This window comes from Legionella steelei (assembly GCF_001468005.1).
In the GTDB taxonomy this organism is placed as follows: domain Bacteria; phylum Pseudomonadota; class Gammaproteobacteria; order Legionellales; family Legionellaceae; genus Legionella; species Legionella steelei.
Genome location: NZ_LNYY01000021.1, coordinates 346,664 through 577,349 on the forward strand (window position 1 = coordinate 346,664; position 230,686 = coordinate 577,349).

Sequence of the window (230,686 nt, forward strand, 5' to 3'; positions counted from 1 at the left end):
GGCGTATGTTTGAACGATTGGGTTTAACTGGAGAAGAGTTACTTGATGACATTGATTGCTTGGCCTACTGCCGACGAACTGCGAAGCCAGCCTACAAACCTTCGCCCAGAGCCCGTAACCTGGTCTACGAATATTTTTTTGATCCGGAACAGGAGTTTAAAGGAAGTGCCAAACAATATTTTATTCTAGGTAAGGAAACTGAAGAGGGTAGGGCTGCAGCAGCTAATTATTATGAAGACGATAGTGATCTGGAGCATGGAATTATTGCATTACAAATGAAAGATGAGCCTGATGATCCGATTACTTTAATTCCCAATGAATATGTCGATCCTCATTCGATTCCTGAGGCGATCACGAAGCAGGCTACATCATTTGAGCAGGGACTACTTGCACACACAGCGATACTGGATTTTTTGAGCAAATCGTATCCACGAATTACAGATCATCAACAAGGAATGCCTATTGCACCAAGCCATCATCCTGAAGAACGATTGGCGGAAATGATGCATGCAGTTTTAAATTTAAAGAACAGTTATCTCACGCTTCAAGGCCCTCCTGGGGCAGGTAAAACATATACAGGAAAACATTTGATTGCCGAACTTGTGCAAAGAGGAAAAAAAATAGGTATTTCCTCAAACAGCCATAAGGCGATTAATAACTTGTTGATGAGTGCCGCTGCCTATTGCCAAAAGGAAGGAATAAAAGGTCACTTTGGCTGTACACGTAATACGGATGAGCAAATTGCGGCTTTAGACATTAACTTATTGGAGAATAAACAGATCATTGAGTTTATCCAACCTGGATGTGTTGTCGGCACCACAGTTTGGGGTTTTGCTCGCGAAGAATTAGTTGATGCTTTTGATTACTTATTTATTGACGAGGCAGGCCAGGTCAGTGTTGCTAATTTAATTGCGATGAGTCGTTCAACACGTAATATTATTTTAATGGGTGATCAAATGCAGTTAGGTCAACCATCACAAGGAAGTCACCCCGAAGAAAGTGGTCTATCTATATTGGATTACTTATTGCATACAACCCCCACTATTCCTGACTCTATGGGCGTCTTTTTAGGTACTACCTATAGAATGCATCCTGCAGTGAATCAGTTTATTAGTGATGCGATTTATGAGGGTAAACTGGAAACTGCTGCAGAAAATGAAGATCAATTAATACAGGTTCCCAAGGGATATACGGGTGTTCTAGATAAAGAGGCAGGCATTATTCCCATACCTGTTTTTCATGAGGGAAATACTCAAGCCAGTGATGAAGAAGTAGAGCAGATTGTGTTATTAACCAAGGAGCTTTTGGGGAGAACCTTTAAGGAAAAAAATGGCTCGCAACGAGTGATCGGTTGGGATGATATTCTTTTTGTTGCCCCATACAATCATCAAGTAGGTAAATTAAAAACAGCACTAGGTGAACAAGCTAAAGTGGGAAGTGTGGATAAATTTCAAGGTCAGGAAGCACCAATTGTTTTTTTGAGTATGTGTGCCAGTAATGTGGATGAGTCTCCTCGAGGACTCAATTTTCTTTTTGATAAAAATAGAATTAACGTTGCGGTTTCAAGAGCCCAGTGTTTGGCAATTGTGGTCTATTCACCATCCTTGCTTGATGCGATTCCAACGAACGTCGAACAAATTGCGATGATGAATGTATTTTGTCAATTGGTAAAAAATTAGATGGATATTGTGGTATTGGATAAGTATTTGTAGCTTGGGTGTAGTGCAGCGGAACCCGGGTTTCGTTGCGCTGCACCCAGGCTACAAATCTAATTTCGTTTACCTTAGAAAATCTCCAAGAGCACATTCATCATTTTCTAATAACTGAGCCATTATTTTATTGAATGTATGCGCTATCTCATCTTTACAAGGTGGTGTTAATGGTCCATTGATGGATAGTTGGTACTGCCCATCCTGGTCTTTTGAAAATAAAATCCATAAAGAGCGGTTGCTTATCGGTCGATTCTCACTACTGTAATGACTTGGATACTCATAATTAAGATTTGCAAAATTTTTGTCAGTAACTATTTTACTAAAAAAAGAAGGTGTGATATTAACCAGGACCCTTAGCCTCTCGGGTTTTCTCAAAGGTATATTTAACTTAAGTAGTTGATTCAGTTTATTTTTGAACGAATTATTGTGAGTAACCGTTTGTGCCCAACTGAAATACTTGATTAAATAATCAATGAGGATTGAATGTAATTTACTTTTTTTAAGATCCTTCTGCAGGAAGAACTTATTCCATACATAGTGTAAATAATGGCTTATTACCAGTCCTGCACCTTTAAACTCGCGATTTTTAATGATATGGGAGCATTTCTGGTAGGGTGCTGTTATTAGGAATTGCTCCTCAATAGATTTAATAAAATCAATAAAGTTGTCCTTCTCATTTAAGGTAAGATTTATTCTTTTGTATTCTACGAACACGCCTACTATGGAATTATAGTGACTTCCTTCTCTACCACTATGAATGAGAACAAACGGCATTTTCTTTTGCTGACTCAGTTTATAAAGAGCAATATGGCATGCAGCAATTAAGCCGGTACTGACATTAATATTTTTTGTTTTATGCCATTCTATAAATTGTTCCACCTGATGTGAATCAAGAGGATAGTGGAATAAATACTTCTTTTGCTCGTCTGTATCAGACACATAATCTTTCGGTCTAAGTGACAACATCTTAAAACTATGATTGTAGTGGCGCCAAAAATTAACTTTATCTTTTAGATTGGTTTCGTAAAGACGATTATTTTTTTTCACATAGTCAAGAAACGAGTCTTCTTCTGGCTTGTGAATCATTTTTTTACCACGGAAAAGCGCTTCATAGCATTTTTTGAATTGATCAAAGATAATCCCACATGAAGTTCCATCTACTATGATGTGAGGCATCACAATATGTAACTCATGTAATTCGCTATTTATCTTATAAAGATATACGCGCATTAGTGGGGGCTCTGTTAAGGGAATGGCACTCATCATATTGCTTTGAAACTCTTCATGCAGCACGGTGTGTTCGTTGCTTAATGAAATGTCTTCATAGATTAGCTTGAACAGTCCTTCTTTTCTCAATGTTTGTACCGGTACATCTTTATTAATACTCAACCAAAAAACACTATTTTGTTTTACAATAAAATCAAATGCCTGGGCCACATATTCTTTGTTAAGTGTGCCGTGTATCTGTAGCTGCGTACCCATATTATAAGGATGTCCCATTTTATTGAGCACCCAAAATACGTATTGAAAATCACACAGAGCAACTTCTTCAGCGATTGGCGATGCAGTAGGCGGCAGCGTTGGGGTATCCGTGACAAGTTTATCTAATTCATGAGCAATGTTTTTGGCGATTTTATCGATGCGGGGTTCATTAATAAAATACTCTATGGGCAGGCTTAGTGAGGGACAACCCAATTGGTCATGAACGCGGTTTCTTAATTCCAACGCCATGAGTGAGTCCATACCCATGGCGAACAAATCATTTTTCAAACCCACCTCATCACGGTGTTCCAACCCCAAAACATCGGCAGCAATCGCGCTTAAGGTTTGGCTCAAGAAGCTGACTCGTTCTTTGGGGGACTGCTGTTGCAACACGGTTATAGAGAGTTGATTGGCAGGCGATTTCCTCTCCATGAGTGCAGAGAACTCGCTGGGTTTTGACGAGTTTTTGAAATACACATCCCAATGAATGGGGCAGACGACGATTTGTGGTACATGGCTTGGCAACAACACATCCAGCACGTCCATGCGCTCAGGAGGTAAAGGAATAAAACCGCGGTGCTCGAGTGCCTCAATGTTCTGCGCAGCCATACCCAAGGTGTGAAAAGCCCCCCAATTGATTGCCAGTGCCGGTAAACCTTGTTGGTGGCGCAGGTGCGCCAGGCCATCTAAAAATCCATTGGCGGCAACGTAGTTGGCCTGCCCTTTGGCGCCTAAAATAGAGGCCGCCGATGAAAAGAGCACAAAGCAATCCAGGTGCAGCTTTTGAGTGAGTTGATGCAAAATCAGTGCGCTGTTCATTTTTGCCTGCAGCACTTCATCGACGGTCTGCGCACTCAAATGCACCAGCAACTCATCGTGAATGACGCCTGCCAGATGAAAGACCCCTCTGAGTGGGTATGCGCTGCGCTCTATCTCTTGGATAAGCTGCTCCATCTGCGCTAGGTTACTGGCATCACACACCTGATGGGTGATGGACACCTGTTTTTTGCGCACCTGCTCGATGAACGCTTGTATGGACTCAGTGCATGCTGTGCGGCTGGTGATGATGAGGTGTTTGGCCCCGCGCGCGATGAGATACTCCATTAAGGGCTTGCCCAAACCACCGGTACCGCCGGTAATAAGGTAACTTGCTTCACGGTCGAATAATACCTGAGGCTCTGTAGGCACAGGCAGCTGTTTTTTCTTAAGTCTGGGCACATAAAGGGTATCGCGTACCGCAAATTGGGTTTCAGTACTCGTTGTATGCACGATATAACGTAACACGTCACTTAAGGTACTGTGTGCGTCTAAGTCAACGGTGTAATTTTTAGTAAATGCCAGCTCATTTCTAAAGCTTTTCCAAAACGCACTCGCCATGGTGTGGTACGGATTCACCCGGTCGGAGGTGTACTTGTCGTTGATGGCATAGGCGTTTTCGGTGACCAAGATAAAGCGTGCCGGCTGCTGTTGAAACATCTGTTGGCACCAATGCAGCAGCTCAGGGAACTGGTCTTGTTCGTAAAGCACCACGATGTTTTGCTGCGCTACCTCTGGAAATTGGCCTACCTCTTTGATGAGCTGATACTCAAGCCCGCCTAATACTTTTTCTGCGCGTACTTCATCACGGGCGATAACCCACAGCTTGGGCAGCTCGGCGGTACGAGACACCGTATTGTTGAGTGGATTCCAAGTGAGTTCGTACAGATGCTGTACGGCCAAGTCATCGGTGCTAACCTGCGGTGTAGGCGCCTTTTTATCCAGCCAAAATTCACGGCGTGCAAATGCATAGTTGGGCAACATCACTTTGTTGCATATCCCCGGGATGGCGGTGTAATAATACCGCCAATCCACATCGCCACCCTGTAGGTACTCGCGCACCAGGGCTGCAAGTTCCGGGGCGACATCCAGAATCTTTGTGGGCGCAGAGGATGTGACAACCAGACCCTGCTGCAGCAATTGACTGGCTTCAACCGTACTTTGGGCTACTACCGCCAAGCGATAAGCATAATGCTCGCGACAGGTGGCTGCGGTAAAGCAGATGTCAGCAAACGCATCGGAAGTGGTTGCTAAATACTGTTGATAGCGTTGGGCCAAACCATCCAACGCATCCTGGCTCTTAGCAGAGAACACGAGGGCATTCGTTTGGGCGGTCATGTTTTTGGGCGGTGTTTGGGTAGGAAACTCCTGCACAATGACGTGGGCATTAGTACCACTAAAACCAAACGCATTGATGCCAGCGCATTTTAAGGGGGCTGTACTGTGCCAATCCATCGTGTGTAAGGCAAGACGGGTATTATCCAGTTGAATCTTTGGATTGAGGTGATGAAAATTAATGTTTTTATAGATTCTTCCTTTCTGTAAGCTCAAGATGACTTTAATCATACTGGCCACACCGGCTGCACTTTCCAGATGTCCCAGATTGGTTTTCACAGCCCCCAGATACAAGGGATTGTCTGCACTGCGTTGTCCGCCATAGACCTGATTAATGGCATGCACCTCAATCGGGTCGCCAAGAGGCGTGCCGGTGCCGTGCGTCTCAATGTAGCTGATGTCACTACGCGCTAAAGTGCTCTGACCTAAAGCTTTGCGCATGACCGCTTCCTGACTTTTCCCATTAGGCACGGTGAGTCCTGCCGTCCTTCCATCATTACTGATGGCAGAGGCTTTAATCACCGCTAAAATCGGGTCTTTATCGCGCACGGCATCAGCAAGGCGTTTTAGAAATAACACCCCACATCCTTCCGCGCGCACATACCCATCGGCCTCTGCATCAAAGGTTTTGCATTGGCTTGTCAACGATAAGGCTTTTGCTTTGCACAGATTAACAATGCTTTCAGGACGCAACAACACATTCACCCCGCCGGCCAGCGCAAAATCGATTTCCCGAGTTTTTAAGCTTTGGCAGGCATAATGAATCGCAACTAAGGAAGAAGAACACGCCGTATCAAAGCTCACTGCCGGTCCCTTGAAATCAAAGGTATAGGTGACGCGCCCAGGAATCATATTCAATGCCTTACCCGTGACCGCATACATCCCCAGCTCATCAGGAGACAAGCCTATTTGTTCTAGTTGTGAATAATACTCATGCGATGCACCCACTCCCGCAAAAACCCCAGTTAAGCTACCCCGTAAGGAGTGCACGCAGTAGTTGGCGTTTTCCAATGCCTGATAGCATTGTTCTAAAAAAAGACGTTGTTGTGGATCGATAAACGGCGCTTCTCGGGGGCTAATCCCAAAAAACTGCGCATCAAATGCTTTGATGTTGTCGATGAGCCCCAGTTTCGTGATGTAGGATTTGCCTGGGGCATCCGGATCAGGGTCGTAATATTTTTTATTGTCCCAACGTGCAAGGGGAATGTCCTGCACCCCACTTAGCCCTTGTTCGAGCAAGGTCTCAAAAGCTGCAACATCGGCGGCATTGGGTAGGGAACAACTCATGCTGATTATGGCAATTGAATCATCAGTATCTTCTGGTGATGACCGCAACGCTTTCGTTTGCACAAGGTTCTTTTGCAATTCCGATTCAACATATTGGGCAAGTTTGTTTATGGAGGGATAATCAAAACCTATCGTGGCGGTTACATTAAGAACAGGTTGCAGCTTTTCCTTCAGCCTGGTCGCTATTTCAGTAACCATTAACGAATCAAAACCAAGCTCAAAAAATCCTTCGTGCTCCTCTAACTCTTCAGTTTCTAGTAATCCCAGGATTTTTTTACACAGTGTAGAGACCATATTCTTGCAGGCGATACTTTTTTGATTATCACCCATCTTCATATAATCATTCAGCCATGGTGATGTACTTTCATTACTCTTATGCTCAACTCCAGCCAGATCATCAGCTAGATGCTGATAAAATAAAGGCCGAGGTTTTGACACAAAATCCAGCATAAACGAGAGGTATTCTGGAGATATAATGGTGACATGGCTTAATGGGCTACTGATTAAGAGATTAATGAACGCGCGGCCTTGATCATTATGAATGAATGCTTGTTTTAGACCTTGATCGCGTGCTCGTTTTTCTGCCATCCCCGCTTCAGCCCAAGGCCCCCATTGAATTGCTGTACCTACCAAGCCCAAACGTCGGCGCTCTGCGATTAGGGCATCTAAAAAACTATTGGTGCCACTATAGACTGACTCTTTATTGCTTCCAAATACCGAGGAAATAGAAGAGTAGACGATAAAAAAATCCAGATCGCAGTGTTGGCTTAATTCATGTAAATACCAGCCGCCTTTTATCTTGGCAGAAAATAAAGAATCAATGTCGTCCTCTTGGTGTGCAAGCAATGGCGCATTCATTGAGATGCCAGCTGCATGAACAATGCCCTTTAGCAAACCATCCGCATTACTCTCTAGCAATAAACTATGTAGTTTTTCTTTATCGGTAATATCTAAACCTACTGTACGAATTATTTGATTTGGATAAAAAGATTGAATTTTTTTAATCCGTGCTTTTAATTCAGGATTATCCACATGCCTTGAGACAAGAATTAATTCTTTGGCACCAACAGATAGCAAGGCTTGCGCAGTTACCAGACCTAAACCACCGGTCCCACCCGTAATAAGGTAGCGGCCTTCTCCTCGTAACGTTCTTTTCTCGTCAGGTAGTGTGGTCCTCTTTAAACGGGAGACCCATCGTTGGCCATTACGATACGTCACGACATGCTCGTAATTTTGGCCATGATTATAATGAATTTCATTCATTATCTGTGTCGAATAATGACCTGCATCATGCTTGTCCAGATCGATGAGCATCGTTTGATATTGGGGTAACTCTAAAGCTAAAGTCTTGCAAAACCCCAAAAGTACACTGCAGTCAAGATTCAAAATGTCGCCACTAAGCTCTGGTATCGTGTTGGTAGTGAGGATTATGAGCCGTAATTCAATTGTTTTATGTTGTAACTCTTGAACCAGGTTCAATAATTTTTTTAGCGCGTTCTTTTGCAAATCGATATGCGTCTCAATATCCTTTGCTGTCACTGACTCGAAGTCTGCTGCAAAAATAATCCCATCCAATATGTCTAATGAAGGGTTATCCTCATCCAAGACAATGGACAATCCCTGCTCTATAAACCCAGGAGCTAATTGTTTGGCTCCTATTAACAACCAAGGTTTGTCTGATGGTTTGCGCTGATGTATCTCAGCGACTTGTTGCTGCCATTCCAGGTGAAAGATCCAATCTTTAGGTGCCGGTACATCGATTGCTGTGTCATTATTCTCTTTATCATGCCAATAAGTTTTTCTATCAAAAAAATACAAGGGCAAATCAACTTGCTGGTATATCATTTTGTTTTTATCGAACCTGATCGTGTCTCCTGCGAGAAAATGCTCATAAACTTGTTGCGCATCGTGTTCGATTATTTTTAGATCTTTATTGCGGGTTACTTTATTCAGCACATACGTTTTTGCTTCAATTTTTTTAATTAATTCTTCTTTATTATCAGCAATGATGGCACAGCGAAATTTATAATGGTCTCGACAATTGATTAAGGTAGAACACACATCGTGCAGGCTTGCAGAGGATTCCTTTAAATAGCATAAGTGACTTGCCAGCATCTGCTTTAATGAATATTCACTATGTGCAGAAAGTACAAAACATTCAGGTTGATTGTGATGCACTGTGGATGAGTTTAATGACACATCAGGCGGCTCTTCAATGAGCGCACTCACATTAGTACCCGTAAAACCAAAATTGGATACTTGCGTGTATCGTTTTTTATTAGCCTGCTTCGCAAAAGGTATCGCTTGAATTGGGAGAAGTGCCGGGATACTCTCGGGATCAATCGATGGGCTTGGGGTCGTGTAATGCAAATTAGCAGGAATGAGCTCATGATTTAATGCAGCAACCACTTTAATGACTGAGGCAATGCCTGATGCAGAAATCGTATGTCCTAGATTACTTTTTAATGCACCGACAATTAATGGATTGTCTTTGGTGTGATGGCCTTGGTGTATGTGTTGAATCGCATTAAACTCAACAGAATCGCCCATGATCGTACCAGTGCCATGGGTTTCAATATAGTCAATGTCACTTGCTGCTAAATGCGCTTGTGCTAATACGGCCTGATGCATTGTAATTTGCGCCTCGATGTTAGGCGCAGCCATACCCATTCCTCCACCACCATCTTGATTCATGACAATGCTTTTAATCACTGCGAGGATTTTATTATTGTCTTTGAGCGCGTCACGAAGTCGTTTTATAACCACTACAGCACAACCTTCGCTACGTGCATAACCATCGGCGGCAGCATCAAAGCTGCTGCATTGGCCAAGAGCGGAAAGCATGTTCGCTTTCGTTACCCCTATAAAAATTTCAGGACACAGGCTCAGATGGACTCCGCCAACAATTGCCATATCACACTGCTGATTTCTTAATGCCATCGTGGCAAGATAAAGTGCCGACAGTGAAGAAGAGCAAGCGGTATCGACCGTCATGCATGGGCCTTTTAAATTAAGAAAGTGACTCAGTCTTCCTGGCGCCGCGCTATCAGCAGAACCAATATAGGTATAGGCATTAAATGTGATCTTATCTTTATAATTCAGTTGGCTATAATCGTGCGTAGAAACACCACAATAGACCCCAGTGTTGGAATTTTTTAATGAATCAATTGGTATGTTGGCATGATTTAAAGCACGAACAGAAACCTCTAAAAACAAACGTTGTTGCGGATCCATTTGTTTGGCTTCAGTGGGCGATATTTTAAAAAAAGCAGCATCGAATAATTGAGGATCATGCAAAAAACCGCCCTTACGGCTTACTATTTTATTTTCTTTCTGCCTATCTGGATCATAATATTGATTAATATCCCAGCGATTTTCAGGTACGTCTTTAATTGAAGTCTGTTCGTTGAGTAACATCTCATAAAACGCATCGACATCTTCAACATCAGCATTAATCCCAGGGAACTGACAATTCATGCCAATAATAGCTATCGGCTCATTCAGGATGTTGTTTAGGCTATTTTGATGTCCTTTTTTTGTCTGCATCATGTTACCTCATTAGATTATGCAAGATGTCATTCTGCGCTTTTCTTTTGTAACAAATAACAAAGATACTGCTGTTGCCCATTGATAAACCCATTGTAAGTAACTGAACCCTTCACCGCTGATATGTCACGAACCGCTTGCCGCCATATGGGTGAATACGTTGCATTAATATGGGCTTTCCGTCTATCTGACAGACGAGTTAACGAATCAAGCACCTGAGGTGTAATATCACTTCGCTCAAGCACTTGTAATCCGGAGGCACTGATGCATTGGTCTAACAGTGCTACCTCCGAAGACGGGCGTAGATCGGTAAAAGCCATATAACCATTAGGTCGCAGTACACGCCAGACTTCACTCAGAAATTGCTCCATTGAAGGATAACAATGAGATGATTCTACATTGACAAGCACATCAGCACTATGGTCAGGAATAGGTAGGGAGTCTGCACGCCCTTGAATCCAACACGCATTGTCCCATTTGGAGTTACGCTGGCAGATTGCAATTGCTTTATCAGACAAATCAATGCCTATATAAGAATGTGGTTTTTTATACTGTAATAAGAAAATGCCACCAGCGCCCTGACCACATCCGACCTCAACAATATCTTTGTTTTCTAAATCGATATCTCTAACGACGCGATTGTAAAGCTGAATAAAATATCGATTAGGCTCATCCTCACGATTTAACGCTAAGGTAGTCTCATCATGATAACCATAATTCAGAAAAACGTATTGTTTCGACTTGTTATTCGAGGCAAATTTATTATAAAGCCAGCGAATCAATGCTATGCGTAAAATAGGTGACAACTGCATTAAAAATCGATGTATTTTTCTAAGTTTACTTGCTTTCATTGTATTAGACTGCTCTTATCATATATTGGTTCCAACCCAACTTTTCATAAATAGGATTTCTATTGATTCGAGTAAGATAACCTTGTTCTCGCAAATATGCAGCAAGATACTCTACTCTATTGTCTATATCATGCACTTTGGTACTTAACTGCTTAATCATAAAAAACTGTTTAAGCTCAATACTTTTTACAACTTCAAATTCTGTGCCTTCAACATTAATTTTCAAAAAATCGATATGATTTATCGCATTTCTTTCGATAAAATGCCCAAGTGATATCAGTTTACATAAAATTTTTGTTTCCATTGTTCGATTTTTAAAGTTCTTTTTAATCAAGTATGGTCGCATAAAAGGTAAAAATTTCATTTGATAATACAATAAGTTATTCTGATATCGAGCAATTTTTAATAAATTATCATAATCTAATAAATGATTATAATTAGAGATCATTTTATCCTGAGGCTTATAGGTTGCTGTCGTAAGATCTTTCCCAAAAAAGGTAAATTCAATAAGACAATCTTTAGCCACATCAGCAACGCCTACGTTGTATAGGTGGCACTCCTCTTCAAATGGCGTCAAATACTTTTTGAGGCATTGAGGAATAGGCTCAAAACTATAAATCAATGCATTATGTTTACATTGACGTAGAGCGAACAGTGGAAAAAGCCCAATATGTGCTCCTACGTCCATAATGATCGAACCGGGACTTAAAGTGAGATAATCTGACAAATAAGTTTTTTGATAAAAAAATTTCATAGATTAAACCACGCGTTTCATACTCATTTACAAAATGCAATTTACCAATTGTAAATTGTTTATTTAAAATTGTATTAGACATGAACGAGTGTCCCATTATTAAAGTTTGTCTATAAATTAGAGCCTATAGTTCTGGACAAGCTTCCATCTTACCGCCATTAATATGAGATTATTTTGGAAAATGAGAGGACCTTTTAAAACTTATAATAATCTAGCCTTTCTATAAGTAGTATAGTCTAGGTCTTCTTGTTTAGACAGAAGCGCTATTCCTAGTTTATATTTAGGTCATTGCTAAGGTATTAGAACGTGATGAATACAATGTTGCAGATTTAATTCGTGAGTAATTCGCATTCTTGCGAATCTCAAAAATTTAGCCACGCCCTGCATCCTGTATATGTCCGGTAATTTGTTGACAAAAAAACTGAGGGATTGTCACTTTTTCGTATGGATTATCAATTGTCTCTTATCAGATAGGGATTGTCTCAATAGACATATTTTTAAACAAATATATACTTTATTTAATGGTTATGAATTATGACTGGTTCACTTTGATTGAGATGAAGTGGGCAAAGCAAAAAATAAGGATATGTGAATTATGAAACATGGGCATGGTGAGCACGAACACCATAAAACGCTTTCTACGCCCGAGAAAGCGCATGAATCGTGTCATCAACATTATCAGATGCATAAGCAATCTAACTCGAATGCACAGCGAACTGTGACTGGAATTTATACATGTCCTATGCATCCAGAAATCCGTCAATCGGGTCCCGGACATTGTCCCATTTGTGGTATGGCCTTAGAGCCAGAAACTACTTCTGCAGAACAAGAAAATCTTGAATACAAAAGCATGAAGTATCGATTTTGGCTGGCACTGATTTTGAGTATCCCGGTTGTTGTATTAGAAATGGGCGGACATTTGTTCCATTTTATTTCAGCGAATCATTCTGCTTGGGCTCAGTTTGTTTTAGCAACCCCTGTCGTTTTATGGTGTGGATTTCCTTTTTTCCAGCGCGGCTTTCTTTCACTGAAAACACGTCACCTGAATATGTTTACTCTCATTGCAATGGGGATAGGTGTTGCCTGGGTTTACAGTAGCATAGGTCTATTGTTTCCTGGTCTTTTTCCTGTAGCATTCCGCCATCAAGGAATAATCAATGTTTATTTTGAAGCAGCAGCAGTCATCACCACTTTGGTTTTGCTCGGACAAGTTCTGGAATTAAAAGCACGAGAGCAAACGGGCAGTGCTATCCGTGCTTTATTGAATTTAGCGCCTGAAAGTGCTCGCCGAATTGATCAGGACGGTAACGAAGAGGAGGTAACCCTAGATCATGTGCGGGTAGGCGATCAGTTGCGAGTTCGTCCAGGTGAAAAAATTCCCGTGGATGGAGAGGTGCTCGAAGGACACAGTCATGTGGATGAATCCATGGTTACTGGAGAGTCGATGCCTATAAGCAAAGATGCGGGGGCAAAAGTAATTGGTGCGACCATAAACCAGAATGGTAGTTTCGTGATGAGGGCAGAACATGTAGGCAGTGACACCATGCTTTCACATATTGTACAGATGGTAAGTGAAGCACAACGCAGCCGTGCCCCCATTCAGCGATTGGCTGATACCATTTCAGGTTGGTTTGTTCCTGCAGTAATCTTGATTGCAATACTGGCATTTATTATTTGGTTTTTCTTTGGTCCAGCACCTGCATTGAGTTATGGCTTGCTAGCAGGCGTTTCAGTGCTCATTATTGCTTGTCCTTGTGCCTTAGGCCTCGCAACGCCCATGTCCATTATGGTTGGTGTGGGCAAAGGCGCGCAAAATGGAGTGTTAGTCAAAAATGCTGAAGCACTGGAGCAGATGGAAAAGGTTAACGTACTCGTGGTTGATAAAACTGGTACTCTGACGCTGGGACATCCTCAACTCACCCAAATTATTACTGACAAAGAGTTTGAAACCAATGAAATATTGGCTTTGGCGGCTGCATTGGAACATCAGAGCGAGCATCCGCTTGCGCATGCAATCATGACTGCTGCAAAAGAAAAACAGTTATCGCTTGCTACTGTATCGGATTTTGAAGCAGTTTCTGGGAAAGGGGTTATTGCTAAGGTTGATGGTGTAAAAATTGCATTGGGTAATTTAAAACTGATGCAAGAATATGGAACAAGTAACACCGTACTGATTCAACATGCAGATGAATTACGCGCACAAGGAGCAACTGTAATGTTTCTGGCGGTCGATGGTGAAACGATTGCGATTCTAGCAGTTGAGGATCCCATTAAACCGAGTACATCGAAGGCTATAGATGAACTGCAAAAAAATGGAATCAAGGTCTATATGTTGACTGGAGACAGTCAAGCAACGGCAAAATCTGTTGCACAGCAATTAGGAATAAACACCGTGATTGCTGAAATTATGCCTGAAGATAAGCGTCGAGTGGTCAGTGAGTTGAAAGAAAAAGGTCTGATTGTGGCGATGGCAGGCGATGGCGTAAATGATGCGCCCGCGTTGGCCATTGCTGATATTGGTATTGCAATGGGCACTGGTACGGATGTTGCGATTGAGAGTGCTGGTATTACTTTGTTGCATGGTGATTTGAGTGGCATCGTTAAAGCACATCACTTATCGCGCGCGACCATGCGTAACATCCGTCAGAATTTATTTTTTGCTTTTGTTTATAACGGATTGGGTGTGCCCTTGGCTGCTGGAGTGTTGTATCCGCTAACTGGGCTATTACTCAATCCTATCATTGCGGCAACCGCGATGGCATTAAGTTCTGTATCTGTGATTTTTAATGCGCTCAGGTTACGGGGGCTTAAGTTATAAAACGAGTTTAGGTTGCCTATGTGCAGTACGGAAATGAACCGTCCTGTGATTGTTTAACTACAGAGATTTTTATGTCTAAAATACTGATGAGTGCATGTCTTCTTGGTCAAAAAGTTCGTTATGATGGCGGTGATTGTTTGCAAAGCCATCCTCTGTTACAGCAATGGTTTAATGAAGGAAACATAATCACTATTTGTCCTGAAATGGCCGGGGGCTTGCCCACACCAAGACCTCCTGCCGAGATTCAAGATAAAAAATCAGGTGTTGATGTATTAAAGAGAGCTGCTTCAGTAAAAACAAGCAATAATCAAGATGTTACTGATTTTTTTCTACGTGGTGCACAAAAAGCACTTGAGTTGGTAAAGCAACATCATATTCGTGTTGCTATTTTGAAGGCAAGGAGTCCTTCGTGTGGGGCAGAGATGATTTATGACGGGACATTTTCGCGCACATTGATGCAAGGAGAGGGGGTTACCGCAGCACTATTGATGGAGCATGGTGTACAGGTATTTGATGAATATCATATTGATGAGGCATTAAGTGCTGCACTAGGGTAAACCCTAAGTGATCTTCGGTTTGACGCGTCCATAATCTATATGAGACATGAAATTTATTTGACGAGGAGTTTGCTCATGGAATACAAGTGCCATAAGTGTGGGATGGGCGTGAAAAACTTAACCTGCAGCAAATGCAACACACAATTAGTTAGTGATATTGTTAAAACTGAGAATGGACATGTTCAAGTAGCAAAATGTCCTAATGGATGTGGACAAATTAAATCACCAATATGTTGTGGCAATGATATGGTCTGCAATGATTGATACATTTGCACTCAAAACTGACCTTTCCTCAAGATTCTTTATTTGTGACTATGAGGCAAGGTGCTTTTAACTTTGTAGCCTGGGTGAAGTGCAGCGTAACCCGGGGTTACGGAAACATTTTTATCTATAACCTCAGGCTACAAATCAGCAGATTTAATTAATCTTTATGGTAGGCTTGCAAACAGATGGATTTGCAAGTTAAGAATCAATCCGTGTTTCATGCAATATTCGGCTGTGTATTCATGATTACGTTGATTTTTTTTCAGATCTAAAAGACCAGGCTCCCAAAAACTGACTACTTCATTGATTTCAGAACGTTCTTCTAAAGTCAAGTCACGTCCTTTATCGCGAATTGTTTGAGCACGTTGTGGTTCTCTGAGATATCTATTCATAGGGCTCACAAAAACTTGTTTCTTTGTTTTTTCGGTCCATTCATGCGCCCATGTGGGTATTTCGCTATAGGGCGTGTAGTGGTTGTCCTCAGGTGCTGACATGACAAACTTCAAATAATCAGCCCGTTCTAACATTTTAATATTAGGTTTTAGGTAGCGGATAATGGCGCCGTCTTTTTCCAGGCATTTGGGACTAACAACCAGAGTTGTGTTTTCGGGAAGATCAGGCAGAATGGAACTGCCGTTTGATTCAATTTGAGTTTGTTGGAAATAAGGTTGGGCTTTTTCTAAAAATGCAGATAAATTCCGTTGCAATGAAGGTTCACCACCAGTAATGACCAAGACCATTTTTTTTGCAAGTCCCTGGGCCCAAGCAGGTGTAGGGAGATTGCGTTTTTGAAAAAAGGCAGCAATGACCGTGTCAGCTTCTTCCAATAAGGAAGTAAAATCCAGCCATTCGCCCGTATCAAAATAAGTATCACAAAAAGAGCACGCCAAATTACATTTAGCTAAACGAATAAAGTAGGCAGGATGGCCACGAAAAGGACCTTCTCCTTGTAACGTAAAGAAACGGCTGGTAACAAAAAGCGCATCGGATTTCGCATCTTTGAAAAAAGATCTGCCTACTTTGTCATTCAGTCCAAACATCAATTAATCCTTTTCTGTATAAAAATTTTTCATATTATACGCTATTATGTTGCAAATGGTAGTCAGGATGCAGTGCAGTGGAACTCAGGATGTTGTGTAGAATAAGACCTCTTAATCCCAGGTTCTGCTAGGCTACAAGTTACAATATCATTTTGATTTATTTTCTAAGGATTGAATCAGAGCAAAGCGTTCAATTAAATTGATTTTTTCTGAAGCTAATTGATAAATTTTAGCAATTGTTTCCTGGCTCAGTTGATGAAATATAATTTTTACTTCATTTTGTTGTGGCTGGGGGATAGGGGCATATTGATGTGAACCGAGAATTTTTTTCATTGAATTTAAATTAATAGAATCAAAGGAGTAAAAATTATTACGGGTATAAATTTTAATGGGAAATGTAGTTTTTCTTATTTCAGAATCAAAATTCAACTTACTAAAAGGCAGTTTATTAGAGCCATAGCAATTTAATTCTTTATAGCGTTTTATAAAATTGATGCGATTTACATAGAAAAAATCTTGCGATATGCCACTGAGCTTTCTGTTTATAATAGAACAGTTAATTAAGGGAAGGCCAAAACCGACATAATTAATAAAAAGCAATTCAAATATACTTTCAATGTAGTGTTCTAGGTTACGCTCATGGTGGTTGAGTAATGCTTCATGAATAAAATGGAAGTCCAGTCCCTTCCATGGTGCGGTATCAGAGTGTAAATACCAAAGAATATAATAAACTCCATCCCAGGGTTGGGCGTAGTATTGCTCTGCTACTTTATTCTGTAATCTCCGAACCTCATGAACTAGCGAGGGGGTAATAATGTATGGAATTTTTGGCTTTAAACAAACCGCCATGCCATTTGTTTTGTGATCCCGAATGGCTAGTAACTCAATATTATGCACAGCAATCCTTACAAAAATAGGCTAAAAATATCTCAATAAGGTAAAAAAATAACATGTAGAAAGTGTAGTAAAGAAAATAGATTTTTTCAAAAAATAAACAAATTTTTTATTTATAGTTGTTTTTCATTTTGCCAGTGTGAACCAAAATGGCTTAGTTTTCGAATCCCGAACATGCAGCTCCGTTATCTCGAGCTGGTATTCCCAACTGTTGTTTTTCCTACGAAGGCAGGATCCTATTGATATATTGTGCTGTTTTGATGGACTGGTACGTTATTTTTGATGGCTTGAAACCAGTCGTATATTGATTAAATTGGGGATATGCTTCAATTGATCGCACAGTTTGGAAAGGGATTCTTTAGAGCCCGATATATCAATAAGGTTCACGGCAATGGCGCCACGTGATTTATTTTCCATTTGTTCAATATTGTATCCAAGTTTTGAGATGTTCTGAGTGATTTTACCCATAGCTCCTGGAATATTTTCGTTAATCGCCAGCAAGCGGTAACAGTCAGATACTTGGGAGGTGGAGAGTGATATATTAGGAAAATTAATCGAATACTCGATAATTCCATATTCCAGATAATTACAAATATTGCGAATGACCATTTCTGCTGCAGTTTGCTCTGCTTCCTGCGTACTTGCTCCCAAATGAGGAAAACACAAGACATTAGGGTGTCCTGCTAAATTAATTGTTGGGAAATCAGTGATGTAACCCATGAGGCGTTGATTATTCAATTGTTGCAAAATTGCTGCTTCATTTACTATTTGTTCACGTGAAAAATTAAGTAAAAGAGTATGTGGTTTAACAAGGGAAATGTTTTCTTCATTGATTAAATGAGTAGTATTCGTATTTAAAGGGATATGTAGCGTAATGATATCTGCATGAACAAGCAATTCATTCATATCCATGATTTTTTCAACCCCAGGCATCAATGCGAGCGCATTAGTCAGGGTCATATTGGTGTCAAAACCTAAGACATTCATGCCTAAAGCCAGTCCTGCATTAGCTACTTTAACGCCGATATTCCCTAAGCCTATGACACCTAATGTTTTACCTGAAATCTCATGTCCAACAAATTTCTTTTTTTTAGTTTCTATCTCTCGATTTAATAGTTGATTGTCCTCTTTTGACAGTTCGGTAATAAAGGAGCGGGTTTCATCTAAATGTCTATAACCCATTATCATGGCCGCCATCACGAGTTCTTTAACTGCATTAGCGTTTGCTCCAGGGGCATAAAATACGGGGATACCCAAATTTGTAAGTGCCTCAACAGGAATATTGTCCGTCCCAGTGCCTGCTCGGGCAACTGCTTTTAGGTTTTTTTCAAATGGGTGATCATGCAATTTATGGGAGCGTACTAAAATAACATCAGGATCAACAGGGTTAAGACCCAACTGATAAAGGTCAGGATGAAATAAACTTAAGCCTTGAGGAGATATATTATCAAGAACTTGAATAGTGAACATGGTCATTCCCCTTGATCAGAACAACAGAATTATAAATATCTGTCAGTCCTTGTTCATAATAAGCATAATCTTGTGACGATAATTGTTTCAATTCGTCAGGCGTTAATCCCAAAGCAATTATTGGGTAAAAGCTTGTGCTAGTGATATAAAAATTGGCATGGTTTTTCACCCATTCTTTAGGGCTTAGTCCAGAGAAACCTATAAATCGGGTTACTGCGTCTCGAGCTTCCCAGTCACTCACGCCATCACCGACTAATAAGGAACGCTCGCCTGGTTTCAGGACTGACGCGATTTCTACAGTTTTACCATTGCCTTGAATCATATTACTTTGCTCATCAAATCCTTGATAGTTGCCTGCATCATCAAAATAAACGTCCACTGCGAGCACATGGCTCGCAGGAATTCCCAAAGTTTGCGCAAATGGAACTACTGCCGTTTTAATCCCTGCAGAAATAATATAAATTTTTTTATGCAAACCATGCAACAACTGAATGAGTTCTTGTGCCCCAGGAGCTATATGTTGCTTGTAGCACTCTGCCAATTCCTCAACTTGTTTGAGTGTAGGTTGAACATGGAGTAAACGCTGTCGATAATCATCAGGCGTCATGCCGGTTTTTCCCATGCAGCGTGCAGTGATTTGATGTACTTGTTTGGCAACACCATTTCTCGTTGCAAGTACATTAATCCCCTCAATAAGGGAGAGGGTTCCGTCACAGTCAAAGAAAAAAGAATCGATTGGGGCGTTTAAAGCCCAGGGATTTCTATTATCCATGAATTACCCTTATTTAAGCTCTATACAATTCGTAGCATTTGGCAAGATAGTTGAATTGTAAACAGACCCATACTTAATGTAGGCATAGATGTACTATAATCCATTTATTAAGTAGATTCCAATTTAGTGAATCCATGCTTGGAATGGGTTCAAATTGATAAGAAAAATTACTGCAAAGGAATGAGTATGAAAGTAAAGGGGATGTTATTGGGGTTAGTGTTTTGTTTTTTCTTTTCTACTTTAAGTCATAGTACCGTTCGAATTGGCACCCTCGTTTATAATCCTCCTTTTGTTATATCCAGTAGTGAAGGATTTGATATTGATTTATCCCATTTGCTTTGTTCGCGCCTGAAAATAAAGTGCCAGCTTATTCCAATAAAGAACACAAAACAGCTTTATCAAGCGTTAGAAAATGGACAAGTTGATTTGGTCATTGCTGGAGTTACTATTTCGCCTGCTCGTCAGAAGGACCATGTTTTTAGCTTACCGTACATGCTCAGTAAAGGACAATTTTTAACATTGAAAGATCAAAGCCACATTAATTCCGAGGCTGATTTAGAAGGGAGTACAGTCGGTGTGATCAAAGACGAACTAAGCGGCGGTGTTTTATATGCTTATGTACTCAATAAGTACCAAGGAAAAATTAAAGTGAATCAGTATGATACAGTAGAAAATATGTTTGCTGCATTAAGCAATAAAACGATATCTGCTGTATTTCTTTATCGTTCTGACGTGAACTATTGGAATCACAATTATGGTAATTTATTTAAAACCTTGGGGCCTGTAGTGACGCTAGGCGAGGGTATAGCCATTATGGCTCAATCTAAAAACTCAAACTTAATTGACCGCATAAATAAAATATTACAACAAATAGAACAAGATGATACGTATCTTGCTTTATATAAAACGTATTTTTCTAATCAATAGATGAGGTAGAGGGCGTAATCTTTCCCTGATTTCTAATAAATTATTTTAAAAGTCTATACTTGGAGTTAAGAGAGGTTTCAGGAAAAGGAATGCGCATGAATACCTATACTGCAGATATTCAACATCCCGTAACAATTCCCAGTAAAAATGTTTATCTGAACGGTTTTTTATTTATACCTGAAAAAGCCAAAGGGATTGTAATTTTTGTACATGGAAGTGGAAGCAGTCGATTTAGTAGCCGCAATCAGTATGTAGCAAGCACTTTGAATGAAGGGAACTACGCAACGTTGCTTTTTGACCTGCTCACATCACAAGAAGATATTATTGATAATGTGACTCGTGAATTTCGTTTTGATATTCATCTATTATCTTCTCGGCTTGTTGATGTAATTCATTGGTGTACCGAAGAATTAGCCGCATACCATTTTCCAATCGGTTTATTTGGGTCAAGCACCGGAGGTGGGGCTGCACTTGTCGCTGCAGCGCAAGAGCCTAAATTAGTCAACGCAGTTGTTTCGCGTGGCGGTAGGCCTGATTTGGCTAGGAATTATTTACCTCAAGTCAAAGCACCTACATTGCTTATTGTAGGCGGTCAAGATGATGTAGTTATTGATCTCAATCAACAAGCAATGTCGCATATGAATTGCACCACACAATTAGACATAGTGGAGGGGGCAACTCATTTATTTGAAGAACATGGAAAATTAAGCGAAGTTGCGAGTTTAGCCACAAATTGGTTCGATCAGTATTGTTCTGGAAAATAGATTGCTTCGGAGCTTGCACGCAACGCTCCACATACTTTTTGGCTTGAGCACAGCGAAGCTACAAAAAGACGACCATTGATAGTCACTTAATATTTAATGCAGCCAAATCTTCTTCATTTAGAGTTTCTTTTTGTAATAACAGCTTAGCCCCGTTTTCTAAAATTTTGCTGCGTTTTTTTATTATATCCACGGCATCATCAAATGCAGATTGAATGATTTTGCGGACTGCAGCATCAATTTCACATGCAGTTTCTTCACTAAATTCACGATCGTTATGCATTATGGGTGGTTCTAAGAAGCTAGAATGTTCTTTCTGATAAGTAACGGGCCCTAGTTCTTTATCCATCCCATAACGCATCACCATGCTACGGGCAATATCCGTTGCTTTGGCAAGATCATCTGCTGCGCCCGTTGAAAAGTGGCCAAAAACCACAAATTCGGCTGCCCTACCTCCGAGAAGAACCATCATTTTATTTTTTAATTCTTCTTCAGTCATAAGATAGCGATCTTCAGTGGGACGTTGAATAGTATATCCCAAACTGCCTATTCCGCGTGGAATAATCGACACTTTATGTACTTGATCGACATTGGGTAACGAGAGTGCGATCAAAGTGTGACCCATTTCATGATATGCCACCGCTTTACGTTCTTCGGGATTGAGTAAACGGTTTTTTTTCTCTAGACCAGCTACAATGCGTTCAATTGCGTTAGTAAAATCATCCATGCTCACCGAGTGGCCATTATGACGTGTGGCCAGTAAGGCTGCTTCATTGACTAGATTCGCTAAATCAGCACCAGAAAAACCTGGAGTTAAAGCTGCAATTTTTTCAGGATCAATATCAGGAGCTTGTTTTATTTTTTTCAGGTGTACATTCAAAATTTCTATGCGGCCCTTTTTGTCTGGGCGATCAACCAATACATGGCGATCAAAACGTCCAGCACGTAATAACGCAGGATCAAGAATTTCCGGACGATTTGTTGCGGCAAGTAGAATGAGTCCTTCACTGGGGTCAAAACCATCCATTTCTGAGAGCAGCTGATTTAAGGTTTGTTCTTTTTCATCATGCCCGCCGCCAATAGGATAAGCACCGCGGGCCCTCCCTAAAGCATCCAGCTCATCGATAAAAATAATTGCTGGAGCTGTTTCTCGGGCATGAGTGAAGAGATCACGAACTCGCGCTGCCCCAACGCCAACAAACATTTCTACGAATTCTGAACCATTAATTGAGAAAAATGGCACCCCTGCTTCACCTGCTACGGCGCGTGCGAGCAATGTTTTTCCAGTTCCAGGTGGACCAACTAAAAGTACCCCTTTAGGTATATGAGCTCCTATACGCGTATAATGTTGTGGATTTTTGAGAAATTCAACAACTTCCATAAGCTCAGTTTTCGCCTCATCGACACCTGCAACATCTTGGAATGATACGTGTGTTTCTTTTTCCATGTAGACTTTGGCTTTGCTTTTGCCGACATCCAAGACACCACCAGCAGCGGTGCCCATACGTCGTATCAAAAAACTCCACAATGCAAAGAAAAGCAGGGCGGGAATAAGCCAAGATAACACCATGGTTAACCATTTATTTTCAGCTTGCCCATTAAACTTTACTTTTGCAGCTTCCAAGGTGGATACAAGTGAAGGATCATTGATACGTACGGTAGTCACTTGGGGGGCATCGCCACCATATTTCTTTATTTCACTTAATTTATCTTCGGGGAGTAATCCTACCAAACCGTCGGTTTTCACGTTTGCGGTAATGTAGCTGTCATCAAGGAGTACATTATCTAACTTATCGGCTTTCAAAAGATTGATAAAGTCACTGTACGCAATATTGACAGGATGTGGGGCGAAAAAAAAGTTCTGGAATAGAATGATAATCCAGAAAATCATCAGCACATACCAGAGCGACTGCCATTGTTTGTTTTCCACACTCTTCCCCTGATTTCACTATCCTAATGCGTAGAAAAAACGGACTGGTTTTGTATAAGTATATACCAACGGATAAACATCGGTTCGCTCATCTCGTAGTTTCTTATGTAGTGATATCCCAACATTGCGTCTTGAAGGCAATAATTTATTAAACAGTCTATTTGTTGAGAATTTAATCTCTTGGTATTATAATTAATCTATTTGGTGATGATTTCCGGTCATTTATGTATACAGAGTTAGATAACAATGCCGTGCTGCCAAGTTCAACGCACTATGTTCTAGATTATCCTAATAAAAATGATTTATCTGTTTTCTTTGATTATGTTAATCACGAAAGCGCGATGGCAGAAATTTATTTTGAAAATGAAGATGAAGCGGTATTAGAGGATGTAACCATTCAGTTATTTAACAATAATGGAAAATTGCTCCATAAAGAGGGCAATCGATGTGATTTAATGCTTGTTTTGCGAGACAATGGAAAGATTATTGGCTTTATAGAATTAAGGCTAATTCAAAACTCAGAAATGATGTCTCAATTATATGGCCTATTTGTAAGTGAAAAATATCGCCAAAAAGGGCTAGCCAACTTAATGACGGCTCATGCTTTGGATTTTTTCGTACATACAGGGCTGACAAGTATGACAGTCAGTCCTTCAGCAGAATCGCTTACCGTTTATAATAAATTTGGTTTTTACCCCGCAGAGCTCGATGATGTTGATATAAAAAAATGGTTCCAACAAACACAGAAAGAACGGCTAGAACAGTTAATAGAGGAGCCTTCGTTGTCTCTTTTAATGGATTTAGAAATGGACGTCTGTCAGCAGGCTTTTACAAGTCATTGTAAACAATCCGCCCAAAACTTTGTTCCATTTGAGATTTCTCAAAATTTAAAAAAAGATTTAAAAACGAATGTATTTGACTGGAGAAAAAGAGCGAGTTCCCCAACTTTATTATCGGACAGCGACTTGGGCGTTTTAAGTACTCCGGAAGACCATAAAAAAAGAAAAATCGAGTCAGACGCTCAATCATCTTTAAAGCCCGAGCAAAAAAATCGTTATTGAACTAACAAAGGGAGCGCACGTACACCATAAACTATAGTTATAGGAGGAGTGTGCAAAACCTAGGGATAATAATGATGTCATCAATAACATCTCAATTTCATATATTTTTATGTGGTGATGTCATGACGGGACGAGGAGTTGATCAAGTCTTAACTCATCCCTGTGAACCACAAATTTATGAATCTTATGTTCGCGATGCACGAGATTATGTCCGACTTGCTGAGCAGATCAATGGCTCGATTCCTCTGCATAACAAAGGAGAATACGTATGGGGGGATGCATTAGACGAATTAAATTTAAGAAAGCCTGATCTGCGTTTAATTAATCTTGAAACAAGCATCACCAGCAGCGAAACACCATGGCCAAATAAGGGCATCAATTACCGCATGCATGCTAAGAATATAGACGTAATTACTGCCGCACATATTGATGTTTGTGTTTTGGCAAATAATCACGTATTAGATTGGGGAAAAGAAGGTCTTTTAGAAACCTTGTTGACTCTGGACAAGGTGGGAATTAGCTATGTAGGTGCCGGAAAAAACATCCAAAAAGCAACAGCACCTGCAATTCTTTTTGTACCTGGTTTCAAGGGCAGAATACTCATATTCTCTATGGGGCTCTCTTCTAGTGGTATTCTCAAAGAATGGGCGGCTACAGTGGAGCAACCTGGCGTGTGGTTGTTACCTGATTTAAGTAAAGACACTATCAAGCAAATTAAAAAAGTGATTGAACATTATAGAAAAGCAGAAGATTTATGTATCGTGAGCATTCATTGGGGAGGAAATTGGGGTTATGAGATTCCCCTATACCATCAACGGTTTGCGCATAGACTCATTGATCAATTAGGTGTTCATGTGATTCATGGCCACTCCGCTCATCATCCAATGGGTATTGAGCTATATAATCAGGGTTTGATTTTGTATGGTTGCGGTGATTTGATTAATGATTATGAGGGGATAGGCGGCTGGGAGCAGTTCAAAAGTGAGTTGTCATTAATGTATTTTTTAACCTTTAATGCGCAGGGACGATTAACGCAATTAGAGTTGGTGCCTATGGTCAGGAAAAACTTCAAATTACACTATGCAAGTAAGGATGACGGACAATGGATGGCTAAAAATCTTACTGCATGTTCGCGGAGGTTTAAGACTTCTTTTGAATTCAATAATTATGTAATCCATTGTTTATGAATGCATTAATTTGTAGTTGGTTGCTGCAGATAAAGGAGGGGCCATATAATTCGAAATCCCTTCGAAAAAAATAAAAGAACATCACCCATAAAAACCAATCATTTCGCAAAAGAATATACTGAAATCAGTAATCAATTAAATGGACTCAAAGTTGATACGGAACGAACAGATAGCTTAAAAAGATTAAATGAGGGAATAGTGCAAATAAAGAAAGATGACGCGTTATCTGATGATGCAAAAATTGTTGCACTCCTGGATGTTTTTTTAACTGAAAATACACTGATTTCAAAATCATTTGGTGGCTCAAATAGTGGTTTAAGTAAATTTATTAGAAATTTTTGTGTCGAAAATTTTGGTGTAGAATTAGTCCAGGAATCAACATTTCGTGTTAAACCAGATGGTTTAATAATGCATGTTCTAAATGAGCAAGGTATCAAACCTCCAGAGAAAGACAGTTTATTACCCCCTGTCCGAAGGAAAGAAACTGAAATGGGACGTGTCTCTAAAAGTGCTCCAGTGCTAAAAATACAAGACGAACCAAAGATTAGAGTCACCGCTTCACTAGACAGTATCGAAACATCTCGAGAGGAAATAGGTCAATTTACTTTGCGTAAAAACAAGGAATTCACTCGCTTAGGTAGTATGTTTGGTGCCAAACAATTTTGTTATGCGGAAAAGCCTGGTGGTGTAGAGCCAGGATTTAGAGCAGTTGATTTAGATGAATTATTCTTTAAAGAGCTGGATAAAATTTTAGCTGCAGAACGTTTGCCACCAATAAAACAAGTTGCTGATGTACAAAAGCTTAAAGACTTGAAGGATGTTTTGGGTAAAGAAGAGGATTTGCGCCAAAAGCAAATTATTTTTGCAACGTTTGTTAACACCCAGATAAAAGGGCCTCATGCTAAGGAGGTAATGGTTCCTAACATTCAATGGCTTTGTGATGAGGTAAAAGCGGCTGTTGCTAAGAATAATCAGTTAAGTGCTTGGATGTATAAACTCGATTATGCAGAAGGGCAAAAAAACAGAATCAAAGCGAATAAAGAAGCGCTTAGAGAATTTGTAGGTACACGCCTTGCTGGCATTTTTAGTGCACAAAATCAAAAGCAGGAAATTGTTTGGGTCAATAATGGGGAAGGAGACGTGCATGCCTTATTGGCTTGTGGTTGGAAAAATGGTTTACAAGAGTTAACACAGTTTCTACATGGTGGTTCTGAGCCTGATTATAATGGCGTTTTGGTTGAAGACAAGAAGGCATTCGTAAAGCGTTCTAAATATATTCGTGGTTTAGGCAAGAACCTGCCTTTTGGGATTGGGATTGGTGATCGTGATGGCATGGGTAAGGATGCGCAAAATAAAGGCTTTGCGGATGAGGCTTATTATGGTTTTGATTATGGCAAACCTTATGAAGGAGCAGGGGTGGCAGCAAGTCTAAGCGATGACTTTTCATTTGAAGACACTTTTGCTAAAGCACCAGCACTATTTAGAGGTTCTTCAGTGATAGGTTTTGCTCGTCATTTTATGTATCGAAATTACAGTGTTTTCTATGATACGGCTTTGTCTGAACGCATGGAAGGGATCCATTTACTCAGAAAGATGATTACTGGAGAAAATCCCAGCGATGAGGTGATAGAAAGCTATCCGGAGTTAAAAGAAGAATTACAGCGAATTCAAGAAATTACTCCGTCCCCTGAAGAATTATTAAACATTTTAGGTACGCTTAGAGAGAAAAGTAAGGATGGGAGTCCATTACAGTCTTTAATCGATGCGCAAATTTTAGAACTATGCTCAGGAAAATTATCCACTTTTGATTTGTATTTTGCTCAAATAAAAATTGATTTAATCGATATGGTTATCGAAAACAATGTGAATTCTGCAGAACTTGCTGACTATATAGAGTTTATTAATGAAATGGCTGCAAACGCGCGTAACAGCAACCAACATATATTAACCACGTTCAAACAACGACTATCATTAACCGCTCAAGAAATTGATCTGCTCGACCGCCTAGAGAAATATTTTTCTCCTACTTCGGTGATGTCTCATGATGGTGAGGTCTTCTTAAATCTGATGCGTTTTGATCCACCAAGTAGCAGAATTCCTTTTCAACTAAAAAAAGAAGAGAGTGGAACGTATACCTTAACTACAACGAATAAAGATATTGCTCGCCAATTAGAGGATGAGTTTGGGCTCAAGTGCACTAAAAGCGATGCAGGATTAAGTTGTACAGTCGATGCTGAGGCGCTGAAGCAATTAATGAAAAACGCTGAAGTGAAGTACAATCAAAAAAGAGATGGGTTGTTGATTAAACCAACCTATAAATTAGTTACTTTTCCTTATATGGTTTCCATACTGAATCAAGATAATGCACCTCAAGATCCCAAAGTGGATCTGAGCTTTTCATGGCTGGAGGACAACAGTTTGTCTCTACGAATCATTGCGAAAACAAAGCAACAAGTCGAGCATGTTGAGCAGTTATTCGGAATCAAGCTTATGCTGAATGACGCGCAATTGATACAAATTCCACCCGATATGCATGCTAAATTTCAAAAAAGTGTCGACAAACACTACGAGCAATTAACGAATAGCAAAGTAAGTATTGAGCAGAGACAAAGAGAGTCCGTCATTTCTGTCCTCTCTAAAAAAGAAGAAATTTTCCCACCTTCTGATAAATGGAAGGGGTTACACGACAAATCAGAGACAGAAATTTCCAAAACGAAGCTCCCAACTGAATTACTCATGAAGCGTCTGAGTGCACTAATCCATGATGACGGTGTTTGGGAAAGGGCTCGCAATGTAATCGAAGATATAACCGATCCGAAAATCATTGAGCAGTTGTTGTCTTACAATGATCAATCATTATCTGCACCGGATAACCTCAAAGCGATTATTGATGAGCGATTTGCAGAAATTCATGCTATTGAGGACAAGCAAGCTGTAGCTGAAGCGTCTGATAAAGTTAGCGTAAGACAAACTTTATTTTAATAAATATAATCTAGATGCTTTGTAGCTACAACTCATAATAATGGTTTGTAAACAGTGGTTGAAAACCGATGCGTTTGTAGAGATTGAGACCTGCGCTCGACGCTTCTAAAAAACAGATTCGCACGTTTAATTCTAAAGCTTTTTGCAGCGCATAAGTCATCATGGCACTTGCAAAGCCACGTTGTTGAACATGGGGATGTGTCGCTAAATCATCGATGCGGGCAAGATGTTCCTTTACGGTTAATGTCATCGATACAACAGGTTCCCCTGCTAAAAACCCGGAAAAATGATAAACGCCATTGCATTTCTTTAATGCATCGCTGTGTCTTTGAGTATAAATATGTGTAATTTCTGGGGTTGATTGAAAACCATGAGTAATCGGAATGCTCCAAGTATGTAACTCTTCATTCATTAGTTTAAATTCAAGCGGGCTTTCAACCGCATACAGATTATTCGATAAAAGATTGAATGCCATCCCTACGCCTGTATCGGCTAATTCATATTCTTGGAGTAATTGATCATTTTTTTGGGTAAGCAATTGTTCTGAAATAATAAGTGCCCAAGGCAAATTATTTTTGGTGAAATAAGACTTACACTGTGCAAGATCATTTAAAAAATGCTCGTTTATTTGGGTCACAAAAGCGGGATTAAGTCCTGATGCAAGTACCCCTGTTGCAAATGCGGTTATTGTTTGATAATCAACGCAATGTAAGCTTATGAGAGAAAAAAAATGCCTCTCCATCTCATGAAAATCATTGATCAGCTGCATAAATATATGTCCAATAATAATTTTTTGGGGCATTATATCAAACTATGAAAAAGCAGTAACATTTGCGAAGAAATTATCGTCTATAGTCTCTTGCATAGGGATAATTCTTCGCTTGGTTAAAATGGAATTTAGGTGGGTTGTTTGCTACGGATAAGAAGAACAGGTATGGAGGCATTACGAATCACACCCTCTGCAACACTACCTAGTAATAAATGCTGAAAGCCACGACGGCCATGGGTTCCTATAACAATCAAATCGGCTGACCAATTTTTTGCTGCGGCAATAATTTTATTTGCAACTTTTTCATGCGCTGAATTAATTTCCAGTAGCTGCGCATCACAATCTACATTATGTTCGCGTGCAATTGTTAGCATTTTACTCAAAAATTGTTGGCCGTACTCCTTGAATGAAGCTTCCAGTTGTTCATAATCAATACCGGTCCCCACATAAGGTGCATGAAATTCATTGGCAATATGTACAAGGCATAATTTTGCACGATGTACTTTACTGAGCTCAATGGCTTCCTGGAACGCCAGCATTGATGTATCACTGTCATCAATCGCTACTAAAATATTCTGATACATTTCTATTTCCTTATGAAAGTAAATAAGTTTCACTAATCTGAAATATCTTACCTATAATCTAGATTGAAGCATAGATTGAGTTTCGAGGTACAGAAATATAACGAATTATTTTTTGAGTAACACCGCACGAGGCAATAATGACTAAGAATCATGAAATTCTATTTACTCCATTTAAATTAAGAGAACTTACTTTAAAGAACCGTATCGTTATGGCACCACTAACACGAAATCGTTCAATACACGGAATTGATACTCCTTCAGAACTTAATGCAGAATATTATGCCCAACGTGCGGAAGCAGGCTTAATCATCGCTGAGGCAACACAAATCTCTCCTACTGGAAAAGGATATGCTTGGACGCCTGGAATCTATTCTCCGGAACAAATTGTTGGATGGAAATTGGTAACAGATGCAGTTCATGCCCGTGGAGGGGCGATTTATTTGCAGCTCTGGCACGTAGGAAGAATTTCCCATCCTTCTCTTCAACCTGGAGGTATTGCTCCGGTTGCTCCTTCTGCTCTTACAGCAACCGGGCAACGTACATTTATTGAAAATGGTACATTTGTCGAAGTTGGAGCGCCACGTGCGTTAGAACTTAGTGAAATTCCCGGCATTATCGAAGATTATCGAGTCGCGGCAAGGAATGCGGTTTTAGCTGGATTCGATGGGGTTGAAATTCATGCAGCGAATGGGTATCTCATTCATCAATTTTTGTGTGATGGCAGCAACCATCGAACCGATCAATATGGTGGTTCGATTACTAATCGATTGCGTTTTGCGTTAGAGGTGACCACAGCAGTTGTTTCTGAAGTTGGGGCCCATCGAACAGGAATCCGAATTGCTCCAGTAAGCCATGCTAATGGTGTGACTGATACCTCACCTGCTGCTGTATTTTTCCCACTTGTCCAAGAATTGAGCCGATTTAATTTGGCTTATGTGCATGTTATTGAAGGAGAAACTCAAGGGGCGCGAGCGTTTTATGGCTTTGATTTCCATGCATTACGTAAAGCGTTTGATGGTCCCTGGATGGTGAATAATGGTTATACTTTAGAAATGGCAACTGAGGCAGTTGCAAGTGGTTATGCAGACCTAGTTGCTTTTGGACGATATTTCATTGCCAATCCTGATTTGGTGACGCGATTTAAAAAGAATGTGCCATTGAATGAACCAGAGCGCGCGACTTTATACGGTGGTGGTGTAAAAGGGTACACCGATTATCCTTTTTATAGTAATCCAATAAATGAAGATGACATAAAATGATGCTCAAAATAGCGCTTTGGATTTTCTTTATTTTTATTTTAATTTTTATATTGTCTTATCCATTGCAGCGCTATTTGATTTATTTTCCGTCTCCCGAACAACCTAATCGCAACGATTTTCATGCAGAAGACATGCACGTTGTTAAAATCCCAGTTGCTGATGGACTGTCTTTAAATTCTTGGTATAAACCCGCTGTGGATAACAAGCCTACGATTCTCTATTTACATGGTAATGCAGGACATATTGGCTATCGGATGGATCTGATTCGACAGTTTCTATCAGAGGGATTGGGTGTGTTATTGCTTGAATATCGAGGATATGGAGGAAACCTGGGAAAACCTACAGAGTCAGGATTTTATCAAGATGCTCGTGCGGCAATGAAGTTTTTACAGCAGCAGGGTGTTCAAGAACATCGTATTGTGCTCTATGGGGAATCATTGGGGACTGGAGTGGCAACACAAATGGCAACAGAGTTTCCTGTGTGTGCTGTGGTATTACAATCCCCTTACACGTCGTTAACGGATTTGGCTCGATTTCATTATCCTTGGTTACCCGTACCGCTAATGGATAAGTATGATTCTTTATCACGTATTCAAAAAATTCATGTTCCTATCTTAATGTTGCATGGGAAATTAGATGAAGTTGTTCCTTATGAGCAGGGCGTTACTCTGTTCAATCATGCCAACCAACCTAAGAAATGGATTGATTTTCCTGAGAAAGGCCATCAAGACTTATGGAGTCCCCATTTTGCTCATAGTGTGATGCATTTTATTAATTCTTATTGTACGCATGCAAAATAAGGGGTTTTAACCATAGTACCGTTTGCGTAAATGAAAAAATGAATAAAATATTTACAAAAATTCGTCCATCGATTACCATGTGTACAGGCTTCATGGGACGCCTATACCCACAAAAGAGGATCTCACCCTGGTTAGTAATTGATTGATTCATTATTCATTAACCTTTTTGTTGCTGGAAAAAGTGGGTGTCTAGCAGAGAGCAAAGGGGATTTACATGAATAAGCCACACAATTCATTTCGTGTTGACGAATATAAAATTCAAGCGTCTATTTTATTAAAATCGTTACATGCTACAAATCATGCAGTAGCACAAAAAGCTGCTCGACGTTTTCAAAATTTGCCTGAGTTTAAAAATTTTTCTCTTGAAGAAATAATACGTGCTGATATGAAGCGCAAACATGCGCTTACTGTGATTGCGATAGGAATCGGTTTTAATTCTTGGCGTGATTTGAAATGTCAGTTGCCATTTATTCGCGGTGGATTTCTGAATCATTGGTTTTCACATTATGCGGAAGCTAAATTACATCAGCGCACACAGGGTGGTTTTTTATTGCCATTTAAAAATCAATTTTTTGTTTGTGACGCAGATTATATTCGTAATCTCGGTTTTAATCCTGAGGATCGGGATTGGACATTCATAGGAAATGACTGGGTGCATCCAGAGAGTAAAGAGGCATGGCAACGACTGTATAAAAAATGGATGGTAATTCAGCAATAAGGATATTAATTTTTATTTTTACGTGAACGTATGCGTGCTCTAGTGAGGGCCAGTGTAGCCTGTTGCTTGCAACCAGGCTACGTTTAGTTTTTCGGGCATATCTTTACGTAATAAATAGCTCTCTTGCAGTAGGAAAAAAAATTAACATAGAATGGATTATGTTTTTTTTTGGAGGTTATGGATGGCCTATTTGAAGCACATTATCGTTACTTTTATTACATGCTTATTGACTCAAGGCTTGGCTTTTGCACATACAGAAACTAAGGCATGTGATGGCAGCATTTATAACCCTTGCATTGTAGAAGACAGTGCGTTTTCTTACTCTTCCTTAAAATGGTTGCGTGATGCATCCATGATTGCTACGGCTTATCAGGGCAATACACTGGGTATTAGAGATTTACCCGTTTCGGGTAGTGAGGAGCCGAGTGAGAAAGGGTGGAAAGAGATTTCTGAGTATATTGCCAAGCATAGGCACTCGAAAATAGTAGTACTGGATTTGCGCCAGGAAAGTCATGGCTATATTAATGGACGAGCGATTACTTTAGTGAGTGACTACGATTGGATAAATCGAGGAAAAAGTAATGCACAAAGTCTTACAGATCAGAATCATTGGCTTAAGTCATTAAGCATTCAGAAAAAGATAAGCGGTGTTTTATCACATCAGCAGTTTGCTGCTAAGGAATACTCTAGTGGAAAAACCATTCCCGTGAAAGTGGTAAAAAATGAAGAGGAGTTAGTTTCTCAATTAGGTTTTGCATATCAGCGACTATACGTTACTGATCATGCGGCTCCATCTGATGCAGAAGTTGATGCATTTTTGTCAATAATAAAAAATGCGTCTAAAGATACTTGGTTCCATATACATTGCCGGGGAGGAAAGGGGCGGACTACGACTTTTTTGGTGATGTATGACATGTTAAAAAACGCAGATAAAGTCAGTTTTGACGAAATTATTGCACGACAGGCTTCAATACCACCTTATTATAATTTGTTTGAAGTGCACCGAGCAGATCCTTTTCTTACATCTTATTATGAACAGCGAGTTATTTTCCTTTCTCGTTTTTATCGATTTGCACAACAGTTTTTAAAGGGATATCAAGGAGCCTGGAGTCAGTGGAGTGCTGCAGATTTTGATAAGGTTTAGTCAATCATCTTAGCCCTCCGGCCCTAATGGCACCATCTCCCCACAAGGGAGAAGGGATTTACTTACTCTCACCCATATGGGTGAGAGCATCAATTCTAACGGGGTCTCTCTTCAATCAACAAAAGAGGATATTCCTAACTTTTTTGAGGATGAGTGGTATACCATTTTTCCCCGAGGATGATTTGCTCCCACCATACCTGCATTTTGGATTCATCCATTTCTTGCCATGCAACAGGATGTAATACTAATGCATCCGCCATGCGTTTGGATAAATCATACATTGCAAGACGTTTCGGGAGAGCATCTTTTTCCCATGCAGAAATTGCTTGTTGGATATCCTCATAGGTCTCGAAATGCTCACGAAGACTTAGTGCATCTTGAATAGCCAAGGAAGCGCCATTGCCTACATGAGGGCGTAAAATAGCGCTGGCATCACCCAATAAAAGTGCTCCTTGAGTGGCAAGACGATTGACGCAGACATCAACAATGTTCTGCATAAAAGGAGCAGAGGTATCGAAGATAATTTGTGCCGCAGCCTCAGGCAAGTTATCTTGGGCTAATTGATACAGATGTTGTTTTGCTTTAATAGAAAAGTCGTTTACAGAGGTTGAGCCTAAGTCTTCTAGATCTGTACGTGCTAATTTTTCGTAGAAAACCCAGTTTAATTTGTTTGTTTGATGGTGATATACCGGATAAGTTAATAAGTGCCCCTTATCAAAACAGTAGTAAAGTCCCTGATTGTTGAAAAGTGTTTTATCTTTAATTCGTTCAAACTCCAATGTACCACGCCATGCAACATAACCTGAATATTCAGGTTGGACATCGGATATCAATGCTCTTCCAATGGATTGGACGCCATCTGCAAATACAATTAAATCGAAGCGTTGCTTTTCACCGGACTCTAAAGTAATTTGCCCAGCATTGCCTTCGTTAAGTTGCACATCGATGACTTTGACTCCATGGTGATATATCGAGTCGGGTATCCTTTTTCTGAAGTTGGTAAATAAAGTATCCCAGTGCAAGCTGGCCATGGATATTCCCTGCTGCCATAAAAATTTACCATAAACTGGCTCATTATCGGTTTTGCAATAAAAACTACGCATCGTGCACGTGTGCGATAAAGTGTTTTTATCAATAAGATTTTTGGCAATTAACAGATTTAACAATTCGATAGGAAGCGTAATCCCCGCGCCACGAGACTTTAAATCATGTGCTCGCTCAAAAACAGTGACTTGAAACCGGTCTTTCAATAATAAGGCCAAGGCACAACCTGCGATGGAGCCTCCAATAATAGCAACGTTCAATTATAATTTCTTCCAAGAAATTGAATACATATATGGGATTATATAAAGTAAGCCAACAAAATCAATAAAGACCGATTAAACGTACAGGTGCTTCAGTTAAATCAGCAATTTTCATGGGTAAAACCATACTATAGGCACCTGAGGCAGGTAGTTTTGTTGCGTTGAAAATATTTTCGACAATATATTTTTTATTTTCCAGCATCAGTTGGTGCACGATATAATCATTTTCTGGCCTATCTGGAGACAGGGTATCGATACCAATACCTGCACCATTTCGCTCAAGTATTAATTGTGCCGCTTCTTCACTAACACAGGGAAAAATTAAATTGTTTCGGTATTGCTTGGCATCATGCCAGTACTTTTCCCAGCCAGTATAAAAAATGACAAATGTATGTTCAATAATTTTTCCATGCACTTTCTCGAAGTTCAAAATGTCTTTTCCAGTAACGCTATAGCGTTCATGCGAGTGATAACTTACATCAATAACCACACAGTGAGTAATTAAATGGTGGTTTAAAAGATCGAGTTCAGCCACATAAAGTCCATTGCGGATGCAATGGGATGGTGCGTCAATATGAGTGCCAATTCCTGCAGGCATACTCATTTCCTGGACCTTAAAGTGTACTGCTGTAGAACATTCATCATAATCCAGAATGGTTTTATGATTAAAGCCACAGCCAATATCCCATGAGGGACTCTTTGTTGAGAGCGTATGAGTCAAGTCAATGATTTTAAAAGGAAACGTCATTTAATTCTCTAGAAAACTGGGTACTTTATTTTTTGTCATAATTTTGCAAAAAGCAAAAGCTTTTATTGCACCCTGGCTACAATCGATCCCTGATGTCATGTAGTATAATAATGAACAGATAATGCCCATGGAATTAGGAAACATGTCATGTTCACTCGACCTGCACTCAAATCTGATTGTTCACCAAGATTACTCATGATTAAGAGACAGTTGTAGCCTGGCTGCAAGCAACCAGACTACCTTTCTTACGTATACAGTATAATGGAGTTAAAAATGAGCCACAAAGCGCAAAATTCCATTAGTTCCTTGAGCTCGATTTTTAGCATCTTGCTCAGAATACACATTTAAAAAGACGAAATGATTTTTACTAAGGCTGTATACCATTCCTGGACCAATCGCCCACACACTTTCTTTACGACCAGGAACCCCAACACCATTTGCCAGGGTATCGGTAATTTGATTGAAAAAGTAGCCATTCACACCCACAGTAAACTTTTCTATTATTGCATAACCTACGGCAATATCGGCGAAAACAGCTTGTCCTGCTTGCGTGGTATGGACATTGGGGCCAAAGGAAACATTAGGACTATGATTCACTCCATTCCACAGATAATGCAGTCGTGCCGAAGTGGATAATTTGGGTGTCATCCACAATGTAAAAGCCCAGTAGGGATTTAGAGACCAAAAGTGACTGCTGGGGTTAATCGCATTGGCACTGCTGTATCGTCCTATGGGCATAATCACGTCTAGATCGAGACGCATAACGAATAACGGTCCTCTTCCATCTTTGCGCATAATTGGATCAAATTGCAGAGCAGGGCCAATCCACAAATCACCAGGACCACTTTCAGCTTTTAAGACGGTATTATCCAAACCATCATTTACATAGTCATTTACTACCCATGGTAAGAGTACGGATAAACCTAAGTTCGCCCCGAAAATTTTTTTTGTAGACACATAAATAAACTGAGTCACGTTCGCAACAACGTCAAGATCAGTACGCGGCAGAGACAGTTTATTACCATTTTTGTCATTAAAACGATTGGACGTATAGTATTGAAAATAATCTTGGAAGTACAAACCGGGTCCTGAGGGCGGGCCTCCATCATAAAAACTGGTGTAGCCCAGATTCACAACTGGCTCATCATAAGCCAGCGCTGATGATGTGACGCATAGGATTGCTAAACTAAAACAAGAATGCAGTATTCTTTTCCATTGCATAAAAAAATATCCTTTCTAAATCAGTCATTAGTTGCGGTGTATGATAGATCTTTTGGAGCGTCCATCCTGAAATCAGCTGAGTGTTACCTTGATGCTTATTGTACGGGAGTTTGTCAGGATTCACCGACTTTTGCTAGAGCCCGATCCTGAGCACTTATATATTTATTTTTCATAACTAAGGATACTCTTAATTGTTAATTAAATTATGTCTGATTTATTGAAGAAGAACAATATGAGTAAAAACAACTTTCTCATAGAAATCAATAAGTAAACCTTAGTTTTTAGAAGCTTTAATAAGAAGAGCCTCATAGAGCAATTTTAAATTGATCCGAGTCCTATTCTCCATAAGTTTTGCTTGTTAGTACTATAATTAAATTATAAAAATAAAGAGCTATGGGGATAAACGGACGAAAGAGATGAGAACTGTTGTAGTTACTATTGTGCGGCCAGGTAAATTTAACTCCATTGTTATTACGAAATGTATCTTTGCTTACCAAAATCATACCAGCTTTTTCGGGCACGCACACGTTCACGTTAATCAGCGTAGTAACTGTATTTAATTGTGTTTCTTATGTATTATTTTTGGAGGATTTTTTTAAATAAAACATACAGGAGGTAATTATGTGTCGTAGGGGCTATACAAATGTTTTTATTGCTATGTCATTGGCTTTATTGATTATTCCATCTTTTTCCTCTGCAGCACAAAAATCGAATCTTCGCGGACAGCGTTATTGTGAGATTATTTATAGTAAAAACCTCATGGATTATGCCGTCTATAACACCATCGGACTTAATGATTGCCCACAAGACATTTGGAGTAAAATAACACCCGAGAATGTGCAAAAAGAAGTAGGTACTCCACATGTCCATTTCAATGGTCCTCGCTATTGGATGATTGATGGAATGCAAAACTCCGATTTGGTAAATACTAAGATTAAAAAATTTAATGGACTGGCAATGCGAGAAGCCGGAGTAATCCATATTAGTTTAAAGGACTTATTATTAAATCCTGCCTATGAACAACGAAAAGTTGCTCGTAAAACAACTTGGGTTTATGACGCTGGTAAGCCTGTTTTTGAGCTCATCGATCCCCAAGGTAATGTATTTGTCATGCAATCCTATAGTGTTCAAAAATTACCACAAACACAACAATCCCTTTCTCAGCTCGGTTCAAGGCTTACTTTACCTCGCAAATGGCAATTTAAAACAGGTGTTCTTAAGAAAACAGAAATGGTACAAGCTATTGATAACATGGCTGTAGTTGTGCAAGATAACTTTTTAAATACGTATCAAAAAGCAACGCATGATTTGCTTGCAGATCAAGCCTCATGACAGGTGTTTTGATGAAGTCGGGTCTATGTGCTACGACTTGTTCGTGGCACATAGACGAGAGAATTATAGAACACGTCCTACTTATTTATCACTTTAATGGGGAAAGGAGGAAGTTCTTCATGAGCTTTTAAAAAGTTGGTTATCTGCTCTCCATCCTTAACTGTTGCGGATGAGTACATACCAGTCGTACAGGTATCTTTAGTGTATGTATCGGTAACAATCATGTAAGGCCCTTTATTGCTGACTACGGAGCATAAGCATGTCGCTTTTGTAGGATCTTTTTTATCAATGACACAAGGACTATCCAAACACCAAGCCCAAGGACGATCGTTTTTGCACACTGCATAGGATTTAATAGGATAATAGCGTGATTTAACGAGTTGTCCTTTATTGGTTTTCATGACACCAGAACAGGGTTTTGTGCCTACTGAGTATCCATCTTGTACGCTGCAGTGGCAAGAAACCCAACCTTTTTTTCCGCCAGGTATTGGATTACATGGTGCCGTAGTACATAGGGCAAATTTACTTTTACACAGCTTAAAATCAGAATTTTTGGCTGCTAAAGGAAAACTGAGTGCCAATAATAAGAATAAAAATAGATTCTTTTTCATGATCAAATGTCCTTATTGTTAATTTTACTTCCATACTAGAATTTCTGGTGATTTACGAGGTACCGCAGGCGGTTCGCTTGCTGGAATACCAACAATAATTGGCGCAATTGCATTGATATCAGAGGGAAGCCCCAGTTTTGTTTTCCACTCTGGAGTATTTAGCGCTAAAACCGCAAGACCAATAACACAAGTGCCAAGCCCTTGTGCACAGGCAGTCAGCATTAAGTTTTCAGCAGCCAACCAACAATCTGCGGCGACAAAAGGGCCATGGTATTTACTGTAAATAACAATAAGTGTACTTGCATTGTAAAATGCATGAAAATCAGGGTTATTCACGAGCTCTTGCAGATGCTTCATTTGTATTTTGGGATAATTATGAGTTTCAGTGTAAATCAATGCTTTCACGCTGTTCGATAAATTGTCCAGCATCTCTTGGTCTTGAATGACAACAAAGGACCAAGGCTCTTCATCCATAGCCGTAGGTGCTTGCACTGCAGCATCAAGCAATGAATTAATAACTGTTTTATCTAGTGTATGCGAGGTGTAATTCCGTACAGCGCGACGCTTATAAATCGCTTCAATTTCGCTCATCAAAGGTTTTTCTTCCTTAGTTTTCTTTGAAGTAGCCATACTTTCCTCCAATTAAACTCCATAACCTATTTAACCGCGGCTCTAATATGATAACCGCTCTTAGATAATAGGGGGTTTTTCATCACATCAAATAATTCCTTTTATGGTTCTTAAAGTCTGGTTCATCTTCTTGCTTTGTCAAGTTCATAAGGCAACTCCCTTCTAGGCCTTTATTGAAAAAATCGTGTGTCATTCCCACCCTGTGCGGGAATGACAAAGATGAAGTTTGGTCATTATCATATTCTTTCAAACTATTCATTCAACAACGCCCTAACCCTCCCACAAGAAGCGAGATGTTTGACTATCTTGGCTTAATAAGAGAGCGTTTCATGACGTTCCAATTGAGGCTTGAATTGATTGTTACTTTTTACTGCTTGGTGAAATATGGAATAGTAACTCAGTAACGTATTCGGTGAATCTTTTGGCATGCCTAAAGCTTTGAATGCGTCAGTAGGTATCTGCTTCTCTGGATCTTTACGGATATCACGTATTTCAATAAGATCAGCAGTCACATTATGGGCATCAGACTCTGTAGTACCTTGTAAGCGTCTTCCTTTAGTAGAAAACTGTGCCAAATGAATTAATTCCTGTGGATTTTCAGAGGTCACTTCGACTCGTTCTAATCTGGATATAGCGTTCGCAGCAATCGCATTGGTTGCCGTTGCTTTTAAATGTTGTAGTAATTCCTTGTTTGGTTTCTCAGCATAACTGTTTAAGTCTTTCTTCCATGTCTTTTTAGCGGCATCATCTTCAGTTCCTGAAAGCAAAGACACATGCGTTGCAATCGTCTTATCACCATTTCCTACTTTAAACCAACTTGTAAACCTACCTAAGTATTTTAAGAATGACTTACCATCGCCACGACCTGATGTTTGAGGTTTTACAACGGTTAAGGCTTTACGCTCTGCAGGAATTTCATTATATGCAGCTGCAGGATTCATATTCCAATTGGTGAGGTAAAGTAGCGGCGTAATAATCAAAAATTTAATTAACGGTTGAAGTGCATAATGTATTATTTCCTTAATTCCAGGGATTAATTTAGCGAAATTAAAGAGAGCTCCTAAAATAGGTAATTTGTCAGTAACCACATTAGCCATAGTACTCAACGTTCTGTCACAAAACAGATTAACTTGGATGCCTTGGGGATAGAGATCAGAGCGATAATCTTGTAGCTTTTTGGCTGTTGCTGCTGCGGTAGCTGCACCAATTGAAAATCCAGTTAGTTCAATATGGCTAGGGTTTACTCCTTTTTTAAGTAGAGCGACCACCTGTGCAAAAAGGGCATTAACTAAATCATCTTGACTCATTGTGATGCTGTCGCTGCCTTCCACGCCAGGATGGTTATAGGTTATTGTTTTTAATTCAGGATGGTTAATGCTTAATTGAGCCAATTCACCAAAAAAACGACCACAATTTCCAGCATTTCCTGAACAATGAATACGATAATACTGATCTTCTGGAGCTATTGTCTCAAATTGTGTGCTTGCAAAACTAAATGTTTCAAGCGTCACATTTCTGCCAAAATCGGTTTGATATGGAGTGTGGGTGTATTCTGTAATTAATTGATCGACTTGCTTAAATTTGTTTGCTTTGGGATTTTTATTGAACCAATCAAGCCAGCTTGACTTCTGTTCAACAAGTTTATCCAGGTGGCTTTTTTGAAAATCTTGATTGAAAATTTCTAATGCGGTTCGAGAGTCTTTACCTGTTTTTCGTGCGATAAAACCTATGATTGATTTTAAGCCAGGTATTTTTCTTAGTGTACTAAGTGTTTGGGCTGGAAAAATGCCACTCGCCATAAAAAGCTGTGTGGGTATAAATAAAAAGATACGCCCAGCATTTCTTAGCCATTGAAACGATGATGGTGCATGAAAATTCTCTTCTGCAAGCGATTTTTTTCGAGCTTCAGCTACTGAATTACCTGGCATAATGATAAATCCTTACAATGTGTAGCAAGTTTCAAAAGTAACAAGTTTTGAGAAAACGAATTATACTGCAGTTATACTAAAAGGACAATAATTAATCAATTCACATGAAATGTTCGAGAAAAATGTTTTACGTAAACGGATGCGCTTCCAAAAAAGGCGTAGGTTGGGGCTGATAAGCCCAGTATTTAACTTCCAAATCATTTTTTTGATAGTGTAAATTAATTAACAAACGCTGGGCTTAACAGCCCAGCCTACGCCAATTTGGAGAATGAGGATGCGTTACATGTACCCAGAACCATTAAAACCTGGGGATACCCTTGGCTTGGTTACTCCGTCGAGCCCCATGGTACCTGGTTTGTTGGAAGTCGGTATTTCCTATTTAGAACAAAAAGGTTTTCAAATAAAGTTAGGAGAACATGTGAACGCTGTAGATCGCTTCCTAGCCGGAGAGGATGAGTATCGAGCTAAAGACATTATGCGTTTTTTTATGGATGATGAAATCAAAGTGATTATGGCGATGGGAGGAGGTTATGGATCACAGCGTATACTCCCGCTTCTTGATTATGAATTGATCCGTTCTCGGCCTAAATATTTAAGCGGATTTAGTGATACTACTGCGTTACAAGCCGCTTTATTTAAGAACGCAGGAATTATTTCCTGTTCTGGTTTTGTATTTGGCGATTTGGCTGCAGGTAAACTTGATTCTTTAATTGAGCGAACGCTTTGGGCGTGCCTAAAAGGAGAGTCATTTCAAATCAAAAAAGGGCAAACCATGCAGCCAGGTGCGGTTAAAGGAAGACTAGTTGGCGGGAATCTGGAGTCTTGGATTGCATTAATGGGGACGCCTTTTCAACCGGAAGTGAAAGACTGCATTTTATTACTGGAAGATGTCGGTGCTGAACCATATCAAGTCGACAGCCGTCTCTCCCAATTGGATTTAGCTGGAGTTTTTACCCAAGTTGCCGGAGTTATTTTTGGGCAATTTGCGCGTTGTACTGCAAAGTATTTTCCAAAACGTGATGGAACAGTTGATGATGTGATTGAGGAGTGGGCATTACGCCTCAACGTTCCCTGTATTAAGAATTTTCCTTATGGACATTTTTCCCGACGCTGTGTGTTACCGCTGGGTAAAGAGGTTTTTTTGAATGCCGATCAATATAGCCTAACAGTATGCTAAATGAATCTTATCAATACCTGTGTTTTGCTGTACAATAAGTAAAAATGTTGTTTGTTTTGTGGTGCTTTAATGTCGTTTTTTGAAACAGTAGAACAGATTCGCTCACAGTCAGCTCAGACAAATGAACACCAACAGTCTGCAAGACTTTTCCAACTTCTGGAGACAGCCTATTTAACGGAAGTTAATAGACTTATAAAACAATTAAATGTGGCTCAGAGTGAGCAGCTTCAGCACATTTTACGTATGCTTCGCGAAGCAGATAGACTGTATCTTAATGCGCGAGGTATGGAAATTACTGGCCATATTTTATTTAGTCGCCATGGACAGTGCAGTATTTGGGATCAAAAGAAGCTGGGTGTAAGTCCTAATACAGCGATTTCAGAAGAAGCGGAGCGAAATATGGCAAAAACGAATCGCTCCAGTGGTGCTTTGTTATGCTATGCTCCTCAAGAATATCCTCCGTTGATTGCTGTTTCGCCAATGAATCGAGCGATGCAAACTGCTGGTTTGGCGACTCCTTTGGAAATTAAGAATGCAGACATCAGGGTTTTGTCTTTTTTAGCAGAAAACAGTATTGCACCATCTGGCTATGATGTTCGTTCCGTAGCTGATATGCAGGAGTTATATAACCAGCTTTCTTTTTGGACTTCTCCGATTAGAAAACTTCTGTTAAAACTTGCCATCTGGACTTACAGTGATCGAGATTTTGATTTGCTTTATGAAAAAAGAAAGAGTGCTGCGGAAAAAATACAGGAACACGGCAATAAAATCCTTTCTAATAGTGATAAACCGGATGTTTGTCAGGACCTAAAGTATCATGGTGATAAAATTAAGGATATTCGAGCACTGATTGATACTGTAGATCAGCGAGATTGTTGGTTGTTTGGACATGGAAAGAATTTTTGGGCTTTTTTCCAAGATGTTTTTGGCATGGAATCCGCGTTTGACTACGCAGAAACACGCAGAGTTTATAAGACCAATACCCAAGGGAACTCTTCATTGTATACCCCTCCTTATGTTTTAGTCATTAATCAAAAAACTGGAGTAATAGAAGGGAAATATACTGGTGAGCCTAGGATACCGCGCCAAGAAAAATCATCACACGTTGAACATGTATCTCCGTCTGGAGAAGAAAGTTCCCCTGATGTATCAAGAGCGATGACTCAGCTTGGAAACCCTGTTGTACAACAACAAGAAGGATCTAGCAAAAAAAGTACCTTAAAACCGTCAGTACATTTTGTAAAACAACCACATATAGAAACAGAACATTATGTGCATAGCGTAACGCCTTGATAAATATTTCAAGCGCACGAGCACGCACGTTTACGTAAACGTGCATACATTTTATCTCGTCAACATATAAAAAAAATTAATCTACTTTTGATTGTCCTTTTCTTTTAATTTTATTTCTTAGCTTGACGGCTATGGGCCTTGGTCGGACAAAAATTTAGACAACAATGTATTATTTATTCGTGCATGCATATGTTCATATCAATAAGTCCTCTTACGTGTTGGGGTGATACATGATACAGTGGTTTTTAGTTGATAAAATGAACTTTGGATATTATGTTTGACGCGATTATCTTTGATTTTGATGGGGTTATTTTAGACAGTGAACCTATTCATTATGAAGCATATTGTCGTGCACTTAAGCCATTAGGGATAACAATAAGTTATTCGGAATATATGGCGCACTACCTGGGCTTATCTGACAAAGACATGCTCCCAAAGCTGCTTCACAATATGGGGCTGAGATACTCTGAAGCAGAAATTCAACACCTGATTCAGCAAAAAATTGCCGCCTATACACACATTATTAATACCTGTGAACCCTTACCATTGATTGTAGATTTTGACCAGTTTCTTTTTAAAATTGCTCTTAAGGTAAAAAAAATTGCTATTTGCAGTGGCTCCAGCCGTGTTGAGATAAACACAGTACTTTCTAAAGTTCGGCAGGGAAAATTACATGCTTATTTTGATGCGATTGTTACTGCTGAAGATGTGCAGGTTGGGAAGCCGTCACCTGAAGGATATTTATTAACTGCAAAACGTTTGGATGTTGCTCCTGGGCGTTGTTTGGTTATCGAAGACACACCCTACGGAGTAAAAGCTGCCAAAGCAGCAGGTATGCAGGTGATTGGTTTGATGACTACTTATGATCGACATCAATTTTTAACTGCAGATAAAGTGATTACGGGTTATAGGCAGTTATTGTCCAGAGTTTGGTAGTAGAAAAGCCTATTTGGCGCATATTGAGCGAAAATCTGACTTTTCTATAAGGATTCTTTAATTTGTTATCAGATTACTTATCAGTTTTGCTACAAGCATTTAAGAGATAGAATTGTTCTATTGATTTGCTAACCAGTCTTCGTAGGTTAAGGCGAAACGAAAATGATCACACCATACGCCATTTATTTTCAGGTATCTTGGTGAGAAACCTTCTTTAAGAAATCCATTTTTAGTCGCTAAATGTATGGATGAGATATTAGTCGGTTGAATGTTGGCTTCGATTCGATGCAATTTTAAGTCTGAAAAAATTTCTTTTAAAACCAGTTTTAATGCCTGGCTCATTAAGCCTTGACCCGCATGGGTTACTGAGGCGAAATAACCTAAATAAGCACTTTGAAACACCCCTTGCACGATGTCACTAATGTTAAATATACCGATAATGTCCTCGTTTTGATTTAATGCTAAAAAACATCGGCGATCTTCTTGTAAAGACTTTTGTAAATAAGCTTGAAATTCCTCAGGGGTTTGAGGAGCAGTAACAAAAGGGTAATGAAAATCACGGCTTTTTTGCATGCTCAGGAGAAAACGAGCTTCATCGAGGTGATTTAATCGACGTAGATGTATGGTGTTTTGCATAAATAGAAACGTTTGGGAAAGAAGTCATTTTATCATGAACAGGAATGAAACATAAGGGAAGGTCTTAATTTGAAACGTCCTATTATTTGGGATAAGATCGCGCGAAAAGTAACAGGGGTATTGTAGTCATGCCACTAATTGTTAATTTGTCATCCATTCATGAGTTACATCCAACAAGTACATGTGTCCAGGCATTTAAAGACATTTGTGATCAATATTCTAAAAAAGGTTCTTACTGTTGTTCCAGTTTTTTTCAATCGTGGACAAACTCAGCCTGGCTTATGTATCAATTAGCTATGAATGACTCTAAATTAATTCAGCCATATCGCTTAGGTAAACTCACTACAGAACAATTTCTCGAGCGTTTATTGCAAATTTTCTCTTTTCTTAAGAATGTAACTCCTAAAAAGGGTGAAATGGAGCGGTTGCAGAGTAAGCAGTTGTATTCCACAACTTTTCCAATGATGCTCCTAGAAGAGGCGTGGAATTCACAAGTTGGTTGGGATGCGGCAAAAGCGGGTTATCTTCCCGCATTAATTCGTGAAGCAGAACGACGTGATGAAAAAGAAGAGAAAGCTTCAGAGTCTCAGCCTAAACCTAAAATGGATCCTATTTATTTCATAGCTAATACCAATGAATTGCATGTGCTACAGATTCTCAATATGTTGCGAAAAGAATATCCAGACCTCAATTTTTATCGGGATGTGGATGTACGCATTAAAGAAGATAAAACCCCTATTGAAATTGCACCCGGTATATTTCTTTGCCTGTCTTATCGCTACCAGCTGTTTAAAACCCAGGATCAAACGCAAACGATGAATCCTAGTTCAACCATGTCGTTACTGAATTATTTGGTTACTAAGCAACTTAAAGACGTTCCCGTTTCTGAGTTGCGTGTGATTAGCCAACACCAAGCTGATTTAGTTGAAGCGTTGCGAGTGGGTATTGATGCAGATCATATGTATCAGGCAAGTGATTATTTTGCAGCACAAACTACAAGTTTGAAAAAAACGCAGTAACTATATGAGCTGGCGTTTTCGTATGGTGTTATTCCTTTTCCTAATAGGGAGTTCAACGAGTATGGCAATGGATATCGTTACTATAGAGCAGCCGGAATACCGTCAGGTTCTGAAAAATAAAGCTCAAGAAATTCAGTTTCCTTTAAGTCAAGCAGATAAAGATTTAATTACTGCTATGAAAAGTAAATTACATGGATTGGGTGGGGTTGGTTTGGCTGCACCTCAGGTTAATTTTTCACGAAGAATTATTGCAATTTATATTCCTGAAGAGGCGACCTTACTGCGGGATAATGTGAAAAAATTCTATCCCATGCATATTATGATTAATCCAAGTTACGAACCAGTGGCCGGTTCTGGGGTGAGTTCTGATTTTGAAGGGTGTTATTCTGTGTCCAGCAAGTCTGGCAAAGTTCCTCGTTATGAGCAAATCACAGTGAGTTACTATGATGAGCTAGGTCAGTTGCATCAACAAATTGAAGAGGGATTTTATGCTCGGGTTTTACAGCATGAAATCGATCACTTAAATGGTTTTCTAATTCTTGATAGGCTAACTGCTGATTGTGTCCAAGGTTCTGTGGAAGAAATGATGGCTTTGCGACGAGCATCGTTACCTCCAGGAAAAAGAATTATTTTTGATCAGGTTATGGCGAGAAAAGCAAAGAAGTAGCGAAGCAAATGTAGGCTGGGCTGTTAAGCCTAGCGTTTGCTGAATTAATTCTTATGCCCCAAAATGCCCATTATGAAACTCATCACTGTACCCCAATTAACAAGTAACTTATCCGTGGTGTTCTTAAGAAAGAAACTAATTGGTGTTGTTTCATGCTGGGCTTAGCAGTCTGAGATATCCCACCTTTTTTAAACAATAATATGGTGTTTTTAATAGACATATTACTTACATATAGTGTCATTCCCGCACAGGCGGGAATCCATCTCTCAAACAAAGGGAGGTATTAATTTTATGGATAGATTCCCGCCTGTGCAGAATGACAAGAATTAGAGGGATTCATTATAACCGGCGTTACTTTTTAAAAGCTCAGCTAAATTTTGGGCAGGCAGCTGCGCTTTTGCTTGTTGATAACCTGTTTCGATAATTTCGTCAAATTTTTTAAAATCCAAAATGCCGTATTTATCTACTTTTAAAGTGATGCCGCAATCTGCCATGGCCATCATTTTTGCCGTATTTTGATGAGAACTGATGGTTAAGAGCCTTAACACTAACTCACCTAAACTAAGGGGTAATATTGACTCTTTCCCCATGAATTTATTGTAGAGCAATTTCCAGCCAGAAAGTGAGTAGGGCAATGGGCTCAGTTTAAAGAGTGTATTGTTGTTAATATTGGAGGCAATAATCTTACTGCTGTGTGAGTACTGTCTCATGACATCGGTGGGTATATTATTAAGTACCCCACCATCAATAAGTAGTTTGTCATTAAAAGATACCGGAGGATAGATAAAGGGAAGAGAAATACTAGAACGAATGGATTCCCATAATAATCCTCTGTCATGGACATATAAATTTTTGCTCACTAAATCTGTGGATACACAAAAGTAGTTCAGCCATAAATCTTCAATTTTACTGTTTTCACCATAGAGCTCGATCAAACTGTCTGTTGCTCTTCTTCCGGTAGCAATTGCAATATATGGGAAGGTAAAATCAATTTTAGTTCCTTTGATCAAATAATTTTCAACCAATTTCATGAGCTCAGCTGAAGAATATCCCATAGCAAAAGTGGCAGCGAGCATCGCGCCCATACTTGTTCCGGCAATATAGTCTACAGGTATGCCCCGTTCTTCTAACAAACGATAAACTCCTATATGAGCAAGACCTCTGGCGCCGCCACCGCTGAGAACCAAAGAAATGGTGTTGTCAGTAAAGATGCGCATCATTCGTGAAATGCCTGCTTCGGTGTTACTGCGAACATGGAAGTGGGAATTTACATTTCGTTTTTCTAACCAATTTTGAGTATTCAGAGGTGGGTTTGCTGTCTGGTGTAGCAGGACTAATACGTTGCGCTTAACAAAATTATGCTGCATGCTTAATGCATATTGTTCTACTTCAGATAAGTTAACATCATGTTCTTCTGCGAGTGCTAAGTATGCAATTGAATCGGCCTGGCGTACACAAAATTTGGTCCAATTCGTTATCTTTTCATCAGCCAAGTAAAAAATAAAGGAGTATTCCTTTTCGAGTTGGTTAATCCATAAAATCCCTTCATTGCTCATGTTTCCATGTACATCCAGCAGGTCTTTTTTATCTTTCAAATAACTACTGGTTAATAAAAGAATTTTTTCTCCATAAGAGAAGCGGAAAATCATTTCTTGTAATTGAAATTCTAGGTCGGATATTGGCCCTATAGGTACCAGGGCGATGGATTTATTACGTGATGCTGTTACAGGAGTCCCTTGCAATGAGTCAGTTAATCGTTTAATCGTGAATTGGGTTATTTTATTTAAAAGTTCTGGATATGATTTACATAATTTCAAAAAGTTCTTTTTTGATAATTTTAAGATAATACTATCACGCAGTGTGTACACATTAGCAGAACGGGGTAAATCAGACAAAAGCGCCATTTCACCGATAATTGCTCCTTCCTGTAATTCACCTTGAAAGGTCACATTCCCGTCTGGGTCTGTTACTTGATAGTAAAGGCGCCCCTTAATGAGAATGTAAAGGTCATTCAATGTTTCTCCCTTTTTAATCAAAAGGGAATCACCAGTTCGCGATTCTATTTCCAAAACACGAGAAAGTTTTAAAAGGCATGCTGAGCTCATAAAACTAAAAGGCTCATGATTCTTAATGAACTCATAAATTTCTTTTGGTGTGAATAAGGGATTATTCATATATATCGTTATAATTTATTATACTAATTATTTTGATTATAGACATTGTTTCACCTAAGAGTGGTGAATCTTGTAACAAATAATAATTCTTAGGTAATTCAATGAGATATTCTTTAATATGAGACAAAAGTTGGTGAAATGCTCATATTGCTCCTTATCTGAGTCGCAATCGATACAAATTTTCACATAAGCACGACATAGTGTGAGTTTTTAAGTAGAAGTGATTTAAAGGAAAACCATTATTTTTCAAAGGTAACTTGACAAAATTAAATATTGCTTTCTAAAATGCAATTGGCTAAATTATATTTTGCCTATTGCTTATAACTAACTCTAAAAGGAATTAAGTAAATGAATAAATTACAATTAACAGGCGTTGCTCTTGCAATTGGTGCTGCTTCAATGTTTGCTATTGCTCCTGCTTTCGCTGCTGATGCTGCTTCTGGTATGGTTAAATGCCAAGGTGGTAATGCATGTAAAGGCCAAGGCGCTTGCAAAGGTGCTGATAACGCTTGTAAAGGTCAAAATGCTTGCAAAGGCAAAGGCATGAGCGAAATGTCTAAAGAAGATTGCCAAAAAGCTGGTGGTACTGTTGCTCAATAATTCTGATTGAGTATTGCGTTACTCCAGGCATGCATCGCATGCCTGGTCCACATTTTCCCCGGATTTAATACATGGATAGCCCAAAATATAAAGTAACCCCAAAAATGCCTTTTCTAGGTTTTGGATTGGGATTACGACCTGATTATTATGAAGAAATCTTGGCGCAAAAACCTAATTTGGATTGGTTTGAGATCCTCACCGAAAATTATATGGTTCCTGGTGGAAAACCACTGTACTATCTTGATCAAATAAGAGCCCACTATCCCATAGTGATGCACGGTGTTTCTCTCTCGTTAGGTAGTACTGACCCTTTGGATAGAGAATATTTAAAGCAACTGAAAGAGTTGGCAGCACGGGTCGAACCAGCATGGATTTCTGATCATTTATGCTGGACAGGGGTTAACGGAATTAATGCCCATGATTTATTGCCTATTCCCTATACACGTGAAGCGGTAAATCATGTTGTTTCACGAATTCAGCAGGTTCAGGATTTTTTAGGACGCCCCATTTTAATCGAAAATGTATCTAGTTATCTGACTTACAAACAATCTGAAATGTCTGAATGGGAATTTATATTAGAAATTGTAAGACAAGCAGATTGTTATATTTTACTAGATGTAAATAATATTTATGTGAGCTCCGTAAATCATCAGTTTAATCCTATGGATTATATTTTTTCTATGCCCGCCGAGCGCATAGCTCAGATCCATTTAGCTGGTCACTCGGATCATGGTAATTACATTATTGATACACATGATGCTCCTGTCATTCAACCCGTTTGGGATCTTTACGCTGCAACATTGCAACGCCTGGGCCCTATATCAACGATGGTTGAACGAGATGATAATATGCCTCCCTTTGCTGAGCTACTTGCAGAAATAAATCATGCAAGACGAATTGCAGAATCAATTTTGATTGAAGAGGTGCTTGTATGACCGAGCTTGCACAGTTACAAAATCAATTTCAAAAGTTTTTATTATCAGAGCACAGCGAGATTCATGATTCTATTGTGCAAACTGAATTGGTTTCAGTGGATACTCGCTTAGGTATTTATGGTGATGCCTATAAACTCAGATTGATTGAAAGTTTGAGCACAAGTTTTTCTGCCTTATATGCTTATTTAGGCACGGAGGAATTTAATAAGTTGTCGACTTATTATATTGAGGCACATCCTTCGTGTTATCGCTCCATACGTTGGTATGGGGATTTATTGCCTGAGTTTATAAAGCACAATTACCCACAGTATCCCTATTTGGCTGAGCTTGCTGATTTTGAATGGAAAATGTGTTTGGCTTTTGATGCTGCTGATACACCGGTAGTACGAGTTGAAGACATGGCTGTTGTTCCTCCTGAAGCCTGGGCTAATTTACAATTTGTTCTTCATCCCTCTCTACAGCGAATTAATTATTTTTGGAATGCAGTTTCTCTTTGGCAAGCCCTAACTTATGATCACGAGTTACCTGAATTACAGCAAAATGAGGCATTCACTCCTTGGGTTTTATGGCGTGCGCCAGAATATATGCTCCAATTTTATAGCTTGTCTCAACAAGAAGCTTGGCTTTTGGATGGTGTATCACAAGGACTATCTTTTGGTGCTCTTTGTGAGGGGCTCTGTCAGTGGGTAACACCTGAGGAAGTGGGGATGACTGCTGCTTCTTATCTCAAGGGGTGGATTCAAAATGGTATGCTATCGCAATTATTGATTGCGGATTAATGTCTACCTGTCATCCCAAGTGCAGGCTGGGCTGTTAAGCCCGGCGTTTGCTGAATTAATTCTTACTCTCATATCCATCATAAAACTCAACTAACAAGTTTCTTATCGATGGTGGTTCTAAGAAAAAAATATTTTGGTACGTTATTAAATGCAGGGCTTAGCAGCCTAGCCTACGTTTATTTAGCTATTTTTGTCGAAACATGACAAGAGGTATATGTTGTGCTTCGGTACTCAAAAATCAGGCTCGAGAATTCCTCTCCTCAGTCAGAACCAGTTCGTTTGCAGCTCAACAAAGTAATAATAGGCGGTAAAATAGAAATAAAAATAATACCATAAATTACCACGGCGAAGTTTTCTTTTACTATGGGAATTGAACCGAGGAAATAACCTAAACTTAACAGACTCCCAATCCAAATTAAGGCACTAATCAAGTTGTATAGTGAGAAATGAACAACGCGCATCGTTCCTATGCCCGCTACAAAAGGAGCAAAAGTACGTATAATTGGAAGAAAACGAGCAAAAACTATCGTCTTTCCACCATGCTTCTCATAAAATGCATGCGTTTCTTGTAGATGCTTTTTATTCAGCAACCAGGATTTATCCGTGGAAAAAATGCGTGGCCCAAGTATTCGACCAACTAGGAAATTGATTTGGTTTCCTAAAACTGAGGCAAGAAAAAGCAGTAGAAATAGGATTGAAATATTTAATGGATTTCCAGATTGGGCAGCAATACTACCAGCAGCAAACAGCAAGGAATCACCAGGTAAAAAAGGTGTCACAATAAGCCCGGTTTCACAGAAAATCACTGCAAATAAAAGAAAATAGGTCCAAAATCCATAAGTTGAAACAATGGCATTTAAATAAACATCGATGTGAATTATATAATCAAAAAAATGCATTTTATCTTTTGAATTGAGTTAAATAGAGTAAATATTCTTACACACTTATTTCTTAATTAATATAAATTTTATATCATTTAGACTTTAGTGTGTTTACTATTCTATAAAAAAAGACCCAATAAGAAGCCCTATGCATGAATACTTTATTTCATCTTGCGTTCCCAATTCATGATTTCGCATTAGCAAAAGATTTTTATCACCATAAATTAGGTTTTTCATTAGGGCGTGAATCGGAACATGCCTTAATTTTAGAGTTTGGCAATCATCAAATTGTGGCACATAAAATTGATACTCTTCCCTCTCCTCAAGAGGGCATCTACCCAAGGCATTTTGGTTTGATTTTTCTGGAACGACACGAGTTTGATGCATTCCTGGAAAAAATTAAAAAGGAACACATTCCTTTTGAAATTCCACTCAAAACTCGCTTTAAAGATACTCGCATTGAACATCAATCATTTTTCTTGAAAGACCCAAGCAATAATTTACTGGAGTTTAAATATTATCAATTTCACTCGGCAATTTTCGGTGAAAAAGATTTTAAAAGAATAGGTGAGATGGCTTAAATCAGTTAAAAACCAATATTCTCATCCGCCTTGATGGGCACCTTCTCCCATAAGGAGAAGGGAAGTTCCTTACTCAGTAGCAATATATGACATAGGTTGTACTTCTGGCGAACGAGCAAAATCTGCCGGTGCAATAAAGCCCTCTTGGTTATAATCTATTGTAATGCCAGCGGATTTATAACAAATGGCCACATATTCAGAACAAATAAATGCATGTGGCGAGGTTACCTCTGCACTTGTTTTGTCAAAACCAAAAGCATCCATCCCGATGCGTGCAGCGATTTTAAGAATTTCCTCTGTATTATAAGGGTAACCAAGTAAATCAACTGCTTGTTTGGATAGATTAGCAAAAGCATCAATCGGGAAATTCTGATAATGTGCGATCATTAATCGCCCAGGGTATCCCTGGCCACTGCCATTATAATTGCGTACATAGCTGCTTAAAGGAACAGTACGTACACCAATGGTTTCAACACTTTCCATAACCATGACTCGATCAATAGCTTCTAGACGTACAATAAATGCGATGTGACTCCACACACTATTGGTTGCCCCTTTAATCATCGAAGACATTAAAGAGTTCCCTGAAGCAAATAAAAGATCTCCCGTTTTTATTGTATCCCTTATTTGTTCGTAACCGCTTGTGCTTACATTAGGAAAATCTTCTCTAGGAAAACTATCCATAGTTTGCTCCTAAACTATAAAAATAATGATAATAGCCTGTGCCTCTGCATTTTAAAAGTAAAGATATAAAAAGTGCACTTTGGTGTTTTTAGCGGTATTTGGGCTTGGTTGAATAATCCCTTTTATAATCTTACAATGCTATTTTTATAAGAATGGATTTTTAATCAAGGATGCTTTGTGCGTTTTTTATTCCCAATCTGTTTGTTCTTAGGCGCCATTCTATTATTTAGTATTCAACCTATGGTTGCAAAATCGTTGTTGCCTGTTTATGGAGGAACACCGGCAGTTTGGATTGTATGCATGCTTTTTTTTCAAGTGATCCTGTTGTTTGCTTATGGATATGCCGCAATACTTAGTGTTTTTAATAAGCCTGTAGTATGGCGATTGACGCACAGTGTTCTTATTATTTTGAGCTTTATAGTTTTTCCCCTTTTACTTAGACCGGTGACTATCAATAACTCTCCTGAATGGAGTATTTTATTTAATTTGTTAACCCAATTGGGACTTCCTTTACTTGTAGTTGGAGCTTCAGCCCCTTTATTACAGTTTGCATACAGTCAGACTAAAGAAAAAGGAGCGACTGACCCCTATTTTTTATATTCTGCCTCAAATCTAGGGAGTCTCTTGTCTTTATTACTTTATCCTTGGGTGATAGAGCGTTTTATTGGATTAAAAAATCAATTCCATTTATGGAATGTCGGGTATGTGTTCTATGTGGTTCTATTGGGGCTTATTTTATTTGCTCGGCGTTATCAACCTTTAGAAAAACAAAATACAGAAGTGCGCGATTGGCAGTGGCAAAAAGTACTGTATTGGATTTTTTTAAGTTTTGTTCCATGCAGCTTAATGCTTGGGGTGACTCTGTATATTACTACGGACATAGCAGCAACACCCTTATTCTGGGTATTGCCTTTGGCGTTGTATCTGCTTACTTTTGTACTTATATTTACGAGCAAGCCTCTAATTTCATTCCCATGGATAGTACGAAATAGTCTATTTTTTCTTATTTTTCCAATCACCGGATTTATTTTAACTGCAAGCCAAATCAAGATTTGGCAAAGTATTTTGTTTCACTTGTTAAACTTTTTTGTTCTGGCGTTACTGTGTCATGGCCAATTGTATTTAAGTAGGCCCAAACCACAATTACTTACCTTATTTTATTTTTGCTTGGCTCTTGGTGGCGTACTTGCTGGAGTATTTAATGGAATTTTAGCGCCGCATTGGTTTAATCAGGTTTATGAATATCCTTTAGCACTCTTACTCAGTTTATTTGCTTTGCCTCAATACAAAAAGAAGAGTGCTTGGTGGTTGCCTATGGTGGTTTTGATTCTTATGCTGTTGCATTACTGCATCCTCGACATTCATTGGCCAGGAGGTCTTTCATCTTTTCAAGTATGTGCTTTTCTAGCGTTACTTCTAATCGTTGTTTGGCAAAAAGATAGAACCAGTTTGATCTTATCATTATTGATTTTATTTGGGTTTATTTTTTCACCATTATTGCAAGATGATACTATTTTATTACAAGAACGTAATTTTTATGGGGTAAAAAAAGTAATTGATAGACACGGAGTGCACGCATTAATTAATGAGTCTACAGTACATGGATTGCAAGTTATGGGAGAGAAAAAACCTAATGGGGGTAATTCTTATTATGGAGCAATTAGTTCTATAGTTGGTGTAATGCAACAACAAAAGAGTCCTTTGTCTGTAACCATCATTGGTTTAGGTATTGGCACGATGATGTGTCAATTTAGACAGGAGGATCAAATTAAAGTCATTGAAATTGATGATCAGGTTATCGGACTGGCAAAAAATCCTCAACTCTTCACTTACTTACGAGATTGCCCCGTACATGCGACCATTATACGAAATGATGGGCGATTGGCTGTGGAGCAATTATCTGATCATTCTCAAGATTTGTTAATCGTGGATGCTTTTAATTCCGATGCAATACCTGTGCATTTATTGACTTTCGAAGCATTTACTTTATACCAACAAAAAATTACTAAAGATGGTGGAATACTGATCAATTTAAGTAATCGACACTTACAATTGTTACCAGTGATTAATGCTGCTGGAAGAGCTTTGGAGCTGATGGTGTTTTATTTAAATAGTAAAGGGGTTCCTGCATTAACTCAGTTTGATTCAGAGTGGGTTTTTTTGACCTCTAATGAAGATTTTGCGTTTCAACTCATGAAAGGAAGCAATTGGCGATTTGATGCAAGCGACGAACAGCTTTTATGGACAGATGATTATTCTAATGTGATCCCTTTGTTGAGGTGGTGATTTCTTGTCGCTTAGAATGGCTTGCATAAATAAAGACGTAGGTTGGACCAAGGTGTTTAGGGACGCGACCTAGATAACAAGGCCAACACAAATTCAGTATTATAGCCTGGGGGCAGCGAAGCGGAACCCAGGAATGTAGTGGCAGCGATCCCAGTTCCGCTTCGCTGCACCCAGGCTATAAAATTAAACTTCAGCTAAGTTGCCTTTGCTCTCTAGCCATACTTTTCTGTCACTAGCACGTTTTTTATTTAACATCATATCCATAATTGCTTCAGCCCCTTGTTCATCGTCCAAGGTTAATTGAACCAAGCGCCTGGTATTAGGATCCATAGTCGTTTCACGTAATTGAATCGGATTCATTTCACCTAAACCTTTAAAGCGTTGTACATTGACTTTCGCTCGAGATGATTGTGCCAAGTGGTTGAGGATACGGTTTTTCTCTTCATCGTCCAGGGCATAATAAACTTCTTTGCCCGCATCAATTCGATAAAGAGGAGGCATAGCTGCAAATACATGTCCGGCTTGGACCAGTGGTTTAAAATGACGTAAAAATAAAGCACAGATTAATGTTGCAATGTGTGCGCCATCTGAGTCTGCATCGGCGAGAATACATAATTTACCATAGCGAAGTCCACTCAGATCAGATGAGCCGGGGTCTACCCCAATAGCTACTGAGATGTCGTGAATTTCTTGAGAGGCTAAAACTTGTGATGAATCCACTTCCCAGGAATTAAGAATTTTTCCACGCAATGGTAAAATTGCCTGGAAGTCTTTATTACGTGCTTGTTTTGCAGAACCTCCTGCTGAATCTCCCTCGACTAAAAATAATTCAGCCTGGCTTAGGTCTGTCAGCAAGCAATCAGCTAGTTTTCCTGGGAGGGCAGGGCCTTGACTCACTCGTTTACGTGCCACTTGTTTGGCTTGTCGCAAACGTTTTTGTGCGCGCTCGATTGCTAAAGAGGCAATGGCTTCACCTTGATTACGATGTTGATTGAGCCAAAGTGCAAAAGCATCTTTAACCACGTTACTGACAAATGCTGAAATTTGACGCGAGCTTAAGCGCTCTTTTGTTTGACCTGCGAATTGTGGTTCTTTCATTTTAACCGATAATACATATTGGCAGGGTTCCCACAGATCATCTGCGGTAAGTTTTATTCCCCGAGGGAGTAGATTTCTTAGCTCACAAAACTCCGCCATTGCATCAAATAAACCAGAGCGTAAGCCATTCACATGGGTACCACCTTGGATCGTTGGGATTAAATTCACATAACTTTCACTAAAACCACTGCTTCCCCCATTGGCCCAAACCAACGCCCAGTCAACAGTTGCTTCATCACTTTTGAATTCACCTGTAAATGGTTCTTCAGGTAGGTAATCTCCATCAGGTAATGATTGATTTAAATAATCAATAAGCCCCTGTTCATAGCACCAATTCATTTCTTCATTACTTGTTTTATTGACAAAAGTCATGGACAAGCCGGTGCAAAGGACTGCTTTTGCTCTGAGCACATGTGTTAAATGTTTTACTGAAATACGGGTGGTATCGAAATATTTAGGATTTGGCCAAAAACGAATAATGGTGCCTGTATCCCTTTTTTTTGTGACGCCTGTTTCATTTAATTCGCATACTTTATCACCATTAGCAAAAGACATTTGGTAAGTAATTCCGTTGCGTTTGATGGTGACATCAAGACGATCAGACAAAGCATTGACTACAGAAACCCCTACACCATGTAATCCGCCTGAAAAGCTATAGTTTTTATCAGAGAATTTACCTCCTGCATGCAGTCGAGTCATAATGACTTCCACACCACTTAAGCCTAATTGAGGGTGTAAATCCACGGGCATACCGCGACCATCATCCTCTACTTCAATAGAACCATCCTCATGAAGGGTGACACGAATATGACTTGCAAAGCCAGCCAATACCTCATCGACACTGTTATCAATCACTTCTTGAGCTAAATGGTTTGGGCGCGTCGTATCGGTATACATGCCGGGACGTCGTTGAACAGGTTCGAGTCCACTTAAGACTTCTATTGCTTGGGCTGTATAGTTTTCAGACATGGGGTATTTCTCAAATAAAAGTTACGTTTATTTTACCATATATTATGATACAGTAGGACGAAAGACGAATGTTCCTTTTGTAAATCTATTATAAAGAGCCCCTTTTCTGCAAGCGGGAGCAAATCAGAATGTTGTCATTGATGCCTAGATTTAAATCGATCTTAATCTAGGAGTAAGTAGGGACACTTTTCTGGATTATGCCTTGTCTAATCTGGATTAAACAGAACATATATGCAAGAAACTAGTGCTGAAATTCATCAATTATCTGTAGCTTTTCAAGATCACCATAAAACGGTCTCTGCTTTGGATGAGATTAGCTTTAATTTATATCCTAGTGAAACCCTGGTTTTGTTGGGGGAGTCGGGTTGCGGTAAGTCCTTAACATCTCTTGCTTTGATGCGTCTATTACCTAAGGCTGGTGTTTATGGAATGAATAGCCTAATCCAGATGAATGGACAAGATATTCTCGATTTACCGGAGCAAATGATGCGGCAGTTGAGAGGCCGCAAGATTTCGATGATTTTTCAAGAGCCAATGACTGCGCTTAACCCTGTGATGACTATAGGTGAGCAGCTGACCGAGGTTTTGGTGAAATGTAACTCTTTTACTACACATGAATTACACGAAGCATTATTGTCTTTACTTCATGAAGTAGAAATGCCCCAGCCAGAAGTTAGAATTCATCAGTACCCCCATCAATTGTCTGGGGGACAGAAACAACGCGTAGTGATTGCTATGGCTTTGGCGTGTAAACCAGATATTTTGATTGCAGATGAGCCAACAACCGCTTTAGACGTGACCATTCAGGCCCAAATCCTTGCTTTATTAAAAAAAGTACAAAAAACACATCAGATGAGTTTGCTACTGATTACTCATGATCTTGGTGTGTTGAGAGCTATGGCATCTCGTGTGTGTGTGATGTATGCAGGTCAAGTAGTAGCACAAGCCACTGTGGATGATTTTTTCTCACGTACCAAACAACATCCTTATGTACAGCAATTATTGGCTTCAGTGCCTTCTATGGCTAAACGAGAGGAGCGTCTGTCTGTAATTCGTGGATTTGTGCCCGCTTTGGAAGAGATGCCTCCCGGTTGTCGTTTTCACCCACGCTGTATTTACGCATTTTCGCGATGTTCCGAGGAGGAACCCCAATTACAAGAGCAAGCAGGACGGTTGGTACGCTGTCATTTATATCCTGATCATGATGAATTACCTCCCTTGCAAAAAAACAAAATAGCTTGGAGTGGCACCACTACTGAGACAAAAACGATACTTACCGTGAAGGATTTATCGGTTGATTTTACCCAGAAAAAAGGGATATTCAGCCGTCGTAAAACGTTATTTAAAGCGGTAGATAATCTTTCATTTCGTCTACAACAAGGAAAAACATTAGCATTAGTAGGTGAGTCAGGATGCGGTAAAACAACGACCAGTCGTGCTTTATTGCGTTTGTTACCTATTGCTGGAGGAGAATTATTTTATAAAGAACATGATGTGCTGGCATTAAAAGGGCGTGCGTTAAGAGAGTACAGGAAAAAAGTACAAATTATTTTCCAAGACCCTTTTTCTTCTATGAATCCGCGGATGACGGTAGGTGACATAATCGCCGAAGGCATGCATGCTCAAGGGATGAAACGTTCGGTAATTAACGCACGGCAAAAAGAGCTATTGAATCAGGTTAATTTGCCTAGCAGCAGTTTGCAGCGTTACCCACATCAATTTTCTGGTGGGCAAAGGCAACGAATTTGTATTGCGCGGGCTCTAGCTACAGAACCTGATATCTTGATTTGTGACGAACCTACCAGTGCCCTGGATGTTTCTGTGCAAGCGCAAATTCTTAATTTATTAAAAGAATTGCAGCTGGAAACAGGCATTTCTTACTTATTCATTACCCATAATATGGGGGTTGTTTCCTATATTGCCGATGAGGTGTTAGTTATGAAAGGTGGGGTAGGGATTGAGTTCGGAAGCTGTGAGATGATTTTCAAGGAACCTAAAGAAGTTTATACACAACAGCTATTAAATGCCGTTCTTGATGTTTTTTAATCAATCTTTCAAAGCCCACGATTTTCTTTAACCTAAAAAATAATTAAATCGTAGTGAGGATTATGATTTTCAAAGAGATTTTAACGATTTTTTTACTTCATCTATGGGTAGTACAGCTTCAGCAAAAAAATCGTTAAAATCTCTATAAAAATCAGTGCAGTAGCAACTCTTAGCAGATTCAGCATCTTTTTTCAGGTTTAATATTTTATTAATTAAAAATGTGATATATTTGAGCACTATTTGGATAATAAAGTCTTAGTATTTATTATTTGGGGGGCATGGTTGCATGAGAATCACTCTGGGCACAGATAATTTTAATAATGTCAAAGATTTTACTGCCCATTTGGCAAACACTTATGAGCAAGATAAGCGGATTTCTGCAGATGTCACTGTCTTACTGGAGTGTGATGCATTTTCTCAAGAACACTTCGATGAGTTGATGACATTTCTTTTAAGCCCAGAACGCACGAGACTTTACAAATTTACGTTTCCCCCACAACAGACACAGTATCAATTATCCTTTGATAATGCGTATCTGCACAGCAAACGCCAAAAATGTTCTCTCGACTTTCAACCACAAATAGTTGAGTTATCTGACTCACCAATTTCTTTTCAGCCTCATATACCTAAAATACGCAAAGCGAAAAAGAATTGGGTTGAAGATGTAAAAACTCCCGGGATTGGTTTACAGTTCCAATATCAAATGCCGCATGTACACCAGCCTCAACAACGAAAAGCAACACAGAGAAAACGAAGAAATAATGAAGAACCCCAATATCAACATCCCGAAATAAGTCCTTTGACATTAGCCCCTGAACTTTCTCAAGAAAACGCGCGCCATTTGCTTGGTTCTTATCAGCAATTTATTTTTTTGAAAAAAGACTCAGAACGCATTGGTCTTTATAAAAAAGAATTTGGCTATTTACTGAGTGGGCAAAGTTCGCCAGAACAACGACTAGCTGCCTTTATTTTTTTCGTATCTAAGTTGACTGAACATGATGCGGCAAAGTTGAAGTTGATAAAAAAACTGTTACAGGCCATGCCTTTATCTGATCGTCACTATCAGGGTTTGGCTCAGGTGTTAATTCACACTGGGGCTGATGGTGTTTTGCTTTTATTGCAACGCATTAAAACATTACACGATAAGGAATTTTTTAAAGAGTTTGATGCGCTATTTCTGGATAAACCTGAGAACTATCTGGCATTAATGTCTCCTCGAGGTTTGGCAAACCTTAAAAAATTGAGTGAATTAAGTAGCGAACAGAAAACATGGTGGGTTACTTTAGTGACGCAACATAAAGCATCAGGAGCTTATACTGAGTTTAATGATTTATTCGTAGCCTATAACTATTTCCTGGATGAGCTGGAAAAGAAAAAACTGAAGCTGCCCAGCTCCTGTACTTTAGAAAATGGTACAGAACTGAAGCCTACATTAGATCGCTTGCTGTTCATCATCAATAACAGCAGTGCTCCGGAAGAACAACTGACTTATTTAGATGGGATAGATGTTCATGCGGCCTACAATGCCAGTCGTTATCACCATTATCAATTAGTGTCACGGCACATGAATTTAAGGGCCAATGTTAATGAGGTAGTTCCTGATTATTCAACCCCTACAACGCCTAGAGAGGTGAGTGCGTGGCTAGCGCGTTTTGATTGTCCCTATGAAGAAACGGTGGCCCGTTTTTATCGTTTTATCGGTACACAAGAATGGGCATTCAGCCTGGATGTGTATCAAAAAATTGAACAGGAAATCAGTAAAAATAATAAGCTTAATCAGCAGAATAAAGTATTATTACTTAATCTCGTTGCTTTGTTAACTACGGGACAACGTGTATGTACTCATAGTGAATATCCTGATTCTTCCGTTCAAAAACTAATTAACCAATTGCTTGCAATGGCAGAGCAGTTTGGTGAAGACTTGCATGAAATTCCAGTGCTGGCAGAATCACTGGCCCACCACAGCTGGGAGTCAATGCCTACAATTGATGAGTTGAACACGCTGCTTGATATCTTATTGTTAGCGCAAAAAACAAAAGCTCAGGCTCCGGACCTAGCACGCCATGAAATTCGGGAGACAAGTACTCTGGCTTTAAGGCTCATGAGAGAGTATGGTAACGCGGCCTCATTCGTTCTTGATAATTATAAAAGACGTTTGCTGATGGAGCAGACAAATACTGCACCGATACAGCAATTATCTTATAAAGATTTGCTAAACCATTTGGTTTCTGCATCCAACTTGGATAAGTTTTTGCCTGAGCTTTTTCATGATCAACCCCAGACATTATCTCAGTTTGTAGTACTTCTATCCTTATTAAGTGATGAAATTCCCAAAGAGACACAACCTGATGCAGAAGATAGCGAGTATGAGACCAAAATCAAAATGCTTGCACACGCTATCCATGATATGCAAGAGGGACGAGGTGAACAGTTACTGGCAATTCTGACTGATATTAATATTGAAGCTTCTTACCGTTTGCCTTCTCTAGATCAGCTCATCACCGTGGTTGAATCAGTCAGAAAGGCGAATTTTACTGAAGATGAAAATCAAAAAACACGTATTTTTGAAATTGTACGTACCGGATTACCGGCGTTAAAAATAGGCAAAGAAGCGGTTAAAGAAACAACTATCGATCTTTTTAGCCTGATGAGGCAAAGCTATGATGACTGGCAACTCGAAAATCAACTGGATAATTTATCAGGAACGGTAAAAGGGTATTTGGAATCCTGGATGGAAGCCCATAATGTTGTGCTGTATTATTTGCAACAAAAACCTATTAGACCCTCAATGATCCTTGACTCTTTAGCTGAAGAAGAACAAGAGGTTAAGAATTTGCTGGGGGGGAGAATGTTTTCTCGAGCTTTATCGAGAGCTCCTCTTTCAAAAATGAAAATGGTTGAGGTCTTGGGGCAGGAATTTTTTTCCGAGCAATCCTTTTTGGTTGCGCTGCAGTCTAGATTAGAGGAAAGCGTGCAATCTAGTTTGAATGCTGCTTTAGGCTCATTACAGACATCAAATAAAGGCTTTGATGCTTTTATATTAAAACAACATAATGGATTAGATACAGACCTTCCTATTGATGAGGCGTTTCACCAATGGAGGCAGCAATTAGATGACGTGAATGGTTTGATCAACTCACTCATTCGCATTAAGAATAAAAGCAGTATTGAGTTTCGTCGCTGTATTTCATTATTAGCTGATGAAATCAAGCTCAAAAAAGCTGGAAAGAGAACGCTTACTGTAGTGCAAATGCATGAGCTACTGAATGTCTTAAGTGAAAACGAGCCGCTTGCAGTTGCATCTTCATTAGCTGTTTTATGCCAAATATTAAAAGATATACCAGTATATTCCGCAGAGCAGCTACGTCGTGCTTTAAATGAGATTACTTATTTAACAAAATACCGAGAAACTCTTGGACAAGAAGCGTATGAAACTCTATTGCGTTGGTCATGCACTTATAACTTAACACAGAATGCTTTATTCCCATTGAAGGAACTCATTGGGTTGAAGTCCTTGAATGGGGTGGATGAAAAGCAGTCCGCCGCGTTGTTCAATACTTTAATTCAGTTAATAAAAAAAGCTGGTCCTGAAGTTGATGAGCACTTGTTAAAGAACATTGTTGATAAAATTACATCAATTACTCGCGCTAAAGCAGAAGTGCATTCATTAGTGCCCTTGCTTAGTTTATTAATCAAGACTTGTACTAACGGCAAAGAAAGGATGCTCCCTAACTTAATCGATAAGTTAGAGGGTATGCGTGATTCTGACTTAAAGATCTGGTTAAAAATAGTATTGATACTTGGTGAACGTACTCCGGATAAAAATATTCGTTGTCTGCTAGACCTGCAAGCTGGACTTGAATTAAATCGACACAATCTAAAGGAATTGGAACAATTATTTAATTCACCGCCATATCCAGAGATGGAAACGTTTATCCCCGCATTAAAGGGTTCTTATAATGCTCTAAAGGCTTATATCGATGCATTTGATAAGGATCCAAAATCTGGTCGTGCCCCACAAATCAATGAATTTGGTATTATCCTAAAAGATACTGATCAGATTCTTGATGAGCAATTTGATACCTCACAAATTGCGCGAGTTATTGCCAATATTCAAGAGGGTGTTGAGGGAGAGCCTTTAAGTGGCCAAGAACAATATGATTTGGCGCAACAAATTACCTACATCAATGCCATAGGAAGAGATAAACCGTTTACTTTGACTTTTGGTTATGATCTTGCAACAAAAGTGGTTAAGCCTTATGTGAATTTAACTCAAGCCAGCCGTGCTGAGTTGCGCAACTTATCTGATACATTGATTAACACCATAAGAACACCAGCTCTTGATACGGATGAAAAACTAAAACTCCAATTAAAACTGCTTGCGGTATTACGTGAACAATATTTCCGTGCCACTGGAGTATTTGTTGATACGACGCAACTTATTTCCATTTTAAGGGAACTCAAAAGCCAGCCACACAATATGCTGATGGAAGCAGATACTGATGAGGAAAATAGTAGAGTAACATTGCTTGCTGTAATGCAGTGGGTTGAGGCGGATGGTGGAACGGTTGACGTTTGTCTCTTTAACCGCGATGCAGTGATTCAGGATGATAAAAACAAAGGGAATAAAGACTTTTTGACTTCAATTGGTATTGATTCAAGTAGTATTAAAGCAGATTCTCCTAAGGGAACTTATCAAGTTGGCGGGATAAATTATTCTACTGCAGGAGATTTGGCTTTATATCGTTCACGAGCTAAAACTGAGAATGAAGACTTGGTTGCTTACAGGGGGCGCCACCTTTTATCGAGTAATTTAATTCTTTGTGGATCTGTTTCAGAATGGGAGCAAAGAATTTTATATCATCTTGTTCAGGATTATGAAGACAGTGAAAATCATACCTATGCATGGATTTATCCTCTAATCAATGAATTTGTTAATCAGCGGAAGTTTAAAACGCTGTATCCAGATAATGTTTGGAGTGAGGGGCAGGATGTCGCACGCTTAAAAGAACTTTTGGACCGACATGCACCAACAGGCCCACATAAGACACACTTAAACTCTTTGCCTGAAGAGCAATTTAATTTATGGATCAATGCAGCTATAGAAGCTCAGCGTTTGGTTGCAGGAGAGGATTTTGTTATTCCTTCTTCTGAAACAACAGTTCATGTTGCTATTCCTTTGAAAGCATCTCAAAAAGGTTTTTCCTTTCTAGTGCAGCAATTCCTTCACGCTCGACTACAAAAGGAAAATCCGGATTGGGAGTTTATTATTGAACCGGAAATGCGTTTTATTGACTCGGCATCAATCAAGGACTTGATTGATGATTACAAAAAACAAGGGCGTATTATTGGTGTTTCTAGAACTGTAAGCCAAAAAGATGAGTTGGTTGAGCAATGCGACAAGCTCAGCATAAGTGTGCAGTGCAAAATACCAGCGCATTACCAAAATGAACGTAATGAAGCGGCTATAAAATCTAACGCAGAGAAGCAAGCTTATGTCGGGGCTGTTAAAAAGGCGGTCCAGAAAGCTGACTCCGGGCAACCTATTGTGCTCATTGCTCAAAATGCAAGTGAAGTAAAACTTCTTGAGCAGGAATTAAAGGCACAGTTTGGTGAAAAAAATATTACCGCATTTGTAGGCACTGAATCAGCCATAGAACGAAAGCACTGGATTAAAAATAAGTCAGGAGAAAAAAATACGATCACTATTGTTACCTTTCCTGACAAAGAGGATTCTTTTTATACAAAGCATCCTAAGGGATTTTTGACCATTCAAACTAGCTTAGATACTTCAAGTAGCACGCAGCAGATTATTAAAAGCGTTGCACTTAACAATCACCCAGGTAAACATGTCACACTGTATAAGGACCATGGAAAATTCTTGTTGCGCTCTTGGCTTTATCAATCTGCACAAAACTGCGAAGAGCTACTTACTGCATTGATACAACTGCAAAGAAAACAAAATAAAGGTGTTGCTGTTGAACGTCATTACACACGGAGAGTTTCTGAAATACAGCAGGTTGTTTTGCAACAATTCCAAGAATGGAAAGAGTTGCTGCATCTTGTTTATCCTAAATCGACATGGCGAGCACTGGATGCAGAATTATTGAAACAACGCGAGGATTTAATTCTTATTTTGAACGAAAAATGGGATCAATGCCTGGGTTATTCTGATCTGCAGAAAAAATACCCTAATCCCTATGTCCGTTGGGGTGCAAAGAAATTGGATGACGCGGTGAGTACTTATAAAGAAGCCGTTCATTTGCTTTGGGAGCAGAAACGGGCGTTACTTAAAGAAAAAGCAAAGGCGCTCATTACAGAAGGCTCTATTAATGATTTACGTTGTCACTACTTAGACGGAGTTTTATTAAGTGAGCAATTGAAATTAAATCGATTGGCTGTGCGCGAAAACAAAAAAGAGGTGCGTGCAGAGAAGAAAAAATCACATCGTTATCTTGTCTCTGGATTAGATGTTAATGGAGCGATGTTGCGATTTGCTGATGGAGCGGTAGATGTCTATGCTCATGATTTTGCTAAAAATCAGGTGAAAATATTTGCTGCAGATATAAGTCGCATTATAGAAAGTAATCCTTATTTAAGTGAAACGGCACGAGCTGAATCGCTTGAGCAAGTAGCTAAAGCAAAAACTTTAGATAATCTCGTTACGTGTTTACGACACTATGGCACGAGGCATGCTCCTGCAGATCAATTTGCTGAAAAATATGCCATGCAACCCGTAATTCATGAGTTGTTGCGGGTATACAAACAAGCCGGACTTGCAGAAACAAAGCAACTGCAGCATTTAAAAACAATTTATTTGGATCGGGTGCTAGTAGAACTTGTCGATGAATTGGAGTCTTCTTTATCTTGGGCGAAGAAAAAAAATCAAGGTTTGGGGTATTGGCTTGAACGCACGACTGTGAAAATGGCGGCAGAGGCTATATTGAGTGCTGTATATCAGTTAAAAAGGGCAAAAGATCTTGATAGGAAAAAAATTGCGATTAGGAACTTGTATAAAGTATTAGCAGAACATGAGCTGCAACTTGAAGGGGTATGGATATTTCCTTTTTTTGGTCATAGGAATACACATACTTTAATTAAAGAAACTTTGGCTACCCTAGGTGGCTTAACGGCTATTGGTTCAGGCAAAAATGAACTGGATGCTGATTTTATGCATGATTGCAGAGAAGAATCTCTGTATGAGGCCATGAAAGTGCAATGGAACTCTTCTATTCAAAACTTAGAAGATGACAATGAAGCCTTGCGCGAAAATAATGAGTGGAAGGCAATTAAAAAAGCATTGGACACTGTGCAAACTGAAAATAAGACGATCTATGCTTTTGATGAAATGTATCATTTTCTTTCGAGTAAAACAGAAGAGCTCGCCCAAAAACATTCTCCGTTGCAAGGGCCAGTAGCCCATATGCGTGGCACGGCGCGTATGCTTTTCGAAACATTTAGTCAGGATCATAGTGAATTACTTAATAGAAGTAAGTATCTTGCAGGTAAAGCTGAAAATATTAAGAAAAAACTGCAAGGATTAAACGGATTTAATGTGAAACAGGTGAAGCTCAAAGAAGAGCATAATGGGTTTAGTAATTATTGGGACTTAGTGATTGAAGGCTCTGGTGCGCATGCTTTATTTGATGATTTTACCCAATATCATTCGCGTGCACACGAGCTAACTCGTGAGCGTGAAGCTTTAGAACTAAGGCTAATTCAAGCCAATGAACAGAGCATTGCTCTCGATCGATTGATGAAAGAGCAAGTGCCACTACTCAGCTTTAAAGCAAAAACTAAAGCATCTGTAGCACAATTTCCTGAGCAATTTCGTGAGCAAGTCAATGATGTTCTTGTTTTAAAAGCATGGGTAGCCGATCAAAAGCCAGGAGATTTAAGTCAGTTTCATCAGCAGGTTCACGATAGTTTTCTCGATAGAGACTTAGTCAAAACGTTTAAGTTTCCAGGGTTACAAGCAGAAAAAATTGAGCAAATACAGGATATTCTACTAAAAATTAGATTTAGGGATTTGCATGATCGGCTCGTTGAAGGAACGAAAAAGAAATCTTTAATGGGTTCAATTTATTCTTATGCATCCAGTTATCTATTTACGCCGGAAAATATGGATGACTGGCGGATAGAGTTTGATGAATTAGTAAGTAGGCCTGCACAAAATTTAGAGAAGGTATTTCGTCCTAGAATTGAAAAAATGCAGAGTGAATTGGCCAGCGAATTGACTCAAGTGCAGCAAAAAACAACACAGCAAATTGAGGTGTTACAACAACAAATTCTATTTCTGACGCAGAAAATTGATGAGGAAAAGAAAAAAAGTGGTGTGTATGTCAAACGAGTTACTCTGGCGGAGCTTGGTGAGTTTGAAAAGCAACTCATGATGTTTAAAGTGCCACAAGTAGCGCGTGTAGTTCCTCAAGAGAATCCAGAACTTGTGATGCCAGCAGAAAACCCTCAAGCGCATGAAGCGCGAGTATTAATTATGTAGTAGCGCGATATATCGCGCTACTATGCCTCTAAAGTTGAGGCAAGTATGTGGTTATTATCAAAAAAAACTTCCAGAATAGACCTACTTTAATGTTTAAATATTGAACTATAATCAGATCTAGGTGATATAGAATTTGGAACAGAAATGTTATCCCTAGATGTAGTAACCGTTATTGATAATATTAGTGAAAAAATTGAAACAAATAATTTTGAGTCATTAACGTTTGAAGATATAAAAAATGCATGCTTTATGGTGATGGGACATATAGAGCAGCTGAAAACCAACACCATATTTCCTACAGCAGATAACATCAAGGAAAAGGAACTGCTCGCATATAAACGCACGGTCATGCATTTAGTGGAGTGGCAAGCACGATTTATTGAAATGAAGAAAAACAATGTACTAGGGAGTTACATTGCTGATTTAAATTTTTTGCGAGAAATGATTCATTCAATACCTGAAGTATTAGGCGAAGTTTATAAAGAAAAAATAGAAAAAATTAACTTGTGCATTTCCAATATGTTTGTCTATATCAATAAATTGAAAACCAAATTACTTGAAGCAAATTGCTTTGATGTTGCTTTAACAGCACATACACAATGTACTCAAGAGATTACTTTTTTATATTCTAAATTACTCGAAATACATCATACTGCAAAAATGCGTTACTCCGTAGTCATTAAAGGATATTTTGAAGCGATTCAGGAAACTTTTGATTTTTATTTAAAAGAGATTACCTACTTCCGTAACCTTGAGATTACCAATGCCAAGTGTTTAAGCTACTGTGTGATCAATTATCTCCCTAAAAATGTTCGACACTGAATCACAGCAGGCTTTCTCTACTTCATTTTCCCATCATTCTTATTGTCTAAAAAGCCCCTTTTAATTTTCATCACACCAAAGTGTTCAAAAAATACTATAATTAGTTAAAATATGAGCAAGGTGTTTGGCAATGGGACGCATTCATCTATCACCAGAAGAACGTTTAAAACGGATAATGGGTAATCCCAGCGATGCAATTTTAAAACAAGGTGATTTGTCTGAAGCTACTTATCCTCTTTTAGTGTCTTATTTAGAATGGCTTAGAAGACTTAATGGGGTCCACAATAAAAACGATGTGATCCGTCAAAATGAACAGATTTTCAATGAGTTTATTCATTTGTGCGAACATAATCTACTTTTTTTTCTTACAGTCACAGGCCGCTTTGATGTAATCCGCAAACTTTTTACAGACAAGGGTTTATTAGCAAAAGAAATGGTGATGCTTTTTGAGATAGAAAAAGAGCAGGCTAAGGCTGCAGCAGCACATCTTCAAAATGCTGTGTTCGTACCTAGAAAAAAAGAGTCATCAATCCTACAACAAGCTGAAGAACTTAAACCACATCGTCCTCCTTTATCTGAATGGGAAAAATCGCTTTTTGGTTTAAAAAATATGGATTTGTATCAGTATTATGAGGCTGAGATAAAACGAATTACCCATGTACATCATATGAAGCACATTAAATTATTAGATGATACTTATGATGAGCATATGATGCTGATGCGAAAGGCATTGGAGGTGATCATTCAAGATGAACATATTAGTGAAGAAAAAAAACAAAAAGCAATCGCAATTTATCAAAGCTTATTAGTAAAAAAAGAAGAAATGGAGGCTGAAATAAATGCGCTTGTCCCTTTAGGGGAAGGACAATCTGGTCTAGAGCCCCTCGATATGGAGATCCTTGAAAAGCAATGCCAAATTAAAGAGGACAAACTTAAAGAAGCTCTGGAAGTTCTTGATGGTTTTTTTGAGGAAATACGCCATGAGTCGCCACAATTGCAAATGATTTATGAGGAGCACCTAGAGAACATCAGCAATTTTAAAAAAGAAAGCCAAGTAATCCAGATCCAGTGGGAACAGGAGATGCAAACGCTATCTGCTCATTATGAAAATGCCCGTGTGCACGCCTTAGACGACCTGGATATCAGTTTGGACTTAATCATCGAGGAGTTGCAAAAATGCCCTGTCGACGAGTTAGAGCGAGAGCAAGTTGACCGGTTAGATGCTGGCGTAATTCAATTAAAGAAGTATAAAGAGGAACTTAAAAAAGTAGAAAGTCATGAAGACATTCAGCTTTTATTAAGTAAATGCAATAAAGAGTTAAAAATAATAGCGAGTATTGTGCAATCTGTATTACCCGAAGAGGTAAAAAAACGTTTTGAAGTTCATGTGAATTTAATGAAGCAAATGAGTACGGCACCGCCCAAAGATGGTGAGGATTTGACGTCAACTAGAGACAGATCCTCGTTAAACCAAGAGTCGCTCGATAGAGATTCTTTAACCTCTGCTCCAAATCCTATGAATGCTGTGTCCGAAAAACTAGAAACGCAAGTGGAGCCCCCCACATCTGATGTGGTGTTTACGCATATGGCAATTCCTCAGGTTGTTTCTTTGTCTGACAGGGACGAAATGGAGCTGGAAACTCATAGGCCTGATGTTAAGTCAGTAAGCATGGAAATGCCTCAAATTATCATCCCCGATGGGGAGCTGCCGCAAGTTGTCCCTTTGCCTGAGAAGGGAGGAATGGAGGTGGAAACCCATAAACCTGATGTTGAACCTGTAGAAATGGAAATGCCCCCAACCATTATTCCCGATGGAGAGCTTCCGCAAGTTGTTCCTTTGTTTGAGAAGAGAGGAGTTGAATTGGAGTCTCGCGTACCTGTTGTTGCGCATGGAAGTATTGAGATGTCAAAACCTATAATTTCTAATGGTGAGTATCCTCCTGCGACTTCTTTGTTTGAAGAACAACAAAGAGTTGAGACGAAGTTAAGTGTCTCTGAGCGTGAAATTGATATAAGAGAACATCAACCAATCGATGATGAGGAAAATTCACAAAATGCACACCGATATCGATTTTTTATGAACACTATCAGAGATGGGACTGCGCTTATCGAGTTTGATCCTGAAAAACAGCGTAATTATGAATCAGCGCTTAAAGAATTATCTAGTATTTTAAGTGACCTTCAAGAAGAGGTCGAACCAGAAGTTTCGGCAAAAATAAAAGAAATTGAAGGACTAATCAATGGCGCAAAATTGATAGGGTTTAATAAAGCGAATCCGATTCATATTCAAAAAATTTGTGATGCTTGTGATTTAGGGATTGAATATGAGCCTTTGAATCATGTAAAAAACAGTCTTTCCTCAATGATTCAACTCAAAACTAATCCCCAAAATAGTGTTGGAATGTAAGACGTTTTGTATAACAATTGATTATCTATATCTCATCATGCCTCTTTTTTGGTATAATATGGCCAATTTTTCATAAAAGGGAGAAAAAAATGCCGTCACCACAAGAAGTAGCATTATGGCAAGCTGTGACTGAAAAAAAATATGACAAAGTACAAACACTGATTAAGGACCATCCTGAGTTGGTGAATGCTGAGAATGACAAAGGAAGGACACTTCTCATCCGCGTTGTTCTTGCTCTTGTTCCACCATTAGATTTGATTCGCTTTATTGCACAACACCCTGATCTTCGCTTTGAAACTCAAAGTCCTCATGCGACTCAAACGACTATGGGAGCAATTTTATCTACAGGTCGGCCCGATATTCTAGAAATCTTTGCAAAAGATCCACGCATTATTTTTGATGGAGATAAATTAGCATACGTCACGTCCAAGAAATATGTGGAAAGCGCGACAGAAGGCAAAAAAGAAAATTACACAAAAATGTTTAACATTATACGTGATACTACAATACGTCATGCAATGAAGACGGATAACGATGCGTTACTCGAACAATTAGCGACTGCAGGAGATAACCTGTCTCAAGCATTAAGTGATGGAACACTTCCTGTGCGTCTCATTACTAAAGAGAGTCCTGCGCCTAAAGCGAAATTATGGTTTCAATCGCAAATCGGTAAAAATGGCGCGAGTGCGGCGAAGTATGCTGGGTCGTTTCTTGGTAACATGCAAGACATGCAACAAACCAAAGAAAAAATGGATGAGGCGACTCAAGATAAGTTGCAGGCTGAAAAGAGTTTATTTGATAAGGCTTATGATGGCACTCTTGCCATTATGGGAAGGGTGGGAAGCTCTATGGGTTTCAGCAGTTAATTCATTGAAATAACACGCACGGGACGCATAGGTTCACAAAGGTGAGCCATTAACTTAATGGCTCCATACTACCATTAAGTATCATTTCCCCTTCTCTACATAGAAGAGAAGGTGCCCGTTAGGGCGGATGAAGGGGCATCCCAGCCCCTCCATCAATATTGAGAGAGGGGGAGTGTTTTAATTATTTAATTTTCTTTATAAAAGCGAAGGGATCATTATACCGTGTGGTATCAACGTGATGTGGAAGGTTTAATCCTGCATTTATATGTTCAGCCAGGTGCCAAAAAAACAGAAATTGTCGGCATTCATGAGGGGGAGCTTAAAATCCGCTTAAATACGCCGCCAATTGAAGGTCGTGCTAATAAAGCACTATTGCAGTATGTTGCGCAGATTTTTAAAGTACCAGTAAGGCAAGTAATATTAAAGCGTGGAGAGAAATCCAGGCATAAAACCCTTACGGTTATAGGCACTGTAATAGAGCCTAGTGATTTGCTTTGAATGATAGCGTAAATTTTGCGATAGTAACTATACTAATAATTAAATTCTTACTCTTATGAGAATCGAACAATTTTCTATCACCTTTCATACCCAAGGTCGAGGATCGCAGGATATTACTGCTGAAGTAAAATCTTTTCTTGCAAAAGCTACAATAAAACAGGGTTTATGCCATTTATTTCTCAAGCATACCAGTGCTTCTTTGATGCTTTGTGAAAATTATGATCCTCAAGTTCGTAGGGATCTGGAGCATTTTTTAATCCGTTTAGTTCCAGATGGCGATCCTCTTTTCAAACACATCATTGAAGGTAAAGATGATATGCCCGCTCACATCCGTACCATATTAACGCAAAGCAGTTTAACTATCCCCATACAAAATGGGGAATTGGCTTTGGGGACATGGCAGGGGATTTATCTATATGAGCATCGATACAAACCTCAAGAACGCTATTTGCTTATTACTGCTGTAGGAGACTAATCGAAGTAGATCACTAAATTTAGTGATCTCTGCTTCATTTTTGTTACTATATGTCTTTTTTAATAGGAAAAAATATGAGCTCACTACCTCAATGCCCTAAATGTAATTCAGAATATACTTATGAAGATGGGAATCAATTGATTTGTCCAGAATGTTCCTATGAGTGGGCAAAAGATGAACTGGGGGAGCAGATACAACATGATCAACGTATTATCAAAGATGCGCATGGGCAAATCCTCCAAGATGGAGATACAGTCACAGTCATTAAAGATTTAAAAATAAAGGGCTCGTCACAAGTTGTAAAAGTTGGCACTAAAGTAAAAAACATTCGCTTGGTCGAAGGTGATCATGATATTGATTGTAAAATTGAAGGGATTGGTGCTATGAAATTAAAATCTCAATTTGTTAAAAAAGGATAGACGCGATGTCCAAACCACTACACATTACTTTTTTATTTTATGACGGAATGACTGCTCTGGATGCCATTGGTCCTTATGAAGTGCTCAGCCGTTTGCCAGAAGTAGTGGTGCAAAGAGTGGGCTTAAATCATGGACCGATACGCACTTGTTCCGGACTTACTTTGATTGCAGAGCATGCATTAACTGATATTGCGCATACGGATGTTTTATTGATTCCGGGAGCAGGTAACGCAACTGCTTTACGCGACTGTCCTGAAATTCTCACATGGATTAAAAAAATTCATGAGCATTCCTTATGGACTACTTCAGTGTGTACTGGGAGTTTGATTCTAGGGGCTGCAGGGGTTTTATCAGGAGTTAAGGCAACAACCCATTGGGCTGTCATGAATCGGCTGAGTCATTGGGGAGCTATACCCACTTCCAAACGATTTGTAGAAGATGGAAAAATTATGACTGCCGCTGGAGTGTCTGCAGGCATTGATATGGCGCTCTATCTTGCTGCGAAACTTACCAATGAAAACGTAGCGCAAAGTTTACAACTTGGTTTGGAGTATGATCCTGAGCCACCTTTTAATTCAGGATCACCAGATAAAGCACCAGAGGAACTGGTGCAGTCACTGCGTATGCGTTTAAAAAACAGATTTGAAGTGGAATAATTAGGGTAATACATAGATTATCAAAGCAATTAGTCCGGCAATGGCAATGATTGGATGAATAAGGACTACTACTTTAGGAGCTGGTTTGCCTTTTTTAGCCAGAGAAACTAAGGTTAATCCACCTAATGCAGCAATAATTAAGATGATTAAACTTACTTTAAGAATGAAAGCCTCTCCTGTCATAAACGCAAGCATATAAACGATTATTATGATTAACCCTAATGCTGCAAAAACGCCATGGAGTGTTTTCACAACTTGATTAACAGGCCTGTTCTGCAGTATTGCTGTTAAAAGAAAGAGACCCCCGAGTGCTACAGCAAGGAATAAAACGATTGCAAGTATTAACATATAACATAACCTCCTGTTTAAAAAATTGTAAGCTATAAAAAATCATCACTCTTCATAACATTGTAGCCTGGGTGCAGCGAAGCGAAACCCGGGGATTTCCGAATCAGTTTTCCCGGGTTTCGCTTCGCTGCACCCAGGATACAAAATAATTTACTCTGGTGTTACATAATTTTGTTTTGATTTTGGAGGATTTAAAAGCTCGTTTTCTAGCTCATCTCCCAAAGTATCTTTTTTCATTGAAGGAGAAAAATTGATGGTTGAACCAGGATTTTTCAAAGCCTCCGTCAAACTGATGAATTTATACCCATTCTTTTGATACATTTCCAAAATATCGCCTAATACATAACTATTGAGCAGGTTTGCATGAATTAATAATATTTGTTTTTTACCTTTGCCTTCTCTCTCTGCTCTTAATGTTTGTTTCCATATATATGCCAGATAGCGTGGCTTGATTTTTTGAATATAATTCACACGTGAGCGAAACGGGACTTTATAAAGCATTTCATTAAAGTCAAAATCTTTAGTATCAATGGTTACTGGGGCAATTGTGTAATGATGTTCTTTAAGATAATCATACACTTTTTGTTTTTTGGATTTATTGCCTTCTGCTAGATAGGGGTAACGGAAATATTTGGGGGTGGTCATTATTGGGGTAAGAATTTTATCGGCGCGATCAATATCAGCAATGTATTTTTCAGCACTAATTCGGTCGAGATCGTAATGCGAATAAGTGTGATTGCCTAGCATAAAGCCTGCCTTACGAAATTGCTCAAGAAAGTCCCATTGCCCTTTCTCTATTGCTCCTGCAATTACAAAACCGATAACTGGAACTTGATATTTTTGGAATGTCTGTACAATTTGCGTAAAGCGTTCTGTGGAGCGTTGTCTATTTCCTGGATTATTCATTCTTGAGGCAACTAGAGGTAAATCATCCATCGTAATCGCAATTTCTTTTTCGTCAGCAAAACAAACAGAAGATAACAAGGCAATAAAAAGAAAGAGTACTTTAAGCATCGATATTCCTTATCAAGTTCGAATAACATGGATGGTATCATAATTTGATGAATACATTAAAAAAAGATTGTCTATCGCACTCTTTACGTAAACGTATGTCTTGTTCAAAGTTTTTGATGGTCTTTTTAGGAAAAATTTTTACACTGATAGACATGAAGCGTATATTCCTTGTGCCTAAAAGGGTATGTAGGAGTAGGTATTTTTTGACATTGATCAAAATGTTTTTCCAAACAACTTAGTCGGTCATATCGATCAATGTAGAATGCTTCTTTTAATGTTTTATCGGTAATTTTTTTATTAATGTCGCTACCCCATAAAGCATATTGATTTTCTGCAGTGCCACAACCTAAAGTATAAATAGTTGGTTTATTGTGGAGGAAAAAAAGCATACGAGCCTCAAACCAACCTGAAGTAAGAATTGTGTTCGGCAACTGAGGGTATGCAGCATTAAATCTCTGAATTAAATGATAGAAAACAAGTTTCTTTGATTTAATAAAATTAAATTTAGACGTGTTATCAATTAAAACGAAAAGACTAATGAATGCATAGAAAGCAATCAGGCCTATTGCTATTTTTCGATAATGAGTTGTTGTGACGTAATAGCCTAATAAAAGTGCGCTGCTAATTAAATAAGGCGTAAGCCAAAACTCCCTAATCTCTGCTTTGCTTGCGGTATATAAGTAAAAGCAGAGGAACGTAAAACAAACAGTACGACATAATCTCACAATTAATGCTTTTTTCTCATCCAACTCTTTATTGCGTACTAAAAAAGGGGGGAGCAGCATGATATTCAATGCAGGAACAAAGGAGTTAAAAAATGTTTTAAGCGCATGAAAAAAAGGGGAGACTGCTTGGTTGAGTTTATGGGTAGTTAACTGGTAAATAAATGATTGCCAGTGATTTTGATAATTCCAAACGATGACTGGGCTAAAAATAATAATGGCGAGAAGAATTGCAAAATAAAAATGTTTTGTTTTAAAAATTGAGCGATAGGTAGTAGAAATTAAAAAAGTAAGTAGCGCAAGAATTAAAACGATGCCTGTGTATTTGGATAGCATCATCAATCCGGCACTAATCCCTATACAATAGAGATCTTTTGTTTTATTTGTTTGGATAAATTTTATAGTGTAATAGAGGGTTAGTGCCCAAAATAAAGTAAGTGGTGTGTCGTAGGTGGTTTGTTTCAGAATATCCAGAGTGACAAGCGGAGAAAACAACCATACAAGCATCGCAATACAGCTTGCTTCATAGGATAAAAAAAATCGGGCGCATTTATAAATAATTGCACTAGTCAATGCGGTTACAATAATGCCCACAAAACTCAACGCGAAGAGGCTATTGCCGAATAATGAAGTTGACAGTCTAATAAAATAAGCAATCATGGGGGAGCCGTCATAATAGGATAATGCGAGGTGTCGACTCCAATCCCAATAATAATAAGTATCAAGTGATAATATGTTAATCGGGGCTAGCAACAGTAAAATCACAAAATAGAGGATGAGGTAAGGATAGACACTTTGCCAATTAAAGAAGTCCCATGAGCTTACTTTGCTGTTGCGCATATCAGACGTATATCCTTTCCTTTGAGTATTGGGAGCACTGTGTTTTAATCATGAACCGTTTTACCTTTTAATTACTAGGAACAAGTTTTTCGGCCCATATGTGTCGAGAATAAGCATAGTAATTCAAAAGAGACATTAAACCTATGCCTGTACCCATGATTATATTTTCTCGCAATGCGCCACCACCAAAGCAAAGCACACCAAACCGTAGCCAATAACTTTGCATGTTAATTATAAATATTGAATAAATGGTGAAAATGAGCAAACGTTTTGTTTTTAAAGGCCAAGATGTTTTATTTTTGTCACTAAACGTAATTTTATTATTCAGAATGAAATTGTTAATGATTGCCGCACACACTGCAATTTGCGAGGCATCAAAAGGGGTAAAGTGAAAATATTTACGCAGTGTATTATAGGTTATAAACTGTACAGCAATACCCAAGGAGCCAACAAAGCACATTTTTAAATAGCGTTTGACTTCATGATAGCGCAAAGTAAAAACGACTCGTAATGAATCGATAATACTGTTTTTGGGCAACTTGCTGTATCCTTCATTTCGATCAATAAAATCAATAGGATATTCACGAATTTTTGCTTTGTTTTTATGCAAAAGCCACAACAATTGCATTTTATATGCATAATTATTCGTGAGAAATCGATGCGGTAGAATTTTTAAAAGCTGTTGTCGGCGAGTAGCACGAAAACCGCTAGTAAAATCCTTATACTTAGGAGTAAGTACTGCACGTGCAACATAATTACCCAAGACAGAGAACAATTTGCGATGTAATGCCCAATCGTTTGGAATACTACCGCCATCTACATAACGGCTTCCCAACACACAATCACAGGTTTGCAGCATATCCAAGATAGGTCGAATATACTTGGGTTGATGGGACAGATCGGCATCAAATTCAAAAATAATATCGGCATTTAAAGAGGTCAACGCATAATTCATAGCTTGCAAATAAGCAGAGCCAAGCCCCGATTTTTGGGGTTCATTACGTAAATGTAAGTTGGGGTGGTTATTTTGTAATGAAGCAACGATTTGTTGTGTGTTATCTGTAGAGGCGCTATCAAAAATTAAAATATGTACTTCATATTGGTCTGTTTGTTCTACTGATGCAAAAACTTGCTCTATTGTCGTTTGAATGACTGACGCTTCATTATATGTCGGAATGATAATGACTACGTTCTGTTTTTTTGATGAGTTTTTTTCATCGAAATCAGAGGAATTATTTGCATCAAGAATCAACTTTATGTCTCGGACTTGTGGATATTTGGGCAATGAGTGTATCAATTAGTTTTTAGAAAAAAAAGGGGTGTTTCGGTTCTTAAATCCAGAAAAAGCAATTGAAAACTGCAGTGCACGCGATGCCTCAATCGCTTTTTTTAGGTTAAATCATTGATCTGCTCTTGGCTTTCGCGCATTTTCTCCATTTTTAACAGTTTTTTTGCAGAAACTTAACACTATTGTTTTAATCTGTTTTTGATACTCATAGTACAATGGAACAAGTCATCTCAATTCATCCGAATGAGTTTTTTTATGGGAAAAACAAAAATTAGTCTCATAAAACATACTTTTTTTAATCATTCCTTTAAAAAAACTGATTTTTCTTTTAAAGAAGAAGAGTTTAGTTTAGATCAATTAAATTATGAGTTTTCATCTTTATATCAAGTGCTTCTCTCGAATAAAACCCATTGGAATGAAGAGAATGCTGCAGTTCTTTGTTTATACTCATTATGTGATTTACTGATTTCCTATTATCAATTGGATTATGTTGGTTCTGATTTGGAACAATTAAAACAACGGCGCAAAGAACTGAAAAACCTTTATAAAATCGATCTTGCTCAGAAAAAGCAAAAATCGAGTGATAATTTCCCAGAGTTCATAATGGGGGGAATAAGGACGGGTCTGTCCTCATTAAAGAGTATTTCTAAGCTGCGCAAATATATAGGCAATATCAATACGGTGCGCTCCCAATTCTCTTATAGCCGTGGTTTTGCAAATTACGCAATTGTTTATCTGCAAAAAAGCGCTATTTCTGAATTAATCAAAGAGGTTAATAAAGCGCTTGGTAATCAATACAGTTTTGTTGAAGGAGTTTATTTTTTAGATAAATCACGTGAGGCCATCACTGATATAGGTATTGCCCTCTATGCATTGCGTTTTCTTATTCATTTTATTCTTTTGATGAAACATATTATTGAGTCTGCAATAAACGATGAATTATCAACAAAGAAAGTACTGAAACAAGAAATGGAAAAACGTGGATTTACTATGGCGAGCGATTTAGTTTGGGCGGTAGTAGGGTTACTCACGACGTATAATAAAGTTTTTCACATTGCTGAATCAGCTTCTTCAGTCATCGTCATTGCATTTCTGATTTTTGATGCACTTTTGTTTTTAGCTCAATGGTTTTTTGAAGCGAATCGATATCAGAATCGTTTGCAGACGTTGCAGCGTCAGTTAAAAGATGCGACTACGCTGGAACATGCGGTGATTCAACGACAAATTGATGTATTAAATGATGAATGGGAGGCTCAATGCACCTATTTTACAATCAACATTGTTGCAGCAAATCTAATCGCCACCAGTTTTGCAATCAGTTTATTATGCACGGGGCCACTGGCTTTGGCTGGACTTGCCTTGCTTAGTTTGCTGGGTAATGCCTTGTATAATACTGCAGAAGAGTATAAAAAATACCAAAAATCTGCGATAGCAGTACGCCGAGAATTGACAAATGGTACGATTTTAGATGACGAGCATCATCGTCAACTCTTAAGCGTACTCAATGAAAAATGTGATAAAAGCTATCAAGACTTTTGGAAAAGCTTGGCATTTAATGTTGGAGGTATCGCATTCATCATTACTGCAGCTGTAGCATCTTGGCCAGTTGCTCTGGGTTTAACCTGTATCTATGTGGGCTATCGATTATACGATATGTATCAAAAACAGCTTACCGCTAAAAATGATACATCTGAAGATATTTATCGTCTTTTAGAGCCGGACGAATCTGCAAGAGCCACTGTGCAATTTGCTTAGGCTCAGGTTCTATTTCACTATGCTGGCCAAACTGCTCTGTTATCTCGAGTTCTCCCATATCGTGGCTGGGCTGGGTTGTTAAGCCCAGCCTACGCTTAATTATGCTTGCGAAATGTAAACTGCCTTTAATAATCACACTATTACCGCAATACCTACATTAATATAATGTTTAAAATTGCCCAAATAATTGTGTAACTGTTGTCCACCGCTGAGATTTAATATGGTATTGGGAAAAACAAGAAAGGAAATTCCCCCATCAAAATTATAGCCAGAACCTTGGGTCGCGCTAATTTTACTTTGGCCGTATAGTTCTACATAAAGAGAAATCTTTGCAGTAGGTGAGAAACCTAAAGAAATATCAGGGTTAATCGTGTTGAAGTAATGGCCTCCACTAAGCCTTGGATCACTGAGTCTGCTCAAACCAAGCTGTGCAGTAATACTGAGCTGATTTATTTCATAATATGCAATTCCATTGAACGTTACTCCCCAGTGATTAGTGCCATAAGCAAAACTTCCAGTTGGGGTATTAGCAATCCCTTGGAGCGCAAAAACCCAATTATTTTTGTAGTTGATGGTGTGTTTTAGGCCAAAGCGATTATCCGTAGCACCTGATTTAGGAATACTTTTTTGGTCAATATAGTTGGATGGGAATACAAAAAATTCATTATTTGATGGTAAACCAATACGCAGATCTGTATTCGGAAAGTTTTGTTGGGCACCGGCATGATCGGGTAACTGCTGATTAATGTAATTTAATTCAACAAATGCCTTTTTAAAGGGGACGGAGCATGGGCTATTTACATTACTGGGAGAATTGATAAGGGTTAATAAATCAGAGCAAATATCATTATCGGCAATGGCCGCGTATGGGATTGAAGCAAGAGTGCAAAGAAAAATTTTAATTAATGTATTTTTCAAAACCAATCGACTCCATTAAATAGGCAATAAAAATTATTTTGTGCCTCCAAATATTATAAAAATACCATCTAGACTATGAATATAAAAATTATAATTTTAAGGAATAAATTATGGCTGTTACAACAGGATTATCTGGAAATGAAATATATTGTTTACAGCTTAAAAATTACTCACCAGGAACCATAGTTGTTGGCAATAGTGTTCATTCTTTGGGGATCATCGGCAGTGTGGGGTCTGGTTTTAAAGCGATATTAGGTGGTGAGTTAACTCAGATTACATCGCTTATAGAGGAAGGTAGAGAAACAGCATATAAACGCATGCTAGAAGAGGCTGTAAGCAAAGATGCAACAGGGATTACTGGTGTCACCAGTCAATTAATTGTCCATGGAGCAAATATTGAGTTTTTATCAATAGGTTCGGTGATTTATGCAGACAGTGGAGCGGATAAAAACAAGTTTTCGACTTCAGCAGATGGTCAGGAATTATATGCTCAGCTTGATGCAGGGTACAAACCGATTTGTTTTGCTTTTGGCAATGTTGCCTATTCCATGGGATTAGGTCGGGGGATAATCGGTAGTTTAAAAACGTTAGCACGTGGTGAAATCAAAGAATACTCTGATATTTTTAATAAAACCAGACACTTAGCATTAAGTCGTATTATTGCTCATGCGAGACAATATAAAGCAAATGCTGTCCTTGGTATTAAGACTACTGTTCTACCTTTTGGTGGTGTCAATGAAATGCTTATGATAGGGACTGCTTCTCAGAATTCACAGTTAATCACGGATACAGATAATGATGTAGTAACTAGCGACATGACTAATATTGAAATGTGGAATATGGCTCGTTTAGGTTATGCACCTATGAAGTTGCTTTTGGGCACATCAGTTTATTCTCTAGGGTTAGTCGGTGGGATTACTTCGGCAATTAAAGCATTTGTGCGCGGGGAAATTAATGAGCTGACACGACTGATTTATAATGCGCGCGAGAATGCATTGGCAATTATCAATGAAGAAGCGCAGTCCATAGGGGCGGATGATGTAGTAGGAGTCAAAACTTATGTATATCAATTGGGCAATGGCTTAATTGAGTTTCTTGCCATAGGTACCGCCGTCAAAAAAACGAATCGCACCAAAACTGAATCAGAACAATTACCCCCTCAAGCAATCATTGTCGATAAAGATACTTTTTATGATTCGACCAATGCAGACAGTATGAATGTTAATGTGAACAGCGGCTCAAAGCCCATTAATAGAGGGAACTTATCTGTATTAGTTCCTTTTTTAATCATCATAATTTTTATATTTTTTCAATTTTTTATTAGGCATTTAACCTGATTTTTAGATAGCATCCCCCTTCAACTCTCGATTTTAAGGAGCAATAAAAGGGCTATGCAACTGAGAATAAAGACGATACTGCGGCGAGCTTAGCAAGGCTGCTTCCGCAGCGTGATAGGGACTATATGGTGTTTTAGCTCATTGTTCTAACATCTTTGGGAATTATGAGCTATTATTCAAACACCTCTAATAAGATAAGGAAATAAATCATGGCACAAGATTCTATGGGACAATTTTGTTGGAATGAATTAGCTACTGCGGATGTGAAGAAAGCGAAAGAGTTTTATAGCAAAGTATTAGGCTGGCAATTTAAAGAAATATTTGCTGACGAAACGATGACCTATACGCTCATACAAACGAACGATAAAGACGTTGGCGGTATGTGGCAAATCCCTACAAATCAACAAAAAGAAATACCACCACATTGGATGGCGTACATTCTGGTGAATAATGTTGCAGAAACTTTGGCAAAAGCAAAGCAAAACGGGGCTCAAGAAGTTAAAGGGGTGACTCAAGTCGGTGAAATGGGGCTTTTTGCAATTATTCAAGACCCTACAGGTGCTCACATTGCATTTTGGGAAACCAGGAAGTAAATTATTTATTGTCGCCTGGGTTATGGCTTCGCCTTCACCCAGGCGACACATCTTAATATTTCACCCAATCTTGCTCTGGGGAATTTTGCATAGGCAACAGTTCGTACGTTTTAAAAATATCCCCATCTCGCGATAAAAGAATCGCAATCGCCCTGGTTTGTTCGAAATGAGCAAAGATAATCATCATCATCACGGTAATTGGCACGGAGAGAAACATGCCTAATATTCCCCAGATTGCGCCCCAAACTGCTAAGGCCACTAAGATGACTAAGGGACTTAAATTCAACGAATTGCTTAAGAAACGTGGTTCAATCAAATTCCCTACAATAAACTGAACAGCTCCTAAACCTATGATGACTTCCGTAAAAGGAATCCACCCGGTAAATTGTACAATTGCCAGCGTAGCTGGAAACGCAATAGCAATAATTGCACCGATATTGGGAATAAAATTGAGGAAGAAAATCAGCAGCGCCCAAAATTCCGCGAAATCTAAGCCAACCCACTTCATAATAATCCAGCTGGAAATGGCGGTAAAAATACTCAAAATGGATTTTAACCCCAGGTAAGTCTGAGTGTCATTGACGATGTGGTTAATGATGTTGTTAATCAAAAGTCGTCCTTCCAATGAGGGAAACAAGGCATCAATTTTTTTAAAGAAAAAATGCTGCTCAACGAACAAAAACGCTACATATAATAAGATGAGTACGGTTGAACTTGCCAGAGTAGTGAATACTCCATAAACATTAACAATAATTGTTTGAAAATTCAGGCTTTTTATCATGCTAGTAATGCTTGCCAAAAGTTCAATATGAAATTTTCTATCGATATCATTAGAAATTTTTAATAAATTTTCTTGATAACGACTTGAGGCGGCGATGACATTATTCACATTATTCGTAATGATATTAATCAAAACGAAAATAAACACCGCAACTATGGTGAACGCGACAATCATACTGAGCCAATTAGGCAGAAGCGGGCCTAATTTGGGTATTCGCTGAATGATATTGCTTATGGTATTAAGCAGGTACCAAATAAAAATCGCGATTACAATAGGAATCAGAACATGGCTGCCAACAATGAGGAAGTAGCCTACTATCCATAGGACAATTAATCCGGATACAAAGGGAACCACACGACTCATAAGCCCGCTCCTAAGCACTGGGTTGATTGAGCAAAATGGTGTTTATTGCAGATGCCGCGAACATAAGACAAATTCCTTTTGAGTTTATTAGTTCAATAATAGTAGCATTGATAGATTAAGATAAGAATTGAAAAATAAAGATTATAAAAATTGATTTTCTGAACAAGGGAAGTGATTTACCTGTAGCCTGGGTGCACCAGGCTACAAGTAATATCTTATCTTAGAAGAGGCCTGGCATGCATGAATCCTCAGGATCTTCCTGAGGCGTGAGCTCAGTTTTTGCTTGATTAAATTGCTGTCTAAAATCGGCTGTTAGACCAAGCGTACTTTTCTCTACATCAAAATATGGTTCAATTCCAAGATATTCCTCTAGGAAGCGGTTGAAGTATGCTTTGAGCTTATTGCCAATACCAGGAGCTGCCATTAAAGTGGGCTCATAACTATAGAGAGCTGAGCGGCACTCAGTGGCAAAGTCTCGAACGCAGATCATGTATTGAATCATATTCATGCGTTGGCTAGTTTTTGCGTTAAATTTTTTCTGTATTTCATCTAACCTGGCATCAAGCTGTCTTAATGCATTGATGATGTCTTCAGAATGGGCGTTTTTTGCTTCAGCTTTTAATTCGACTTTTAAATCGCGGATTGTGTCGTAGATCTTTGGTTTGTCTGCAAAAACTCTATTTGCTCCGGCTTTCAGTTGGTCGACTTTTTTATCACCCCACTGAAAAAATTTTGTAAATGCCATGTTATCACCTCTTACTTTCGTTATAAAAAATACTATCTTTCTTTGGTTGTTGACAAGGGATGTGAATTTTAGCACAACTAGGACACAAAACAATACCAATAATCAAAAAAAGAACACTATGTGTATTTGTAGTGATTCAATTGATTAAAAAATAATCAATTATTTTGACTAAAGGCACTGGATCATCCATATGCACATGATGCCCTCCCTCAATCTCATACAGAGTACAATGTTTTATTGCACGCATTCTCGCTTGAAAAACCTCCTCAGGATAAGCTACCCCTTGTTTTGCGCGAATGAGGCACACTGGGGCCTCAATTGCTTGCAACATTGCTCTTAACTCATCTTCAAATGGAAGGGTGGAGCCTACACAGTGCAAACGTTTATCAAAAGTCCAATGCCAGCCTTCTTTATTTTTTATGGTACCTCGAGCAACTAAAGCCTCAGCAGCTTGATAACTGATAGAACCAATGTTCATTCGCTCATGGATGGCAGCAATGCGGTCAGTAAATAGAATTCTTTGTTGTGGGTTATAGGATAAATAACGTGCTGCATCTTGTTGTATTTTTGTTATTGCTTGCTCAATAAAATTAACTTTAGGTCCCAAAATATCAAGAAATATTAATTTGCCAACACGTTGGGGTTGGGCAATGGCCATGGTTGTGGCCAGTAATGAGCCTAATGAATGGGCAATGATATCAAAACGTTCCCATTTTAATGCTTTGGTTAGATGCAACATCAATAATGCATCATTTTTCCAATGCGGCATGACGCCTGCGGGATAATGGCTGGAAAATCCAGTGCCTGGATAGTCAACAGCAACAAGCTGTCTGTCAGGCATTAATGGTGCTAAGAAATCAAAGCTTGCCGCATTATCCAGTTTGCCATGCAAACACAAAACAGGATTGGGTTTTTCAGGATGCCAAACTTTTAAGGCAAGGCTAAAACCTGGAATGTGGATCTTTCGTTCTTCATAGTTTTGCATAAACTCTTACAAACCTCTTTGAACCTGGTGAAGATTTTATATTGTGCCGGTATAGGTTTATAGTCCAATGTGTGTAAAAAAAACGTAATATTAGTGTAAATTTATAATAGCCTAGCTCTGTTAGCGCAGTGTAATAGGGGTTTCTATAACCCGAAAAACCTCATCTGCAATCTGTTGTATATTCATTTTTTCAGTGTTAATACACAAATCACAATGTTCTTGGAAATCAAATCGTTTTAGCCAATGTAGTGCCGAACCTTTTAATCGATCGCCTCTGGCCTCTTCTCTGTGTGCAATGGTTGCCTCAGAAACATCAAGATATACAAATAAAACGCCATATTGCGCCAACGATTCTTGATAACTTTTAAATTCATCCATGGTTGTGATAAAGGAATCAACAATTATATTGAAGTCTTGCTCTGCAAGAAGCTTCAGGAGATTGGGTATGGTTAAATAAAGTTTTGAACACAAAGCCCCGGGTATGATTTCATAGGTTCCATCTGCATACTGTTGTGCGTAGCAAACGTCATTGGGGATACAAACTTGTGGATTATCAGGATGCAATCCCCCAAATTTATCGCCTAGCATGCCTAAATATCCATCGGTACTGAAGTTGAGCCAGCCATCACCAAGCCGACTTTGCATTTCATGACAAAGAGTTGATTTTCCCGAAGATGAAGTCCCACAAACTATAATAATCATTTTATGCCTTTAAACGAATAATAGAGATACCCTGATAGCTATCTGAAAAATAAATCTTTTTGATTCTACTGTGTTTTATTATGAAATATGAAGTGAATTAAGATGAGCTAAGGTTTAATTAATGAACAAATACTGCTACAGTATGTTTTTTTATCTATTTAATAACCAGAGTGTGCTTGATGCTAGAAAAATATGTGCAAAAAGGTATTCATTTTAAAAGAACCAAAGAAACTTTAAATATGGGATTCGAATTAGTAGCACAAGCAAAAAATGATGAAGCTAAAGCGGGTCCTGAGCTAGTAAAAAAAACAAAAAACAGTGTTGAAAAAATTATTACTGAGTACAAGGGCATTTTTGCGACCTCTTCATTATGGGCCACCCGGCAAACACAATTAATGAAGGACTTAAGGGCAAAGGTGGGTGCTGAGCAGCCTGATGAATCCAAAATATCTGATGCACCAAGCTTGAGCACCTAATAAACTCGTCATCAATAGGTGAAACGCATGTCAACACATAGTTCAATTCGTCCTGAAGATATATTGTCTGATGGAGTGGATAGCGCATCAATTCACGGCAAAATCGTAAGGAAAGGAACAATTGCTGCTTTTTTAGCGAATACAGAAACTTTGGAACATCCAAACAGTACCAAACAGCAAAAACAAGAAGCAATTAAGGCTATGAAAGAGTTAGCGCCAGCAGTAATTGCTGTAGGGTTGCATCGACATGTAGTATTTAAAAATAAAGAAATTGAACAAATTCTTATTGATGCTGAGCAATAAGGGTTTGTTGACAATCCGTGCTATCTCTCTATTGCTAATTCAAGTAACCGTAGGCTGGGCTGCTAAGACCAGCATGTAACAACGCCAATAGAATTAACTCTGCAAACGCTGGGCTTAGCAGCCAAGGCTACACTCGCTTGCGTGGGGGAGAGGCTAAAATCAGCTTGGGATGATGTAGCATTAGGGACTGCTATACCCTAGCAAAATCACCTATACTATGTATTGAATTTGCCCATTTATTACTAATTTCATGAATGCAACAACGTATCAAAGCCTAGCTTGGGCGCATCAGCTCGTACAAGATTGGTTTAGACAGAAAGTAGGTAAGCCCACCGAACCACAAGAGCAAGGATGGCCATTTATTTTATCGGGTAATGATACGCTGATTTCCTCACCTACTGGCTCAGGAAAAACTTTGGCCGCATTTTTAGCTTGTTTGGATGGCTTGGTACGTAAAGCGATATCAGGGCGTTTAGAGGATCGAACGGAGGTCCTTTATGTTTCACCACTCAAAGCACTAAGTAATGATGTGCAAAAAAACTTACTTGTGCCGCTGCAGGAAATTACCAAATTGGCCAAAGAACGTGGTATTTATTTACCAGAAATTCGTGTGGCCGTAAGGACTGGGGATACACCAACCAGTGAGCGCCAGAAAATGCTGAAACAGCCACCACATATTTTAATCACCACACCAGAATCCTTTTATATTTTATTAACCGCTGAAAAAAGCCGCCTTAATTTAGCGGACATCCATACTGTGATTGTCGATGAAATTCATGCCTTAGCAAACAACAAACGTGGTACGCATTTGCTTTTATCTCTTGAGCGTTTGGAAGCTCTCACTATAAAACCATTTATTCGTATTGGATTGTCGGCGACGCAAAAACCTTTGGAAAAAGTAGCACATTTTTTAACTGGTGCGAAAAAGACCAAAGTGAAATTAGTCGATATAGGGCATACACGCCAATTAGATCTGCAGGTTGTAGTGCCAGAAAGTGAGTTAGCCGCTGTTGCTTCCAATGAGATGTGGGATGAACTCTATGAAAAAATTGCTGCCTATGCAGAAGAAAATCGTTCTACTTTGGTCTTTGTGAACACGAGAAAATTGGCAGAACGGGTGGCCCATCATTTAGAGCAACGTTTGGGGGAACACAAGGTTTTGGCACATCATGGGAGTTTATCGCGAAAACTAAGGCTGGAGGCAGAAACAAAATTAAAAAACGGCGAACTGCAGGTCTTGGTCGCTACCGCGTCTTTGGAGTTGGGAATTGATATTGGCAGCATTGATTTGGTGTGCCAAATTGGCTCCCCGCGTGCCATTGCCACAGCATTGCAACGCATTGGTAGAGCAGGGCACTGGCATGCTGCAATTTCTAAAGGACGTATTTTTGCCACCACACGCGATGAATTATTAGAATGTGCTGCCTTAGTGTACGCAATACGCCAAGGTGATTTGGACCAGCTGATTATTCCTCAAGAGCCTTTAGATATTTTAGCGCAGCAAATAGTTGCTGCTTGTGCCACCCAGGATTGGGATGAGAAGGTACTTTTTCACACTTTTAAAAACGCTTATCCTTATCACCACCTAACATGGGAACAGTTTGATGAACTGCTTACTATGTTGTCTGAAGGAGTTTCTGGCGCGCGCGGGCGTTATGGCGCTTATATTCATAGAGACCAAGTGAATCATATTATTAAAGCAAGGCGGGGCAGTCGCCTTGCTGCAATTACCAGTGGGGGAGCCATTCCTGATAATGCTTTGTTTACCGTTATTGCAATGCCGGATAATGCGATGGTTGGTACTTTGGACGAAGACTTTGCTGTAGAGAGTAATCGCGGTGACATTTTTCTATTAGGTACGAGCTCCTGGAAAATACTGCGTATTGAAAACGGGCGAGTGCTTGTAGAAGATGCACATGGAGCCCCACCTAGCGTGCCTTTTTGGCTTGGTGAAGCTCCGGCACGTAGCATGGAGTTATCGCTTCAGGTGTCGCAGATGCGCGAAAAAATAAGTGAATTATTGCCGGAAAAAAGCCCACAGATTGTTGATACCAAGCATTACCCTGAAATTAAAGCTGCCATTCACTGGTTGGTGAGCCAGTGTGGTTTAGATCATTCCGCTGCAGAACAATTATTGGAGTATGTTCGTTTGGGGCGTCAAATTTTGGGTGCTGTTCCAACACAAAAAACAGTCATTGCGGAGCGTTTTTTTGATGAAAGCGGTGGCATGCAACTGATCATCCATGCGCCTTTTGGCGCCCGTATTAATAAGGCTTGGGGATTGGCTTTGCGTAAGAAATTTTGCCGATCGTTTAATTTTGAATTACAAGCTGCCGCGACAGATAATGGATTAAACATATCTTTGGCGGAACAACACAGTTTTCCTTTATCGGATGTGTTTCATTTTTTGCATACCAACACTTTAAAAGAAGTTGTAACCCAAGCGGTTTTACAGTCCCCTTTATTAGGCGTGCGTTTTCGGGCAGTCGCTTCACGATCTTTGTCATTATTACGTTTTCGTGGCGGTAAAAAAACGCCGCCAAACATTCAACGCATGTTGGCGGATGACTTATTGGCTGCCGTCTTTCCTGATGCAGCGGCATGCCAGGATAATTTAGGCGGTCGTGATGTGGCATTGCCTGAGCATCCACTTATAGAAGAAACAATGAAGGATATCCTAACGGAAGCTTTAGACCTTGATGGATTAACGCAAGTGATCCACGCTATTGAATCCAAGAACATAACCTGTATTGCAGTAGATACTCCAGTGCCTTCCGTATTTTCTCATGAAATTTTAAATGCCAATCCTTATGCGTTTTTAGATGACGCGCCTTTAGAAGAGCGACGTTCGCGAGCAGTAGAAATGCGTCGGGTACTTCCTGAAGCGATGTTGGAAGAGGTCGGTAAGCTGGATCCCAAAGCGGTTACCGAAGTTCAGGAGCAAGCTTGGCCAGATATACGCTCTGCCGATGAACTACATGATGTATTACAAACAGTGATTGTTTTTCCAGAAGCAATGCACATATCAGAGTATCAAGCGACGCTACCTATTTGGAAACAATATTTTATTGAGTTGCAGCAGGAAGGCCGAGCTGTATTGGCTACGGTTATGGGTAAAAAATATTATGTGCCTGCTGAAAAAAAGAAAACTTTTCATTGTATTTTTCCTCAGGCACTATTTGCTAACGAAATGGTTGATATTGAGGAAGAGCCATGCACACAAGATGAGGGCATCTTGAAGTCTCTTCGTGGTTGGCTTGCACATACTGGCCCAATCACTCAAAAAACGCTTACTCACTGTTTACAACTTCCATCTATAGATGTTGAACATGCTTTATTAAAATTGGAAGCGAGTGGTTATCTATTGCGTGGGAATTTTCGTGCAGAGTATGCCGGTGAGGTTGAGTGGTGTGAAAGACGTTTATTAGCACGTATACATCGGTATACTACAGAGTCGTTGCGTAAACAAATCAAACCCGTTACCCGGGCTCAATTTATGGCTTGGTTACTCCGGTGGCAGCATGTGGCAACAGGAAATCAGATGCGCGGTGAGAGCGGGTTGTTGGAAGTAATCAAGCAACTCCAAGGTTTTGAGCTCGCTGCAAATGCATGGGAGTCGGATATTTTCCCAGCACGGGTACACGATTATGATCTATTGATGTTAGATAAATTGTGTATGAGTGGTCTTGTGGGGTGGGGGCGGGTGTCGCCTCATCCTTCTGTTGCTGTTGTGGAAGAAACGAAAAAAATAAGACGTTTGTCTCCAACCCGAAATGCACCAATTACGTTTTTTGTCCGGGAAGAAGCCGATTGGATTCCCCCGCATGCACTTGTTGATAATATCGAAGAGGTAGAGAGTTTAAGCCATCCTGCACGTAATATTTACCGGTTTTTACAAAAATATGGCGCTTCATTTTATGCAGACATCGTGCGCGGTACAGGAAATCTGAAAATAGAAGTAGAAAATGGTTTATGGGAATTGGTTGCAGCAGGTATGGTCACTGCCGACAGTTTTGATAATGTGCGTACCTTGATGAGTACAAAACGTAAATACAGCAGTCGCCATCGTCGTAGACCACTGTTTCCACTGAGTACGGGACGTTGGTCTTTATTGCATGTCCATGCGCAAACTGATCAAGAGAAACGCATAGAGGCTGCATGTTGGATGTTGTTGAAACGTTATGGCGTCGTATTTCGTGATTTACTCGTTCGCGAGAAAAATATTCCACGCTGGCGCGAACTATTGATTTTCTTAAGACGCCTTGAATTACGGGGTGAGGTTCGTGGTGGTCGTTTTGTTGATGGATTTTTAGGAGAGCAATTTGCATTGCCTTATGCCGTAGATTCTTTACGAGCCATGCGCAATGAAGAGCTCAATGAAGTGCCACAAACCATTTCATCCGTAGATCCGTTGAATTTGGTGGGAATTGTATTACCAGGTGAGCGAATTTCTGCAGCAATGAGATCAGAGATTCGGCTGATTGGAGGACAAGTTGCTGCATATGGGGCATGATAAGCTAAGCACTTTGTAGTTGTTGCCTGGGTGAAGGGGGAAGCTGTAACCTGATAAAGAAGTGCATTTATGTCCGAAGATCCCGGGTTTCACTGCGTTACACCCAGGCTACAATTCTAAATGATATAAAAATCTCCATCCGAGAGGAGTATCAGAACTTAATTTCCTTGCTGCGTACGAATGTAACGCCCTTGTCTAAAAGTTCCAGTTTGATTTTTTTAAAGTGCGCTTCATGCAAAGGCATAGTCGCATCTTCGATTAAATAACATTTAAATCCTTCTTGAAGGGCATCTTTTATCGTGAAATACACACAGATATCAGCACATAGACCACAAAAATAAAGTTCTTTGACTTTTTTATCACGAAGAAAACCAGCCAAACCTATATTTTTTTTATGATCGTTATCGTGAAAACCGCTGTAACTGTCTATTTCAGGATCCATTGCTTTGCGAAAAATAGCAGCTACAGGCTTCATATCTAGTGTTGGATAAAAATCTGCCCCCCAAGTTCCCTGCACACAATGATCAGGCCAGAGCGTTTGTTCTATCCCATGCAGCATAATTTTTTCAAAAGGTTTTTTTCCAAGATGGTTGGATGCAAAGCTTTTATGGTTTTGTGGATGCCAATCTTGAGTCGCAACAGCTAAATCAAACTTGGGTAGCAAGCGATTAATTACGGGAATAATTGAATCGGCGTGTGGTGCTGCCAATGAGCCACCGGGCATAAAATCATTTTGTACGTCAAGAATAATTAAAGTATTCATCGTTTTCTAGAATTTATTTTTTATATTTTTTAATTAGTTCATTACGTTTTATTTGCAGCTGATTGCTTAATCCTACTTGATAAGTATTCGGCTCATCATGCCTTTTGTATTTTTCGGGCAGTTGACGCAAACGTGTTCTACTGTATTGAGCGATTTCTTGTAATGTTTTTGGTGGTACGAGCCGTTTGCCATGCTCCATGACTTTTTGCAATAAAGGTTCTTGCTGATAATGAGCAAGAGGCACTAATTCTTCCGTTGCAAAGGGAGTATAGATCTTGTCTAACTGCGTCTCATCCCTCAGGCCAACAACATCTACGCCTAAAAAGGTATCTTGATGCACTAAGCGAAACACTTGTTTTTTATAGGGTAGCGTGATTTTAGTAATTGATTCAGAGAGTTTAAGTCGAGGTTTTTCATTGGCAAAAGCCAGTTTATACACTCCATCTAAAGCTGCATCTGGGGCGCCAATAACTAAATTTGTACCTACGCCAAAAATATCAATAGGTGCTTTTTGTTCACGCAGAGTTTTTATTCTCGACTCATCTAATTGATTGGATGCAACTATTTTTACATAATCCAAACCTGCTTCATTTAACATGTGCCGTGATTTTTTTGCTAAATATTCCAAATCGCCACTGTCTAAGCGGATTGCATGCAATCGATGTCCCTGTTGCTCCATTTCCTTGCCTACGCGAATTGCATTAGGTACACCACTTTCTAGTGTGCTGTATGTATCAACAAGAAGGGTACAATTATCAGGCCAGACTTCAGCAAAGTCACGGAATGCAGTTAACTCACTGTCGTAACTTTGTACGAATGAATGAGCCATAGTTCCAGAAATAGGAATATCATAATCACGGCCTGCACAGACATTACTTGTTCCATCAAAGCCACCAACAATCGCCGCACGACTGGCATAATATCCACCTGGGCCTTGGGCTCTGCGCAAACCAAAATCAATTAATTTACAATCACCTGCAACCTGTCGTATTCGGCTTGCTTTTGTTGCAATAAGGGTTTGAAAATTGAGTAAATTTAAAAGAATGGTTTCAATCAGTTGCGCCTCGAGCATGTTTGCTTCGATAGTTACAACGGGGGCGGTAGGAAAAACTATATCTCCTTCTAATGGAGCATAAACGGTTCCATTAAAGCGAAAATCTTTCAGATAATTAAGAAATTCAGGATGCATTCCTTGGCTTTGTAAAAAATGAAGGTCGTGTTCATTGAAATGATAGTTTTCTAAGATTGCTAATAAGTCTGCCAAACCAGCAAAAACTGCATATCCTGAGCCGAATGGAAGTTTTCTAAAAAAATAATCAAAGACGGCAGTATCATTTTTGTGACCTTTCAAAAAATAAACCTGTGCCATAGTCAGTTGATATTGATCTGTATAACTTCCGGTAAAATCAAACATTTTGGTTAGACATCCTTTTTGCGCAATAGAATTCTATGCAATGATAACAAACTGTTTATATTGCCATAATAATGATTGAAATACACTTCCAGGACAGCCGACAAAAAATAACGTACACATTGAGGTGGCGGTATGCATCAGTTGTTATGTAAATATAGACAGATTGCTCTAAAATCTTGCTATTCTCACGCAGGAATATATCTCCGCCTTATTTGTTTAATGACCTATATCATGAGCATAACGTGCTAAATCGTCTTTAAACAGTTGCTGGGATTCTTTATCTGTAAGCGCGTAGGGTGAAGAGCAAAATGATAGTTTATTGTTGGGGCTAGGCTTGGCGTGAATGATTAAAATTTTATTTTTTAGTCCCCCATCTTCCAGTGGCAAGGCATTGGTTTTTCGGTGTTCTGAGGGGGGATTGGTAAATACTTCCGGGGGAAAATAGCGTGTAGAGTACAGATCAAACCATCCTAGATCATACTTGTAAAATGATTCAGGAGTACGACAAGAAGAAAGTTTGCTTGATGAAAAACCTGTTCAGCAGTAACCTGGGTTGTTTTTGAGCACGTGTTCTTCGATAAACTGAGAAAAATCGGTAATGTGGGGCATGATATTTTAGAGAAAAAAAGCATACTCTGGCATCTAGTTAGTTAAAATGTCAATAATTTGCATTAGTTGTTGACTAAAGCTCGTCGTGTGTTAGATTTTAGTTCAGAAGTTTGTTAAGTACTTTCTTAATCACAGCTTAATACGACAAGGAGTGAACGGATGAAAGTCGGCGAGTTAAAAAAACAGATTGATGAACTTAGAAGCAGTATTGTCTTATTAAAAGCGCCTATGGACGCGAGTGACCTCGTTCAAAAATTATCTGAACTGGTTGCGCCATTTGGGGAGCAGATCGATATTCAACCTGATATGATGCCTCCTGTTAAAGAACTCTTGAAACAATTCTGGAATCGGGTAGTTCGTACCATGCCTTGTGAGCAAAGTAACCAATGGAATACTTCTGCATGTGTTACACCCTGGCTTGCTTTACAACGATCATTAGTGAATGCGGATTTATTGCATGCTGATTTTCATCATCCCATGATGTTTGAAGAATTAAAAAGTCGTTTTTATCATCTTTCGGCGACTAGTAACTCTTTGAAGTGTATGGAGCTTATCTCCTTACTGAAGTCTACGAGTCGCATGCTTCTCTATGCGGAACTCGATGAGCTAAAAAACTATCCAGTTGCAAAATTGAATGAAAAAATTATTGCAAACAGACCACAAGAAATCGAAAAGCTGCAAGACATAATCTTTTTGTTAAGGTCAACTTTTTATCTCATGTATCAACATTGCACTTTGGAGCAACTCGCCTTAATGCCTGCATTGATTTATTTTCGAGTCCCTACAACAGATGAAGAGCGGCGTTCTGAATTGGCAATTTTTAATTGGCTTACTAAGGACGTTAATGCGTGTGTGCAATTTTTCAATATTAATGATAGATACATTAATCTGCGCTCAATTAAAGAAGTTGATGCGTTGCATCATGTGGCACATTTACTACCTACCGGCATTATTGGACGTAAGAATTTCCTTAGGGCTACGGATGCGAGCCGTTGGATTTATCCTTTTATTCATAGATTCAGAGGGAATCCAGATTTTTTAGAGGATAAGGAGGCGGCCCTAGAAGAAACACTTCGGCTATTAAAAAAGGATTTTAACCGCCAAAATGATAAATCCCTTATTGGCGTTTGGGATTTTGCCCTATCAGTCAAAATGTATGAGCGAATACTGACAGGTAGCGAAGCAAAAATTGTCCACTCTGCAATTTATGCTTTGTGTATGGAAAAATATATAGGGCAGTTTAACGTGGGTGCCCAACCCCAAGAGCCTTTTTCACTGCGTGCTGAATGGGAGTCAGTGAAGCGTCAAGCCGCAGAAAAAAGCAAAATGGCGGCGGTTTATGGCAAAACGGAACGATTAGGTTTTTTTGAAACTTTAGCCGTAAACCAAGGACGCTTGAAAAAATTAATTAATTTTCTTGAAGAGAATCAAACAGCAAATTTAGAAAGTTATAGGTCTTATCGATTAGCTATGTCCTCAGGTAGTTGATAACTCGTCATAGACCTCATGCATTTTCGCTTTGGCAAGAGGTCTAAAGTAATTTTCTCTTTTTTTTGAATCGTTTACTCGACTTCTGCTTTATAAATTTCAGAGTATTTTCATTGATAATTAAAATAACTATTTATATATAATTTATTCTATTTGAAATTTGATTTTCCATATTGTGTAACATATATTTATTATTATCTTCGGTACCTTAAAATCATTTAAGTTCTTAAGAAAAGGAGTTCTTATGCGTGCCATCAATAAGCTTTCCCTAGCAACGATGTTAGGCGTTTTGGCAGTATCACCCAATATCTATTCTGCGGATACCCCCGATATTTCTGGAGCATATAAATGTTCATATCACGATCCGTTTACTACGCCTAATGATGGAACAGAAACTATAGTATTTAAAAAAAATGGGGATGTTTTTAAAGTTTCTGGTATCCCAACTGGAAGCGTATTTCCCTATTACATAGGCAAGGGAATTTTTAATAAAGATGTCCCTAACGCGATTGGTTATATTTTTTGGCAACCTAAATCGCCAACTGTAACAACGGTTCAAATTTTCACGATTAAACCTGATGGTTCTTTGGATGGTGTTTTTGCAGAAAGTAACAAAGATAAGGGTGGTACGGAAACGTGCACCAAAGCAACACAACAATAGAATTAACTCGTATAAAAGGTGATTATGAGAAAAGGAATTTATTATGAAAACTGTGATTAAGAATGTTTATTTAGTGACTGCGTTATCTTTATCAACGCTAGCAGCTTATGCTGATGACACAAGTACAAGTAATTCCAACACCACGACAAATAGTGCAGGTACTGACACAAGTAATACGACAAGTACGACACCAAATAATACAAGTACCACCACAAGCAATACAGGTAAAGCAACAAATAATAACAGTACTACTTCTGTTTTAGGGAATTATCAATGCCAACGTACTGACGCTGCAAACAATACAGCTTCTTATCCCATGAGTTTAACAAAAACAGGGGATACCTACACTTTAGAATGGGATAATAGTGCGGGGGATCCGGTTCTTTATGGTACAGGCGTGATGCATCCTAATTTAACTAATGTTATTTCTTCTTCATTTTGGGATCCTAGAAAACCGGATACCATTGGTATTCAAATGATTGAGATTAAGCCAGATGGTTCATTGCAATCTAATTGGGTATTGCAATCTGACAGCCAACTGGGAACAGAAACATGTACTAAAGGCAAATAAAGTAGGTAATAGTGTGGGTAGATTAAGTAACCTGGGAGACGGTCCGTAGGCCGAAACCCGGGTTTCACCTCGCTCTACCCAGGCTTCGAGTGCATTTAATGTCGTTGTCATTTCTTTTTTACTGGCCATCAAAGGGTTTCATAATCGATTTTTCATTTTATAAAACATAATAGCTAGTGGTTCTTTGAGAAAATAACGTGATAAATATTTGCTTTTGGTCCAACAAATGCTGTCGATTGCAGGTGAGCTGACTGCATCAAGGCCAAATTTTTGCGCTACTAAAATAGCCCTGGGTGCATGAAAAGCTTCAGTGACTAAAATAATAGTTTTCATCTGATTCGCCTGTAATAATGGCTTAGATAGAAGAAGATTTTCATAAGTTGACGTTGATGCAGGTTCAAGCAGGATGTCATTGGCAGGTACTCCTAATGATAGGGCAATTTCTTTCATTGTCTGTGCTTCATTTATTCCATCTTCTTTATCTGTTCCTCCGGAAAAAAGAAGTTTGGGCGCATAGTGAGCTTTATATAAATCCACTGCATGTTTTACACGTGCAACAAGGCATGGGTTATAGGTGCTATCACGATAAGCTTTTGTACCAAGAACCAAAATAACATCTGCTCGTTTTTTCTCATCGTTCTCTGCGGTTTTACTGACATAAACTGCCAAAAATGAATAAATGACCAGTGATAAGAACAGAAAAAAAATACCTAATTGCATGAATAGTTTCATGAATCACTCAATAATGGGCTCGTGTTATAGAAGAAAAATTTTAGCAGATCTTTGTATGTGGTTTGAATAGCATGTAGAGAATGTATGCAAAAAAATTTGATTGGAGTTTCGTTGGGATCTTCAAACTGTAACACCCAAGTGTAGGCTGGGCTGCTAAGCCCAGCATTACAATGATCGGTTTCATGATGGATATTCTGGGGATTAAGAATTAACCCAGCAAAAGCTGGGCTTAGCAGCCCAGCCTAGGTTTATTTAGTTTTGTTAACAAATGTACAGGGTGGGACAAGCCTCAGGACGTTGTAAGTATCAGTAATGTTGATGGTATCTTGGATTTGGCCCGCCATTTTCTACTACAATATAGTCTCGCGGTGGTGTCCATCGATGGGCATTTTTCCATCTTGAATAATGATTATGGTGGTGGTGACGATAGAATTTGAACCGTGGATAATCATCATGTGAATGATAGTAAGCAAAAGCAGTAGCGGAAAATAAGGTCGCTGCACCTAATACGCCGCACAGCAATAATTTCTTAATCATCTGATTCCCCTCTTATTGTTATCTGCTCTTAGTTTAAAGAAAGAATGTAACAGGGGTATAACAAGATTCTTTGCGATTGTAACAAAGTTGTTACAAAAGATGATGTATCGCTTGCATGCAGTAGAACCCGAATGCCATCCCTTGCTATGCTCGGGATGACGGAAGACCAAACATCTAGACCAACCTTAGGGCGCTATTGAGCGTTGTGATTCAATATCATCTACCTTATCGTTTAAATCAATTTCCTCATTGGGTACCCCAGGGATAACGCAGTTCGCTATTCCTTTCGATAACAAATGGGCAGCACAGGGACTAAAGCAAGTCAGAACGCAGATTGTGGCGGGAATTGTAGCAAGGAATGTAATTGTTGCTGAAGAGGAGGCACCGCTTGCACGCAAAATGTAATAAACGCTAAGATGTACGCCACTGCCTAAGGCTGCCATAGTCAGACCAACGCATTTTCTATAGCAAGTGTCTTTATCAAGCCGAGAAGCACAATAGCCAACATCCTCTTTCCTGCGTTTTACATTGGATTTATAAATTTCTTCATGCTCTTTAACCAACTTCTGCACGGGCGGATTAATATATTGATCCTCTATTTCTGGAGGTAATTTTTTATTTTGGTACAAAGTAAAAAAAAGATTGGGGTTTGTTTTATTGATTGCCTGTGCGGTCAAGGTGAGTAATTTAGGAATTTGTCTGGTTTGTGTTGGTATTTTTTCTGACATATTTTTTTCTGGCATTTATCGACCCTTTTTTATTTAAGAAAATCGCATTATATAACAATAAGTTAATGTGTCATTAGTGTTTGTCTGTATTTCTATTATCTTCACCAAACCGTCATGATTGTTGGCGTTTCGCTGTTTACATATTCCCGTACCAAGTGTAACGAGAGATCTCTTAATGATGGTAAGTTGATCTGAAAATTTGGCCATTTTGACTCGAGTTCGCAATAGGGAAACAGACATTATTTTGTGTAAAATTTTAAAAAGAAATTTTAATAAAAGGATGATGGTTATATCATGGGATTCGGATAAAGTTTTGAGGATAAAAATGAGACGTTTTTTTCTAGGAATGCTCTATATGGTACAAGGGATTCATCATCTTGTTACTCCTGGATTGAAGCGTTTTATTCTATTGCCTTTAGCCATTAATTTTATAATGTTTGCTGGCTTGTTTTATCTTATCGATTACTATTTACTACCTTATGCATATCACTACCTTGATAAATTACCTTCCTGGCTAGGTTTTCTCAGCAGTGTCCTTTTCGTCTTTTTTATATTGAGCTTTATCTTAATGTTTTTGTCACTTTTTACTGTATTTTTCAATCTCATTGCTGCTCCTTTTAATGGCTTATTGGCCGAAAAAACTCAAAATTTACTTTTTGGCAGTACAATTCCATCTTTGCCCTTTTATGAAATGGTACTACGGAGTCTAAAACGTCAAGCTGAGTTTCTTGGCTATTTTTTGCCTCGTTTTTTAGTTATGGGTATTTTATTTTTTGTGCCTTTTCTCCAACCGATTTATCCTATCTTATGGTTTATTTTTAATGCTTGGATACTTAGTATTCAATACCAAGATTTTGCTATGGATAATAATCTTATTCGCTTCAAAGAAATGCGTAAGAAAGTTGCTAGTAATAAAATGCTGTCACTTGGATTTGGTTTTTCTATAAGTTTGGCCAGTTTGATACCTATTCTAAATATATTGGTTATGCCTGCGGCTGTTATAGCAAGCACTATGCTGTTCTGTAAATTGAATCAAGATTTGCTTCAACCGAGCTTAAAACATATTGATTTAAAGACAATACATTAAAGTATCTGTAGCCTTGGTGAAACAAAGTGAAACCCGGGTTTTCAGTTAGACCTGCACCCGGGCTATAAGAGTAAAGAATTAATATGCTTGAACCACAATTTTTCCTACCGCCTTTCCTGACTCCAATAATGAATGAGCCTTTTCAATGTTCTCGAAATAAAAAAGGTGTGGGTCAATAAGTGGTTTTAAATGCTCCTCATCGACTAAGCGTGCGATTTCTTTTAAAATTTTGCCATGCCGTGCACGTTGTTGGTTATGCAATAAAGGCAATAACATAAAAACAGCGTGTAAACTCGCTGATTTGGCATGTAAGGGGGTAATATCATGATTGGACGTTGCCTGGATACTGACGACATTGCCATAGGCAGCAACAGCAGCTAATGATTTTTCAAGATTTTCCCCGCCAATCGTGTCAAATACCACATCAAACCCCACGTCTTTAGTCCATCGATAAACATAATCTTGAACTGACTCATGCCGGTAATTAATTGTCTCTTTGGCGCCCAGTGATTTTGCTATGTCCCCTTTATCTGAAGACGATACGGTAGCATATACTTCAGCCCCAGCCCATTTTGCCAACTGAATTGCAATATGCCCGACTCCACCTGTTCCTGCATGAATTAATACTTTTTGCCCTGGCTTAATTTTAACTTTTTCAAATAATGCTTCCCAAGCAGTGATTGAAACGAGGGGTAATGCAGCAGCCTCCACCATACTCAGCTCTTTGGGTTTTTTTGCAATGAGTTGCGCATCAGCCAGCATAAATTCAGCTAAAGCACCGCTTTCATTGAGAAAGCCACCCGCACATCCATAAACTTCGTCGCCAACAGCAAATTCAACAACATCATCACCTACTTCTTCAATAATGCCTGCTACATCACTGTGCAAAATTGCTGGAAATGGGGGCGAAATATGGGCGTATTTTCCAGATCGAACTTTACAGTCAACAGGATTTACGCTAGTTGCTACAACTCGAATGAGTACATAGCCGGGTTTAACTTGAGGTTTGGGAAGTTCAATCGTTTTAAAGACTGAAGAATCACCAAAAGATGATATCACTTGTGCTTTCATGGCGTCCTCCTAACTGAAAGGCAGAAGATATTTATTAAAAATTCTGAAGAGGGTAAAGTTACCTTCATACATATAAAGTAACATATTAAAAAAATCACAGAATAATTGCTACAGCTGATGATTAAGTCTTTGCGTAAAATATTAATGCGGAAGAACAGATTGGAACTTTTTAGAGCTAAATCTACACTTATAGTATTCATAGAACATCGAGTTTAGGACTAATGAATTTAAAAAAGGATAAATCAACATGTGGCAGACAAGACTAACCGATCAAATTGGTTTAAAATTTCCGCTTATTCAAGCACCTATGGCTGGTGGTCCCACCACCCCGGAATTGGTGGCGGCAGTCTGTAATGCCGGTGGTCTTGGCTCATTGGGCGCTGGATATATGAATCCTCCTGAAATACGAGAAGCCCTAAGAAAAATTCGTGAGTTAACGAATAAACCTTTTGCAGTTAATCTGTTTATTCCCGGGAACCACCATGCCACGCGCGCGCAAATTGAAAAATCATGTAATGATATTGCACAATCCTGCACGGAATTAAATATAGAAATTGAGCCACTTACCGGACCTTACGCCCCATCTTTTGAGGAACAAATAAATGTCCTCATTGAAGAAAAAATTCCTGTGTTTAGTTATGTATTTGGTTTGTTGGATTCTAAGTGGATATCTCAATTTAAAAAAAATGATACCTTTCTAATTGGCACCGCGACAACTTTAGCTGAAGCATGGATACTTGCAGAAAGTGGTATTGATGCACTTGTTGCCCAAGGAAGTGAAGCAGGGGGGCATAGAGGAACTTTTATTGGTAATGATGAAGATGGGTTGATTGGTTTGTTTAGTCTTGTGCCCCAATTAAGGGATCAAATAAAAATCCCTATTATTGCAGCAGGAGGAATTATGGATGGCAGAGGCGTTGTTGCTGCCCTTGATTTGGGTGCTGAGGGGATCCAAATGGGAACTGCATTTCTTAGTTGTTTGGAAGCGGGTATCCCTGATAGCTATCAACACACTTTACTGACTCAGAAGCAAGATAATACGGTACTTACACGTGCTTTTTCTGGGAAACTAGCACGAGGAATACGCAATCAGTTTACTGAACGAATGGATAGAAGGAAAAACAATATTCTGGACTATCCAATTCAAAATGCGTTAACAAGTATGATGAGAAAAAAAGCAAAAGAAAAAAACAATAGTGATTTTATGTCTATGTGGGCAGGGCAATCGGCTCAATTATGTAGAAATATACATGCCGGTGAGTTGATAAGCGCTTTGGTACGTGAAGCAGAAGCGTTGAATTCAAGATCCTAATTTTTCAGTGAGATAGTCGTAAAATGAAGGTAGTGCTGCTTCCATGGTGGGCTGATAGGGGCCAGTTTGATTTTCACCTTGTTCATAAAGCGCTTTTCTTCCTTGCTGAATTTTAATGCATATCTCTTCATCTTCACGTGCTGTTTCTAAGTAAGCTGCTTGTGCAGCGGCGCATAAGGCTGGATTAGATGACCAAATATCCTTGGGATGAAAAAACTCTACGCTGTTGAGGCATTGATTAATGCCTACAGGTGAAATCGTACTAATGATTAACATAAATGGAAAATATTCAATCATAATATTGGGGTAATAAGCGAACCAAGCGGCGCCATACTTAGGCAAATCACCATGTGTCTGGGCCAATAACTCATCTTGATATGCCTTAAAATTATCAGATCCAGATTTTGATAGATCAGGTTGTATGCCTACATATTGGACGGAGTGCCTGTCATTGATTGTCCAACCAAGCTGCCGTACATCGACTAATCGCCTTAAACCGTTATGAACAAAAGGGATATGATAATCATCCAGATATACTTCCATGAATATTTTCCAGTTAAAGGAATAGTATTCATGTTTTGCTTGAGCGAATACGTAATCAGAAAAATCAAATAGGACGCTTGCTGGAGCATCTAAAGCATTCGCTTCTATTTTATTGTTTCCTCTAAATAAAAGTCCATTCCATTCACTCAACTGATCTTTTTTTAAGTTGAAGCATGGCGTGAGTTCAAATTGTGGCGCATGGATCAATTCACCTTGGGTATTGTAGGACCAACTGTGAATTGGACAACGAATTCTTTTTACATTTCCTGCGTCGGATAAGATAATAGCTTGCCTATGCCGGCAAATGTTGGAGAGTACACTGACCCCCTCTTCGTGATGGATCAGCATTTCTTTATCATGACTACGTTTCAAAACATAATAATCATTTAAGTTAGGCACCATGAGCTTATGTCCGACATATTCAGGGCTTTGTTTAAAAATATGTTCTTTTTCAAGTTGATAAATCGATGGATCAAAATACCAATGAACCGGAATGGGATGATATCGATTCATAATAGAATAGCTCCTATACCGAACGAGTAAATAGGCTACTTGTTTATTTTCAATATATTATTTATGTGTTTCGTGCATAACCATAAACATCAGCATATTTAGAATTATAGTCTCATCTCAAAGTATTTTTTTATATTAATTCTAAATGATTTCCATAGATCCTGGGTTAATAAGCCTGTTTTGATAAATCAGCTTAATTTTCATAAAACGAGCAAAAAGGCTTAAGCATTAGAAGAAATAGGCTATAAATATATAAATGGAGCCCGGTTTGGAATCAATTTTTTGGGTAAGCAAAAGAAGGAGCGACTATGTTACAACATCATTATCGTTATAATTATTCACCCATTATTGATAGACCTGTCTTTGATTGGCCTAACAAAACGCGTTTGGCATTTTATATCGGTCTTAATCTAGAACATTTTTCTTTTGGTGAAGGTTTGGGAGCTGAGTTAGCGCCTGGGCCAAGACCACAACCTGATATTTTAAATTACACCTGGCGTGATTATGGCAACCGTGTGGGGGTGTGGTATTTACTTGAGTTATTTAATCAACTTAATTTACCTACGGCATTACTGGTGAATACATCAATATATGATTACTGCCCGCAAGTCGTTACCGCTTTTCGTCAACGCAATGATGAGGTAGTTGCGCATGGTCATTCTAACTCCATTCGACAAGGCAGCTTAAGTAAAGAAGATGAAAAAATAATGATTCAAGAAGTTACAAAGAAAATCAAACAAGAAGAAGGAAAGCTTCCTCAAGGTTGGTTAGGTCCATGGATCTCAGAAAGTCTGGCTACGCCTGATCTTTTGCATGCTGCAGGCTATGAATATGTACTCGATTGGGCGCATGATGATCAACCCACTTGGCTTAAAACAGAAAGCGGGAAAATTTTATCGATTCCTTATTCACAAGAAATCGATGATATCCCAGCGATTGTCCCTAATCGAATGAGCGCCTCAGTGTTCGCCGATATGATGATAGACCACTTTGATGAAATGCTCGAACAATCTAAGTTAAGGCCGTTAGTTTTTGGGGTTGCCCTCCATCCTTATATTATTGGTCAACCTTTTCGCTTAAAGCATCTACGACGCGCGTTAACCTATATTGCAAAGCATCGTGATCAAATCTGGATAACTCATCCTGGAGCAATTGCTGAACACTATAAAAGTCTTTTTCCCTAAAATGATATAGGACAATTTGTAAAAACTCTTATAATTGTTCAATTATTCCACTGTAATCAATGTCGATAATTCGCGTAGTGCAATAAAGAAAATAGTGTAATCGATGCTGGAGCTGCTCAGGAGCATTTCCATTAACTTTTCCCAACGCTGCTGGATAAAACTGTTTTTTGCGAACCAATAGGCAATTAATTTATCAGACTCCAATTTTTTTTGATCATTCATTAAAATGACTATAGTTAAGCGGCGTTGTAAGTTGTCCAGTTCATCACGTAAAGATAGCCGTGCCAAACTGTTCCAATGTCCTTCTCGAGAGTCGTTACCAATTTGATCACGGAACCAAACCAAACTAAAAGTACTGCCTACTTTAAAGTAAACTTCTGCTGTTCTTCCTAGGTCAAATTTATTTTGTGTCGCCACTTCTACTACATTTAACACCGTATACATAGCGCGAGTTGCGGCAATTTTTTTTGCGGCTTTTTCGGATAAACCGATTCCTACAAACTGTGTGACTATCTTATCAAGGTATTCTTTAGTCACACCCGCCATGAGATCAGGAATTGATTTTTCAAGTTTGCTTATCGATTGACTGTAATGGGCAATGTTCTTCGCAATGTCACCTTCCAGACGTCGATGATGTAAAAACCAACGTGTTGCTAAGTTCATTAGTTGTCTGACGTGATGCAACAACTCATATTGAGTTTGTACGGTTACTTTATAGTTCAGCGAGTCAATTAGTTGATGTAAATCATCTATTTGATAAGCCTTTGCTGCAATAGTATAGGCACGAGCAATATCGGCCACTGGCTGTCCGGTTTCGATTTGCATACGATACATGAAGGTGATGCCCATACTATTAACGATTTGATTACTAAGCTGTGTTGCGATGATTTCCCGTCGTAATCGGTGTGCCTGCATTGCATTGGCATAAGACTTTATGAGTAATGAAGGAAATCCGGTATCGAGTATGGTTGCAAAATAGGGATCATCGGGTAAATCCGATTTTAATAACTCTCCAGTGATATAAATTTTTGTATAAGCCATAATAATAGACAATTCGGGGCGCGTCAGTCCCTGGCTTGCTGCTTTACGTTCTAAAAGATGCTTATCATCAGGAAGAAACTCAACACTTCTATCTAAATCGGCTACTGTTTCCAGTTCCTTAATATACGTTTGATATAAACCGCTATAGCTTAGGGAATTCATGGCAGAAAAGCCTAAAACTAACGCTTGATTGTAATTATCTTGTAACACCAGCTGCGCAACTTCCTCGGTCATTTTGGTCAGCAATTGATTGCGTTTTTTCTCAGTAAGTGTTCCTTGATTTATTTCCTTATTGAGCAGAATTTTGATATTTACTTCATGGTCAGAGCAATTTACACCTGCTGAGTTGTCGATTGAATCAGTATTAATCAGACCACCTTCTAAGGCATATTCTATTCTTCCAAGTTGCGTAAATCCGAGATTGCCACCTTCACCAACTATTTTGCAACGCAATTCATTGCCGTTAATACGGCAAAATTCATTGGTTTTGTCGCCAACATCTGCATGCGATTCAGTTGATGCTTTAACATAAGTGCCAATTCCGCCATTAAATAACAAATCTACGGGGGCTTTTAAGATTGCTCGAATCAATTCGTTTGGAGTTAATGAATTGTCGGTAATTGCCAGTATTTTTTTTACTTCTGGGGTGATGGCAATGGATTTACTTGAGCGTTTGTAAATGCCGCCACCTTTGGAAATGAGTTGAGGGTTAAAATCCTCCCATGATGAGGTGGGTAAATTAAATAAGCGCTGACGCTCTTCAAAGGATTTACGCCCGTCAGGATTAGGATCAAGAAATATGTGACGATGATCAAATGCTGCGAGCAAAAGACCGTGGGGGGTATAGGTTAGGCCATTACCAAATACATCCCCGCTCATATCGCCAACACCAACGACTGTAAAATCTTGTTGCTCGATATTGATATCCAATTCGCGGAAATGACGTTTAATCGATTCCCATGCACCACGCGCAGTAATACCCATTTTTTTATGATCATAGCCCGCAGATCCTCCAGAGGCAAAAGCATCTCCAAGCCAGAACTTGAATTCTTTAGAAATCGCATTCGCAATATCAGAAAAGGTTGCTGTTCCTTTATCAGCTGCTACAACAAGATAAGGATCGGCATCGTCGTAACACACGGTTTTCGGGGGAGAAATAACACGGTCGTTTTCAAAATTATCTGTAAGATCAAGTAACCCTCTGATAAATGATTGATAACAATGGGTTACTTCTTGTTTTATTTGCTCACGATCAAGCAGGTTGAGTGATTTTTTTAAAATAAAACCACCTTTAGCTCCAGAAGGTACAATCACTGAGTTTTTTACTTTTTGCGCTTTCATAAGGCCAAGAATTTCCGTACGGAAATCTTCTGGGCGATCAGACCAGCGAATACCGCCACGTGCTACCTTGGCGCTACGTAAATGGATGCCTTCAAACTGTGTTGAATAAACAAAAATTTCGTACAGGGGTTGTCCTGGAGGTAAGTCAGGCACTTTGGTTGTATGAAGCTTAAGTGATAAATATTTTTTGGGCTCACCATGGGAATCTAATTGAAAATAATTGGTGCGCAGTGTCGCTTTAATTAAAGACCAGAAATAGCGGATGATATGATCTTCGTCCAGACTGGTAATGGCATCGATATCAGCTTGAATTTCAAGCGCCAAATCCGCCATTTTATCTTTGCTGGCGGTATTTTGTTTTAGACCAAATTTTAAATAGAACAGCTGAATTAGTTTTTTTGCAATCACCGCATAGGCTGCGATCGTTTTTTCTATATACTGTTGGCTAAAGCGAAAGCCAATTTGTTGCATGTACTTAGCATAAGCTCGAATGATGGTTATTTCGCGCCAGGATAATCCTGCCCCTAAAACCAGCTTATTAAAGCCGTCATTTTCACAATCCCCAACATGTATTTTGATTAAAGCTTCATTAAAAATGTCTTTTACCTGGTCCAAAGTGAATAAATGGGAATGAGCATAGGACACATTAAAATCACCAATCCAAATAAATTGATTGGGATCGATAGCGATGCGATACGGTCTCTCGGTATAAGTTCTTAATCCCATGTTTTCAATCATAGGTAAGATGTCCGATAAGGGAATGGAGCTCCCGTATCGATACAGCGTAATATGTAATGGATGTTCCCCACGAGGAGATTCGTAAAAAACAATCGCTAATGGATTGTCTGGCGATAGTTTGTCAATTTGTACGAGATCAGCTATTGCCTCCTCAACAGTATGTTGCTCGCAATAGCTCATTGACAATGCAGGGAGATATTTTTTGGCTAATTGTTTCCCTTTTTTCGTACCCAACTGCTTGATTAGTGCTTGATCTAACTGATCTTTCCATGAGTTTTCCATTTTTAAATCTCACAAAGGTGCAGTGTTATTATTCAATAAGTATAGGTCATGAAATGGGTTGCAGATAATGGAGGCCTTTCGAAGTGCTACTGCAGCGGCATCTTTGTAAGAAAGAATATGGATTAGCTGCTTTCTCGAAAAGTGAAAAATTTGTGTCCCAGAAAACTTGTAAACATAGGAGTGGTTAACCCCAATAGATGCGCTATTACTCGAGTGTGCGATTGCACATTGAGTGCAGGTAAAACATAATAAGCAAGCAGTAAACTGAAAAACCAAGTTTGCAGCATCCCTACCAAGTTGACTAAAATAAAAAAAATAATGGAACGGGTGAGCGTTTGTTGGCTGTTCTTAAATACAAATAATTTTCCAAGAGTAAAAGCGGCAATCATCCCGGTAACATAGGCTAAAATAATGGATGTTGAAAAACTGAATGAATAGTTATAGATAATTCTGCTAAAGAAATTTATTATTAATGATATTAATCCTACCATTAAAAAACCAATAAACTGTTTTGACCTAAAATGATGAATCACAGGTTATCTCACTTCAATTTATAAATAAGTCAGGCTTTATTTAAAACCATGCCAAATTTTTTTTCCTATCCAATAAACAACCAAGAAGATACAAATCCATATTAAAATTAAGGGTAAGAAATACACGAAAAATGTAATTAAACCATAGGTAAAATGACGCAACTCATCGACTAAAGAATGGTAGGCATCAATAAATGTAGCAGAAATGTTCCATTGTTTTTGTTGTTCGGTTTGAATGATTGGATTCATGCTTAAATTAATATTGATTAATGAATAAGCCACTGATTCTTTGTAATATTTTATCTGTCCTTGAAGGACATCGATTTGTCCTTGTATCTCGTTTAATTGTTTGAATACGTTAAGAACATCCGTTGTTTTTGTTGCGCTGGCCATAATTTTTGATAATTGTTCTTTGGCGGTTTGTAAGTTACTTAGTTGACTTTGTAAATCGACAAATTGTTGTGTAATGTCTTCGCCAGTTACCGATTCTTGTACAACGTGTGTTGCAAGTGATTTCAAGGTACTTAATGCATTATTCAAGCCCTGAGCAGGTACTCTGATACTGATATTTGCAGTAGTATTCCCCGCAATATTGTTATCTTGATATAGATTGGAATTGACTACGTATCCTCCAGAACTCTCTGCCAAATGAGTGATTTTTTCCATTGCCGAATTAATGTCATCGACTTGCAAAGCAATATCCGCATTGCGAATAATCATACCTCGCATCACATGTTCTGGAGCTTGGTTTGTATTGGACTGGTTTTGATTACGCATCATGGCTATGGGACCGCTCGCGTAATTAGGATTTCCAACTCCTGCTGGTACGGGTACAGGACTTCCCCCTCCATACATTGTTGTTCCAGTTGTAGTAAACCATTCGGAGATAAAAAATAATATTGCGAGTGTGCCAATAAAAGCTAAAAAATAAAGGATGATTTTCTTCATTATTATTCTGCGCAACACAATAGATCATGTTAAAGTGTGGCAAAAATTTCTTGAATTGTAAAATAATAGATCTAATGGTTTAAATTATGCAACTTGACGTTTTTTTTATGTCAACATAGGGTCTGTTTACATTTAGGCTCAAACTTGCTCAATATAAACAGACCCTATGGCTTTGATGTCACATTATTATTGGCGTTTATCACAAAAAGCGACACATACTTTATGTTCTATGACTTCACCGCCACAGGCAGAATAACATGCTCTATAGGTCGACTCACATCGACAAGAATGGTTGCAGCTACTGCTTCGATCAAAATCAGTTACTGATTTATCGATAGGTAAACCCATTCTTCTTCGCTCTTCTTTATATTGTTTGTATTCAAATAAAGCATTTTGTTGGGCTCTCATACGACAATGGTCATTGTCTACCCTACAACTTTGTTCGCAATCATTTCTGCCTTGAATACACTGGGCAGTACACATTTTTGCAACATCTGATTTAGGCGGAACAAAATTGTATTCGGTATTATAAATAGGACCACAGGCGCTTAGCATGCTCGCTAGAACCATAATTGAAAAAATAAAAAACTTTTTTAGCATATGATCCTCTTTTATGAGTTATAGGGATGCAATTGTTCTGGAATTTTGGCCGTGATACGGTCCAGAACAGACTGGGGTAGTTTAGTAACGCTTAGTTGAAAAATCAAGCATGAAACTCGCGGCTATGCTACAAATTAAAAACGTATTACCCCGGTGTTTTAAAAGTTGATTATTCTCATGCGGCCGATTTGGTTTTGCTGTTCTTAAAAAAATTCATAATTTTAAATTCATTAAATTGTATAAAAAAGACCTTGGCAGTCTACGCAAGTTATTTCTCTTACATCGAATTTCTCGCCAATAAAACAACAATTGGTATGTTTTTAGGTCACATAGATTAATATCCGCACCATTATATGACCTTAACAACAAAACTGGAGCCGAATCAATAAAGGTTATGATTTAAAAATAATCTGCATGCTTAATATTTAGTTAAGATGTTTTATGTAAAATTAGCCCAAGTTATGTATGTTAAGTTAGGAGATGAAACGATGTTGGCTAGAACGCTTATGTATTCAAGAACTTCTTCTCGGGTAGCTAATAGACATATTGCTCTAGGTGGCAATACACATATTGTGCGTTTCTATTCTCAACACAATTGGGGCAAGTACAATGAAGGTTCTTGTGATATTGAGTCAGTTCTTGAGTCCGGGAAAGAATCATTTCCAGAGGTGTTTCGAGATGCTTCTGTCGAATTTACTGCATTAAAAAATTCAGTGCAAAGAACAGATGAATTGTCATTGAAGGTAAAAGGTTTTGGGCGTTACAAAGGTCAACATGGTGAATCTGTTGGTGATTTAATGTTGTTTGAAACGTTTCGTCGCTCCTTACAAATCACTGGCGCTTTAATTCCTTTATTGTTAAAAACTCCTCCTCAAAATAATGATTTTGGGGCATTCGTCCGTAGTTTTCACACACAGCATGTTTTGCCAGTGCTTCCAGAAATATGCATGTTATCTCAACGACAGAAATATTTGAGTTGGGTATATGATGCTTTTAAGGATCCAAGTAAACAGGAGCATCATCAAGTCCATAAGCATTTTAAGAGATTTAAAGCAGAGCTTTTAAAACGAAAAGAAAAGGGAATAATAGATGGATCTGATTCTATGTTAAGCGAGTTAGCGATGACGCACATAGCAGATAAATTACTTAGAAGTGAAGTCGATGAGCGAATGTATACTCTTACAGAGCGTATAATCGAGAGACTTCTTAAACAGTCTCAATATGAAGCATTACCATTAGTTTCAGCAATGGATGCGAATACGTTTGTTGGTGTTCAAGAAAAAGCCCCTAAAAGTTATCCTGACCGTTTCACTGTATTGATGGCAGGGGGACCTGGCAGTGGTAAATCTATTACAACAGAGAGTTTTGCGTTGCAATTGCAACAGCAAACAGGATATGCATTAGATGAGCTTGCGCTTCTTACCGTTGATAGAAAAAGAACAATTTTTTATGAGGATGAATGTGTGAAGGGAGCTCATAAAAAACACATTGGTACATTGACGCATGCAGAAGCAGTAGTGACTTACAATATGAGCGGTGATTTTCTGACACGTCGAATGGATCAACATAAGCGCGTGCCTAATGTATTCAAAGAGATGTGTAATATATGGCCTAAATGGCTGGATATCGGTTTAGAAAAGGATGGGACTTATCTAATAACTGTCTCGACAAGAAAACCTGAGAAAGCGGTTGATGGGGTAATCCAAAGGGGTATTTCTAATAATGATTTTATTACTCCCCCTAAGTATGTATTGGATTCTTATCGTAGTGTGAGTGAACGGTTTCCATCAGTTATTCAAGAAAATCAATCTAAAAAGGTAATTATTAGTGTGGTAAATAATGAGTTGGCGATTGAGAAAAAATTCAGTAAAGGGAAAGAGCAAGAGTCAGGGCAGCCAGAAGATAATAAGCCAGCGGTAGTAGTAGATTGTGAAACCAATACAATTTATGTTGTCAATCTTTTGCAATATGTAGACTTCATTAATCAAAGCCAACTCAATAGCAATGCGACATCTGAAGAGGAGCTTTTTAAGGGGGCAGATATTTCGATTGCCACGAGTATGGCAAGAGTCATTGATCCAAGTAAATTTGGATCGGCTAAAATTGCATTTGTGCGACAAGGAATTACGTCAACTTCAATTAATAATCTTGAGGAAAATATCGTCGCCACGGTTCAAGACGGTGTGCTTGATGTTCAAGCTGAAGCTGATTTTGAGGAATTAAAATCTGCTGCTCCCGAGCATTTTGAGGCATTAGATAGTTTGGTATTGCAAAATCGGCTGAACTTATCATGACAATAAGAGCAGGATTACTGGCAAGAATTCTGCTCTTTTTGCATCAAAATTATTTAAATTTTCTCGCAGGCCCTGAAGCATCTGTTGACGAAGTATTCTCAAGCTCTTTCACAATAGTTTGAACCGATTTGCTTAATTCTGATTTTGCCTCATTTTCTTTGACTCTTGTCCAATTTATATCTTTGAAAAAACGGTTGGTAGCAGGAGTAGGCTTAATTGCTTTAGGGGCAGAGGAGGTAACAAATCTTCTAAATAACATCATTTATAAAATCCTTTTTCAATAAAAAGCGTATTAGTTATGATAAGTTTTTATAAAAAATACGCAAGTTTTATTTTTTGTTGATCAATTAATGTGTATGTTATTGTTTTTTCTTTGGATTTAATTGATCTTTATCCGGGAATGGATTTTTGTCCAATTGCTCGGCAATTGTCCGGGTGTTTTTATTCAGCGAATTTATTTGTTTTTTGTCTGAAGTTACGCTCCAGTCAATCGACTTTCCAAAATTTTTGGGTGTCTTTTTAGTCATTGATTTTCTCCAAATGAACAAAACCATTTTTGTATAAAAAATGATTTATTTGTATATATTAGCAAAATATTTCATGTGGATCAGCCAAAAAAACAAGAGAATTACTCGTGTTCACGTCAAGTTCATCTGGTATAAGATGCGCTTGATGCCTCTACATAGACCTGATAGTAAGAAATTTATAGAGTTTTTAGGGTAGATTACATCGCTAGGGTAATCAAAAAGTCATTATTACGTTTATTTTTATTTTGATATATAATTAACCAATTTATGATCGCTCATACGATCAGCTGTTCAATAATCATTTTAATTTAGAATAAACATCCATGGACATCTCATTTTTATTTGGTTTTTTAGCTGGCGGTCTTACTACTGCTCTAAGTGGGTTGCAAATACAAAAATTCATGAATAATAGGAAAAATGTTGCACGCATAAAGAATAAAAAAATATTAGATTTAGACCGGCTTTTTCATGATTTCCCTCATTTTATGAGTATTATTAAAAATGACATTAATAACCCTAGCCATAAAGATGTAAGGGAGTTTTTTGTAGTCGATAAAGAGGCAATCTTGAATTCGTTTGTTCCTCGATTTCGATATGAATTGTCCACCGAGATTCTTCCCGCCTTAAATCGATTAGAAGAGTTGGGTTATATTGAAAAGTTAAAAAATAATTGCCTTCACTATAAAATTGAAGAAGAGTTTATAATACAACTCCAATCTATGGCGACAACTGCAAAAGAGTAAAAAGCATAGATAAAGTTTAGGGGCTAGCGGCCATAGATTTGCTCCAATTAAATTATAGGGGGAGGTTTTTATGTCACGCAAACTGTTAGCGAAACAATTTTTAAGCCGTGTTATTAAGTATCTTCAGAAACAATCTGATCCATCCATTGCTAAAAAAATTGTAGCAGATTTAAGGTTAGGTTCCGCTGAAATTCGTGATGTAGACTTCAAAGAATTTTTGGCTAAATTTACAAAAGAACCAATTGATTTGGATGGGCTTATCAACGCCATGCAAAAAGGTTTGCTCAGCAACACGCTCTTCTGTGATTTACTTGCTTTTATAGAAAGAAACCAGTTAATTTCAGATGAAGAGTTGCAGGCTATGTCAAAACAGTTGCAAATCCAACTGAATTTATTATGTTTATTCGAAGCGTTCGCAGTGACGATGGTAAACAGTTTCACATTTAATGAGGATGTTTATTGCTTCACAAAAAAACAAAGAAATACGGCTTATCCAGGAAATCCTCTTTTCAATTTCTTTTTTGGTTCTAATAGTAACAATTTTTCTCTTTTTAAAAATTTAAAGTTAATTTCTGTTGATCCTGTCATTGCTGCGGGTGCATTTCTGCGCTCATTAGGCAGTGAGCAACTGGATAAGGCAGAAATTGAGGCAAAGTCAAAAGAGTTTATTAAGAAATATGGACTAGCACTTTGGAATGCACAAATTTGTCCTCCTCCATTAGGTGAAATGTCTGATGATTCAGTTAAAAATGTGAGTTTAAATATCTTAGAGGCAACATGGGAAGAACAGCAAAAGGAGAGTGGGGCGCCTGGTGATAATGCTTATGCTGGTGCTGCTCTTATCCGGATGTTAGAGCATCTTCGACCTCTGCATGCTTATATCTTTCAAAATCTGGTCTTGCCTGATGACAGTTCAATCACTGCAAGTGGCCGATACAGCTTGCTTCCTGATTTAACAGTGAATCAATCACGTAAGCGAGTGAGCCAATTTTATGTTAGTAAGGAATGGATGTATTTATATAATAGCTGGAACTTGTTTTTTGTTGTTCAGAACTTAGATAGCAAATTCTTGCCTATTAAACTCCTAATCCCCTCAGTGTTGAATGCTCTGCCAAGCCAATACATGGAAACACGTGTGTTTGTACTTTATCTTATAGGTAATTTATTTCATTACAATAAGTTAAGTGTTTTTACAGAGGACATTAAGCTTTCTCAAGTACAGGTAATCTTGAATAAATGGGGAGAAATAAATAAAAAATATGCTGACGCGCTACTAAAAACTTCTTGTGCTGATTTAGAGGAAACTTCAGAAATGGTTTATCATGATATTTTTGGGGAGCATACTCATTTTTCATTAGCGTATCATGTTGCAAATTTCATTCGTGATTTTGAGCATTTTAGAATTACCAGTGATCCCGAGACGCGCACACTCCAATTAGCGTGATTCACCCTAATATTTTTTTATCTGGTCGTGAGAAAAGAATATCCGACCAGTTTTTCGTGTTGGTTTTTATTGACCTTCATGATACAACTCCCCATAGCCCCAATTTGTTATTTCTGATCGCGGGACCTGCAGATTTAAAACAAAAGGATTGTGCATGATGAGAAAAGTGGTCTTTAGTCTTTCGCTTATATTGAGCATAATAATTTCCCCTTTATTTGCAAAGGAATACATTAAAAATCCTGAGCTACAAAATAATGAATGTGTCGATACCATTGCATCACGTGTCGCTGATGGTGGTTTATTTTTGGATCAATGCCACATACATGATCGTGATGTACCGCAAATCCTTTCCTTTCTCAATGCACATCCAGAAATTACCCGCTTGAGCATCTCTGACAATCAGATCGGTTATCAAGGTACAGAATTGATTGCTACGAATACCCATATTCGTTATTTGTTCCTTACTGGAAATCGCATTGGTTCACTAGGAGCTGAAGCCTTAGCTAAAAATACTTCTTTGGTTTATCTTCTTTTAGGAGAGAATCATGTTGGTCCCTATGGGGCTGAGGCTTTGGCCAAAAATAGTACCCTGATTTTTCTTTCTCTTGATGGCAACCCTATAGGTACTTCAGGCGCAAAAGCACTAGCAAAAAATAAGACGTTAACGCATCTTTCGCTAAGAAAAAGTCAAATTGGTGTGGCCGGTGCGAAGGCATTGTATGCAAATGAAACATTGAAAAGTTTATATCTAGGCAATAATCGATTAGGAAATGATGGGCTGGAGTTTCTTGATAGAAATCAATCCATCAATTTTATTGATTTGGAGAACAATAATATTGATAAGGATGGCGTCAAAATCATAGCAAGAAAACCTAATTTGTTTTATCTCAATCTTGATAAAAACCCTTTGCAAAATGAAGGGGCTGCTTTTTTAGCGCAAGCGAGCGTTCTGGAGTGGCTGTCAATTGTTGGCTGTGGTGTGGGTGTGGAGGGTGCTCATGCTTTATCTGCATTGAATCATCTCACCATGTTGAATATCGACAATAATTTAATTGGTGATGAAGGCATTATTGCTTTGACGAAAATGAGTACTCTGAATAACTTATATGCCAATAATAATCATATTGGTGACGAGGGAGCAAAAACTTTAGCAAGCGTGCTACAGCTGCACAATTTGAGTTTGAGTCATAATAATATTGGCGATGATGGCGCCTTAGCTTTAGCTGAAACTACGACTCTGTATACTTTAGACGTGGGATTTAATCAAATCAGTGCAATCGGAGTAGAAGCATTAAGAAACAATGAAATTCTGACTTATTTGAATACTTTAGGGAATCCTGGGGATGAATAGCCTTCGACCGTGCACATGATCGAAGGCTATTGGAGAAATTTGATTTTGAACTAAATACTTATTTTAAACTTTATAAAACAAGCGAGGATTGCTTTTCCGGTGAATTGATTGGTTCATGTGGTTGTTCCGATTTTTGCGGAGTTTGTTTGCTTGCAAAAAAAAGAATATCATTTGCAGTGAATTTTTTTTGTTCTTCTACCTCTTTTTTTTCTAAGGACGAGAATGAGTTTATATCTTCCTTATCACATAGGTTTTCTCGAGCATATTTCTCTAGAGTGCTGCGTTCAATGAAATGCCACCTTAAAAAAACACCACTAAGATTCGTTTCACAGAGCCTAAATGAGTCAGATATGGGAAGCTCAAGGCATAAAAAGTGAGGGAGTGCAAACTGCAATGAATGAAAGGATGTACGAAACTCCATGCAATGGCTACCTAGAGCAATTAACTCATTACTGTCTGTGAAATAGGCATTTCCAGCAGTGATACATTGAGCATTATAAAAATCTTCTTCTGCTGCTAAATGTGGATAAGCAGGGATATTATTCTCTGGATGTGAATTTCCGCATGGACCAAAAACCAGTTCATTTTGTATTGTTAATAAAAACTTTACCATTTTTACATTTTTGAAATCAGTAGTCAGATTACATCTGGAACAATCAGAATCATTAAGTAAATCAATCAGTTCGCTGGTATTCCTGGCAATCCATTTAGGCGTTTCTATTATAATTTTAGGAGGTTCGTGTAACGAAGTCATCGAAAGAAAAACAGGTTTTATAGGTTTAAAAATACCCAATACTTTCCCATTTTGGTCGTTTTTAAATCCAGAGGCAGCTTTTTCCTTATGCAGCATATTTGTTCTCCAAGTTATCTTTATTTTTATAATTGATTCATTATGAGGAGGGTCTAAAGTTGGTCGATTCTACATGAAAAATGAATTGAGACAAGTATTGATATACATCATCCTGATTTATAAAAAAGCGGATATTTATCTCGCTAATATCGCATCTCTCGATTTTTTTTGCTTGATTTAATTCTTTAATTACACTTCCTGTTTTTGTTTTTTCTTGTCAGGGGGGAGATACAGGCGATGGGGTGTAATCATTGTGTCGCCCAGATTGGCGAAGCGTAATTTGGTTTTTTTTGTCGTCATCCCGAGTACAACCAGAGATCTCTATCGTAACACAGTGCTACAGTGGAGACCCTTGTTGCGCTCGGGATGATGAGCTAGATATTTATTTTGAAACCATTTGAACCAGAGTATCAATTGCGTAATCTAAGTTTAATTGCTGCATTTCTCCAGTAGCACGATTTTTATACTCTACGCAATTTTGCTCCATATTTCGCTCACTGACGATGATTCGGTGTGGGATGCCAATTAAATCATGATCTGCAAACAATACGCCTGCGCGCTCATTACGATCATCAATTAAGACATCAACTCCCAACTCATTTAAACGTTCATATAAAGCATTCGCTTGCGTTGTGACTGTTTGTGAGCGGTGTCCATTTAAAGGAATGATGACGATTTGGAATGGAGCGATGTTTTGCGGCCAGATGATCCCTTGCTCATCATGATGTTGTTCAATAGCAGCAGCAACTACGCGTGTTATCCCTAAACCGTAACAGCCCATCATCATGGTTTCTAGTTGGCCTTGCTCATTAATTACCGCGGCATTCATGGCTTTGGCATACTTATCACCTAACTGAAAAACATGGCCCACTTCAATACCGCGGCAGGAGCGCAGAGTTCCTTGACCATCTGGACTAATATCACCTTCTTTAACGTTACGTAAGTCATAGGCAAGGTAATCACTAATGTCCTTATCCCAAGCAGCATGTTGATAATGCTTATCGGCTTGATTGGCACCACAGATAAAAGAATCCATTGCCAGTGCATGATAATCTGCGATTACAGGAATCGATAAATGGATTGGTCCTAATGATCCAGTCGGTACATTCAAGCTTTTTAAGACTGTTTCCTCATCTATAAATTGTAAGGGAGAATGGACTAAAGGATGTTTTGTTGCTTTGACTTCATTCAGTTCATCATCACCTCTTAAAACCAAAGCAACCATGGGCTGTTCTCTTCCTTTTACAATCAAAGTTTTGACGGTTTGATTGCTTGCTACACCCATAAATTTTGCTACTTCAGCTATGGTTTTTTGATTTGGCGTATCTACCAGCATCATTTTTTGTTGGGTCGGCGTTGCTTTTTCAGGTCTTAAGCTGGTCGCTTGTTCAATATTTGCTGCATATTCCCCTTTATCACTGTAGAAAATTAAATCTTCGCCGGAGTCAGCCAATACTTGAAACTCATGTGATGCAGAGCCGCCAATAGCGCCTGTATCTGCTTCAACTGCACGATATTTAAGCCCTAGGCGATCGAAGATTCGGCAATAGGCCTGATACATGTCTTTATAGGTCATTTGCAGACTTTCTAAGTTTAAATGAAAGGAATAAGCATCTTTCATAATAAATTCACGTGCGCGCATGACACCAAAACGAGGTCTTATTTCGTCACGAAATTTAGTCTGAATTTGATAAAAACTTGCAGGAAGTTGCTTATAGGATTGCAATTCATTACGCATAATGTCAGTGATGACTTCTTCATGAGTAGGCCCAAAGCAATATTCTCTATCATTAGAATCTTTCATAGTGAGAAGCAGTCCACCAAAGGTATCCCAGCGTCCCGTTTCTTGCCATAGCTCAGCAGGTTGTACTGCGGGCATGAGCACTTCCATCGCATGAATGCGATTCATTTCTTCGCGGACGATTTGCTCTACTTTACGTAATACTTTTAAACCCAGAGGCATCCAGGTATAAAGGCCTGAGCCCAGTTTACGGATCATTCCTGCTCTTAGCATTAATTTATGAGAAACGATCTCCGCATCACTTGGAGTTTCTTTAAGAGTTACTAAAAACCATTGAGATGCACGCATTTCAACTCCTGAAGTAGTATTGTTCTTGATTGGAAAGCATTATACAGAAGTTTTTGTTCAAAAACAGATGAAATAATTTGAGTTTAGAAACGGTAGAAAATCCTGGTTGCAAGCAACCAGGTTATGTCTGGTAGGATGTTATATTTTAATTTTGGATTCTTCTAATAGTGCATTTAATTTAGAAGCTAAATGCGCATTATTTTCCCCTTCAAGTTGACTTAATTCATGTGCGTAATTATTAAAATGCACTTTGCCTGTTTGTACATTATAAACGGCACCAACCATAGCAATGTCATTTTTCTCTATCATTTGATGCAGAATAGGACTACGTTCATAAATTTTTTGCATGGTATTGGCAACGTTCAAGTCAGTGACATTGTTCACGAAGGTAGTATTTTTACTGTGACGGTTCGTTTCCGTTTCGTTCTCAGCATTGATTGCTGGCTTTATTTTGTCTAACAATTCTGTAATATGTCCTGTTTCAACTCCGTCACATGCAGATAAAATGGCACCACAACGGGTGTGACCAAGAATGATAATTAGCTTGACGCCAACGACATGGCACGCATATTCAACACTAGCCAAAACATCATTGTTCACAACATTCCCCGCAACACGAACGCAAAAAACATCACCAAAACTTACGTCGAAAATGGTTTCAACAGGTACGCGTGAATCAATACAGCCAAGAACTATGGCAATGGGATGTTGTGCTTTGGCTGTAAGTTTTATGTCTTGTTGGTTAGAACGATGAATTAAGTTGTCATTTAGGAAACGTTGATTTCCTTCATATAAAATATTTAATACTTGTGCCGGTGACAGATTAGATTGCACATCGTATGTAGTAACGTTGATAAATTCAATATAATTATGAATCTTGTAATGTTCTTTGAAACCAATAAAATTTATGGCGATTTTTTTATTGGGGGCTTGTTCTTCTTTAAATTCTTTTAAAAACTCTGAAATTTCTTTATCAATATATTGAGTATAACGTGCATCAATAATTAGGTGTGATTCTTTGGGTATGGAATCAAGCTCAGCAATTAGTGCGGCTTTATTAAGAAAAGTCATTTGTTGGGGAAGTATCAGACGATTAACCTCACCAGTTGGATGAATTTCCTTCAGAATATTAATTCGCGCCTGACTGTTCGATTTTAAAATATAGAACAAACTGACGGCTAATCCAATTAAAATACCAGTCAATAAGTTAAAGACAATAATTCCAATTACGGTGGAGATGAATGGAATAAAACGATCGCTGCCTTGAGCATAAATGGTACGATAAATGGAAGGTTTATTAAGCTTATAACCAGTATAGATCAGAATAGCAGCGAGTGATGATAAGGGTATTTTATTCAAAGTGCCCGGAATTAACATGACTGCAAAGAAAATAAAAACTCCATGTAAAATAGTAGATAATTTACTTGCCGATCCTGCCTGAATATTAATGGATGTTCTTACGATTACTGAAGTAATGGGAATTCCACCAATTAAACCTGCTGTCATGTTGCCAACTCCTTGCGCCAATAACTCTCGGTTTGATGACGGATGTCGGCGTTTTTTGTCCAGTCTTTCCCCTGCTTTGAAGTTTAATAAGGTTTCAAGGGAGGCAACAATCCCGATGATAAACGCATATAAATAAACTTTGGGGTTCGACAGCGCGGACCAATTTGGGTATTCCAGTTTGCTTAATAGCTCATGAATATCATCTGTTTGCGGAATATTAACAAGTTGGGGGGAATTCTGAACCAGGCTTGAATCGGTCCATAAAAAAAACTCATTAAGCAGTACACCCAAAATCACGACGATAATTGGTGCAGGAATTTCTTTTAATATTTTATTTTTCGTTAAATCAAAATAAATTAAAGTCGATACTGACAGTACCGTAATCAGTATGGCACCTGTATTGAGGTGATGGTACAAAGCAAGAATAGGGCTTAGAGTGATTTCTTCAGTCGTCTCTAATAAATGCGTTTTTAGCTCGTTAAAATCTGCAGACAGTGTGAATGCTAATGGTAATTGTTTGATTATTAACAAAATACCGATTGCACAGAGCAGACCTTGCACTACATTTGATGGGACATAGTCTGCGACAAAGCCGGCTCTTAGGCTTCCTATTATCACCTGCAGAAGCCCCGCAAGTAACAGTGCAACTAAAAAGGTGTTGAAATCTCCAAGATGGGTAATCGCCGCAACAACTACAGCTGCCATACCTGCCGCAGGTCCGCTGACACTGACGTGAGAGCCACTTAAAAACCCAACAACAACGCCGCCAATAACCCCACTTAAAATCCCAGAAAAAAGAGGGGCGCCTGAAGCTAAGGCGATCCCGAGACATAATGGGATGGCTACAAGAAATACAACTATGGCTGCAACAAAATCAAACTTAAGATAGCGTTTGGTATAAATTCGAAACTTACGTGAGTCAACTGGTGCATTTGTAAACATGGAGTTGTTCCTATATTAACAAAGTAAATAAAAGTGTTAAGCGAAATTACCCCTAATTTTAGACTAAAGTGCTGTTTATTAAAACACCACTGTAACAAAATGTTATAAAAATGTTACGGTTTAGTTAAGATGCTGTGCTTTCGTCACTCTAATTGATGAAGTTCAATTCATTGTGTGCGTTTATTGGTATTTAAAAATGACTTAGGGCGTTATTCATTATAAAGATGAGGGGAGCTAGATTCTAATTTCAAGGTAGAGAAATTAAACTCAGCGCGAAAAGTCACATTGGGCATTTTGAGTAAAAATAATTCTCAATTTACGCACGAATGCAACTTTTCACCTATAACATAGAACGGTGGGTTAGGCTTCAATGGGGTCAAATTCTTCGGCATGGAACACTTCGTCCCTATCAGTTGCCTGATTCGTGACTAAGTCATGCTCAAGATTTTTAAAATTCCACATACTTTGATCCATCAGTTGGCTGGGTTTTATACTTTGCAGCGCATGCAGGATATTACTTGGTACTTTGGGGTTTTCGTCAGCAAGTTGATCAATTAAATGCGTTATTTTTTTGCGCATTAAATTTTCCTGAGAACCACAAAGAGTGCATGGAATGATAGGATAAGATTGTTCTTGAGCAAAGGTAATAATATCTTTTTCTTGAACATAACATAATGGTCGGATGACTATATGCTTTTTATTATCGCTAAGTAACTTCGGTGGCATTGAGCGGATATCACCATTGTATAAGATAGACATCATCAGAGTACGAACCAGATCGTCACGATGATGCCCAAGGGCGATTTTATTAAAACCGTGCTCCTCTGCATACCGATAAATAATGCCGCGTCGTAGACGCGAGCATAAAGAACAATATGTTTTACCCTCGGGTATTTTTTCTTTAACGATACTATAGGTATCACGAGTTAGTATTTCATGAGGAATGGAGCGATCCGCAAGCCATTGACGTAGTGCGGCATCATTCCATCCTGGTTGTGCTTGATCCAGGGTAAATGAAAAAAGTTCAAATTTATTGCCGGAGCGTCGACGTAATTGATTCAGAATGGTTAAGAGGGTAAAAGAGTCTTTACCGCCTGATAAACAGACCATAACACGGTCTCCACGCTGGATCATATTAAAATCCGCGATGGCCTTACCGGTGTAATGCAGTAGTTTTTTTTCAACTTGAGAAGGATTGGACATTATTAAAACCTAATAAAAAGTTGTTATGTAGTGGTTTTTTTGGCAGCTTGGGGTAATCCGTTGACCCTGGTTGTTTCTAACCATGAATTGATTAACTCGAGATCGTTTGCATTCAATGTGCCAGCCAAATATTTTAGAGTTAAAACAGCATTAATCAAACTGTATTGGTCATTAGCCAATTGATTCTGGGCTTCAAACAAACGCTGTTGGGCATTGACCACGTCTACCATGGTGCGAGTACCTACCTCAAATTGCGCCTCTGTACTTTCTAATGAGTTTTGTTGTGAAATAACAGTTTGTCTGTCTGCCTTTACTTTGCTAATTCCATCGGTGATTGTATTAAAAGCAATGCGGCTATTTACCACTACATCTCTGTATGACTGCTCCATTCGCTCACTAGTAGCCTGAAAATTATGTTGGGCTTGTCGTGTTTGTGAACGTACTAATCCTCCTTGGAATGCAGGAAAATTCAAGGCCACACCAACCGTCGATAGTTTTTGATTGGCCGGGAGTAAGGGATTCGAGCTATTTAATTGGTTTGTTGTTTCTGTTGAGTTGCCCTGAAGCGCAAGAGTAGGCCAATTCCCAGCAGAAAGTGCTTTCATGTTTTGACGTGCGACTTCAAGATTGAATTTTGCAGACAGTAACTTGAAATTTTGTTTCAGGCCGGTATCTATCCATTGATCTACAATATTAGGTTCTGGCTTGATTAAGGGAATTTTGCCTTCACGTAGAGGAGCTATTACTTCATAAACATGATTGGTCAGCTTTCTTAAATTTTCACTTTGATTGATTTGGTTATTACGCGATGCAATAACGGTAGCAACAGATTGATCATATGCAGCTTTTGCTTCATAAACAGACGTAATTGGATCAAGACCTACTTCAAAGCGTTGTTTGGCTTGTTCATACTGGCGCATGTTTGCGCGTTTTTTTGCTTCAGCGAAATTTAAAGTATCTTGAGCAAACAATATGTCAAAATAGGCCTTGGCTGTCCTAAGAATTAAATCCTGGGCTGCATCGTTGAATGTTGCTTGCGCTGCTTTAACGGATGCTTTTGCTTGTTGCACTTTTGCCCAGGCTTGGTAATTGAAAATAGCTTGCGATGCTGAAACTTGCCAGGTTCTCGAGTTGTAATAGCTATCTTGAATAGTAAAAAGACCATCGTTAACGTGCAAAACGTTTCGAGTTGCCTGAGCGGTAAGACCAACTTGAGGAAGCAACGCGGCACGTGCTTGGGGAAGTGCTTCTGTGTTGGCCATGTACGTATCATATGCATTCTTGAAGATAGGGTCATTTTCAAGGGCTTGATGATAGATATCCATAAGGTCTGTTGCCGCAAAGACGTGCGAAGACAGACCCAAAGTCATGAGATAGCAGACCAACAATTTTTTCATTAAACTAATTCCTAAAATACAAATTCTTTGGGTTTTGATTTATCGATCAGTAGTGGGACATCTGTTTCAAAAATGAGTTCATTGTGCCAATGCTCTCCATGGTCCAATTCATAGAGTCGACCTTGCATCACAGGAGAGTTTCCTTCAATAACAAATAGCTTGCCTCCAGGAAGAATCTGTAATCTTTGAGTCTCATTTATTTTTTCTATTGCTCCAGTGAATATGACCACATCGTAAGGAGCACTCTCTAACCAACCTTGGCTGGCATCGCCGGTTATTAACTCTACATTGTTACAATGATGTTTTTTTAATTGATGGGCTGCATGAGCTGTAAAATCGGCATAATAATCGACACTGATTACTTTTTTACATAATTTACTTAACAAAGCGGTAAAAAATCCACTGCCTGTGCCTATTTCCAAAACGGTTTCATGACCTTGCAAATCAAGCGCTTGCAAAATTTGTCCTTCTTCCAAAGGAGTCAGCATGCGTTGACCATGATTGAGCGGTATTTGCATATCTGAATAAGCAAAATGTGTAAATTGTTCGGGAACGAATTCATGTCTGAATATCGTATCATACAAATTAAGTATGGATTCGTTTAAAACATCGCCAGTTCGAAGTTGTTGCTTGACCATATTAATACGCGCGCTTTGATAACTCATTTGTTCTACCGTGTTGATTGTTTTAGGTTAAGATTGACGATTCATTTGCTAAAGCCGTTGCTTCGCGACTTATTCGCGGTGATCCACATTTGGAGATTTTAGAATTCCACAGACATGCTGCGAAACGAGGTGGCAGAAGCGAATTGTCAACACACTTTTAAAACTTTGGCACAATCTTAGCAAAAAAATAGCGCATGTGCTAAGAAATAATGTTTGAATCCGGAATTTCATGGTGACTCTGTTTAAAGTTTGTTATGATCTGCAATTTTTAACCTAGAGAAAGCAGTTGCGACCATAGAGCCAGTTAAAGCGACCAACTGACTTTTTAGGTTGAATGGTTTTCTAAAATAGATTGGCCCATATTTCGATGTCGCACTTAAAGAGCGTGCCGAGATATTGTTCCAATTGTAACTTATAGGAGAATACAGTGCTTGAGCAATATACTGAATATTTGCAAACTGAAATAGCGACGCTTAAGAGTGAAGGCTTATATAAAGGCGAACGTGTTATTTCCAGCCAGCAACAAGCTGCTGTCACAGTAAATCATAAAGAGGTCATTAATCTTTGTGCTAACAATTACTTAGGTTTAGCGAATGATCAGCAATTAATTGCTGAAGGGCAAAAAGCACTCGATGAATATGGCTATGGTATGGCTTCAGTACGCTTTATTTGTGGTACACAAACGCCTCATAAACAACTTGAGCAGAAAATCAGTCAATTTTTAAGTAAAGAAGATACTATATTATATTCTTCATGTTTTGATGCGAATACAGGTCTTTTTGAAACTTTATTGGGTGAAGAAGATGCGATTATTAGCGATGCATTAAATCATGCCAGTATTATTGATGGGGTACGACTTTGTAAAGCGGCACGTTATCGATATGCAAATAACGATATGAAGGCTTTAGAAGAGCAATTGATTGCTGCTAAAAACGCGCGTTTTCGTTTGATTGCTACGGATGGTGTTTTTTCAATGGATGGAATTTTGGCAAATCTTCCAGCAATTTGCGAATTAGCCGATAAATATGATGCTATGGTTATGGTTGATGACTCTCATGCTGTTGGTTTTATGGGAGAAACTGGTCGTGGAACGCCTGAGCATTTTGGTGTCAGTGATCGTATTGATATCATTACAGGCACTCTAGGTAAGGCTCTAGGAGGGGCTTCAGGTGGTTATACTGCATCAAATCAGACTGTCGTTGAGTGGTTGCGCCAACGGTCCAGACCTTACTTATTCTCAAATACCTTGGCTCCAGTGATCGCACATACTTCTTGTGTTGTTCTCGATAACTTGATGAAAAATAATCATTGGGCAGAAAAATTAAAGCGTAACAGCCGTTATTTCCGTGAAGGTATGACCAAACTTGGATTCAAATTAATTCCTGGAGAACATCCAATTATTCCAGTTATGTTAGGGGATGCAAGCCTTGCAGGACGCATGGCGAACCGTTTACTCGAGCTAGGTATCTATGTAGTGGGTTTTTCGTACCCTGTGGTACCTAAGGGTTTAGCTCGAATTCGTACTCAAATGTCCGCAGCACATGAATTGCATCATTTGGATAAAGCCATTGAGGCATTTGAAACGGTAGGTAAGGAATTTTCTGTTATTTAAAGCAAAGCCATCATCACTGAACGTTACAGAGATGATCTTATTTAGAGGTACTTTTATGAAATCATTAGTCAAAGCGAAAAAGGAACCTGGAATCTGGATGGAAGAGGTCGCTATACCTGAATATGGCGTCAATGATGTATTAATTAAAATTAAAAAAACAGCGATTTGTGGTACTGACATTCATATTTATTCTTGGGATGAATGGGCGCAAGCGACTATCCCTGTCCCCATGACGGTAGGCCACGAGTTTTGTGGTGAAATTGTTGCAGTAGGACAGGAAGTACAAGGATTTCATGTAGGACAGCGAGTTTCTGGCGAAGGGCATATAACTTGTGGGGTTTGCCGAAACTGTCGTGCTGGTAAACGCCATCTTTGCCGCAATACTTTGGGTGTAGGTGTCAATAGACCTGGATGTTTTGCAGAGTATTTAGCGATACCTGCCAGCAACGTTATAGCGCTTCCTGATAACATTACTGAAGAACAAGCTTCAATTTTTGACCCTTTTGGGAATGCAACCCACTGTGCTTTGGCTTTTGATGTCGTCGGGGAAGATGTGTTGATTACTGGTGCAGGGCCTATTGGTATCATGGCAGCGGCTATAGTCAAGCATATAGGTGCGCGTCATGTTGTCATTACCGATGTGAATGATTACCGTTTGGATTTGGCTCGCAAAATGGGGGGCATTCGTACTGTAAATATTAAGTCTGAAAAGTTGTCCGATGTTGCTGCGGAGTTAGGGATGCTCGAAGGTTTTGACGTAGGTCTGGAAATGTCCGGAAATCCTACAGCCTTAAATGACATGATGAAAGCAATGAATCATGGTGGGCATGTGGCCATGTTAGGTATTCCTCCTAACGAAACATCGATTGATTGGAATCAGGTTATTTTTAAGGGATTAGTGATTAAAGGTATTTATGGTCGTGAAATGTTTGAAACATGGTATAAAATGATCGCCATGTTACAAAGTGGATTAGATATTTCACCGGTAATAACACATCGTTTTCCAGTTGATGACTACCAACATGCATTTCAAATTATGGCATCAGGTCAATCAGGCAAAGTAATTCTTGATTGGTAAAAAATCCCCTCCCATTTATGGGAGAGGGGAGGGGTGAGGGGAATATTTAATGACAGTGCGACTGTTTCTACCCAAGCCACAAAAAACAGTTTTAAAAAGACGGAGTAGTTATGTCACAATATATTTTTACCATGAATCGTGTCAGCAAAATTGTTGAGAATCAGCGGTTTATTTTAAAAGACATTTCATTGAGTTTTTTCCCTGGTGCCAAAATCGGTGTTTTAGGATTGAATGGATCAGGTAAGTCCACTTTATTACGTATCATGGCGGGTGTTGATACTCACTATGAAGGGGAAGCAAGACCACAACCAGGAATTAAAATCGGTTATCTCGAGCAAGAACCCCAATTGGATCTCAATAAAACCGTACGCGAAGTTGTCGAAGAAGGCGTGAAGGAAATGAAAGAAAAACTCGCGCACTTTGACGAAATTAGTATGCGTTTTGCAGAGCCAATGAGCGATGATGAAATGAATACGTTACTTGCCGAGCAGGGTGAATTACAAAACGCTATCGAAGCTGGCGGTGGCTGGGATCTTGACAGGAAACTGGATGTGGCTGCTGATGCATTGCGCTTACCTGATTGGGATGCAATTGTGGGCAAATTATCAGGAGGAGAACGACGCCGAGTCGCTTTATGCCGTTTGCTACTCTCTAATCCTGATATGTTGTTGCTTGATGAACCAACAAACCATTTAGATGCAGAATCTGTTGCATGGTTAGAACATTATCTTGAAGGTTTTCCTGGTACAGTAGTTGCGATTACTCACGATCGCTATTTCTTGGACAACGCTGCGGAATGGATATTAGAACTGGATCGTGGCGAAGGAATTCCTTACAAAGGAAACTACACTTCATGGCTTGAGCAGAAAGAAGAACGCTTGGAGATGGAGCAGAAACAAGAAGATGCACATCAACGTGCGATTAAAGCAGAACTAGAGTGGGTACGCACTTCACCTAAAGGGCGTCATGCTAAAAATAAGGCACGTCTGGCTCGATTCGAAGAAATGAATTCGAAGGAATTCCAAAAGCGCAATGAGACGAATGAAATATACATTCCACCAGGTGAGCGCTTAGGTGACTTGGTTCTTGAAGGCGAAAAAATCAAAAAATCATTTGGTGATCGAATCCTGATTGATAATTTAGATTTTAAACTTCCTAAAGGAGGTATTTTAGGAATTATTGGTCCCAACGGAGCAGGTAAGTCTACATTTTTGAAAATGATTACTGGTCAGGAAGAGCCTGATGATGGTGTTATTCGTGTTGGTGAAACTGTGCAATTGGCATACGTAGACCAGATGCGTGATGAATTAGACTCTAATAAGACAGTATGGCAAGAGATTTCCGATGGCCATGACATCATGCAAGTAGGTAGTTTTCAAATGCCTTCACGCGCTTATGTAGGACGTTTTAATTTTAAAGGCTCCGATCAACAAAAGAAAATGGGACAACTTTCTGGAGGAGAGCGTAATCGTGTCCATCTGGCAAAATTACTCAAAAGTGGCGGGAATGTGTTGTTACTTGACGAGCCCAGTAATGATTTGGATGTAGAAACTTTACGTGCTTTGGAAGATGCTGTTCTCAATTTCCCGGGATGTGTGATTGTGATTTCGCATGATCGCTGGTTTTTAGATAGAATTTGTACGCATCTGATGGCTTTTGAAGGCGACTCACAAATAACCTTCATTGAAGGAAATTACAGCGACTATGAAGCAGATAGAAAACGTCGTTTAGGAGATGCAGCAGATAGGCCATCTCGTATTAAATATCGAAAACTAGAGTCATAAGGTATCAATGTACACTGAATATGTTGCAGGATTTTTGAATCCTGCAGTACATGAGTGAATCAGTTAAAGGAATAGAAGGTTAAGGAATACGTGAGCAGTTATAAAAACGTTTAATTAAGCGGAGATAAAATTTAAATGAATAAGTTGTTTTGGGCAGGTTTGTTATTGTGTGTTGGAGGGTTAACATCCTGTGTTGAGAATGATCCATCTACTTTAATTACTGATGATGCAGGCTATGTGCATCGAACAATTCACTATACAAAAGACAAACGTGGTCGTGATTATTATCCTCAGAAGATTCAAGCAACAGGCGAGAAGCGCTTTATTTTTGATCCTAAGGTTTCTGCATGGGCTGCTTATGATGAGGAAGGGAACCGTTTATTGACTGGCGGTGGGTCAGCAGGTATTGATGCATGTGAAGAAAATTCAAATCAATCATGCAGAACCGTTACTGGAACGTTTAAAGTTTATAATCGAAGAGGGTTTGACTGTAAATCAGGAGAATATCCTGTAGATACTAAAGGTGGCGCAAAAATGCCTTATTGTACCTACTTCTACCAAGGATATACTATTCATGCCGCCTATGAGGTTCCTGAGCATCCCTCAAGCCATGGCTGCGTGCGTATTTTCCCAAGTGCTGCTAAATGGTTAAGTGAAAACTTTTTCCATATAGGTACAAAGGTGATTGTATTGGAATATCCTAATGAATCGGGTGTCAATAAACCCACTGAACCCAATAAATTAGGGTGAAAGCGTTCGCGCTTTATTCGCTGAACAGTTGTATTTGGCGCATCTTGCGTGAAAATCCAACTGTTCTCCAAGACTCAAGTATGCCCCTTGAACGGTTACCGTTTTTAATCTAATTTTTATTTTAACCCGGGTTTTGCTTGCGCGCCACCCAGGTTACAACAAGCGATTAAGGATTATTGTTTGGTAGTGAAGGTTGTGTAGAGCGATTTTCAGGCAAAGTAGGCTGTCCAGGAGTTGCTGGAGTTGGAGTTGCTGCAGGCTTTGCTGGGAAAGTTGGCTGTGTTGTTGTCGTTGGCGACGTAGTTGTAGTTGGTGGTGTTGTTGCCGGTGTCGCTGTTGGTGTGGTCGTAGTCGTCGGTGCATTGGTTGGATTTTCAGCAGCTCCGGTACTTGGATTAGGATTAGTACTTTGTGGTTTTTCTTGGGTGACCGTGCCTCTTGGCGCAGCAATCATTTGTGTAATTCCTAAATCTCCAGTCATCTTACGGCCTATAGTTAAGTCAACACTGAGTAATTGTGTTACTTTTTCTTTATCATTTTGATAAACAACTTGCAGCGGTAAATTAATTTTCCATTGATTGTCTTTTGCTTCGGTGATTACAACTTGTCCATCTACTTGACTGCTCACAGTGAGTTTTTGAGATTTAATGGCTTCCAAATTACCTGACTTCTGCAATGCAGTATTAAAACCAGTCCAGCCTTGCTCAGTAAAACAAGCTTGTAATTTTTGCAATTGGGTGTCTAAGTTGTTGGGATTAAAGTCAAAAGCTTGGGTAACAGCTTTTGTAGCCCATTTCATTACCAATGTTTGATCGATTGTTTTGGTTTCAGGTGAGATTTTGTATTCACAGTTGATGGGGGCTGCTGGTGCTGCTGCGGCTGGATGTACCGATGGTATATTTTGTCCGGGTGGTGTTGGTGTAGCAGGAACTTGTTTCAGAGCACTTGGAGTTTGAGGTGGTGTTACTGGCTGAGTATTTTCAGCATGAACTTGAGTACCAAGTACAGCAAAAAGGGTACTCCATAGTAATGTGTTCTTCATGAAATTGGCTCCTTAAATAGTATGTAGCAATTCTGCGATAATCAAAGCTGCTAGTCTAGCAGTTTTTTGCTCTTGATCCAAAGGCGGCGACAGTTCAGCAACGTCAAAACTAACTACTTTGCCACTTTGAATAATGTATTTCAAGAGTGGTAAAATTTGCCAAGGTGTTAGCCCTAGTGGTTGTGGTGCACTGACGCCAGGGGCAAAAGATTCTGCCAAAACATCTAGGCAAAGAGTCAAATAAATGTGATCCAAATTCAGCATAAAATCATCGAGAAAAGCTAAATGCCATGCCAAACTGTTTGTGTACAACTCTTCAGCGGTTAGATAATTAACATTAAGCTCATTGGCGCGATCAAAAAGAGAGGAAGTATTTCCCATTTTTTGGATTCCGAGGCAGCAGTAATTAAAGGGTTGATTGTTTTCTTTACAATATGCTGCAATTTGTGAAAAAGGAGTCCCTGATGTGCCCGGTTGATTTTTTTGATGTGGTCTTAAGTCGAAATGTGCATCAAAATTAATAATACCCAATTTGCTATAATGAGGTGCCAAACCTTGATAATGTGCCCAAGCAATTTCATGTCCGCCTCCCAAGGCAACAGTTTGATGACCTTGCTGATGACAAAAACTAATTAAATTCGCAAATTGAGCTTGGGCTGTTTCCAACTCATCTTCATTACAAAAAATGGTACCCAGGTCAAAAAGTTGCTTATCTATAGAACAAGGTAGTTTGGCTAATTGTGTTTTGATTTGATCAGGTCCTAATTTTGCACCCGGCCTTCCCATATTTCGACGTACTCCGGCATCACTGGCAAAACCCAGAAAAACTGTTTTTTTCTCTTTAGTGATAAGCTCAGTTTGTTGCACAGGAAAAATAATTTTTTGAAAAAACCGTTCTGCATTAACCGTATCTTTTCTACCCTGCCAGATTGAGGGATTAGCACGTTGGTAATTGGAAAGATGTTCAAACATTAAATTCTCCCTATGTTCCTATTGGTGATGCGTTTCAAGTGAGTACGTTGAAGTACCGTGCTAACATCGACTTAAACACAATTGATGCCAAGTACTTTAGAAAAATCTTTATCATAACTCACAGTACAGCTTTTTGTTCCATTAGGAATTTTTTGAATCAATTGAATTTTAGTATGTGTATACCCACAGGCTATCCAGGTTTCTTGTTTATCAAATGACCAAGTTAGTTTTTTTACTTTTGATGTTTCATTGTCAGGGACTAGGCTTGCATGTTCTTTAGGAGGTCCTGAATAAAATGTGATGCGATCAAAATGATGGGTACTATTCCAATCATCCTGGAATACATCCCATGTTTTTATTTCCTGTTGTAACGACTGATTTGTTTGAATGGTCTCGGGACAGTGTATTTCAGTTGCAGATACTGAGCCACACAAGACCACAAACCCTAAAAAGAAGTTGATGCGAATAAAAATGCTCATTCATGCTCCTCAGATATTTTACTTAGTATAACATGATGATTTTTGTGCCCAAAGATCGCCACTTCTAGCCCAATTGCCTTTGTGCCATCTGCCGTAATGTGTTGCGGTCAATCTTTCCAGTAAAACCATAAGGGAGCTGGCCTATAATAATGATTTGATATGGACGTTTGCTGATGGGGAGTGCCGCTGCAAAATCCATTAATTTTTGCGAGGTCACCTGCTTGTCTTTAATTTTAAGTACGACGTAAACGATAATTTTGTCATCATTGACGGTGTTTTTATTGGGTAATGCAATTGCAGCAGCCTCCTTAACTGCATAATGCTGATAAAAAATGTTTTCTATCTCCATAGGAGAAATGAGCTCTTCGCCGCGACGAATAATATCTACCTTTCGACTTACGAACCAGTAATATCCCTCTTCATCTCGATAAGCCAAATCGCCTGTATGTAACCAACCGCTTTGGATTGTTTTTGCTGTTAAAGCAGGGTCTTGCCAATAACCGGAACACATGCTCTCTCCATGAACAATAATTTCTCCCGTTTTATGTGCATTTAAAATGAGCTCGCCATGTTCATCGATTAAGCGCATTTTCATACCTTCTATAGGAAATCCAATCGAACCAGTTTTCTTTTTTCCATAAGGAGGATTCATAGAATAGATTTGTAATTCAGACATGCCGCAGCCTTCAGTAATTTCTGTATGAAACAATAGATTAAATTTTTTCTGCAGCGAAATTGGTGTTGCATCTCCAGCGGAAAAACAAAAATCAAGTGTGTTGATTTCATATCCTAAAGATTCAGCATGATTAATAAGCTCAAGATAAAGCTTAGGAAATCCATAGATTTTTGTAATTCCATATGAGTGTAGTTTTGCCAACGCATGTTCTGGAGAAAAACTAGGTAAGAGCACGACAGTAGCACCTACCGCGTGAAAAGGTAATATTTGTGAACCTAAACCAATCAAATAACATATTGGAAACATCACAAGTGTTTGATCGGTATGATTTATTTGGATTTGCCGTAGCTGATTTTGTGTGCCTTGCATGAGACTATAATGACTATGGACAACTACCTTAGGTAGTCCAGTGGTTCCAGATGTAAAAAAGATCAAGGCGGGTTCTTTCGATGCAATTGTCTCATTGGGCGTTGTGGAAACTACTCTAGGTATGAGTAACTCTTGGAAGTTCTTAACTTCGGAATAGTTGGCCGATTCTGAGGTAAGATAACATTCATTAATTTCTTTTAATATTTTCTTATCGTCTAAGAATTGTTTATAGTAATTACCTGTAGTTATAAAAATACGGGCATTACTTTGTTCCAGTACATAGTGAATCAGTTCATTGTTAAATTGAATGTTAACAGGAACGGCTATAGCTCCTATCATAAAACAGGCGTAGTAGCATAAAACGATTTCAATGCTGTTGGGCAAAAGAAACGCAACGCGGTCTCCTTGCGAAATCCCTTTTTCTAAAAATGAAGTAGCCAAATGCTGCGTTAATTCATACAATTTCTTATAACTGTAACTCTGTTGTTCGATAATTAATGCAATTTTATCTGGAAACTGTTTCGCTGATTGAGCGAGTAATGTGCTTAATTGGTGCATAGAAAATCCTCACGGTTGGTAGGTTATGAGGATCTCCAGAGTTTCTAAGGGTTTGAGATCCGAGCCTACTCAGTTCTATTGCCTACAATCTATAATAGAGTCTGTTCATCGAGCAATGCTTTTTTAAAGAAATGATTTTTTTCTATATGGATTGCAAGAAACCAGTCCATATCCGGCATCACTTATTCAAGACAATAAATTGATAAAGTTCTTTTTACCTCCATTGACTTCTTTACTCAGCATCAAATACGCATAAAATTATGCCAAGTTTGTTCAATGTCTGGTATTATCAGCGCATGGCAATAAAAAGAATAAGAGGGTATTGTGATTGTTATTACCGGTGGAGGTAGTGGGATAGGAAGAGCATTAGCTTTGTCTTTGGCAAAACGAGCGCAAACTGTCTTAATCGTAGGTAGAAGAGAGAAGTTATTACAAGAAACAGCCGCTTTTTCTTCAAACATCCAATATTTTTGTGCTGATGTCTCAACCCTCGAAGGTTTAGAGGCCATTAAAAATCATTTACATGATGTGAGCCATGTTCGCGCGTTAGTTAATAATGCAGGAACTTTGAATCCCTTGACTCCGATGAAAGATATTGATTCTAAAGACTGGCATCATGCGCTCAATACAAATTTAAATGCGGCTCTTTTCCTCCCGCAAAAAATGTACGACAAATTGGCTAACGGCCGTGTTTTAAATATAGGTTCCGGAGCTGCTCATTACGCAATCAGGGGCTGGACTGCATATTGTGTGACCAAAGCTGCTTTATCCATGTTGACCAAATGTTGGCAATTAGAATCGGATACAATTGCGTTTGCTAATGTCATGCCAGGAATCATTGATACCAATATGCAAGCTATTGCTCGCAGTAATGATAATCCTGATTACGAACGGATTAATTTTTATAAACGTTTAAAAGAGGAACATCGCTTGGTGTCACCAGATACAGTCGCAGAATTCTTGACCTGGCTTTTATTAGATGTGGATAAGAAAACTTATGTCTCTAAAGAATGGGATATTTATGACACCAAACATCATAAAGAGTGGCTCAAACCCCCTCATCAAGTTCTTCATTGGGATTTTTAATGTTCGCTTGTGACAAATTATTATTAAATGCAACAATTATTGATGCACAGGGAAATCAATTGCAGCAGCAAGCAATTGCAATTAAAAATGGTCTCATTGCTTGGTGTGGCCCGCAAACACAACTCCCTACACAATTTCATGAGTCAGGATACAAAGAAGACTGTCAAGGGCAATTGATTACTCCAGGTCTTATCGATTGCCATACGCATTTGGTCTATGCAGGAAATCGATCCACCGAATTTCAAATGAAATTGGCTGGAGTCAGCTATGCTGAAATTGCTAAGGCGGGTGGCGGTATATTATCTACGGTACAGCAAACTCGCGCTGCTTCAGAAGAAGAGTTACTCAAACAATCCTTGCCAAGAATTCTTGCTTTATGTGCAGATGGAGTGAGCACAGTAGAGATAAAATCAGGTTATGGATTGGATTTGGCGACTGAGTTGAAAATGTTGCGCGTAGCCAAACGTTTGGGTGAGCTGACTGGTTTAAGGGTTAGAAAAACTTTTCTTGGTGCGCATGCAATAGGTCCTGAGTTTAAAGGAAACAGCCAGGCATATGTTGATGTTCTTTGCCAAGAAATGCTACCTGCATTATGCGAAGAAAATTTAGTAGATGCAGTGGATGTATTTTGTGAGTCGATTGCTTTTTCACTGAAGCAAACAGAGCAAATTTTTATTACTGCGCGTCAATTCAATTTACCTATAAAATGTCATGCCGAACAATTATCCAGCCTCGGAGCAAGTCAGCTTGCAGCAGAGCTTGGTGCCTTGTCTTGTGATCATTTGGAGTTCCTAGATGAGGAAGGGGCAAATGCTATGGCCAAAGCAAATACAGTTGCTGTCTTGCTTCCTGGTGCTTATTACTTTCTGCGTGAAAAGCAAAAGCCTCCCATAGACTTATTGCGTCACTCAGGCGTAAGAATGGCAATTGCTACTGATTGTAATCCTGGCTCATCGCCAACAACTTCATTACGGTTGATGATGAGTATGGCGTGCCAATTTTTTTCATTAACTGTTCCTGAAGCATTAATGGCGGTGACAAGCCATGCTGCAAGAGCATTAGGTCTACAAAACGAACTTGGCTCAATTGATAAAGGCATGAAGGCCGATTTGGTATGGTGGTCTGTTGGAGACAGTACCGCTCTTTGTTATTATTTTGCTTATCCCTTACCTCATCGGATGATGATTGCAGGGGAGTGGGTTTCTCCAAAGGATAACTATTAGGAATGTATATGCTGAAATCACTAAAAACAATTCTGGCTTTAGGCATTATTGCCTGTTCTTCTGCTGTTTGGGCAGTGAATCCTGTATCAGTAAAAAAGGAAACACCTGCTTATATTATTGATGTTAAATATCCACAGGGATTTAATGATCCTCGTATCAATGCTGCAGTGCAAGCGTTTATTGAAAAAACGAAAAAAAGCTTTCTAAAAGAAATTGCTGATGATGCGGATATTCCCGCTGATGCACCAGGAAAAACAGGTTTAAATGTCACATATACCCTGCCTTATAAAACAAAAAATGCCATCAGCGTCTCTTTTAATATTTCTATTTACCATCGAGGTGCTGCACATCCCTCAAATACTATAGCCGTATTGAATTTTATCAATGGTCGCCAGGTTCAATTGTCTGATTTATTTCGTCCCGAAGTAAATTATTTAAATCCTATTGCCAGTTTCAGTAATAAAAAAATCAATGAGAAAGATTTTTCGGACAAAAAATGGATTGAAGATGGAACAAAGCCCATAGACAAAAACTATAAGATTTGGTCTTTTTCACCCCAAGGAATAAATATTATTTTTGATACGTATCAGGTCGCTGCATATGTATATGGACCACAGACTGTAAAAATACCTTTATCGCAAATTTCTTCTTTAATTAAGCCTGAAATAATGCGCAGTGTTTGGGGTCGTTAATGGTTGATATACCTTTAATAGCTGCCGATAAAAAGGTGGCTGAGCTTACTTTTCGAGTTGTTCTACTTGCCATAATATTGACCATCTTGTTGGCAATGTCTAATGCATATCTTGCATTGAAGTTAGGGATATTAACTTCAGCATCAATTCCGGCCGCTATTATTTCTATGGGGATTTTACGATTTTTTAAAAACTCCACCATTCTCGAAAATAATGCAGTACAAACTGCAGCCTCTGCTGGTGAGGCTGTGGCTGGTGGGATTGTTTATACTATTCCGGCATTGATTATTATTGGTTATTGGAATCATTTTGATTACATAACTAATTTCTTTATTGCAGTTAGTGGAGGGATTCTAGGGGTATTATTTTCCATTCCACTTCGTCGTATTTTGGTCCACGACCAATCTTTAAAGTTTCCAGAAGGTCGCGCCATAGCAGAGGTATTAAAATCTTCTGTTGAAAAAACAGGCCTTAAAGACATTTTAATTGGAGGAGCCGTAGGAGGGCTTATCGAATTATTCCAAACTGGATTTAAAGTCATAGCGAATAGCTGGGGTTATTGGTTTGTGATAAAGCGCTCTCTCTTCGGTCTTGGTGCTGGCTTTTCTGCTACGATGATAGGTGCTGGTTATCTAGTTGGCCATGATATGGCAATCAGTATTTTTTTTGGTGCAGTGATATCTTGGCTCATTGCCTTACCTGTAGTTAGTCAATTCTATCCTGAATTTGTTAATCAATATCCTGCTGAGCAAGCTGCAACTTTTCTATGGAACAGTGAGATGCGTTACCTGGGAATAGGGGCTATGTTGTTTGCTGGTGTATGGACTTTTTTAAAATTAGTTAAGCCACTATCTAGAAATATTCAAGCGTCCTTGAAATCCTTTATGTCTAAAGGTAAAAACGAAATTCAACCTCTGCGGACTGATAAGGACATACCTTTACCTTATATTTTGATGGGTGTTGCTGCATTAGCTGCAATTTTGTTTCTTTTTTTCCAGCTTGTTCTACCTTTACAGCAAGTAGGATTAAATAACCAATATTCACCAACCCTAGTTTTCCTTGCTGTGGTTTATGTCTTGTTTATAGGGTTCATTTTCTCGGTTATTACTGCCTATTTTTCGGGTATGGTTGGTGTTACAGCCAGCCCTGGTAGTTCCGTTGTTATTTCAGGGATGCTTTTTGCTGCATGGTTGTTATTGGTCGCTATTGATCATCTTTTGCCTTTACCTTTAAAAACGGAACAAATCCAGGCAGCAGAGGCGATAACCATTATGATTGGAGCAGTTGTAACCGGTATTGCGGCGATTGCCAATGATAACACTCAAGATCTCAAAGTGGGCCAACTGGTTGGGGCGACTCCGTGGAAACAACAATTGATGTTGTTGCTTGGGGTCCTGATTTCTTCATTGGTTATCCCACCTGTAATGCAATTGTTGTTTAATGTGTATGGAATTGCAGGAGTGATGCCGCATGAGGGCATGGATATAAGTCAGTCTTTACCTGCGCCAACCGCAGCGTTAATGGCAGCGATTACAGAGGCAGTGTTTAGAAATTCATTACCCTGGACTATGATGCTCATTGGTTCTGTAATTATTTTGCTTATCGTGTTCCTCAATTATTTTTTCCGATTAAGACGCTTTTTAAATTTATCCATTTTAGGCGTTGCTATAGGAATGTATTTACCACTTTCTTCTTCGTTCCCACTGTTTGTTGGTGGTATGATTGCATTGTTTGTAAAAATACGTTTAAAACGGGCGGTGCCTGTTAAAGAAGAAGCAACTCTCTGCAAACAAAAAGGGACTCTTATTGCCTGTGGGTTAGTTGCAGGTTCCGCAATTATAGATGTAATGCTTGCAATTCCTTTTTCGATTTTTCAAAGCCCCGATGCGTTACAAATAGTCGGCCCAGATTGGAAAAATACCGGCGTTTATTTAGGTGTTTTAACTACTTTATTACTTGCGTGGTGGATCAACCATAGGGTTGTTGGGAAAGGAAGTGATACAACCGCGTAATTTCGTAGCCTGGATGAAGCGTAGCGGAACCCGGCTATAGTATGTTTAAGAAAATCCCGGGTTACGCTGTGCTTCACCCAGACTACGCTTAGTGTCGCCCCCTCTCCAGTGGGAGAGGGGAGAAATGTGAGTATTGATTACAGTGACTCAACTCTAGCCTTATGCTGTAACAGTTTCTCTTTAGTTTGCTGAGCTTGTGCCAATTTTTCCTGTTCTTTAGCGATAATTTCTGCGGGAGCCTTATCGGTAAATTTAGGATTATTTAGTTTGCCTTCAGCAAGACTAATGTCTTTATCCAGTTTGGCTAATTCTTTAGTTAAACGTGCCAGTTCGGCTTCTTTATCAATTAAATCAGCCATTGGAATGAGTAACTCGATTTCACCTAATACAGCAGTCGCTGAGACAGGAACCTTTTCATCTGAGCCTAAGAACTGAACATGGGTTAATTTACTTAGTGCCTTTAACGTATGTTGATATTTCTCTACTCTATCCTTGAGTTCTGGTGTCACGTTACGAATATAAAGTGGAATCAACTTCGCTGGAGAAATGGACATTTCACTGCGTATGGTGCGTACGGCTTGAATTGCTGATTTTAACCATTCTAATTCTTCTTCAACTACAGTATTGATAAACTCAGAATTCACTTGTGGATAAGCGCTGGTCATAATGCTTGCACCATTCTCACTTGTAAGCTTTGCTGTACGTTGCCAGATTTCTTCTGTAATAAACGGCATTAAAGGATGCAGTAGTTTCAGAATTTGGTCGAGAACATGAATTAAGGTTCTGCGTGTCCCTCGTTTCAAAGCACTCAATGCCTGTTCGTCTTGTAACACAGGCTTGGATAACTCCAAATACCAGTCACAATATTCATGCCATACAAACTCATAGATTGTGTTTGCTAATAAGTCGAATCTGTAGGTTTCAAAATAATGATGTACTTTGCTGATCGTGTGTTGTAAGCGCGATAAAATCCACTGATCTGCTGGAGTATACTGAAATGCCCCATCATCGAAATCCATATGTTCTTCGTCCAGGTTAAGCAATACATAACGAGCAGCATTCCATAATTTGTTACAAAAATTGCGATAACCCTCAACTCGCCCTATATCAAAGCGTACATTGCGTCCTGTAGATGCAAGAGAGCAATATGTAAAGCGAAGAGCATCTGTCCCATAAGCGTTAATCCCTTCAGGGAATTCTTTACGGGTGTTTTTAATGATGCGGTCGCGAACTGATGGCAACATTAAATTTGAAGTTCTTTTTGCAATTAAGGATTCGAGATCAATACCATCAACTATATCCAGAGGATCAAGCACATTGCCTTTAGATTTGGACATTTTATGCCCTTCACTGTCGCGGATTAAGCCAGTGATAAAGATTTCTTTAAAGGGGATTTTTCCAGTAAATTTCAAGCCCATCATGATCATGCGAGCAACCCAGAAAAAGATAATATCAAAACCCGTAACCAGAACCGATGTGGGGTAGAATTGCTCTAATTCTGGGGTTCTGTCGGGCCAACCTAGAGTGGAAAAAGGCCAAAGCGCCGAAGAAAACCAAGTATCCAGAACGTCTTCATCTTGTTTTAATACAGTTGAATCTTTAATTTTATATTTAAAACGAACATCATTTTCACTATAGCCTACATAGACATTGCCATTATTGTCATACCATGCAGGTATGCGATGTCCCCACCATAATTGGCGACTAATACACCAGTCTTCAATGTTATCCATCCATTGAAAATAGGTTTTACTCCAGTTCTCTGGAATAAATCGAATTTCACCACTTTTCACTGCAGCTATTGCTGGTTCAGCCAACGGTTGGGTTTTGACATACCATTGATCGGTTAACAGTGGTTCTATAATCACATTCGATTTTTCACCACGAGGTACTTTTAACTTATGCGGTTCTGTTTTAACTAATAACCCTGCCTCATCAAGATCTTTAACAATTTGCTCTCGGGCTACAAATCGGTCCATACCTTGGTATTTTAAAGGCGCATTTTTATTGATCGAAGCTTTTTTAGTTAAGATATTGATAACTGGAAGCTTATGGCGTTTGCCAACTTCATGGTCGTTGAAGTCATGGGCCGGAGTAATTTTAACGCAGCCACTGCCAAATTCTTTATCAACGTACTCATCAGCGATAATGGGGATGGTTCGCTCACAAAGTGGGAGATAAACTTGTTGTCCAATAAGATGTTGGAAACGTGGATCTTCGGGATGTACAGCAACTGCAGTGTCGCCTAACATGGTTTCAGGTCGAGTAGTAGCAACAATAAGCGACTCAGTTGAGTTTACAACTGGATAGCGAATATGCCAGAGGAAACCATCTTCTTCTTCAGAAAGCACTTCAAGATCAGATACAGCAGTACCTAACTTAGGATCCCAATTCACTAAACGGGTCCCACGATAGATAAGGCCTTCATCATAAAGTTGTACAAATACTTTTTGTACGGCAGCTGATAGTCCTTCATCCATAGTAAATCGTTCGCGATTCCAGTCTACTGAAGCACCCAAGCGTCGCATTTGTTGGGTTATGGTATTCCCTGATTCACTTTTCCATTGCCAAACCCGTTCTAAAAATTGCTCACGGGTCAGATCTTTTCTAGAAATACCTGAAGCTTCAAGCTGACGTTCAACAACAAGTTGCGTTGAAATACCGGCATGATCAGTGCCAGGTTGCCATAAAGTTTTATCACCTAACATGCGGTGATAGCGGGTTAACGCATCCATAATAGTATGCTGAAAACCATGCCCCATATGCAGGCTGCCCGTGACGTTAGGAGGAGGGAGCATAATACAGTATTTTTTACCGTCACCCTGAGGTTGGAAATAATGATGATTTTCCCAATTTTTATAGCATGCTTTTTCAATTGCTTCGGGAGAATAGATTTTATCCATGATTAAACCTGTACTGATAAAAGCGAGATACTACCATAAATTCAGTGATAAGTTGAGTTAGAAAATATACGTCTAAAATTAATTGTAGCTTGGAATGAAGCACAGCTGTACAATGAAGAATCTCCACAGTGTAGCACAGCGTACAAAGGGAGAACCATTGTAAGTGTTAGGTAATTCGTTGCCCAAAAAGCTCTATAAACGTAGGCTGGGCAGTTACCAGTACCAATGTGTAAAGCCTCTTTTCTATTCTTCCCACTGTGTCGCAGAGCAGATGTTTTGCTGCCTATTGTAAATACGGCCGTATTTATGGTTTTTTGTCATTATTTTTAAAAAATTCATTTTGCCCAGCATCTGTTGAGTTAATTCGTACTTTCCAAAATTCCATTATGAAGCCAAATTAACACGTATCTTATCCATGGTGTTTCTAAGAAGGAAATACTATAGCGCAGTGTTACATGCTGGGCTTAACAGTGTATAGACCGGGGACATCCCTGACATATGTTCGGGGACATAGTTGACACTTTACAATGGCATATTGATTAGAAGTAGGAGGATCAATATGCCCTGGAAAGAGGCAACAATTATGTCCCAAAAAGAAGAATTTATAAAAAGAGCATTAAAAAAAGAAGTTACGTTCAAAGAGCTATGCGCGCAATATAAAATTAGTCGAGAAACAGGCTATAAAGTATTACATCGCTATGAAAAAGAAGGATTAAGGGGTTTAGAAGAACAATCCCGAGCGCCCCGTCACAGCCCCAATAAAACGTCCAGAGCACTTGAAGAACAGATATTAAAAATCAGAGTTCAGTATCCTACCTGGGGGGGAAGAAAGATTCACAATCATTTAATGAACAAAGGAATAAGAGTTCAGTATCCTACCTGGGGGGGAAGAAAGATTCACAATCATTTAATGAACAAAGGAATACAGGATTTACCTGCCCCAAGTACTATAAGTGATATTTTGAAAAGGAATGGCTATATCTCTGAAGAAGAGTCACTAAAGCGGCAAGCTCTATGCCGGTTCGAAAGAGAACACGCTAATGAGCTATGGCAAATGGATTTTAAAGGGAAATTTCAGCTCGCTACCAAAGAATCATGTTTTCCGCTTACCATCATAGATGATCATTCCCGATTCTCACCCTGTATTCAAGCCTGTGTTAATGAACAATATCTAACAGTAAAAGAGCAGCTCATCCAAATTTTTGAGCAATATGGCCTACCAAAACAGTTTAATGTAGATAATGGGAATCCTTGGGGGAACTCACAACTATTTAAACATACTCAACTGACCGTTTGGTTAATGCGTTTAGACATACGAGTGACTCATTCACGTCCGAGACATCCTCAAACCAATGGGAAACTAGAACGATTTCATCGTACTTTAAAAAAAGATGTTTTATCACAACATCTCATTAATGATTTTAAACATGCCCAGCTTCTTTTTGATGAGTGGCGTGAGATCTATAATTATCAGAGACCTCATCAAGCAATTGATATGCAGGTCCCAGCAAACCGGTACCAACCCAGCCAACGCTCTATGCCCAATACTCTACGGACTATTGAATATAGCGATGATGCTTTAGTAAGGAAAGTTAGAGGCAATGGACGTGTCAGTTACAAAGGGAATGAATATCTTGTGGGGGAGGCGTTTTCAGGCCATGACGTCGAACTCAAACTAAATCCATTAGGAGAGGAGTTCGACATCTATTTTGATCGATTTAAAATTTATACTTATAATCTGAATACTTGAGATTTTTTCTCAACTCATGTGTCAAGGATGTCCCCGAACAGTGTCAGGGATGTCCCCGGCTATACAGCAGCCCAGCCTACGCTTGCTTAAAATAAACTTTCCTCGCTAGTTGGCAATTGTTGTTGATCATTACTCGCATTATAGACAGGAGTTGGATCTTCTTCAGCAGGAACTTCTTTATTGCGAAAATACTCGATAATTCCATTTGCCTGATTAGGGCGCGCCAGCAAGCCGCTATTTGGATCAATGCGAGCCGCGACTACATCTTCGGGTTGTTTCATTTCGCTTTCGGGTTTTCCTTTCAAAGCAACTTTCATAAAATCTATCCATAAAGGCAGGGCGAGTCCTGCTGCATATTCATGTAAAGATTTGGGATTGTCAAAGCCGACCCAGGTTGTTACAACAAGATCAGAATTAAACCCTGCAAACCAGGAATCCACTTGATCATTGGTTGTCCCAGTTTTACCTGCTATATCTTGACGATTAAGCACTCGAGCTGCACGCGCGGTACCATGCTGAACCACGTCTTTTAATGCGGTATACATTAAAAATGTAATATCCTCAGGAATGACACGAGGAGCTAGTGTTGAATGGTCCACATTATTTTTGCAATTATTACAAACAACAGTTGGTTTGGCTTGTAACAAAATTTTGCCATCTGTATCAGTAATATGATCAATAAGATACGGCTCAATTTTATAACCGCCATTTGCGAAAATAGCGTAAGCAGCGGTAAGATCCATAGGACTAATCGACAAACTACCTAAAGCTAAAGATAATCCTTTAGGAAGGGTTTTCTTATTAAATCCAAATCGAGTTAGAAAATCGATGGTGTAATTGATGCCAATGTCATCAAGAATACGTATGGACACCAAGTTTTTAGATTGAACTAAAGCTTGTTTTAAACGCGTTGGTCCATTGAATTTCAAATTTACATTATGTGGACGCCATAGGTTTGGTTGACTTGGGTCATCAACAACAATAGGCGCGTCATTAATCAATGTTGCTAGGGTATAACCATTGTTTAATGCTGCAGCATAGACAAAAGGTTTAAAACTGGATCCTGGTTGTCTGCTTGATTGCGTTGCACGGTTAAATTTGCTTTTTTGAAAATTGAATCCACCAACCAAAACTTCTATGGCACCATTTTTAGGATTGAGTGCTACCATCGCTGACTCAGCCTCAGGAATTTGCGCTAACTCCCAATGGTCTTTGGTTGAGTGAACATAAATAATATCCCCAACCGCAACAATTTGCATGGCTTTGGATGGAGATTTTCCTACCCAACCATTTTTAAGCGCTGGTCTAGCCCAAGACATACCGCTCCAAGGGATAAGAATCGTTCGACCACTTTGTAGCGTAACTGTCGCCTCTTTTTCGCGAACTTCCGTAACAACTGCAGGAATAAGGTGGTTGAGCTCTGGATATTTCTCTAGATTCTTTTGAATTGAATCTAAGGATTTACTGTCATGTTCACCAATGGTCGCAACAGGTCCTCGATAACCATGTCGGTGATCATAGGCTATTAAGTTCTTTTCAACTACATCATTGGCTGTATTTTGTAGTTTTCCATCAATAGTTGTGTACACTTTGTAGCCCTTTGTATATGCATCAGGGCCGAAATTGTCATATAGGGATTGTCGAATCATTTCCGCAACATAAGGGGCTTTTACTTCAATATGAGTGCCATGATACTTCGCGGTGATGGGCTGATTAATGGCATTTTGATACTGTTCTTCATTGATATAACGTTCTTCAAGTAAGCGCTCTAATACGTGGTCACGACGCTTTTTGGCAGCAAGTGGATTTGCAATGGGATTTTGTGTTGAAGGGGCCTGAGGAAGACCTGCGATCATTGCTAATTCAGCCAGATTTAATTCTTTGAGTGGTTTGCCAAAATAGACCATTGCCGCAGCACCAACTCCATAAGCACGATTACCTAAATAGATTCTATTAAGATAGAGCTCGAGAATTTTTTCTTTACTTAATTCTCTGTCTATTTTTATGGCGAGCATAATCTCATTAAATTTACGTAGAAAGGTTTTTTTGCGGCTTAAGAAAAAATTACGCGCGACTTGCATGGTAATGGTACTACCACCTTGGGATTTAGTTCCTGTTTTCACCATACGCACGGCAGCACGGCCAAGACCCATAATATCGACACCAGGATGTTCAAAAAAGCGTTGATCTTCAGTGGCTATCAACGCATGAACCAACATTGGTGGTATTTCATCATAAGTGACTGGAATTCGTTTTTTCTCGCCATATTCTTGAATAAGCAAACCTTCTTTACTGAAAATTTGTAAAGGCACTTGCAGTTGCACTGTTTTTAACGAATCAACATTGGGGAGTTGGCTTTCAAGATAGAGGTATATGAAGCTACCTGCTACTATTAAAACAAAAGACAGGCTCATCAGCGCCCATAGACCTTTACGCCAGAAGTATGCCATTTTCATAGAGTCATGTGTTTTTTAATGAAATTTGGCCGGTATTATACAGTGTTTCTCTGTAAAATTGCGAGTTTTGTGCAAAAAATAGGGAAATTTTGTACTAATTTTCATTGTTTCATTGAGTTTATGGAGAAAAAACCGATGAAACAATAAAAAGCAAACTTGAAGATAAAGAGCGATGCGCTCTTTATCTTCATTCTATAGCTAACTTCGTAGACGCATCAGCATCCAACTGAGATGATGTATCTGGAGTTTGAGAAGGTTGTAATTGTGGGAAAAAGCGGGGATTAGTTCTGTTTTGATTTAGCATTAATCCTGCAAAACCCGTATAAAAATAAGGACTTGTGCGTACTTTTAATGTGAGGATTTCACCCTGAGCTTTTTGTAAGTCTACTTTGGTTTTTTCCAATTCACGCTGTAATTCCTCAATGACTTGTTGTGATTGATTTTTGTCTACGGATTCGGATGATGGTTTTGGTGCTTCTTTTGCTTTCTGCAATTCACTTTTTAATTGCTCAACGACAAGTTGATGTGCTTTGTCTTTTTCTGACATTGCTAAGCTATGGGCCGCGCCTAACTCAGATTTTTGTGCTTCTAACGAGGATGATATTTGTTTTTCGTGTTCCAATTCTTGAGCTACTTTTTTTTGTTTTTCGCTTTGATGCTCTAGCTGTGTTTGATGTTCACTACAAATGTTTGCGGCAATTTGTTTGAGCTCAGCATCTGAGTCCTCTGTAGTCATATGCAGTACAAACAAAACTTCATCGATCAGTAATTGACCTGAATTACAATATTTGCCGCCTACATATCGAGTATTCAATAAACCAGATAGCTCCTTAGGCTCATTACCTTTGGAGCTGTTTTCGGTGGCTTTATGTATTACTCCATTTTTTAGATTTAATAATTGTCGAAAATCAATGAACAGTTGGGTTAATTGTCCCTGAAATGTTTGCAACTCTAGGTGTTCAAATGGAGTTTTTCTATTTAATTGCTCTTTTAGAAAAGAGATTTCCTTTAAAAGGAATAGAAGGTATTGTTCACGAGCATGATAACCCTTTGTACACGCAGTAATCTTTCCTTCTAGGTATGAAACATAATCAGTCTCTTTATTTTGAATTATTTCTACTGCGCGCTCGTGAGATTTTTTTCTAAGTGCTGTGGCTGTGAGTTCAGCCGGAACAACAAGTTTAGGTTCAATGGCTTGGCTGTCGTGATAACGAACGATAACTGTTGCGAGTGAATAAATTAATTCTTCTAACCTAGTCATGCAAATCTCCTTTTAAAGCATAAATGTGAAATCCCCTTACAAGATGCTCTTTCACTATATTAAATGTTTTTGATGAGCGCAAGTTGTTATGACGAAATGGGAAAAATGACAAAATCAAGTCATTTATGATGCGTTAACGAACAGAAAACAGTGTAATTTTTTAAGAGCTTACGTTAACATCAATAAATGGTCCTAAAGGAGTTTTTTTGAATGCATGGAAGATTCAAGGGAATAAGAGACATACTCAAAGTGTTTCAGCCCAAGCATCGTTCAATTCTTGGAATAGACATTACATCAACGGCAGTTAAAGTATTGGAAGTTTCAGGGCAAGAAGACGCGCTTGTTGTTGAAAACTATGGCCGTGAAGTATTACCATCAAATGCAATGGATGGGAACATAATTAAGGATATTGATGCAGTTTCCCGTTGTATTAAGAAAGTAATTGATCGCTTGCACACAACATGTAAACAGGCCGCTTTGGCTGTTCCTGATGCTTCAATCATTAGCAAGATAATACAAATCAATGAGGGGTTAAATGATGAGGAAATGGAAGAGCTAATTGTTACTGAGGCTGATAAATACATTCCTTACCCAATCGATGAAATCAACCTTGATTTTGAAATTTTAGGCCATTCTGAAAAAAATCCACATATGTTAGATGTACTTATTGTTGCCTCACGGGCGGAAAATGTGAATCAACGTGTTGAGACCGCAGTTCGCGCGGGCTTGGATGCGATGGTGATTGATGTAGAATCTTATGCTGTGGAGCGAGCGGCACGGCAACTTGCTAAAGATTTACCCGCATCTGGACAAGATAAAACAATTGCCATTATTGATATTGGTGCAAGTTATACGCATTTATTTGTATTACAAGAAATGAAATTAGTGTATTCCAGAGAAGAAAAATTTGGCGGCAAGCAATTAATAGAGGCACTTGCTGAACATAATAAAATGACTTTAGAACAAGCGGCACTTGCTAAAGATAATGGGGAACTACCCGAAGATTATGAAAAGGAAGTTTTAGGGCCTTTCAAAGAAGATATTTTGTTGCAAATCAAACGTACCTTACAATTTTTCTATTCCACAAGTCAGGATGGAGAGGTGGATCATATTTTACTGGCTGGAGGATTAGCCAAACTACCAGGTTTAGTTTCATTAGTTCAAGAGCGATTAGGAATGAGTACTACTATTGCTAACCCATTTTCGTATATGACTCCAGGTAAAATGGTGCATCTGGATTCTATAAATAATGATGCTCCAACACTTATGGTCGCTTGTGGCCTGGCATTAAGGGATATTAAGTGAGGCTATATGACGCAGATTAACCTTCTTCCCTGGCGAGAATTAAAACGGGAGCAGGATAAAAAACTGTTTACGACCATGCTGCTTGTGTGCGTTGTGGTTGCTGCCTTTATCGTATTTTTAATTAACTCTTATGCTTCAGGTTTAGTGAGTAATCAAATTACGCGCAATCAAATGTTGCAAAAAGAAATTAATACTATGAATGCACAACTAAATGAATTAAAAAACTTACAAAAAGCTAGAGAAGTGCTTATTTCCAGGATGTCTATAGTCCAACATTTACAATCCACCAGAACATTAATGGTCCATTTATTTGATGAGCTAATTAATATTATGCCATCTGGAGTCTATCTGACTCAGGTCGAGGGCAAGAATGATGTTATCACGGTATTAGGGTATACTGAGTCAAATACATTTGTCTCCATGTTAATGAGAAACATAGAAAACAATGATTGGCTTCATGACCCTCGGCTTACTGAAATCAAAAGAGAAGAGAACAATAAAGATAAGGATAAAGAAAAACAGCAATCCACAGAAAATGAATTTAAATTAACTTTTTTATTGGCTCCTCAATTCCAGATTGGAATTATACTATGAACAGCATTAACCTGAATGAGTTAACTCTGGACAATGTAGGGCAATGGCCACCTGTGGTCAAAATGTGTGTTTTTTTAGGGGTTAGTATTTTAATTATTGCTCTAGGATATTGGCTGATCATACAGGACAATTTTACCCAGTTTAATAAATTGAAAGGTCAAGAGGCGACTTTAAAAACAGATTTTGAAAGCAAGCAGCGACAACTGTATAATCTACCTGCCTATCGTGAGCAGTTAGAGGTTATGCGTGAACGTTTTGTATTAATGCTCAAGCAGCTTCCTGAAAAAAATGAGATGCCTGGCTTGTTGGAGGAGATTTCTAAAACAGGTGTGGCCTCAGGTTTAAGGTTTGAGTTATTTGCCCCGCAACCAGAAGTTATGCATGATTTTTATGTTGAATTGCCTATAAAAATTTCAGTAGTAGGAACTTATTTTCAATTGGCTATGTTTATAAGTCGAGTAGCTCAAATGAATCGTATTGTAACGTTGCATGATTTTAGTATTGAAGGGGTGTCTTCTAAAGACCATAAAGAAGTCTCGGAAGATGAATTGGACATGAGCATTACTGCTAAAATATATCGATATCGCACACAATGATGAGCCGAAAACAAGGGATTGGTTATAAACTCAAGTATTTTGGGTATATTTGTACTTTATCTTTATTACTGGGGTCTTGTTCCGGTAATAATGATGATTTGAGGCGATATATTGATGAAGTAAAACATAGAAAAACACGAGAGATTGAACCTATTCCTTCATTTTCACCTTTACCTACTTTTAAATTTCCTGATAATGGTAACCGGCGTAATCCATTTAAGCCTATAACGCACAAAAAAGAGCAAGTCGATATGAACGCGCCAGATAAAAACAGGCCTAAAGAACCTTTAGAGGCTTACCCTTTGGATGCATTAAAATTTGTGGGGACTTTAAGGCAAGGAAATGATACGTGGGCATTGATTAAATTGCCTAGCTCAGATATTACCCATGTTCGAGTTGGTAATTATATGGGACAAAATTATGGTCGTATCGTGTCGATTAAAAATAATGCAATTCAATTAATAGAAACAACACAAACCTCTGGAAAGTGGGATAAACATAAAACCACGATTGAGTTATATACTGGGAAGTAGGAGCAAAAGTGCGGAGAATAGTTGCTTTATTCGTTTTCATTGGTATGAGCTTTAGTATGATGGCTCTTGCCCAAAATAATCCTCTTGTTGCCGTAAAGGTAATTCCTTTACCTGAGGCAAAGTTGCGTATGGATTTCGAATTTGCGAAACCACTTAAGCAAGAACCCGCAAGTTTTGTGACCCAAAGTCCGGCGCGTATAGTCCTTGATTTCATTGACGCCAATCTGCAATTGCCTCCTGAACAGAAAACGAAAGAAGTTAAAATAGGTTCTCTGAATACGTATACAGTTGTGGCTGTAGGTACACGTGTTAGGGCTATACTGGATTTAAATTATCCAGTACCTTATTCAGGCTCAATTTCTGGCGCAATTTATACGCTTATCTTAAATGGCAAAAGCAATGACATCTTTCAACCCCCAAAAGAACTTTTAATCACGCATCGACCAGTCAAAACCAGTTATGAAATCAATCATTTTGATTTTCGTGGTATTGAGCACCAAGGGGGGCGCGCAATCGTTAATGTTTCCAGCACCAATGTTCCAATTGAGGTTGAGGAACATGGTAAAGAAATTCTCGTTAAATTTTTAAATACTAAAATTCCACAAAATTTAATGAAGCGTTTTGATGTTTCAGATTTTCGTAGTCCCGTACAGCTGGTAAGTTTTCGACAAGTAGGTAAAAATGCACACATGACTTTGTCAAACAAAGGTAGCTTTGGTCAGTACGTTTATCAAGTGAATAAACAGTTTATGATCGATGTACTTTCCTTAACTCCAGAAGAAGCACAACAGGCCAAATTGAAAAAGAAAGTCTTTTCTGGAAGAAGAATTTCTTTGAATTTTCAGAACATTAGCATACGCGCTGTATTACAGTTATTGGCTGATTTTACTGGAATTAATATTGTAGTAAGCGATAAAGTTCAAGGTAATATAACCCTTAGATTAAATAATATTCCATGGGACCAAGCGTTGGATATTATTTTAACGACACAAGGTTTAGCGAAACGCCAGACTGGTAATGTAATTTTGATCGATTATAAAGCTGCTTTTGATAAAATGGAGGCAGAAGAACTTAAGAGCCGACATGCCATTCAAAGACTTGAACCGGTACGTTCTGAACTGATTCAGATTAATTATGCCAAAGCCACTGATCTGGCGATTTTAATTAAAGACAAGCAAAACTCACTTTTATCTGAAAAAGGTAAAGTAAGCGTTGATACACGTACAAATACCATCTGGATTCAAGATAGTGGTACCAAAATCGACGAAGTCAGGGATTTAATCAAACAGTTGGACGTTCCCGTCAAGCAAGTGCTTATTGAAGCGCGCATCGTTGAAGTCACTAAAGATTTTGCGCAAGACTTAGGAATACGTTGGGGGGTTTCTAGGCCACCAACTTTAAGTGGTACATTGGCTGGAGCCAACCAGATGCAACAAGGGGTTACCCCTGCAAATGTCGTGCCGTTTACAGACCGATTAAATCTGGATTTAGTTGCTGCTCCTGTCACAGGAGCTGTGCCTGCGTCTCTTGGTATCGCATTGGCACAACTTGGCGATAATATTTTACTTGATCTCGAACTGTCAGCTCTGGAAAGCGAGGGGCTTGCTGAATTGATATCCAGCCCTAGACTTATCACTGCAAATCAACAACCCGCAGTGATTGATTCAGGACAGGAGATTCCTTATCAGGAGGCGACTTCCAGTGGTGCAACTGCTGTGGCTTTCAAAAAAGCAGTATTGAGTCTAAAAGTCACACCACAGATTACTCCTGATAGTAAGATACTTATGGAATTAAAGATTAATCAGGATACTGCTTCACCGCAATTATTTAATGGGGTACCTTCGATATTAACCAAGGAAATTCAAACTAATGTCCTTGTCAGTAATGGACAAACTATTGTTCTTGGGGGTATTTTCCAGCAGGACAAAAGTAAGACTATTACGCGAGTACCTTTTTTTGGGCAGCTGCCAGTAGTTGGAAATTTGTTTAAGAATACGCAAATTGCTCTTAAAAATGATGAGCTGCTAATTTTCATTACACCCAAAATCATTACAAACTCATTATCGATTACAACAATTGAGGGTAGAAAACCGATTCGTTTTGATGAAAAATAAGATTTAGATACCCCTCTCCCCTAAGGGGTAGTGGAAAATAAAAAAGTGATGATCCCTTAGGCTTAATAACCCAGCCTACGTTTACTTTTTCGGGTATATTCCTGGATATGCATACGTTTAAGCACGATGTAGGGAGAAAAAATTTGTGGGGATTCTCTGGAATAAATTGTGACAATGTACTATTTATGAAGGTACCAAATATGATGTGTTTTGCCCCACTTAAATACATTTTATGAAGCACTTACCTCCAACAAGGACATTAAGAAGTGATATAATAGAAATGATTAAGAGTAAATAGTTATAAAATATGCTCATTTGTTGTAGAATAATGAGCGGGAATTTCTAACTGCGAAAAATACAGTTAGGGTTGAGCCCCAAATACTCCCCACTTTCGGCTACTTATAATATTTTAGTTTGACGCTAAAATGGGAGGTTATTTCGGACTCGATCTTTAATTAATGACATTTCAGTTAAAGAGGTATGTAATAAAAAATGAGCATAGTTAAAGTACGAAATATTTTTCTCATCGGACCCATGGGTGCAGGTAAAAGCACTATAGGTCGTGCTTTGGCAAAGGAGCTCAAGTTAGAATTTTTTGATTCAGATGAAGTGATTGAAGAACGTGCTGGTGCGGACATATCTTGGATTTTTGATATTGAAGGCGAAGAAGGGTTCAGACGACGTGAGCAAAAAGTTATCGAAGAGTTAACTCAAAAGACCAACATTGTTTTGGCCACTGGTGGTGGAGTCGTAATCACTCCTGAAAACAGAAATGCATTAGCGGGGCGTGGAACCGTAATCTATCTAAAAACCTCATTACAACAACAGTTCGAAAGAACGAAGCGCGATACAAAACGTCCTTTACTACAGACAAATGATCTTGAGGGCCGATTGGAGTTATTGAGAGACGAGCGCGAGCCATTCTACAATGAATTAGCTGATGTTAGTTTTGAAACAGATAAATTAACGGTCAAAGCAGTTGCAAATAATATAATAAAATATATTTATGGCGAACTTTGAGGTTTATGATCAGGTTGATGTCTCTTTAACTGAACATCAATATCCCATTATTATTTGTCGCAATGGTTTGCAAAATCTAGATTTTCTGCGAACCATTGCCACGTCTCCACAGATTCTAATTGTTACCAACCAAACAATAGCTCCTCTTTATTTAAAACAGGTGCAAGCTGCATTTGGGGATACTCAGTGTGATGTGTTGATTTTAAAAGATGGAGAGCAATATAAAAATCAGCAAAGTTTATTTACCATCTATGATGCATTAATCCAACACAAACACCATAGAGACACAACGTTAATCGCTTTGGGCGGAGGTGTGATTGGCGATATGACGGGATTTGCAGCATCAACGTATCAGCGCGGAGTGAAGTTTATTCAAATGCCTACCACGTTATTAGCGCAGATCGATGCTGCTATTGGTGGGAAAACTGGTATTAATCATGCTTTGGGTAAAAATATGATTGGTAGTTTTTATCAACCCCAAGCAGTAATTATTGATTTGGCTACATTAAGCACTCTGCCTGAAAGAGAGTTTCGTGCGGGTTTAGCAGAAATGATCAAATACGCGCTACTGGCTGGAGGTGATTTTTTCAAATTTTTAAGTGAAACGCTTCAACAAGGGTTAACTGCTGAGAGTCCTCAGCTGCCTGAATTAATTGCTGAATGCTGCCGTATTAAAGCGCAATTTGTTGAAACTGATGAAAAGGAAGCGGGGCAGCGTGCGCTACTCAACCTGGGCCATACTTTTGCACATGCCTTGGAAACTTATACTCAATATCAGCAATGGTTGCATGGTGAAGCGGTGGCAATTGGTTTGTATTGTGCAACAGTTTTGTCACATAAAATGCATTTGGTTGATAAGCAATTGGTGGAACAAGTTGAACAAATTTTACATCAAGCAGGTTTGCCACATAAAATCCCAAGTATGATAAATTTGAAAAAGCTCAAAGAGCTAATGCAATCGGATAAAAAAATTAAAAATAACTGTTTACGCTTTGTACTACTTAAGAAACCCGGTGATTGTTATCTTGAAGCTGGAGTAACAGAGGATTGTTTGTATAATGCACTTGTTGCAGCTGTAAGAGGAGAATAAAAATGAAAGAGGGAATGATTCAGTCTGATATAGCGGCTGTAATTCAACCAAGAGTATTGTTTAAACCAGGATCTTGGCTTGCTAAAATTGATTTCATTAATCATTTGATTCTTTTTAACAACGTGCTCATTACGGTTTTATCTGAGAAAGAGGGCGGTAAAACTTCTTTTAGTACTTTGTTACAAAGTAATTTAGATCAACAAATCAAAGCGGTGCCTATGACGGTTAAGGCTCCTTGCAATAGAGAGAGCTTAATTCAGGAAATTGCAACTCAACTACATCTGAATCATGATGAAAATACAGACATTAGTTCATTAGTCGCGCAAATTAATGAGCGCAAAGCTCATGTATTACTCTTAATTGATGATGCGCAACATTTGCCAGAATCTTTAATTAAAGAAGCGATGCTAGCAATCAAGAATCAGGAGAATTTTAGTTTCTTTCATCTCTGTTTGATATCAGATTATTCAATTGTTGCAACGCTTAACAACTTAGTCGCTTCGTTTTTTGATAATTTGGTACATACTATAGAATTGGGTTCATTGAATGAAAGTGAAACAAGAACCTATGTTTTACAACGTGCCATGGCTGCCCATTTGATCAGTAAACCATTAACTGATGCTCAGTTTAAGCAATTTTATCAACTGACCAAAGGAAATGTGGCAAAAATTAACAGCAATCTTGAAGCATTTGTATTTAAATGTGCGGCACAAAAGAAAAAAGAGCCACTAAAATGGGTAAAGAAAGCTGGTATCGCAGGCAGCGTCGCTTTAATTGCAGGGCTTGTTGGTTTTTATTTTGCGCAACACTATGATTTTTCATCATTTCATTTAGAGACAATGAGCAATGAAAATACAATAAATCGGCAAGCACAATCTGAAGTATTAGTAAGTCAAATTGCTTCTTGGCAGGATTCTTCAACACGACAATTGGTATATGCTTCTTTGCCTAAAAAACAAGTATTAGATGACTTTAGTGATGAAATACCTAGTGATACAGTTGCAATTGTTGATAAGGTTGTTGTGATTCCTAAACTACAAATGAAAAACCTGGCAGAACAGGATGTTAGAATTCCTGAGTCTGAGTTTAAGCGTGAGAGCCCTGAATCTGATCTCACTCGCGAATCAAAATTAGTCGAAATTCCAACTGCAAAACAAAATAAACAAGAACAGCTTCCTAGCTCAAAAAATAATTCTAATTTGTATACCATACAAGTTGCAGCCAGTCATAATAAAAAAGATATAGAACGGTTTCAGCAGAATAATAAACTACTCACGCAAGATGCCAAAATAATGCATTTTACGAATGCAAAGGGAGTTTGGTATGTGCTGGCTGTTGGTGAGTATGAAAGCAGGGCTGAAGCACAACGTCACATAAGCAAATTACCCGCACGTTTAGCTAAATTAAATCCGTGGGTAAGACCCATGTCGAGTCTTGGTTAAATAGCAAGGGTAAATCCTGTACATGCTGATAGCCGAAAGTAGCCAGGGTGAAGACGACGTCCTAACCCGGGTCACTTCGCTTCACCTAGGCTACAATATAACCGGTAAAGTTGCTCTGTATACACGGCCAGTCCTAATGCTAGATTAAATTTTAGGATTTAATGATTGCGTTATTTGCTCAATGCGCTCTTCCGCATCTGCATAAATTTGCTTAAAGATATCAAAAAAATCAGTAAAAGACAGATTCTCTAAAGAATGAGCGGTCACACCGTGAGGAGTAGTTACACCTGCACGCAATTGCGCGAAAGAGCGCCCTGATTTTTTTGCTAGCTCTGCAGCACCCAATACAGATTCCAAAGCAATTTTTTCCGCAAGGTCCTCAGGAATTCCTCTACTTATTGCTGCTTTTTGTAACGCTTCAAGGAATAGAAAGACATAAGCTGGTGCACAGCCAACGGGAGCGGTAAGTGAGTCGATCATAGATTCTTGGTCTACCCAGAAAGTATATCCGACTTCATTAAAAAGCGTTTCAGCCAACCGCTTTTGTTCAGCGGTCGTCGAGGTACATGCGAACAACGCAGATGTTCCTTTACAAAATTCAATGGGAGTATTTGTCATTACTCGCATAATTCCCTGCTCATTTTTGTTAAGCCAACGCTTCATGCTGGAAATGTCTATTACACCCGCCAAAGAAATAATAAGAGGTTGCCGTAACTGGATGGTAGGTGCAATTTCCATACATACATCCTGCATAAATTGAGGTTTTACAGCAAGAATTAGAACCTCTGCATTCATAGTTGCTTGAATATTAGTGTTAGCTGACTGAACCCTGAGTTCTTTAACCAAACGCTCCAATTTGCTGGGATCTCGATTGCTGAATGTTATAGCATTTGCCGGATGTCCACTTTTAATAAGTCCCCGAGCCAAAGCACTACCTAAATGACCTGCTCCAATAATGGAAATAGATTTATTTTCAAACATATTGTCTTATATTTCAAATTTTATACAAAAATACCAAGATGAGGAGGTTTATGTCAAGAAACACGTAGAGATAGAGCCAATGAAAAATAATTTTTTTACATTGAATATCCTATGTATCCTGTTACACTAAAAAAAACCAAAAGATCGATCCTCTTCACCAATGTGGTATTGATGCTCAGAGAGGTATGTTAATTTTGATGATTATGGACAAAGAATAATAATGATGGAAACGGTACAAATACAACAAAAAACACATGCCGTGTGGCGTGATATCAATGGATGGAATTATTATTTTTTGTTGAAATTTGCACTTTTATGGGCCGGATATTTAAACTTTCATCCTTTCATTAATCTGGTTTTTTTGTCTTTTTTGCTTTTTCCTTTACGATCAATGGTTCTTCATCGTTGTCGCAATTGGCTCGCTATTCCAATAGGTATTGTACTGTTTTATCATGATACTTGGTTACCCGGGTTTAGTACCATTACGAGTCAAGGAACAAATCTTTTTGCTTTTAGTTCTAGCTATATTCTCGAGCTATTACAGCGATTTATTAATTGGGAGCTACTCGGTCTGGCTTTTGTGTTATTAGTTGCTTATCTGTTCTTTTCTCAATGGATTCGTATTACGACGCTTACAGTGATCGCACTTATTTGGTTAAACCTTATTACTCTTACAGGTCCTGCCATTAATCTGTTGCCTGTACAAAACAAAATTGTTGCAACTACGGAAGAAACTAAAGCGGAGGCTAGTCCAAGTGGAGGGGGGCTCAACGATAGCTTACCGCCAACGAATGAGAATCTGAATGCTTATCTGAATCAATTTTATGCACAACAAAAAGGGTTGCATACGGATTTTCCAAATGCTCTTTCTGCTGATGCTCAACCTTTTGATATAATTCTTATTCAGATTTGTTCCCTTGCTTGGGCAGATATAGATGCGGTGCATCTAAGAAATCACCCCATATGGGGCAAATTTGATATTCTGTTTAATGAGTTCAATTCAGCTGCGTCCTATAGTGGCCCTGCAGCAATCCGTTTATTACGCGCAAGCTGTGGTGAAACAACGCATGCTGACCTTTATAAACCTGTTCCGCAAAATTGTTATATTTTGGATAATCTGGCTAAACTGGGCTTTTCTCCAGAGTTTATGCTTGACCATGGGGGGGTATTTGGTAATTTCCTCGATGAGCTTAAAGAGTATGGTGGCTTAGCAAATATGCCCATGATACCAAGAACAGGAGTTTCTCCAGATCTCGTTTCATTTGATGGAAAACTGCTTTCAGATGATGGGCAAATGTTTGACCGTTGGCTTAAACAACATGATGCGTCACAACAAAAACGTAATGTTACTTATTTCAATGAAATCTCTCTCCATGATGGCAATACATATATTGGTGATAATAAACCCGCACCTTATGGACCGCGGGCACAAAGGCTTTTAGATCAAACAATGAACTTCTTTGCCGCATTAGAGAAGGCAGGACGTAAAGCAGTTGTTGTTTTTATTCCTGAACATGGAGCTAATCTTGTTGGCGATAAATTACAAATGCCAGGTTTACGCGATATCCCCAGCCCGAGTATTACGCATATTCCTGTTGGAGTTAAATTTATTGGTTTGAAAACCGGCCCTACCCCAATACAAATAAATGCCCCCAGTAGTTATTTGGCTATTTCAGAATTAATGGCTCGTTTAGCTGATGGAAAGATATATAGTCAGGATAATGTAGACTTAAAAGCGCTCACCAAAAATTTACCCAAAACGCCATTTGTTTCATCCAATGAGGGCGTTACCGTAATGAAGTATCAGGATAAATTTTATATTTTATTAAAAGGTGATACTAACTGGGTGCCTTATCCTTCTTGATTACTCGTATAACTTGTATTACGTGAACGTAGGCGTCCTCAGCCGAATTGTCATCAAATTTCATGTAGAAAAAACACCTTTATCTCCTATAAGTAAAGAATTTGTTTCATAAACAAAATGTATTATAGACCTATATTAGGCGCTGCTAAAATTGCGAAATACTATAAAACTACTAAAGAAAAAAGCAGTTAAATTGTTGCAGAATCGTCTCGTAATACGTAATAGTAACCGAAGCAACTAGTAATTAACGGTATTAATGTGGGGGTTTTAAATGTTAGAAATGATATCATTAATGTTTATCTGAAATTAATAGTGCTAAATATTAAAATGACCACTCTAAACTCCAATAGAGAGAATAACTTGGATAGTAAAGTTAACGAATTTATTCAAGCGATTCAGAAGTATTTAGGCCATAGAAGGTATAAGTTTTTTGAAACTATTGTGTCATTCTTAATCATTACACTACAAGCAATTACGTTATTTAATTTAATTTATACCTATGAAAACAGTTCTTTTTTTTATTTAATTCTGGTTTTGGTTATTGCGTATGTCGCTACAGATTTGGTTAATGGTTTAGTCCATATGTACATGGATAATAATACTTATTACTCATGTTTAGTTGGGCCTTATATTGCTGCATTTCACTTACATCATGCAAAATCCATTTATCAAATAAGGCACCCACTAAAGGTCTATTTTGATGAGTCGGGAACTAAATTTTGGTTGTTGGTGTATTTGTTTATTTTGGTGAGCATTCAGTCAAATGTTCACTTAGGTGTTTTCTTAAATGTTGGACTGGTCGCTTTTGGTATTTTTTCATCTGTTGCTGAGGTGTCGCATTATTGGTGTCATAATGCAACTGAAAAAAATCGACTCATCTTATGGTTACAGAATAATCACGTATTACTTTCTAAAGAGCATCATAAAGCACATCATTGTTCTGATAATACGCAGTATGCATTTTTAAATGGAGTAACTGATCCGCTATTAAATTTAATTGCTGGTTACCACTATAAGGGTTATAAAAATTATGCAGACAAACATACTCGCATTTATATACAACGAACGTTGCACTCAAGAGCAAAATAATGAATGTTTCGTTTTTTAAGTAGCCCAAATTACTTTAGTGAAATTCTCGAATGGATTGATTGAGATGTAGCGACATGGTCACTTGCCGGTTTTTCTTTTACTTTGTGGGCAATAGCCAATTTAGCCCACGGACGATTACTCATCATCGTTGGTATCGCTTACATTTTTCCAATTATCCTAAAGAAAGAAAAGCGCTCATCCCGTTTCTTCTTTGAAGAAATTCCCTTGCCTAACAGTTGGCCCTGAGCAATGATAAATAAATCCTGATCCTAGAAGATTTCTCATACCTGTTCAATGCTCAATGAGACATTTTGCACAAGTGGCTACCCTTTACCATATGATAGTATCGAGCTCTATCAAAACATATTTTTAAGACACAAGGCTTGGCTTAACAGTCCAAGCCTACGTCTATCTAAAGTTAGAATAGGGTACTAAGGGGATAATAGGCATGTCCATATCGCCCTGCCAGCCTTCGAATGAATAGCGTAGGAAAAGAGAGACATGGCTTGGGGTATAATCTGTTGATTGCTGAATATCTACCAGCCCGCCAACAATGAAATGTGAACCCAATCGACGTTCTAGCAAGGCAAGTATAGAATAACCATAACCTGTACTATTACCCCCAGTTTGCAGGGAGTTTTGTGTATTATCAAAATTCGGAATAAGGTTTGGCAGTGGGAAGTTTTGAATATTTTTAGTTGTTGCGTAGGACCAGGTTATAGTGCCGCCTAACTCATAAGACCAGTTTGCAGTTCGTCTGCGATAATCAATTGGCACTGTGAACGACAAATAGAAGTCTGGACTGTAATATCCGCCTTGTCCAAGATTGAAGCCGTATAAGTTTTTATCATAGTGCCAAACCATATTGGTGAGCCCAACGATAAACCGGCGATTGTCTTCGTTGATTAGTTTGTAATAATAACCATCCATTAGGAGAATACGCTGATTCGATTCTACATTTTTCCCTGTTAATTCACTGCCAATGATATTAGCCCAGAAACCGTTTGCTTCACCTCGATCGTAACTAAGTGACAAAGTAAGTCCGGTGGCTACGACCCCACCCCATACAATTCCTGTATTTGGATCTTTTGCACCAGCAAAAGAAAGTAATGAGTTAGTCATGGGGCGCTGTGATGCTGTGATTGTCCAGCCAATATGGCGTATTTCACCGCTATAATTGATGCCGCCAATAAAATTAGTTACAGGAAATCCTATAGGTGTTTCACCGACATCAAATCCCCAAACTGGATTTTGCCATCCACCATCCCAGCTGAGCCCATTTGCGCGTTGGGCTATATCTGTAGTACACCCATTAATATTACAGGTACCAAAGTCACTAAAATATACGCCATCAATTGTCGAAAAGCTTCCGGCACTTATACTCACTGCATCAGTTCGTAAAAATGCGCGTCCGTTTGCATAACCCCAATCTGCTTGTGTTATAGTGTCTTCGGCACGCATATCAGAAGTTCCAGCAGTGCCTGTTAGACGCCAGTAATCTTGATCGACAGTAATGCGCGTTTCTCGTTGCTGATACAGTGAGCCTGCTTCAGCGCGGATGCTGCGTTTAAGCCAATCATCTCCTGTATGATTACGGGTCAACAAAGTATAATAGTCATTGTTGGCAGGCCAAATGGGTGTAATCTCACTTTCGACCATGGCTTTTTTGTAATCTTCTTGCGCCAGTTTAGGCATGCGAAGTTGCGTTTCTAAACGAGCTGCGTCGCGAAATATAAGCGCACTATCTTGACTAGGAGCAGCATTGGCGTTTTCTCGTTTGATACGGTTGAAAATGGCTAACGCTTTTTGTGAGTTGCCTACAGCGTTCCATGCATTTGCTAATCTTCTTTGCATGTTGCTATTGAACGTTAATTTCATTGTTTGCTGCTCTTCCAGCAATTGCTGGGCTTTTTTCTTGTTTCCTAAGGCGATAAGCGACTCTATAACACCTAAGTTGGCATCCGCATTAAGTGGCTCCTGGGTTTTCACCTCTTGATAGTAATTCAATGCTGTTGCAAACTCAGCATCGTTAAAAGCCCAATCGGCCAAAGTAAGCTTGATGGGTATTGTTTGTGCTTGCTGCATTAAATAGGCTGTTGCACCTTGCGTATCTCCACTATCTCGCAATTGTTGCGCGTGTTGCAAAATCAATTCAGCAGTGATGCGTTGCGCCAGTTGGCGCATGCCTTCATTCCATAGTTTTTGTGGAATGCTATGGAGTTGATTCAGAGCTTGTTGTAATTTTTCTATACTTGATAAGTAAAGTGCATAAGCATACGCTTGAGTTGGCTCTTTTTTTTGTTTTGAGAGTAACTTCTGAAATAGTTCATTTGCTTTTTTAGCGTTGCCTACATGATTTAAAGCAAGTGCATAATGATAAGTTAGCCAGACATCATCGGGATCGAGCCTCTCTGCTTGGCTGTACTTTTCTATTGCTTTCCCCCATTGGTTGCCTTTTTCAAATTGTGCCGCTTGCTCTTGTAGCAAGGAACTTTCCAAACTACGCCGAGCATCACTAAATTTGCTTTTCACATCGTCAGGCAAACTATTTAGATAATCTAATGCTTTCTTCAATGACTGACGTTTATAGATGCCTACAAGTCCATAAACTGCACTACTCTTACCTGGACTTACGAGTAACGCTTGTTTATATGCTTTTTCTGCTTCGACAAAATTTTTACGAGCAAATGCTACCTCTGCTAGTCCAACCCAAGCATAATAATTTGCATGATCTAGAAGGAGAGATTGCTGATATCTTTTTTGGGCTAAGTCCATATTACCAGTGCGAAATGCATCATCTCCGCTGGCTACCCATAATCCTGCAAGTCTTTCTTTAAGTCCATAAGTCCAATTATCTTGATTGCTGTTGATGGAGTAAATTTTATGTGCATTTAAAAAATTGTAGAGCACCTGCAAATGATTGAATGCATTTTGACGCTGCTTCGGAATATAAGATACGAGACGCCAATATTCAGAACTTAATTCTCGGCTAGGGAAATCCCCATGAAAAAGGGCATCATATTGGGCTTTAGCTGCATCGAGATGTCCAGATATTGCCATTATTCTTGCTTGTTGCAGTTTTTGTATGGCTTCAGGTTCAGTAAGAAATAAACTCATTGCAGCCTGTTTGTATTGATCAGAATTAGGTGCTTTTTGTTTTAACTCAGCAAGCAGTTCTTTTGCTAAAACCAAGTTTTTTTGTCGTATGGCAAGCTTAATTCGAGCAGCAAGAACGTCGGGATCATTGGGGGCGATTAATTGCAGACGATCTAGTGAGTTCTTCACAAAATCATCTCGATAATAAGTTTCGCCCCAAATGACTTGATCCAATAAAAGTTGCTTCGGGTCAAAATTGTCAGCCGAAGCCTTTAGCGCCAAGAAGCCAAGCAATAATAAACCGAATATAGCTCTGGACATCAGTTAATCCAATTATTTTGTCGAGCTATTTCTTTAGAGCTCTCGACTCCAGGTTGGTCAAATGAGTTGATATTCCAAATTACACCTTGAACAAAAATTTTATGTTCGTATAAAGCAATCAATGCACCAAGAGTTTTAGGGGAACAATCGGTCAAGCAGAGAAGATTTACGGGTGTTTCTCCGCCAATGTAACTGTAAGGGTTCTCGCTGTGCTTGCTACCTTTGGTTAAAACCTCCTTGTGGGTACGACATATTTTATTAATTGCATCGCCATCGAAAGTACGAACACAAATTAAATCAGCGGCTACTTTATGAGTTCCTTGGCACAACAGCTGATAGTAACTGTGTTGCGCGTGGTTACCTAGACCACCCCAGATAATGGGGCCTGTTGCATAATCTACTTTACGTCCTTGTCTGTTTATCGATTTCCCATTACTTTCCATATCAAGTTGTTGCAGATAAGGAACAAAATTTTGTAAGTCTTGGGAATAAGTCATGACGAGTAAGTTATTAATGTTTAAAAAATTGATGTTCCATATACCGAATAATGCCATAAGAACAGGTAAGTTTTTTGCAAAAGGCTCATTGCAAAAATGCATATCCATTTCGTATGCTCCGGTCAAAATTTCTGTAAAATTGTCAAAACCAATAGCAATACAGGAAATCAAATTAATCGCTGAGCAGAAGGAATAACGTCCGCCAACCCAATCCCATATTGGAAGAATCGTTTCAAAACCCATTTCTTGTGCTTTCTTTACCTGTGCGGTGACTGCAATAAAATGTCGATTAAAATCGTGTTTTTGGTTAATCCACGATAAGGCTTTTTGGAAGTGAGATAAGGTTTCGGGCGTAGTGAATGATTTAGAGGAAATAATAAATAAAGTCGTTTCTGGGTTTAGTTTCGCAGTAGTCCGTGAAAATGCTTTAGGATCAATATCCGAGATAAAATGAAACCCTAATTTGTCTGTTACCAAATCACTTAATGCATCAATGCAAAAGAAAGGACCAAGCATGGAGCCACCAATCCCTATATTAACCACATCAGTGATGGGTTTTCCTGAGTAACCAAGCCATTCTCCACTTCTTATTTTTGTAGCAATGAGCTTCATGGTGTTACGAACATTAACTACTTCAGGCATAATGTTCTGTTCGTTAACCCAGATGGCTTTATTTTCTGGAGCACGAAGAGCTGTATGGAGGACAGGTCTATTTTCTGTATTGTTAATAGGCTTACCACTCATCATGGCATTAATGTGATCATGCAGATTACACTCATTAGCAAGTTCAATGAGTGAATCCATAATCTGAGAATCAACATGTTGTCCGGTATAATCCAGAGTAATATGGTCATAGGATATAAAATAATTTTTTGTTTCTGGATTATGACTAACGTATGTTTTGGCGTATTTTTCGAGTGTTTTCCACGAATTCATTTTTGTAAGCTGTTCCATATATCATCTCAATCTAATTAGGGGCTGTTTCCATTTCTATTATCCCATTTCTACTATCTTGGCCAAGCTGCCCTGATTTTCTGCGCTCCGATGCGCACATACTGCATGTATACTGCGCTTTGGTACTCTAAAATCAAGCCGTTTTGGCTCAAGCTAACGAAATGAAAATTGGCCAAATTGACCTGATTTTCTGCGCTCCGTTGCACACATACTGCGTATATGCTGTGCTTCGGTACTTGAAAATCAGGTCATTTTGGCTAAAGTTAGCGAAATGTCAACAAGTCTGTCTAAGCTAAAAGCCACTTGGAAAATTTCTCTCCCTCAGTTGGGTGCTCTTTTCCTAAATCTACATTAGCTTTTAGAAAACCAAGAACACTTCCACAGTCATAGCGTTTCCCATCATAAGGCTGTGCTAAAACGGTTTCTTTTTTTACTAAACCATTAATTGCATCAGTTAATTGAATTTCTTTATGCTCCTCATGAGGTAATATCCTGATTTGTTCAAAAATACCTGGAGTAAGGACGTAACGGCCTACTATTGCAATATTTGATGCGGCAAGATGTGGTTTAGGTTTTTCCACCAGATGGTGTATGCTTAAAAGGTTTTTATCCCACGGTGCACCTTGAATAATACCATAACACTCTGTTAACTCTTGAGGGACGCTTTCTACTGCAATAATACTATGACCGTATTGTTCATACATTTGGGTTAATTGCCGAATCACAGGCGTCGTACTTGTCATTAAGTCATCAGCAAGTATTACAGCAAATGCCTCATTACAAACAATTTTTTCAGCACATAAAACTGCATGCCCCAATCCTAGCGGTTTTGCCTGACGCACATAAAAACATTCCATATCGTTAGGTGTTACTGATTTGACTATAGATAACAGTTCATTTTTATCATGAAGTTGCAGTTCATTTTCAAGCTGATAGGCGAGGTCAAAATGATCTTCAATGATGTGTTTGTTATGGCAGGTTACAAAGATCATTTGCCGTATACCAGCCGCATAAGCTTCTTCTACTGCATATTGAATCAAGGGTTTATTAACCACAGTTAACATTTCTTTGGGGGCTGTTTTTGTTGCAGGTAGAAATCGAGTCCCTAAACCAGCAACAGGAAATACTGCTTTACGTATTGGTGGAAATGTTTCATTCATTGATAATCTATCCGTTTAGTAACACTATATAATACATATAGATTTTACAAATTACTTTTAAGTATGCACGTAAAATTTTTTGATTTATATAGTTTTTTATCAGATTTTTAATAAAAAGTAAGCGGTTATTTTAGAAAAAGGTTGATGTATGTATTCTATAGATTGGGCATATGCGTATGGACTTCCAAAATCTACGGCATTTTTTAAATGCACTCCTGAAGATTTCCAGGTAAATGAGTTTTTTGATAGTCCATTTTCTGGAGCGGGGGAACATATTCTTCTTAAAATTGAAAAAAAAGGGCTAACAACTTTAGAGGTAGTTAAAGTACTGGCGAAGTTATTGAAAAAACCAATCAAGTCAATCGGTTACGCAGGATTAAAAGACCGACAGGCATTGACGACACAATGGTTGAGTATTCATGCTCCTGGTGAAGAAATTCCAGGCGTTGCGCAACTTGCAGGACCTGGTTGGCGAGTTTTAGAGTGCACCCGACATTATAAAAAATTAAGGCCTGGATTTCTAACTGGAAATCATTTCCTTGTCCGCTTGCGCGAAATTTCCCATAAAGAAGATTTGTTGGCGCGTATTGAACGCATTAAAGAGCATGGCGTACCTAATTATTTTGGAGAACAGCGATTTGGTCGAGATACGGGTAATTTAATAAAAGCAGAAGAAATGCTCGTTAAAGGGCATAAAGTTAAAGACCGATTTTTAAAAGGGATGTATTGTTCTGCTGCACGTTCATGGATTTATAATCTAATTTTATCACATCGTGTTATGGAACAATGTTGGGATATAGCATTGCCTGGAGATGTAATGCAGCTTCAAGGTTCAAACAGTATTTTTGTTATTGATCATGTTGACAATGAAGTATTACAAAGGATTAAAAATAAAGATATTTCCCCTGCAAGTCCCTTACCTGGAAAAAGCAAGCACAAAGTAAAAGATGAGGCGTTACAATTGGTTCATAAAATTTATCACGACTGGCAATTATGGCTAGATGGTTTAGAACTTTATGGTTTAGAGGAAGACTGGCGTGCCAATATCCTACATGTGGAACAATTTACCTGTTTTATTCAAGGAAATGTGGCTGAGCTAACTTTTAGTCTACCTGCAGGATCTTATGCTACGGCGGTTTTACGCGAGCTAAGTGTCTATCAAAACGAATAATTAGCCCCTAAATCAGGTTTTTTCCATTAAACTCCCCAAGCTTTACTATACTGAACATTAAATGGATGGCTTGGGTGTTTTTGATGCGAAATGAACAATTGAATGCTGCGATAAAACAGGGAAATCTAGAGAAGTTTAAAAGGCTCATGTCAGGGGTAGACGAAGAAAATTTTTTAATGGATGATGAAAATGGTAATACCCTGGCACATCTTGCTGTTATATACGATCAACCTGAAATTCTGCAAATACTTATAGATAAAGCAAAGGAGTTCGATAGGCCATTATTTGAAATTTCTAATGCCAATGGATTCACGCCTTTGGAATGTTGCTATATCTATTCCTCATCAAAGACGATGTCATTATTAGAATCTAATCCTCAATTAAGTGCTTCAAGTAAGCTGGTTGTTTCTCAAGATTATGAAAAGATAAAGAAATTGTCTCCAAGTGGCTTTCGTAGAGAAGGATTGGGTAAAATTACCGTAGTTGCGAGTGCATTAGGAGATGTAACTGCCTTAAATATTCTTTGGGGGATCACAAGAAACCGGGAAAATTTACTTCGTCATAAAACTCCAGATGGTTGGTCCTGTGTTCACTTCGCTGCATACAATAATCGATTAGAAACAATCCAATTATTCCCTGAACAATTTGCAGCTGAGGTCACTGACAATGAAGGCAATACTCCTTTGATGATTGCTGCGGGTAGAGGACATTTAAAAATTATTGAGTATTTGCGGGAAAAAGGTGGTGATCTGCATCAAAAAAATAATCATGGCGAAAATGCAATTTTTCTTGCTGCTGCGCAGGGACAGTTAAATGTACTTAAATTTTTAGATAAAGAAGGTGTTGCTTTGTCGGTCATTAATGCTCAAGGTGAGAATGCTTTAATGACTGCTGCTCGAAATGGACACTTCGATTGTGTACATTATCTCCTTACGCGAGATGTGCCTGTTGATTTGCAAAATAAGCAAGGTAAAACAGCGTTCCAAATTGCATTGGAAGCAAAGAAATTCGATATCGCCGATTTACTTGTGACTAAAAGTACTACAAAAGAAAAAGATCAGGCTTTGCTTGATGCCGTAAAGAAGGGTGATTTAGTAGCGGTAAAATGGTTAGTAGCGCATGGCTCCTCTTTATCCGCAACGGATAAATCTAAAATGACGCCAATGTTGTTAGCAGCAAGTTCGGGGAATATACAATTAATCGATTATTTTCTAATCCAGGAGCCTTCTCCCATTCATGATAAGGACAGTGAGGAAGATAACCTCTTGTTTGTTGCAATAAAAAACCGCCAGACGGATCTTGTGAAACATCTTCTTGCTAGTGGTCTTTTTGCGCTTGAAGATAAAAATTCGAAAGGAAAGACTCCTTTATTAGTAGCTGCTGAAGTGAATTCCGATGAACTTGTCGAGTTTTTCCACCAACAAGGTTGTCCATTGGAGGCTCGAGATGAAGAGGGTAATACTGCTTTTCATTTGTTAGTAGCCAAAGGGAATTTGGGAAATGCGATGAGTTATCTACATACTCACAGCCCTACTTTGATTTTAGAAAAGAATAATAAAAATGAAACTCCTTTACATACAGCAATTATGCTTAAACGAGCCGAAGAAACAGAAGCAATGCTACGTTTGGTTGCGGCAGATCCACAAACAAAAACTAAGTTACTTGAAGCAAAAAATGAGCAAGGCAACACTGCGTTGTTATCGGCAATTCAAGGTCAAAATTCGGAAGCAATACCTTTGCTTTTGGCCGCAGGGGCTGATGTTTTGGCCAAAAACAATAAAGGTCAATCAGTTATTACTATCGCATACTTGAATGTGTTTTCTCAGAATACCTTAAAATGCTTTTTTGATGCATACCATATTGATTACAGAGAATATTACAATCGACGAAGACTTTACTTTATCTTTGGTGGAGAAAAGTTGAACGAAGTTCTTAAATTTCCTAATGCGGAGGTTCAATTTGGTTCGGGTTTATTTGATGAAGGTGTATCGGTTCTGAATCATTATTTAAAAGCGTTTATTCAGGAAAAACATCCAGAGTACTCTTCACAGTTCGCAAACTTATTATCTGCATTAGCGCAACTGCAATCAGACTCCTCAGTGGGGAATATATTAAATCGTTTGGATAGAGAAGGTATGGCTTTTCAGGCAACAGGGTTTAGTGGACATGGTGTTCTCGCTACTTTAAGAAATATGGCAGATGGAAGTATGAAATTATCAATTGCTGAACGAGGTGCACGGGTAGGGGGAGCTCCTTTTTTAAATGATGAAAATAGGAAATTTGCGGCCACCCGCTCACTTATCGTCCCAGAAGACAAACGTCAACGGGTGGTTGAGCTTTTGTATCAAGCAAAAAATGAACCCCAGGCAAAAGGTGCCGATATCCTATTTAATCAAATACCTGACTTTGTGGGGGAACCCTATCAGTTTTCTACGGTCTATCAGAAGAAATTTTTAGATATTTGTTTTTATAGCAATCCCAAAACAGGTTTATATGAACAATTTATTGAGATTCTTGGGAAGGAGGCAGGGAAGACCTTTTACAAAGAGTTCGAGCTTTATATGCGTGAACAAGAGTTAGAGAAATATAAAGAATTCTGTCAGCGTAGTCATCCTGATGAACATATAGAAGCAAATCCAATTATTGCTGCAGCACAAGAACTCATTGAAAAAAGACATGCGTCGCTAGACACTTTACCAAAACTCATCTAAGAAAAGCAGATATGTCACCACCCGCTAAACTTGATACTGTAGTGCAAGCTCACTAGGCTTCAGTCATGTATTATTTATGCGTTTCATTGACAAAAAAAATGAATTACCTAATACATACCAGAATGCTAGGCCAAATTGGGGGCATTATTTTATTCTTTCTGCAGAATACAAAATAAGATGATGAATCAGAGTGTTACAGGCTAGATAAAATTGATTTTTTTAATAAAGCGAGCTATGTTTTAAATGGGTAAGTCCTATTTATACACAGTTTGTAAAAGGTGTACTATGAATAATCAGATATCAGATCCTCATGGACTGAGATCCCTTGGGCTTCAGGATGATTTGCTTATGCTGAGTAAAATATATTCTTTAACTCAGTTCGTTTATGTTGATATTGCACAACAAGAAATGATCACAGAAATAATGAAACGTTGGATTATATTGAAAGAGTTTAGTGACATTAGCTCAAAAAGATAATAGGAAAAGAGCATGCCAGTCATTGCACTACAAGGAATCCGTGGTGGTGTCGGTGTAACTTCGATTACTGCGGGATTAGCTTGGGCTTTACAAGAGCTAAATGAATCAGTATTAGTTATTGATTTTACAGCTGATAATTTGTTGCGCTTGCATTTTAATATGCCATTTGAGCAGACAGAGGGCTGGGCGCGTTCTTATCAAGACAAACAAGATTGGAAGGAAAATATTCGCGCTTATAATGACCAGCTGAGTTATGTGCCTTTTGGAAAAATAACTCAGGCCGAACGCGAGTATTTGGAAAAAGAACATCAGGAGGCTCCAGATTTTTGGCAAAAAAATCTGGAGGATTTATTGACAAAAAATGAGTACCAGTGGATTTTACTTGATCTACCATCAGACAGTACATTAGTGACACAACAGGGATTGGATATAGCCGATATTGTATTCTTAGTATTAAATCCAGATATTAATAGTCATATTCGTTTGCACCAGCAAAAAATTCCGAAACATTGCTATTTTTTAATGAATCATTATTCTCCTGCTAAGTCATTACAAAAAGATTTGAATGAATTGTGGCATCGGTTATTGCCAAATTTTTTACCAATAATACTGCATAGTGATGAAGCAATCGCAGAGTCACTCGCTATCAAAAAGCCAATCGGTGAATATCAAGCTCATAGTCTTATAGCAAAAGATATCAGTGCATTGGCCAATTACTGCTTGAATCATGGTTTTAGGAATCATAATGAGTAAAATCTTGCGTTTGCTCTTATCTCATCATGCATATAAAAAAGTTGAAAAAATTTATTATCATTTTCATCAGCATAACACCTCATTTTTCACTACAATGTGTATTATTTTATTCCGAGCAGCAGGCTGGACTTTTTTTAGATTGGAGTCCCCCAGTTGGCAATGGGTACGTGAAAATCATCAATTTTGGTTCCCCCATATTTCAAGGAAACATCCTCGCCCGGGAGACTCATTTCGCTACTTAATTCAAGGCTTATGGCTTATTCTGTTTTATCCAGAACGAAGAAGAAGAGCAACTCATTTTTTACAGCATGGCCTTAATTACTATTATTTTTTGGTAGAAAAACTTCCAGATAAGATAGAAAGCAATAGGGTAGCCAAAGAAACTCTCAAGCATTTTGCACAGGCAAGCAATATTGTACGGCGTATTTTGTTCATTATATTAGGTATTTTTTCAGCCGTATTGTTGCTGATTTGTATTACCCAGCCATTTAAACCAATTGCACAATTTATTTTCGTTATACTGCTATGGGTAATGGCGATGAGCATTCGTAAAGCTCCTGGACACGTATGCACGATTATGCTGATTGTTCTTTCTGTAATTGTTTCATGTCGTTATCTATGGTGGCGGTATACATATACCTTAGTATGGGATGACGTACCCAGCACCATATTCGGAAGCTTACTTATTTTTGCCGAAACATACATTTGGTTGGTTATGATCCTAGGCTATTTTCAAAGTATTTGGCCATTACACCGTAAGCCAGTGCCGTTGCCCGCTGATCAGTCTTTGTGGCCAAGTGTCGATATCATGATAACCACTTACGATGAGGACTTGAGTATATTAAAGCCAGGTATCTATTCGGCTTTGGGTTTGGATTGGCCAAAAGAAAAGCTGAATATATACATTTTGGATGATGGTGATCGCCCGGCATGTAAAGCATTTGCCGAGGAGGTGGGTGTACACTATATAGCACGTCCTACCCATGAACACGCAAAAGCAGGCAATATTAACTATGCCTTAAAACACTCAAGTAGTGATTTAGTGGCAATTTTTGACTGCGATTTTGTCATTAGCCATACTTTTCTACAGTTAACGGTGGGCTGGTTTTTAAAAGATCCCAATCTCGCTATTTTACAAACACCACATCATTTTTTCTCACCCGATCCTTTTGAGCGCAATTTAAAATCGTTTCGAAAAACTCCCAATGAAAGTTCCTTATTTTATGGTGTAGTTCAAGATGGAAATGATACATGGAACGCAACTTATTTTTGTGGTTCATGTGGCATTATACGTCGTACAGCTTTAGAGAAAATCGGTGGTTTGGCGGTAGAAAGTGTTACGGAAGATGCCCATACTTCATTGCGACTACAACGCCTTGGCTATAATTCTGCTTATATTCGCATACCATTAGCCGCAGGCTTAGCAACAGAAAGTCTTGCAGGCCACGTAGGCCAGCGTATTCGTTGGGCACGTGGCATGGTCCAGATTTTACGGTTAGATAATCCTTTATTAGGTAAAGGATTAGCCTTTGGACAACGCCTTTGTTATTTTAATGCGATGTTACATTTCCTTTCTGGAATTCCCCGTTTAATTTTTTTCATTACCCCTGCGGCATTTTTGGTCTTGAATGCATACGTAGTCTATGCTTCTGGGGTGATGATCATGCTTTATGCCATACCTCATATTGTTCATGCAGTATTAACGAATGACCGCATTCAAGGTCGATTCCGTCATTTTTTATGGAATGAAATCTATGAAACAGTAATGGCTTGGTATATTGCAGTGCCTACAACCATAGCTTTAATTAACCCACGTAAGGGGAAATTTAATGTGACACGAAAAGGGGATATTGTTGCAGAAGAGCATGTAGATTGGATGACGGCACGCCCTTATATCGTTTTATTATGTATTAATATAGCAGGCTTAATCGCAGCGGCCTTTCGTGTGACCGTTGATCCAGCTGCAACAATTCTCGCGGTGCTCATTACCTCAATCTGGTCTTTATATAATATTGCTATTCTTGGCGGGGCGCTGGGTGTCAGTATCGAAGCCAGACAAAGACGCAGAGCACCTCGTGTCACTTTTGTGATGCCAGCAGCAATTATGCGTTCTGATGGCCATATCTATGAGTGCACCATAAGAGATTATTCTGATAAAGGGGTCGGGATACAAATGGAAGCTCAGGATTTGTTCAAAGAAGGAGATGAGATAACTCTTTTATTGAAGCGTGGATACAATGAATTTGTTTTCCCAGGAGTTATTGCTTATACATTTCATCGCCATGCAGGGATTCGTTTACATGAGCTTTCTCTGAAACAAAACATCGATTTTATCCAGTGCACATTCGCTCGCGCAGATGTTTGGTCATTATGGCAGGAATCGTTTGGTCAGGATAAACCTCTAAAAAGTATGCGGGATGTATTTGTTCTGGACTTGCGTGGTTATTACGATATCATAGAATATACGCCAAAAAGAATTCGTAAGATGCTCATAGGCTTTACCAATGCAGTTATCTGGATAGGGACATTTCTTCCTCACAGGCCTAAACCAAGAGGGCATCTTTAATCACGGATTACCTGAGTTGGAATAAAATTTAAAACTAATGGATGAGATAATGATAAGAAAAATAATCTGGATTGCGTTGCTGGTTTTAGGGGGGGCTAGTGTTTCTATACCGGCTATCTCTGCCACATCAGCAAACTCCACTCAAACACAACCTATATTATCAGCTTCTGCCAATGCGCCAACGCGAACAATCCAATTATATTTTAATAATTTAAACCAGCAGCAAGGTAACTTTACTTTAGGTAATTTTACTAGTGGAAGAAATATAGAATTCACTGTACGTAAAGATGAGCTAATATCTCAGGCTGTATTACATTTGCAATTTATTCCTTCACCTGCACTTGTTCCTTTACTGTCACAGCTTAAAATTTATTTAAATGATGAGTTGGTCAATGTTATTGCAATTAGTGCAGAACAACTAGGGAAATTAAATGCTGTTGATGTACCTATAGACCCGCGTTATGTCAGTGATTTTAATCGTCTTAGACTTGAATTTATTGGCCACTATAAATCAATTTGTGAAAACCCGGCACACAGCTCGATATGGATGGATATTGATAAGCTCAGTTACCTTGAATTGACGTTTCAAACCTTACCTGTGAAAAATGATCTGGCACATTTTCCAGAACCTTTCTTTGATTCACTAGATAGAAATCAATTAACCCTTCCAATAGTGTTTGTCGACCAACCTAGTTTAATGCAACAACGAACGGCAGCAATTTTAGCGTCGTGGTTTGGGAGTAAGGCCTTATGGCATGGAGTGTCTTTTCCGGCCTTATTGAATCAACTACCAACAAGAAATGCTGTTGTATTTGTCACAAATGAGCAAAGGCCTGATTTCTTGAAAAACTATAAGACTGTCAATGCTCCCACTGTCGAAATGATAAGCCATCCCAATAACCCATATATCAAATTATTGCTTATTTCAGGGCGTGATGATCATGATTTACTTACTGCTGTTCAAGGCATCACGCAGGGGAGTGTTCTTTTTCGAGGACCAAGTGTTACTGTCAATAATGTACAGATGTTTAAACCACGCAAGCCCTACGACGCGCCAAACTGGATACGCACTGATAAACCAATAACTTTTGCAAAATTAGTAGAGTATGAAGGGCAATTGCAAACAAAAGGGTATACTCCTTATCCAGTTTCCCTACGGTTTAATTTACCTCCTGATTTGTATCTTGATCAAAGCAGAGGTATTGATTTACGTTTAAAATACCGTTACTCGATACCTCCAGAGGCGAGTATTTCACGACTGGATATTAGCTTGAATAATTCTTTTGTAAAAAGTTATAAACTGGAGCCGCACCAGGAACATCTTTTTGCTGAAAATATGGCAGAAACAAGTACGAAACTCTATATTCCAGCAAAATTAGGAGCACGCAATCAATTCACGTTCGATTTTTCATATGGAACTCAAATTGCTGGAGGAATGCAAAATGATCAATGTATTACCTATCAAGTCATTAACAATGTAGCGGCTATTGATCCTACTTCAACGCTGAATTTGTCCAATTATTATCATTTTATTACAATGCCCAATTTAAATGCATTCATGAGTTCTGGTTATCCTTTCAGTATATTGGCCGACCTCTCACAAACAATAGTGTATATAGCTCCTCAATCACAGCCTGAAGCCATAAGTACTTTATTAAATGTTATGGGTAATATTGGTGCCGCAACGGGTTATCCTGTATTGTCAATGACCTTGACTGATGATTGGTCGCAAGTTGAAAATAAAGATGTGGATCTTTTAATCATCGGGGCGTTACCTAAAGCGCTTCATGATAATGAGGATCTCAATTTGTTGATTAGTAAAACACAAGATTGGGTTAAAAAACCTATAAATCAAAATCAGATACCTGATATACATCCTCTAACTTCTTTCGGACCAGCTGAAAGTAAAGCCACTATTAGTGCTACAGGCTCTTTGGCCGCAATTTTAGGCATTCAATCACCTTATTACAGCAAACGTAGTATTATTATTCTATTGGCAGAAAATCAGCAGAATTTTGAATTACTCAACAAGGCATTAACTAACAATAAAAATATTGATAAAGTCTTTGGTTCTCTCTCTGTGATTCGTAATTCTGGAATTGACAGCTTCAGAGTAGGTGAGACCTACCAGCTGGGTTATCTACCATGGTGGGAGCGGTTTTGGTTCGCATTGCAAAAACATCCCATTAATTTAGCACTTTTATCTCTTTTGGCTGCAATAATAGTCACATTCTTGATTTGGAATGGCTTATCAATAATTAATAATCGTCGTTTAAAAGGAACTCAACGGGATAAGACGTGATTTTTAAATCAAAGAATAAAAAATCTTTGTTGATATTATTCCTGGTTGTGTTGGGTATTCCTAACACTTTTGCAAGTACACAATGGCCAATTTGGGAGAAATTTAAGCAGTATTATATCAGTGATGATGGACGAGTTATTGATCCACAGCTTTCAGAAAGAAAAACAACTTCAGAAGGTCAAAGTTATGGATTATTCTTTGCTTTGATTGCCCATGATCAACCTATGTTTGACAAATTATTACGTTGGACTGAAAGCAATCTTGCTGGAGGTGATTTGACAAAACATTTACCTGCATGGGAATGGGGGCAAAATGCTCAAAAAAAATGGGTTGTGTTAGACAGCAACTCTGCTGCCGATTCCGATTTATGGATTGCTTATGATTTACTTGAAGCAGGGCGATTGTGGAACAATAAGCATTATGATTTTCTTGGTAAAAAGCTTCTCCAACGTATCCTCAAAGAGGAGGTGACACAAGTTCCAGGTTTGGGACTCATGTTGTTGCCAGGAAAGTTCGGATTTAATTTTAAAAACAGTTGGCGTTTTAATCCCAGTTATTTACCACCTCAATTACTGATTCGTTTTGCGACACTTAATAATAAGTGGGGTATTCTTGAACGTAATAGTAGACGCTTGCTATTAGAAACGTCTCCAAAAGGATTTGCTCCAGATTGGGTTATTTGGAAAAAGAATGTTGGTTGGCAACCGGATCTGAAGAATCCTAATTTGGGGAGTTATAATGCTATTCGTGTGTATCTTTGGGTAGGGATGTTAGCCCAGAATGCATCTGGCGCAGCAGAATTGACACAGCACTTTTCGCCTATTATTACTCTGACGCAACAATTGGGGAGTCCTCCAGAGAAAATTGATATTATCAGCGGTAAAACACAAGGTACTGGTTCTATTGGTTTTGCTGCTGCTCTATTACCATTATTAGCAAATAACCCTTCAGAACTTGCCAAACAAAGACAGCGTATTGATGCAGTGGAATTGAGTGCTGATAGTTATTACAACGCGGTACTAAGACTTTTCGGGCAAGGATGGGATCAAAACCGATATCGTTTTAATGCTCAAGGCGAACTTGTATTACCTTAGTCAGAGTACTTTTGTAGCTTTGGATAAGTGCAGCGCAATCCGAGTTTATTTATAACGCCTAAGAACAAACTATTTTACCCTCACCCTAGTAACTTATTCTTCTCTATATTCGTTCAATACTTTAAGGAACTGGCTTCCGTAATGAGACAACTTGTGTTGACCAACTCCAGGTACTGCAAGTAACTGTTCCAAGTTTTCGGGCTTGTCTTCAGTCATTGCATGTAAGGTTGCATCGCTGAAGATCATAAAAGGTGGTTTGTTTTCTTCATCGGCCAATTTGCGTCTTAGCGCACGAAGCAATTCGAATAAGGGACTGTCTTTCTCTTGAATTAAATGTCGTGTTTTACCTTTCTTTTTACTGCTTTGAAGATCACCATTCGGAATGGTCAATGATATTTTTTCTTCACCTTTAAGCAAAGGAATCGCTTTAGGTGTTAACTTAAGAACATTAAACTGGTTAATATCCTGCACACAATACTCTTTATGAATGAGTTGCCAGGCCAGTTGTTTCCAGTAATGGGCAGATTTGTCTTTACCAATGCCAAAGGTGCTGAGTTGCTCATGACCGTATTGTTTTATTCTATCTGAAGAGCTGCCACGTAAGACATCTATAGTATGGGTTAAACCATAATTTTGTCGTAAGCGATAAATACAAGACAAGAATTTTTGTGCATCTTCTGTCGCATCGGCAGTTATGGGTGGATTATCGCATACATCACAATATTGGCATTCTGTATCACAAACTTCATCAAAGTAGCGCAATAAAATTTGGCGACGGCAATGTGATGCTTCAGCAAAAGCCAGCATATGATTGAGTTTATTGGTTTCAACTCGTCTTTGTTCATCGAGTGGCGTGTTAATAATCCAGGAGCGTAAGCGAGCACTATCTGCTGCATCATAAAGTAACAGAGCTTGTGCGGCTAATCCATCACGCCCTGCACGTCCGGTTTCTTGATAGTATCCTTCAATATTTTTAGGTAAATCGTGATGTACGACAAAACGTACATTAGATTTATCAATCCCCATTCCAAAAGCGATGGTAGCAACAACAATGTCGATACGATCATGCCTGAATGCAGTTTGTACTTCTCGACGTTCTTTATGGGGAAGTCCGGCATGATAAGCACGTGCTTTGAAGCCTATGTCTTGTAATTTTTTAGCAAGATTTTCTACACCAGTACGGGTTCCACAATAAATAATTCCGGATTGTTGTTCCACTGTTTGTAAAAATTGATTTAATTGTTTCACTGCGTTCGTTTTGTATACCACTTTATAATGGATATTTGGTCTATTAAATGAAGCAATGTATTTTTTAGGCGTGTAATTTAATTGTTTAATAATATCCTGACGTGTTTGTTTATCAGCTGTTGCAGTTAAAGCAATAATTGGGATATTGGGAAAATGGTTTTTTAAGATCCCTAAAGCAGCATATTCAGGACGAAAATCATGCCCCCATTGAGAGATACAATGAGCTTCATCAATTGCAAAAAGTGCGAGGGGACATTCTTGTAATCGTTCTAAAAACGAGGTACTAATTAAGCGTTCAGGAGCAATATACAACAAATCCAATTCATCATTGTGTAATTGCATTAATACGTTTTTTGCCTCTTCGCTAGTTAAAGAGGAGTTATAATAAGCGGCGCGAATTCCTTGTAATCTTAAGGCAGCTACCTGGTCTTCCATTAATGCAATTAATGGAGAAACAACAATGCCTACTCCTGGCCTGACGATGGCGGGTATCTGATAGCATAGAGATTTTCCACCGCCAGTGGGCATTAAGACAAGAACATCATGTCCCGCAATAACATCATTAATGATGTCTTCCTGAGGTGTTCTAAACGAGTCAAAACCAAAATACTCTTTGAGTACAGCAAGTGAGTTTTTATTGCGAGTTATGGGCGCTGTAAGAGTTTCCATGTAATTATTCTTATTCTTTTTCATGAACGATGAAAGTCTGCGATCATATCATCATGGTTTGGAAATAAAAGCATTATCTTTTATATAAAAACGCAGTAATTCTTCTGCCCATTCCTTGGCATAATGAACGCCAATCCTCGGTTTTTCCACAATAGAGAATGCACATTGATTTTCTTCTTCGGCAATGTATAAGATATCGCTAGTGAGATCATGCTGATTCAGCTCTTTATCTATATGCATTGCTTTTGAAAGCAACCCAGGCCCTTGAGTTCTTCCTTGAATGTTTTTGACAGGCTCAATAGCGCGTAGCAAAATTGCAGAACCGGTGCCTTCTGTTTCTGTAACAATATTGGTACAGTAATGCATTCCATAGATTAAATAGATATAGGCGTAACCAGCAGGTCCAAACATTACTTTGGTTCTTTGGGTAAGTCCTTTAGAGGAATGTGATGCAAGATCATGTGGTCCTAAGTACGCTTCGACTTCGACGATTCGTCCTATGTATTCCAGGCCGTGTTGATTGTGAATAAGATATTTGCCGAGAAGATCCTTGGCAACAGTAATCGTATCGCGTTCATAAAAAGTTCTGGGTAATTTTCGAAGCATATCTCTTTCATGGATGCTAAAAATTCGCAATAATAATACATTTAAACGAATTTTCTAAGGACAGTTTATGGATTTCGAATTTACATCAGAACATATAGCCATTCGTGAGATGGCAGCTGATTTTGCACGTACTAAGTTAGCTCCTATGGCCGACAGTTGGGATGAGGCGGGTTATTTTCCTATAGAGACTATACGTGAAGCAGCTGCATTAGGGATGGCTGGGATGATGGCACGTGAGGATATTGGCGGAGCACAATTAACACGTTTAGATTCCGCGCTATTGTTCGAGCAGCTGGCAACAGGTTGTGTCAGTACCAGTGCATATCTTTCGATTCATAATATGGTTACTTCCTTAATTGACCGATACGGTCATTCTGAGCTACGCATGAAATGGGGACCTAAATTAACTGCTATGGAGGTCTTGGGTAGCTATTGTTTAACTGAGCCTGAATCAGGTTCCGATGCCGCTTCTTTGAAAACTAAGGCTGTAAAAGATGGAGATTATTATGTTCTAAATGGCTCTAAAGCCTTTATTTCAGGAGGCTCTGTGAGCGATGTCTACCTGTGTATGGTACGGACAGGCGATTTGTCACATCATGGAATTAGTTGCTTATTAATTGAAAAGAATACGCCAGGTTTAAATTTTGGCAAATTAGAGAAAAAAATGGGTTGGCACAGCCAGCCTACCAGCATGGTTTATTTTGAAAATTGTCGCGTACCTGTTGCCAATCGTGTGGGCGATGAAGGCATGGGATTTAAAATTGCACTGAATGCTTTAAATGGTGGACGGATTAACATTGCTTCGTGTTCATTAGGAGGCGCGCTTGCTTGCTTGCGGTTGACCCAGAGCTATATGCATGAGCGGAAACAGTTTGGTAAACCACTCACCGAGATGCAAGCATTACGTTTTTATTTTGCTGATATGTTAACGGATTATGAGGCAGCACGCTTAATGGTTTATCGAGCAGCAAGTGCTATGGATAAAAATGATCCTAATGTCCCAATATATTGTGCGATGGCAAAGCGCTTGGCTACGGATGTTGCTTTCCGCATTTGTGATAAGGCGATGCAAATCCATGGTGGTTATGGATATTTACGTGATTATCAGATTGAGCGAATTTTTAGAGACTTGAGAGTGCATCAAATTCTTGAGGGTACTAATGAAATCATGAGAGAAATTGTTGCTAAAGCAACTTTGGATGAAGAGCACTTTTTGTGCTAGTTAATGTATTTGCTTGAGTGCATTGTAGCCTGGGTGCCGCGAAGCGAAACCCCAGGATAGCAGTCCATTCAAGTCCAGAAAACCCGGGTTCTGCTTCGCTGCACCTAGGCTACAGTACTACGATACGTACTTTAATAGGAAAAGGAGTCAATGAATGAATTTAATTGAGCAAGATTTGGATAGCCAAGGGATTTTGACTTTAACTTTAAATAGACCTGAAAAGTTAAATGCTTTAAGCTCAGAAGTATTAGATGCTTTGGAGGAGTCGTTCCATTATGCAAAAGTAACACCTAAAGTTAAGGCACTAATGATTACTGGGAGTGGCAAAGCTTTTTGCGCTGGTGCGGATATTAATCGATTGGCTGAATGTAGTGCGCAAACAGGATATGAGTTTGCTTGCCGTGGACAGGAAGTATTCCGACTTCTGGAAACTTTGGGTAAGCCATCATTAGCAGCCGTGAACGGCTTTGCTTTTGGCGGTGGTTGCGAATTGGCTATTTCTGCAACATTACGAATTGCTTCAGCTAAAGCTCAATTTGGTCAGCCTGAAGTAAAACTGGGCGTTATTCCTGGTTATGGTGGCACACAACGACTCGCTCGCTTAATTGGCAAGGGACGTGCTCTAGACTTGTGTTTGACCGGACGATTTATTAATGCAGAAACTGCATTACATTGGGGACTCGTTAGTGAGGTTGTTGAACCAGAAATGATGTTGGAGCAGGGAAAAAAGTTATTGCAAGGAATTTTAAGTATGGCACCACTTGCTGTAGCCGGTGTTATGGAAGTCATAGATCATGGTTATGATTTGTCTTTGACTGATGCGTTGCATCTTGAGGCCATCCACTTTGCTAAAGTATGCGCTTCTGAAGACAAGCAAGAGGGAGTTAGAGCGTTTTTAGATAAACGAGCTGCGCAGTTCAAAGGAAAATAATTATGACTGATGAGGTACTTTTTAATCAAGAAGGTTCATTGGGGGTCATCACATTAAATAGGCCCAAGGCATTAAATGCACTGACTTTGAATATGATTCTTACTTTGCAAAGACAATTAAGTCTTTGGAAAGAAGATGACTCGATTCATGCAGTGATCGTGCAAGCTGTTCCCGGGAATGCATTTTGTGCGGGTGGCGATATACGTTCGCTTTATTTATCAGGTCAGGTCAATGACGCAGAGCAAATGCAGTTTTTTTGGCACGAATATCGTTTAAATCACTTTATTCATCATTTTGGCAAACCCTATATTTCTTTGATTGATGGTATGGTTATGGGAGGAGGGGTGGGCATTTCTATGCACGGTAGCCACCCAATAGCTAGCGAACGTTTTGTATTTGCTATGCCCGAGACAGGTATCGGTTTCTTTCCTGATATCGGTGCCAGTTACTTATTAGCACGATGTCCAGGACATTTAGGCATATATTTGGGTTTAACTGGTAATCGTTTAGGTCCTCAGGATGCAGTAAAAGCCGGACTGGTTAAAAAAATAGTGTCATCAGAGCAAATGTCTGCTTTATATGATGCGTTAATGAACCAAGATTTATCAACAGATGCGTTTGAGCAAGTCAATCAATGTTTGCAGCGCTTTTCTTTTGTATCCCCTACTGAAGAGATTAGCCAGATTAAACCTTTGATTAATGTTTGTTTTGCGCATCCAACAATTGAACTGATTCGAGGGTCGTTACAAAGTGCTAATACAGTATGGGCTGAGGCGGTTGATAATACTTTGGCGCAAAAGTCTCCTTTGAGTCTTAAAGTGACTTTGGCTCAATTACAAAAAGCGAAGGGATTATCTTTAGCACAATGTTTGCAAATGGATTATGACATGGTCAGTCATTTCATGCATGATCATGATTTTTATGAGGGAGTCAGAGCTTTGTTGATTGATAAAGATAAAAATCCTCAATGGCATCCAGCACGTATGGATTTGGTTTCAGAACAAATAGTTCAGAAGTACTTTGAACGCACTCATCCCGGTCTTGAATGGATATAAAGGCGCTTCGTGTTTCTTAAATTTTGGACTGGTGTTTGTCAAGCAACTTGACTACACCATCCATCAATTATATTAGCATCCACTAAATGACATACCAGGTCTACCTGAATTTTCTCGATCTTCATGATTAGGTTGATTGATATGAGTTTTAATTTGTTCTGGTGCAGGGGGTTGTTTGTCAGTCCCAAAGAGTGTATCACCAGCATAATTTCCAGCACGATAAATACTAGAGCCTATTGCTGTTGCACCCAGTGTATAAAGAGTTGTTTCAGCAACAGCTCTGGCAGGTTTAGCAAAAAATCCAACAATATTGCGTGACATCATATTTCATCCTTAATAATTTAAATACTGTAACGTATGACTCAAAATTGCACATCACAGTACTATCATACACTATTTTTGTACATAACAAACCATTTTAGAAAATAAAATGGTTTGTTATGTGGATTTTTTACTTCATTAACTCACGTTAATTACTTGCCACCTGTTGGACCATTAGACGTTGGTGTTTGTGTATGCTCATTGGTCTCATCAATCTCTTCAATTCGAGGTGTTTGAGGCTGTGCAAACATACCATGTCTGGATTTACCTACAGAGGGTCGGTAATCTTCTGAAACTACACGTGTCAGTGGTTCTGGTCCCACCACTTCACCAACACCAGCAACCAGAGCAAAGATAACACCAGTTAAGCCCATTCGCAGAGGCGCTTGCTTCAGAAACATTTCTCCAAAAGCTTTTGCTGAAGCTTGGGGACTACTCATAAAGGCATAAAATAACTCTTGTGTTAATTTAAGCGAGCTGGCACTTTTCAGATTTCCTTCTGGTGTAATAGTAGATTTCACCAGAGTATAATCCTTAAACGCAGTGAATGGGTACGAGACAACCGCAGCAGCCATACCGCTGAGCATACCCGCTGTGAAATGCGCTGCGTTATGATTTTGAATTGGCAAACCTTTTGCTATTCTCTCTTCAAGAACACACAATGCACCAAAATTAACCATTCCTGATGCATATCTAGGGCCAAAGCCGCCTAGCATCAACTCTTTGGCATTAACAGCTGTTTTCCATGTAAACCCTTTGGGAAGGAAGTTGGGTATTTTTTTCAACGTGGATAATGATTCCGGTATTTGTGTTACCAGAACATCACCTAATGCCATGGCCATAACATACCCATAGCTAGCAGCATATTTTCTACCATCCTCTCGAGCCTCATCTTTTACGATCCCTTCTTCTACAGGTCTGCTGCCACCTTTAGCACCGGTAACATAACCTGTTCTTATTACTGAGCCAGAAATAGACGCTGAAGTTCCTGCATACATTGCTCTAGCAAAGCCCAACATGCCACCTTGATATACGGGGATCGCGCAACCGTTCTTGGTTAAATTAACCAACATCGTTTTGATAGGACTTTGTACGCTGACGATGCTCAAACTAGTTAGCATTGCGACAACTGCAAAATTGGCGCCATTCCACGCTTGTTGATGCATTTGCTCCGTTGATGGCATCCACGCTGGATAACTAGGTTTTTTCGGCGGTGTTGGTGGTACTGAACCATCAGGTGTAGCTCCAGATGGTGTATGACCTTGAGCTAATCTTTGTTGTACTGCATCCATTGGTGTTGAGAACCATAGCGCACTGCTAAAGTCTGGAAACCAAGGTGTACTTGCTGGTTTGCTGCCAGTTTTTGTGGCCTGTGCTTTTTGCTTCACCATTTCTATTGGTGCTGAGAGCCATGGCATAGTGCTAAAGCTTGGAAACCAAGGTGTGGTTACTGGTTGGTGTTGTGCTTTTGGTGCTTTCAGTTTTTGTTTTGCCACATCCATTGGTGTTGTAACCACTGGCATAGTGAATAAACTTGAAAACCATGGTGTAGTTCCAGAGCCATCACTAGTTTTTGCAGCTTGCATTCTTTGCTTTACTATAGTCATTGGTCCTGGGAGCGATGGCATACTGCTAAAGTCTGGAAGCCAACTTGGTCTTACAGGTGTGTCACCAGTTTTTGCAGCTTGCAGTCTTTGCTTCATCATTTCCATTGGTGGTGAAAAAACCGGCATGGTGGATAAATCTGGAAACCATGACGGAGCTACAGTGTGTTGACCACTTTTTAGTTTTGGCGCTTCTGTTTTATTCTGCATAGCTATTTCTTATATTGATTGTTGAATTTAATCCCTATTATACGGCTCAAAAATTAACTCAACATTAAGAAGTAGAACAAATTTGAATCTTAGGGTTTATTTTGTGGTCATGTTGGCGATTGGGTTGAAAGAACCCTTCGGTAGTTCATTTATTTAAAAAGTAAAAATGCTTTATTTATAACGAGTTATAATGAAATTTATCTGAGAGGAAGCGAACTAAAATCTGGAGGTTGGGAGGTATTTATTTTAGTTCAATTATAAAAAAATGTTTTATTATGTAACATTACTTCAGCCAATCATTAAGAATATCAATGATTTTCTGTGCTTGTTCTGCACTAGAAATGTTAAATTTGGATTTTTGCCAGTATTGATTATTACGTTTTTGATAACGTCGGATTGAAAATTTAACTGGACCATAATCATTTTGAGCATTATCCCAATCCTGATATTTAAACATAATGGTTGTCCACGCTCCTTTGGTTAATACTTTCTTATCCAGCTCTTTAACGGTTTCGGTCCCATTCTCATTATATGCAATGGTGATTTCATCTATACTTTCGCTCATGTCGGGTCTTACCTCAATAAATATTCAAAGAAAAAAGGTACATCAATCATGATGTATCTCTACGCCAAAATTTTGAGAGTTTATCTTATTTTTTTAACTTACCATAGTATTGAACTGTGATTTGTCAAAAATAGATGCTGTAATGAAATAACTCTGTCATCCCTGCATGCGTTGGGTAATTCGTTGACAAAAATAACTCAATAAACGTAGGCTGGCTGCTAAGCCCAGCATGTAACAATGCTAATGTATGCACCATAGATAAGTTTTTTGCTAATTGAGATTATCGTGATGGTTTTCATAATGGGCATTTTGAAGAATAAGAATCAACTCAGCAAATGCTTGGCTTAGCAGCAGCCCAGCCTACACTTACTTCACCCCGTGCGGCGAGGGAAGGGATACAATTATTGAATGGATTGCAGTTTACCATTAACAAAAGTCATAGATACGGGGGGCTGATATTCCCCAGGTTGGTAGAGCCAAATTTTAGGTTTTTCTGCCGTTGGCACAATTTCATTGATGAACGTATTGTTTACTATAGAAGGCGAACCACATGCATAATATACTTTTTGTACGGGATCTCCTGCTTGAATGTTCGCGCCTTGGCAAACCGAAACTGCATTACTATCAGAACCATTCATTTTAATAGAGCGTACCTTTTGGTTCACAATATTTATTTCAAGCTGTACACCACCATTACCTGTGGGCACGTTCCACACACCATAAAAAGCAGTACTTGTTCCCATGTTATTGTAAATAAGTTGTTGTACAGGAATTTTTTGTAGTACGGGTTGATTTGATTCTTGTTGGCTCACGGGTTGGCCGCATGCGGCAATAACCTGATCGGGCGTCATCCCGATATTAATGTATCCGTGATTTTGTGGACAATAATATGATTGCGTATCAGCGAAGAGGCTAAAAGGCAAAATGATTAGTACTAAGCCGGTACTACTGAGGAACGTCAATTTCATAATTCAATCCTGATAATCCTCTGCTTAAAATTAAGTATAGTCGCTTTTATAATAATCTCCAGGGTAGGTTGGCCCTGATAAATAGGGTGATTATTTTTAATAAGACTATGATGATAAAAGGAGAAAAATCAAAGCCAGAAATGTCAGGAACAATTTTTCTACCAAGTTTTAACAAAGGTTCGGTCAACAAACGTAAGAAATCAGCAATTGGGCCTTGCCAATTTGGATTGATAAAACTCATGACAACACGTATGAGTATGGCAAAAAACAAAATATCACAAGGCTGAATGATTAAGTCAGCAATTATATAAAGGAATATGTATACAATCGGGATTAATCCCTGTAGGGAAAGAAGGCTAATGCAGATGATTTTTAATAGTTCAACCAAAATTAAGGTAATGAACGCAGGGATATCATATTTTTGTCCTGGCTTATAGGGTTGTTTTGATAACAGTTGAATTGGATTGACTATAGGATTTGTGATTTTATAAATGAGTTGGTTTACAGGATGAAGTGCACTAACGCGTAAATAGCGTAACGCTATGCGCAGCCACAAACTGAGAATAACCAGTGAAAAAAGTAAAGAAACAACAAAGAGTGTCACTGCGATAATACCTGACATATTTTCCCCTATACCTCATTGATACTGCTGATGTTGCACGATTATATCGTGTTGCATTATTTTTGTCGCTCACCAAATAGTGCTTGGCCGACTCGGATTATGGTAGCGCCGGCTTTTATTGCAGGGACAATATCATGACTCATTCCCATGGATAATGTATCCATATTTAGATTAAGCTCTTGATTGAGTGAATGCATGAGTTGGTGAAGCTGATTAAATAACTCATATTGTGCTTGTATTTCTTTTTGTGGTGGAGGAATAGTCATCAAGCCCCTTAGCTTGAGATTAGGGAGTTGGCTCACTGTCCTGGCTAATTCAGCGATATGTTCAGGAGCGATTCCTGATTTAGTTTTTTCATCGACAAGATTAACTTGTAAACAGATATTGAGTGGATCTAAAGTGCTTGGACGATATTCATTGAGATAGTGGGCGATCTTAAGGCGACTAATGCTGTGAACCCATTGAAACAACGAAGCAATTCCTTTTGTTTTATTACTTTGAATTGGGCCAATAAAATGCCAACATACAGGCGTATCTTTTAATGCATTGATTTTGGGTTGTGCTTCTTGAAAATAGCTTTCTCCAAAGTGAGTGATTCCCAGCTGAAATAATTCACGAATTGCCTCGATGCTTTGTTGTTTGCTCACTGCCAGCAATAGGACACTACCTGGTTTTCTACCACATTCCAGCTCAGTTTGTGTGATTAATTGTTTTATTTGCGTTAAATTTTGATGAAGACTCATGATCATTTAAATGCATTTGGAAAACCCCAACAATAGCAAAAGAAACTATGTTTGCCGAGTGTTAGTTGATTCGTTAAGCGAGGGATTTCCAGAATAGGGTACTTATTAAAATAATTTAGAAAATTGACTTGTGGAATTATTTAATTAAGATCTAATTAGTAGATTAACAATATTACCCGATCTGTTATTGATAAATAATCAGGATGAACCAAGCAATGGATATAGCAGAACTATTAGCCTTCTCTGTAAAAAATAAATCATCAGACTTACATCTCTCTGCAGGATTGCCTCCCTTGATTCGTGTAGATGGAGATTTACGTAAAATCAATTTGCCGGCCATGGAGCACAAAGAAGTAATAAAAATTATCTATGATGTGATGAATGATAGGCAAAGGAAAGAGTTTGAGGAGAGTTTGGAAACCGATTTTTCTTTTGAAATACCAAATTTGGCTCGTTTTAGGGTGAACGTATTCAATCAATTGCGTGGCGCTGCGGCTGTTTTTCGTACTATTCCTTCTGAAATTTTAAGCATGCATGATTTGGGACTACCGTCTATTTTTGAAGAAATGTGCAGTTATCCTAAAGGATTAGTACTCGTTACTGGCCCAACAGGATCAGGAAAAAGTACGACTTTGGCAGCCATGATCGATTACATTAATGCCAGCCGTTATGATCATATTTTGACGGTTGAAGATCCCATAGAGTTTGTACATCAAAGTAAAAAATGTTTGTTGAATCAGCGTGAAGTTCATAAAGACACACTCAGTTTCAATGCCGCCTTGCGTTCTGCATTACGTGAAGATCCTGATGTGATTTTGGTGGGGGAGTTGCGTGATCTGGAAACAATCCGTTTAGCAATGACAGCTGCTGAAACAGGACATTTAGTATTTGGTACCTTGCATACTAATTCTGCAACTAAAACCATCAATAGGATTATTGATGTGTTTCCCGCTGAAGAAAAATCGATGATCCGCTCGATGTTGTCTGAGTCATTGCAAGCTGTTATCGCACAAACATTATTGAAAAAAAATGGTGGCGGTCGAGTTGCTGCTTTAGAAGTTATGATTTGTACTGGTGCCATACGAAACTTAATTCGCGAAGACAAAGTAGCTCAAATGTATTCTTCCATCCAAACAGGCCAAGGTAAAGGAATGCAAACCTTAGATCAGCATTTAACCGAGCTGGTGAAGAAAAATATTATTTCCACCCATATCGCACGCGACGTGGCTATTGATAAATCTATATTTTAGAAAGAGGACTTGTCATTCTGAGGAGCTTGGGATGACGTACGCGTAGGCTCTTAAGTCCGGCGTTTGTCGAATTAATGTGTCCTCTCATCATTGTGAACTAAAATGCTGGGCTTAACAGCCCAGCCTACGATTATTGCTACGTTCGGGATGAGGGCTTTTATGCGTTTTTCTGTACTTCAATGAGTTGAGGAATAGCTAGTTCAGCTAGTGCAAGCATACTATTTAATTCATCACGATTAAAATGTCGGTCTTCGGCAGTTCCTTGAATTTCAATGAAATGTCCTGCTTCGTTCATAACAACGTTCATATCGGTTTCAGCCAGAACATCTTCTGCATAATCCAAGTCAAGTACCGCTTGGCCTCGATAGAGTCCTACAGACACTGCAGCAATGTAATGAAACGCAGGCATTTTACGTATTTTTTCTCGTTCTACCATCCAATTGATTGCATCTCTCATGGCCACACAAGAGCCAGTAATCGCTGCTGTTCTTGTACCCCCATCCGCTTGAATGACATCGCAATCTAGAGTAATTGTATTTTCACCTAAGAATTTTAAATCAACACATGCTCTTAGAGAGCGACCAATAAGGCGTTGGATTTCCATAGTTCTGCCGCCTTGCTTTCCTTTGCTCGCTTCGCGTTCAGTGCGGCTATGTGTGGCACGAGGAAGCATTCCATATTCAGCGGTAACCCAACCTTGATTTTTCCCTTTAATAAAACGAGGAACACCGTCAATTACGGATGCATTACACAATACTTTAGTTTGCCCAAATTCAACTAAGACAGAACCCTCGGCGTGCTTTGTATAGTTTCTGGTTATTTTAATCGGACGTAGTTGATCTGCTTCACGGTTACTTGGGCGCATTAGATAATCCTCGCAAAATTGGGAATTATAACGCTTAACTCCCTGAGTTGCATCTTAAAGTGTGCGAGATGTAAATAAAGTGCATGATTATTGCTTTAGGACTAAGAGATACAAGGTCCTCTAAACATAAAAACACATAGAGAAATAAGTGGATAATCTTATAAACATATAGATATATTTTAGGGTCAAAAAATTTTTTAAACGCATGTTGATTAATGATGGTTCATCATGCTATGTTTGAAGTCGAACTTTAAAAAAATATTTCATTATGAGCTATCGTAGTCAAGAAATCAGCGTTGCACTTTGTGCGGATTTATCTGCCAGCGCGCTATTTGTCTGCGATTTAGTCTCTTCTCAAAACGCTATTTCTTCTTTAGTGATCTTTTTCTTACCCTCCTTGCCCTAGGGCGGTCTTTCATTATCCGCGCCTCTCTAGGGAGGCGGGGACCAGCGGGTAATAAATTCATTTGATTTAACTATTGGAGAATATTATGACCCAAGCTAAATTTGAGGCACATAAAGAAGAATCATCCCCTAAAGAAAAGAAAAATAATCTAAGTGTATTTCAAAGTATTCTTTCTGGAAGTGTTACGGGAGCCTTTGAAGTATTGGTCGATCATCCTTTGTGGTCGATAAAAACCCGTATGCAAAAAGGAGAGCCTTTTACTCTAAACCCACAAGTATTGTATCGAGGCATATTGCCCAATGCAGCCAGTATGGTTCCCATAACTGCGGTGCAAGTGGGTTTGAATCGCTTTTTCCAAAATTGGTTTTTTGGGAATCGATATGAGTTGACTGATAGACAAAGGTTGGTGAGTGCTTTTGCTGCTGGGGTTGGTTCTGCGGCGATAAGTTGTCCTACAGAAATGATCATGACACACCAAAAAAAAAGTTTCTTCGCAGCCGGCACTCACTTGGTGCAGCAAGGTGGTTGGCCTCGTCTTTACACAGGAATGTTGGCAACGATGTTGAGGGAAGGAATGTTTTCTACATTTTTTCTGGCGGTGACTCCGGCATTAAAAACTAAAATAAAAGAGCATTATCCAAACGACTATTTTGCATCAATGCTTGCGGGCTTAATGGCTGGAGTAGGGGCAACATTGGCTTCGCAAACGTTTGACGTGATAAAGACAGCCCAACAGGCATCAGTTGCTGCAAACCCAGTTGGTTTTTTTAAGACAGCCAAGAATCTTTATGCAGCACAAGGTGCTGCTGTCTTTTTCAAAGGCGGCTTGCCACGAGGTCTGCGTGTGATGTCTGCAGTAACACTCATGAGTTGGATGAACGAGAGAATGGGCGAATTATTGTCTCAAAGTCAGCCAACGGAGTCGGTAACACCGTCATCAGTAAGCAAATAATTTTTATACCCGAGTCAAGTTCATTAACTCGGGTATATTCTTGAGCTGTCACCATCTTGTAGTGCTTTTCTCTGTCCAATTGCTTTAAATTGGGGTATATTCGCGCAAGGTTTATTCATTGGTGTCTATAATGCTTCAAAGTATGACGGCTTTCTCACGAGTGCAAAAGCAGATTGAAGAAGGTCATTTTTGTTGGGAAATCAAATCAGTTAATCATCGATATCTTGATGTTTCGTTTCGGTTGCCCGAGTCGTTTCGCTTTATAGAACCACAATTACGTCATTTATTGCGAGATACGATACATCGTGGAAAATTAGAGTGCCAGCTGAAATACCAAGACACAAGTTCCAATAATCAGTCTATGCTTATAAATATAGGCATGGTAAATGCATTAGTGAATTTAGGTGAAAAACTTTCCATATCACATAATTTGCCAAATGATTTAGGAGTTAGTCGTGTTCTTTCTTGGCCTGGTGTTGTCCAAGCCAGTGTACCCGATGCCGATGTATTAGGGGAGAATGCGCTGTCACTATTTAAAGAAGCAATTGACCAATTAAAGCAGATGCGCACCACCGAGGGTGCTGCATTAAAAGTACATGTGGAAACACGGTTAAGTGAATTGGGTCAAGAAATTAAGCGTGCACGTTCTATAGTATCAACGCAAACAGAACAAGTTAAAGATAAACTGTTGACCCGATTGCATTCAGTGAGAATGGAGGTTCAGGATTCACGAGTGGATCAAGAAATTGCGTTAATTTTGACCCGTATTGATGTGAGTGAGGAACTAGATAGATTGAATACTCATCTTAATGAGGTGAGTCGGACGTTAAATTGCGATAAAATAGCAGGAAGGCGCCTTGATTTTTTGATGCAAGAATTAAATAGGGAGGCGAACACGCTAAGTTCAAAGTCTGACTCTGTGGAATTGACCCAGAGTGCAGTGCAAATGAAAGTTTTAATTGAGCAAATGCGTGAGCAAATTCAAAACATTGAGTGAGTATTATTGTGGGTGACTATTCGGGTAATTTATTTATTGTTGCAGCACCTTCTGGGGGAGGCAAAACAAGTTTAGTAAAAAAGTTAGTGGAGACTCTGGAAAATGTTGAAGTATCCGTTTCGCATACAACACGAGCGATGCGACCAGGGGAACGACATGAGGTAGATTACTTTTTTATTGATGAAAATGAATTTGTACGTATGATTGAAGATAGTGCTTTTTTAGAGCACGCCCGAGTCTTTAATCATTTATATGGAACATCGATGGAGCAAATTACCACACGTTTGCAGCAGGGTATCGATGTAGTTCTGGATATAGATTGGCAAGGAGCGGAGCAGATTAGACGTTCTTTTCCTGGCGCGGTGAGTATTTTTATTATACCTCCGTCTTTAGATGTATTAAAACAACGATTGTTGAATCGTCGACAAGATAAAGATGATGTAGTAAGTGATAGGATGAAAAAAGCACAAGATGAATTGAGCCATTATTCTGAGTTTGATTATTTGATCGTTAATGATAACTTTGAAAAGGCGGCTATGGAATTGAGGGCAATTGTGATTGCAGACCGCTTACGTATTGAGCGGCAGACAAATAAACAATCAAAATTGCTTTCTTTCCTGTTGTCATCGCAGTAAAATACGAAGTTTTGTTACTGGAGAATGAGTTATGGCCCGAGTTACAGTTGAAGATTGTTTAAAAAATGTTGCAAATCGATTTGAACTGGTTATGGTGGCTACTAAACGTGCGCGCCAAATTGCAGTTCGAGGTGATCAACCTATGGTTGAATGGGAAAATGATAAACCTACAGTTGTGGCTTTGCGTGAAATAGCAGAAGGTTTGATTACTCCAGAAATTTTGGATAAAGAGTAATTTTTTAGATAAAAAAAATATTCATATAGCTTGGGTGAAGTGAAACGGAACCCAGGCTTGTGTCCGTCAGCGAATTGGGCGTAAGTGAGTGCCAAAATTTTTCGGGTTCCGTTTCGCTTCACCCAGGTTAAGAATCATGACGGATTGTGATTTATTCGGGACATCATAAACGGTGTGAATTAGGGGTATAGGGGTACGGTCATGTTAGATACTAGGGAGTACTGCGTGAGCTACTTTAAGGAGCTCGATGAAGAGCTGAAATGCTATCTTGAGCAGTCGCAAATAGAAAAATGTTACCAAGCCTATTTGGTCGCTGAAAAAGCGCATCAAGGCCAGATGCGTCGTTCTGGCGAGCCCTATATTACCCATCCTGTTGCTGCAGCATTAATTCTTGCACGCATGCGCTTAGATTATCAAACTATTATGGCGACTTTACTCCACGATGTCGTTGAAGACACATCAGTGAGTAAAGATGATTTAACACGTCAATTCGGTGAAGAAATTACCTCCCTTGTTGATGGTGTTACCAAGCTGACAAAAATCAAATTTGAATCAAAAGCTGAAGCCCAGGCAGAAAATTTTCGTAAGATGGTCTTGGCTATGGTCAAGGACATCCGAGTAATTATCGTTAAGTTGGCCGATCGTTTGCATAATATGAAAACTCTAGGTTCAATGCCTTATGCAAAGCGCAGACGCATTGCCATTGAAACTCTGGAGATTTATGCCCCGATTGCGAATCGTTTAGGTATGCACTCGATTTATGTAGGCCTTGAAGATTTGGGATTTCAGGCCTTATATCCTATGCGCTATAGAGCAATTAAATCAGCAGTTGAAAAATCTCGTGGCAACCGACGTGAATTGACTCAGACGATTGAACGTGATTTGCAATTGGCTTTAGCGCAATTGAATATTCCATATGAACAAGTATTCGGTAGACAAAAGCACTTATACAGCATTTATAAGAAAATGCGTCAGAAAAAAGCCTCCTTTACTGAGATTACTGATGTTTTTGCGTTTCGTGTAATCACTGAAGATATTGATTCTTGTTACCGTATCTTAGGCGCGTTACATTGCACCTATAAACCTGTTCCACAACGGTTCAAAGACTATATTGGTATTCCTAAAGCAAATGGATACCAATCCTTGCATACTACTTTGTTTGGACCATTTGGCGTTCCACTGGAAGTGCAGATTCGTACTCGCGATATGGATAAAGTTGCTGATAATGGGGTTGCTGCACATTGGATTTATAAATCATCTGGTCTTGAAGTAAATGAGGCGCAACTGCGCGCAAGAGAATGGGTGCAAAGTCTTTTGGAAATGCAGCGCAGCACGGGTAGTTCGTTGGAATTTATTGAAAACGTCAAAATCGATTTATTCCCAGATGAAGTATACGTTTTTACCCCTAAAGGGCATATTATGGAGTTGCCTAAAGGGGCAACACCCGTAGATTTTGCTTATTCAGTACACTCCGGAGTAGGTAATAGTTGTGTGGCAGCGAAAGTAAATAGAAAATTAGTTCCGCTCAGTATCCCTTTATCTAACGGACAAACAGTTGAGATTATTACCGCAGCGGGCGCGCATCCTAATCCGGCATGGTTAAATTTTGTAGTCACAGGGAAAGCTCGTTCTAACATACGTCACTTTCTAAAAAGCCAACAAAATACTGAATCAATTAGTTTAGGAAAACGCCTTCTTGAACAATCATTCAATGAACTATCTAGCGATTACGCTAAAATCCCGCCTGAATCGTTACAGGCTTTATTAAGTGACCTGCATTATAAAGCGATAGATGATTTGCTCTATGCAATAGGTATAGGCAACCAAATGGCGATGGTCATTGCCAAAAGATTGGTAGTGACTCAAGATTCTAATGAGTTGGATAAAGGAACTAAAGCGCATCCATTGGCAATTAAAGGAACAGAGGGCATGGTGGTTCATTTTGGCGAATGTTGCCAGCCTATTCCTGGTGATAATATTGTTGGAAAATTCCAACAAGGCCGAGGAATTATTGTTCATAGCAGCGATTGTGCTACTTTAAAAAATTCACGAAGCAATCCAGAACAATTCATTGCCTTGCGTTGGGATGAAAAAGTTGAGGGAGAATACTGGGTTGATATTACTGTTGATGTAGTGAATGAGCGTGGCGTTTTGGCTGCCCTGGCAACTGCTATTGCTGAGGCAGGATCCAATATCGGTAACATCAATGTAGATCCACGTGATGGTCGGCATAATGCGGTTACTTTTTCAATTAGTGTTGTTGATAGAACGCATTTGGCTCGTGTAATGCGTAGGTTGCGGGCAAATAAAGTGGTGATGCGTCTTTATAGAAAAAAACAAGGGGATAATTAATGCGACCTATAAATACAAAATTGGCTCCAGAAGCGATTGGAACCTATTCACAAGCCATTCAATGTGGTGACACAGTTTATCTTTCAGGACAAATACCACTTGATCCTGCAACGATGCAACTTTGTAGTGAAGATATTAAACTGCAAATTACTCAGGTTTTGGAAAATTTGTCAGCTGTTTGTGAAGCTGCAGGTGGCAGTTTGGCACATATAGTAAAATTGAATGTTTATCTAACTGATTTACATCATTTTCCTTTAATTAATGAAGCGATGAGTCGTTACTTTGCAGCACCTTATCCAGCAAGAGCAGCAATAGAGGTCTCTGCATTACCTCGTGGTTCTCAGGTCGAAATGGATGGTATAATGGTTGTATCTTCGAAGTAATTCATTAAAAAGGTGGTTTGCACATTGTAGCCTGGGTGGAGCGAAGCGTAAGCCGGGTTTCTAGTTATAAACTTCCCGGGTTACGCTTCGCTCCACCCAGGCTACAATACACTAAGGCTACAAATTTATAGTTAGAGTTCATATATGAGTATTATTTCCCTTCATGGAGTGTCCCTCAACATTGCGGGTAATCAATTATTAGATAATGCCGACTGGCAGATCCAACCACAAGAACGTATTGCATTAGTTGGACGAAATGGAGCAGGTAAGTCGACGCTTTTAAAGCTTTTGCAAGGTGAGCTGATCCCAGACAGTGGCCAAATCAATCAGCTTTCTGGATTACGTGTTGCAGGTTTGACTCAAGAAGTTCCCATGACTGGGGACGAATCGGTTTATCATTTCCTGGTGAAAAGTCTTGGTGAGGTGGGTGAGGTTTTATCACGCTTTAATGAACTCTCCCAATTGGGTGACATGGATAAATTGGCCTCATGCCAGCAACAAATGGATAATTTACATGCATGGGATAAATTGCCACAAATCGAGACTATGGCCAGTCGTTTAGGTATCACCACTCATGAACGGATGAATAATCTATCAGGAGGGATGAAACGTCGTGTATTACTGGGGGCAGCATTAATTGCGACTCCGGATTTGTTACTTTTAGATGAACCGACAAACCATTTGGATATTGCAGCAATTGAATGGTTAGAGTCTTATTTGAAAAGTTTCAAGGGATCTGTGTTATTGGTTACCCATGATAGAGAGTTTTTAAGCCAAGTATCCAATCGGATTGTCGAAATCGACAGAGGCAAGCTCTATCAGCATGATTGTGATTATGAAACGTATCTGGATAGAAGAGAATCTATTCGTCTAAGCGAACAAAAGCAAAATGATTTATTTGATAAAAAACTGGCTGAGGAAGAAGTCTGGATTCGCACAGGAATCAAAGCGCGACGAACACGAAATGAAGGTCGGGTTCGTGCATTAAAGGCATTGCGGGAAGAATATAAGGCACGGCGTAATCAATTGGGTAAAGTCAAATCATTTTCTCTCGAAGTAACGCGTTCTGGCTCAATGGTGATTGAAGCAAACCAAGTGAATTATACGCTAGGGGATAAAACAATTTTACGTGATTTTTCCTTATTACTGTCTCGCGGCGATAAATTTGGAATAATTGGTCCTAATGGCTGTGGCAAAACGACTTTAGTACGTTTATTGCTTGGGGAATTACAGCCTGATTCTGGACAGATAAAGCTGGGGACGTCTTTGAGTGTCGCCTATTTTGATCAATTGCGTCGGCAATTGCACGAAGATCAAACCGTCATGTTTAATGTGGGTGATGGTGCGGATTATGTGACAATTAATGGTAAACAAAAGCATGTTGCTAGCTATTTACGCGAATTCTTATTTTCATCAGAACGGTTTAATCAGCCTGTTTCAGTGCTTTCTGGCGGGGAAAGAAACAGATTATTATTAGCCAAGCTGTTTGCTAAACCAGTAAATCTCTTGGTGATGGATGAGCCCACAAATGATTTAGATATTGAAACATTAGAGCTTCTTGAGGGCATGCTAGTTGACTATCCTGGAACTTTAATATTAATTAGTCATGATAGGGCTTTTATTAATCAGGTGGTGACCAGCGTTTTGGTTTATGAAGAAGCAGGGCAGTTCAATGAGTTTGTTGGTGGTTACGATGAATATAAAATGCATAAGAAGCAGCAACAACGTGAGCAGGTGACAAAGGCACCTGTTGTGAAACGCAATGTGGCAGCAAATAAATTAAGCTTTAATGAGCAACGAGAGCTTGCTCAGTTACCGCAGAAAATTGAGCAATTGGAAGGAAAAATAGCTGAATTGCAATTACAAATGGCTGATCCCAAGTTTTACCAACAGGATGCTCAAATCATTGCAAAAATAAATCAGGGTTTGGCTGAAGATGAAGAGTTATTAACACAGTTTTATGCTCGATGGGAAGCGCTAGAAGATATTGAGAAAAGGAACACATGAATGTTATTGACGCTTGCTTTAGTTATTCTTTTTGGTGCGATTTTGGTTTTCTTTTCCGAGGAATTTGGCAAAACCATTAAGAAACTTTTTGCTATAAAAGGAGCCAAATTAATAATACCTCTGTTTCTTGTTTCCTGGCTAATCTTTTCTTTTGATTTTTGGGTTTTATGGGCAATCTTGTATCTTCGTGACATGCTGCATGCCGTATTGAATTTTTTAGTACAAATTATGCCTTTTCAGAAGTGGGCTGTCCAAGTGGTACAGGTGTTTATGTTGACCTTTCTGTCAGTAGTCCCAGTACTTATTCTTAATTTTATTTCGCAAAAGAAAACTTTTAAAAGCTACAAGCATCCATACTTAACAAGCGGTATAATTTGGATTCTATCTGTTGTTTTAATAATCATAATATGATCGTTATGTAAAGAAATGTAATTATTTTGTAAAGAACTCTTCTTATTCTTAATAAAACCTTAAGTTTTCTTTTCTATACTTCTCGCGTCTAGTTTGGAATTTAATAAAAATAAAGGAGACTAAAGTGGCTTATAACAAACATCATGGTCATGAACAACATACTGGTGCTCATCATGGCCACCAACCCTCTGGCTATAATCCCCATGCTCATGTTTATCCCTCTACCTATACCCCTCATGTACAGGTTTCAACACCCTATGTTCCTCCCGTTTCTCATGTTACTGTAGTTCCCACAAGAAGAAGTTATGGTACTTATCGAAGTTATTCTACAGGTACAGGCGCAGGAGCTGGGGTATTGCTCGTAGGTGCTTTGATTGTTATTCCACTATTCATTTTTGCGTTAGTACTCAAACTTACTCTTGGTGCGGTTGGGTTAGCTGCTACATCAATGGCCTCTGCTGGGGTTGCTGCTGCAGGTGCCGGCGCTTTTGCTTTGAGTGCTGGAACTTTTGGTATCGGTGCACTCGCCTTATATGCTGCTTTGGGTCTTGGATATCTGTACTCCAGTGCTAAAGAATGCTATAGCAGCGATAAGAACGTATTTGCAATGATTAAATCTCGTGTTGTTCATGAAGACAAACCGAGTTTTACCGGCGTGATAAAATCTATAGGCGCTGCGCTGTGGTCTCCATTTTTACTTATCGGTGGTTTGGCTGGCATGGGCGCTAAAGCAGTTGCGAACGCAATTTGTGCAAAGCCTTCGACTGTAAAGACAGAGGAGCCTGGAGTGCAATTTGGTACATCTCCCTTTTCAAAACTTAGTGAGCCCTCGAAGAAACAAGAGCAGCGTCGGAGTCAAGATGTAGTGCCAGGTCAATTTGACAGTCCCTTACAGACTGATACCTCTCAAGCTACTGGAAAAGGTTCCCATCTTTTAGACTCTCAGATTGATTTTCCTACTTCTGGCTTATATCCTAGTTTAAACGGATACTAGTTTTTCATTTAGTTGTTGGTTTGGGGGGTATTTGAGCCTCCAAACCAACGAATCAAACAGCACTTTAATCTAAGTTCTAATTTAAGCCTCTAAACATGGTTCTATAACCCAAAACTAAGGGATGTTTAGCACATTCTCTTCGGCCGCATCTAAGCTTTTTTATCCATAAATAGACTATAATTTAATCAGGATGCTTTATGGAGTATCAAAAGTGGCTTATAGCAGATCGGTTATTTCAGCAAAAGAAACAACTACTCCAGTATGGCAAGATTTAAGTCCAACAGATCAAAAAAATATCGCAGATCGCATGCAGCAATGGTTTGCAGATATAGAAAGACGTAATCAACCTCATAATACCGAAACAGATCCCTATTTAGCGACTCAATTTTTGTCACGTTTTGGATTAAAAAATGCTTCCGAAGTGTTTGATTTTCTGAAAACAACAGGTGGCAATATGGTATTGACCATGATTGCCCGAGAAATCATGCATGAACAATCACGAGTGCAAGAGCTTAGGGAACGAAATGCAGAAGAAATGCTCAGACAACAACATGTGCTTTTTATTCTTATGGGTTTAATCGCAAAACGAGAAGAACTGGCTAAAAATGTAGACCATCTGCTCCAACTAGAAATCGACAAACATTTTTTGAAGGAACATGCTGAACACAGTCATCCAAAAACTTCTGAGTATCATCCGATTAGAATTATAGATGAGATGATCGATTATTACGTTGAGACCATTAAAGCATTAGATAAGGAGTTGGATGATTTAGAACAACAACTGGATCAGGTTGAAGACGAGTTGGAGGCTATTGAAGCAGAAGAGCAATGGATAGAGGCCTATCATGAGGCGCTTCATGCACATATCGATATACTGGATACGTATTTACGGATACCTCTTTTAAACCATCCCCAAGAAAGTCCTACTGCTTTTTCTGAACGAAGAATCACTGTTTTGACGCAAAATCTAGAACGCTATAAAGAACAAGAGGCGCTATTTAAAAACACCACTCCTGATAGTACTAACACTCAGAATATTGTAAGAAATCGTCTTAACAGCCACATCAGAACAATTGAGCATGAACTTAATTTTCATAAAGTTCATCTAAGTCAAACAGCAACAAACTTTGAAGAGTTATTTCGCCTGACTTTGGAACAAACGCGATCTCAAATACAAGAGCTTCAGCTACAACAATCGACTCCTGGAGAATTGGATGCACAAATTGAGGGTTTAAAATTACGTGAACAAGGATTGTCTTCTGCATTAAAAGTAATGAGAAACAAGAAAATACTTCTTAACGATCAATTAGAACAAGTGTTTGATTTTTCTCAAGCCCGTTTTATTATCAAACCTGAAGAGGCAAAACGCCTTGTACAAAAAGATGATGGTTCCTATGCTTTAATTCCTAAAGATGCAGATCCTGATAATTTGAGTGAAGAGGAGTGGTTGCAAGCGAAGCGTGACTTTGAGCAAGCGAAAGAAAGTATTCAAACGCCACGTGTTAATTGTCTTGAAAAAATACAAGAAAACTTGCAGAAACATATGCACCGCAAAGAACACCATCTCAGCTTAAGAGAAGTATTAAGAACCCAAAAGTTAGAGATGCAACGTGCCAGAATGGAAATGGGGGAAACATTGAGAGAAGCTGAGGATCGAAGAACATTCTTATTAAGTAGGCGGCCTAGTGTGCAACAGACATCTAGTGCAAAATCTGAACCTCCTGCAAGTTATGCACAAATGATAGAAAAATTTGAATCTTTAGTATTAAAAGCACCTAAAAAGGACGATATAGAAAACGCACGCGGTATTGTCGAGCGCTCATCAATCTCTCCTAAAAATAAAGGCGAGCTTAATAAATTAATCGAACAAGTCGCACCAGAGAAGACTATGGGGTCACAGCAAAGGCTTCAATGGCTCTACAGCGCCAAACGATTGATAAAAGATACATCGCCCACACCCGAAGCCGATCCGACTTTGCGAAAAAAAGATTAAACAAACCTGATGCCACAGGGATGATGAATCGGCGTATTCCGTGTATAATGCCGACAATTTATTTTTCAGGTTGCTTCATGAATAAACAGGACTTTTACTTCGATTTACCTCCAGAATTAATTGCGCAGTATCCTTTAGCTAATCGTAGCGATTCACGCCTTTTAACTTATAATCGCCAAAAAGGTGAATATGGTCACTATCAGTTTCGCGAAATTGCTGATTTTTTAAATCCTGGCGATTTACTGGTAATGAATGATTCCAAAGTGATCCCGGCCAGACTTTATGGCCATAAAACCACTGGAGGAAAAGTTGAGCTATTAGTTGAACGGATTACGGGGGAATTGACTTTTCTAGCTCATATTAAAGCCAGTAAAGCGCTGAAATCTGGCTCAATAATTAAGTTGGATCAAAATAAAGAAATCGAAATTCTTGATAGGCAAGATGATTTATTCATTTGTAAAGCGGATATGGAGGTCTTGAAATTATTGAATGGAATAGGGCATATTCCTTTACCTCCATACATTACCCGAAATGATGAAACTCTGGATCTGGATCGTTATCAAACCGTGTATGCAAAATATGAAGGATCTGTGGCAGCACCCACAGCGGGCTTGCATTTTGATGAGTCAGTTTTATCGAGCATCCAGTCACGGGGGGTTACAGTAGCCTATCTTACTTTGCATGTTGGGGCAGGGACATTCAGGCCTGTGCGCAGTGATAACATAAAAGATCATAAAATGCATAGTGAGCGATTTACAATTAGTCCCGAATTATGCGCTGCGGTACATGCCACAAAGGCTGCAGGAAATAGGGTAATCGCCATAGGGACAACTGCTTTGCGTAGTCTCGAGAGTGCAGCACAAGATGGCGTGCTTACCGCATGCAGCAGAGATACGGATATCTTTATTTACCCAGGATATCAGTTTAAGATTTGCGATGGATTAATGACTAATTTTCACTTACCTGAATCTACTTTGTTAATGCTGGTTTCCGCTTTTATTGGTCATGAACGAGCAATGATGCTTTATCAAGAAGCAATCGAAAAGAGGTATAGGTTCTTTAGTTATGGTGACACCAGTTTATTGCTATAAATCAGGAGTTCAGGAATGTTGACCGCCGTACAGAATTTTTTACCCGTCCTCACTTCGGAAGCAGGTTTGTGTCTTACAACAGCAAATTGGCAAGAGGCAAAAGTAACAGCAGCATCTTACTCTTTAGAGAGTTTGTTGTATAAACCTGGTCAGGATGTACTCAAAAAAATAACTGATTTATCACATTATCTTGTTTGGCCTGAGGTAATCGTGCTCAATGCAGCATCATTGGTGGCGAATAAAGAAGGAATTTATACGCTTAAATCACCCTATGATGGTTCGAGAATAAAATTTACATCAGAGGAACTTTTTCATCTTATTCAGCATTTAAAGCCCGATGCAGTTGTTTTGCCGCAAAACATAATGCAAGATTTTCCACAAATTTGGGATAATTGGAATGATGTAATTGTTCCATTTATACATGTTAATGATCTTAAAAAGCATGTGGTGGCTAAATCGCATGGAGTGTATTTTAATGTTGTACATGAGTTGGATTGGGAGCAATTAAATCGCTGGTCTCATGTACCGCGCTACGTCATGGGCTGCTTTGATTCCGAGTTAATTTGGCGCCTGTATGACAAAGGTATAGAGTTTATTGAGACTAACGAACCAGCGCAAGCAGCATTACAAGGAAAAGTCTATAGTCGCGCAGGGGATGTGGATTTAATGGATGCAAAAACAGAGATGCAATTTGAACTGATTGATTCTGATTGCGTTTGTCCCACCTGTTCGCAGCAATTTACTCGTGCCTATCTTCATCATTTATTACAACATACGCCTTTATTATGTCAGCGATTTTTGATTCAGCATAATGTGTTTTATGTGCAGAATGGTAAACAACCTGTTTGATTGTATTTTACCCTCACCCTACCCCCTTTCCCGATAGCAGGAGAGGGAATTATTTTAACTTTAGGTGTTTAGCCAAAAATCCCATCTCCCCATGGGGGAGAAGGTGTTTTTCAGGGCGGATGAGGGTTGTTATTTATGATAATGTTTGACAGTTTTTTTCATAACAGCTAGCATTACCAACAATTGATGGCGCGGGGTGTCGTGATAAACGTCTGAGAAATACCCGTTGAACTTGATCTGGTTCATACCAGCGTAAGAACGCCTTAAATCTGAATTTTATTTTAGAGCAATTTGAACTTTTAGAATGGCCTTGCCATGATATATTGGCTCTTGTTTAGAGTTATTATCAACAGTTCTAATGCAGGTTAATTTCTTCAATTAAGTCTTTACGCGATATCTGTAGCCATCCTTTATTTTATCTATTAATCCAAGGAGCTATGGCATGAGTGCGTTATCTACACGAACAACTTTATTACTCAATTGGTATGCAAATCCTTACCATACCCCAATTTTTGTTGCCCATGCATTAGGTTATTATCAACAAGAAGGCATAAAATTGGCAATTTTGGAGCCTAGTGATCCCAGTGATGTGACTGAAATTGTAGGTATGGGACATGTTGATTTTGGGGTTAAGGCTATGATTCATACCTTAGCGGCTCGTGCAAAAGGTTATCCTGTCACATCAATTGGGACCTTATTGGATGAACCTCCTACAGGGCTTATCGCACTTAAATCCAGTGGTATTACCTCATTTCAAGACATCGTTGGTAAACGAGTAGGGTACATTGGTGAATTTGGCAAAATCATTATTGATAATTTGGCACAGTTGGCGGGTATTGATCCCACAAGTTATGAAACTGTGCGTATTGGTATGAATGTTACGGACGCAATTTGTCGTGACCTTATTGACACGGGTATTGGTTTTATTAATTTTCAAAAAGTTGAATTGGAACACTTACGTGGTGAAACGGTATTTTTACGCATAGACCAGCTTGCGGGTCTTGGGTGCTGCTGTTTTTGCTCCATTCAGTTTATTGTGCCAGAAAGAATGTTAAAAAATCCTGAAACTATTAAAGGATTTCTCAAGGCCACGCAACGTGGCGCTGCATTTACTACTGAAAATCCAGATGAAGCTTATGAGCTTTTATGCAGAGCAAAACCTCAATTACGAACTCCAATGTATCAGACCATTTTCATTCGAAGCCTGCCCTTTTTCTCACGTAATCTTTTAAATGTAGCTCGCGATTGGAATAAGGTCGGTAGTTTTGGCAAGCATTTGGGGGTAATTGATGACGCTTTCTCAGTGAACTCTTGTTATACAAATGAGATGTTACCCAAAATGCCTTATTCTGATCTGGAGCCTATCGCGTGTTGTGTGAGTGAATAAAAATTAAATCATTGCCTGGATTTGTAGCCTGGTTGCTTGCAACCAGGATTGGCCCAACTGAGATAGGTTAAGTTTGAGTGATTATAAATGAAAAATGCTGCTGTGGTTGGTGCTGGAGTTATGGGATGTTTGCTGGCCTTGCGTTTACAAAAAGAGGGATGGCAGGTGACCCTCTTTGAGGCGGAAACCTCATTCAATAACTGTAGTTTTGCTGCAGCAGGTTTATTGGCACCTTTGTCTGAGCTTGATAAAGCGGAGCAAGTAATTTTTAGTTTAGGAATGGAGTCAGTTGATACATTATGGAAGCTTATTTTGAATCAATTAACTGATCCTATTTATTTTCGCCAAGAAGGTTCGCTTGTAGTTCACCACCCTCAAGATAAAGCAGAATGGCAGCAGTTCAGTACTCGAATTGTCAATAAATTAAGTGATTCATGTTATCAGTTGCTGACTCAAGATACATTGAGTCAGCTTGAACCAGAGCTGAATCAATTCAAAGTGGGATATTATTTCCCCAAAGAGGCTCAACTTGATAATCAGGCTTTGTTGTTGGCACTAAAAAAACATCTGTGCCAGCAAGGAGTTATTTGGCGAGAGCAAACTTTTGTTGCTCACCTACATTCAGGCCAAGTAGCAACAGCAAAAGAGTCTTATGTATTTGATTTTGTTTTTGACTGCCGAGGTATTGGTGCAAAAAGCACTTTTGCTAATTTACGTGGACTGCGAGGAGAGCTTATTTGGCTACATGCACCTGAAGTTCGCTTACAAAGACCAATACGGTTCTTGCATCCACGATATAATATTTATATTGTTCCTCGTCCTAACTCCTATTATCTTGTTGGTGCCAGTGAATTAGAGACAGAAGACCCCAGTCCAATTTCAGTACGTACCACGCTTGAATTATTAACGGCGGTTTACTATGTACATCGAGGTTTTGCCGAAGCACGGATAATTAAAACGGTGACGCATAGTCGTCCAACATTGGTGCATCATCAACCTCGGATAAAATATGCAAAACAATTGATTGCTGTTAATGGACTTTATCGTCATGGATTTTTAATTGCTCCGGCTTTGGTAGAGGAAATTATACGTGGATTAAAAAGTAATCAAAAAGATATCTGTTACCCTGAGCTTTGGGAGGCTTATTCGTGATTATTTATATAAATGATAAACCACTAAATTTAGATGCATCCTGTACGTTACAGGAAATGCTTGCGCAGAAAACGGGCGTTGCTGTACATGTTGCAATTGCAATTAATAATCAATTTATCCCCAAATCCATGTTTGCTGATACAGTCTTGCGTGAGGGTGATCGTATTGATCTCATCGTGCCGATGCAAGGAGGTTAGGGGATGTGGCATTTAGCAGATAAGCCTTTAACGAGCCGTTTGCTTTTGGGAACAGCAGGTTATCCATCCCTTGAGGTAATGACCGATGCGATTCGCTCCTCTAAAACGAACGTAATTACCGTTTCTTTGAAACGCCAAATGGCAAATGGGGTGGGTAGTGATTTATTTTGGCAAACCATCCAATCTTTGGATTGTCATGTACTTCCCAATACTGCTGGTTGTCGCGATGCGCAAACTGCGATTACTACTGCTGAAATAGCGCGTGAACTGTTTCAAACATCATGGATTAAATTAGAAGTGATTGGCGATGATTTCAGTTTACAGCCGGATCCTTTTGAATTGCTGCGTGCGGCTACTGAATTAGTAAAACGGGGATTTGAAGTCTTTCCTTACTGTACCGATGACTTGGTTTTATGCCAACGTTTAATTGATTGTGGTTGTAGGATCTTGATGCCCTGGGCAGCGCCTATTGGTTCAGGAAAAGGATTACTCAATCCTTTTGCTTTGGAAACATTACGCCATCGACTGGCAGATGTAACCTTGATAGTCGACGCAGGGATTGGCAAGCCATCTCATGCAACACGTATTTTGGAGTTAGGTTTTGATGCAGTTTTACTGAATAGCGCGGTTGCTTCAGCGATTCATCCTGTAGCAATGGCTGCAGCTTTTTCGCATGCAGTTATTGCTGGACGAGGTGCTTTCGAGGCAGGGCTTATGCCAGAGCGGCTTGCGGCACAATCATGTACCCCTTTGATCGATACCCCTTTTTGGCATCAGGAGGTGATATAATGAGTACTGTGTGGACTAATACGAAACATGAGGGTGAGCTACACACTTTTCGTGGATTGGGTCTTGAGATTCAACTACCATGTTTTAATGAAACTATTCAGCCTAATGCAATTAAAATTAGCGAGAGCTTTTCTCCTGAAAACCTAAAAATGCTACAACAGTATTCTGGAGCGGTTGTTCTAGATTTTACTTTACCTGTATCTCCAGATATGAATAAAAATGCCAAGCATTTAACCACGGGATTTTCTTTTGCAGATGTTTTGATACTGAATACACATGAAGCCGAATTTATTTTAAAGCGAAGGATTAGGACGCATCAAGCCATGCAGGAGGCGGCTCATGAATTAATAACTTGGGGTGCAAACAGTATATTTCTTTTGGGGCAAGATCTACAGGATAACTCATGGGAGCATGATTATTGGACAAATGGTGTTACTTCATTTTGGCTGACGCAAAATCGCTTCGCTGATGCAAAATCCCCAGAGCTGCGTTCAGTTCTATCCGCAGCGATTACTGGGGCATTGGCTCTTGGGCATTCTCTGGAGGACGCGCTCATTATCGCAAAAATGTACACACACCAAGCAGTACGTCTGGCACAATCCAATTTATATTATGGTAATTTTTCAGAGCATGAAATGGATTTGCCCTATCTTTCGTCCAAGCCTTTGTATGCAAAACCCAAGCCATTTAAACCATGCCATCGATTAGGCCTTTATCCAGTAGTTGATAGTTACTCATGGGTCGAAATGCTGTTAAAGCTAGGGGTAAAAACCATTCAATTGCGCATTAAAGAAAGAACTGAGACTCTTGAAGAAGAGATGAGACGCAGCATCGCGTTGGCTAAAAAGTATGGTGCTACATTGTTTATTAATGATTATTGGGAAATGGCTTTAAAATTGAATGCAGAAGCGGTTCATTTAGGACAATCGGATTTGGATGCTGCGGATCTTGAGGCGATTAGAAATCAGGGCTTATTGCTGGGAGTAAGTACGCATTGTTATTTTGAGGTTGCACGGGCACATGCGATTTGCCCCTCATACATTGCGATCGGACCGATCTATCCAACGACCAGCAAAGAGATGCCTTTTTTAGCCCAGGGCATTGAGCATTTGCAACGTTGGCAACGTACTTTAAATTATCCCTTGGTGGCAATAGGGGGGATCAATCTGGAGCGAATGCCTGATGTAGTTGCTACAGGTGTTCAAGGCATTGCTCTAATTTCTGCGATTACGCAAGCGAATGATCCACAAAAAGCGACGGCGCAACTGTTGAGTTTTATTGACTGATAGCACTGTGAGGCAAAATCTAGGTTAAGGAACTTAATATGGCTGTTTTATCTGAGTTTGAACGTTATTCCCAGCAAATTAAATTAGCAGAAATTGGTATTCAGGGGCAAAAAAAACTGCAACAGGCAAAGGTATTGTGCATCGGTGCGGGCGGTATTGGTGCGACATTACTTCCTTATCTTGCTGGAGCAGGAGTGGGAACAATAGGGATTATTGATAATGATTTCATTGAAGAAGGCAATCTGCATCGGCAAATTCTTTACCAAGAAATAGATATTAGCAAAGCAAAGGCTGCTGTGGCAAAGATGAAGCTGAACACGCTCAACTCTAATATCCACATCGAAGATTATGCATTTCGATTAACTGCAGATAATGTAGAAGAGCTTATTGTTCAATATGATCTTGTAGCAGATTGTTCCGATAATTTTTATACACGTTATTTGGCTCACGATGTTTGTTATCGTTTAGGAAAACCCTATGTTTATGCGAGCGCATACCAGTTCCAAGGACATTGTTCTTTATTTTATGGACAGCAAAATCCATGTTTACATTGTTTGTTTCCGATTATTCCTGATACTAACGCCAATTGCCAAAATGGGGGTGTTATCGGTACGTTGCCAGGATTGTTAGGGATCGTGCAAGCAACTGAAATGATTAAATGGATTACTGGTAGTGGTACTTCATTATTGAATCGATTACTGTGTATCGATTTGCTCTCCATGGAAATAAAAAATATTCGGCTGACTAAAAATCAGCAGTGTCCGTTTTGTGTTTATGGCCATGCTCTAGAAGAAGATGCTTTTGGATTGTGTTCGTCTTCGGAGAATATGCAATCTATTGCGATTTCGACGGAAAATTTACCCAATTTTTTGCAAGAAAATCCTCAGGTGCTTTTATTGGATGTAAGAACGGCTGACGAACATCACGATAAAAACTTAGGTGGAGCGTTCATACCATTAGCTGAGCTACCCATGCGCCTCAATGAGCTTAATCCCTTAGAACCCATCCTTATCTATTGTCAGTCAGGTCAAAGAAGTCAGCGGGCTGTAACGTTATTAAGAAAATCGGGGTTTCCTAGAGTATATCATTTGGCCAATGGGATCGATTCATTGTAATTGTCTGTGCCCTATTCACCGAACGGCTGTATGGCAGAGGAATTTTTTTCTATCGCTGAATATCCTGATATGAAGTAGATCATTATAAGTAAAAGAATAAAAACCTTTACTTGATTCATTTAGATTCCCTTTTAAACTGCTCTTGCAAATTATAGTTCAAAAAATGAACTGATATTATGAAAAACTGTTTTAAATTCCTTATTGATTCATTTACCTTAAGAACAATTCCCTATATGATGTCACGCGGTTATCAATAGTAGATTAAAGGAGACAGTATGAGTTTTTTTATTAGCGATGCTCTGGCTGCAGCGGGGACTACAGCAGCGCCTCAAGCAGATGGAACTTTTTCGCTCGTTATGATCGCTGCTATTTTTGTGTTGTTCTATTTTATGCTTATCAGACCTCAAAACAAAAGAGCAAAAGAGCATCGTGAATTAATAGGCCGTTTAAAGAAAGGTGATGAGATCGTTACCTCAGGTGGTATTTTAGCTAAAGTAGTTAGTCTGGATGACCAATACATTAAGATCAGCCTTGCAGAAGGTGTAGAGATTAATATACAAAGAGGCGCAGTAAGTACTGTATTGCCCAAAGGCACTTTAAAATCGCTTTAAAAAAAGTCATAGGGACACACGGAAATGCAAAATAAATATCCTCTATGGAAAAACCTAATGCTGATTGTTATTGCAGTTATTGGGTTTGTTTACGCCATACCCAATTTGTACACAGAAAACCCTGTAGTACAAATTTCGTCTGAAACACCTGTAGATTATGATGAATTAAAAAATCAGATAGAAGCTATCTTAACAAAAGATAACATACCTCATAAAGCAGTCATCGTGCAAAATGAAGATGTGGAAGTTGTTTTTTCATCTACTGATTCCCAGTTATTAGCGCGTGATGCGATTAAAAATGCTCTGGGAACCCAATATACTGTAGCTCTAAATCTGGCGCCGTCTACACCAAATTGGTTGGATTCCATTCGTGCCGCTCCAATGAAGCAAGGTCTGGATTTACGAGGCGGGGTACACTTCCTGTTAGAAGTTGATGTTGACAGTGTGATTAGCCGTCGTTACGAAGGAATCATGAAAAACATTAGCCAAGAACTCCGTGAGCTTGGTATTCGTTATACAGGTATTCGTTATGTAGTAGATAAGGGAGTTAATTTAAATTTCCGTGATAGTGAATCGATGAATAATGCCTATCTTGGCTTAAAGGAAAAAATTCCTGAACTCGTTTTCGTAAAAAGTAAAACAGATAATGGAATTCTAGCCTCGATTTCTCCCGTCGAATTGAATAGTATGCGTCAAAACACCATTGAGCAAACAATGAGTATTTTACGCAATAGGGTTAATGAATTAGGTGTTGGTGAAGCGGTTGTACAACAACAAGGAGCAACCCGTGTTGCTGTTGACTTACCAGGAATTCAAGATGCGGCACGTGCGAAGCAAATTCTTGGTGGTACTGCAACCCTGCAATTTTATTTAGTCGATCAGGATAATGATCCACAAATTGCAAAACAAACAGGAGCTATTCCCGTTAATGATAAATTGCTCATGATGGATGGGCATCCTATTTTGTTAAAAAGACAAGTAGTATTGAGTGGTGATTCAATTACCTCTGCAGTTTCCAGTTATGATCAGCAAACAGCAACTCCAGCAGTACAAATACAACTTGGTGGGGGCGGTGAAAGTCTATTTACTAAAGTGACTCGCGAGAATATTGGCAAACGTATGGCTATTGTTTATGTTGAAACCAAAAATAACATACAAATTGTCAATGGAGAGGAAAAAAGGATTACTCATAGAGAGGAGCGTGTTATTAGTGCTCCAGTAATCCAAAATGCCTTAGGTAATAATTTCCAGATTACAGGTCTTGCTGACAGCAAAGAAGCAAGTAATTTGGCTTTATTACTCAGAGCTGGAGCGTTACCTGCGGCCATCTATCCAGTCGAAGAGCGCACAGTAGGTCCTTCCTTAGGTAAAGAAAATATTCGTAGAGGTATTGTTTCTTTACAAGTCGGTATGGGCTTAATTCTGATTTTGATGTTGGTCTATTATCGACTTTTTGGTCTCATTGCTAATATTGCGCTGTTGCTTAACTTGATATTGCTCTGTGCTTTATTGTCGGTTATCGATGCAACGCTCACGCTACCGGGTATCGCGGGAATTGTATTGACGGTAGGTATGGCTGTAGATGCTAACGTGCTGATTTATGAACGCATTCGAGAGGAGTTGCGCCATGGATTATCACCACAAGCCGCGATTTACGCAGGGTATGAGCGTGCATTTTCTACCATTCTTGATGCGAACATCACTACATTAATCGTCGCCATCATTTTATTTGCTGTGGGTACAGGACCTGTACGTGGATTTGCGATAACCCTTTCTTTAGGGTTGCTCACCTCCATGCTCACAGGGATCACATATACCCGAGCAATTGTAAATTGGTATTATGGTGGTAGGGCTGTTAAAAAATTATCTATTGGTATTTAAGGCGAGGCTCAGATGGAATTTTTTAATCCAAATTCAAATGTGGACTTTATGGGTGCTCGTCGTTGGACGGCAATATTCTCCATATTGATCTTTGTGGTTTCTATAGGTGCTTTAGCAATTCATGGCTTAAAGTGGGGGCTTGATTTTACTGGTGGAACTCAAATTGAAGTTTCTTATTCTACTGCTGCAGATTTACCCTTAATCAGAGAAAGTCTGAGTAAGGCAGGATTCAAAGAAGCGCAAGTTGTGAGCTATGGAACTTCTAAAGATGTATTAATCAGTATTGCTCCTCGAGAAGATAAAGAGCAAGCACGTTTGGTAGACCAAGTCATGGAAGCTCTTCCAGGTGCTACAAAACAAAGAGTTGATTTTGTTGGACCACAAGTTGGACAAGAGTTAGCAACTAAGGGTGCTTTGGCCGTTATTGTTTCTTTGTTAGCAACGATGATTTATATTGCCATGCGTTTTGAGTACCGACTCGCAGTAAGTTCTGCGGTGGCATTAGTTCATGACCCTGTCTTGATATTAGGTATTTTTGCTTTTTTCGGCATTGAATTTGATTTGAAAGCACTGGCAGGATTATTGGCAGTAATTGGTTATTCTCTAAATGATACCATCGTAGTTTTTGATAGGGTACGTGAAAATTTTGTTAAGATACGTCGTGCCAATTCAATTGAAATTATGAATGTTTCGATTAACCAAACTTTATCACGAACGATTATGACCTCAACATTGACGCTTTTTGTCGTACTTGCATTGTTTATCTATGGAGGCGAAGCAATACATGGATTTTCTTTGGCATTGATCATTGGTATTCTGATCGGTACATATTCTTCTATCTATGTTGCTGGCGCTTTAGCTGTAGCAATGGGACTTGATAGAAAAGACTTTATGCCAAGCCAACGCAAAGAAGTGGATAGCCGTCCATAATCGGTAGTTTGTACCTAGCCGAGCACAGCTACATGCGACAACGTAGGCTGGGCTGCTAAGTCCAGCATATAGCAATAATTCAGCAAACGCTGGGCTTAACAGCCCAGCCTACACATGCGACACACTGCTTTTTCCAAGACAATGGTTCTATATTGTTAATGCGCCACTTTCAACTTGTTCTGCCTCAGGATTATCTTGCTTTGGGGCTGAATCAGCTGATTCGTGATTTTTTGTACGTGCTGCCTGTTGTTTCTTTAATTCTTCAATTACTTCTATAGAAACTTGTATAGGTTTTTGGGGTGTCTTTACTGCTACTTCGTCGTCAATTTCAATGCGAGCTTCACCTTCATGATCTTTTGTACGTGTTGCCAGTTGCTTCTTTAATTCCTCAATCACTTCTGCAGGAATTTGCATTGGTTTTTGGGGTTTTTGCACTTCTTCTCCTTCAATGCGTATTTCACCTGCCTCTGTTATTTCAAGAATTTTTTTAGTACATCCGTCAGGTAAGGTATTCTCTGGAACTAACTGAATCGGTATGCCAGCAATTATTGGTGCTCCATCAGCAATACGTATTCCATCGATCGGAGCAAGTACAGGTGTTTTACTGTAATAATTACTTATTAAGGAACAAACAGACCAAAGTAAATTGTATGCGGCATCGAAAGGGAAACCCACACCGATACCTACACCTTGACCTAAATATCCCGCTGCTGTTCCCATAAGATGTGCCAAGCTGATTGTACAGAATGAAGTGAGAAGTCTTGTTGCAATGACCGGTGCGAAAAGGGCGACTCCGGTTGTGCCAGCAGGACTAAAAATTAATAACGTACTGCCTACTAGAGCAGTTAATTGGACTCTAGGAGATATTGCTGTGGTCGAGTTACTTACTCCCTCTGCTAATACCACCCCAACGGTTGCTCCTACATAGGTAAAAGCTGCGCCAAATAAAGGTTGTGTGAATGAAATAACAGGAAAGTTATTAATCTGATCTTTAGCTTCCTTTTTATGGCACATCTCTTTTAAAAACTCTGCAAACAGCTTCCACTCCTTTTCAGTAAATGGTTTACGACCATCTTTCTCTAATGCCACATTAGCATGATCAAATGCATGCGGTGTCTTAAGAAGCCGCTCAGCGGTCAAATAACAAGTTTCTTTGTCCTCATCGTCCATGTAATTTTCAGCAGTGACCCCCAAATTGTCTTCAATGATTCGGTATAAAGCGGAGTTTCGTTTTGAACTACCAATTTGAGATTGCACATGCAGGCATGCTGCAATCATAAAACGTTCTGCAATAATATACGCTTGTCGCTGGTATGGTGTTTTGATGTCTTCTTCGTGGAGTAAGTGTACTTTAAGTACGGCTTTTACTTTTTCTAAAAATGAAATTTGCTTGTTACGACTGACAACATCAGTTCCTCCAAAAAAAACAGGTGTCCCTATGATTGAAGGTTTTGCATTTAAATCTACTTTGCGTTCTTTTTCGTAATCTGAACGTACATGATCAAATTTTGCAATACATTTAGGTGCAAGAATAAAGTGCATAATATCCCCCGTCCATTGGCATATTTTTTTACGTGAATCACGTGAAATTCCTTTTTTGTATATTTTATCTTACTTCGTAATTGTATAAATGCAATGTTATTTGATTATTTTTTACTAAATTGTTTCAATATGTTGAAGGTTTTTACTATATTTAGCGATTAACCTGTTGAAATGATGCATTTTTTCAGGATTGTGATACTTTTAACTTAATGACGAGAGTTATTGTATGTTGTGGGTAGTACATAGTGGTGTAACTTGGATGAGGCGAGGTCATAACTTTGGTTCTGGCAGATGCAACGTTTCAGGACTATGCTTTACTTCACCCAGGCTGCATTTTTATGGGAACAGATAAGGTGAATGAATTGATGAATGATGTGAGGAATGTGAGCTTCATGGAAAGACTGAAACATTTATTTCTGCTTCTGCGAGTGTCTCACTGGGCCAAAGCAGCCTTCGTGATGTTGGGATTTTGCTATACACCTACGCCTGGATATTTTATACCTGCGCTCCTTGCTTCTTTAGCTTTTTGTCTGATTGCGAGTGCTGTTTATATATATAATGATATTGAAGATAGAGACGAAGACAGTTTACATCCCCATAAGCGACATAGGCCTTTAGCTAGTGAGAAAGTTTCTGTATCTGAAGCGATTTTTATGCTGTTTTTATTGTTACTCACAGGCCTTACTTTGGGATGGTTGATTTCTAAGAACCTGGCTATTATTCTCTGCATATACTTAGTGATTAATGTCGCATATAACCATGTATTCAAACTCATCCCTATTGTCGATGTGCTTTGTATTGCTGCGGGATTTATGCTGCGAGTATTGGCGGGAACTTTAGGCATTGGTTTATCTATTTCTACTTGGTTAATTGTTGCCGCAACCTTACTTAGCCTCTTTATTGCTTTAAATAAACGACGAATGGAAATGCAGTTAGGATTAAAACATGCTACGCGCAAGGTATTGAAGAAATATAATCCTTTAGCACTTCATTGGTTGATTGTAGTGATTGGTTTTAGCAGTTTCATTACTTATGTTTTCTATATTATTTACGCGCAAGATGAGTCATTTTATTTTATGCTCACAGTACCTTTTGCAGCAATTGCATTGTGGCGTTTCGCTTGGTTGGCAATGCGAGATATCGAAAATGATGATCCAGTAATTGTTTTTCTAAGTGATCGGCTGTCACGAATTAATCTTTGGTGTTTTGTCGTCTTGACCTTTATGGCTTTAGCTCAATGAAACCTGGGTTTCGCTGGTATGATGGCATTCTGATTTTATTGTTTTTCTATCTACTTGTTTTGCAAGTACAAGCGATCTGGCCGTTGACCATTGATGATATGTATATCTCACTGCGTTATGCCAAACATTGGGCGGCTGGAGAGGGGATTTTGTGGAATTTAGATGCACCTCCAGTGGAGGGTTATTCTAATTTTAGCTTTGTTGCCCTAGGGGCTTTAACGCTTCTCTTTAATGGTAATCCCGTTGTTGTTTTAAAAATGGCAGGATTTTTAGGCCTTCTTATTACCTGTTTTTTTATTTACTTAATTAGTCGTTTTTGGTTTTCTCAGCGTGAATCACTTTTGCCTTGTGTTGGACTGCTACTCTATAAAGGACAAATTATATGGGCAACCAGTGGTTTGGAAACAACGGTATACGAAGCACTTCTGTGTGGCGCCGTATATTGTTGTTTTAGAGGAATGGGATACCGTTTTTTTCCTAATCCACGAGGGGCTGCAGTAAATACGTATTTTATATGTGCTGGGGCTTTGCTCACACTTGCAGGAATGACGCGACCAGAGGCTCCTGCATTTATGATTTTGTTTTTTATTTTAATGTGTTGGGACAGACCTCAGAAAGAGATAAAACGCTATCGATATGGGATTTTGCTTTTTTGTGTCACGCTTGTAGTATTCTATGGGCCTTATTTTTTTTGGCGCCTGATTTATTTTGGATTCCTGTTCCCCAATTCAGTGTATTGCAAAGGATTATCCAAAACATTTACCTTTTCTTTGGGGCTTCATTATTTCAAATTGATTTGGCCTTTAGCGCTTTTAGCTTTGCCGGCTTGTGTTAAGGCAAAAGATAAACGGCATTATTTTTTATGGTTACCCAGTCTTATCTATCTTATTCTGTTGCTTGATTCTGATCCTGTTGTCGCTTTTGAAAATCGACTTTTTTTACCTGCTTTTGCTTTACTTCTTCCTTTGGTTGTTCAAGGAATTAACATATTAGGGTATGTGCTCCGACAAAAAAGAGATTCTATTTTTGCATTATTTTTTTATTTAGGCACGTTGACCATTCTATTTCTTTTAATTCCCAAAATGAGCTTGGCAGATTATCGCTATTTTAGCCAAAACCCAGTTAAGGGTGAGCTGTTGCGCAGTAGGGTAGTGGGTTGGTTAAATAGCCATGCTTCTAGCAGAGATTGGGTGGTTTTAGCGGATAGCGGGTTGATTCCTTATGCCAGTGATTTGAATTTTATTGATTCATATTGCCTCAATAATTTAGCAATGGCCCACTACCCTACGCAGCAGATGTATAAGCACTTTTGTGAAGAAATTTGGCAGGAAAAGCCAAAAATTATCATTTTAACCTCGCTGATTAAACAAGGAAAGGTAATCTACACGCCAAGTGATGCGTGTTTGAAAACAATGTTGGATAAATATAACTATAAATTAAGTACAACTTTTATAAGTAACAATATCGATTCGACTTATCGCTATGAGGTCTATGAAAAGCCATTTATTTTTCCATCAGAAATTAGGTAGTTTTAGGCTAAGGTTTTCCAGTTGTTATGCTTTTTTGTGTGATATACGCAAAATATAGTGTACTATTCCTATAGTAATAAAAAATGGGTGAAGGACTCTCGTATGATACAAAAGATGTCAGTATTTTTTCAAAAATTGTATAAAAAACTACCTGTTCTTTTGTGTGATTTATTTGCTATTCCCGTAGCATGGTTTGCTGCATATTGGTTGCGATATAATATGCAACCCTTTCCTAAAATGTTGAGTTCGACTCATCCGATTATTGCTTTAACTCTATTAACCGCAATTCAAATGGTTTGTTTTTTTTATTTTAAAACATATCGTGGCTTGTGGCGCTTTTTTTCATTAAACGATGTAGTGCGAATTTTAAAGGCGACATTGACGGCGACCGTGTTAGGAATTCCTCTTTTATATGTGGTGTCCATACTTCACGAAGTTCCCCGCTCTGTATTTCCCTTATATTGCCTGATTTTAACAACTATTCTTTGTAGCTGTAGAATGTTTCGAAGAATTTATTGGGATAAGCAAGCGAGTGGTAATAAAACAACTGAAATAAAACGAGTACTTATCATCGGAGCAGGTATGGCTGGCGAGAGCCTTGCACGTGATTTAAAACGCTCCAAGCAATACACTCCTGTGGGTTTTATTGATGATAACCTAGCAAAACGTGGTTTGGACGTTCATGGAGTACCTGTTTTAGGTACTACGAGTCAAATTGCTAAACGCGTCAATGATTATACGATTGATTTGATCTTTATTGCTATTCCATCAGCCAGTTCGTCTGTTATGCGACGCATTGTAACGTGTTGTGAAGAAAGCAAAACTCCATTTAGAACACTTCCAAGTCTTAATGCTTTAGCTTCTGGACGAGTGGAGGTCAACGCGCTAAGACCGGTTAATATAGAAGATTTGTTAGGGAGAGACCAAGTTAGCTTGCAATGGGATAAGTTAACGGCTGGTATTGTTGGCAAACGAGTATTGGTTACTGGTGGGGGCGGATCAATTGGATCGGAGCTGTGTCGACAGATTTTAGCTCTTAAGCCCAAGTGTCTGGCAATCATCGAAAACAGTGAATTCAATCTGTATCAAATTGAACTTGAATTAACGCAAAGTTTTCCAGATATTCCTATGGAATTCATATTGATGAGTGTTACTGATGAAGTCGCAATCAATCATTTTTTTGTGAATTTTCAACCAGAAATTGTATTTCATGCTGCTGCTTATAAGCATGTTCCTCTTTTACAGAATCAAATTCGTATCGCGGTTATGAATAATGTACTCGGAACTCAAATTGTTGCGAAAGCGAGTGTGTCTGTTAATGTCGGAAAATTTATTCTGATTTCAACTGATAAAGCAGTCAATCCAACCAACATTATGGGGACTACCAAGCGTGTGGCTGAGATTTATTGTCAGAACTTAGACGGTAGGACTCAGACTCAATTCATTACGGTTCGCTTTGGAAATGTTTTAGGCTCAGCTGGAAGTGTGGTTCCATTATTTCAAAAGCAATTACAAAGCGGTGGTCCGATCAAAGTAACGCATCCAGACATGCAGCGGTACTTTATGACAATACCCGAAGCAAGTCAGCTAATTTTACAAGCTATGGTTAATGGAAAAGGCGGAGAAATTTTTGTTTTGGATATGGGAGAGCCTGTTAAAATCAGTTATTTAGCAGAGCAAATGATTCGCTTGGCTGGGAAAGAACCTGGAAAAGACATTATGATCGAATATACAGGACTACGCCCAGGAGAAAAATTATATGAAGAATTGTTTCATGAATCAGAGCAATTGGCTTCAACAGAACATGAAAAATTATTCAAGGCGAAATTCCGCGAGCTTAATTGGGAAGAATTAATCCAAACAATGCGCTTGTTGCATTCAGCATGTGAGGAAAATCAGGATGATGAGTTATTCATTTTATTGAAAAGTTTAGTTCCTGAATTAAATACAACGAGTGCTGTGCCCATATCCTAATTGGCTTATGGGTTTAGTTGTGTTTCATTGTACTCATTTATTGAAGAAGAGGTTTTTCAAGATGATTGTTACTTATGATGATTTTGCCAAAATAGAGTTGCGATCCGGTACAGTGGTTAAGGTTGAAGAGTTTCCTCGAGCAAAGAAACCTGCCTATAAAGTTTGGGTGGATTTTGGTCAGGATATCGGTATATTGCAAACCTCAGCTCAAGTTACTGTACATTATACGCCAGAAACATTATTAGGCCGTTCCGTGGTTGGATGTGTCAACTTAGGCGAAAAAAATATCGCAGGCTTCACTTCTCAATTTTTATTAGTTGGATTCTCTGATGCTAATGGCGCCATCTGTCTCATAACAACTGATCTTAAAGTTCCCAATGGGGAAAAGTTGCATTAATTTCAGATCAATGGCATTTGTAGAGATATAAACATGTAGCCTGGGTGAAGCACAGCGTAACCTGGGATAGAGAGCTTGTTCATGCTTCTTATAATCCTGGGTTACGCTGCGCTTCACCCAGGCTACATACTACTATTAAACTGGTGGAAAGAGGTCCTGAAACTTAACGCGAGTTTTCAGATGAAGCGCTTTTTTCCTTTTCTTCGATAAATCAAAAACCTTATAGATTATTATGGGAATGATAAAGCTAACCATGCCTATATAAAAAGCAAGCTTATAGGTGGGGTCTTTATTTAATACCAAGAAAAACAAGGCAATACACATGAGTATAATGGCTAAAATCCCGGTATAGGGTGAATAGGGCGTCACATAGCGAAGATTCGCTGTAGTATACCCAGCTTGATATAGTCTATTTCTAAAACGAATTTGTGATGTGCATAAAGAAATCCATGCTAATGTACCCGTAAATCCAGACACTAAAAGCAGAGCGATATAAAGTTGTGTTTGCCCAAAAAAGTAACCTACACCTAAAAGTATCCAGATGGTAATTAGGGTTGCGATGATTGCATTTTGAGGTACTGAGTTGTGATTGAATTTAGCAAAAGTGTGTGGTGCCATGCCATCACGTGCTAAAGCATTTAACGCACGTACCGTGCCGTAAAATCCAGAGTTAGCGCAAGATAAAGTAGCACTTAGGGTTACAAAGCTCGTTACAGCCCCTGCCCATTTTAGATTGTAATAGTTCAAAGCATCAGCAAATACTGAGTTGGATAGTCCGGCTTTTTGCCAAGGAAAAATTAATACCAAACAAAACACTGGAATAATATAGATGAAAAGAATCCTAAACGTCACATTTCGAATTGCGTGCGGGATCATTCGTGCCGGATTTTCTGATTCTCCAGCAGCAAGACCAATGATTTCAGAACCTTGATAGTTAACCAATAAAAGAACCATAGCCGTCAATAAGGACATCGTACCATTAGGAAGAAGTCCTCCATCACCAAAGATGTACTTAGAACCAATAAATCCATTAGATTCAGGGCCTTGGATTAGACCAAAGAAAATTAAAACGGCTAAAATAACAAAGCCAAACAACGCTAAGATCTTGATTAAAGCAAGCCAAAATTCGATTTCACCAAAAGTGTCTACTTTGGCAAGATTGATGTATGTAATAAGAAAACCAAAGCAAACAGCCCATACATAACCATTTACTCCGGTAAACATCTCCATGATTATTCCCCCTGCGACACATTCGGCAGGGATGTATGCCACCCAACTGATCCAATAGGACCATCCTACGCCACATGCAACTGACGGAGAAATAAAATCAGCGGTGTAGGTTACAAAGGAACCAGAGATAGGAATTGCTACTGCAAGTTCACCCATGCAAAGCATGGTTAAAAAAATGATCAACCCGCCTAATATGTAGGCTAGAAACACAGCAGGGCCAACAAGGTTGATTACTTCCCCTGTGCCTAAAAAATAACCCGAGCCGATAATTCCCCCCAAGGCAATAAGCTGCACATGGCGGTCTTTCAATCTTCGGCTATAACCACTGTCTTTTATGGGTTTATCTATTTCCATCTTGCTCTTTTTCACGGACTGTTTGTTACTCACAAGTTGTCATATTTTTGGGTGACGCTATGTTATATTCATCTTTAATAATTTAAAACTAAATTTTTTCTATTTACACTATATTTTTTGTTAAATGGATATAAAAAATTTATCCGGACGACATTATAAAACATTTTTCAACTATTTGAATATTTTTTTACTAAATTAATGAAAATTATTACAGGGCAAGCCTCAGTTTGAGAATTAATTGAAGATTAAGCTGATAAAAAAGAATATAATTGTCTGTTTTTTTGTAAAAAAATAATTGATTTAATTCGTTCCGATATGATTAATCAATCATAGAGAAGTTGCATCATCACCTAACTTAAGTATACTTTTTCATACGCCGCTGTAGCTCAGTCGGTAGAGCAGTTGATTCGTAATCAAAAGGTCGTGTGTTCGATTCACATCAGCGGCATTGTAAAATCAAGGAGTTACGTAATTCCATCATTGTAGTAAGTTTTATGTGTCGCACATGTGTCGCAGTTTGAATATATTTCTTTTCTAAATTTAATGACACAATTGCGTAACCACTAGAGTTTTTTGGATTAAAATTACTGTTCTGGTATTAATTCAAGAATCAATTTCTGAGTATATTCATTCCATTTATCGGCGCCTTCAAGAGTGTCAAAAATGGCATCACATTTTTTATTGATATCAAAAATACATTTTTGTAATGCAGCAACTCTTAATTTTCTTGGTTCATGGGGCTTAAAGTTCTTATGGTAAAATACTAGGGGAAAGCAGGTGTGAGTATGATCTACACAAAATACTCCCGCCACAGCATCATGATCATAAAATCTAAAAATGCTGTAATATTCGCAAGAAAAGCTATTTAATGGGAGATTTTTTACGTACTCATATGTGTTATTTAATATTTCTTTAAAAGCACTCTTATCTAGTTGATTCTTTTTAATAGCCTCATAGAAACAGTATATGATTACTAATTTATAAGATATTGGATATTTACTGTGTAGAAACCATGTTTCATTATTTGCATATCGGCTTAAAATCTTCAGTTTGTGACTCATGAGATTTCCATATCTAGAGTTTATTGTATAAATTATAGACAAAAATCCTATTTTTATACTATTTTGATATGGTTGTTATTAGAGATTTAATATTCATATTAATTTTAATAAATCCTATTATCTGTAATACCTTTCAGGCTGCTGTTTTGAGTTGTTCAATACAATTGCTTGAGCGAAATCGCGGGGCTGGTACTCTTTTGCTTAAATCTTGATCTATAATATATAAATGCGCCTTAATGGAAGATGGGCATGTCTAAGAATCAGGATGTGGTTTATGTTTTTGTCAAAGGGTATAAAGGTAGATTTGCTTATGAAATTACAGATTATAAGTTTAAGGATATATATCAATCTGTAAAAGCTGATATTTTAAATGATAAAAATGAAAAAATGTATCCGATTAACACAGATATGCAGGCAATGTTAGAAAGCTTGAATTATGTGAAGGATAATAGAGGAAAAAACAAAATACCAATACATCCTGTAGTTTTTCTTTTTACTACATTTGAACTTAATTTTCATGTAGCTAATGCTTTAAAAAATCCCGATAAAAATAAAGAAAATGTAAAAGAATTAGAGGGCATCAAAAAAGAACTGGCCAGGAGTCTTATTGATAGAGATCAGATTAAAATTTATTGGATTCCAAAAGATTTTGAAAATAGAATGGAATATGTAGAAAAGTTATTAGAGGAAGAGGCACTAAGCTCTAATCCACCTCGCTTATAAAATTGTAGCTAGACCCAACAGCAAGCACGTATTAGGTGCGGCCCGTAATACGGGATTATTGGACCATTAATCTTGGCAATTGGATAAAGCCTGTTTGACTTTAGTTAACATTTTAGGTGTAGCTTTCTCTTGATTCTCAATTTTACTAATATAAACCTGAGTGACGCCCATCAGAGTGGCTAATTCTTCTTGAGTTAACCCAGATTGAATACGAGCCAAAGCTACAGGATTATCAACGTAATCAGCAGGATTAAAGATCTCATAATCCTCATTTTCTTGAGTATGCTTTAATTGCTCAGTAATTTGATGACGTAAAGCATTGTAAGTAGTTACAGGTAATAAAACATATTCTACTTTGCCATCAAGAGATTTAATTGTTTGTAAATTCATTTATAAGCACCTCCACGATGTTTAATTTTCTCAATAGAGATAATTCTCATAAAAAATTAATTCCATTATTTATCTACTAGGGCTTTAATAGTCGCAGCATGTCGCTCTTTTAATTTGGCAATAGCTTGGGCACGTTTTTTATGTTTTGCTTCTTCAAGTTGGGCTTCAGTAGGTGAGCCAACTTTAGCTATGATAAAAGGTTCTTGTCCTTTGCGAGTAAAGCAGATTTGTTCGCCATTGGCGATTTTTTCCATGATTTCACATAAATGTTTGCGCATATAAGTATAAGATACTGTTTGCATGGTTTTTCCCATATTTTCTGTACAAGTAGGTATCTAATTATCTTTTAACTAGCAATATCTGATAGCTTTAATGTTCTTAATATTCTGTTAAATAATGGGATTCCTTCATCAGCGGTTGAGTTAGCATGGTCTGATTCGATCTTATTTCGTGCCTCTCCATAATCCTTCCAGTTAATTGATGCAGTATAAGCTTGCGCTTGATCCATGACCTTTACATAAGTTTTGAAATTTTTATCCCGAGAAGCAAGCCTTAACCCATTAAGATAATTATCTCGATGAACAGTAGGAATCATTATTTTATAATCTTCATGACTGACCAGTTCCGCATTCATCATAATTCTTGATAAACGGCCATTGCCATCATCAAATGGATGTACTTCGCTAATCAAAAAATGCATAAATAGAGCTCTCTCAAAACCAGGATTAAGAATATTATAACGTTCAAATCCTTGATATAAAGTGCCCAGTGATTCTTTGGGGGAAACAAAATACGTATTACCAGCTTTGTTTTGTTCAATCTTAAATTCACCCGGTCTTTTTTCTGGTCTTTCTTTCATTAAGATTGAATGTCTTCGTTGGAGAATTTCAATCAATTCTTTTGGAGTTCTGGGAGTTATACTCATCTCGTATAAATCATTAGTTATCGTGAAATTAGATAACACATCATGACTATCAGCATGACGATTGTTAATTTCTTCACCTTTAAAAACGATGTCTTCCGCCTCATCAATTAAAAACTCAGTTCCCTCTATGAAATTAGAAAAATAAGATTCGTAGAAACTTAAGTTTTTGAAGGAATTTTTTTCGTATTGATATTGGCGAAAAATGAATTCACATTTTTTTAAATAAATAATTAACTCGTCAAATAGTTGGACTCGATAGTCATCATATGGTTTATTTTGAGCAATTGCTTTAGCGTAGGGTGAGACTAATGTATTTTTATCATGATGGGTTGAAAGTAGCGCGCTAATAATTTTCGTTAATTTTTCATATTCATTATTAAAATTGAGTTCTTTCGCTATTATTCTAGCCTCATCCCGTATAGCGTTTAATTTTTCTTCGCCTCTCAAATGTAATTCTTTACTAAGAATTTTTTCAATACCTTCTATTCCTACAGTTTTGGTGCCTATATAAGATGCGCCCCTGACTGTTGTCAGATTTTCTAATAGTGACCTAGGCAAATTACTCCGTGCTAAATCAGGCGTAATTTGTTCAAAGAATTTATCGGGTTCCCCCTGATAAACTTTTATAACAAGACCAGGAAGATTGATTGTTTTTTCATATGTACTGACGACAAAAACAATTGATGATTTTGAGTCAAATCGGACAGGTTTTAACACCAGGGCGGAACTGTATCCAAGAATGCCTTGGGAAACTATGTAAGGAATAATTTTCATCCATTCTTGTAATACAATATGTTCAATGCTGGTAGTTAAATCATCAGTATAAATACCCTGATAGATTCTTCTAAGTTTTTTATCCCTATATCGTCTGGATAAATTTTTTGCTGTCTTATTATCAGTTGCGAATTCTAGCATAGTCTAACCTTGGATAAATATATAATATAAGCATGTTATACCACAGCTTAGCGAATTATAGCATGTTTTGTTGTTTAAATTGCGAACTTTAGAATAATTTGATAGTTATTTTGCGAATATTAGACTGTTTTAATTGTCTATCAATGAGAATATAAGGGAGTTTTGATTGCTCTTATGTGAATTCTAGCATGGCTTAGAGATATTGTTAGTTACTTGAAAAAGGTGAATAAGAAAACACATATATTTAAATTATAAAATAAAATATGTCGTTGTTTACTCCGAAAAATCCAATGTGTTATCACCTAATTTCCCTTAATATTAAATCAAAATATTATTCTTATTTAATTGTAGGTATCTATTCTTTCTCAATTGATTAGTAATTTATTAAAAAAATTAGTGGGACATTCGGAACAATTGGGACAGTCGCATGAACACTAGGTTTTAAATGTCCCAATATAAAATATTCACTTGGGACAAATGGGACAGACTCTGACAGTAAAAATTTTTTTAGTAACAATGAATATCATTGAATAACAATGAGATCACAGGCCTTGAAAGCACTTGACTCCCTTTTAAATTCCAAGCAATACTTCTCGCGAGCTGTAAACTTTTGCGGGTCCACGGTCCTGTAAAAGTCACGGAAAATGAAATATCAAGACTATTATCCGGCCGGACAGTCAACTGATATTCATCGAGCAGGACGCATACCGTCGGCATTAAGCTGAATGAATAATCATTTGATGAGGTTCCATATGAATAAAAAACTATCTCGTTTACAACTGTTAAACGAATTTGAATCTGCACCAACTTCTGCGTTGTTTAATCAACACACTTTGGCCGCTGTTTTGGATTGTTCCACCCAACTTTTGGAGCGCAATCGCTGGGAAGGAAAGGGCGTTCCCTATCTTAAAATAGGCCGTAAGGTTTTGTATCGCAAAAGTGACGTGTTGTCTTTTCTCCAACAACAAAAAATCTATCGCTCTACTGGTGACGAAGGGGAACTCCTTTCCCCGATCAACGAATAAATTCCAATCCCATAGAAATAGATTGTTCATGGAAGGATAGGGTTTCTATCTTCTATGAACTCTGCTGGAGAAAGAGTGATGCTGCAAAATCAACTTATTACATTAAAAAACAAAAACGACCATAAGCCTATAATCTGTGAATATGCTGGCGGTTGTTTTAAATTAAATGAGCAAGGCGTGTCTTTCCTTGGAAAAGACAAAGACGGTAATCCAATGGCGCCACGCTGGATTTGTTCTCCTTTGTATGTGGTAGCTAAAACGCGTGATGCCAAAAGTGGGGAGTGGGGTCGATTACTTGAATGGCAGGATGATGATGGGGTACTCCATCAATGGGCAATGCCCTGGCTTTGTTACAGGGTGATGCTTCTGAGGTCAGAAGGGAATTGGCGCGTCTGGGTTTGAGCATCTCGCCTCATAAAATTTCCCGAGATTTACTGACTACCTATTTACAGGTCTTTCCTGTAGAGGACCGAGTGCGTTGTGTCGATAAACTGGGTTGGCATGAACACCTCTTTGTTACTGCCTCACAAACTCTTGGTCATTCGTCCGAAAAAATTGTTTTTCAAAATAGTCATGCGGTCGAATCAGCCATGTCTGTATCGGGTACTGTAGAAGATTGGCGAGAATCAATTGGACGTCTTGCCTCGGGTAATTCTCGATTGATTTTTGCCATTTCTGCTGCTTTTGCTCCTGCTTTGGCAAAAATTGCTGGTGAAGACTCCGGTGGGTTTCATTTCCGAGGTGCGTCTTCAAGCGGTAAAAGTACTGCGTTAAAAGTAGCGGCTTCGGTTTGGGGGAATCCGCAAGTTTATTGCCGATTATGGCGCAGTACGACTAATGGTCTTGAGGGACTGGCTGCTTTGTATAACGATGGCTTACTGATTCTGGATGAGCTAAGTCAAATAGATCCTAAGGAAGCAGGGGAGGCGGCTTACTTGTTGGCCAATGGTCAAGGCAAAACGCGCGCCTCACGCCATGGAACAGTCAAGCTATCTTCTCGATGGTCCTTATTCTTTCTCTCTGCTGGGGAAGAATCCTTAATGTCTTTGATGTCGAGAGCTGGGCAGAAACCCAATGCAGGACAAGAAATACGGTTAGCCGATATTGAAGCCGATGCTGGGTTTCACATGGGGATTTTTGAAAAAATTCATAATCAGCTCAGCCCGGCTACCATGGCTTTATCCTTAAAGGAATATTCCAGCAAGTATTATGGTGCTGTGGGTATGGCATGGCTGCAAAAAGTGGTGGCAAACCAACAAAGCATTGCAACACACATTACTGATGGAATACAAGAATTTGTAAGTAGTGTTATTTTACCGGATTCAACGGGACAAATTATCCGCGTGGCGAGACGTTTTGCATTGGTCGCTGTTGCTGGTGAAGTAGCTAGCCAATATGGATTAACTGGGTGGAAAGAGGGCGAGTCTACTTATGCAGCTTATAAATGTTATCGAGCATGGTTGGAACATTTTGGCATGGAGGGTAATCGGGAAGATAGGGCAATTTTAGCCCAAGTTAGGGCCTTTTTTGAGTCCCATGGCGCCAGTCGGTTTGATAATGTAAGAACGCCAAACAACGAACGGATTCAAAATCGTGCAGGGTTTTATTCTACCGATGATGCGGGATTTCGCATCTATATGGTATTAACGGAAGTGTTTAAAAAAGAATTATGTCAGGGATTTGAACCACGAACAGTTGCTCGTGTGTTAATGAATGAAGGGTGGTTAAAGCCGGCAACAGATGGAATGCCTACTCATAAGCCAAGAGTCAAAGGAGTAGGAACACCCAGAGTTTATGTATTTACGGATAAAATTTGGGGCGGGGAATAATATCCTAGAAATTTGTCCCATTATTTTTAAGTTATGGGACATATTGGGGCGGCTCGACCCCAGTGTTTATGCGCTGTCCCGCATGTCCCAATTGTCCCAGCTAGTTTTTAAGATATAACCACAAAGTATTACGCGATTTAATCCCCATCTCATCACGAATATGCCAACACGTCTTGTAATTTTCATATTTAGGTAGTAGGTACGCATACATTTGTTTTGCATATAAATAACGCCAGCTTTTAGTGCTGGATAAACGGTGCTTGGCCAATGTACTGCGCCAGATGATACGGATTTCTTCATAAGATTTTAATTGGAGCAGATTACCGTATTGTTTTGTGAGCCAGTTAAAAAGATTGAGTACCGCTTTCTGGCTTTCAGTTCGTATCGGTATGGTGCGGTCGGTGGAGTTAAAAGCAATGTCTCGGGTTATCCAGAGAGAACACTCACGGACTTGGATACGTGGTTGAATCAGAATCGCTTCTTTGAACGTGAGCCCAAACTCGGTTTGTAATCCCATAATGACCCTTGCTAGAGGGTCATTAAGTGACCTCCAAAAATCTGGAGGGATTATTTTCTTCCTCTTTTTTCTTGCTTTAGGTCTTGAGAGTTCAAGCGATTGATTATCGATATCGGCAACAGAACAATCGTTCATCTGTAAAAAACGGCGGATGATGGTCATATAACGCATGATGGTGACTGGGTTAACATTTTGTTTTTTCCAGTAACGCACCAGCTTGTGAACCTGCTCAGACTGCAAAGCCAGCCATGAAGGTGGAACCTGTCGGATAACAAACAAATCATCAATCATCTTACGAATGACATAAGCACGGTGCTTCCGGTACAAGTATTTACCTTGCCTGTCCAGTTTAATAAACCGATTAGCGAATTGTCTTAAGGATTGTGTACGCATCTTCCCATCTGCAAAAATTAGTAAAAAAAAAAGAATTTGCCCTGTGTATTGTTTAGTGTTGGTCGAGCGGTTCACTCTCTGTTGAAACCCGGTAAAAACCGTAAAGCTCGAAGAAGGGGGCAAATCAATCGTTATAAGGCAAACGATCTCGCCATTACAACTTGGTTTTTCTGGTTTTTTTCTCCTCAATAAATAAAGTAAATGAAAGCGATAAAGCAGGGCTTTATCCCTAATCCATGGTCAAATTAACGATGACTTAGAGTTCCAAAGAACTCCCTTTACTGAACAGTAAAGGTTCCTGAAGGTTTCCCGACTATACGTCCAGCCACAAGGTTAGGAATGAGAGTGGCTTAGCATAAGACGCCTAAGCGTTTCATCGGATTTTCAC

Annotated in this window: 182 protein-coding genes, 1 tRNA gene, 1 pseudogene and 1 riboswitch (1 of these 185 only partly in view); of the genes and pseudogenes, 108 read left to right on the plus strand and 76 right to left on the minus strand. The window is 38.9% G+C overall.

Annotation, left to right across the window (positions count from 1 at the left end):
- Nucleotides 1-1,679: the final stretch of a TM0106 family RecB-like putative nuclease gene (locus Lste_RS16225; protein WP_058512028.1), read on the plus strand. 1,720 nt of this gene lie to the left of the window's left edge; 1,679 of the gene's 3,399 nt are visible here — the last part of the coding sequence; the start codon falls outside the window, past its left edge; it ends in the stop codon at nt 1,677-1,679.
- Between the two features lie 99 nt (nt 1,680-1,778).
- Here the strand turns inward: Lste_RS16225 and Lste_RS16230 are convergent, their stop codons facing one another.
- The 3 genes from Lste_RS16230 to Lste_RS16240 are packed head-to-tail and all read right to left on the minus strand — an operon-like array spanning nt 1,779 to nt 11,783.
- A complete protein-coding gene (locus Lste_RS16230) occupies nt 1,779-10,181 on the minus strand; it encodes an SDR family NAD(P)-dependent oxidoreductase (protein ID WP_058512029.1) in 8,403 nt (2,800 codons plus the stop codon).
- 26 nt (nt 10,182-10,207) lie between these two features.
- Complete coding sequence (locus Lste_RS16235) at nt 10,208-11,029, minus strand: class I SAM-dependent methyltransferase (protein ID WP_058512030.1); 822 nt, start codon at nt 11,027-11,029, stop codon at nt 10,208-10,210.
- A gap of 4 nt (nt 11,030-11,033) precedes the next feature.
- A complete protein-coding gene (locus Lste_RS16240; protein WP_237760514.1) occupies nt 11,034-11,783 on the minus strand; it encodes an FkbM family methyltransferase in 750 nt (249 codons plus the stop codon).
- Nucleotides 11,784-12,378: 595 nt separating this feature from the next.
- Here Lste_RS16240 and Lste_RS16245 point away from each other — a divergent pair.
- Both Lste_RS16245 and Lste_RS16250 read left to right on the plus strand, forming a co-directional pair.
- Nucleotides 12,379-14,601, plus strand: a complete 2,223-nt coding sequence (locus Lste_RS16245; protein WP_058512031.1) for a copper-transporting P-type ATPase — start codon at nt 12,379-12,381, stop codon at nt 14,599-14,601.
- 71 nt (nt 14,602-14,672) lie between these two features.
- Entirely contained in the window at nt 14,673-15,158 is a 486-nt protein-coding gene (locus Lste_RS16250) for a 2-thiouracil desulfurase family protein (RefSeq protein WP_058512032.1), read from the plus strand.
- 428 nt (nt 15,159-15,586) lie between these two features.
- Here the strand turns inward: Lste_RS16250 and Lste_RS16260 are convergent, their stop codons facing one another.
- The 4 genes from Lste_RS16260 to Lste_RS16275 form a co-directional block, all read right to left on the minus strand.
- Nucleotides 15,587-16,462 (minus strand): 7-carboxy-7-deazaguanine synthase QueE, encoded by an 876-nt coding sequence (locus tag Lste_RS16260; RefSeq protein ID WP_058512034.1) that lies wholly within the window; start codon nt 16,460-16,462, stop codon nt 15,587-15,589.
- Nucleotides 16,463-16,609: 147 nt separating this feature from the next.
- On the minus strand, nt 16,610-17,359 hold the full coding sequence (locus tag Lste_RS16265) for a hypothetical protein (RefSeq protein WP_058512035.1): 750 nt from the start codon (nt 17,357-17,359) through the stop codon (nt 16,610-16,612).
- Nucleotides 17,360-17,629: 270 nt separating this feature from the next.
- A complete protein-coding gene (locus tag Lste_RS16270; protein WP_058512036.1) occupies nt 17,630-18,826 on the minus strand; it encodes a 3-phosphoglycerate dehydrogenase family protein in 1,197 nt (398 codons plus the stop codon).
- A complete protein-coding gene (locus tag Lste_RS16275; RefSeq protein WP_058512037.1) occupies nt 18,804-19,598 on the minus strand; it encodes an HAD-IB family phosphatase in 795 nt (264 codons plus the stop codon). Before Lste_RS16275 ends, Lste_RS16270 begins: the two co-directional genes overlap by 23 nt.
- Before the next feature lie 186 nt (nt 19,599-19,784).
- Between Lste_RS16275 and Lste_RS16280 the strand changes: the two genes are divergently transcribed.
- Nucleotides 19,785-20,525 (plus strand): transporter substrate-binding domain-containing protein, encoded by a 741-nt coding sequence (locus Lste_RS16280; RefSeq protein WP_058512038.1) that lies wholly within the window; start codon nt 19,785-19,787, stop codon nt 20,523-20,525.
- 95 nt (nt 20,526-20,620) lie between these two features.
- A complete protein-coding gene (locus Lste_RS16285; protein WP_058512039.1) occupies nt 20,621-21,289 on the plus strand; it encodes a dienelactone hydrolase family protein in 669 nt (222 codons plus the stop codon).
- A gap of 82 nt (nt 21,290-21,371) precedes the next feature.
- Here the strand turns inward: Lste_RS16285 and ftsH are convergent, their stop codons facing one another.
- Nucleotides 21,372-23,216 (minus strand): ATP-dependent zinc metalloprotease FtsH, encoded by a 1,845-nt coding sequence (gene ftsH, locus Lste_RS16290; RefSeq protein WP_058512040.1) that lies wholly within the window; start codon nt 23,214-23,216, stop codon nt 21,372-21,374.
- 224 nt (nt 23,217-23,440) lie between these two features.
- On the opposite strand from ftsH, the gene Lste_RS16295 reads away from it, so the two are divergent.
- The 3 genes from Lste_RS16295 (at nt 23,441) to Lste_RS16305 (ending at nt 28,446) form a co-directional block, all read left to right on the plus strand.
- Nucleotides 23,441-24,277 (plus strand): GNAT family N-acetyltransferase, encoded by an 837-nt coding sequence (locus Lste_RS16295; RefSeq protein ID WP_058512041.1) that lies wholly within the window; start codon nt 23,441-23,443, stop codon nt 24,275-24,277.
- A 71-nt stretch (nt 24,278-24,348) separates the two neighbouring features.
- Nucleotides 24,349-25,464 carry a CapA family protein gene (locus Lste_RS16300; RefSeq protein ID WP_237760515.1) on the plus strand — a complete coding sequence of 372 codons (1,116 nt, stop codon included), beginning with the start codon at nt 24,349-24,351 and terminating at the stop codon, nt 25,462-25,464.
- A gap of 198 nt (nt 25,465-25,662) precedes the next feature.
- Nucleotides 25,663-28,446, plus strand: coding sequence for a hypothetical protein (locus tag Lste_RS16305; protein ID WP_058512043.1), 2,784 nt, complete (start codon nt 25,663-25,665; stop codon nt 28,444-28,446).
- 25 nt (nt 28,447-28,471) lie between these two features.
- Here Lste_RS16305 and Lste_RS16310 read toward each other — a convergent pair whose 3' ends face one another.
- Nucleotides 28,472-29,215, minus strand: coding sequence for a GNAT family N-acetyltransferase (locus tag Lste_RS16310; protein ID WP_058512469.1), 744 nt, complete (start codon nt 29,213-29,215; stop codon nt 28,472-28,474).
- A gap of 128 nt (nt 29,216-29,343) precedes the next feature.
- Nucleotides 29,344-29,799 carry a universal stress protein gene (locus Lste_RS16315; RefSeq protein WP_058512044.1) on the minus strand — a complete coding sequence of 152 codons (456 nt, stop codon included), beginning with the start codon at nt 29,797-29,799 and terminating at the stop codon, nt 29,344-29,346.
- Between the two features lie 137 nt (nt 29,800-29,936).
- Between Lste_RS16315 and Lste_RS16320 the strand changes: the two genes are divergently transcribed.
- From Lste_RS16320 to Lste_RS16335, 4 genes are all read left to right on the plus strand, one after another.
- Nucleotides 29,937-31,058 (plus strand): alkene reductase, encoded by a 1,122-nt coding sequence (locus tag Lste_RS16320; protein ID WP_058512045.1) that lies wholly within the window; start codon nt 29,937-29,939, stop codon nt 31,056-31,058.
- Nucleotides 31,055-31,858: an alpha/beta hydrolase gene (locus Lste_RS16325; RefSeq protein ID WP_058512046.1), complete on the plus strand. Its 804-nt coding sequence runs from the start codon at nt 31,055-31,057 to the stop codon at nt 31,856-31,858. The genes Lste_RS16320 and Lste_RS16325 overlap by 4 nt, the downstream gene beginning before the upstream one ends.
- Before the next feature lie 214 nt (nt 31,859-32,072).
- Complete coding sequence (locus tag Lste_RS16330; protein WP_058512047.1) at nt 32,073-32,576, plus strand: hypothetical protein; 504 nt, start codon at nt 32,073-32,075, stop codon at nt 32,574-32,576.
- Between the two features lie 181 nt (nt 32,577-32,757).
- Nucleotides 32,758-33,720, plus strand: coding sequence for a phosphatase domain-containing protein (locus Lste_RS16335; RefSeq protein WP_058512048.1), 963 nt, complete (start codon nt 32,758-32,760; stop codon nt 33,718-33,720).
- Nucleotides 33,721-33,854: 134 nt separating this feature from the next.
- On the opposite strand, the gene Lste_RS16340 is transcribed toward Lste_RS16335, so the two are convergent.
- From Lste_RS16340 to Lste_RS16350, 3 genes are all read right to left on the minus strand, one after another.
- Nucleotides 33,855-35,024: an FAD binding domain-containing protein gene (locus Lste_RS16340; RefSeq protein WP_058512049.1), complete on the minus strand. Its 1,170-nt coding sequence runs from the start codon at nt 35,022-35,024 to the stop codon at nt 33,855-33,857.
- Between the two features lie 61 nt (nt 35,025-35,085).
- Nucleotides 35,086-35,772 carry a cyclase family protein gene (locus tag Lste_RS16345; RefSeq protein ID WP_058512050.1) on the minus strand — a complete coding sequence of 229 codons (687 nt, stop codon included), beginning with the start codon at nt 35,770-35,772 and terminating at the stop codon, nt 35,086-35,088.
- Nucleotides 35,773-36,039: 267 nt separating this feature from the next.
- Entirely contained in the window at nt 36,040-36,993 is a 954-nt protein-coding gene (locus tag Lste_RS16350) for a SphA family protein (RefSeq protein WP_058512051.1), read from the minus strand.
- A gap of 621 nt (nt 36,994-37,614) precedes the next feature.
- On the opposite strand from Lste_RS16350, the gene Lste_RS16355 reads away from it, so the two are divergent.
- Entirely contained in the window at nt 37,615-38,325 is a 711-nt protein-coding gene (locus tag Lste_RS16355; protein WP_058512052.1) for a hypothetical protein, read from the plus strand.
- 77 nt (nt 38,326-38,402) lie between these two features.
- Here Lste_RS16355 and Lste_RS16360 read toward each other — a convergent pair whose 3' ends face one another.
- The 3 genes from Lste_RS16360 to Lste_RS16370 all read right to left on the minus strand — a co-directional run bounded on the left by Lste_RS16360 (nt 38,403) and on the right by Lste_RS16370 (nt 41,494).
- Nucleotides 38,403-38,936 carry a hypothetical protein gene (locus tag Lste_RS16360; RefSeq protein WP_058512053.1) on the minus strand — a complete coding sequence of 178 codons (534 nt, stop codon included), beginning with the start codon at nt 38,934-38,936 and terminating at the stop codon, nt 38,403-38,405.
- Between the two features lie 24 nt (nt 38,937-38,960).
- Nucleotides 38,961-39,566: a nitroreductase family protein gene (locus tag Lste_RS16365; RefSeq protein ID WP_058512054.1), complete on the minus strand. Its 606-nt coding sequence runs from the start codon at nt 39,564-39,566 to the stop codon at nt 38,961-38,963.
- Between the two features lie 311 nt (nt 39,567-39,877).
- Nucleotides 39,878-41,494, minus strand: a complete 1,617-nt coding sequence (locus Lste_RS16370) for a hypothetical protein (RefSeq protein WP_058512055.1) — start codon at nt 41,492-41,494, stop codon at nt 39,878-39,880.
- Between the two features lie 274 nt (nt 41,495-41,768).
- Here Lste_RS16370 and Lste_RS16375 point away from each other — a divergent pair, with 274 nt between their 5' ends.
- The 3 genes from Lste_RS16375 to Lste_RS16385 all read left to right on the plus strand — a co-directional run bounded on the left by Lste_RS16375 (nt 41,769) and on the right by Lste_RS16385 (nt 44,900).
- Nucleotides 41,769-42,671 (plus strand): S66 peptidase family protein, encoded by a 903-nt coding sequence (locus Lste_RS16375; protein ID WP_058512056.1) that lies wholly within the window; start codon nt 41,769-41,771, stop codon nt 42,669-42,671.
- A 69-nt stretch (nt 42,672-42,740) separates the two neighbouring features.
- Nucleotides 42,741-43,964, plus strand: a complete 1,224-nt coding sequence (locus Lste_RS16380) for a histidine phosphatase family protein (RefSeq protein ID WP_058512057.1) — start codon at nt 42,741-42,743, stop codon at nt 43,962-43,964.
- Nucleotides 43,965-44,237: 273 nt separating this feature from the next.
- On the plus strand, nt 44,238-44,900 hold the full coding sequence (locus Lste_RS16385) for an HAD family hydrolase (RefSeq protein WP_058512058.1): 663 nt from the start codon (nt 44,238-44,240) through the stop codon (nt 44,898-44,900).
- 117 nt (nt 44,901-45,017) lie between these two features.
- On the opposite strand, the gene Lste_RS16390 is transcribed toward Lste_RS16385, so the two are convergent.
- The gene (locus Lste_RS16390; protein ID WP_058512059.1) at nt 45,018-45,536 is read right to left on the minus strand and encodes a GNAT family N-acetyltransferase; all 519 of its coding nucleotides are present in this window, start codon (nt 45,534-45,536) and stop codon (nt 45,018-45,020) included.
- A gap of 128 nt (nt 45,537-45,664) precedes the next feature.
- Between Lste_RS16390 and Lste_RS16395 the strand changes: the two genes are divergently transcribed.
- A complete protein-coding gene (locus Lste_RS16395; protein ID WP_058512060.1) occupies nt 45,665-46,555 on the plus strand; it encodes a hypothetical protein in 891 nt (296 codons plus the stop codon).
- A gap of 61 nt (nt 46,556-46,616) precedes the next feature.
- Nucleotides 46,617-47,222, plus strand: coding sequence for a peptide deformylase (locus tag Lste_RS16400; RefSeq protein ID WP_058512061.1), 606 nt, complete (start codon nt 46,617-46,619; stop codon nt 47,220-47,222).
- 326 nt (nt 47,223-47,548) lie between these two features.
- Here Lste_RS16400 and Lste_RS16405 read toward each other — a convergent pair whose 3' ends face one another.
- Entirely contained in the window at nt 47,549-49,396 is a 1,848-nt protein-coding gene (locus Lste_RS16405) for a patatin-like phospholipase family protein (protein ID WP_058512062.1), read from the minus strand.
- A gap of 348 nt (nt 49,397-49,744) precedes the next feature.
- Between Lste_RS16405 and bufA2 the strand changes: the two genes are divergently transcribed.
- From bufA2 to Lste_RS16420, 3 genes are all read left to right on the plus strand, one after another.
- Nucleotides 49,745-49,996: a BufA2 family periplasmic bufferin-type metallophore gene (gene bufA2 / locus Lste_RS16410; protein ID WP_058512063.1), complete on the plus strand. Its 252-nt coding sequence runs from the start codon at nt 49,745-49,747 to the stop codon at nt 49,994-49,996.
- A 71-nt stretch (nt 49,997-50,067) separates the two neighbouring features.
- On the plus strand, nt 50,068-50,931 hold the full coding sequence (gene bufB, locus Lste_RS16415; RefSeq protein ID WP_058512064.1) for an MNIO family bufferin maturase: 864 nt from the start codon (nt 50,068-50,070) through the stop codon (nt 50,929-50,931).
- Nucleotides 50,928-51,710: an HvfC/BufC N-terminal domain-containing protein gene (locus Lste_RS16420; protein ID WP_058512065.1), complete on the plus strand. Its 783-nt coding sequence runs from the start codon at nt 50,928-50,930 to the stop codon at nt 51,708-51,710. The genes bufB and Lste_RS16420 overlap by 4 nt, the downstream gene beginning before the upstream one ends.
- 260 nt (nt 51,711-51,970) lie before the next feature.
- On the opposite strand, the gene Lste_RS16425 is transcribed toward Lste_RS16420, so the two are convergent.
- Complete coding sequence (locus tag Lste_RS16425; protein WP_058512066.1) at nt 51,971-52,609, minus strand: DedA family protein; 639 nt, start codon at nt 52,607-52,609, stop codon at nt 51,971-51,973.
- Nucleotides 52,610-52,743: 134 nt separating this feature from the next.
- Between Lste_RS16425 and Lste_RS16430 the strand changes: the two genes are divergently transcribed.
- Nucleotides 52,744-53,172: a VOC family protein gene (locus Lste_RS16430; RefSeq protein ID WP_058512067.1), complete on the plus strand. Its 429-nt coding sequence runs from the start codon at nt 52,744-52,746 to the stop codon at nt 53,170-53,172.
- A gap of 69 nt (nt 53,173-53,241) precedes the next feature.
- Here Lste_RS16430 and Lste_RS16435 read toward each other — a convergent pair whose 3' ends face one another.
- Nucleotides 53,242-53,856 carry a YiiX/YebB-like N1pC/P60 family cysteine hydrolase gene (locus Lste_RS16435; RefSeq protein ID WP_058512068.1) on the minus strand — a complete coding sequence of 205 codons (615 nt, stop codon included), beginning with the start codon at nt 53,854-53,856 and terminating at the stop codon, nt 53,242-53,244.
- Between the two features lie 177 nt (nt 53,857-54,033).
- Here Lste_RS16435 and Lste_RS16440 point away from each other — a divergent pair, with 177 nt between their 5' ends.
- Complete coding sequence (locus Lste_RS16440) at nt 54,034-56,142, plus strand: fused MFS/spermidine synthase (RefSeq protein WP_083504004.1); 2,109 nt, start codon at nt 54,034-54,036, stop codon at nt 56,140-56,142.
- A 183-nt stretch (nt 56,143-56,325) separates the two neighbouring features.
- Here Lste_RS16440 and parE read toward each other — a convergent pair whose 3' ends face one another.
- Entirely contained in the window at nt 56,326-58,209 is a 1,884-nt protein-coding gene (parE, locus tag Lste_RS16445) for a DNA topoisomerase IV subunit B (protein WP_058512070.1), read from the minus strand.
- Nucleotides 58,210-58,440: 231 nt separating this feature from the next.
- On the opposite strand from parE, the gene Lste_RS16450 reads away from it, so the two are divergent.
- The 9 genes from Lste_RS16450 to Lste_RS16490 all read left to right on the plus strand — a co-directional run bounded on the left by Lste_RS16450 (nt 58,441) and on the right by Lste_RS16490 (nt 74,898).
- The gene (locus tag Lste_RS16450) at nt 58,441-60,255 is read left to right on the plus strand and encodes an ABC transporter ATP-binding protein (RefSeq protein WP_058512071.1); all 1,815 of its coding nucleotides are present in this window, start codon (nt 58,441-58,443) and stop codon (nt 60,253-60,255) included.
- 286 nt (nt 60,256-60,541) lie between these two features.
- On the plus strand, nt 60,542-68,755 hold the full coding sequence (locus Lste_RS16455) for a hypothetical protein (RefSeq protein ID WP_058512072.1): 8,214 nt from the start codon (nt 60,542-60,544) through the stop codon (nt 68,753-68,755).
- A 144-nt stretch (nt 68,756-68,899) separates the two neighbouring features.
- A complete protein-coding gene (locus Lste_RS16460) occupies nt 68,900-69,577 on the plus strand; it encodes a hypothetical protein (RefSeq protein WP_058512073.1) in 678 nt (225 codons plus the stop codon).
- A gap of 130 nt (nt 69,578-69,707) precedes the next feature.
- Nucleotides 69,708-71,984, plus strand: a complete 2,277-nt coding sequence (locus Lste_RS16465; RefSeq protein WP_058512074.1) for a hypothetical protein — start codon at nt 69,708-69,710, stop codon at nt 71,982-71,984.
- A gap of 89 nt (nt 71,985-72,073) precedes the next feature.
- Nucleotides 72,074-72,850 (plus strand): hypothetical protein, encoded by a 777-nt coding sequence (locus Lste_RS16470; RefSeq protein WP_058512075.1) that lies wholly within the window; start codon nt 72,074-72,076, stop codon nt 72,848-72,850.
- A 222-nt stretch (nt 72,851-73,072) separates the two neighbouring features.
- Nucleotides 73,073-73,348: a DUF167 domain-containing protein gene (locus Lste_RS16475; protein WP_058512076.1), complete on the plus strand. Its 276-nt coding sequence runs from the start codon at nt 73,073-73,075 to the stop codon at nt 73,346-73,348.
- Between the two features lie 55 nt (nt 73,349-73,403).
- Nucleotides 73,404-73,823, plus strand: a complete 420-nt coding sequence (locus Lste_RS16480; RefSeq protein ID WP_058512077.1) for a secondary thiamine-phosphate synthase enzyme YjbQ — start codon at nt 73,404-73,406, stop codon at nt 73,821-73,823.
- 74 nt (nt 73,824-73,897) lie between these two features.
- Entirely contained in the window at nt 73,898-74,242 is a 345-nt protein-coding gene (locus Lste_RS16485) for a zinc ribbon domain-containing protein YjdM (RefSeq protein ID WP_058512078.1), read from the plus strand.
- A 5-nt stretch (nt 74,243-74,247) separates the two neighbouring features.
- On the plus strand, nt 74,248-74,898 hold the full coding sequence (locus tag Lste_RS16490; RefSeq protein WP_058512079.1) for a DJ-1/PfpI family protein: 651 nt from the start codon (nt 74,248-74,250) through the stop codon (nt 74,896-74,898).
- Here the strand turns inward: Lste_RS16490 and Lste_RS16495 are convergent, their stop codons facing one another.
- The 4 genes from Lste_RS16495 to Lste_RS16510 form a co-directional block, all read right to left on the minus strand.
- Nucleotides 74,899-75,246: a hypothetical protein gene (locus Lste_RS16495; protein WP_058512080.1), complete on the minus strand. Its 348-nt coding sequence runs from the start codon at nt 75,244-75,246 to the stop codon at nt 74,899-74,901.
- A gap of 150 nt (nt 75,247-75,396) precedes the next feature.
- The gene (locus Lste_RS16500) at nt 75,397-76,260 is read right to left on the minus strand and encodes a polysaccharide deacetylase family protein (RefSeq protein ID WP_058512081.1); all 864 of its coding nucleotides are present in this window, start codon (nt 76,258-76,260) and stop codon (nt 75,397-75,399) included.
- A gap of 125 nt (nt 76,261-76,385) precedes the next feature.
- The gene (locus tag Lste_RS16505; protein WP_058512082.1) at nt 76,386-77,822 is read right to left on the minus strand and encodes a glycosyltransferase family 39 protein; all 1,437 of its coding nucleotides are present in this window, start codon (nt 77,820-77,822) and stop codon (nt 76,386-76,388) included.
- A 67-nt stretch (nt 77,823-77,889) separates the two neighbouring features.
- On the minus strand, nt 77,890-79,074 hold the full coding sequence (locus tag Lste_RS16510; RefSeq protein ID WP_058512470.1) for a glycosyltransferase family 2 protein: 1,185 nt from the start codon (nt 79,072-79,074) through the stop codon (nt 77,890-77,892).
- A 291-nt stretch (nt 79,075-79,365) separates the two neighbouring features.
- On the opposite strand from Lste_RS16510, the gene Lste_RS16515 reads away from it, so the two are divergent.
- Entirely contained in the window at nt 79,366-80,865 is a 1,500-nt protein-coding gene (locus Lste_RS16515; RefSeq protein ID WP_058512083.1) for a hypothetical protein, read from the plus strand.
- 132 nt (nt 80,866-80,997) lie between these two features.
- Here Lste_RS16515 and Lste_RS16520 read toward each other — a convergent pair whose 3' ends face one another.
- Nucleotides 80,998-81,783, minus strand: a complete 786-nt coding sequence (locus Lste_RS16520) for a transporter (RefSeq protein WP_237760516.1) — start codon at nt 81,781-81,783, stop codon at nt 80,998-81,000.
- 110 nt (nt 81,784-81,893) lie between these two features.
- On the opposite strand from Lste_RS16520, the gene Lste_RS16525 reads away from it, so the two are divergent.
- Both Lste_RS16525 and Lste_RS16530 read left to right on the plus strand, forming a co-directional pair.
- Nucleotides 81,894-83,120, plus strand: a complete 1,227-nt coding sequence (locus tag Lste_RS16525) for a heavy metal-binding domain-containing protein (protein ID WP_058512085.1) — start codon at nt 81,894-81,896, stop codon at nt 83,118-83,120.
- Nucleotides 83,121-83,329: 209 nt separating this feature from the next.
- Complete coding sequence (locus tag Lste_RS16530) at nt 83,330-83,713, plus strand: VOC family protein (protein ID WP_058512086.1); 384 nt, start codon at nt 83,330-83,332, stop codon at nt 83,711-83,713.
- Between the two features lie 52 nt (nt 83,714-83,765).
- Here Lste_RS16530 and Lste_RS16535 read toward each other — a convergent pair whose 3' ends face one another.
- The 4 genes from Lste_RS16535 to Lste_RS16550 form a co-directional block, all read right to left on the minus strand.
- Nucleotides 83,766-84,857 (minus strand): AI-2E family transporter, encoded by a 1,092-nt coding sequence (locus Lste_RS16535; protein WP_058512087.1) that lies wholly within the window; start codon nt 84,855-84,857, stop codon nt 83,766-83,768.
- Nucleotides 84,858-85,077: 220 nt separating this feature from the next.
- On the minus strand, nt 85,078-85,602 hold the full coding sequence (locus tag Lste_RS16540) for a hypothetical protein (protein ID WP_058512088.1): 525 nt from the start codon (nt 85,600-85,602) through the stop codon (nt 85,078-85,080).
- A 136-nt stretch (nt 85,603-85,738) separates the two neighbouring features.
- On the minus strand, nt 85,739-86,587 hold the full coding sequence (locus Lste_RS16545) for an alpha/beta fold hydrolase (protein WP_058512089.1): 849 nt from the start codon (nt 86,585-86,587) through the stop codon (nt 85,739-85,741).
- A gap of 120 nt (nt 86,588-86,707) precedes the next feature.
- Nucleotides 86,708-87,289, minus strand: coding sequence for a phosphotransferase-like protein (locus tag Lste_RS16550; protein WP_058512090.1), 582 nt, complete (start codon nt 87,287-87,289; stop codon nt 86,708-86,710).
- A 179-nt stretch (nt 87,290-87,468) separates the two neighbouring features.
- Between Lste_RS16550 and Lste_RS16555 the strand changes: the two genes are divergently transcribed.
- The 3 genes from Lste_RS16555 to Lste_RS16565 all read left to right on the plus strand — a co-directional run bounded on the left by Lste_RS16555 (nt 87,469) and on the right by Lste_RS16565 (nt 92,581).
- Nucleotides 87,469-87,765, plus strand: coding sequence for a hypothetical protein (locus Lste_RS16555; protein WP_058512091.1), 297 nt, complete (start codon nt 87,469-87,471; stop codon nt 87,763-87,765).
- A gap of 27 nt (nt 87,766-87,792) precedes the next feature.
- Complete coding sequence (locus tag Lste_RS16560; RefSeq protein WP_058512092.1) at nt 87,793-88,068, plus strand: hypothetical protein; 276 nt, start codon at nt 87,793-87,795, stop codon at nt 88,066-88,068.
- Between the two features lie 250 nt (nt 88,069-88,318).
- Nucleotides 88,319-92,581, plus strand: a complete 4,263-nt coding sequence (locus Lste_RS16565) for a DEAD/DEAH box helicase (RefSeq protein WP_058512093.1) — start codon at nt 88,319-88,321, stop codon at nt 92,579-92,581.
- 151 nt (nt 92,582-92,732) lie between these two features.
- Here Lste_RS16565 and pncA read toward each other — a convergent pair whose 3' ends face one another.
- Together pncA and Lste_RS16575 are read right to left on the minus strand one after the other, a co-directional pair.
- Complete coding sequence (gene pncA, locus Lste_RS16570; protein WP_058512094.1) at nt 92,733-93,344, minus strand: bifunctional nicotinamidase/pyrazinamidase; 612 nt, start codon at nt 93,342-93,344, stop codon at nt 92,733-92,735.
- A gap of 13 nt (nt 93,345-93,357) precedes the next feature.
- Complete coding sequence (locus Lste_RS16575) at nt 93,358-94,758, minus strand: nicotinate phosphoribosyltransferase (protein WP_058512095.1); 1,401 nt, start codon at nt 94,756-94,758, stop codon at nt 93,358-93,360.
- A 768-nt stretch (nt 94,759-95,526) separates the two neighbouring features.
- Here Lste_RS16575 and Lste_RS16580 point away from each other — a divergent pair.
- The 3 genes from Lste_RS16580 to Lste_RS16590 all read left to right on the plus strand — a co-directional run bounded on the left by Lste_RS16580 (nt 95,527) and on the right by Lste_RS16590 (nt 98,087).
- A complete protein-coding gene (locus tag Lste_RS16580; protein ID WP_068311001.1) occupies nt 95,527-96,855 on the plus strand; it encodes a hypothetical protein in 1,329 nt (442 codons plus the stop codon).
- 244 nt (nt 96,856-97,099) lie between these two features.
- Nucleotides 97,100-97,516: a hypothetical protein gene (locus Lste_RS16585; protein ID WP_058512096.1), complete on the plus strand. Its 417-nt coding sequence runs from the start codon at nt 97,100-97,102 to the stop codon at nt 97,514-97,516.
- A 43-nt stretch (nt 97,517-97,559) separates the two neighbouring features.
- Entirely contained in the window at nt 97,560-98,087 is a 528-nt protein-coding gene (locus Lste_RS16590; protein WP_058512097.1) for a hypothetical protein, read from the plus strand.
- Between the two features lie 138 nt (nt 98,088-98,225).
- Here the strand turns inward: Lste_RS16590 and Lste_RS16595 are convergent, their stop codons facing one another.
- From Lste_RS16595 to Lste_RS16600, 3 genes are all read right to left on the minus strand, one after another.
- A complete protein-coding gene (locus Lste_RS16595) occupies nt 98,226-98,819 on the minus strand; it encodes a YdcF family protein (protein WP_058512098.1) in 594 nt (197 codons plus the stop codon).
- 306 nt (nt 98,820-99,125) lie between these two features.
- Nucleotides 99,126-99,356 (minus strand): hypothetical protein, encoded by a 231-nt coding sequence (locus tag Lste_RS18995; protein ID WP_083504005.1) that lies wholly within the window; start codon nt 99,354-99,356, stop codon nt 99,126-99,128.
- Between the two features lie 185 nt (nt 99,357-99,541).
- Nucleotides 99,542-100,099, minus strand: a complete 558-nt coding sequence (locus tag Lste_RS16600; protein WP_237760517.1) for a hypothetical protein — start codon at nt 100,097-100,099, stop codon at nt 99,542-99,544.
- 310 nt (nt 100,100-100,409) lie between these two features.
- Between Lste_RS16600 and cysZ the strand changes: the two genes are divergently transcribed.
- Nucleotides 100,410-101,171, plus strand: coding sequence for a sulfate transporter CysZ (gene cysZ, locus Lste_RS16605; RefSeq protein ID WP_058512099.1), 762 nt, complete (start codon nt 100,410-100,412; stop codon nt 101,169-101,171).
- 78 nt (nt 101,172-101,249) lie between these two features.
- Here cysZ and Lste_RS16610 read toward each other — a convergent pair whose 3' ends face one another.
- Nucleotides 101,250-102,242, minus strand: a complete 993-nt coding sequence (locus Lste_RS16610) for a zinc-dependent alcohol dehydrogenase family protein (RefSeq protein ID WP_058512100.1) — start codon at nt 102,240-102,242, stop codon at nt 101,250-101,252.
- A 247-nt stretch (nt 102,243-102,489) separates the two neighbouring features.
- Between Lste_RS16610 and Lste_RS16615 the strand changes: the two genes are divergently transcribed.
- Entirely contained in the window at nt 102,490-103,554 is a 1,065-nt protein-coding gene (locus Lste_RS16615; protein ID WP_058512101.1) for an NAD(P)H-dependent flavin oxidoreductase, read from the plus strand.
- Here the strand turns inward: Lste_RS16615 and Lste_RS16620 are convergent.
- On the minus strand, nt 103,543-104,610 hold the full coding sequence (locus Lste_RS16620) for an aromatic ring-hydroxylating oxygenase subunit alpha (RefSeq protein WP_237760518.1): 1,068 nt from the start codon (nt 104,608-104,610) through the stop codon (nt 103,543-103,545). The two genes, Lste_RS16615 and Lste_RS16620, sit on opposite strands and share 12 nt — an antisense overlap.
- A 308-nt stretch (nt 104,611-104,918) precedes the next feature.
- Between Lste_RS16620 and Lste_RS16625 the strand changes: the two genes are divergently transcribed.
- Nucleotides 104,919-105,794 carry a polysaccharide deacetylase family protein gene (locus Lste_RS16625; RefSeq protein ID WP_058512103.1) on the plus strand — a complete coding sequence of 292 codons (876 nt, stop codon included), beginning with the start codon at nt 104,919-104,921 and terminating at the stop codon, nt 105,792-105,794.
- A gap of 42 nt (nt 105,795-105,836) precedes the next feature.
- Here Lste_RS16625 and Lste_RS16630 read toward each other — a convergent pair whose 3' ends face one another.
- The 4 genes from Lste_RS16630 to Lste_RS16645 form a co-directional block, all read right to left on the minus strand.
- The gene (locus Lste_RS16630; protein WP_058512104.1) at nt 105,837-109,196 is read right to left on the minus strand and encodes an NAD-glutamate dehydrogenase; all 3,360 of its coding nucleotides are present in this window, start codon (nt 109,194-109,196) and stop codon (nt 105,837-105,839) included.
- Nucleotides 109,197-109,318: 122 nt separating this feature from the next.
- On the minus strand, nt 109,319-109,729 hold the full coding sequence (locus tag Lste_RS16635; protein WP_058512105.1) for a GtrA family protein: 411 nt from the start codon (nt 109,727-109,729) through the stop codon (nt 109,319-109,321).
- Nucleotides 109,730-109,765: 36 nt separating this feature from the next.
- A complete protein-coding gene (locus Lste_RS16640; RefSeq protein WP_058512106.1) occupies nt 109,766-110,677 on the minus strand; it encodes a DUF4349 domain-containing protein in 912 nt (303 codons plus the stop codon).
- A 186-nt stretch (nt 110,678-110,863) separates the two neighbouring features.
- Nucleotides 110,864-111,277, minus strand: coding sequence for a hypothetical protein (locus Lste_RS16645; protein WP_058512107.1), 414 nt, complete (start codon nt 111,275-111,277; stop codon nt 110,864-110,866).
- Nucleotides 111,278-111,738: 461 nt separating this feature from the next.
- Here Lste_RS16645 and Lste_RS16650 point away from each other — a divergent pair, with 461 nt between their 5' ends.
- The gene (locus Lste_RS16650; protein ID WP_083504024.1) at nt 111,739-113,571 is read left to right on the plus strand and encodes a hypothetical protein; all 1,833 of its coding nucleotides are present in this window, start codon (nt 111,739-111,741) and stop codon (nt 113,569-113,571) included.
- Between the two features lie 49 nt (nt 113,572-113,620).
- On the opposite strand, the gene Lste_RS16655 is transcribed toward Lste_RS16650, so the two are convergent.
- Nucleotides 113,621-113,833, minus strand: a complete 213-nt coding sequence (locus tag Lste_RS16655) for a hypothetical protein (RefSeq protein ID WP_058512108.1) — start codon at nt 113,831-113,833, stop codon at nt 113,621-113,623.
- 97 nt (nt 113,834-113,930) lie between these two features.
- A complete protein-coding gene (locus tag Lste_RS19435) occupies nt 113,931-114,098 on the minus strand; it encodes a hypothetical protein (RefSeq protein ID WP_193393439.1) in 168 nt (55 codons plus the stop codon).
- 323 nt (nt 114,099-114,421) lie between these two features.
- Between Lste_RS19435 and Lste_RS16660 the strand changes: the two genes are divergently transcribed.
- The 3 genes from Lste_RS16660 (at nt 114,422) to Lste_RS16670 (ending at nt 117,636) form a co-directional block, all read left to right on the plus strand.
- Nucleotides 114,422-114,841 (plus strand): hypothetical protein, encoded by a 420-nt coding sequence (locus Lste_RS16660; protein WP_058512109.1) that lies wholly within the window; start codon nt 114,422-114,424, stop codon nt 114,839-114,841.
- A 70-nt stretch (nt 114,842-114,911) separates the two neighbouring features.
- Complete coding sequence (locus Lste_RS16665) at nt 114,912-116,285, plus strand: hypothetical protein (RefSeq protein WP_058512110.1); 1,374 nt, start codon at nt 114,912-114,914, stop codon at nt 116,283-116,285.
- A gap of 154 nt (nt 116,286-116,439) precedes the next feature.
- Nucleotides 116,440-117,636 carry a leucine-rich repeat domain-containing protein gene (locus Lste_RS16670; protein WP_058512111.1) on the plus strand — a complete coding sequence of 399 codons (1,197 nt, stop codon included), beginning with the start codon at nt 116,440-116,442 and terminating at the stop codon, nt 117,634-117,636.
- Between the two features lie 70 nt (nt 117,637-117,706).
- Here the strand turns inward: Lste_RS16670 and Lste_RS16675 are convergent, their stop codons facing one another.
- The 6 genes from Lste_RS16675 to Lste_RS16700 all read right to left on the minus strand — a co-directional run bounded on the left by Lste_RS16675 (nt 117,707) and on the right by Lste_RS16700 (nt 126,288).
- Nucleotides 117,707-118,486 (minus strand): hypothetical protein, encoded by a 780-nt coding sequence (locus Lste_RS16675; protein WP_058512112.1) that lies wholly within the window; start codon nt 118,484-118,486, stop codon nt 117,707-117,709.
- A 382-nt stretch (nt 118,487-118,868) separates the two neighbouring features.
- Nucleotides 118,869-120,575 carry a proline--tRNA ligase gene (locus Lste_RS16680; protein WP_058512113.1) on the minus strand — a complete coding sequence of 569 codons (1,707 nt, stop codon included), beginning with the start codon at nt 120,573-120,575 and terminating at the stop codon, nt 118,869-118,871.
- Nucleotides 120,576-120,713: 138 nt separating this feature from the next.
- On the minus strand, nt 120,714-123,023 hold the full coding sequence (locus tag Lste_RS16685) for a bifunctional SulP family inorganic anion transporter/carbonic anhydrase (RefSeq protein ID WP_058512114.1): 2,310 nt from the start codon (nt 123,021-123,023) through the stop codon (nt 120,714-120,716).
- Between the two features lie 360 nt (nt 123,024-123,383).
- Nucleotides 123,384-124,226, minus strand: coding sequence for a tRNA 2-thiocytidine(32) synthetase TtcA (gene ttcA, locus Lste_RS16690; protein WP_058512115.1), 843 nt, complete (start codon nt 124,224-124,226; stop codon nt 123,384-123,386).
- A gap of 23 nt (nt 124,227-124,249) precedes the next feature.
- The gene (locus tag Lste_RS16695) at nt 124,250-125,623 is read right to left on the minus strand and encodes a TolC family outer membrane protein (protein WP_058512116.1); all 1,374 of its coding nucleotides are present in this window, start codon (nt 125,621-125,623) and stop codon (nt 124,250-124,252) included.
- Nucleotides 125,624-125,634: 11 nt separating this feature from the next.
- Entirely contained in the window at nt 125,635-126,288 is a 654-nt protein-coding gene (locus Lste_RS16700) for a protein-L-isoaspartate O-methyltransferase family protein (RefSeq protein ID WP_058512117.1), read from the minus strand.
- A 427-nt stretch (nt 126,289-126,715) separates the two neighbouring features.
- On the opposite strand from Lste_RS16700, the gene Lste_RS16705 reads away from it, so the two are divergent.
- From Lste_RS16705 to Lste_RS16720, 4 genes are all read left to right on the plus strand, one after another.
- Nucleotides 126,716-127,900: a glycine C-acetyltransferase gene (locus Lste_RS16705; RefSeq protein WP_058512118.1), complete on the plus strand. Its 1,185-nt coding sequence runs from the start codon at nt 126,716-126,718 to the stop codon at nt 127,898-127,900.
- Between the two features lie 55 nt (nt 127,901-127,955).
- On the plus strand, nt 127,956-128,978 hold the full coding sequence (gene tdh / locus Lste_RS16710; protein ID WP_058512119.1) for an L-threonine 3-dehydrogenase: 1,023 nt from the start codon (nt 127,956-127,958) through the stop codon (nt 128,976-128,978).
- Nucleotides 128,979-129,088: 110 nt separating this feature from the next.
- Entirely contained in the window at nt 129,089-130,762 is a 1,674-nt protein-coding gene (gene ettA, locus Lste_RS16715) for an energy-dependent translational throttle protein EttA (RefSeq protein WP_058512120.1), read from the plus strand.
- 135 nt (nt 130,763-130,897) lie between these two features.
- Nucleotides 130,898-131,512 (plus strand): L,D-transpeptidase, encoded by a 615-nt coding sequence (locus tag Lste_RS16720; RefSeq protein WP_058512121.1) that lies wholly within the window; start codon nt 130,898-130,900, stop codon nt 131,510-131,512.
- 166 nt (nt 131,513-131,678) lie between these two features.
- Here Lste_RS16720 and Lste_RS16725 read toward each other — a convergent pair whose 3' ends face one another.
- The 4 genes from Lste_RS16725 to Lste_RS16740 form a co-directional block, all read right to left on the minus strand.
- Nucleotides 131,679-132,554: a DotI/IcmL family type IV secretion protein gene (locus Lste_RS16725; RefSeq protein WP_058512122.1), complete on the minus strand. Its 876-nt coding sequence runs from the start codon at nt 132,552-132,554 to the stop codon at nt 131,679-131,681.
- Nucleotides 132,555-132,566: 12 nt separating this feature from the next.
- Nucleotides 132,567-133,526, minus strand: a complete 960-nt coding sequence (gene hutG, locus Lste_RS16730) for a formimidoylglutamase (RefSeq protein WP_058512123.1) — start codon at nt 133,524-133,526, stop codon at nt 132,567-132,569.
- A 71-nt stretch (nt 133,527-133,597) separates the two neighbouring features.
- Entirely contained in the window at nt 133,598-134,005 is a 408-nt protein-coding gene (locus Lste_RS16735; RefSeq protein WP_058512124.1) for an STY0301 family protein, read from the minus strand.
- 64 nt (nt 134,006-134,069) lie between these two features.
- Complete coding sequence (locus tag Lste_RS16740; protein ID WP_058512125.1) at nt 134,070-135,608, minus strand: class I adenylate-forming enzyme family protein; 1,539 nt, start codon at nt 135,606-135,608, stop codon at nt 134,070-134,072.
- A 324-nt stretch (nt 135,609-135,932) separates the two neighbouring features.
- Here Lste_RS16740 and Lste_RS16745 point away from each other — a divergent pair, with 324 nt between their 5' ends.
- Genes Lste_RS16745 through Lste_RS16760 form a run of 4 tightly spaced genes read left to right on the plus strand, consistent with a single transcriptional unit; the run spans nt 135,933 to nt 140,621 of the window.
- Nucleotides 135,933-136,694, plus strand: coding sequence for an SDR family NAD(P)-dependent oxidoreductase (locus Lste_RS16745; protein WP_058512126.1), 762 nt, complete (start codon nt 135,933-135,935; stop codon nt 136,692-136,694).
- Complete coding sequence (hutI, locus tag Lste_RS16750) at nt 136,694-137,917, plus strand: imidazolonepropionase (protein WP_058512127.1); 1,224 nt, start codon at nt 136,694-136,696, stop codon at nt 137,915-137,917. The genes Lste_RS16745 and hutI overlap by 1 nt, the downstream gene beginning before the upstream one ends.
- A gap of 8 nt (nt 137,918-137,925) precedes the next feature.
- Nucleotides 137,926-138,609 carry a DUF3298 and DUF4163 domain-containing protein gene (locus Lste_RS16755; protein WP_058512473.1) on the plus strand — a complete coding sequence of 228 codons (684 nt, stop codon included), beginning with the start codon at nt 137,926-137,928 and terminating at the stop codon, nt 138,607-138,609.
- On the plus strand, nt 138,609-140,621 hold the full coding sequence (locus tag Lste_RS16760; protein WP_058512128.1) for an OPT family oligopeptide transporter: 2,013 nt from the start codon (nt 138,609-138,611) through the stop codon (nt 140,619-140,621). The genes Lste_RS16755 and Lste_RS16760 overlap by 1 nt, the downstream gene beginning before the upstream one ends.
- A 137-nt stretch (nt 140,622-140,758) precedes the next feature.
- Here the strand turns inward: Lste_RS16760 and Lste_RS16765 are convergent, their stop codons facing one another.
- On the minus strand, nt 140,759-143,524 hold the full coding sequence (locus tag Lste_RS16765) for a valine--tRNA ligase (RefSeq protein WP_058512129.1): 2,766 nt from the start codon (nt 143,522-143,524) through the stop codon (nt 140,759-140,761).
- A gap of 559 nt (nt 143,525-144,083) precedes the next feature.
- Between Lste_RS16765 and Lste_RS16770 the strand changes: the two genes are divergently transcribed.
- Nucleotides 144,084-145,274: an IS481 family transposase gene (locus Lste_RS16770; RefSeq protein ID WP_058512130.1), complete on the plus strand. Its 1,191-nt coding sequence runs from the start codon at nt 144,084-144,086 to the stop codon at nt 145,272-145,274.
- A gap of 86 nt (nt 145,275-145,360) precedes the next feature.
- Here the strand turns inward: Lste_RS16770 and Lste_RS16775 are convergent, their stop codons facing one another.
- Nucleotides 145,361-147,730 (minus strand): penicillin-binding protein 1A, encoded by a 2,370-nt coding sequence (locus Lste_RS16775; protein ID WP_058512131.1) that lies wholly within the window; start codon nt 147,728-147,730, stop codon nt 145,361-145,363.
- A gap of 187 nt (nt 147,731-147,917) precedes the next feature.
- On the minus strand, nt 147,918-148,991 hold the full coding sequence (locus tag Lste_RS16780; RefSeq protein WP_058512132.1) for a hypothetical protein: 1,074 nt from the start codon (nt 148,989-148,991) through the stop codon (nt 147,918-147,920).
- Between the two features lie 240 nt (nt 148,992-149,231).
- Here Lste_RS16780 and pilM point away from each other — a divergent pair, with 240 nt between their 5' ends.
- The 8 genes from pilM to Lste_RS16820 all read left to right on the plus strand — a co-directional run bounded on the left by pilM (nt 149,232) and on the right by Lste_RS16820 (nt 157,685).
- Nucleotides 149,232-150,296 carry a type IV pilus assembly protein PilM gene (gene pilM, locus Lste_RS16785; protein WP_058512474.1) on the plus strand — a complete coding sequence of 355 codons (1,065 nt, stop codon included), beginning with the start codon at nt 149,232-149,234 and terminating at the stop codon, nt 150,294-150,296.
- Nucleotides 150,297-150,302: 6 nt separating this feature from the next.
- A complete protein-coding gene (locus Lste_RS16790) occupies nt 150,303-150,890 on the plus strand; it encodes a PilN domain-containing protein (protein ID WP_058512133.1) in 588 nt (195 codons plus the stop codon).
- Nucleotides 150,887-151,486 (plus strand): type IV pilus inner membrane component PilO, encoded by a 600-nt coding sequence (locus tag Lste_RS16795; RefSeq protein ID WP_058512134.1) that lies wholly within the window; start codon nt 150,887-150,889, stop codon nt 151,484-151,486. Before Lste_RS16790 ends, Lste_RS16795 begins: the two co-directional genes overlap by 4 nt.
- A complete protein-coding gene (locus tag Lste_RS16800) occupies nt 151,483-152,019 on the plus strand; it encodes a pilus assembly protein PilP (protein WP_058512135.1) in 537 nt (178 codons plus the stop codon). Before Lste_RS16795 ends, Lste_RS16800 begins: the two co-directional genes overlap by 4 nt.
- 8 nt (nt 152,020-152,027) lie before the next feature.
- Nucleotides 152,028-154,133 (plus strand): type IV pilus secretin PilQ, encoded by a 2,106-nt coding sequence (locus tag Lste_RS16805; RefSeq protein ID WP_058512136.1) that lies wholly within the window; start codon nt 152,028-152,030, stop codon nt 154,131-154,133.
- 492 nt (nt 154,134-154,625) lie between these two features.
- On the plus strand, nt 154,626-155,153 hold the full coding sequence (gene aroK / locus Lste_RS16810; RefSeq protein WP_010653139.1) for a shikimate kinase AroK: 528 nt from the start codon (nt 154,626-154,628) through the stop codon (nt 155,151-155,153).
- The gene (gene aroB, locus Lste_RS16815; protein ID WP_058512137.1) at nt 155,140-156,243 is read left to right on the plus strand and encodes a 3-dehydroquinate synthase; all 1,104 of its coding nucleotides are present in this window, start codon (nt 155,140-155,142) and stop codon (nt 156,241-156,243) included. The genes aroK and aroB overlap by 14 nt, the downstream gene beginning before the upstream one ends.
- Nucleotides 156,244-156,245: 2 nt before the next feature.
- The gene (locus tag Lste_RS16820; protein WP_058512138.1) at nt 156,246-157,685 is read left to right on the plus strand and encodes an SPOR domain-containing protein; all 1,440 of its coding nucleotides are present in this window, start codon (nt 156,246-156,248) and stop codon (nt 157,683-157,685) included.
- 144 nt (nt 157,686-157,829) lie between these two features.
- Here the strand turns inward: Lste_RS16820 and proC are convergent, their stop codons facing one another.
- Nucleotides 157,830-158,666, minus strand: a complete 837-nt coding sequence (gene proC / locus Lste_RS16825; protein WP_058512139.1) for a pyrroline-5-carboxylate reductase — start codon at nt 158,664-158,666, stop codon at nt 157,830-157,832.
- A 220-nt stretch (nt 158,667-158,886) separates the two neighbouring features.
- On the opposite strand from proC, the gene bcsG reads away from it, so the two are divergent.
- The 3 genes from bcsG (at nt 158,887) to Lste_RS19870 (ending at nt 161,834) form a co-directional block, all read left to right on the plus strand.
- Nucleotides 158,887-160,530: a cellulose biosynthesis protein BcsG gene (gene bcsG / locus Lste_RS16830; RefSeq protein ID WP_058512140.1), complete on the plus strand. Its 1,644-nt coding sequence runs from the start codon at nt 158,887-158,889 to the stop codon at nt 160,528-160,530.
- A gap of 360 nt (nt 160,531-160,890) precedes the next feature.
- Nucleotides 160,891-161,619, plus strand: coding sequence for a fatty acid desaturase CarF family protein (locus tag Lste_RS16835; protein ID WP_162264160.1), 729 nt, complete (start codon nt 160,891-160,893; stop codon nt 161,617-161,619).
- 74 nt (nt 161,620-161,693) lie between these two features.
- Entirely contained in the window at nt 161,694-161,834 is a 141-nt protein-coding gene (locus tag Lste_RS19870; RefSeq protein WP_202814177.1) for a hypothetical protein, read from the plus strand.
- 193 nt (nt 161,835-162,027) lie between these two features.
- Here Lste_RS19870 and bcsC read toward each other — a convergent pair whose 3' ends face one another.
- From bcsC to galU, 3 genes are all read right to left on the minus strand, one after another.
- The gene (gene bcsC, locus Lste_RS16840) at nt 162,028-165,036 is read right to left on the minus strand and encodes a cellulose synthase complex outer membrane protein BcsC (RefSeq protein ID WP_058512142.1); all 3,009 of its coding nucleotides are present in this window, start codon (nt 165,034-165,036) and stop codon (nt 162,028-162,030) included.
- Nucleotides 165,036-166,487, minus strand: coding sequence for a glucose-6-phosphate isomerase (pgi, locus tag Lste_RS16845; protein WP_058512143.1), 1,452 nt, complete (start codon nt 166,485-166,487; stop codon nt 165,036-165,038). Before pgi ends, bcsC begins: the two co-directional genes overlap by 1 nt.
- A 287-nt stretch (nt 166,488-166,774) precedes the next feature.
- Nucleotides 166,775-167,647, minus strand: coding sequence for a UTP--glucose-1-phosphate uridylyltransferase GalU (gene galU / locus Lste_RS16850; RefSeq protein WP_058512144.1), 873 nt, complete (start codon nt 167,645-167,647; stop codon nt 166,775-166,777).
- Nucleotides 167,648-167,795: 148 nt separating this feature from the next.
- Here galU and truD point away from each other — a divergent pair, with 148 nt between their 5' ends.
- The 7 genes from truD to bcsZ all read left to right on the plus strand — a co-directional run bounded on the left by truD (nt 167,796) and on the right by bcsZ (nt 178,721).
- Nucleotides 167,796-168,818, plus strand: coding sequence for a tRNA pseudouridine(13) synthase TruD (truD, locus tag Lste_RS16855; RefSeq protein ID WP_058512145.1), 1,023 nt, complete (start codon nt 167,796-167,798; stop codon nt 168,816-168,818).
- An 83-nt stretch (nt 168,819-168,901) separates the two neighbouring features.
- Nucleotides 168,902-171,529, plus strand: coding sequence for an ankyrin repeat domain-containing protein (locus Lste_RS16860; RefSeq protein WP_058512475.1), 2,628 nt, complete (start codon nt 168,902-168,904; stop codon nt 171,527-171,529).
- Nucleotides 171,530-171,814: 285 nt separating this feature from the next.
- Nucleotides 171,815-172,006 carry a cellulose biosynthesis protein BcsR gene (bcsR, locus tag Lste_RS16865; protein ID WP_058512146.1) on the plus strand — a complete coding sequence of 64 codons (192 nt, stop codon included), beginning with the start codon at nt 171,815-171,817 and terminating at the stop codon, nt 172,004-172,006.
- A 12-nt stretch (nt 172,007-172,018) separates the two neighbouring features.
- On the plus strand, nt 172,019-172,759 hold the full coding sequence (gene bcsQ, locus Lste_RS16870) for a cellulose biosynthesis protein BcsQ (protein ID WP_058512147.1): 741 nt from the start codon (nt 172,019-172,021) through the stop codon (nt 172,757-172,759).
- Nucleotides 172,752-175,325 (plus strand): UDP-forming cellulose synthase catalytic subunit, encoded by a 2,574-nt coding sequence (gene bcsA, locus Lste_RS16875; protein WP_058512148.1) that lies wholly within the window; start codon nt 172,752-172,754, stop codon nt 175,323-175,325. Before bcsQ ends, bcsA begins: the two co-directional genes overlap by 8 nt.
- Nucleotides 175,326-175,374: 49 nt before the next feature.
- Complete coding sequence (bcsB, locus tag Lste_RS16880) at nt 175,375-177,627, plus strand: cellulose biosynthesis cyclic di-GMP-binding regulatory protein BcsB (RefSeq protein WP_058512149.1); 2,253 nt, start codon at nt 175,375-175,377, stop codon at nt 177,625-177,627.
- Nucleotides 177,624-178,721: a cellulose synthase complex periplasmic endoglucanase BcsZ gene (gene bcsZ / locus Lste_RS16885; RefSeq protein WP_157070780.1), complete on the plus strand. Its 1,098-nt coding sequence runs from the start codon at nt 177,624-177,626 to the stop codon at nt 178,719-178,721. Before bcsB ends, bcsZ begins: the two co-directional genes overlap by 4 nt.
- Before the next feature lie 93 nt (nt 178,722-178,814).
- Here the strand turns inward: bcsZ and recQ are convergent, their stop codons facing one another.
- Entirely contained in the window at nt 178,815-180,638 is a 1,824-nt protein-coding gene (gene recQ / locus Lste_RS16890; protein ID WP_058512150.1) for a DNA helicase RecQ, read from the minus strand.
- 51 nt (nt 180,639-180,689) lie between these two features.
- Nucleotides 180,690-181,244, minus strand: coding sequence for a DNA-3-methyladenine glycosylase (locus Lste_RS16895; RefSeq protein ID WP_058512151.1), 555 nt, complete (start codon nt 181,242-181,244; stop codon nt 180,690-180,692).
- A 67-nt stretch (nt 181,245-181,311) separates the two neighbouring features.
- Between Lste_RS16895 and Lste_RS16900 the strand changes: the two genes are divergently transcribed.
- From Lste_RS16900 to Lste_RS16910, 3 genes are all read left to right on the plus strand, one after another.
- Entirely contained in the window at nt 181,312-182,466 is a 1,155-nt protein-coding gene (locus Lste_RS16900; protein ID WP_058512152.1) for an acyl-CoA dehydrogenase family protein, read from the plus strand.
- 154 nt (nt 182,467-182,620) lie between these two features.
- Nucleotides 182,621-183,397, plus strand: a complete 777-nt coding sequence (locus Lste_RS16905) for an enoyl-CoA hydratase/isomerase family protein (protein ID WP_058512153.1) — start codon at nt 182,621-182,623, stop codon at nt 183,395-183,397.
- A 2-nt stretch (nt 183,398-183,399) separates the two neighbouring features.
- On the plus strand, nt 183,400-184,452 hold the full coding sequence (locus Lste_RS16910) for an enoyl-CoA hydratase/isomerase family protein (RefSeq protein WP_058512154.1): 1,053 nt from the start codon (nt 183,400-183,402) through the stop codon (nt 184,450-184,452).
- Nucleotides 184,453-184,524: 72 nt separating this feature from the next.
- On the opposite strand, the gene Lste_RS16915 is transcribed toward Lste_RS16910, so the two are convergent.
- The 6 genes from Lste_RS16915 to Lste_RS16940 form a co-directional block, all read right to left on the minus strand.
- Nucleotides 184,525-184,776, minus strand: a complete 252-nt coding sequence (locus tag Lste_RS16915) for a hypothetical protein (protein WP_058512155.1) — start codon at nt 184,774-184,776, stop codon at nt 184,525-184,527.
- Nucleotides 184,777-184,925: 149 nt separating this feature from the next.
- Nucleotides 184,926-186,587: a hypothetical protein gene (locus Lste_RS16920; RefSeq protein WP_058512156.1), complete on the minus strand. Its 1,662-nt coding sequence runs from the start codon at nt 186,585-186,587 to the stop codon at nt 184,926-184,928.
- Between the two features lie 283 nt (nt 186,588-186,870).
- A complete protein-coding gene (locus tag Lste_RS16925; RefSeq protein ID WP_058512157.1) occupies nt 186,871-187,152 on the minus strand; it encodes a hypothetical protein in 282 nt (93 codons plus the stop codon).
- A 401-nt stretch (nt 187,153-187,553) separates the two neighbouring features.
- Entirely contained in the window at nt 187,554-188,120 is a 567-nt protein-coding gene (locus Lste_RS16930; protein ID WP_058512158.1) for a DUF2845 domain-containing protein, read from the minus strand.
- A 46-nt stretch (nt 188,121-188,166) separates the two neighbouring features.
- On the minus strand, nt 188,167-188,742 hold the full coding sequence (locus Lste_RS16935; RefSeq protein WP_058512159.1) for a YggT family protein: 576 nt from the start codon (nt 188,740-188,742) through the stop codon (nt 188,167-188,169).
- Between the two features lie 56 nt (nt 188,743-188,798).
- Nucleotides 188,799-189,485, minus strand: coding sequence for a YggS family pyridoxal phosphate-dependent enzyme (locus tag Lste_RS16940; protein WP_058512477.1), 687 nt, complete (start codon nt 189,483-189,485; stop codon nt 188,799-188,801).
- Nucleotides 189,486-189,700: 215 nt separating this feature from the next.
- On the opposite strand from Lste_RS16940, the gene Lste_RS16945 reads away from it, so the two are divergent.
- On the plus strand, nt 189,701-190,735 hold the full coding sequence (locus Lste_RS16945; RefSeq protein ID WP_058512160.1) for a type IV pilus twitching motility protein PilT: 1,035 nt from the start codon (nt 189,701-189,703) through the stop codon (nt 190,733-190,735).
- 157 nt (nt 190,736-190,892) lie between these two features.
- Here the strand turns inward: Lste_RS16945 and rph are convergent, their stop codons facing one another.
- Nucleotides 190,893-191,600 (minus strand): ribonuclease PH, encoded by a 708-nt coding sequence (gene rph / locus Lste_RS16950; RefSeq protein ID WP_058512161.1) that lies wholly within the window; start codon nt 191,598-191,600, stop codon nt 190,893-190,895.
- A gap of 491 nt (nt 191,601-192,091) precedes the next feature.
- On the opposite strand from rph, the gene Lste_RS16955 reads away from it, so the two are divergent.
- From Lste_RS16955 to secF, 21 genes are all read left to right on the plus strand, one after another.
- The gene (locus tag Lste_RS16955; RefSeq protein WP_058512162.1) at nt 192,092-192,958 is read left to right on the plus strand and encodes an MC/SLC25 family protein; all 867 of its coding nucleotides are present in this window, start codon (nt 192,092-192,094) and stop codon (nt 192,956-192,958) included.
- A 130-nt stretch (nt 192,959-193,088) separates the two neighbouring features.
- Nucleotides 193,089-193,955, plus strand: coding sequence for a YicC/YloC family endoribonuclease (locus Lste_RS16960; protein ID WP_058512163.1), 867 nt, complete (start codon nt 193,089-193,091; stop codon nt 193,953-193,955).
- Nucleotides 193,956-193,960: 5 nt separating this feature from the next.
- Entirely contained in the window at nt 193,961-194,590 is a 630-nt protein-coding gene (gene gmk, locus Lste_RS16965; protein ID WP_157070803.1) for a guanylate kinase, read from the plus strand.
- 31 nt (nt 194,591-194,621) lie between these two features.
- The gene (rpoZ, locus tag Lste_RS16970; protein WP_010653170.1) at nt 194,622-194,825 is read left to right on the plus strand and encodes a DNA-directed RNA polymerase subunit omega; all 204 of its coding nucleotides are present in this window, start codon (nt 194,622-194,624) and stop codon (nt 194,823-194,825) included.
- Nucleotides 194,826-195,050: 225 nt separating this feature from the next.
- On the plus strand, nt 195,051-197,177 hold the full coding sequence (gene spoT / locus Lste_RS16975; protein ID WP_058512165.1) for a bifunctional GTP diphosphokinase/guanosine-3',5'-bis pyrophosphate 3'-pyrophosphohydrolase: 2,127 nt from the start codon (nt 195,051-195,053) through the stop codon (nt 197,175-197,177).
- Complete coding sequence (locus Lste_RS16980) at nt 197,177-197,560, plus strand: RidA family protein (protein ID WP_058512166.1); 384 nt, start codon at nt 197,177-197,179, stop codon at nt 197,558-197,560. Before spoT ends, Lste_RS16980 begins: the two co-directional genes overlap by 1 nt.
- Nucleotides 197,561-197,704: 144 nt before the next feature.
- The gene (locus tag Lste_RS16985; RefSeq protein WP_058512167.1) at nt 197,705-199,567 is read left to right on the plus strand and encodes an ATP-binding cassette domain-containing protein; all 1,863 of its coding nucleotides are present in this window, start codon (nt 197,705-197,707) and stop codon (nt 199,565-199,567) included.
- A complete protein-coding gene (locus tag Lste_RS16990) occupies nt 199,568-199,978 on the plus strand; it encodes a hypothetical protein (RefSeq protein ID WP_058512168.1) in 411 nt (136 codons plus the stop codon).
- A gap of 124 nt (nt 199,979-200,102) precedes the next feature.
- Nucleotides 200,103-200,972, plus strand: a complete 870-nt coding sequence (locus Lste_RS16995) for a hypothetical protein (protein WP_058512169.1) — start codon at nt 200,103-200,105, stop codon at nt 200,970-200,972.
- A 211-nt stretch (nt 200,973-201,183) separates the two neighbouring features.
- Nucleotides 201,184-202,965 carry a hypothetical protein gene (locus Lste_RS17000; RefSeq protein WP_237760520.1) on the plus strand — a complete coding sequence of 594 codons (1,782 nt, stop codon included), beginning with the start codon at nt 201,184-201,186 and terminating at the stop codon, nt 202,963-202,965.
- Between the two features lie 77 nt (nt 202,966-203,042).
- Nucleotides 203,043-204,056, plus strand: coding sequence for a tRNA preQ1(34) S-adenosylmethionine ribosyltransferase-isomerase QueA (queA, locus tag Lste_RS17005; protein ID WP_058512171.1), 1,014 nt, complete (start codon nt 203,043-203,045; stop codon nt 204,054-204,056).
- 15 nt (nt 204,057-204,071) lie between these two features.
- A complete protein-coding gene (locus Lste_RS17010; RefSeq protein WP_058512172.1) occupies nt 204,072-204,905 on the plus strand; it encodes a tRNA-guanine transglycosylase in 834 nt (277 codons plus the stop codon).
- Between the two features lie 182 nt (nt 204,906-205,087).
- Nucleotides 205,088-205,181, plus strand: a riboswitch (TPP riboswitch).
- A gap of 166 nt (nt 205,182-205,347) precedes the next feature.
- Entirely contained in the window at nt 205,348-206,292 is a 945-nt protein-coding gene (locus Lste_RS17015) for an ABC transporter substrate-binding protein (RefSeq protein WP_058512173.1), read from the plus strand.
- Between the two features lie 87 nt (nt 206,293-206,379).
- Nucleotides 206,380-207,444, plus strand: coding sequence for a glycine oxidase ThiO (gene thiO / locus Lste_RS17020; RefSeq protein ID WP_058512174.1), 1,065 nt, complete (start codon nt 206,380-206,382; stop codon nt 207,442-207,444).
- A complete protein-coding gene (gene thiS, locus Lste_RS17025) occupies nt 207,441-207,641 on the plus strand; it encodes a sulfur carrier protein ThiS (protein ID WP_058512175.1) in 201 nt (66 codons plus the stop codon). The genes thiO and thiS overlap by 4 nt, the downstream gene beginning before the upstream one ends.
- 3 nt (nt 207,642-207,644) lie before the next feature.
- A complete protein-coding gene (locus tag Lste_RS17030; protein ID WP_058512176.1) occupies nt 207,645-208,430 on the plus strand; it encodes a thiazole synthase in 786 nt (261 codons plus the stop codon).
- Nucleotides 208,430-209,716 carry a thiamine phosphate synthase gene (thiE, locus tag Lste_RS17035; protein ID WP_058512177.1) on the plus strand — a complete coding sequence of 429 codons (1,287 nt, stop codon included), beginning with the start codon at nt 208,430-208,432 and terminating at the stop codon, nt 209,714-209,716. Before Lste_RS17030 ends, thiE begins: the two co-directional genes overlap by 1 nt.
- A gap of 38 nt (nt 209,717-209,754) precedes the next feature.
- Complete coding sequence (locus tag Lste_RS17040; protein WP_058512178.1) at nt 209,755-210,831, plus strand: HesA/MoeB/ThiF family protein; 1,077 nt, start codon at nt 209,755-209,757, stop codon at nt 210,829-210,831.
- A 275-nt stretch (nt 210,832-211,106) separates the two neighbouring features.
- A complete protein-coding gene (gene yajC / locus Lste_RS17045; protein ID WP_058512179.1) occupies nt 211,107-211,442 on the plus strand; it encodes a preprotein translocase subunit YajC in 336 nt (111 codons plus the stop codon).
- Nucleotides 211,443-211,466: 24 nt separating this feature from the next.
- Nucleotides 211,467-213,323: a protein translocase subunit SecD gene (secD, locus tag Lste_RS17050; protein WP_058512180.1), complete on the plus strand. Its 1,857-nt coding sequence runs from the start codon at nt 211,467-211,469 to the stop codon at nt 213,321-213,323.
- Between the two features lie 12 nt (nt 213,324-213,335).
- Nucleotides 213,336-214,253 (plus strand): protein translocase subunit SecF, encoded by a 918-nt coding sequence (gene secF, locus Lste_RS17055; RefSeq protein ID WP_058512181.1) that lies wholly within the window; start codon nt 213,336-213,338, stop codon nt 214,251-214,253.
- A 147-nt stretch (nt 214,254-214,400) separates the two neighbouring features.
- On the opposite strand, the gene Lste_RS17060 is transcribed toward secF, so the two are convergent.
- Nucleotides 214,401-215,795: a hypothetical protein gene (locus Lste_RS17060; protein ID WP_083504006.1), complete on the minus strand. Its 1,395-nt coding sequence runs from the start codon at nt 215,793-215,795 to the stop codon at nt 214,401-214,403.
- Nucleotides 215,796-216,148: 353 nt separating this feature from the next.
- Here Lste_RS17060 and Lste_RS17065 point away from each other — a divergent pair, with 353 nt between their 5' ends.
- The 4 genes from Lste_RS17065 to Lste_RS17080 all read left to right on the plus strand — a co-directional run bounded on the left by Lste_RS17065 (nt 216,149) and on the right by Lste_RS17080 (nt 220,936).
- Nucleotides 216,149-217,036, plus strand: coding sequence for a decaprenyl-phosphate phosphoribosyltransferase (locus Lste_RS17065; RefSeq protein WP_058512478.1), 888 nt, complete (start codon nt 216,149-216,151; stop codon nt 217,034-217,036).
- Complete coding sequence (locus Lste_RS17070; protein WP_058512182.1) at nt 217,033-218,565, plus strand: protein LphB; 1,533 nt, start codon at nt 217,033-217,035, stop codon at nt 218,563-218,565. The genes Lste_RS17065 and Lste_RS17070 overlap by 4 nt, the downstream gene beginning before the upstream one ends.
- A 102-nt stretch (nt 218,566-218,667) precedes the next feature.
- Complete coding sequence (locus Lste_RS17075; RefSeq protein WP_058512183.1) at nt 218,668-220,539, plus strand: polysaccharide biosynthesis protein; 1,872 nt, start codon at nt 218,668-218,670, stop codon at nt 220,537-220,539.
- Between the two features lie 61 nt (nt 220,540-220,600).
- Nucleotides 220,601-220,936: a tRNA-binding protein gene (locus tag Lste_RS17080; protein WP_058512184.1), complete on the plus strand. Its 336-nt coding sequence runs from the start codon at nt 220,601-220,603 to the stop codon at nt 220,934-220,936.
- 135 nt (nt 220,937-221,071) lie between these two features.
- Here the strand turns inward: Lste_RS17080 and Lste_RS17085 are convergent, their stop codons facing one another.
- Nucleotides 221,072-222,520 carry an amino acid permease gene (locus tag Lste_RS17085; RefSeq protein ID WP_157070782.1) on the minus strand — a complete coding sequence of 483 codons (1,449 nt, stop codon included), beginning with the start codon at nt 222,518-222,520 and terminating at the stop codon, nt 221,072-221,074.
- 375 nt (nt 222,521-222,895) lie between these two features.
- On the opposite strand from Lste_RS17085, the gene Lste_RS17090 reads away from it, so the two are divergent.
- A tRNA-Thr gene (locus Lste_RS17090) sits at nt 222,896-222,968 on the plus strand.
- Between the two features lie 136 nt (nt 222,969-223,104).
- Here the strand turns inward: Lste_RS17090 and Lste_RS17095 are convergent.
- A complete protein-coding gene (locus Lste_RS17095) occupies nt 223,105-223,581 on the minus strand; it encodes a hypothetical protein (protein WP_058512186.1) in 477 nt (158 codons plus the stop codon).
- Nucleotides 223,582-223,830: 249 nt separating this feature from the next.
- On the opposite strand from Lste_RS17095, the gene Lste_RS17100 reads away from it, so the two are divergent.
- The gene (locus tag Lste_RS17100) at nt 223,831-224,304 is read left to right on the plus strand and encodes a hypothetical protein (protein WP_058512187.1); all 474 of its coding nucleotides are present in this window, start codon (nt 223,831-223,833) and stop codon (nt 224,302-224,304) included.
- A 66-nt stretch (nt 224,305-224,370) separates the two neighbouring features.
- Here the strand turns inward: Lste_RS17100 and Lste_RS17105 are convergent, their stop codons facing one another.
- From Lste_RS17105 to Lste_RS17115, 3 genes are all read right to left on the minus strand, one after another.
- Complete coding sequence (locus tag Lste_RS17105) at nt 224,371-224,694, minus strand: helix-turn-helix domain-containing protein (protein WP_058512188.1); 324 nt, start codon at nt 224,692-224,694, stop codon at nt 224,371-224,373.
- Between the two features lie 65 nt (nt 224,695-224,759).
- Nucleotides 224,760-224,996 (minus strand): type II toxin-antitoxin system Phd/YefM family antitoxin, encoded by a 237-nt coding sequence (locus Lste_RS17110; RefSeq protein WP_058512189.1) that lies wholly within the window; start codon nt 224,994-224,996, stop codon nt 224,760-224,762.
- Nucleotides 224,997-225,040: 44 nt separating this feature from the next.
- Nucleotides 225,041-226,534, minus strand: coding sequence for a Fic family protein (locus Lste_RS17115; RefSeq protein ID WP_058512190.1), 1,494 nt, complete (start codon nt 226,532-226,534; stop codon nt 225,041-225,043).
- 752 nt (nt 226,535-227,286) lie between these two features.
- On the opposite strand from Lste_RS17115, the gene Lste_RS17120 reads away from it, so the two are divergent.
- Nucleotides 227,287-227,559 carry a MerR family transcriptional regulator gene (locus Lste_RS17120; protein WP_058512191.1) on the plus strand — a complete coding sequence of 91 codons (273 nt, stop codon included), beginning with the start codon at nt 227,287-227,289 and terminating at the stop codon, nt 227,557-227,559.
- A gap of 78 nt (nt 227,560-227,637) precedes the next feature.
- Nucleotides 227,638-229,388: pseudogene (locus Lste_RS17125) on the plus strand (DUF927 domain-containing protein).
- Nucleotides 229,389-229,488: 100 nt separating this feature from the next.
- Here the strand turns inward: Lste_RS17125 and Lste_RS17130 are convergent.
- On the minus strand, nt 229,489-230,298 hold the full coding sequence (locus Lste_RS17130; RefSeq protein ID WP_058512479.1) for a hypothetical protein: 810 nt from the start codon (nt 230,296-230,298) through the stop codon (nt 229,489-229,491).
- Nucleotides 230,299-230,686 lie beyond the last annotated feature (388 nt).

What these genes read in the sequence shown, in the direction of transcription:
- Lste_RS16560 (WP_058512092.1), top strand. Translation starts at nt 87,793, where the DNA reads ATGTCAACACATAGTTCAATTCGTCCTGAAGATATATTGTCTGATGGA.
- Lste_RS16985 (WP_058512167.1), top strand. Translation starts at nt 197,705, where the DNA reads ATGAGTATTATTTCCCTTCATGGAGTGTCCCTCAACATTGCGGGTAAT.
- Lste_RS16765 (WP_058512129.1), bottom strand. Translation starts at nt 143,524, where the DNA reads ATGGATAAAATCTATTCTCCCGAAGCAATTGAAAAAGCATGCTATAAA.
- Lste_RS16585 (WP_058512096.1), top strand. Translation starts at nt 97,100, where the DNA reads ATGCGTGCCATCAATAAGCTTTCCCTAGCAACGATGTTAGGCGTTTTG.
- Lste_RS16755 (WP_058512473.1), top strand. Translation starts at nt 137,926, where the DNA reads ATGCTGAAATCACTAAAAACAATTCTGGCTTTAGGCATTATTGCCTGT.
- Lste_RS16310 (WP_058512469.1), bottom strand. Translation starts at nt 29,215, where the DNA reads ATGCAGCTGATCAATGATTTTCATGAGATGGAGAGGCATTTTTTTTCT.
- Lste_RS16325 (WP_058512046.1), top strand. Translation starts at nt 31,055, where the DNA reads ATGATGCTCAAAATAGCGCTTTGGATTTTCTTTATTTTTATTTTAATT.
- bufA2 (WP_058512063.1), top strand. Translation starts at nt 49,745, where the DNA reads ATGAATAAATTACAATTAACAGGCGTTGCTCTTGCAATTGGTGCTGCT.
- queA (WP_058512171.1), top strand. Translation starts at nt 203,043, where the DNA reads ATGAATAAACAGGACTTTTACTTCGATTTACCTCCAGAATTAATTGCG.
- recQ (WP_058512150.1), bottom strand. Translation starts at nt 180,638, where the DNA reads ATGGAAACTCTTACAGCGCCCATAACTCGCAATAAAAACTCACTTGCT.
- Lste_RS16330 (WP_058512047.1), top strand. Translation starts at nt 32,073, where the DNA reads ATGAATAAGCCACACAATTCATTTCGTGTTGACGAATATAAAATTCAA.
- secD (WP_058512180.1), top strand. Translation starts at nt 211,467, where the DNA reads ATGCAAAATAAATATCCTCTATGGAAAAACCTAATGCTGATTGTTATT.
- Lste_RS17115 (WP_058512190.1), bottom strand. Translation starts at nt 226,534, where the DNA reads ATGCTAGAATTCGCAACTGATAATAAGACAGCAAAAAATTTATCCAGA.
- Lste_RS16540 (WP_058512088.1), bottom strand. Translation starts at nt 85,602, where the DNA reads ATGGCATTTACAAAATTTTTTCAGTGGGGTGATAAAAAAGTCGACCAA.
- cysZ (WP_058512099.1), top strand. Translation starts at nt 100,410, where the DNA reads ATGAGACGTTTTTTTCTAGGAATGCTCTATATGGTACAAGGGATTCAT.
- Lste_RS17100 (WP_058512187.1), top strand. Translation starts at nt 223,831, where the DNA reads ATGTCTAAGAATCAGGATGTGGTTTATGTTTTTGTCAAAGGGTATAAA.
- Lste_RS16565 (WP_058512093.1), top strand. Translation starts at nt 88,319, where the DNA reads ATGAATGCAACAACGTATCAAAGCCTAGCTTGGGCGCATCAGCTCGTA.
- Lste_RS16600 (WP_237760517.1), bottom strand. Translation starts at nt 100,099, where the DNA reads ATGCCAGAAAAAAATATGTCAGAAAAAATACCAACACAAACCAGACAA.
- Lste_RS16240 (WP_237760514.1), bottom strand. Translation starts at nt 11,783, where the DNA reads ATGAAATTTTTTTATCAAAAAACTTATTTGTCAGATTATCTCACTTTA.
- Lste_RS16260 (WP_058512034.1), bottom strand. Translation starts at nt 16,462, where the DNA reads ATGTTTGGACTGAATGACAAAGTAGGCAGATCTTTTTTCAAAGATGCG.
- galU (WP_058512144.1), bottom strand. Translation starts at nt 167,647, where the DNA reads ATGAATGAAACATTTCCACCAATACGTAAAGCAGTATTTCCTGTTGCT.
- Lste_RS16545 (WP_058512089.1), bottom strand. Translation starts at nt 86,587, where the DNA reads ATGCAAAACTATGAAGAACGAAAGATCCACATTCCAGGTTTTAGCCTT.
- Lste_RS17010 (WP_058512172.1), top strand. Translation starts at nt 204,072, where the DNA reads ATGTTGACCGCCGTACAGAATTTTTTACCCGTCCTCACTTCGGAAGCA.
- ttcA (WP_058512115.1), bottom strand. Translation starts at nt 124,226, where the DNA reads ATGTCCAATCCTTCTCAAGTTGAAAAAAAACTACTGCATTACACCGGT.
- Lste_RS16455 (WP_058512072.1), top strand. Translation starts at nt 60,542, where the DNA reads ATGAGAATCACTCTGGGCACAGATAATTTTAATAATGTCAAAGATTTT.
- Lste_RS16365 (WP_058512054.1), bottom strand. Translation starts at nt 39,566, where the DNA reads ATGGCTACTTCAAAGAAAACTAAGGAAGAAAAACCTTTGATGAGCGAA.
- Lste_RS16525 (WP_058512085.1), top strand. Translation starts at nt 81,894, where the DNA reads ATGGCTGTTACAACAGGATTATCTGGAAATGAAATATATTGTTTACAG.
- bcsQ (WP_058512147.1), top strand. Translation starts at nt 172,019, where the DNA reads ATGCCAGTCATTGCACTACAAGGAATCCGTGGTGGTGTCGGTGTAACT.
- Lste_RS16945 (WP_058512160.1), top strand. Translation starts at nt 189,701, where the DNA reads ATGGATATAGCAGAACTATTAGCCTTCTCTGTAAAAAATAAATCATCA.
- Lste_RS16990 (WP_058512168.1), top strand. Translation starts at nt 199,568, where the DNA reads ATGTTATTGACGCTTGCTTTAGTTATTCTTTTTGGTGCGATTTTGGTT.
- Lste_RS16490 (WP_058512079.1), top strand. Translation starts at nt 74,248, where the DNA reads ATGTCCAAACCACTACACATTACTTTTTTATTTTATGACGGAATGACT.
- Lste_RS17015 (WP_058512173.1), top strand. Translation starts at nt 205,348, where the DNA reads ATGAGTGCGTTATCTACACGAACAACTTTATTACTCAATTGGTATGCA.
- Lste_RS16760 (WP_058512128.1), top strand. Translation starts at nt 138,609, where the DNA reads ATGGTTGATATACCTTTAATAGCTGCCGATAAAAAGGTGGCTGAGCTT.
- Lste_RS16250 (WP_058512032.1), top strand. Translation starts at nt 14,673, where the DNA reads ATGTCTAAAATACTGATGAGTGCATGTCTTCTTGGTCAAAAAGTTCGT.
- Lste_RS16910 (WP_058512154.1), top strand. Translation starts at nt 183,400, where the DNA reads ATGACTGATGAGGTACTTTTTAATCAAGAAGGTTCATTGGGGGTCATC.
- Lste_RS16460 (WP_058512073.1), top strand. Translation starts at nt 68,900, where the DNA reads ATGTTATCCCTAGATGTAGTAACCGTTATTGATAATATTAGTGAAAAA.
- Lste_RS16625 (WP_058512103.1), top strand. Translation starts at nt 104,919, where the DNA reads ATGTTACAACATCATTATCGTTATAATTATTCACCCATTATTGATAGA.
- Lste_RS16485 (WP_058512078.1), top strand. Translation starts at nt 73,898, where the DNA reads ATGAGCTCACTACCTCAATGCCCTAAATGTAATTCAGAATATACTTAT.
- thiE (WP_058512177.1), top strand. Translation starts at nt 208,430, where the DNA reads ATGAGTACTGTGTGGACTAATACGAAACATGAGGGTGAGCTACACACT.
- Lste_RS16915 (WP_058512155.1), bottom strand. Translation starts at nt 184,776, where the DNA reads ATGATGTCACGCAATATTGTTGGATTTTTTGCTAAACCTGCCAGAGCT.
- Lste_RS16925 (WP_058512157.1), bottom strand. Translation starts at nt 187,152, where the DNA reads ATGAGCGAAAGTATAGATGAAATCACCATTGCATATAATGAGAATGGG.
- Lste_RS16650 (WP_083504024.1), top strand. Translation starts at nt 111,739, where the DNA reads ATGTATGTTAAGTTAGGAGATGAAACGATGTTGGCTAGAACGCTTATG.
- Lste_RS16820 (WP_058512138.1), top strand. Translation starts at nt 156,246, where the DNA reads ATGAAAGAGGGAATGATTCAGTCTGATATAGCGGCTGTAATTCAACCA.
- Lste_RS17070 (WP_058512182.1), top strand. Translation starts at nt 217,033, where the DNA reads ATGAAACCTGGGTTTCGCTGGTATGATGGCATTCTGATTTTATTGTTT.
- Lste_RS16900 (WP_058512152.1), top strand. Translation starts at nt 181,312, where the DNA reads ATGGATTTCGAATTTACATCAGAACATATAGCCATTCGTGAGATGGCA.
- Lste_RS16575 (WP_058512095.1), bottom strand. Translation starts at nt 94,758, where the DNA reads ATGTTTGATTTTACCGGAAGTTATACAGATCAATATCAACTGACTATG.
- Lste_RS16920 (WP_058512156.1), bottom strand. Translation starts at nt 186,587, where the DNA reads ATGCAGAATAAAACAGAAGCGCCAAAACTAAAAAGTGGTCAACACACT.
- bcsC (WP_058512142.1), bottom strand. Translation starts at nt 165,036, where the DNA reads ATGTCCAGAGCTATATTCGGTTTATTATTGCTTGGCTTCTTGGCGCTA.
- Lste_RS16735 (WP_058512124.1), bottom strand. Translation starts at nt 134,005, where the DNA reads ATGAGCATTTTTATTCGCATCAACTTCTTTTTAGGGTTTGTGGTCTTG.
- Lste_RS16435 (WP_058512068.1), bottom strand. Translation starts at nt 53,856, where the DNA reads ATGGATAGTTTTCCTAGAGAAGATTTTCCTAATGTAAGCACAAGCGGT.
- Lste_RS16275 (WP_058512037.1), bottom strand. Translation starts at nt 19,598, where the DNA reads ATGGATAATAGAAATCCCTGGGCTTTAAACGCCCCAATCGATTCTTTT.
- Lste_RS16740 (WP_058512125.1), bottom strand. Translation starts at nt 135,608, where the DNA reads ATGCACCAATTAAGCACATTACTCGCTCAATCAGCGAAACAGTTTCCA.
- Lste_RS16385 (WP_058512058.1), top strand. Translation starts at nt 44,238, where the DNA reads ATGTTTGACGCGATTATCTTTGATTTTGATGGGGTTATTTTAGACAGT.
- Lste_RS16935 (WP_058512159.1), bottom strand. Translation starts at nt 188,742, where the DNA reads ATGTCAGGTATTATCGCAGTGACACTCTTTGTTGTTTCTTTACTTTTT.
- Lste_RS16660 (WP_058512109.1), top strand. Translation starts at nt 114,422, where the DNA reads ATGGACATCTCATTTTTATTTGGTTTTTTAGCTGGCGGTCTTACTACT.
- Lste_RS16495 (WP_058512080.1), bottom strand. Translation starts at nt 75,246, where the DNA reads ATGTTAATACTTGCAATCGTTTTATTCCTTGCTGTAGCACTCGGGGGT.
- Lste_RS16680 (WP_058512113.1), bottom strand. Translation starts at nt 120,575, where the DNA reads ATGCGTGCATCTCAATGGTTTTTAGTAACTCTTAAAGAAACTCCAAGT.
- Lste_RS16395 (WP_058512060.1), top strand. Translation starts at nt 45,665, where the DNA reads ATGCCACTAATTGTTAATTTGTCATCCATTCATGAGTTACATCCAACA.
- aroK (WP_010653139.1), top strand. Translation starts at nt 154,626, where the DNA reads ATGAGCATAGTTAAAGTACGAAATATTTTTCTCATCGGACCCATGGGT.
- Lste_RS16390 (WP_058512059.1), bottom strand. Translation starts at nt 45,536, where the DNA reads ATGCAAAACACCATACATCTACGTCGATTAAATCACCTCGATGAAGCT.
- Lste_RS16595 (WP_058512098.1), bottom strand. Translation starts at nt 98,819, where the DNA reads ATGAAACTATTCATGCAATTAGGTATTTTTTTTCTGTTCTTATCACTG.
- Lste_RS16345 (WP_058512050.1), bottom strand. Translation starts at nt 35,772, where the DNA reads ATGACGTTTCCTTTTAAAATCATTGACTTGACTCATACGCTCTCAACA.
- Lste_RS16405 (WP_058512062.1), bottom strand. Translation starts at nt 49,396, where the DNA reads ATGAATAATCCCTTATTCACACCAAAAGAAATTTATGAGTTCATTAAG.
- Lste_RS16295 (WP_058512041.1), top strand. Translation starts at nt 23,441, where the DNA reads ATGTATACAGAGTTAGATAACAATGCCGTGCTGCCAAGTTCAACGCAC.
- Lste_RS16955 (WP_058512162.1), top strand. Translation starts at nt 192,092, where the DNA reads ATGACCCAAGCTAAATTTGAGGCACATAAAGAAGAATCATCCCCTAAA.
- bufB (WP_058512064.1), top strand. Translation starts at nt 50,068, where the DNA reads ATGGATAGCCCAAAATATAAAGTAACCCCAAAAATGCCTTTTCTAGGT.
- Lste_RS16800 (WP_058512135.1), top strand. Translation starts at nt 151,483, where the DNA reads ATGATGAGCCGAAAACAAGGGATTGGTTATAAACTCAAGTATTTTGGG.
- Lste_RS16580 (WP_068311001.1), top strand. Translation starts at nt 95,527, where the DNA reads ATGAAAGTCGGCGAGTTAAAAAAACAGATTGATGAACTTAGAAGCAGT.
- Lste_RS16350 (WP_058512051.1), bottom strand. Translation starts at nt 36,993, where the DNA reads ATGCAATGGAAAAGAATACTGCATTCTTGTTTTAGTTTAGCAATCCTA.
- bcsG (WP_058512140.1), top strand. Translation starts at nt 158,887, where the DNA reads ATGATGGAAACGGTACAAATACAACAAAAAACACATGCCGTGTGGCGT.
- Lste_RS16465 (WP_058512074.1), top strand. Translation starts at nt 69,708, where the DNA reads ATGGGACGCATTCATCTATCACCAGAAGAACGTTTAAAACGGATAATG.
- Lste_RS16335 (WP_058512048.1), top strand. Translation starts at nt 32,758, where the DNA reads ATGGCCTATTTGAAGCACATTATCGTTACTTTTATTACATGCTTATTG.
- Lste_RS16230 (WP_058512029.1), bottom strand. Translation starts at nt 10,181, where the DNA reads ATGATGCAGACAAAAAAAGGACATCAAAATAGCCTAAACAACATCCTG.
- Lste_RS16725 (WP_058512122.1), bottom strand. Translation starts at nt 132,554, where the DNA reads ATGAAGAACACATTACTATGGAGTACCCTTTTTGCTGTACTTGGTACT.
- Lste_RS16615 (WP_058512101.1), top strand. Translation starts at nt 102,490, where the DNA reads ATGTGGCAGACAAGACTAACCGATCAAATTGGTTTAAAATTTCCGCTT.
- Lste_RS18995 (WP_083504005.1), bottom strand. Translation starts at nt 99,356, where the DNA reads ATGATTAAGAAATTATTGCTGTGCGGCGTATTAGGTGCAGCGACCTTA.
- Lste_RS16665 (WP_058512110.1), top strand. Translation starts at nt 114,912, where the DNA reads ATGTCACGCAAACTGTTAGCGAAACAATTTTTAAGCCGTGTTATTAAG.
- Lste_RS16400 (WP_058512061.1), top strand. Translation starts at nt 46,617, where the DNA reads ATGGCAATGGATATCGTTACTATAGAGCAGCCGGAATACCGTCAGGTT.
- bcsB (WP_058512149.1), top strand. Translation starts at nt 175,375, where the DNA reads ATGATAAGAAAAATAATCTGGATTGCGTTGCTGGTTTTAGGGGGGGCT.
- Lste_RS16670 (WP_058512111.1), top strand. Translation starts at nt 116,440, where the DNA reads ATGATGAGAAAAGTGGTCTTTAGTCTTTCGCTTATATTGAGCATAATA.
- Lste_RS16630 (WP_058512104.1), bottom strand. Translation starts at nt 109,196, where the DNA reads ATGGAAAACTCATGGAAAGATCAGTTAGATCAAGCACTAATCAAGCAG.
- Lste_RS16895 (WP_058512151.1), bottom strand. Translation starts at nt 181,244, where the DNA reads ATGCTTCGAAAATTACCCAGAACTTTTTATGAACGCGATACGATTACT.
- Lste_RS17085 (WP_157070782.1), bottom strand. Translation starts at nt 222,520, where the DNA reads ATGGAAATAGATAAACCCATAAAAGACAGTGGTTATAGCCGAAGATTG.
- Lste_RS16780 (WP_058512132.1), bottom strand. Translation starts at nt 148,991, where the DNA reads ATGACTAGGTTAGAAGAATTAATTTATTCACTCGCAACAGTTATCGTT.
- Lste_RS16505 (WP_058512082.1), bottom strand. Translation starts at nt 77,822, where the DNA reads ATGCGCAACAGCAAAGTAAGCTCATGGGACTTCTTTAATTGGCAAAGT.
- Lste_RS17110 (WP_058512189.1), bottom strand. Translation starts at nt 224,996, where the DNA reads ATGCAAACAGTATCTTATACTTATATGCGCAAACATTTATGTGAAATC.
- Lste_RS16930 (WP_058512158.1), bottom strand. Translation starts at nt 188,120, where the DNA reads ATGAAATTGACGTTCCTCAGTAGTACCGGCTTAGTACTAATCATTTTG.
- Lste_RS16315 (WP_058512044.1), bottom strand. Translation starts at nt 29,799, where the DNA reads ATGTATCAGAATATTTTAGTAGCGATTGATGACAGTGATACATCAATG.
- Lste_RS16375 (WP_058512056.1), top strand. Translation starts at nt 41,769, where the DNA reads ATGCGTTACATGTACCCAGAACCATTAAAACCTGGGGATACCCTTGGC.
- Lste_RS16285 (WP_058512039.1), top strand. Translation starts at nt 20,621, where the DNA reads ATGAATACCTATACTGCAGATATTCAACATCCCGTAACAATTCCCAGT.
- Lste_RS16420 (WP_058512065.1), top strand. Translation starts at nt 50,928, where the DNA reads ATGACCGAGCTTGCACAGTTACAAAATCAATTTCAAAAGTTTTTATTA.
- Lste_RS16905 (WP_058512153.1), top strand. Translation starts at nt 182,621, where the DNA reads ATGAATTTAATTGAGCAAGATTTGGATAGCCAAGGGATTTTGACTTTA.
- Lste_RS16360 (WP_058512053.1), bottom strand. Translation starts at nt 38,936, where the DNA reads ATGAAAAAGAATCTATTTTTATTCTTATTATTGGCACTCAGTTTTCCT.
- Lste_RS16470 (WP_058512075.1), top strand. Translation starts at nt 72,074, where the DNA reads ATGCCGTCACCACAAGAAGTAGCATTATGGCAAGCTGTGACTGAAAAA.
- Lste_RS16620 (WP_237760518.1), bottom strand. Translation starts at nt 104,610, where the DNA reads ATGAATCGATATCATCCCATTCCGGTTCATTGGTATTTTGATCCATCG.
- Lste_RS19435 (WP_193393439.1), bottom strand. Translation starts at nt 114,098, where the DNA reads ATGACTAAAAAGACACCCAAAAATTTTGGAAAGTCGATTGACTGGAGC.
- Lste_RS16235 (WP_058512030.1), bottom strand. Translation starts at nt 11,029, where the DNA reads ATGAAAGCAAGTAAACTTAGAAAAATACATCGATTTTTAATGCAGTTG.
- Lste_RS16555 (WP_058512091.1), top strand. Translation starts at nt 87,469, where the DNA reads ATGCTAGAAAAATATGTGCAAAAAGGTATTCATTTTAAAAGAACCAAA.
- Lste_RS16590 (WP_058512097.1), top strand. Translation starts at nt 97,560, where the DNA reads ATGAAAACTGTGATTAAGAATGTTTATTTAGTGACTGCGTTATCTTTA.
- Lste_RS17105 (WP_058512188.1), bottom strand. Translation starts at nt 224,694, where the DNA reads ATGAATTTACAAACAATTAAATCTCTTGATGGCAAAGTAGAATATGTT.
- Lste_RS19870 (WP_202814177.1), top strand. Translation starts at nt 161,694, where the DNA reads ATGGTCACTTGCCGGTTTTTCTTTTACTTTGTGGGCAATAGCCAATTT.
- Lste_RS17130 (WP_058512479.1), bottom strand. Translation starts at nt 230,298, where the DNA reads ATGCGTACACAATCCTTAAGACAATTCGCTAATCGGTTTATTAAACTG.
- Lste_RS16280 (WP_058512038.1), top strand. Translation starts at nt 19,785, where the DNA reads ATGAAAGTAAAGGGGATGTTATTGGGGTTAGTGTTTTGTTTTTTCTTT.
- bcsR (WP_058512146.1), top strand. Translation starts at nt 171,815, where the DNA reads ATGAATAATCAGATATCAGATCCTCATGGACTGAGATCCCTTGGGCTT.
- Lste_RS16655 (WP_058512108.1), bottom strand. Translation starts at nt 113,833, where the DNA reads ATGATGTTATTTAGAAGATTTGTTACCTCCTCTGCCCCTAAAGCAATT.
- secF (WP_058512181.1), top strand. Translation starts at nt 213,336, where the DNA reads ATGGAATTTTTTAATCCAAATTCAAATGTGGACTTTATGGGTGCTCGT.
- aroB (WP_058512137.1), top strand. Translation starts at nt 155,140, where the DNA reads ATGGCGAACTTTGAGGTTTATGATCAGGTTGATGTCTCTTTAACTGAA.
- rph (WP_058512161.1), bottom strand. Translation starts at nt 191,600, where the DNA reads ATGCGCCCAAGTAACCGTGAAGCAGATCAACTACGTCCGATTAAAATA.
- Lste_RS16860 (WP_058512475.1), top strand. Translation starts at nt 168,902, where the DNA reads ATGCGAAATGAACAATTGAATGCTGCGATAAAACAGGGAAATCTAGAG.
- rpoZ (WP_010653170.1), top strand. Translation starts at nt 194,622, where the DNA reads ATGGCCCGAGTTACAGTTGAAGATTGTTTAAAAAATGTTGCAAATCGA.
- hutI (WP_058512127.1), top strand. Translation starts at nt 136,694, where the DNA reads ATGTTCGCTTGTGACAAATTATTATTAAATGCAACAATTATTGATGCA.
- Lste_RS16380 (WP_058512057.1), top strand. Translation starts at nt 42,741, where the DNA reads ATGTCGTTTTTTGAAACAGTAGAACAGATTCGCTCACAGTCAGCTCAG.
- Lste_RS16940 (WP_058512477.1), bottom strand. Translation starts at nt 189,485, where the DNA reads ATGAGTCTTCATCAAAATTTAACGCAAATAAAACAATTAATCACACAA.
- Lste_RS16610 (WP_058512100.1), bottom strand. Translation starts at nt 102,242, where the DNA reads ATGAAAGCACAAGTGATATCATCTTTTGGTGATTCTTCAGTCTTTAAA.
- pncA (WP_058512094.1), bottom strand. Translation starts at nt 93,344, where the DNA reads ATGAATACTTTAATTATTCTTGACGTACAAAATGATTTTATGCCCGGT.
- pgi (WP_058512143.1), bottom strand. Translation starts at nt 166,487, where the DNA reads ATGGAACAGCTTACAAAAATGAATTCGTGGAAAACACTCGAAAAATAC.
- Lste_RS16770 (WP_058512130.1), top strand. Translation starts at nt 144,084, where the DNA reads ATGCCCTGGAAAGAGGCAACAATTATGTCCCAAAAAGAAGAATTTATA.
- Lste_RS16675 (WP_058512112.1), bottom strand. Translation starts at nt 118,486, where the DNA reads ATGCTGCATAAGGAAAAAGCTGCCTCTGGATTTAAAAACGACCAAAAT.
- thiO (WP_058512174.1), top strand. Translation starts at nt 206,380, where the DNA reads ATGAAAAATGCTGCTGTGGTTGGTGCTGGAGTTATGGGATGTTTGCTG.
- Lste_RS16535 (WP_058512087.1), bottom strand. Translation starts at nt 84,857, where the DNA reads ATGAGTCGTGTGGTTCCCTTTGTATCCGGATTAATTGTCCTATGGATA.
- parE (WP_058512070.1), bottom strand. Translation starts at nt 58,209, where the DNA reads ATGTCTGAAAACTATACAGCCCAAGCAATAGAAGTCTTAAGTGGACTC.
- tdh (WP_058512119.1), top strand. Translation starts at nt 127,956, where the DNA reads ATGAAATCATTAGTCAAAGCGAAAAAGGAACCTGGAATCTGGATGGAA.
- Lste_RS16695 (WP_058512116.1), bottom strand. Translation starts at nt 125,623, where the DNA reads ATGAAAAAATTGTTGGTCTGCTATCTCATGACTTTGGGTCTGTCTTCG.
- Lste_RS16270 (WP_058512036.1), bottom strand. Translation starts at nt 18,826, where the DNA reads ATGTTCACTATTCAAGTTCTTGATAATATATCTCCTCAAGGCTTAAGT.
- Lste_RS16425 (WP_058512066.1), bottom strand. Translation starts at nt 52,609, where the DNA reads ATGCATTTTTTTGATTATATAATTCACATCGATGTTTATTTAAATGCC.
- Lste_RS16790 (WP_058512133.1), top strand. Translation starts at nt 150,303, where the DNA reads ATGACGCAGATTAACCTTCTTCCCTGGCGAGAATTAAAACGGGAGCAG.
- Lste_RS16450 (WP_058512071.1), top strand. Translation starts at nt 58,441, where the DNA reads ATGCAAGAAACTAGTGCTGAAATTCATCAATTATCTGTAGCTTTTCAA.
- Lste_RS17080 (WP_058512184.1), top strand. Translation starts at nt 220,601, where the DNA reads ATGATTGTTACTTATGATGATTTTGCCAAAATAGAGTTGCGATCCGGT.
- Lste_RS16515 (WP_058512083.1), top strand. Translation starts at nt 79,366, where the DNA reads ATGGGAAAAACAAAAATTAGTCTCATAAAACATACTTTTTTTAATCAT.
- Lste_RS16795 (WP_058512134.1), top strand. Translation starts at nt 150,887, where the DNA reads ATGAACAGCATTAACCTGAATGAGTTAACTCTGGACAATGTAGGGCAA.
- Lste_RS16645 (WP_058512107.1), bottom strand. Translation starts at nt 111,277, where the DNA reads ATGCTAAAAAAGTTTTTTATTTTTTCAATTATGGTTCTAGCGAGCATG.
- Lste_RS16700 (WP_058512117.1), bottom strand. Translation starts at nt 126,288, where the DNA reads ATGAGTTATCAAAGCGCGCGTATTAATATGGTCAAGCAACAACTTCGA.
- Lste_RS17120 (WP_058512191.1), top strand. Translation starts at nt 227,287, where the DNA reads ATGAATAAAAAACTATCTCGTTTACAACTGTTAAACGAATTTGAATCT.
- Lste_RS16980 (WP_058512166.1), top strand. Translation starts at nt 197,177, where the DNA reads ATGCGACCTATAAATACAAAATTGGCTCCAGAAGCGATTGGAACCTAT.
- Lste_RS16530 (WP_058512086.1), top strand. Translation starts at nt 83,330, where the DNA reads ATGGCACAAGATTCTATGGGACAATTTTGTTGGAATGAATTAGCTACT.
- Lste_RS16685 (WP_058512114.1), bottom strand. Translation starts at nt 123,023, where the DNA reads ATGTTTACAAATGCACCAGTTGACTCACGTAAGTTTCGAATTTATACC.
- Lste_RS16775 (WP_058512131.1), bottom strand. Translation starts at nt 147,730, where the DNA reads ATGAAAATGGCATACTTCTGGCGTAAAGGTCTATGGGCGCTGATGAGC.
- Lste_RS16480 (WP_058512077.1), top strand. Translation starts at nt 73,404, where the DNA reads ATGAGAATCGAACAATTTTCTATCACCTTTCATACCCAAGGTCGAGGA.
- proC (WP_058512139.1), bottom strand. Translation starts at nt 158,666, where the DNA reads ATGTTTGAAAATAAATCTATTTCCATTATTGGAGCAGGTCATTTAGGT.
- Lste_RS16430 (WP_058512067.1), top strand. Translation starts at nt 52,744, where the DNA reads ATGAATACTTTATTTCATCTTGCGTTCCCAATTCATGATTTCGCATTA.
- Lste_RS16370 (WP_058512055.1), bottom strand. Translation starts at nt 41,494, where the DNA reads ATGCCAGGTAATTCAGTAGCTGAAGCTCGAAAAAAATCGCTTGCAGAA.
- Lste_RS16245 (WP_058512031.1), top strand. Translation starts at nt 12,379, where the DNA reads ATGAAACATGGGCATGGTGAGCACGAACACCATAAAACGCTTTCTACG.
- Lste_RS16640 (WP_058512106.1), bottom strand. Translation starts at nt 110,677, where the DNA reads ATGAAGAAAATCATCCTTTATTTTTTAGCTTTTATTGGCACACTCGCA.
- Lste_RS17060 (WP_083504006.1), bottom strand. Translation starts at nt 215,795, where the DNA reads ATGCACTTTATTCTTGCACCTAAATGTATTGCAAAATTTGATCATGTA.
- Lste_RS16960 (WP_058512163.1), top strand. Translation starts at nt 193,089, where the DNA reads ATGCTTCAAAGTATGACGGCTTTCTCACGAGTGCAAAAGCAGATTGAA.
- Lste_RS17075 (WP_058512183.1), top strand. Translation starts at nt 218,668, where the DNA reads ATGATACAAAAGATGTCAGTATTTTTTCAAAAATTGTATAAAAAACTA.
- ettA (WP_058512120.1), top strand. Translation starts at nt 129,089, where the DNA reads ATGTCACAATATATTTTTACCATGAATCGTGTCAGCAAAATTGTTGAG.
- Lste_RS16720 (WP_058512121.1), top strand. Translation starts at nt 130,898, where the DNA reads ATGAATAAGTTGTTTTGGGCAGGTTTGTTATTGTGTGTTGGAGGGTTA.
- Lste_RS17030 (WP_058512176.1), top strand. Translation starts at nt 207,645, where the DNA reads ATGTGGCATTTAGCAGATAAGCCTTTAACGAGCCGTTTGCTTTTGGGA.
- Lste_RS16550 (WP_058512090.1), bottom strand. Translation starts at nt 87,289, where the DNA reads ATGATTATTATAGTTTGTGGGACTTCATCTTCGGGAAAATCAACTCTT.
- Lste_RS16355 (WP_058512052.1), top strand. Translation starts at nt 37,615, where the DNA reads ATGTGTCGTAGGGGCTATACAAATGTTTTTATTGCTATGTCATTGGCT.
- Lste_RS17040 (WP_058512178.1), top strand. Translation starts at nt 209,755, where the DNA reads ATGGCTGTTTTATCTGAGTTTGAACGTTATTCCCAGCAAATTAAATTA.
- Lste_RS16320 (WP_058512045.1), top strand. Translation starts at nt 29,937, where the DNA reads ATGACTAAGAATCATGAAATTCTATTTACTCCATTTAAATTAAGAGAA.
- truD (WP_058512145.1), top strand. Translation starts at nt 167,796, where the DNA reads ATGTATTCTATAGATTGGGCATATGCGTATGGACTTCCAAAATCTACG.
- Lste_RS16500 (WP_058512081.1), bottom strand. Translation starts at nt 76,260, where the DNA reads ATGCTTAAAGTACTCTTTCTTTTTATTGCCTTGTTATCTTCTGTTTGT.
- Lste_RS17095 (WP_058512186.1), bottom strand. Translation starts at nt 223,581, where the DNA reads ATGAGTCACAAACTGAAGATTTTAAGCCGATATGCAAATAATGAAACA.
- bcsA (WP_058512148.1), top strand. Translation starts at nt 172,752, where the DNA reads ATGAGTAAAATCTTGCGTTTGCTCTTATCTCATCATGCATATAAAAAA.
- yajC (WP_058512179.1), top strand. Translation starts at nt 211,107, where the DNA reads ATGAGTTTTTTTATTAGCGATGCTCTGGCTGCAGCGGGGACTACAGCA.
- Lste_RS16300 (WP_237760515.1), top strand. Translation starts at nt 24,349, where the DNA reads ATGATGTCATCAATAACATCTCAATTTCATATATTTTTATGTGGTGAT.
- hutG (WP_058512123.1), bottom strand. Translation starts at nt 133,526, where the DNA reads ATGTTTGAACATCTTTCCAATTACCAACGTGCTAATCCCTCAATCTGG.